At 63.4% G+C, this 227129-nt stretch carries 202 protein-coding genes and 1 riboswitch (1 of these 203 running past the window's edge); of the genes, 118 read left to right on the top strand and 84 right to left on the bottom strand.

Going from position 1 to position 227129, the window contains the following annotated elements; all coding sequences use genetic code 11:
* Positions 1-529, top strand: partial view of a DUF4384 domain-containing protein gene (locus ACFFWD_RS43250; protein ID WP_376975548.1) — the 3' portion only. The gene continues 110 nt to the left of window position 1, outside the view; the window shows 529 of its 639 coding nt (coding positions 111-639); its start codon lies beyond the left edge, outside the window; it ends in the stop codon at positions 527-529.
* 31 nt (positions 530-560) lie between these two features.
* On the opposite strand, the gene ACFFWD_RS43245 is transcribed toward ACFFWD_RS43250, so the two are convergent.
* Both ACFFWD_RS43245 and ACFFWD_RS43240 read right to left on the bottom strand, forming a co-directional pair.
* Entirely contained in the window at positions 561-1550 is a 990-nt protein-coding gene (locus tag ACFFWD_RS43245; protein ID WP_376975547.1) for an alpha/beta hydrolase family protein, read from the bottom strand.
* 138 nt (positions 1551-1688) lie between these two features.
* Positions 1689-3524 (bottom strand): caspase family protein, encoded by a 1836-nt coding sequence (locus ACFFWD_RS43240; protein WP_376975546.1) that lies wholly within the window; start codon positions 3522-3524, stop codon positions 1689-1691.
* Positions 3525-4012: 488 nt separating this feature from the next.
* Between ACFFWD_RS43240 and ACFFWD_RS43235 the strand changes: the two genes are divergently transcribed.
* A complete protein-coding gene (locus ACFFWD_RS43235) occupies positions 4013-4855 on the top strand; it encodes a hypothetical protein (RefSeq protein WP_376975545.1) in 843 nt (280 codons plus the stop codon).
* A gap of 202 nt (positions 4856-5057) precedes the next feature.
* A protein-coding gene (locus tag ACFFWD_RS43230; protein ID WP_376975543.1) for an IS630 family transposase occupies positions 5058-6127 on the top strand; the annotation gives its coding sequence in 2 pieces (ribosomal slippage) (positions 5058-5594 and positions 5597-6127; 1068 coding nt in all).
* A 110-nt stretch (positions 6128-6237) separates the two neighbouring features.
* Here ACFFWD_RS43230 and ACFFWD_RS43225 read toward each other — a convergent pair.
* The 7 genes from ACFFWD_RS43225 to ACFFWD_RS43195 are packed head-to-tail and all read right to left on the bottom strand — an operon-like array spanning position 6238 to position 14032.
* Positions 6238-6765, bottom strand: a complete 528-nt coding sequence (locus ACFFWD_RS43225) for a MarR family winged helix-turn-helix transcriptional regulator (RefSeq protein ID WP_376975542.1) — start codon at positions 6763-6765, stop codon at positions 6238-6240.
* An 18-nt stretch (positions 6766-6783) separates the two neighbouring features.
* Complete coding sequence (locus tag ACFFWD_RS43220) at positions 6784-7518, bottom strand: SDR family NAD(P)-dependent oxidoreductase (protein ID WP_376975541.1); 735 nt, start codon at positions 7516-7518, stop codon at positions 6784-6786.
* 6 nt (positions 7519-7524) lie between these two features.
* Positions 7525-8037 (bottom strand): aromatic-ring-hydroxylating dioxygenase subunit beta, encoded by a 513-nt coding sequence (locus ACFFWD_RS43215; RefSeq protein WP_376975540.1) that lies wholly within the window; start codon positions 8035-8037, stop codon positions 7525-7527.
* A 1-nt stretch (position 8038) separates the two neighbouring features.
* Positions 8039-9352, bottom strand: coding sequence for an aromatic ring-hydroxylating dioxygenase subunit alpha (locus tag ACFFWD_RS43210; protein WP_376975539.1), 1314 nt, complete (start codon positions 9350-9352; stop codon positions 8039-8041).
* Between the two features lie 11 nt (positions 9353-9363).
* Positions 9364-10326 (bottom strand): PDR/VanB family oxidoreductase, encoded by a 963-nt coding sequence (locus ACFFWD_RS43205; RefSeq protein WP_376975537.1) that lies wholly within the window; start codon positions 10324-10326, stop codon positions 9364-9366.
* A gap of 2 nt (positions 10327-10328) precedes the next feature.
* A complete protein-coding gene (locus tag ACFFWD_RS43200; protein WP_376975536.1) occupies positions 10329-11873 on the bottom strand; it encodes an indolepyruvate oxidoreductase subunit beta family protein in 1545 nt (514 codons plus the stop codon).
* Complete coding sequence (locus tag ACFFWD_RS43195) at positions 11870-14032, bottom strand: thiamine pyrophosphate-dependent enzyme (RefSeq protein WP_376975535.1); 2163 nt, start codon at positions 14030-14032, stop codon at positions 11870-11872. The genes ACFFWD_RS43200 and ACFFWD_RS43195 overlap by 4 nt, the downstream gene beginning before the upstream one ends.
* Positions 14033-14302: 270 nt before the next feature.
* Here ACFFWD_RS43195 and ACFFWD_RS43190 point away from each other — a divergent pair, with 270 nt between their 5' ends.
* The 3 genes from ACFFWD_RS43190 to ACFFWD_RS43180 all read left to right on the top strand — a co-directional run bounded on the left by ACFFWD_RS43190 (position 14303) and on the right by ACFFWD_RS43180 (position 17620).
* A complete protein-coding gene (locus ACFFWD_RS43190; protein ID WP_376975534.1) occupies positions 14303-15478 on the top strand; it encodes an acyl-CoA dehydrogenase family protein in 1176 nt (391 codons plus the stop codon).
* Positions 15479-15554: 76 nt separating this feature from the next.
* On the top strand, positions 15555-16646 hold the full coding sequence (locus ACFFWD_RS43185; RefSeq protein ID WP_376975533.1) for an NAD/NADP octopine/nopaline dehydrogenase family protein: 1092 nt from the start codon (positions 15555-15557) through the stop codon (positions 16644-16646).
* Entirely contained in the window at positions 16643-17620 is a 978-nt protein-coding gene (locus ACFFWD_RS43180; protein WP_376975532.1) for a 3-hydroxybutyryl-CoA dehydrogenase, read from the top strand. Before ACFFWD_RS43185 ends, ACFFWD_RS43180 begins: the two co-directional genes overlap by 4 nt.
* 12 nt (positions 17621-17632) lie before the next feature.
* Here ACFFWD_RS43180 and ACFFWD_RS43175 read toward each other — a convergent pair whose 3' ends face one another.
* The 4 genes from ACFFWD_RS43175 to ACFFWD_RS43160 are packed head-to-tail and all read right to left on the bottom strand — an operon-like array spanning position 17633 to position 22339.
* Positions 17633-18337 (bottom strand): ABC transporter ATP-binding protein, encoded by a 705-nt coding sequence (locus ACFFWD_RS43175; RefSeq protein WP_376975971.1) that lies wholly within the window; start codon positions 18335-18337, stop codon positions 17633-17635.
* A gap of 5 nt (positions 18338-18342) precedes the next feature.
* A complete protein-coding gene (locus tag ACFFWD_RS43170; RefSeq protein ID WP_376975531.1) occupies positions 18343-20112 on the bottom strand; it encodes a branched-chain amino acid ABC transporter ATP-binding protein/permease in 1770 nt (589 codons plus the stop codon).
* On the bottom strand, positions 20109-21152 hold the full coding sequence (locus ACFFWD_RS43165) for a branched-chain amino acid ABC transporter permease (protein ID WP_376975529.1): 1044 nt from the start codon (positions 21150-21152) through the stop codon (positions 20109-20111). The genes ACFFWD_RS43170 and ACFFWD_RS43165 overlap by 4 nt, the downstream gene beginning before the upstream one ends.
* A 38-nt stretch (positions 21153-21190) precedes the next feature.
* Complete coding sequence (locus ACFFWD_RS43160) at positions 21191-22339, bottom strand: ABC transporter substrate-binding protein (RefSeq protein WP_376975528.1); 1149 nt, start codon at positions 22337-22339, stop codon at positions 21191-21193.
* Here ACFFWD_RS43160 and ACFFWD_RS43155 point away from each other — a divergent pair.
* From ACFFWD_RS43155 to ACFFWD_RS43120, 8 genes are all read left to right on the top strand, one after another.
* Positions 22308-22481, top strand: a complete 174-nt coding sequence (locus tag ACFFWD_RS43155; RefSeq protein WP_376975997.1) for a hypothetical protein — start codon at positions 22308-22310, stop codon at positions 22479-22481. The two genes, ACFFWD_RS43160 and ACFFWD_RS43155, sit on opposite strands and share 32 nt — an antisense overlap.
* A 1-nt stretch (position 22482) precedes the next feature.
* Complete coding sequence (locus ACFFWD_RS43150) at positions 22483-23307, top strand: alpha/beta fold hydrolase (RefSeq protein ID WP_376975527.1); 825 nt, start codon at positions 22483-22485, stop codon at positions 23305-23307.
* Positions 23308-23799: 492 nt separating this feature from the next.
* Positions 23800-24600 (top strand): aspartate/glutamate racemase family protein, encoded by an 801-nt coding sequence (locus ACFFWD_RS43145; RefSeq protein ID WP_376975526.1) that lies wholly within the window; start codon positions 23800-23802, stop codon positions 24598-24600.
* An 8-nt stretch (positions 24601-24608) separates the two neighbouring features.
* On the top strand, positions 24609-24761 hold the full coding sequence (locus ACFFWD_RS43140) for an OsmC family protein (protein ID WP_376975525.1): 153 nt from the start codon (positions 24609-24611) through the stop codon (positions 24759-24761).
* Positions 24762-24790: 29 nt separating this feature from the next.
* Positions 24791-25969 (top strand): thiolase family protein, encoded by a 1179-nt coding sequence (locus tag ACFFWD_RS43135; RefSeq protein WP_376975524.1) that lies wholly within the window; start codon positions 24791-24793, stop codon positions 25967-25969.
* A complete protein-coding gene (locus tag ACFFWD_RS43130) occupies positions 25966-27207 on the top strand; it encodes an SDR family NAD(P)-dependent oxidoreductase (protein WP_376975523.1) in 1242 nt (413 codons plus the stop codon). The genes ACFFWD_RS43135 and ACFFWD_RS43130 overlap by 4 nt, the downstream gene beginning before the upstream one ends.
* Before the next feature lie 32 nt (positions 27208-27239).
* Positions 27240-28028 (top strand): cyclase family protein, encoded by a 789-nt coding sequence (locus tag ACFFWD_RS43125; RefSeq protein ID WP_376975522.1) that lies wholly within the window; start codon positions 27240-27242, stop codon positions 28026-28028.
* A gap of 37 nt (positions 28029-28065) precedes the next feature.
* On the top strand, positions 28066-29217 hold the full coding sequence (locus tag ACFFWD_RS43120) for an ABC transporter substrate-binding protein (protein WP_376975521.1): 1152 nt from the start codon (positions 28066-28068) through the stop codon (positions 29215-29217).
* 18 nt (positions 29218-29235) lie between these two features.
* On the opposite strand, the gene ACFFWD_RS43115 is transcribed toward ACFFWD_RS43120, so the two are convergent.
* Positions 29236-30876, bottom strand: coding sequence for an AMP-binding protein (locus ACFFWD_RS43115; RefSeq protein WP_376975520.1), 1641 nt, complete (start codon positions 30874-30876; stop codon positions 29236-29238).
* A 335-nt stretch (positions 30877-31211) separates the two neighbouring features.
* Between ACFFWD_RS43115 and ACFFWD_RS43110 the strand changes: the two genes are divergently transcribed.
* Positions 31212-31442: a hypothetical protein gene (locus ACFFWD_RS43110; protein ID WP_376975519.1), complete on the top strand. Its 231-nt coding sequence runs from the start codon at positions 31212-31214 to the stop codon at positions 31440-31442.
* A 327-nt stretch (positions 31443-31769) separates the two neighbouring features.
* Here the strand turns inward: ACFFWD_RS43110 and ACFFWD_RS43105 are convergent, their stop codons facing one another.
* Positions 31770-34190: a type IA DNA topoisomerase gene (locus ACFFWD_RS43105; protein WP_376975517.1), complete on the bottom strand. Its 2421-nt coding sequence runs from the start codon at positions 34188-34190 to the stop codon at positions 31770-31772.
* Positions 34191-34456: 266 nt separating this feature from the next.
* Here ACFFWD_RS43105 and ACFFWD_RS43100 point away from each other — a divergent pair, with 266 nt between their 5' ends.
* From ACFFWD_RS43100 to ACFFWD_RS43090, 3 genes are all read left to right on the top strand, one after another.
* The gene (locus tag ACFFWD_RS43100) at positions 34457-35359 is read left to right on the top strand and encodes a LysR family transcriptional regulator (RefSeq protein ID WP_376975516.1); all 903 of its coding nucleotides are present in this window, start codon (positions 34457-34459) and stop codon (positions 35357-35359) included.
* A 129-nt stretch (positions 35360-35488) separates the two neighbouring features.
* Positions 35489-36190, top strand: coding sequence for a pirin family protein (locus ACFFWD_RS43095; protein ID WP_376975515.1), 702 nt, complete (start codon positions 35489-35491; stop codon positions 36188-36190).
* Between the two features lie 27 nt (positions 36191-36217).
* Entirely contained in the window at positions 36218-36643 is a 426-nt protein-coding gene (locus ACFFWD_RS43090; RefSeq protein ID WP_376975514.1) for a DoxX family protein, read from the top strand.
* A gap of 362 nt (positions 36644-37005) precedes the next feature.
* On the opposite strand, the gene ACFFWD_RS43085 is transcribed toward ACFFWD_RS43090, so the two are convergent.
* Positions 37006-37968: an AraC family transcriptional regulator gene (locus tag ACFFWD_RS43085; protein ID WP_376975513.1), complete on the bottom strand. Its 963-nt coding sequence runs from the start codon at positions 37966-37968 to the stop codon at positions 37006-37008.
* Positions 37969-38506: 538 nt separating this feature from the next.
* Here ACFFWD_RS43085 and ACFFWD_RS43080 point away from each other — a divergent pair.
* The 6 genes from ACFFWD_RS43080 to ACFFWD_RS43055 all read left to right on the top strand — a co-directional run bounded on the left by ACFFWD_RS43080 (position 38507) and on the right by ACFFWD_RS43055 (position 45083).
* Positions 38507-40159, top strand: a complete 1653-nt coding sequence (locus ACFFWD_RS43080) for a fatty acid--CoA ligase (protein ID WP_376975512.1) — start codon at positions 38507-38509, stop codon at positions 40157-40159.
* 39 nt (positions 40160-40198) lie between these two features.
* Positions 40199-40669, top strand: a complete 471-nt coding sequence (locus ACFFWD_RS43075; protein ID WP_376975511.1) for a MaoC family dehydratase — start codon at positions 40199-40201, stop codon at positions 40667-40669.
* Between the two features lie 5 nt (positions 40670-40674).
* Positions 40675-42378, top strand: a complete 1704-nt coding sequence (locus ACFFWD_RS43070) for an alpha/beta fold hydrolase (protein ID WP_376975510.1) — start codon at positions 40675-40677, stop codon at positions 42376-42378.
* On the top strand, positions 42371-43312 hold the full coding sequence (gene phaZ, locus ACFFWD_RS43065; RefSeq protein ID WP_376975509.1) for a poly(3-hydroxyalkanoate) depolymerase: 942 nt from the start codon (positions 42371-42373) through the stop codon (positions 43310-43312). The genes ACFFWD_RS43070 and phaZ overlap by 8 nt, the downstream gene beginning before the upstream one ends.
* Positions 43313-43492: 180 nt before the next feature.
* On the top strand, positions 43493-43765 hold the full coding sequence (gene phaP, locus ACFFWD_RS43060; protein ID WP_376975507.1) for a TIGR01841 family phasin: 273 nt from the start codon (positions 43493-43495) through the stop codon (positions 43763-43765).
* Positions 43766-43865: 100 nt separating this feature from the next.
* A complete protein-coding gene (locus ACFFWD_RS43055) occupies positions 43866-45083 on the top strand; it encodes an acyl-CoA dehydrogenase family protein (protein ID WP_376975506.1) in 1218 nt (405 codons plus the stop codon).
* Positions 45084-45334: 251 nt separating this feature from the next.
* Here ACFFWD_RS43055 and ACFFWD_RS43050 read toward each other — a convergent pair whose 3' ends face one another.
* From ACFFWD_RS43050 to ACFFWD_RS43020, 7 genes are all read right to left on the bottom strand, one after another.
* Complete coding sequence (locus ACFFWD_RS43050; RefSeq protein WP_376975505.1) at positions 45335-46384, bottom strand: ABC transporter ATP-binding protein; 1050 nt, start codon at positions 46382-46384, stop codon at positions 45335-45337.
* On the bottom strand, positions 46381-47379 hold the full coding sequence (locus tag ACFFWD_RS43045; protein ID WP_376975504.1) for an ABC transporter ATP-binding protein: 999 nt from the start codon (positions 47377-47379) through the stop codon (positions 46381-46383). Before ACFFWD_RS43045 ends, ACFFWD_RS43050 begins: the two co-directional genes overlap by 4 nt.
* A complete protein-coding gene (locus tag ACFFWD_RS43040; protein ID WP_376975503.1) occupies positions 47379-48287 on the bottom strand; it encodes an ABC transporter permease in 909 nt (302 codons plus the stop codon). The genes ACFFWD_RS43045 and ACFFWD_RS43040 overlap by 1 nt, the downstream gene beginning before the upstream one ends.
* Positions 48284-49264 (bottom strand): ABC transporter permease, encoded by a 981-nt coding sequence (locus tag ACFFWD_RS43035; protein ID WP_376975502.1) that lies wholly within the window; start codon positions 49262-49264, stop codon positions 48284-48286. The genes ACFFWD_RS43040 and ACFFWD_RS43035 overlap by 4 nt, the downstream gene beginning before the upstream one ends.
* 27 nt (positions 49265-49291) lie before the next feature.
* The gene (locus ACFFWD_RS43030; RefSeq protein ID WP_376975501.1) at positions 49292-50884 is read right to left on the bottom strand and encodes an ABC transporter substrate-binding protein; all 1593 of its coding nucleotides are present in this window, start codon (positions 50882-50884) and stop codon (positions 49292-49294) included.
* Positions 50885-50970: 86 nt separating this feature from the next.
* On the bottom strand, positions 50971-51924 hold the full coding sequence (locus ACFFWD_RS43025) for a CobW family GTP-binding protein (protein ID WP_376975499.1): 954 nt from the start codon (positions 51922-51924) through the stop codon (positions 50971-50973).
* Positions 51921-53516, bottom strand: coding sequence for an amidohydrolase (locus ACFFWD_RS43020; RefSeq protein WP_376975969.1), 1596 nt, complete (start codon positions 53514-53516; stop codon positions 51921-51923). The genes ACFFWD_RS43025 and ACFFWD_RS43020 overlap by 4 nt, the downstream gene beginning before the upstream one ends.
* Before the next feature lie 240 nt (positions 53517-53756).
* On the opposite strand from ACFFWD_RS43020, the gene pdxR reads away from it, so the two are divergent.
* The 6 genes from pdxR (at position 53757) to ACFFWD_RS42990 (ending at position 61785) form a co-directional block, all read left to right on the top strand.
* On the top strand, positions 53757-55295 hold the full coding sequence (pdxR, locus tag ACFFWD_RS43015; protein ID WP_376975498.1) for a MocR-like pyridoxine biosynthesis transcription factor PdxR: 1539 nt from the start codon (positions 53757-53759) through the stop codon (positions 55293-55295).
* A gap of 365 nt (positions 55296-55660) precedes the next feature.
* Positions 55661-56080, top strand: a complete 420-nt coding sequence (locus ACFFWD_RS43010) for a nuclear transport factor 2 family protein (RefSeq protein ID WP_376975497.1) — start codon at positions 55661-55663, stop codon at positions 56078-56080.
* On the top strand, positions 56077-57471 hold the full coding sequence (locus ACFFWD_RS43005; protein WP_376975496.1) for an NAD(P)/FAD-dependent oxidoreductase: 1395 nt from the start codon (positions 56077-56079) through the stop codon (positions 57469-57471). Before ACFFWD_RS43010 ends, ACFFWD_RS43005 begins: the two co-directional genes overlap by 4 nt.
* Positions 57472-57532: 61 nt before the next feature.
* Positions 57533-59308 carry a sulfoacetaldehyde acetyltransferase gene (gene xsc, locus ACFFWD_RS43000; protein WP_376975495.1) on the top strand — a complete coding sequence of 592 codons (1776 nt, stop codon included), beginning with the start codon at positions 57533-57535 and terminating at the stop codon, positions 59306-59308.
* A gap of 12 nt (positions 59309-59320) precedes the next feature.
* Positions 59321-60343 (top strand): phosphate acetyltransferase, encoded by a 1023-nt coding sequence (gene pta / locus ACFFWD_RS42995; RefSeq protein WP_376975494.1) that lies wholly within the window; start codon positions 59321-59323, stop codon positions 60341-60343.
* 302 nt (positions 60344-60645) lie between these two features.
* Entirely contained in the window at positions 60646-61785 is a 1140-nt protein-coding gene (locus tag ACFFWD_RS42990) for an acyl-CoA dehydrogenase family protein (protein WP_376975493.1), read from the top strand.
* A 46-nt stretch (positions 61786-61831) separates the two neighbouring features.
* Here ACFFWD_RS42990 and ACFFWD_RS42985 read toward each other — a convergent pair whose 3' ends face one another.
* Positions 61832-64648, bottom strand: a complete 2817-nt coding sequence (locus ACFFWD_RS42985) for a winged helix-turn-helix domain-containing protein (RefSeq protein WP_376975492.1) — start codon at positions 64646-64648, stop codon at positions 61832-61834.
* Positions 64649-64825: 177 nt separating this feature from the next.
* On the opposite strand from ACFFWD_RS42985, the gene ACFFWD_RS42980 reads away from it, so the two are divergent.
* The 11 genes from ACFFWD_RS42980 (at position 64826) to ACFFWD_RS42930 (ending at position 78022) form a co-directional block, all read left to right on the top strand.
* Positions 64826-66001, top strand: a complete 1176-nt coding sequence (locus ACFFWD_RS42980; protein ID WP_376975491.1) for a CaiB/BaiF CoA transferase family protein — start codon at positions 64826-64828, stop codon at positions 65999-66001.
* A 26-nt stretch (positions 66002-66027) separates the two neighbouring features.
* Positions 66028-66819: an SDR family NAD(P)-dependent oxidoreductase gene (locus ACFFWD_RS42975; protein WP_376975490.1), complete on the top strand. Its 792-nt coding sequence runs from the start codon at positions 66028-66030 to the stop codon at positions 66817-66819.
* Between the two features lie 16 nt (positions 66820-66835).
* A complete protein-coding gene (locus tag ACFFWD_RS42970; protein WP_376975489.1) occupies positions 66836-67597 on the top strand; it encodes a crotonase/enoyl-CoA hydratase family protein in 762 nt (253 codons plus the stop codon).
* Between the two features lie 42 nt (positions 67598-67639).
* Positions 67640-68872: an ABC transporter substrate-binding protein gene (locus tag ACFFWD_RS42965; RefSeq protein ID WP_376975488.1), complete on the top strand. Its 1233-nt coding sequence runs from the start codon at positions 67640-67642 to the stop codon at positions 68870-68872.
* 81 nt (positions 68873-68953) lie between these two features.
* On the top strand, positions 68954-70480 hold the full coding sequence (locus ACFFWD_RS42960) for an AMP-binding protein (protein ID WP_376975967.1): 1527 nt from the start codon (positions 68954-68956) through the stop codon (positions 70478-70480).
* A 57-nt stretch (positions 70481-70537) separates the two neighbouring features.
* Positions 70538-71770 (top strand): acetyl-CoA C-acetyltransferase, encoded by a 1233-nt coding sequence (locus ACFFWD_RS42955; protein ID WP_376975487.1) that lies wholly within the window; start codon positions 70538-70540, stop codon positions 71768-71770.
* A gap of 585 nt (positions 71771-72355) precedes the next feature.
* Positions 72356-73696 carry an extracellular solute-binding protein gene (locus tag ACFFWD_RS42950; RefSeq protein ID WP_376975485.1) on the top strand — a complete coding sequence of 447 codons (1341 nt, stop codon included), beginning with the start codon at positions 72356-72358 and terminating at the stop codon, positions 73694-73696.
* Positions 73697-73806: 110 nt separating this feature from the next.
* Complete coding sequence (locus ACFFWD_RS42945) at positions 73807-74835, top strand: ABC transporter ATP-binding protein (protein WP_376975483.1); 1029 nt, start codon at positions 73807-73809, stop codon at positions 74833-74835.
* Positions 74832-75776 (top strand): carbohydrate ABC transporter permease, encoded by a 945-nt coding sequence (locus ACFFWD_RS42940; RefSeq protein ID WP_376975482.1) that lies wholly within the window; start codon positions 74832-74834, stop codon positions 75774-75776. Before ACFFWD_RS42945 ends, ACFFWD_RS42940 begins: the two co-directional genes overlap by 4 nt.
* A gap of 1 nt (position 75777) precedes the next feature.
* Positions 75778-76632, top strand: coding sequence for a carbohydrate ABC transporter permease (locus ACFFWD_RS42935; RefSeq protein ID WP_376975481.1), 855 nt, complete (start codon positions 75778-75780; stop codon positions 76630-76632).
* A gap of 466 nt (positions 76633-77098) precedes the next feature.
* A complete protein-coding gene (locus tag ACFFWD_RS42930; RefSeq protein WP_376975480.1) occupies positions 77099-78022 on the top strand; it encodes a glycosyltransferase family 2 protein in 924 nt (307 codons plus the stop codon).
* Positions 78023-78124: 102 nt separating this feature from the next.
* Here ACFFWD_RS42930 and ACFFWD_RS42925 read toward each other — a convergent pair whose 3' ends face one another.
* From ACFFWD_RS42925 to dctP (ACFFWD_RS42905), 5 genes are all read right to left on the bottom strand, one after another.
* Entirely contained in the window at positions 78125-79645 is a 1521-nt protein-coding gene (locus ACFFWD_RS42925) for a hypothetical protein (RefSeq protein WP_376975479.1), read from the bottom strand.
* A gap of 1155 nt (positions 79646-80800) precedes the next feature.
* Positions 80801-82330 carry a class I adenylate-forming enzyme family protein gene (locus ACFFWD_RS42920; protein ID WP_376975478.1) on the bottom strand — a complete coding sequence of 510 codons (1530 nt, stop codon included), beginning with the start codon at positions 82328-82330 and terminating at the stop codon, positions 80801-80803.
* Positions 82331-82362: 32 nt separating this feature from the next.
* On the bottom strand, positions 82363-83646 hold the full coding sequence (locus ACFFWD_RS42915; RefSeq protein WP_376975477.1) for a TRAP transporter large permease: 1284 nt from the start codon (positions 83644-83646) through the stop codon (positions 82363-82365).
* Positions 83647-83753: 107 nt separating this feature from the next.
* The gene (locus ACFFWD_RS42910; protein WP_376975476.1) at positions 83754-84257 is read right to left on the bottom strand and encodes a TRAP transporter small permease; all 504 of its coding nucleotides are present in this window, start codon (positions 84255-84257) and stop codon (positions 83754-83756) included.
* Positions 84258-84266: 9 nt separating this feature from the next.
* A complete protein-coding gene (dctP, locus tag ACFFWD_RS42905; RefSeq protein ID WP_376975475.1) occupies positions 84267-85289 on the bottom strand; it encodes a TRAP transporter substrate-binding protein DctP in 1023 nt (340 codons plus the stop codon).
* Between the two features lie 402 nt (positions 85290-85691).
* Between dctP (ACFFWD_RS42905) and ACFFWD_RS42900 the strand changes: the two genes are divergently transcribed.
* The 16 genes from ACFFWD_RS42900 (at position 85692) to ACFFWD_RS42825 (ending at position 102185) form a co-directional block, all read left to right on the top strand.
* A complete protein-coding gene (locus ACFFWD_RS42900; RefSeq protein WP_376975474.1) occupies positions 85692-86852 on the top strand; it encodes an ABC transporter substrate-binding protein in 1161 nt (386 codons plus the stop codon).
* A 10-nt stretch (positions 86853-86862) separates the two neighbouring features.
* Positions 86863-87729 carry a branched-chain amino acid ABC transporter permease gene (locus tag ACFFWD_RS42895; RefSeq protein ID WP_376975473.1) on the top strand — a complete coding sequence of 289 codons (867 nt, stop codon included), beginning with the start codon at positions 86863-86865 and terminating at the stop codon, positions 87727-87729.
* A gap of 4 nt (positions 87730-87733) precedes the next feature.
* Positions 87734-88771 carry a branched-chain amino acid ABC transporter permease gene (locus ACFFWD_RS42890; RefSeq protein ID WP_376975471.1) on the top strand — a complete coding sequence of 346 codons (1038 nt, stop codon included), beginning with the start codon at positions 87734-87736 and terminating at the stop codon, positions 88769-88771.
* Positions 88768-89526, top strand: a complete 759-nt coding sequence (locus ACFFWD_RS42885; RefSeq protein WP_376975470.1) for an ABC transporter ATP-binding protein — start codon at positions 88768-88770, stop codon at positions 89524-89526. The genes ACFFWD_RS42890 and ACFFWD_RS42885 overlap by 4 nt, the downstream gene beginning before the upstream one ends.
* Positions 89526-90218 (top strand): ABC transporter ATP-binding protein, encoded by a 693-nt coding sequence (locus ACFFWD_RS42880; protein WP_376975469.1) that lies wholly within the window; start codon positions 89526-89528, stop codon positions 90216-90218. Before ACFFWD_RS42885 ends, ACFFWD_RS42880 begins: the two co-directional genes overlap by 1 nt.
* A complete protein-coding gene (locus ACFFWD_RS42875; RefSeq protein ID WP_376975468.1) occupies positions 90218-91612 on the top strand; it encodes an MmgE/PrpD family protein in 1395 nt (464 codons plus the stop codon). Before ACFFWD_RS42880 ends, ACFFWD_RS42875 begins: the two co-directional genes overlap by 1 nt.
* The gene (locus tag ACFFWD_RS42870; protein ID WP_376975467.1) at positions 91609-92418 is read left to right on the top strand and encodes an SDR family NAD(P)-dependent oxidoreductase; all 810 of its coding nucleotides are present in this window, start codon (positions 91609-91611) and stop codon (positions 92416-92418) included. The genes ACFFWD_RS42875 and ACFFWD_RS42870 overlap by 4 nt, the downstream gene beginning before the upstream one ends.
* Before the next feature lie 78 nt (positions 92419-92496).
* Positions 92497-93660: a CaiB/BaiF CoA transferase family protein gene (locus tag ACFFWD_RS42865; protein ID WP_376975466.1), complete on the top strand. Its 1164-nt coding sequence runs from the start codon at positions 92497-92499 to the stop codon at positions 93658-93660.
* A complete protein-coding gene (locus tag ACFFWD_RS42860; RefSeq protein ID WP_376975465.1) occupies positions 93650-94444 on the top strand; it encodes an enoyl-CoA hydratase/isomerase family protein in 795 nt (264 codons plus the stop codon). The genes ACFFWD_RS42865 and ACFFWD_RS42860 overlap by 11 nt, the downstream gene beginning before the upstream one ends.
* 13 nt (positions 94445-94457) lie before the next feature.
* Positions 94458-95393, top strand: coding sequence for a hydroxymethylglutaryl-CoA lyase (locus tag ACFFWD_RS42855; RefSeq protein ID WP_376975464.1), 936 nt, complete (start codon positions 94458-94460; stop codon positions 95391-95393).
* Between the two features lie 11 nt (positions 95394-95404).
* Complete coding sequence (locus ACFFWD_RS42850) at positions 95405-96607, top strand: acyl-CoA dehydrogenase family protein (RefSeq protein ID WP_376975463.1); 1203 nt, start codon at positions 95405-95407, stop codon at positions 96605-96607.
* A 10-nt stretch (positions 96608-96617) separates the two neighbouring features.
* Complete coding sequence (locus ACFFWD_RS42845; RefSeq protein ID WP_376975462.1) at positions 96618-97991, top strand: MmgE/PrpD family protein; 1374 nt, start codon at positions 96618-96620, stop codon at positions 97989-97991.
* Positions 97992-97999: 8 nt separating this feature from the next.
* Positions 98000-98812 (top strand): aspartate/glutamate racemase family protein, encoded by an 813-nt coding sequence (locus ACFFWD_RS42840; protein ID WP_376975461.1) that lies wholly within the window; start codon positions 98000-98002, stop codon positions 98810-98812.
* Positions 98809-99696 (top strand): MBL fold metallo-hydrolase, encoded by an 888-nt coding sequence (locus ACFFWD_RS42835; RefSeq protein ID WP_376975460.1) that lies wholly within the window; start codon positions 98809-98811, stop codon positions 99694-99696. The genes ACFFWD_RS42840 and ACFFWD_RS42835 overlap by 4 nt, the downstream gene beginning before the upstream one ends.
* Before the next feature lie 219 nt (positions 99697-99915).
* On the top strand, positions 99916-100923 hold the full coding sequence (locus ACFFWD_RS42830) for a LacI family DNA-binding transcriptional regulator (RefSeq protein WP_233475241.1): 1008 nt from the start codon (positions 99916-99918) through the stop codon (positions 100921-100923).
* 65 nt (positions 100924-100988) lie between these two features.
* Positions 100989-102185, top strand: coding sequence for an NADH:flavin oxidoreductase/NADH oxidase (locus ACFFWD_RS42825; protein ID WP_376975459.1), 1197 nt, complete (start codon positions 100989-100991; stop codon positions 102183-102185).
* A gap of 132 nt (positions 102186-102317) precedes the next feature.
* On the opposite strand, the gene ACFFWD_RS42820 is transcribed toward ACFFWD_RS42825, so the two are convergent.
* From ACFFWD_RS42820 to dctP (ACFFWD_RS42800), 5 genes are read right to left on the bottom strand one after another with little or no spacing between them, the layout of a single operon-like run.
* On the bottom strand, positions 102318-103850 hold the full coding sequence (locus ACFFWD_RS42820) for a malonate--CoA ligase (protein ID WP_376975458.1): 1533 nt from the start codon (positions 103848-103850) through the stop codon (positions 102318-102320).
* Complete coding sequence (locus ACFFWD_RS42815; RefSeq protein WP_376975457.1) at positions 103847-105256, bottom strand: malonyl-CoA decarboxylase; 1410 nt, start codon at positions 105254-105256, stop codon at positions 103847-103849. The genes ACFFWD_RS42820 and ACFFWD_RS42815 overlap by 4 nt, the downstream gene beginning before the upstream one ends.
* 17 nt (positions 105257-105273) lie before the next feature.
* Positions 105274-106629: a TRAP transporter large permease gene (locus ACFFWD_RS42810; RefSeq protein ID WP_376975456.1), complete on the bottom strand. Its 1356-nt coding sequence runs from the start codon at positions 106627-106629 to the stop codon at positions 105274-105276.
* Entirely contained in the window at positions 106626-107183 is a 558-nt protein-coding gene (locus ACFFWD_RS42805) for a TRAP transporter small permease (RefSeq protein ID WP_376975454.1), read from the bottom strand. Before ACFFWD_RS42805 ends, ACFFWD_RS42810 begins: the two co-directional genes overlap by 4 nt.
* The gene (gene dctP, locus ACFFWD_RS42800; RefSeq protein ID WP_376975453.1) at positions 107180-108199 is read right to left on the bottom strand and encodes a TRAP transporter substrate-binding protein DctP; all 1020 of its coding nucleotides are present in this window, start codon (positions 108197-108199) and stop codon (positions 107180-107182) included. Before dctP (ACFFWD_RS42800) ends, ACFFWD_RS42805 begins: the two co-directional genes overlap by 4 nt.
* A gap of 122 nt (positions 108200-108321) precedes the next feature.
* Here dctP (ACFFWD_RS42800) and ACFFWD_RS42795 point away from each other — a divergent pair, with 122 nt between their 5' ends.
* Entirely contained in the window at positions 108322-109041 is a 720-nt protein-coding gene (locus ACFFWD_RS42795) for a GntR family transcriptional regulator (RefSeq protein WP_376975452.1), read from the top strand.
* 113 nt (positions 109042-109154) lie between these two features.
* Here ACFFWD_RS42795 and ACFFWD_RS42790 read toward each other — a convergent pair whose 3' ends face one another.
* From ACFFWD_RS42790 to ACFFWD_RS42755, 8 genes are read right to left on the bottom strand one after another with little or no spacing between them, the layout of a single operon-like run.
* Positions 109155-110015 carry a VOC family protein gene (locus ACFFWD_RS42790; RefSeq protein WP_376975450.1) on the bottom strand — a complete coding sequence of 287 codons (861 nt, stop codon included), beginning with the start codon at positions 110013-110015 and terminating at the stop codon, positions 109155-109157.
* Positions 110012-110905 carry a VOC family protein gene (locus ACFFWD_RS42785; protein WP_376975448.1) on the bottom strand — a complete coding sequence of 298 codons (894 nt, stop codon included), beginning with the start codon at positions 110903-110905 and terminating at the stop codon, positions 110012-110014. The genes ACFFWD_RS42790 and ACFFWD_RS42785 overlap by 4 nt, the downstream gene beginning before the upstream one ends.
* An 11-nt stretch (positions 110906-110916) precedes the next feature.
* Positions 110917-111600, bottom strand: a complete 684-nt coding sequence (locus ACFFWD_RS42780) for a TetR/AcrR family transcriptional regulator (protein WP_376975447.1) — start codon at positions 111598-111600, stop codon at positions 110917-110919.
* Position 111601: 1 nt separating this feature from the next.
* Complete coding sequence (locus ACFFWD_RS42775; protein WP_376975446.1) at positions 111602-111916, bottom strand: non-heme iron oxygenase ferredoxin subunit; 315 nt, start codon at positions 111914-111916, stop codon at positions 111602-111604.
* Positions 111917-111927: 11 nt separating this feature from the next.
* Positions 111928-112689 (bottom strand): SDR family oxidoreductase, encoded by a 762-nt coding sequence (locus tag ACFFWD_RS42770; protein ID WP_376975444.1) that lies wholly within the window; start codon positions 112687-112689, stop codon positions 111928-111930.
* 9 nt (positions 112690-112698) lie between these two features.
* Entirely contained in the window at positions 112699-113184 is a 486-nt protein-coding gene (locus ACFFWD_RS42765; RefSeq protein ID WP_376975443.1) for an aromatic-ring-hydroxylating dioxygenase subunit beta, read from the bottom strand.
* 15 nt (positions 113185-113199) lie between these two features.
* Positions 113200-114471, bottom strand: a complete 1272-nt coding sequence (locus tag ACFFWD_RS42760; RefSeq protein WP_376975442.1) for an aromatic ring-hydroxylating oxygenase subunit alpha — start codon at positions 114469-114471, stop codon at positions 113200-113202.
* A gap of 25 nt (positions 114472-114496) precedes the next feature.
* Positions 114497-115714 (bottom strand): NAD(P)/FAD-dependent oxidoreductase, encoded by a 1218-nt coding sequence (locus ACFFWD_RS42755; protein ID WP_376975441.1) that lies wholly within the window; start codon positions 115712-115714, stop codon positions 114497-114499.
* 167 nt (positions 115715-115881) lie between these two features.
* Here ACFFWD_RS42755 and ACFFWD_RS42750 point away from each other — a divergent pair, with 167 nt between their 5' ends.
* From ACFFWD_RS42750 to ACFFWD_RS42735, 4 genes are all read left to right on the top strand, one after another.
* Complete coding sequence (locus ACFFWD_RS42750; protein WP_376975440.1) at positions 115882-116883, top strand: amidohydrolase family protein; 1002 nt, start codon at positions 115882-115884, stop codon at positions 116881-116883.
* 99 nt (positions 116884-116982) lie between these two features.
* Positions 116983-117375 (top strand): hypothetical protein, encoded by a 393-nt coding sequence (locus ACFFWD_RS42745; protein ID WP_376975439.1) that lies wholly within the window; start codon positions 116983-116985, stop codon positions 117373-117375.
* Between the two features lie 132 nt (positions 117376-117507).
* Complete coding sequence (locus ACFFWD_RS42740) at positions 117508-118476, top strand: Bug family tripartite tricarboxylate transporter substrate binding protein (protein ID WP_376975438.1); 969 nt, start codon at positions 117508-117510, stop codon at positions 118474-118476.
* A gap of 74 nt (positions 118477-118550) precedes the next feature.
* A complete protein-coding gene (locus ACFFWD_RS42735) occupies positions 118551-119453 on the top strand; it encodes an SDR family oxidoreductase (RefSeq protein WP_376975437.1) in 903 nt (300 codons plus the stop codon).
* A 50-nt stretch (positions 119454-119503) separates the two neighbouring features.
* Here ACFFWD_RS42735 and ACFFWD_RS42730 read toward each other — a convergent pair whose 3' ends face one another.
* Entirely contained in the window at positions 119504-120031 is a 528-nt protein-coding gene (locus tag ACFFWD_RS42730) for a MarR family winged helix-turn-helix transcriptional regulator (protein ID WP_376975436.1), read from the bottom strand.
* 230 nt (positions 120032-120261) lie between these two features.
* Here ACFFWD_RS42730 and ACFFWD_RS42725 point away from each other — a divergent pair, with 230 nt between their 5' ends.
* The 3 genes from ACFFWD_RS42725 to ACFFWD_RS42715 all read left to right on the top strand — a co-directional run bounded on the left by ACFFWD_RS42725 (position 120262) and on the right by ACFFWD_RS42715 (position 123747).
* Positions 120262-121143 (top strand): SDR family oxidoreductase, encoded by an 882-nt coding sequence (locus tag ACFFWD_RS42725; RefSeq protein WP_376975435.1) that lies wholly within the window; start codon positions 120262-120264, stop codon positions 121141-121143.
* Between the two features lie 45 nt (positions 121144-121188).
* Entirely contained in the window at positions 121189-121989 is an 801-nt protein-coding gene (locus ACFFWD_RS42720; RefSeq protein WP_376975434.1) for an enoyl-CoA hydratase/isomerase family protein, read from the top strand.
* Positions 121990-122121: 132 nt separating this feature from the next.
* Positions 122122-123747: an AMP-binding protein gene (locus tag ACFFWD_RS42715; protein ID WP_376975433.1), complete on the top strand. Its 1626-nt coding sequence runs from the start codon at positions 122122-122124 to the stop codon at positions 123745-123747.
* Here ACFFWD_RS42715 and ACFFWD_RS42710 read toward each other — a convergent pair whose 3' ends face one another.
* On the bottom strand, positions 123748-124551 hold the full coding sequence (locus ACFFWD_RS42710; RefSeq protein WP_376975432.1) for an enoyl-CoA hydratase/isomerase family protein: 804 nt from the start codon (positions 124549-124551) through the stop codon (positions 123748-123750).
* Positions 124552-124688: 137 nt separating this feature from the next.
* On the opposite strand from ACFFWD_RS42710, the gene ACFFWD_RS42705 reads away from it, so the two are divergent.
* Positions 124689-125564, top strand: coding sequence for an SDR family oxidoreductase (locus tag ACFFWD_RS42705; protein WP_376975431.1), 876 nt, complete (start codon positions 124689-124691; stop codon positions 125562-125564).
* 13 nt (positions 125565-125577) lie between these two features.
* Here ACFFWD_RS42705 and ACFFWD_RS42700 read toward each other — a convergent pair whose 3' ends face one another.
* Positions 125578-126591: an NADP-dependent oxidoreductase gene (locus tag ACFFWD_RS42700; protein WP_376975429.1), complete on the bottom strand. Its 1014-nt coding sequence runs from the start codon at positions 126589-126591 to the stop codon at positions 125578-125580.
* Between the two features lie 125 nt (positions 126592-126716).
* Between ACFFWD_RS42700 and ACFFWD_RS42695 the strand changes: the two genes are divergently transcribed.
* Genes ACFFWD_RS42695 through ACFFWD_RS42685 form a run of 3 tightly spaced genes read left to right on the top strand, consistent with a single transcriptional unit; the run spans position 126717 to position 129224 of the window.
* Positions 126717-127169: a MaoC family dehydratase gene (locus tag ACFFWD_RS42695; protein WP_376975428.1), complete on the top strand. Its 453-nt coding sequence runs from the start codon at positions 126717-126719 to the stop codon at positions 127167-127169.
* Positions 127166-128047 carry an HpcH/HpaI aldolase/citrate lyase family protein gene (locus tag ACFFWD_RS42690; RefSeq protein WP_376975427.1) on the top strand — a complete coding sequence of 294 codons (882 nt, stop codon included), beginning with the start codon at positions 127166-127168 and terminating at the stop codon, positions 128045-128047. The genes ACFFWD_RS42695 and ACFFWD_RS42690 overlap by 4 nt, the downstream gene beginning before the upstream one ends.
* Positions 128040-129224 carry an acyl-CoA dehydrogenase family protein gene (locus tag ACFFWD_RS42685; RefSeq protein WP_376975425.1) on the top strand — a complete coding sequence of 395 codons (1185 nt, stop codon included), beginning with the start codon at positions 128040-128042 and terminating at the stop codon, positions 129222-129224. The genes ACFFWD_RS42690 and ACFFWD_RS42685 overlap by 8 nt, the downstream gene beginning before the upstream one ends.
* A 13-nt stretch (positions 129225-129237) precedes the next feature.
* Here the strand turns inward: ACFFWD_RS42685 and ACFFWD_RS42680 are convergent, their stop codons facing one another.
* The 5 genes from ACFFWD_RS42680 to ACFFWD_RS42660 all read right to left on the bottom strand — a co-directional run bounded on the left by ACFFWD_RS42680 (position 129238) and on the right by ACFFWD_RS42660 (position 134209).
* Complete coding sequence (locus tag ACFFWD_RS42680; protein ID WP_376975424.1) at positions 129238-130383, bottom strand: acyl-CoA dehydrogenase family protein; 1146 nt, start codon at positions 130381-130383, stop codon at positions 129238-129240.
* Between the two features lie 24 nt (positions 130384-130407).
* On the bottom strand, positions 130408-131340 hold the full coding sequence (kce, locus tag ACFFWD_RS42675; RefSeq protein ID WP_376975423.1) for a 3,5-dioxohexanoate:acetyl-CoA acetone transferase: 933 nt from the start codon (positions 131338-131340) through the stop codon (positions 130408-130410).
* 41 nt (positions 131341-131381) lie between these two features.
* Positions 131382-132176, bottom strand: a complete 795-nt coding sequence (locus ACFFWD_RS42670; protein WP_376975422.1) for an enoyl-CoA hydratase-related protein — start codon at positions 132174-132176, stop codon at positions 131382-131384.
* 18 nt (positions 132177-132194) lie between these two features.
* On the bottom strand, positions 132195-132953 hold the full coding sequence (locus ACFFWD_RS42665; RefSeq protein WP_376975421.1) for an SDR family oxidoreductase: 759 nt from the start codon (positions 132951-132953) through the stop codon (positions 132195-132197).
* A 74-nt stretch (positions 132954-133027) separates the two neighbouring features.
* Positions 133028-134209 carry an acyl-CoA dehydrogenase family protein gene (locus ACFFWD_RS42660; protein ID WP_376975420.1) on the bottom strand — a complete coding sequence of 394 codons (1182 nt, stop codon included), beginning with the start codon at positions 134207-134209 and terminating at the stop codon, positions 133028-133030.
* Positions 134210-134345: 136 nt separating this feature from the next.
* Here ACFFWD_RS42660 and ACFFWD_RS42655 point away from each other — a divergent pair, with 136 nt between their 5' ends.
* Together ACFFWD_RS42655 and ACFFWD_RS42650 are read left to right on the top strand one after the other, a co-directional pair.
* On the top strand, positions 134346-135644 hold the full coding sequence (locus ACFFWD_RS42655) for an enoyl-CoA hydratase-related protein (protein WP_376975419.1): 1299 nt from the start codon (positions 134346-134348) through the stop codon (positions 135642-135644).
* A gap of 25 nt (positions 135645-135669) precedes the next feature.
* Complete coding sequence (locus ACFFWD_RS42650; RefSeq protein ID WP_376975418.1) at positions 135670-136860, top strand: CaiB/BaiF CoA transferase family protein; 1191 nt, start codon at positions 135670-135672, stop codon at positions 136858-136860.
* A 63-nt stretch (positions 136861-136923) separates the two neighbouring features.
* Here the strand turns inward: ACFFWD_RS42650 and ACFFWD_RS42645 are convergent, their stop codons facing one another.
* On the bottom strand, positions 136924-138120 hold the full coding sequence (locus ACFFWD_RS42645) for an ABC transporter substrate-binding protein (RefSeq protein ID WP_376975417.1): 1197 nt from the start codon (positions 138118-138120) through the stop codon (positions 136924-136926).
* A 310-nt stretch (positions 138121-138430) separates the two neighbouring features.
* On the opposite strand from ACFFWD_RS42645, the gene ACFFWD_RS42640 reads away from it, so the two are divergent.
* The 5 genes from ACFFWD_RS42640 (at position 138431) to ACFFWD_RS42620 (ending at position 147086) form a co-directional block, all read left to right on the top strand.
* Positions 138431-139603 carry an aminoglycoside phosphotransferase family protein gene (locus ACFFWD_RS42640; RefSeq protein WP_376975416.1) on the top strand — a complete coding sequence of 391 codons (1173 nt, stop codon included), beginning with the start codon at positions 138431-138433 and terminating at the stop codon, positions 139601-139603.
* Positions 139604-140397: 794 nt separating this feature from the next.
* A complete protein-coding gene (locus tag ACFFWD_RS42635; protein WP_376975415.1) occupies positions 140398-141516 on the top strand; it encodes an efflux RND transporter periplasmic adaptor subunit in 1119 nt (372 codons plus the stop codon).
* Positions 141517-141526: 10 nt separating this feature from the next.
* Entirely contained in the window at positions 141527-144619 is a 3093-nt protein-coding gene (locus ACFFWD_RS42630; RefSeq protein ID WP_376975414.1) for an efflux RND transporter permease subunit, read from the top strand.
* Positions 144620-145107: 488 nt separating this feature from the next.
* Positions 145108-145665, top strand: a complete 558-nt coding sequence (locus tag ACFFWD_RS42625; RefSeq protein WP_376975413.1) for a thioredoxin family protein — start codon at positions 145108-145110, stop codon at positions 145663-145665.
* A 167-nt stretch (positions 145666-145832) separates the two neighbouring features.
* Positions 145833-147086, top strand: coding sequence for a radical SAM protein (locus ACFFWD_RS42620; RefSeq protein ID WP_376975412.1), 1254 nt, complete (start codon positions 145833-145835; stop codon positions 147084-147086).
* Between the two features lie 317 nt (positions 147087-147403).
* On the opposite strand, the gene ACFFWD_RS42615 is transcribed toward ACFFWD_RS42620, so the two are convergent.
* Positions 147404-147871 carry a GYD domain-containing protein gene (locus ACFFWD_RS42615; protein ID WP_376975410.1) on the bottom strand — a complete coding sequence of 156 codons (468 nt, stop codon included), beginning with the start codon at positions 147869-147871 and terminating at the stop codon, positions 147404-147406.
* A gap of 144 nt (positions 147872-148015) precedes the next feature.
* Here ACFFWD_RS42615 and ACFFWD_RS42610 point away from each other — a divergent pair, with 144 nt between their 5' ends.
* Positions 148016-149578, top strand: coding sequence for a winged helix-turn-helix domain-containing tetratricopeptide repeat protein (locus tag ACFFWD_RS42610; protein ID WP_376975966.1), 1563 nt, complete (start codon positions 148016-148018; stop codon positions 149576-149578).
* Positions 149579-150239: 661 nt separating this feature from the next.
* Positions 150240-150410, top strand: a complete 171-nt coding sequence (locus tag ACFFWD_RS42605) for a hypothetical protein (RefSeq protein ID WP_376975409.1) — start codon at positions 150240-150242, stop codon at positions 150408-150410.
* A 159-nt stretch (positions 150411-150569) separates the two neighbouring features.
* Here ACFFWD_RS42605 and ACFFWD_RS42600 read toward each other — a convergent pair whose 3' ends face one another.
* A complete protein-coding gene (locus ACFFWD_RS42600) occupies positions 150570-151667 on the bottom strand; it encodes a site-specific integrase (RefSeq protein ID WP_376975408.1) in 1098 nt (365 codons plus the stop codon).
* Positions 151668-151816: 149 nt separating this feature from the next.
* Here ACFFWD_RS42600 and dusA point away from each other — a divergent pair, with 149 nt between their 5' ends.
* Positions 151817-152812: a tRNA dihydrouridine(20/20a) synthase DusA gene (gene dusA, locus ACFFWD_RS42595; RefSeq protein ID WP_376975407.1), complete on the top strand. Its 996-nt coding sequence runs from the start codon at positions 151817-151819 to the stop codon at positions 152810-152812.
* 94 nt (positions 152813-152906) lie between these two features.
* On the opposite strand, the gene ACFFWD_RS42590 is transcribed toward dusA, so the two are convergent.
* From ACFFWD_RS42590 to ACFFWD_RS42565, 6 genes are all read right to left on the bottom strand, one after another.
* A complete protein-coding gene (locus ACFFWD_RS42590) occupies positions 152907-154355 on the bottom strand; it encodes a PepSY-associated transmembrane domain-containing protein (RefSeq protein ID WP_376975406.1) in 1449 nt (482 codons plus the stop codon).
* A 2-nt stretch (positions 154356-154357) separates the two neighbouring features.
* Positions 154358-156616 (bottom strand): TonB-dependent receptor, encoded by a 2259-nt coding sequence (locus ACFFWD_RS42585; protein ID WP_376975404.1) that lies wholly within the window; start codon positions 156614-156616, stop codon positions 154358-154360.
* A 107-nt stretch (positions 156617-156723) separates the two neighbouring features.
* Positions 156724-156913, bottom strand: a riboswitch (cobalamin riboswitch).
* Between the two features lie 142 nt (positions 156914-157055).
* Positions 157056-157595 carry a TIGR02281 family clan AA aspartic protease gene (locus ACFFWD_RS42580; protein ID WP_376975403.1) on the bottom strand — a complete coding sequence of 180 codons (540 nt, stop codon included), beginning with the start codon at positions 157593-157595 and terminating at the stop codon, positions 157056-157058.
* A gap of 28 nt (positions 157596-157623) precedes the next feature.
* Complete coding sequence (locus ACFFWD_RS42575) at positions 157624-157827, bottom strand: DUF1289 domain-containing protein (RefSeq protein WP_376975402.1); 204 nt, start codon at positions 157825-157827, stop codon at positions 157624-157626.
* A gap of 120 nt (positions 157828-157947) precedes the next feature.
* Positions 157948-159555 carry a sensor histidine kinase gene (locus tag ACFFWD_RS42570; RefSeq protein WP_376975401.1) on the bottom strand — a complete coding sequence of 536 codons (1608 nt, stop codon included), beginning with the start codon at positions 159553-159555 and terminating at the stop codon, positions 157948-157950.
* Positions 159556-159776: 221 nt separating this feature from the next.
* Positions 159777-160646, bottom strand: a complete 870-nt coding sequence (locus ACFFWD_RS42565; RefSeq protein WP_376975399.1) for an NAD(P)-dependent oxidoreductase — start codon at positions 160644-160646, stop codon at positions 159777-159779.
* A gap of 200 nt (positions 160647-160846) precedes the next feature.
* Here ACFFWD_RS42565 and ACFFWD_RS42560 point away from each other — a divergent pair, with 200 nt between their 5' ends.
* The 5 genes from ACFFWD_RS42560 (at position 160847) to ACFFWD_RS42540 (ending at position 165114) form a co-directional block, all read left to right on the top strand.
* A complete protein-coding gene (locus tag ACFFWD_RS42560; RefSeq protein ID WP_376975398.1) occupies positions 160847-161284 on the top strand; it encodes a VOC family protein in 438 nt (145 codons plus the stop codon).
* 125 nt (positions 161285-161409) lie between these two features.
* A complete protein-coding gene (locus ACFFWD_RS42555) occupies positions 161410-162543 on the top strand; it encodes an Mrp/NBP35 family ATP-binding protein (protein WP_376975397.1) in 1134 nt (377 codons plus the stop codon).
* Between the two features lie 134 nt (positions 162544-162677).
* Complete coding sequence (locus ACFFWD_RS42550; RefSeq protein WP_376975396.1) at positions 162678-162959, top strand: hypothetical protein; 282 nt, start codon at positions 162678-162680, stop codon at positions 162957-162959.
* Positions 162865-163245, top strand: a complete 381-nt coding sequence (locus ACFFWD_RS42545) for a P-loop NTPase (RefSeq protein WP_376975395.1) — start codon at positions 162865-162867, stop codon at positions 163243-163245. Before ACFFWD_RS42550 ends, ACFFWD_RS42545 begins: the two co-directional genes overlap by 95 nt.
* A 93-nt stretch (positions 163246-163338) precedes the next feature.
* Positions 163339-165114, top strand: a complete 1776-nt coding sequence (locus ACFFWD_RS42540) for an alkaline phosphatase family protein (protein ID WP_376975394.1) — start codon at positions 163339-163341, stop codon at positions 165112-165114.
* Positions 165115-165211: 97 nt separating this feature from the next.
* Here ACFFWD_RS42540 and ACFFWD_RS42535 read toward each other — a convergent pair whose 3' ends face one another.
* Positions 165212-165874 carry a hypothetical protein gene (locus tag ACFFWD_RS42535; RefSeq protein WP_376975393.1) on the bottom strand — a complete coding sequence of 221 codons (663 nt, stop codon included), beginning with the start codon at positions 165872-165874 and terminating at the stop codon, positions 165212-165214.
* 286 nt (positions 165875-166160) lie between these two features.
* Between ACFFWD_RS42535 and ACFFWD_RS42530 the strand changes: the two genes are divergently transcribed.
* From ACFFWD_RS42530 to ACFFWD_RS42520, 3 genes are all read left to right on the top strand, one after another.
* The gene (locus ACFFWD_RS42530) at positions 166161-167249 is read left to right on the top strand and encodes a TRAP transporter substrate-binding protein (RefSeq protein WP_376975392.1); all 1089 of its coding nucleotides are present in this window, start codon (positions 166161-166163) and stop codon (positions 167247-167249) included.
* 242 nt (positions 167250-167491) lie between these two features.
* Complete coding sequence (locus ACFFWD_RS42525; protein ID WP_376975390.1) at positions 167492-168583, top strand: TRAP transporter substrate-binding protein; 1092 nt, start codon at positions 167492-167494, stop codon at positions 168581-168583.
* Positions 168584-168823: 240 nt separating this feature from the next.
* A complete protein-coding gene (locus tag ACFFWD_RS42520) occupies positions 168824-169096 on the top strand; it encodes a hypothetical protein (protein ID WP_376975389.1) in 273 nt (90 codons plus the stop codon).
* Positions 169097-169147: 51 nt separating this feature from the next.
* On the opposite strand, the gene ACFFWD_RS42515 is transcribed toward ACFFWD_RS42520, so the two are convergent.
* From ACFFWD_RS42515 to ACFFWD_RS42495, 5 genes are all read right to left on the bottom strand, one after another.
* Entirely contained in the window at positions 169148-169450 is a 303-nt protein-coding gene (locus ACFFWD_RS42515) for a hypothetical protein (RefSeq protein WP_376975388.1), read from the bottom strand.
* 70 nt (positions 169451-169520) lie between these two features.
* Positions 169521-169853: a hypothetical protein gene (locus tag ACFFWD_RS42510; protein ID WP_376975387.1), complete on the bottom strand. Its 333-nt coding sequence runs from the start codon at positions 169851-169853 to the stop codon at positions 169521-169523.
* A 321-nt stretch (positions 169854-170174) separates the two neighbouring features.
* The gene (locus tag ACFFWD_RS42505; RefSeq protein WP_376975386.1) at positions 170175-171770 is read right to left on the bottom strand and encodes an efflux transporter outer membrane subunit; all 1596 of its coding nucleotides are present in this window, start codon (positions 171768-171770) and stop codon (positions 170175-170177) included.
* Between the two features lie 11 nt (positions 171771-171781).
* On the bottom strand, positions 171782-175033 hold the full coding sequence (locus tag ACFFWD_RS42500) for an efflux RND transporter permease subunit (RefSeq protein WP_376975385.1): 3252 nt from the start codon (positions 175031-175033) through the stop codon (positions 171782-171784).
* 56 nt (positions 175034-175089) lie between these two features.
* Positions 175090-176277 carry an efflux RND transporter periplasmic adaptor subunit gene (locus tag ACFFWD_RS42495; protein WP_376975384.1) on the bottom strand — a complete coding sequence of 396 codons (1188 nt, stop codon included), beginning with the start codon at positions 176275-176277 and terminating at the stop codon, positions 175090-175092.
* A gap of 261 nt (positions 176278-176538) precedes the next feature.
* Here ACFFWD_RS42495 and ACFFWD_RS42490 point away from each other — a divergent pair, with 261 nt between their 5' ends.
* Positions 176539-177213 carry a response regulator gene (locus ACFFWD_RS42490; protein WP_376975383.1) on the top strand — a complete coding sequence of 225 codons (675 nt, stop codon included), beginning with the start codon at positions 176539-176541 and terminating at the stop codon, positions 177211-177213.
* Between the two features lies 1 nt (position 177214).
* Positions 177215-178534 (top strand): sensor histidine kinase, encoded by a 1320-nt coding sequence (locus tag ACFFWD_RS42485; RefSeq protein ID WP_376975382.1) that lies wholly within the window; start codon positions 177215-177217, stop codon positions 178532-178534.
* Positions 178535-178568: 34 nt separating this feature from the next.
* On the opposite strand, the gene ACFFWD_RS42480 is transcribed toward ACFFWD_RS42485, so the two are convergent.
* The 3 genes from ACFFWD_RS42480 to kynU all read right to left on the bottom strand — a co-directional run bounded on the left by ACFFWD_RS42480 (position 178569) and on the right by kynU (position 182087).
* A complete protein-coding gene (locus ACFFWD_RS42480) occupies positions 178569-179846 on the bottom strand; it encodes a M20/M25/M40 family metallo-hydrolase (protein WP_376975381.1) in 1278 nt (425 codons plus the stop codon).
* 211 nt (positions 179847-180057) lie between these two features.
* Positions 180058-180897: a tryptophan 2,3-dioxygenase gene (kynA, locus tag ACFFWD_RS42475; RefSeq protein WP_376975380.1), complete on the bottom strand. Its 840-nt coding sequence runs from the start codon at positions 180895-180897 to the stop codon at positions 180058-180060.
* Entirely contained in the window at positions 180894-182087 is a 1194-nt protein-coding gene (gene kynU / locus ACFFWD_RS42470) for a kynureninase (RefSeq protein WP_376975379.1), read from the bottom strand. Before kynU ends, kynA begins: the two co-directional genes overlap by 4 nt.
* Before the next feature lie 177 nt (positions 182088-182264).
* Between kynU and ACFFWD_RS42465 the strand changes: the two genes are divergently transcribed.
* Positions 182265-183098 (top strand): hormone-sensitive lipase, encoded by an 834-nt coding sequence (locus ACFFWD_RS42465; protein WP_376975378.1) that lies wholly within the window; start codon positions 182265-182267, stop codon positions 183096-183098.
* Between the two features lie 113 nt (positions 183099-183211).
* On the opposite strand, the gene ACFFWD_RS42460 is transcribed toward ACFFWD_RS42465, so the two are convergent.
* The 5 genes from ACFFWD_RS42460 to ACFFWD_RS42440 form a co-directional block, all read right to left on the bottom strand.
* Positions 183212-184813 carry a TRAP transporter large permease gene (locus ACFFWD_RS42460; protein WP_376975377.1) on the bottom strand — a complete coding sequence of 534 codons (1602 nt, stop codon included), beginning with the start codon at positions 184811-184813 and terminating at the stop codon, positions 183212-183214.
* The gene (locus ACFFWD_RS42455) at positions 184810-185349 is read right to left on the bottom strand and encodes a TRAP transporter small permease subunit (RefSeq protein WP_376975376.1); all 540 of its coding nucleotides are present in this window, start codon (positions 185347-185349) and stop codon (positions 184810-184812) included. Before ACFFWD_RS42455 ends, ACFFWD_RS42460 begins: the two co-directional genes overlap by 4 nt.
* A 319-nt stretch (positions 185350-185668) precedes the next feature.
* Positions 185669-186703: a GTP 3',8-cyclase MoaA gene (moaA, locus tag ACFFWD_RS42450; RefSeq protein ID WP_376975375.1), complete on the bottom strand. Its 1035-nt coding sequence runs from the start codon at positions 186701-186703 to the stop codon at positions 185669-185671.
* A gap of 256 nt (positions 186704-186959) precedes the next feature.
* Positions 186960-187448: a hypothetical protein gene (locus tag ACFFWD_RS42445; RefSeq protein WP_376975374.1), complete on the bottom strand. Its 489-nt coding sequence runs from the start codon at positions 187446-187448 to the stop codon at positions 186960-186962.
* A gap of 164 nt (positions 187449-187612) precedes the next feature.
* Positions 187613-188293 (bottom strand): HAD hydrolase-like protein, encoded by a 681-nt coding sequence (locus ACFFWD_RS42440; RefSeq protein ID WP_376975373.1) that lies wholly within the window; start codon positions 188291-188293, stop codon positions 187613-187615.
* A 203-nt stretch (positions 188294-188496) separates the two neighbouring features.
* Between ACFFWD_RS42440 and rpiA the strand changes: the two genes are divergently transcribed.
* Genes rpiA through gor form a run of 3 tightly spaced genes read left to right on the top strand, consistent with a single transcriptional unit; the run spans position 188497 to position 191195 of the window.
* Positions 188497-189195, top strand: coding sequence for a ribose-5-phosphate isomerase RpiA (gene rpiA / locus ACFFWD_RS42435; RefSeq protein ID WP_376975372.1), 699 nt, complete (start codon positions 188497-188499; stop codon positions 189193-189195).
* A gap of 23 nt (positions 189196-189218) precedes the next feature.
* Positions 189219-189752 carry a DUF2059 domain-containing protein gene (locus ACFFWD_RS42430; RefSeq protein ID WP_376975371.1) on the top strand — a complete coding sequence of 178 codons (534 nt, stop codon included), beginning with the start codon at positions 189219-189221 and terminating at the stop codon, positions 189750-189752.
* A 57-nt stretch (positions 189753-189809) separates the two neighbouring features.
* On the top strand, positions 189810-191195 hold the full coding sequence (gene gor / locus ACFFWD_RS42425) for a glutathione-disulfide reductase (protein ID WP_376975370.1): 1386 nt from the start codon (positions 189810-189812) through the stop codon (positions 191193-191195).
* A gap of 112 nt (positions 191196-191307) precedes the next feature.
* On the opposite strand, the gene ACFFWD_RS42420 is transcribed toward gor, so the two are convergent.
* Complete coding sequence (locus tag ACFFWD_RS42420; protein WP_376975369.1) at positions 191308-191478, bottom strand: hypothetical protein; 171 nt, start codon at positions 191476-191478, stop codon at positions 191308-191310.
* 353 nt (positions 191479-191831) lie between these two features.
* On the opposite strand from ACFFWD_RS42420, the gene ACFFWD_RS42415 reads away from it, so the two are divergent.
* From ACFFWD_RS42415 to ACFFWD_RS42405, 3 genes are all read left to right on the top strand, one after another.
* A complete protein-coding gene (locus ACFFWD_RS42415) occupies positions 191832-192005 on the top strand; it encodes a hypothetical protein (RefSeq protein WP_376975368.1) in 174 nt (57 codons plus the stop codon).
* A gap of 68 nt (positions 192006-192073) precedes the next feature.
* Positions 192074-192283, top strand: a complete 210-nt coding sequence (locus ACFFWD_RS42410; RefSeq protein WP_376975367.1) for a DUF2934 domain-containing protein — start codon at positions 192074-192076, stop codon at positions 192281-192283.
* Between the two features lie 142 nt (positions 192284-192425).
* Entirely contained in the window at positions 192426-192767 is a 342-nt protein-coding gene (locus ACFFWD_RS42405; protein WP_376975965.1) for a cupin domain-containing protein, read from the top strand.
* Positions 192768-194522: 1755 nt separating this feature from the next.
* Here ACFFWD_RS42405 and ACFFWD_RS42400 read toward each other — a convergent pair.
* Positions 194523-195449, bottom strand: coding sequence for an alpha/beta hydrolase family protein (locus tag ACFFWD_RS42400; RefSeq protein ID WP_376975366.1), 927 nt, complete (start codon positions 195447-195449; stop codon positions 194523-194525).
* 153 nt (positions 195450-195602) lie between these two features.
* Between ACFFWD_RS42400 and ACFFWD_RS42395 the strand changes: the two genes are divergently transcribed.
* From ACFFWD_RS42395 to ACFFWD_RS42385, 3 genes are read left to right on the top strand one after another with little or no spacing between them, the layout of a single operon-like run.
* Positions 195603-196991 (top strand): class II 3-deoxy-7-phosphoheptulonate synthase, encoded by a 1389-nt coding sequence (locus ACFFWD_RS42395; RefSeq protein ID WP_376975365.1) that lies wholly within the window; start codon positions 195603-195605, stop codon positions 196989-196991.
* A 1-nt stretch (position 196992) separates the two neighbouring features.
* Complete coding sequence (locus ACFFWD_RS42390; protein ID WP_376975363.1) at positions 196993-197346, top strand: diacylglycerol kinase; 354 nt, start codon at positions 196993-196995, stop codon at positions 197344-197346.
* 45 nt (positions 197347-197391) lie between these two features.
* Positions 197392-199143, top strand: a complete 1752-nt coding sequence (locus ACFFWD_RS42385) for an NAD+ synthase (RefSeq protein ID WP_376975362.1) — start codon at positions 197392-197394, stop codon at positions 199141-199143.
* A 105-nt stretch (positions 199144-199248) separates the two neighbouring features.
* Here the strand turns inward: ACFFWD_RS42385 and ACFFWD_RS42380 are convergent, their stop codons facing one another.
* Both ACFFWD_RS42380 and ACFFWD_RS42375 read right to left on the bottom strand, forming a co-directional pair.
* On the bottom strand, positions 199249-200406 hold the full coding sequence (locus ACFFWD_RS42380) for a DUF2865 domain-containing protein (protein ID WP_376975361.1): 1158 nt from the start codon (positions 200404-200406) through the stop codon (positions 199249-199251).
* 150 nt (positions 200407-200556) lie between these two features.
* Complete coding sequence (locus ACFFWD_RS42375; protein WP_376975360.1) at positions 200557-200865, bottom strand: hypothetical protein; 309 nt, start codon at positions 200863-200865, stop codon at positions 200557-200559.
* Positions 200866-201159: 294 nt separating this feature from the next.
* Between ACFFWD_RS42375 and cysS the strand changes: the two genes are divergently transcribed.
* From cysS to ACFFWD_RS42355, 4 genes are all read left to right on the top strand, one after another.
* The gene (cysS, locus tag ACFFWD_RS42370; protein WP_376975359.1) at positions 201160-202560 is read left to right on the top strand and encodes a cysteine--tRNA ligase; all 1401 of its coding nucleotides are present in this window, start codon (positions 201160-201162) and stop codon (positions 202558-202560) included.
* Positions 202557-203063, top strand: a complete 507-nt coding sequence (locus ACFFWD_RS42365; RefSeq protein ID WP_376975358.1) for a GNAT family N-acetyltransferase — start codon at positions 202557-202559, stop codon at positions 203061-203063. Before cysS ends, ACFFWD_RS42365 begins: the two co-directional genes overlap by 4 nt.
* Positions 203060-204658: a citramalate synthase gene (gene cimA, locus ACFFWD_RS42360; protein WP_376975356.1), complete on the top strand. Its 1599-nt coding sequence runs from the start codon at positions 203060-203062 to the stop codon at positions 204656-204658. Before ACFFWD_RS42365 ends, cimA begins: the two co-directional genes overlap by 4 nt.
* A gap of 150 nt (positions 204659-204808) precedes the next feature.
* Positions 204809-205186 carry a VOC family protein gene (locus ACFFWD_RS42355; protein WP_376975355.1) on the top strand — a complete coding sequence of 126 codons (378 nt, stop codon included), beginning with the start codon at positions 204809-204811 and terminating at the stop codon, positions 205184-205186.
* Positions 205187-205370: 184 nt separating this feature from the next.
* Here ACFFWD_RS42355 and ACFFWD_RS42350 read toward each other — a convergent pair whose 3' ends face one another.
* Positions 205371-205976 carry an LOG family protein gene (locus tag ACFFWD_RS42350; protein WP_376975354.1) on the bottom strand — a complete coding sequence of 202 codons (606 nt, stop codon included), beginning with the start codon at positions 205974-205976 and terminating at the stop codon, positions 205371-205373.
* 213 nt (positions 205977-206189) lie between these two features.
* Here ACFFWD_RS42350 and ACFFWD_RS42345 point away from each other — a divergent pair, with 213 nt between their 5' ends.
* The 6 genes from ACFFWD_RS42345 (at position 206190) to ACFFWD_RS42320 (ending at position 212206) form a co-directional block, all read left to right on the top strand.
* A complete protein-coding gene (locus ACFFWD_RS42345; RefSeq protein ID WP_376975353.1) occupies positions 206190-208178 on the top strand; it encodes an ABCB family ABC transporter ATP-binding protein/permease in 1989 nt (662 codons plus the stop codon).
* Between the two features lie 27 nt (positions 208179-208205).
* Positions 208206-208934: a phosphatidylserine decarboxylase gene (locus ACFFWD_RS42340; protein ID WP_376975351.1), complete on the top strand. Its 729-nt coding sequence runs from the start codon at positions 208206-208208 to the stop codon at positions 208932-208934.
* 78 nt (positions 208935-209012) lie between these two features.
* Complete coding sequence (gene pssA / locus ACFFWD_RS42335; RefSeq protein ID WP_376975350.1) at positions 209013-209888, top strand: CDP-diacylglycerol--serine O-phosphatidyltransferase; 876 nt, start codon at positions 209013-209015, stop codon at positions 209886-209888.
* A gap of 246 nt (positions 209889-210134) precedes the next feature.
* Positions 210135-210854, top strand: a complete 720-nt coding sequence (locus ACFFWD_RS42330; protein ID WP_376975349.1) for an RraA family protein — start codon at positions 210135-210137, stop codon at positions 210852-210854.
* A 26-nt stretch (positions 210855-210880) separates the two neighbouring features.
* A complete protein-coding gene (locus ACFFWD_RS42325) occupies positions 210881-211705 on the top strand; it encodes an SDR family NAD(P)-dependent oxidoreductase (protein ID WP_376975348.1) in 825 nt (274 codons plus the stop codon).
* A 99-nt stretch (positions 211706-211804) separates the two neighbouring features.
* Entirely contained in the window at positions 211805-212206 is a 402-nt protein-coding gene (locus tag ACFFWD_RS42320; protein WP_376975347.1) for an ester cyclase, read from the top strand.
* A gap of 89 nt (positions 212207-212295) precedes the next feature.
* Here the strand turns inward: ACFFWD_RS42320 and ACFFWD_RS42315 are convergent, their stop codons facing one another.
* The gene (locus ACFFWD_RS42315) at positions 212296-213852 is read right to left on the bottom strand and encodes an acyl-CoA synthetase (RefSeq protein ID WP_376975346.1); all 1557 of its coding nucleotides are present in this window, start codon (positions 213850-213852) and stop codon (positions 212296-212298) included.
* On the bottom strand, positions 213782-214543 hold the full coding sequence (locus ACFFWD_RS42310; protein WP_376975344.1) for a TetR/AcrR family transcriptional regulator: 762 nt from the start codon (positions 214541-214543) through the stop codon (positions 213782-213784). The genes ACFFWD_RS42315 and ACFFWD_RS42310 overlap by 71 nt, the downstream gene beginning before the upstream one ends.
* Positions 214544-214641: 98 nt before the next feature.
* Here ACFFWD_RS42310 and ACFFWD_RS42305 point away from each other — a divergent pair, with 98 nt between their 5' ends.
* From ACFFWD_RS42305 to ACFFWD_RS42280, 6 genes are all read left to right on the top strand, one after another.
* Complete coding sequence (locus ACFFWD_RS42305; RefSeq protein ID WP_376975343.1) at positions 214642-215826, top strand: lipid-transfer protein; 1185 nt, start codon at positions 214642-214644, stop codon at positions 215824-215826.
* 9 nt (positions 215827-215835) lie between these two features.
* The gene (locus tag ACFFWD_RS42300; protein WP_376975342.1) at positions 215836-216291 is read left to right on the top strand and encodes a MaoC family dehydratase N-terminal domain-containing protein; all 456 of its coding nucleotides are present in this window, start codon (positions 215836-215838) and stop codon (positions 216289-216291) included.
* Entirely contained in the window at positions 216288-216695 is a 408-nt protein-coding gene (locus ACFFWD_RS42295; protein ID WP_376975341.1) for a MaoC family dehydratase, read from the top strand. The genes ACFFWD_RS42300 and ACFFWD_RS42295 overlap by 4 nt, the downstream gene beginning before the upstream one ends.
* A 212-nt stretch (positions 216696-216907) precedes the next feature.
* Positions 216908-217735, top strand: a complete 828-nt coding sequence (locus ACFFWD_RS42290; RefSeq protein ID WP_376975340.1) for an SDR family NAD(P)-dependent oxidoreductase — start codon at positions 216908-216910, stop codon at positions 217733-217735.
* A 70-nt stretch (positions 217736-217805) separates the two neighbouring features.
* Complete coding sequence (locus ACFFWD_RS42285) at positions 217806-218951, top strand: acyl-CoA dehydrogenase family protein (RefSeq protein WP_376975339.1); 1146 nt, start codon at positions 217806-217808, stop codon at positions 218949-218951.
* Positions 218952-219041: 90 nt separating this feature from the next.
* Positions 219042-219380, top strand: a complete 339-nt coding sequence (locus ACFFWD_RS42280) for a carboxymuconolactone decarboxylase family protein (RefSeq protein ID WP_376975338.1) — start codon at positions 219042-219044, stop codon at positions 219378-219380.
* 69 nt (positions 219381-219449) lie between these two features.
* Here ACFFWD_RS42280 and ACFFWD_RS42275 read toward each other — a convergent pair whose 3' ends face one another.
* On the bottom strand, positions 219450-220940 hold the full coding sequence (locus ACFFWD_RS42275) for a methyl-accepting chemotaxis protein (RefSeq protein WP_376975337.1): 1491 nt from the start codon (positions 220938-220940) through the stop codon (positions 219450-219452).
* Between the two features lie 510 nt (positions 220941-221450).
* Positions 221451-221645, bottom strand: a complete 195-nt coding sequence (locus ACFFWD_RS42270) for a hypothetical protein (RefSeq protein ID WP_376975336.1) — start codon at positions 221643-221645, stop codon at positions 221451-221453.
* Positions 221646-221797: 152 nt separating this feature from the next.
* Between ACFFWD_RS42270 and ACFFWD_RS42265 the strand changes: the two genes are divergently transcribed.
* Complete coding sequence (locus ACFFWD_RS42265) at positions 221798-223462, top strand: thiamine pyrophosphate-binding protein (protein WP_376975335.1); 1665 nt, start codon at positions 221798-221800, stop codon at positions 223460-223462.
* Positions 223463-223769: 307 nt separating this feature from the next.
* On the opposite strand, the gene ACFFWD_RS42260 is transcribed toward ACFFWD_RS42265, so the two are convergent.
* A complete protein-coding gene (locus ACFFWD_RS42260; RefSeq protein ID WP_376975334.1) occupies positions 223770-224549 on the bottom strand; it encodes a DUF899 domain-containing protein in 780 nt (259 codons plus the stop codon).
* Positions 224550-224909: 360 nt separating this feature from the next.
* Here ACFFWD_RS42260 and ACFFWD_RS42255 point away from each other — a divergent pair, with 360 nt between their 5' ends.
* Both ACFFWD_RS42255 and ACFFWD_RS42250 read left to right on the top strand, forming a co-directional pair.
* Positions 224910-225437, top strand: coding sequence for a RidA family protein (locus ACFFWD_RS42255; protein WP_376975333.1), 528 nt, complete (start codon positions 224910-224912; stop codon positions 225435-225437).
* Positions 225438-225631: 194 nt separating this feature from the next.
* Positions 225632-226411 carry a DUF899 family protein gene (locus tag ACFFWD_RS42250; protein WP_376975332.1) on the top strand — a complete coding sequence of 260 codons (780 nt, stop codon included), beginning with the start codon at positions 225632-225634 and terminating at the stop codon, positions 226409-226411.
* 121 nt (positions 226412-226532) lie between these two features.
* On the opposite strand, the gene ACFFWD_RS42245 is transcribed toward ACFFWD_RS42250, so the two are convergent.
* Positions 226533-226766, bottom strand: coding sequence for a hypothetical protein (locus tag ACFFWD_RS42245; protein WP_376975331.1), 234 nt, complete (start codon positions 226764-226766; stop codon positions 226533-226535).
* Positions 226767-227129: the final 363 nt, after the last annotated feature.

Below are 227129 nucleotides of genomic sequence, written 5' to 3'. Positions count from 1 at the left end.
CGGGATCGCGTCATGGCTTTGGCGCGTGCAGACCGCGCCCGGGCAGACCAATCCCGCAAGCGTGTCCTTGCAGATGCTGCCTGGCCAAACCGTCAATGTCGGCAGCAAGGTGTCGTTCGGTGTGACCGCCAGGAAGGCAGGATATCTTGTGCTGGTGGATGTCGATGCGGAAGGGCGAATGTCCCAGATCTTTCCGACTCCCGAACTGTTGGCGCAGTCGGGCGAACGCGACATCAACTTCGTCAAGCCCGGCGTGGAATTCTTCGTTCCGACGCCGGCGGCGAAGCAACGTGGCTTTGAGTATGTGATCGCGCCGCCGACCGGATCCGCAACCGTCGTGGCGATCCTGAGCGAGCGGCGCGTTCAATTGCTTGATCTGCCCGACGCGCCACGCAAGCTCCAAGGTGAGGCAGACGCGCTGAGTTATCTGTCATCCTGGACCAGCGAACTGCGCGTGCCGGATACCGGCAGCGGAAAACTGCTGCCGAACAATTGGTCGTTCGACATCAAGCCCTATTCCATCAAGTGAGCCGAAGCGTCCCGTCGGCTCAACCGACGCGTTACAGCTTGCTCAGCCGACTGAAGAAGCCGCCCCGGGCGATCATGTAATGAATGTCCTTCGGGAAGGGAAACGCCTCGCGGACGTTGGAAATCGCCTGTCGAAGGAATTCCCCGTGCTGGAGCGTCGGCTTGTGCCTCAACGGGACGTCGTCGGCAACCTGCGGAAGCATGAAGCGATCCACGTAAGCCGGGTCAAGATCGTTGACCCTGACCATCTGGCCAAACGCTGGAAACATGTCGTAGTGACCCAAGCTCACGGTGAGATTCTTGAGAGCAGGGCGCTGTGCCTGAGCTCTATTGCCGTCGGTCGTCGCCAGCCCGCGCCCGATCAGGTCCAGCTTCACGGATTGCGGGAGCGTCGACGGGCCATAGATGATCTCGAGCGCGCAGCCGTTTTGTCCCGACAGCCACTGGTACCAGAACGTAGCGTCGTCGGGCTGCGCTCTCGCGCCGTAGAGGCAGTCAAATCCCCAACATGCCTTCAGGTTCGACTGATATTTCCCCAGACTTCCGACCAGATTGCGCATGGCGTTTCCACCGCCGGAATGGCATGCGATGATGAGCTTGCCGACTTGGAGCTGAGGAGGAGAACCCGAGACCGGAGCCAGGAAGTTTGCAAGTCCTCCCAGGATTTCCTCCAGATAGCGTTCGCCCCATTTCGGCGTCGCCAGGTCCTTGACGATGTAGTTTCCGGCAAAGCTGTCGCCGTCGGCATATTCGTAGCCCAGGAATGGCGCGACCAGCACCACATCCCTGCCGGAATCCCGCACTTGTTCGCGCAACCGCGCGGGATCGTTGCGGAACAGGAATTCGTGATCCTTGACATAGAATCCATGCAGCCAGATCACGACATCGAACTTGGTGGCTGACGTTACGTGTTTCGGTGGCAGATAGATCGCCGTCGCCTTCATGCAATGTGCGGTCCGCTTCGTGAAGAGGGTCACGCCTGGAAAGGTACCGATATCCTTCTGCTCCAGCTTGCACGGCACGCAGGTCGCTCCGCTTCGGTCAAGTCAGGCATGAGACTCGAGCCGGCCGATGGTGTGCTCGGCTGCCCGCCACGCGTTCATGATGCCAATCTCCTGGGCTGCAATGGCTCCGGATGACGCCGGTTGCTTCACGCCGTGCTAGTTGCAGACCTCGACATTGCCGGTGCCACCGCCGGGACCGCCGCCGCCGCGGTATTCGAGATGGCAGCCGCGCGTGACCGGACGGCAGAGATAGGCATTACAATAGATTTGACCGCTGCTCCCGCCGGATCTGGCTGTCGCCTGTGGCCGCGGAACGTCCGCTGTCGGCGCCGGCCTCTCGCGGACCGGACGATCCGCGCGTGCCGGGCGGTCATCCGTATTGCGCTTAGCGACCGGCTTCTTCTCGCGCCGCTTCTCGCATTCATTGTCGTCGTTGAGGAACGAGCCCTCGGCGCAGGTGATCCTGCTGCAATGGTCACCATCAAGCCTGTAGCCGTGCTCGCAGATCAGCGGGCAGACTCGCGACGGCCTGAGTTTGATTGCGTCAAGCGCGTCGAGACTTGCAAGCTTGGCGTCCAATTTGGTTCCCGCGTGCCGGTTGAAGAGCGCCAGCGAGCGCTGCGAAGCCGCATTCCATTCGCCATCGACGGCACCGTTGAAACAGCCAACGCGACTCAATTCGCCCTGGACCGACTTGATGAGATCTGTCGGCGACGGCCCTCCGTTGCTCAAGGCGGCGATCTTCACGCCTTTCTCATCCTGGACGGGTGCACCGGCTGCAGGATTCTCGCCGGCGGGCTTACTCCCGGCGGGCATGCCGGCTGCCGAGATTTCGGATGCATTCCGCTTCCGCTCGGCGTCAGCCGCTTGCTCCTGCGCCGCCAGCTTGGTCCTTTCGGCAGCGATACGGGCTTCCTCCGCAACCTTCACCTCGGCCGCCGCCTTCTCCTGGGCGGCGCTCTGCGCGCCCTCAGACGCAAGCCGAGCGCGCTGTTGTTCGGCCTGCCGCGCTTTCTCGGTCGCCGCAACACGTGCTTCTTCCGCGTCGATTTGGGCTAGCTGAAGCTTGGCCAGGTTTGCGTAATATCCGTCCGGATACTGGGCCAGGAACGCGTTCAACGCGGCCTTGTTGCCGAGCTGCAACGCTAACTCGTAGTCGCGACGAGTCTCTGACTGTGGGCTAGTTGCGGGTGTCGATTCCGCCGCCTTGGGAGCAGGCACCAGCGCAACGTCTTCGCCGCCAAGCGAGCCGTACACGTAAGGCTCCTGTCGATTGCCGGTGGCCTGCAACACATCGTCGCGAACGAATCCGAAGGCCCTGCGCAAGTCGAGTCCCGGCTTTGCGATGTACTTGACCAAGGCTGCCGCGTACGGACTGTTCTTGCTGTTGCCGTCGAGCGCCGTCAGTCCGGCTTTCGCAGCAAATGCGATCAGCGTATTGGACACGGTGGGCTCGACCCGGGCGAGGCCACGGCTGATTGTCCTCGAGGCGACCGTTCGTTTCATCGTGTCCGCAAAAGGATTGTTGCGGCACGCATCGACGATCACAACCCGTAACTGCCTCGCGGGCTCGATCGCGAGCAAGATACGATCGAGCGAAAATGCCTCGTCGTAGATATCCGTATCGCGTTCAAGCCTGGCGTCCGTCGGGATCAAATAGTTGGTACCATCGATCTCAATCCCGTGACCGGCATAATAAACCAGCGCGATATCTGCGTCGCGGGATTGATCAGCGAAATCTCTCAGCGCCCGCCGCATGTCGCTGGACGCAAGGTTAAGCCGTGAGTCAACCACGTCGAAGCCTGCCCCCTTCAAGGTGGCGGCGATAGCTGCCGCGTCATTGGCCGGGTTTGGAAGCAGCGGCGCGTTTTGATAGCTGGAATTTCCAACCACGAGCGCCACACGCTTCGTTGCCCAGGCCGGTTGGGAAGCCAGAAGCAGCGAAGCAGCAAGAAGAAGACCATAAAATCTGATGTGTCTGTACAAGCTCATGGCGCGACGTCCGGCAGCGGCTCGAAATAGGTAAGCATCGAGGAAGGTAGCCGCGCAAAACTATCAATTCGCACCTATGGGCGGCCGCTCATCTTCGTACAGTAGCTATCTCAAGCCTAATCCATTCCTGATGTTGTCGTTCAATGAAATGAAGATGTTCAAGGGAGCACAAAGATTTGTAGAGGCTGACGTCATGCTCGGCTCGGATCAAGCTGATCGAGCCATTCGCGGTGGATGGTCGGCCGCTGCTTGAAGTGTAAGCATTTGAAATATTTGTATTTTTGTGTGCAGCCTCAGCCGGCCGAGCCGATAAGCGCACCGCAACGTCGTTCGAATGACGCGTCCCACCGATGTTGATCGGCACGACCAACGGGCCATGAACCTCATCGAGTTTCGGTCGCACAAACAGCCGAGTTCCCGCGATCTTGCGCCAGCCGGTTGGTGAGGGCCAGACGGGTCAACAAGCCAGACAAATCTGGAGATCAAACATGGCCGTGCAGCAGTTGCGAAATGAGAGGCGTCCCCTGAAGCCGCTACAGCCCTGGACCCAACCACCTGACACTTTCAGATACAAAGTACAGACCGGCGATACTTGGCTGACATTAGCCGCGAGAAACAATCATCAATTCGGCGAGCACACGCTCATCTGGCTCAATTTCCGCCTCAGCCCGCTGGACCGCTTTTACACCGACCAGGTCAATTGGTATTTGCGTGAATATGTCGGTTGCCGTCACAGCCATGACGGCGGACGAAACTGGGCGTTCACAGACGACGCAGATCCCGGATACATCTTTCTTCCGAACCTCACCTACAACATGGACGCGATCGCGATCACCGGCCGAGTGGGCGTGGGCGGAGTAAGCGCGCCTGTATACAGCGACAAGAACGCCTACGATACGATCTCCAAGGCGCTGGATATCTACAGCGTGGCGGACATGGGCATCAGCATGTCGCAGATTCCGCTTGCTGCTCTGATCGAAGGCGGAATGATCGCGACCGGCGCGATCGCGGCGATTACCGGTCCGTTCGTTGCGCTCGGCGCACCTTACAATGACGCCCTGAAGTCCAAGACGAGACAGCACTTTTTCGGCGGCTTTTTTTTGTTCGACATTCGTCATGACTGCCGACGGCTGGTCTGCCAAGACCGTGAACGACTTCTATCCGCCGTTAGCTTCCCCGCCTCTCGACATTTTCTTTCCCGAGAAGCGCGAGACGTTCCGTCAACTCTACAATTTCGGACTCAAGGCCGGGCGGCTGCAGGGCTCGCGGCTGAATACGGTGGACCAGAAAAACCTCTTCATCCTGCTTCGCTCTCGCCTTACCGACGCTGAGGCGCGGGACTGGAATGGTGAGGTGAAGGAATGGCCATGGAAAAAGAAGAAAGACTACTACAATCGTCTCAGCAGTATCCTCAAGAAAACGATGCTGGACAACGATTTGCAGATTAATACCAATCCGCTGAGGTGCTGACTCACGGCGGTATTCCCAAATCAGAGGATCGATGATTCAACATGGCAACTGGAGGGAGTTGCCATGGGCCAGCCGATAGCGGTTCGAACGGATTTTGCAGCGGTTGAGGTGCGCCGGCTGGCGCGGCGGGCGAAGGACAGCGATCAGGTCCGGCGCCTTCTGGCGATCGCTGCGGTGCTCGATGGCGCATCGCGGGCGGAGGCCGCCAAGGTCGGCGGGATGGACCGGCAGACGCTTCGCGACTGGGTGATCAGATTCAACGAGCAAGGGCCTGATGGTCTGATCAATATTCCCGCGCCAGGTGCGCCGGCGAAGCTCAACACGGAGCACCGGGCGTTTCTGGCGCGGATCGTGGACGAAGGGCCGACCCCGCCCATCCACGGCGTGGTGCGCTGGCGGGCCTGTGACCTGATCATGCGACTGTATGAGGAGTTCGGCATCTCGGTGTCAGACGATACGGTCTATCGAGCCCTCAAGGACCTCGGCTTCTCACACGTCAGCGCCCGGCCGAGAGCGTACAAGCAGGATCCCGAGGCGATCGAGGCATTTAAAAAAACTTCCACGCTCGCGTGGAGGAAATCCGCAGCAGCCTCGCGCGGGACACGCCGGTAGAGGTGTGGTTCCAGGATGAGATGCGGGTGGGGCAGAAGAACAAGCTCACCTATCGCTGGGCTAGAAAGGGATCGCGGCCGCGGGCCGCTCACGACCAACGCACGCAATCGACCTACCTGTTCGGTGCCGTGTGCCCGGAGCTCGGAACCGGCGCGGGACTGGTTCTGCCCTTCTGCAACAGCGAGGCCATGCAGCTTCATCTCAACGAGATCGCCAGCAAGGTCAGCCCTGGCGCCCACGCCATCGTCATCCTCGATCAGGCCGGGTGGCACGGAGCGAAGGAACTGAAGATCCCGCACAACATCTCGCTGATGCCGTTGCCGCCGCGTTCGCCCGAGCTGAATAGCCAGGAGAATATCTGGCAGTTCATGCGCCAGAATTGGCTGTCAAACCGCGTCTTCAAATCCTATGACAACATCGTCGATCACTGCTGTTACGCCTGGAATACTCTCATCGATCAGCCGTGGAAGATCATGTCAATCGCGCTCCGCGATTGGGCCTACATCGGTCGATCAATTTGAGGATTAGTATAAGCTGAGGTGATCTGATGCCGACGACGCGCTGGTGCCGCCTGCCTATCGCGATGCGAAGCCGCCGATGCACGGGCAGGAATCCGCTTGTGGCGTCCGCGTCAGGTGTGCTTGTCCAAGCGGCGCTTCAGCAGGGTCAGGTGTTGCAGCAGGTCCGACTGCGCGACGGGCGACAGTTCCCCGATCAGGGCGATCACCCATTCCTCGTGCCGCCGCGCCATCCGGCCGAATTCCCTTGCGCCTTCCTGTGACAGACGCAAGCGGAAGGTGCGGCGATCTTCGGAATCGACCTCGCGATGGATTAGGCCGTCGGCTTCCAGCTTCTGCACCAGCGCGGTGATTGCGCCGTTTGAGACCATCAGGAGCTGCGAAACCTCGGACATAGTCGCGCCTGCAGGTTTGCGCGCGAGCTGCGCCAAAAGGTCGAAGCGGGCCAGCGTCGTGTTGAACTCCTTGCGCAGCCGGGCGTTCAGGGCCTTTTCGATCCGGGTCGTACAGGAGAGCAGCCGCAGCCAGATGCGCAGCTCGAGATGTGCGCCATCGGACTCGTGCGCCGGCTCGACCGGTCGCAGCGGTGGCGGGCGCGCGCTCTTCGGGGATCTGACCTTCCGTTTGGTTGTGGCATCCATTGCTGCGTCTCACCGTAACTAGATGGAAATCGACCCGATGCTGGCGCCACCGCAGACATAAAGCGTCTGCCCGGTAATGAAGTCTGCATCCGGTGAACTGAAGAAACTGACCGCGCGCGCAACGTCGGTGGATTTGCCGAGGCGGCCACGGGGAATCGACCGCGCCAGCGCTTTCGCGCGTTCGGATTCCGGTGACATCACGCTCTCGAACATTTCGGTGTCTGCGATCGGGCCCGGTGCGACGACGTTGACCGTGATGCCGAACGGGGCGAGCTCGAGCGCCCAGGTCCGCGCCATGCCGATGATGCCGGCCTTGGTGGCCGAATAGACCGTGCGGGTGGCGGCCCCGAGTGCGGCGCGGGACGACAGCAGCACGATGCGGCCGAAGCGCGCCTGTTTCATGCCAGGCAGCGCCGCCTGCGCCAGCGCAATTCCGGCGCCGAAATGGAGCTGCGCCAAGGCGGCGACGTCTTCGTCCTCGACTTCCTCCAGCAGCTTGGCGCGGATCGCACCCGCATTGTGCACGACATGGGTGATCGCAACCTTCGCGGCGATGTCCGCGGTCACCTGGCGTGTCGCCGCCGCATCGAGCAGATCGACCTCGCGCGAGGAGAGCTTCGGATGGCTCCAGTCGGGCTTTCGACGTGACAGCGAGATCACGTCATAGCCCTCGGCGAGGAGGCCGCGCGCGATCGCCGCGCCGATGCCGGTATTGCCGCCGCTTACGATTGCCGTGTAGTTGGCCACGCTCATCGTTCCCTACATGAAGAGCTGGATGTTGCCGAAGGCCGCATCGCAATTGATCAGATCGACGCGCTTGAGCTTGATCTTCAGCCTGCCGTTCTCGACGGTCAGATGATGCGTGGCCCAGGCCGCATAGAGCGTCTGCTCGTCCTGGCGGGTTTCGACATAGTGCATCGGGGTCCAGGTGACGTAGCTGTTCGCAGCGGCGTCACGGCAATCCACCTGCGGCGTCTGCAGCACGTGATGGCAGCGGCTCTTCGGCTTCTGGCTGAAAGTCCGCGCGCCCTTGAGCCGTTCGACCCGGATCGAGAGCAGCAGCTTGTCCTCGTACATCAGCGAGCAGGTCAGCCTCGGATCGGTCTGATTCCATTCCAGCGGCATCCAGTAGAAGGCGTCATCGGCGTACAGATCGAGCCATTCGTCGAAACGCTGCTGATCGATCAATCGCGCCTCGCGGACCACGAAGTCGATCAATTCCTGATCGGTGGGAACGGCACTCGCGAGAGGGGCCTCGGCAACCATGCTCATGTCACATCCCCATCGTCATGAACTTGGTCCACGCCCGGAACTGGTGGCGCATCGGCCATTCGCTGGTCCCGTTGATCGCCACGTTGGTCTGTCCGGTTTCGTCGGGGCTGTAGAGGCGCTGGAGATTGACCCACTCGTTGCCGTTCGAATGCAGGCCTTCCTGCGCGCGTTCATACATTTCGAGGTCGTCATGGCCGACGATGGAGGTCGGCGCATTGATGAGACGGTTGTACATCAGCGTGCGCTCCAGCAGCATGTCGGGCGCGTCGACGAGCTGGAACGTCCAGGACTCGACCAGCGTCTTGTTGGCTGCGACCGGCTTGAACTGCCGCAACAGCTGGATCGGCCCCTTGATCATGATGTTGGGGAAATAGACCGTGTTGTGTCGGTTCTCGCCCAGGATCGCCTTGGCGCGGTCCTCGCCATAGGTCGCCGTCATCTTCTCGAAATAGCCGGGCACCGCCGAATAGTCGGAATGGATCGAGTGGTGAACGCCGGTGTGGCCGTGGCCATTATCCCAGATCCGGATGCCCATGTTCTCGAAGAACTCATACGGGCTCATGAAGGGGGCGATGATCTCCACCGCCATCGGCTTCTTGGTGCCGGGTGGCGCCTTCTTCCAGACCTCGACCACGGTTCCGGCGGAGGACTCGTGCGCCACCATCGGGTGGCAGGTGTCGGTCTGGTTCTCGACCAGCATCTTCCAATTGCAATTATGCACGTAGCGCAGCACGCCGCCGGCAACCTTGAGCTGGCCGACCGGCGAGCGGTCGATCATATTGTCGAAGCTCGACAGGCTTTCGCCGAAGAACTCCTCGAAATCGAGGCCCCCGTCGTTGATCTTGGCGAACACGAAGCCGCGGTAGTTGCGGACATGGCGCACCGGTGTCATGCCGCGCGCGGCCTCACTCTGTTCGAAGCCGGTGTTCTCGTAACCCTTCTTCAGGGGAATCGCGAGCAGCGAGCCGTCGGTCTTGAAGCTCCAGGCGTGGTAGGGGCAGCGGAAGAATTTTCCAGTGTTGCCGCAGGTCTCGGAGGTGATGCGCGTTCCCTTGTGGGGGCAGCGGTTGTGCAGCACGCGCACAGTGTTGTCGGTGTGCCGGACCAGCAGAACCGGCTGCGTGCCGATCGTGGTGCCGAAATAGTCGCCGGGATTGGGCACCTGGCTGTCGTGGCCGACATAGACCCAGCTGTTCGGGAACATGTGCTCCATCTCGAGCTGGAACACCTCCTCGCTGACATAGACGTCGCGGTGAACCTCCTGATCGCGGACCAGGGCACGGATCGCCGCCGAGTTCCCGGCATATCGGGGCATGCGTTCCTCCATCACAAGTCGAGAACGAGTCGCTTGGTCTTCGCGCGCGAAATGCAGATTTGCATCACTTTGTTCGAGGCCTTCTCGCTGTCGCTCAAGATGTAGTCGCGATGATCGGGGATGCCCTCGATCACCGCGGTCTGGCAGATCCCGCAATCGCCGCGCTTGCAGTCATGTAGTGGGTCTTCGCCGGCCTCGATCAACACGTCGAGGATGGTCTTGCCGGCGGGAATTTCGTAGACGCGACCGCTGCTCGTGAGTTCAACCTCGAAACCGGTGTCGCCGGATTTTTCTTCGGGCGCGGTGAAGATTTCGAAATGCAGCCGACCCTGCGGCCAGTTGAGCCGCTTCGCCAGCGCGATCGCCGCTTCGATCATTGGCAGGGGGCCGCAAAGGTAAAGCGGCACGTGCCGAGCGAGCCGTGTCATCAGGCCTTCGAGATCGAAGAACCGACCGGATTCGTCGTCGGCGTGGATAGTCGCGTTTGCGCTTGTGAGCCGCTCGATCTCGCCGAGAAAGGCGAGTTCGGCACGGCTGCGGCCGGCATAGTGGAACGAGAACGGTCGTTTCGCGGTGCTCAGTTCACAGGCCATCGTGAGCAGCGGCGTCACGCCGATGCCGCCCGCGACCAGCACTACTTCATCTGCGCCGGCGCCGAGCGGGAAATTGTTCGCCGGAGGCGAGATCGTCAGGCGATCGCCGGCCTTGAGACCGTGCATATAGAGGGAGCCGCCGTGGCTCTTGCTCTCCTGCAGCACGGCGATGCGATAGGTGGTCGGATGCTCCGCCGCGCGGGGCGAACCGGTCTCGATCAGCGAATAGGAGCGCCGGCCGACGTCAGGCAGATGGACATCGATATGGGCGCCGGCGGCCCAGCCCGGCATCGGCGCGCCATTGGCGCGCGCAAGCACGAACTCGCGGATGCGCGGCGTGAGCGCTTCGGTCTTCGATACCACGACTTCGAATTGATCCATCCTCAGGCGTCCTCGAACAGCGTCTCGACGGTGCGCAGCGCGCCGTCGAGCTCGGCGCCATCGATGTCCTTCAGCGCGACCTTGGTCAACCGCTGCACCCATTCGGCCGCGTCGGGCCGGCCGGCCAGGCGCTCGGACGCAAGCATGACCTTGCCGAACTTCGATTCACCGCGTGAGTGCGTGTCCGAATAGCCGCCGACGAGACGGCGCGCCTCGCATACGGCGGTCGCGAGCGCGACATCGCGTGCTGCGAATTTCCGGATGCGTTGCGTCCAATCGTCGAGGTGGCGCGTCTCCCGGGCATGCCGCAGCGTGCCACGGCGGAAGCGGCGCAGCCCTGCGACACAATACAACAGCAGGAAGGACGACGGCGCGGTCGTGCGGAGCTTGCGTCCACGATCGACAAGCCGGGCGAGCCGTTCGCTGCGTTCGAGCTTTTCGCCAAGCCACGGCGGCAAGAGTCCCGCCATCTCCTCGATCCGCGGGTGGAAAAATTCGGTGATGGCGAGGATTTGGTCATCGCCGGCCCGTACCTCCCGGCGCACCCGGTCGAACCGCCCCGCGCGCGTCTTGAGGTCGGCCACGCGGATGACGTCGTCATAAGCCATCGCGACCGCGAGATATTTGGCATAGGCCTGCAGCAGGCCGGTCGCATCGCGCGGCAACGCTTCCAACCGATCAAGATACTCGCGCCCATAGGCGACGTCCTGGAAGTCGACCACGCGCTGCAGGCCGGCGGCGACGATTCCGTGCAGCCCAGCCGGCAATTGCCGGGCTCGCGCGACCAGTGCGTCGTAGCCAGCGTGTCCGGTCAGCTCGAGTTTTGGAAAGCGCTTGGCAAGCGGCGGTTTCGCCGTGGGCTTGATCTTTGGGTCCTGCTTGAGCGCAGCCGCAGCGCGCTCGCGGCCCGCGGAGAAGGCGCGCAGGCTGGCATCGACACCGACGCCGGAGGCCCGGATCGTGGCCTCAAAGTCCTCAATGGCGAAGGGCAGGGCACCGGAGCCCGCAAGCGCACCGAACAGCACCGAAGAGACCACGCTGCCTGCGGCATCGGCAATCTCGGCCATGTCGAACGCGATGAAGCGATTGGCCGCGACATTCGCCGCCTCGTAGACCTGCGCCGCGTCAGCCGTGCCGTCACCGGGCGCGGTCTTTTCGATCACGGCCAAGGAACGGTGCGACGAGCCGATCAAAAGCGTGCGGTCGGGCGAGACCAGTCCGCGCAGGATGGCGCGGCCGGCCTCCATCAATTCGGCGCCGATGACGATGTCGACCCTTCCCGGCGCCGGCATCAGCGACAGCACGGGGTGACGGTCGGGCTTGCTCGCGTCGGGCGCGATTATTTCGATGTAGTAGACCGTGGCGCCGGTGCGCTGGGCGACGCCGGGCACCGACGTCGATTGCGCGAACCAGCCGCGCCGTTCGGCCAGCGCCACGATCCAGTCGACCAGCACGCCGCCGCCCTGACCGCCCATCGCGAGCACCGCGACGCTGATGGGGCGTGCCCGACTGAGGGCAATGGAGGTGGGCGCGACCGGGACGTTCATGCCGCCTCCTGCTCGAACATCACCCGCCGTCCCGCGCGCCAGCGCTGCAACGCGCCGATCATCCGCCGCCAGATACGGTCGAGCCGCGCTTCGAACGCGGTCGGGTTGGAAACGACGTCGGCGCGATAGAAGGAGGGGCATAGGACGGCCGCATCCGCAACCTCGCCGCAATGGCCGCAGCCGACGCAACTGTTGTCGACGGCGGCGACCGGACTGTCCTTCAACGGGTCGCTGGTCGGTTTCACCGACAGCGACGGGCAGCCGGACAGGCGGATACAGGCGTGGTCACCGGAACAGACGTCTTCATCGACACCAAAGCGCTCGCGCACGATGCGCTCGCCGCGTTTGGCGGCTGCGGCCACCAGCGGCTTCACGCGGCGCTGCTTGTTCAGCATGCACTCCGACGAGGCGACGATGATCTTCGGTCCCTTCTCCTCCGTCGTGAGGGCCTCGCGCAGGGTGTCGCGCATCCGCGTGACGTCATAGGTGCGGTCGATCTGGCGTACCCATTTGGCGCCGACGCCCTTCACCGCCTCGACGATCGGATGCTTGGTCGAACGCGATCGGTTGTCTGCGCGCGAGGAGGGGATGTCCTGGCCGCCGGTCGCGGCGGAATAATAATTGTCGACCACGACGATCACGCCGTCATGCTGGTTGAAGACGGCGTTGCCAACGCCGCTGGTCAACCCGTTATGCCAGAAGCCGCCGTCGCCCATCATTGAAATCGGGCGTTTCCCCGCAGGAACATTGAAGGCTGACGCCGACGCCGGGCCGAGCCCATAGCCCATGGTGGTGGCGCCGATATTGAACGGCGGCAGGATCGAAAACAGGTGGCAGCCGATATCGGCGGCCACATGGTGCGGCCCGAGTTCCTTTTCCACCAGCTTCATTGCGGAAAAGATCGGCCGCTCCGGACAGCCTGTGCAGAAGCCCGGCGGCCGCGGCGGCACCACGTCGGCCAGCGCGCGGATCTTGTCGTCCACCTCGACACGGTCGATGTTCGGTGCGCGCGCGGAATCCGGCAGCGCGTCCGAGCGCCAGCGACGGATGAAAGCGCCGATCGCCGCGCCCATCACCTGCGCGGTGTATTCGCCCGCCATCGGGAACAGGTCCTTGCCGTGCAGCTTGGCCGGTATATCAGCATTGCGCAGGATCTTGTGCAGCGCCTGTTCGATGAATTCGGGCTGGCCCTCTTCGACCATCAGCACGGCCTTCTTGCCGCGGCAGAAGTCGATTACCTCTCGGTCGACGATCGGGTAGGTCACGTTCATCACATAGAGCGGCACCCGTGTCTCGCCCCAGACGTCGGCAAGTCCGGCCTCGCGCAGCGCCGTGATAACGCCGTTGTACATGCCGCCCTGCATGATGATGCCGATATCGTCGATATCGCCGTCAAAGATCTCGTTCATGCGGCGCGCGTGGATGAATTCGATCGCCGCGGGCCAGCGCTGCTCGATCTTTTCTTTCTCGTGCAGGAACGAGGCCGGCGGCAACACGATCCGATTGGTGTCGCGCGACGGCTGGTCGAGCGCGCGGGAGAGCGGAAAGGCGGGGCGAACGTTGTCACGGGTGGCGAAGCGTCCATGCACATGGCAGGCGCGAATCCGCACCTCCAGCATCACGGGCGTATTCGACGCCTCGGACAGATCGAAGGAGTCCCGCACGGCCTTGACGATCGAGGCCACGTTGGGCCGCGGATCAACCAGCCAGAGCTGCGACTTCATCGCAAACGCGTGCGAACGCTCCTGCATGATGGAGGAACCTTCGCCGTAATCCTCGCCGATGATGATCAGCGCGCCGCCGGTCACGCCGCCCGAAGTGAGGTTGGCGAGCGCGTCGGACGCGACATTGATGCCGACCGGCGCCTTGAAGGTCACCGCACCGCGGACCGGATACATCACCGAGGCAGCCAGCGTCGCCGCGGCGGTTGCCTCGCTGGCGCTGGATTCGAAATGCACACCGAGATCGGAAAGGATATCCTGCGCGTCCGACAGCACGTCCATCAGATGCGAGATCGGCGCGCCCTGATAGCCGGCGACATAGCTGACGCCGCATTCGAGCAAGGCCTTGGTGATGGCAAGGATGCCTTCGCCGCGGAATTCCTGGCCGGCGCCGAGCTTGAGGTCTTCCACCTCGCGCGCGAAAGAGCGTTCTGCCATGCTCGTCTCCTCGGCCCGGAACTCGGGATGACCGAATATAATTTTAGACGTCAAACAAAAATGATGTCAATCGGACTCGAGGGATTTGGCTCGGCGAAACTCCTCACGTTCAATTCTGTGCTTTTTTCAGCTTGTTTCGTAGGCTCGTCGTGCAGCGGGCCGGCTCCGAGCCCGCACCCGCTCGCTTGACAGGATATTTTAGACATGAAACGTTATTGAGGCGCGTTGCGTGTGGCGGCGTGCGCAAAACCGGCGTTGCGGGAGACTGACATGACCCCGATTTCGCAGTTGCGCGGGCCGTCGCGCGAACATCTCGCGTGGCCGTTCTTCGATTCCCGTCACAGCGAATACGTGGCCGCGCTCGACGCGTTTGCCGCCGGTCTCGGCGACACGCATGGCGAGGACGTCGACGAAACCTGCCGCTCGCTGGTTCGCAGGCTCGGTGCCGCGGGATTGCTGGAGGCATCGGTCGCCGGCGACCGACCCGATGCGGTGATCGATTCCAGATTGATCTGTCTCGCCCGTGAGACGCTGGCCTGGCACAGCGGGCTTGCCGATTTCGCCTTTGCGATGCAAGGACTTGGCACGGGCGCGGTGGCGATCTCCGGATCGCCCGAATTGCGCGCGCTGGTGCTGCCCAAGGCGCGACGCGGCGAATGGATCGCCGCCTTTGCCTTGTCGGAGAAGGAAGCCGGCTCCGATGTTGCCGCCATGGGCTGCAGCGCACGGCGCGAAGGCAATCACTTCATCCTGGATGGCGAGAAGACCTGGATTTCCAACGGCGGCATCGCCGACGTCTATACGTTGTTCGCGCGAACCGGCGAGGCGCCTGGCGCGCGGGGCATTTCCGCCTTCGTGGTGCTTCCCGACGATCCGGGCTTTTCGATTGCCGATCGCATCGATGTAATGGCGCCGCACCCGCTGGCGAGGCTGCGTTTCGAGGGCTGCCGGATTCCGGCGGCGCGGCTATTGGGCTCGCCGGGCGAAGGTTTCAAGATCGCGATGCGCACGCTCGATATCTTCCGTGCGTCGGTCGCAGCCGCTGCGCTGGGTTTCGCCCGCCGTGCGCTCGATGAGGCGACGGCGCATGCTCTGACGCGGCGGATGTTCGGTGGCGTGCTGGGGGACCAGCAATTGACGCAGGCCGCGCTCGGCGACATGGCCGCGGGTGTCGACGCCAGCGCGCTCCTGACTTACCGCGCGGCGTGGCGGCGCGACGTGCAGAACGCGTCCACGACGCGCGAAGCGGCGATGGCGAAGATGGTCGCCACCGAAACGGCGCAGGCGGTGATCGACCGCGCCGTGCAGATGTTCGGCGGCCGCGGTGTACGCTCGGGCGAAATCGTCGAGCAGCTTTATCGCGAGATACGCGCGCTGCGCATCTATGAAGGCGCGACCGAAGTCCAGAAACTCATCATCGGACGCGACGTCCTGAAGGGAGCCTGAGCGCACGGCGATCGAGTCGCGTCTTGCTACAGGGCGCTGGACAGATCGAATCTTGCCAACGGAGTTGGGGGACATCTTGAAGATCGCAGTGCTGGGTGGAGGAAACGGCTCGTTCGCGGCCGCCGGCGACCTTGCTTTGGCCGGCCACGAAATCCGGCTGTGGCGGCGAAATCCTGGAGACGTCGAGACGCACCGTGCCCAGGGCGGCACGATAACAGTCATCGATCGCTCGGGCCGCCGCGATGTCAGGCTCGCGACAATCACGTCATCGATCGCGGAAGCCATTGAAGCGGCGGACCTCATCCTCTGCCCGGCGCCGGCATTCGCCCAGGCCGCGATTGCCGCTCTGGCCGCACCACATTTGCGCGACGGCCAGGTCGTATTTCTGCCGCCCGGCACATTCGGCTCCTACATCTTCGCTCGCGCTGCGCTGGACGCGGGCAATCGCGCGGAGATCGCAACCGCTGAGACCGGGACTCTGCCGTGGCTTGCGCGCAAACAGGGCACCTATGCGGTCCGCATCTCGGGCCGGGGAGCGCGGTTGCCAACCGGCGTATTTCCCTCGCGCCTCGCCCGGCATGCGTTGAGCGTGATCCAATGCGCGTTTCCGAACGCTATCGAGCCATGCGGCGATGCGCTTTCGGGAGCGCTGATGAACGCCGGCCCGATCATCCATCCGCCGCTGATCACCATGAACGCTGGCCCGATCGAACATTTCGAGAAGTGGGACATCCACAAGGAGGGAACACAGCCGGCGATCCGCCGCGTCACCGACGCGCTCGATGCCGAACGTATCGCCATCCGCGAGGCGCTTGGCTATGGAAGGCCGCATTTTCCTCTTGCCGACCACTATTCGCGCGACGGCGAACCCTGGATGTATGCGCGCGACGCGCATGAGCAGCTCACGGATTCCGGAGACTGGTCCGAACGCCTCGTTCTTGTCGAGCACCGCTACATGCTGGAAGATTTGCGTCTCGGCCTGTCGTTCCTTGCATCGGTGGCCGGCCTTGTGGATGTGCAGACGCCGCTTGTGAACGCGTTTCTGGCGATAGGCTCCGCCATCACAGGAGAGAATCTTGCGGTGACCGGCCGGACCTTGTCTTCGCTCGGCCTCGGACATCTCGACCGGGCAGCGTTGCAAGGCCTTCTGGCCGAAGGCTTCAGATGAAGCCGGTCATCGGGTGTCTCGGCGCCGGCCGAATGGGCCGTGGCATTGCGGTCGTGTTCGCGTTCGCCGGCCATCAGGTCGTTGTCGTTGATTTCAAGGAACGGGAGGCGTCGGCATTTGACGCGCTGGCGGCCGGGGCCAGGGCGGAAATCCGATCGACGCTTGATATCCTCGCGCGCATCGATCTCCTTCCGCCGGAGCTTGTGCCTGTGATTGCCGACCGGATCACGATTGTGCCTCGGCAAGGGGCGGCTGCGGCGCTTCCGCGCTGCGACGTCATCTTCGAAGGGATGCCGGAGATCCTCGACTTGAAGCAGGCGGCGCTGGCTGAGGCCTCGCGGCTCGCAGGCGAGGGCCCGATCATCGCCTCGACCACGTCGACGATACTGGTCGACGACCTCGCGGGATCGATCGCACGTCCCGGCCGCTTCCTCAATGCGCACTGGCTCAATCCGGCCTATCTGGTGCCGTTGATCGAATTGTCGCCCGGAAGACTTACGGCACCTGAGACAACGACGCGGATGAAGGCGCTGCTCGAAGGCATCGGCAAGGTACCGGTCGTCTGCGCGGCGCGGCCGGGCTTCATCGTTCCGCGAATCCAGACGCTGGCGATGAACGAGGCTGCCCGCATGGTGGAGGAGGGGGTTGCGTCGGTGGAGGACATCGACAAGGCTGTCATCTATGGCTTCGGATTCCGCTTCGCGGTGCTGGGCCTGCTCGAGTTCATCGACTGGGGCGGCGGCGATATCCTGCATCATGCCAGCCGCTATCTGGTCGAGGCGCTGGGCGACAACCGTTACGCCGCACCGCCGATCATCGCGTCGAACATGCGCGAGGGGCGTATCGGCATGAAGACCGGGCAGGGATTCATGGACTATGAGGGCGTCGACCAGGCCGCCTATCGTGAACGGCGGCTCGCGGCCTTTGCTTCGGCGCTGCGGGCCATGGGCCTTGCGCGCAAGCCCGTCGCTTGATGGGCGCCTGCGTCAGTGGCCGCCGAGATACGCTGCGATCAGCTTCGGGTCGTGGATCAGGGTGTCCGCCGGACCCGACTGGATGATCTCGCCGGTTTCCAGCACATAACCGTAATCCGCGGTCTCCAGCGCGGCGCGGGCGTTCTGCTCGACGATAAGGACCGACACGCCGAGACTCCGCAGCGATGCAATGGTGCGGAAGATCTCGCGGACGATGAGCGGCGCCAGACCGAGGCTGGGTTCATCGAGCACGAGGAGTTTCGGCTTCGCCATCAGCGCGCGGCCGAGCGCCAGCATCTGCCGCTCGCCACCCGACAGCGTGCCGGCGGCCTGCTTGCTGCGCTCCTTCAGCCGCGGAAAGCGGTCGAACACGTCGTCGAAAGATTTCCGTGTCGCGGAGCGGTCGCGCAGGCTGTAGGTCCCGAGCAACAGGTTGTCGACGACTGACATGTCGGCGAACAGCTCGCGCTTCTCGGGCACAAGGCAGAGGCCGCGCTCGACGCGGCCCTCGACATCGACCTTCGAAAGATCGGCCCCTTGGAAGATCATTCGTCCCGTGGATCGCAATAGGCCGATAGCCGCCATGAGCAGGGTGGTCTTGCCGGCGCCGTTTGGGCCGATCACGGTCACTATCTGTCCCTGCTCGACGGAAAGCGAGACGTTCCGCACAGCCTCCACCTTGCCGTAGGCGACCGACACATTCTCGATCGAGAACATCTGTGTCACGCGACTCCTCCGAGATAAGCCTCCTGAACCCGGGCGTCGCTGCGGATCGCCGCCGGTCCGCCTTCGCAGAGCTTGGAGCCGAAATCCAGCACGACAATGCGGTCGACGAGCGACATGACGAACTCCATGTCGTGCTCGACCAGAAGGATCGTCAGATGGTCCGCGCGCAAGGACCGCAGCAGTTCGGCGAGCTGCTGCTTCTCCTGGCGACGCAAGCCGGCCGCAGGCTCGTCGAGCACGAGCAGCGTCGGGTCGGCGGCGAGGGCGCGGGCGATTTCGAGCACGCGCTGATTGCCGAGCGGCAGGTTGCCGGCGAGCTCAAACGGCTTCTCGCCGAGCCCGACCCGTTCGAGCTGCTGCAGGGCCTCGTAGCGCGCGCTCGCCTCTTCCGCCTGGTTCAGGCGCAACGCGCCGGCGAGCAGGCCGGTCCTGGTGCGCGAATAGGTGCCGAGCAACACATTGTCGAGCAGCGTCATGCGCGGCCGCAGCTTGACATGCTGGAAGGTGCGGGAGATCCCGGACCGGGCGATGCGGAATTGCTGGTCATGGGTGATCGACCGGCCCGCGAACTTGATGTCGCCGCTATTGGCGCGTAGCGCGCCGGTGAGCAGGTTGAACATCGTGGTCTTGCCGGCGCCATTCGGCCCGATCAGGCCCAGGATCTCGCCGGACCGCACCTCAAAACTGACATTGTTGACGGCGACCAGGCCGCCAAATCGCCGTTGTGCGCCGCTGACCTTGAGAAGGAGGGTGCCAGGTGCCGGTTGGTCGCGGCGCGGCAACCGAGCCGCCTGTTGCGGACGGGACAATTTCAGTTCCGGCAGAATGCCGGCGACGAACGGGACAATGCCTTGCCGCGCCCGTTGCAGAAACAAGATGAAGAGCGCCGAGAAGGCGACGATCTCGAGTTGACCCGAGGCGCCTTTCGCAATCAGCGGGAGGTAGTCCTGCACGGCGTTCTTCAGCAGCGTGACGATTGCCGCGCCGACCACGCCGCCCAGAATGCTACCGGCGCCGCCGACCATCGCCATCATCAGATATTCGATGCCCATGCTGGCATCGAACGGGCCGGGACTGACGAAGCGGCCGAGATGGGCATAGAGCCAACCGGACAGCGCGCCGAGAAACGCGGCGATGACGAACGTCACGAGCTTGATCTGGAACGCGCTGATTCCGAGGCTTTCGACCAGCGTATTGCCGCCGCGGAGCGCGCGCATCGCCCGGCCGATGCGCGAATCCAGGAGGTTGTAGCAAACGAGCAGGACCGCTGCGACGATGGCCCAGATCAGGAAATAGATCTGCCGGCTCTCGACCAAGGCGATCGACCCGATCGAGATCGGCGGAATGCCCGAAATGCCGTTGTGCTCGCCAAGCCCTTGAATGTTACCGAACAGGAACGCGATTGCCAGTCCCCAGGCGACCGTGCTTAGCGACAGGAAGTGTCCCTGCAGGCGCAGCGTCACGAAGCCCAGGATCGCCGCGATGCCGCAGGTCAGGACGACCGCCAGCACCAGTCCGAGCCATGGCGAATAGCCGTTCAGCGCAGTGACCCATGCCGTGGAATAGGCGGCGACGCCGACGAAAGCCGCCTGGCCGAACGACACGATGCCGCCGACCCCGGTCAACAAGGCGAGCCCGATGGCCGCAAGCGAATAGATGCCGATGTAGTTCAGCAATGTAATGCTGAACGGATTGAGCACGAAGGGCGCCAGGATGAGGCAGGCGATTACCGCGGCAACGATGAGACGGATTTGCGGCAGGGTCATTCCTCGACTTCCTCTTCGGAATGCTGCGAGGCGAGCGAACGCCAGAGCAGGACGGGGATCAGCAGCGAGAAGACGATGACGTCCTTCAGGGTGCTGCTCTGGAATGAGGCGAAACTTTCGAGAATGCCGACGCCGAACGCACCGAGTGCGGCCCCCGGATAACTGGTCATGCCGCCGACGATGGCGCCGACGAAGGCCTTTAGGCCGAGCAGGAAGCCGGAGTCGTAGAAGATTGTGTTGACCGGCGCGATCAGAATGCCGGATACGCCCGCCATCAGCGATCCCAGCAGATAGGCAATGGTCCCGGCGCGCGCCGGCCGAATTCCCATCAGGCGTGCGCCGGTCCTGTTGAAAGCCGTCGCGCGCAGCGCCTTGCCGATCAGCGTGAAGTCGAAGAACAGAAACAGCAAGCCGCTGAACACCAGCGCTGCCGCCAGGATCAGCACCGTTTGTCCGGAAACGTGTACGCCGGCAATCTCGATCGCAAGCGAGGTCAGCGGCTCGGTCCTGACGCCCTCAGGCCCGAAGAACAGCAGGCCCAGTCCGACCAAGGCGAAATGAAGCGCGACCGAGACGGTCAAGAGCAGCAGAACCGAGGCGTCCGCGATCGGACGAAATACGATCCGGTCCAGCAGCGGCGAGATCGGCATGATCAGAAGCAGCGCCAGCACAATCCTGACCGGCATCGGTGGATTGAAGCGCATCGCGAGCCAGACGATCCCGACCACGATCAGGGGAAGCAAGAGATAGCCGAGGACGGCTTTCGGCACCGAGCGAAGCTCGGCGGCGCGCGCAAGCGAGACCACCTCCATCACGCATGCCATGCATGCCAGCGCGACAACCAGTCCGACCGTTCCGGGAAGCTGCCTGGCGTCCAGCGCCGCCAGCGTCAGGGCTGTAAAGGCCGCGATGTCGCCGAATGGAATGAAGATCACCCGCGTGACGGTGAAGATCAGCACGGTTCCGATCGCCACCAAGGCGTAGACCGCCCCGGTCGCTATTCCGTCGATCGCAAGGATCGCTGCGATGTCTGCCGTCATGCCGTCGGTTGTCCTTCCGTGTTACCCTTCGACGTCGCTCAGGGCTCGTAGGTCCAGGCACCGTTGATCAGGCGGACGATCACCAGCGCGCGCTCGTCCACGCCGTAGTAGGCTCCGGGCTTGAAATTGTAGACCGCGTGCACGCCCGAGAGCTCCTTGGTGTTGAGGATTTCGTCGCGCAGGGCCTTGCGAAACTCGACGGTGCCGGGTTTCGCGGTCTTCAAGGCGCGCGCCGCGGCTGACCCGAAGATCATCCAGCCGTCGAAGGAATAGGCCGAGAACCCGTCCGTGGTCGGGATATTGTTGGCCTTCTGGTAGGCGGCGCGGAATTCGAGCGCGAGCTTCTTGGCGAAATGGCTGTCGGGAAGCTGTTCGGCCACGATGACCGGGCCGGCGGAGACCTGAATTCCGTCTGCGGATTTGCCGCCGACACGGACGAAATCCGGATTGACCAGCGCCACCGTGCCGTAGGTCTTGCCCTTGAAGCCGCGTTCGCCGAGCGCAAGCAGCGGCAGCGCGCCCTGCGTGCCCGACCCGCCAATCAGCACGGCGTCCGGACGCACCGCAAGCACCTTGAGGATCTGGCCCGTGACCGACGTGTCGACGCGGGCATAGCGTTCGTTGGTCAGCACCTTGATGCCGTCCTCAGCTTCGGCGGCCTTGGCGCCATTGTAGACGAGGTCGCCCCAAGCGTCCGAGAAGCCGATATAGCCGATGTTCTTCATGGCGTCGCGCCTCATGCGATCGGCGACGACCTTGACCAGCAGCGAGGCGGGTTGCGGAACGGAAATGGCCCATTGATCGGCCGGATTCGGTTGTCCGTTGAGCGGGGAGACGGCGATCATCGGCACCTTCAACTCAGTCGCAACCGCCATCATCGCGATGGTCGATGGGGTGGTTGCGGTGCCGATCAGGACATCGACCTTCTCCTCCTCAATGAGCTTGCGTGCATTACGAGTGGCAGAGGACGGATCTGAGCCATCGTCGAGCTGAATCAGCTTGATCTTTTCGCCGTTGATCTCGTTCTTGTACTCCAGTGCGGCCTGGATGCCGCGCCCGTAAGGGATGCCGATCGAGGAGCCGGGTCCACTGAGCGACGTCACGAATCCGACCGTGATGTCGGCCTGCGCGGTCGAGGCCGCGAGGAGGCCGCCGATGAGTGCTGTCAAACTCAATATCTTGCGCATCGCATTCCCCTTGGTTGAAAACAGGCGCTACCTGAGCGAGATGTCTACATGGGTCGAGGTCGGACCGACACGATCGATTGATGTTGCAATTGCAGTTGAAACACGGCGGGGGCAGGTTCCCGCTGCCGGACAGGAGCTATGAAATGACTGCCAGCAGAGCCGGTTCCAACGTCGAGCGCCGCTTCGTTCCGACGCGCTTCGGCCGCATCCACGTGGCCACAGTGGGAACAGGCGTCCCCGTATTGCTGCTGCATCAGACGCCGCGCTCGTGGGATGAGTATCGCGACGTGCTGCCGCTGCTCGGCCGTGAATTCCGCGCGATTGCGATGGATACGCTCGGCTTCGGGGATTCCGACCGTCCGACCGGCGAACCTTCGATCGAATTGTGGGCACAGGCGGCGCTTACGCTGCTCGACGCGCTGGACGAGCCGCGCGCTGCGATCGTCGGTCATCACACCGGTGCTGTTATCGCGATGGAAGTGGCCGCTTCGGCGCCGGCGCGGGTGGGCGCGCTGGTGCTCTCGGCCTGTCCTTTTGTCGATGCGGCGCGGCGCGCCAAGCACGCGGGCAAGCGGGTCATTGACGATGTCGAGACGCGTACCGACGGCACCCATCTCACCGAGCTCTGGGCCCGTCGGAAGCCGTTCTATCCGGCCGATGATACCGATCTGTTGCAGCGCTTCATGATCGATGCCCTGCGGTCCGGCGCGATGGCGGCGGAAGGCCATCGGGTGGTGAATCGCTATCGGATGGAAGACCGGCTGGGACACATCCAGTGTCCCACGCTGGTCATTGCTCCGACAGGCGATCCGCACGTTCATCCGGTGGCTCCAAGGGTCGCTGGAGCTATCGGCGGCAGTATCCTGCGCGAGCTCTCAGGAGGCATGGTGCCGCTTCCCGATCAGATGCCGGAGGTTTTCGCCGGCCTCGTTCGCGACTTCGTGGCCACCCACGTCGCCAAGCCATAGAGCCCAAGAAGCGGCTGCCGCGGCGAATGCGAATTCGCCGGGAGCACCTGTTGTTCCGAGCTCGATGATCTCAGTCACGATGAAGGAACCTTATCAACGCCACTTTCAACGCGACGTGCGCCCGCGCAGCGTCGGTCCCCGTCAATTGTTTAAAGCCTAAAGTATCTCTCGGCCGAACGTCAATACGCCTTGTTTCGTGCAGCGCGGAAAAGTTTGTAGAGATACGCGCCGCCGAGAAAGCTGAATTCGCTTATGCCAAAGCGGGAGGCGCGATCTGCCTGTCGCTTCGGCACGCCGTCGCCGTCGTGCGCAGAGGTGCGTCGGCGTGCCGTTCAATTGACGCGAAAATTATTTTGTGGTTGAAATATTTCGGTCGATGGACGGTGCCGTCGCTGCGGCACATGTTCACAACGACAGGCTTGCGTTTCGTCAATCCTCGCAGACTTCGAGGGCGACGATCGGCGCGGTCCGCCTGCGAACGGGATATCCGCTGTGCGCATCTTCTGGCAGAGCTTCGTCGACCAGGCCACAAGCGCGCCGTACATGGCGCGGCTTGCCACCTATCTGAACGAGATCGCCGCGCCCGGCACCAGCGTCCATGTCGAGGGCATCACGCCCGCCGATCGCGACTTCGGGCGCTTGAGCGAATTCCGTTGCGCGATCCAGGCGGTCGACAATGGGCTCGCGGCGCAGGAGCGCGGCTTCGACGCCTACGTCATGGGTCACTTCCAGGATCCGGGATTGTACGAACTGCGCTCGGCGCTGACTATTCCTGTGGTCGGAGCCGGCGAGGCCACGCTGCTGGCGGCCTCGCAGCTCGGGCGGCGGCTTGGCCTTGTCACGCTCGATGCCGCATTCGAGGTTTGGCATTACGAGCAGGCCGATCGTTACGGGCTTTCCGGCCGCGTGGTCCATGTCACCGGCATGGGCTGCAGGCCGGAGGATTTCAGCGCTGCCTTCGCCGGCGATGCGGCGGCAAGAGCGCGCATGCTGAGCGACTTTGCGGCCTGCGCGCAACCACTTCTCGATCGCGGTGCCGACGTTGTCATCCCCGCCGGCGTGTTGCCCGGTCTCCTCATTGCGAGCGAGCATGGCTTCAAGATCGGTCATGCCCCCGTGGTCAACTGCGCCGCGGTCGCGCTGAAGAGCGCCGAGATGTGGGTGCAGCTGCGACGCCTCAACGGCACCGAGCCAAGTCGCGGGCCGAGCTTCGCCCTTGCGAACGACCGCGCTCGCCAGGATTTTCGCACGGTCGTGACGCGGACGCAGACCGCCGCACCCGAAAGGCGCTGAGGACGAGCATGCTGCAGCCTGAAAGGATTCTCTATGAGGCCGAGGTCACGGCAACCGGTGGGCGCGACGGCAAGGCCGCGAGCGACGACGGTCTTCTGTCGGTGTCGCTGTCGCTGGCGAAAGGACTCCGCGGTCCGGGCGGGCCGGGGACCGTGCTCTGAGCGCCTTGACGATAGGAACCGGCAGTCCGATGCAGCGCTCCATCCGAACACCTTATGACCGGGTCGTGATGGCGGTTCCGGTGACGATTCCCTACGTGCGCTACTCGATCGAGAGCGCGCAATGGTGGATCGGCCGCGCGCTGAAATCGCTGGTCGAGGGTGCCGGGATCACGCCGCGCGACATCGACGGCTTCTGCGTGTCGAGCTTTACGGCGGGACTCGATAGCGGGGTCGGTCTCACCCAGCATTTCGGCCTTTGCGTGCGCTGGGTCGACACCATTCCGCTGGGCGGCGCGAGCGCGATTGCCGCGCTCCGCCGTGCCGCGCGGGCAGTGCAGGCGGGCGATGCTCGCATCGTGGCCTGCGTGGCCGGCGACACCAACCACGTCGATTCCTTCCGCTACACGCTCGAGAATTTTTCGCGTTTCAACCAGGATGCCGTCTATCCCTACGGCGCCGGCGGCGCCAATGCGAGTTTTGCGCTGATCGCACGCAACTACATGCGGACGTTCGGCGCGCGGCGCGAGGATTTCGGCAAGATCGCCGTCGCACAGCGTAGCAATGCACTTCGCAATCCCCACGCGTTGATGAAAACGCCGCTGACCATCGAACAGTATATGTCAGCGCGGCCGATCGCCGACCCGATCCATCTGTTCGATTGCGTGATGCCGTGTGCCGGCGCCGAGGCATTCCTCGTGATGGGGGAGGATGTCGCCGCGTCGCTGAATTTGCCGGCCGCCAGAATCCTTGCCACGATCGAACGCCACAACGCGTTCGGCAACGACCCTGTCCAGGTGCGTGGTGGTTGGGCGATGGACGTCGATGAGCTCTACGCGATGGCCGGCATCAAGCCTGACGATCTCGACTTCGTCGAAACTTATGACGATTACCCAGTGATCTCGATGATGCAGTTCGAGGACCTCGGCTTCTGCCATAAGGGCGAAGGAGCGGATTTCGTGCGGCAGCATGACCTAACGATCGACGGCTCCTTCCCGCACAATACCTCCGGCGGTCAATTGTCGGTCGGGCAGGCCGGCGCCGGCGGCGCTTACCTCGGGGTCGTCGAGGCGCTGCGCCAGGTGCTCGGGCTCGCCGGCCCGACGCAGGTCAAGGATGCGCGGATCGGCTTAGCGTCGGGCTTCGGAATGATCAACTATGATCGCGGCCTCGCCTCGGGCGCGGCGATCCTCGCGGGACCAGGCTCATGATCGAACCGATCGTCAAACCGCGCCGGAAGAATCCGCTTGCACGAACGCGGCTGCCGACGTCACCACCGCGCGGACGCAGCCGCGCGTCGCACGGCTTTACCCGCGCCGCGGCCGAGGGCCGCTTCATGCTGCAGCGCTGCGGTGCCTGCGAGACCTTCTGTTATCCGGCGCGCGATGCGTGCCCCGCCTGCCTTTCCGCCGATCTCATCTTTGCGGATGCGCCGCGGCGCGGCACGCTGCTGTGCGAAACCACGCTGCACGTCCCGGCTGACGTGCATTTCCGTGAGCGCGCACCGTGGCGCGTCGGCCTGGTCGCGATGGACTGCGGGCTGAGGCTGGTGACGCACCTGCATGCCGATTGCGAAGAGGGCCGGCCGGTTGTGATGTCGTTTCAACTGGACAAGGCCGGGCAGGCCGTGGCTTTCGCGCACCCCGAACGTGAGACCCCCAATATGACGGACGACAGGCAGTGGCGTGAGATGACAGCCGATCCGAAGTTCCGGCGCGTTCTTGTGACGAACGGGCGGAGCGTCGTCGGCCAGGAAGCGGTGGCCGCGCTGAAGGCGGCCGGCGCGTCGATCGTGTTCGTCGGCGTTGCCGAACCCTGGAAGCCGTTTCGCGGCGAGGACGCGTTGCGCGCGATGGAAGGCGTCGAGATCGTGCCGCTCGACGTCGGCGACGAGAAGGCGGTCGCCGATCTTGCGGCCGACATCGGCGGCAAGGTCGATATCCTCATCAATACCGCTGAGCATGTCCGCTCCGGCGGGCTGCTCGATCGCCAGGGTACCAGCGTCGTGCGCGACGAGATCGACCAGACCTATCTCGGCTTCGTGCATCTGGCACAGGCGTTCGGGCCGGCGATGCGGATGCGGGGCTCTGATGGCGTCAACAGCGCCGCCGCCTGGGTCAATATCCTGTCGGTCTATGCGCTGGCGAACTGGCCGGTATTCGGCGCCTATTCGGCGTCGCAGGCTGCCTCGCTCTCGCTATCGCACTGCCTGCGCGCGGAGCTTCGGCCCGGCGGCGTCAAGGTCGTGAACGTATTCACGGGTCCGCTCGACATCGACTGGTTCCAGACAGTGCCGCCGCCAAAGGTCGCGCCCCGTGCGGTCGCGTCCGCGATCGTGTCGGCGCTCAAGCGCGGACTTGAAGACGTGTTCGTCGGCGATGTCGCCGAGGAGATTCGCCAGCGCCTCGCGGCGAATCCCAAGGCCGTCGAGCGTGAGCTCGGGGCATAACCGAGCTTGTCAGAAGAAACGGGAGAAGCGCGATGGACAGCAACAGTCTCGTGCAATTTGCCGGCGCGGTCGCATCGGGCGCGGTGCGCGTCGTCGACCTGACCTTCACGCTCAGCCCGGATTTCCCTGTCATCGTGCTGCCGCCCGAGTTCGGCCAGGCGGCGCCGGTGCGCATCCAACGGATTTCGCATTACGATGCGGCCGGTCCGGCCTGGTACTGGAACAACCTGACCTTCGGCGAGCACACAGGCACGCATTTCGACGCGCCGATCCACTGGTTCACTGGCAAGGATCTGCCGAACAATTCGGTCGACACGCTTCCGGTCCGCGACATGATCGCGCCGGCCTGCGTGATCGATTGTTCGGCAGAGGCCGCGCAGGATCCTGATTTCCTGCTAACGATCCCGGTCGTAGAAGCCTGGGAAGGCCGCTATGGACGAATCCCGCCACGCCATTGGGTCTTGTTGCGCACCGACTGGTCGAAGAAGGGCTGGCGCGACTATGCCAACCTGAAGGACGACGGGGCGCATACGCCTGGGCCGGATGCCGCTGTCATGCGCTGGCTCGTCGAGGAGCGCGGCATCATCGGCTTCGGCACCGAGACGATCGGGACGGATGCCGGCCAAGGCGGTCATCTCGACCCGCCATATCCGGCGCACCATTTCCTTCATGGTGGCGGTCGTTACGGTCTGCAATGCCTGTGCAAACTCGATGAGCTGCCGCCGACTGGCGCGGTGATCGTTGCGGCGCCGCTGAAGATCCAGAACGGTTCCGGCAGTCCGCTGCGCGTCCTTGCGCTGGTGCCTGCAGGGCAGGGGTGAGTACTTTTCGTTCGTTCACATCGAGGGCATCAAAGAAATGAAGAAGACTCTGTCGATCGGCGCCGCTCTTCTGCTCGGCGTCATGGCGCCGGCACGTGCTGAAATCCTCGTCGGCTTCGTGACCGGCCTGAGTGGACCCGTGTCCTCGATCGGCGTGCCGAACGCAAAGGGACTTGCGGCGGGCCAGGCGTATATCGGCGAGATAGATGGCGAGAAAGTTCGCGTCATCCAGCTCGACGACGGCTCGGATCCGGCGGCGTCGACACGCAATGCTCGCAAGCTTGTCGAACAGGAAAAGGTCGACTTCCTGATTGGGACGTCGGGCGCACCGCAGACGCTGGCGATGGCCACGGCGGCCATCGAGATGAAGGTTCCGATGGTGGCGATCTCACCGATCGCGCCGGTGCCGGCCGGCGAGGGCGGGCCATGGGTGGTGCAAACGCCGCAGCCGACGCCGCTTCTCGTTCAGGGCATCGTCGATCACATGAAGAGCCGCGGCTTGAAGACCGTTGCATTCATCGGCTTCTCCGACGCTTTTGGCGACCTAATGTACAATTCGCTCTCACAAAGCGCGGATGCGGCCGGCATCAAGGTCATTGCGAACGAACGCTATGCGCGTTCGGACAACTCAGTCACGGCGCAGGTGCTGCGCGCGGTTTCCGCGCATCCCGATGCGATCATGCTGGGCGGCACCGGAACGCCCGGCGCGCTGCCCGTGATCGCGCTGTCGGAGCGGGGCTACAAGGGTCCGCTGTACGGCAATCACGGCATGATCAGCGCCGATTTCCTGCGGCTTGCCGGGAAATCCGCGGAAGGCATCATTTGCCCGACCGGACCGGTGACCGCAGCCGAACAGCTTCCCGAGAGCAACCCGATCCGCAAGGTGGCGCTTGGGTTCCGCGCGGCTTATGGGAAGGCCAATGGCGAGGCGCCGGCCGATGCGTTTTCGCCCTATGCTTTCGATGGTTGGCTGGTGCTCATGGATGCCGCCAAACGCGCAAAGGCGACAGGCGCCGCGCCGGGTACGCCGGCATTCCGCACCGCGCTACGCGAGGCGCTGTTCACGACCAAGGACGTGGTCGGCGCGCACGGCATCTACACCTACACGCCGGCTGACCGCCACGGCGTCGACGGCCGCGCGCGGATCTTGGTTCAGATCGAAAAGGGCAAGTACAAGCTGCTACCGTAGCGACAGCAGCTCCACAGCTCAGGCTTGGCGCAGCTTCGCCTTGAGCGCGCGCATGTCGATCGCGCGGTTGGCGGCGACGGCTTCGGCCGCAAGCGTCTTGATCTCGCCCCGCGCCAGCTTGCGTGTCGACGACAGCGGCAGCTCGTGGACGATTGCCACGTAGCCGGGCACCTTGTGATAGGCGAGGCGCTCGGCGCAGGTCTTGACGATCGAGGCCGCGAGCGCAGCGGCGTCGTCGACTTCTGCATTCGGCACGATAAAGGCGAAAACCTCTTCGCCCCGGATGTCATCGGGAACGGGTGTTACCGCGCAGCCGCCGATACGTGTATCCATGTAGAGCGCGCTTTCGACCTCCAGCACACCGATGTTCTCACCGCTGCGCCGCACGATGGTCTTCTTGCGGTCGAAGAAATACATCAGCCCGTCCGCGTCGGCGAAGACCAGGTCTCCGGTGTGGAACCAGCCACCCTGCCAGGCCGCTTCGGTGGCGTCCTCGTCCTTCAGGTAGCCACTGAAGAATCCGGCCCTGATATCCTCGCCCTTGGCGCGAACCAGTAATTCGCCCGGCTGCCCGGTCGAGACATCGGCGCCCTGATCGTCAACGAGTCGGTATTCCATGCCTTTGGATGGTCTGCCGACGCAGCGTGCGCCAAACCCGGCCGGCTCGCGCGCGGTGGTCGTGGCCGCGGCACCCCCGGTCTCGGTCATCGCCCAGGCCTCTACGATCGGGATGCGGTAACGGTTTTCGAAGGTGGCGCGGTGGCGAACATCGACCCCGGGCGCAAAGGCGAAGTGCACGCAATGCTGCCTTTCAACCTCGGTCACCGGCAGTTGCAGCAGGATGGCCGGGATCACACCGAGGCAGTGCACGACGGTTGCGCCGCTGTCGGCCACGCACTGCCACCAGCGGTTGGCATGAAAGCGGTCGAGCGGCACCACGGCGCCACCGAGTACCATCATCCCGACGGCGCTGCAGCCGAGCGCATTCATATGGAACATCGGCAGCGGCGTCAGATTGATCTCGCGGCCCGGCCGCAACTCGGCCACGCCCCCCTGAGCGAGATACCAGTCGGCAACCTGCAGAAAATAGCGGTTCGAGAGCGTGCACCCTTTTGGCTTGCCGGTGCTGCCCGAGGTGAACAGGAGCGCACATTCGCCGCTGAACTCGGGATCCTGGGCGACAACCTCCGTCTGGCACGACGGAATGCGGCTGTCGGTGTCGATCAGGCGGGCGCGCCCGAGCACCGCATCTTTGGTCACGTGGATGCGATCTGGTGTCGCCACAAGCAGGTCGGCCTGCGACAGCTCAAGCTGGAAGGACAACTCATCGGGGCGGACATCCGGGTTGATCGGGACGATCGAAACCCCGAGCGCATTGAGCGCGAGCCAATGCAGGAAGAAGACCGGACGATTTTCGAGCAGCAGGGCGACCCGCGTGCCGCGTCCATAGCCCGCGGCGGCGTATTCTGCGCGGAGACGATCGACTTCTGTCCTGAACGCCCCGTATGCGATCTTGAATCCGTCCGGTGCGTAGGGCAGTCCCGCGCTCGCTGGCGCAAGCAGGAATGGCGCGCCCGGCTGCCTTGCGGCTGTTGCCGCGAAGGCATCCGATGGCGATCGATAGGGAATGTCGCGGCTCATTGCGGGCATAGCTCCCATTGATGGCTCCAGCCCGCCGCATTGGGCGGCGGCCGGAACCCGTGCGCAGCCCTTGCTGTGGCGGCGGCTTTCGTGAATACTTTAAGCCTAAACTATCTCGCTGGCCAAGTGCGATCTCAGCGGATCGACGGGGCGAAGCGGTGGAGGTGCGCGTGCAGTCACATCCTGCGTAATTCCATGCCGAAACTGCTGGCAATTGAGTCTGCCTTCATGCCGGCCATCGAGACTTTGGGACGAGGCCGTGCGGGCTCGCCTTCAACGGTGCGGAGATCGTCTACCGCCCATCGGAGGAGATGCCGATGACGGGGAGCAGTTATCCGGGAGGAGGTTCCTGGATGATCCAGAACCGCGCACATGCAGAGTTCAACTCCGTCTTCATGCTATGTCCCAACATCGGTCCGGTGTATTTGAGTCCCAGTTCGCGGCACCCGATCGAGATCGCCGGCGGCAATATTCACATTGTGGATTATCGGGGCAACATCGTGTCGTATTCCGCATCGGCAGGTAGGCCGCGATGGCGGTGGTGCGACGCGCGGCACAGCTTTGGCACGCCGCGAACGGTATGAAATTTGAACCAGCAGACAAGCCGTTGAACTTTCGAATGGAAAATTCCGACGATATTGCATCTGGCGGCAGAGCGATAATGGACATTGAACCAGAGTCGCACAGTCGGCTTGGTCGTCCATGGATTATCGCTTCGGTCTGGTTTGCGCCGGTCGAGCAGTGTTGCGCGTCCGACAGCTATGTTGCCGGTGCGCTTCTCTTCGAGGAAGGCGTCAGAATTCTGCCACTCATGCCGCCCGCAAAGTGGCCCGTGCCATGTGATAGCTGAGCGCCCATGGTAATGGAGACGGCTCCCTTTGTCTTGGATCACCAACAAAAGCAACCGAGCGTTACAGCCAGCCCCGCTCGCCAAATGCAGAGAGATCAATTCCAGGCGGGGCATACCATCCCGTCGAGCCATAACGGGCGCCCAGCTTAAGGGCGACCTCTTTGTTGCCGTACGGAATTCGTAGCGGCGTCCCTGTTACGAAGTTTGGTTGAGCGGGCGTCGGCGGAACAGCGACTGCATCGGCCTTTTGTTTCCGAGACCTCTTCCTCGGCGACGTCGATTGATGTGCAATCGATTCCGCCGGCCTGAGGGCGCTCTTGCGGCGTTTCGTTCGTTTGAGCGAATCAATCCACGCGGCCATTGCCGCCGAGTTGGACTTGGCCTCGTCGGGAACGACGACGCCGTGTTTGAGCGCGATCTTGTTGGCGTACAACGACTGCGCCGGACTAACCGATTTTGGTTCGAGCTTTCCAGTTGCTTCACCATCGATTTTCTTGGGCGCGTGCTGCCTGAGAAACGCGCCGCAGATTGACATCGACGTCTTGTAGCCGGGCGGTGGTTTGATGCCGTTTCGCCGGGCGAGGCCGTCGGCAAAGCGCTTCATCGCACGCGTGGGGGGATATGCTGCAGCGCCGTTGCCGACTGCGGCACCTAGCAAGGGAGGCCCTCCAATGGCGCCGCCTTCTATGAGCTTGCCGATGATGCGCTGGGCGACTTCACACACGGCGTCGATTGCGCCGACCATCTCCTGCTTGCCGACTACGACATCGTCGAGAAGGCATTCAAGCTGTGCCGTCACGCCCGGATCAACCAGCGCCGGGTCTGCCTGTTTGAGAATGCCGAACAGCGACAAGCCGGCCTCGGTCGGCACGATGTGCTTTCCCTGAGCAATCAGAAAACCCTGTTTCGTCAGCCCGCCGATGATTTCGGCTCGGGTTGCCGGCGTGCCAATACCCTTGGCTTCCTTCAGGCGGTCTCGCAGAACCCCATCCTCAACAAAGCGCCAGGCATTTTGCATCGCCTCGATCAGAGTGCCTTCGTTATAGCGCGGGGGCGGTCGGGTCTCCTTGTCCTCAATTTTGGGATCCTGCAGTTGCGCGGTCTCGCCGTTTTGCAACAGCGGCAGCAACTGCGCCTCGTCGCCCTTTTCGTCGGCGGGTTGCCATTCTGGAAATGCGGCGCGCCAGCCGAGATCGATGGGCTGACGACCGGCGGCGCGGAATTCGAAGCCACGCACATCGAGCGTTGCGGTCGTCTGCCGGTAGCGGAAGTCAGGCATCAGCGTTGACAGGTAGGCCCGTGCGATAACGTCGAACAGCTTCTTCTCGTCGGACGAAAGACGGGGCCAGACCTCGCGCAGTTTGTCGATCGTGTTGACGTTAGGAATGACGGCATGATGGCTCGCGCCCTCCAGCCCCTTGTCGTAGAAGGTGCCGCTCGCGCCCCTACGGATGACCGGCGGCTCGGGCGCCGGGATCGCACTTAACGATTGGTCCACCCGCAGTCCGGCCAACATCCGTGGTACGTCTGAGATCAGGCTCTGCGGCAGGTAGCGCACCTCGGCGCGAGGGTAGGTGATGATCTTCTTACCCTGGCCATCATAGAGTTGCTGCGCCACCTCGAGCGTCTTGCTGGCCGGCCAGCCGAAGCGGGAACTGCACAGTTTTTGCAGCGACGGCAAATCATGTAGTTTGGGTGGTCCTTGACGCTTATCTTCGACGCGCACGGCGAGTGCGCCCTTGAAGCCTTCGGCTGCTTTGACGACATCCTCGGCAAGCTCGCGTCGAACGATCCGGTCCTGCGGCGCGTACCGCATCTGGAATTGGCCTCCCGCCACCTTCGCTGTGGCGATAACTTCAAAATAGGGTAGCGGCACGAAGTTCCGGATTTCCAACTCGCGTTCGCATACGATTGCCAACGTCGGCGTCTTTACGCGTCCAACCCCAATCACTCTCCGCGTACCTCGACCCAGGATGACGGTTGCAGTCCGGGTGAGCGACAAGTTGTAGATCTGGTCGGCCTGCCGACGCGCGACGGCGGCGGCGTAAAGGCGTCTGTATTCGGTATTTGGCCTTGCCCGACTGAATGCCTCCCGGATGGTTTGCGAGTCCTGCGCAGTGAACAGTACCCGCATGACTTCGCCGCGATACTTGTAATGCTCGAGAATCTCCTGGCCGATCAGCTGACCTTCGCGATCGCAATCGGTGGCGAGCCAAACCCGCTCGGCGGCACGAAGGGCCTCGCGAATGGCCTTGAGCTTCGCGGCTTTGTTGCCGCCCTCTGCTGGGCGAGTGTCGTAAAGGCCTTCCGGCCGCAGAAGTATCGGCGACCAGCGCTTCCAGGCCGGCACAACATCCTCAGGTTCGAGGAGGTCGAGCAGATGGCCCTCGGCCGGAAGGATATCTCCGTAGCGTAAGCCAACGGCGGCCCGGACGTCTTTTGCCTGACTCGTCTTCTCCGTGATGACGATTTGATTGGGCATAGCGGATTCGGTGGGAGGGGTAGAATCGACGCGCGAGCGTTCGAACATATAGTGAACATAGCGAGCCCGCAAGCTATCGACTAGGATGCCGGGGTCTTTCTGGTTGCGTGCTGTTGTCGGGGAGGGGCGAGTCGCTCGCCCGCAAGCACGTGGCCGCACAGCAAGAGCAGAGGCCATAAGAAGGGGACGCGAGCCGCCGAAGATTGTCTTCGCCGGCCGCTGATCGGGGCCTTGACTGCCCGTGGCCACGGGAGGATCGGCAGGTAATGATGCGCGACTTCAACGACCTCCAGTTCTTTACTGCCGTCGTGCTCCATCGCGGGTTCTCTGCGGCTGCCCGTGTGCTCGGAGTGCCCAAATCACGAATCAGTCGCCGCGTCGCCTTGCTCGAGGAGCGGCTAGGCGTGCGGTTACTCGATCGAACGACCCGGGGGCTTGGTTTGACCCAGGTCGGCCAACAAGTCTTCGAGCATGCACATGCCGCGGTGATCGAGGCCGAGGCCGCCGAGGAGGCTGCGCTTCGCATGCAGGCCGAGCCTCGCGGGCTCGTTCGACTGAGCTGTCCGCTCGGCCTTCAGAGTGCAATTGCGGCCCCCATGTCAGACTTCCTGGCCGCCAATCCGCTGCTGCGGCTCCAATGCATCGTGACCAATCGGCGGGTCGATCTCGTTCATGAGGGGATCGACGTGGCAATCCGGGTTCGCGAACGCCTTGACACCGATGCCGACTTGCAAATGAAACGGATCGGCATGAGCAGGCGGATCCTTGTCGCGAGCCCGATGCTCATGGCGAAGGAAGGTCAACTTGCCACGCCAGCGGACCTCAGCAGGTTTTCCATCCTCCATCAGGAGCAACAAGGTGGCGAGGTCTGGCAACTCACGGCGGACAACGGCGACACCTGTCCCGTGCCGGTCGAGCCGCGCGTTGCGACGGGCAGTTTCGAAATTCTGATTGCGGCCGCATGCCAGGGGGCTGGAATTGCGCTGTTGCCGGCTGCGAACTGCCAGGATGCGCTCGCGTCGGGCGCGCTGGTGCGCGTGCTGCCGGAATGGAGCGGTATCGACGGCATTCTGCATCTCGTCTTTGTCTCGCGGCGGGGCATGTTGCCGGGTGTTCGGGCCGTGATCGATTTCGCTGCCGCGGCCTTGAAATCGGCGGTCGTCCCATAGGGCGGCCGCTCGACCATCGTTCACCAAATAGAACACTCAGTTGCCAAATCGCTGACTAATCCTTTGATCGTTTCATCGCCATAACCAATCCCGAGCGGATCAATCGCATCCGCAAATTGAGGGATGGTCATGTTGCAACTTCGATCCAAGGAAACGCTCGATCACGGCGATCGCGGTTGGCTGAAGGCGCGCCACCACTTCATCGTTTCGGCCGACGGCAATCCAGCGAATACCCGCCTCGGTTCTCTCGTGGTCTGGAATGACGACGAGATCGCGCCCGGCACCGGCTTCGGCCGTCACTCTCACGCTGACATGGAAATCGTCACCTACGTCCGGCAGGGCACGGTTACGCATGAAGACAGCGCCGGCAACGTCGGTCGGACCGTTGCGGGTGACGTCCAGGTCATGAGCGCAGGCACCGGAATCAGTCATTCCGAGCACAATCGTGAGGATGATCCCCTCAGGCTCTTTCAGATCTGGCTGCTTCCGCGCCAGCGTGGCGGGACGCCGCGCTGGGACAGCCGCAAATTTCCCAAATCGGATCGCGCTGGACGCCTCATCGAGCTCGCCAGCGGAGACCCGAGGAATGCCGAGACCCTTCTGATCCGGGCTGACGCGCGGGTCATGGGCGCGACGCTCCTTGCCGGAACCACTCTGACCCACGCGTCATCTTCGCGCTTTCGGCACGCCTATCTCGCCCCGGCCCAGGGCGTGATCCTCGTCAACGGGCAGCGGGTTCGGGTCGGTGACGGTATCGCCGCCATCGACGAATCCGAACTCAGCATCACCGCGGGGGAGGATGCCGAATTCATCCTCGTCGATGCCGCCTGACTTCACACCAGCATAGGAACAAACACCATGGACACTACCCGTTATCTTCCTTTCGCCGGCCGCCTGTTGATCGGCCTCCCGTTCGCCATGAGCGGTCTTGGCAAACTCGCCGCTTACGGCAACACGACCGCAATGATTGCAGTTGTCGGCCTTCCAGTCCCGCCGCTGGCCTATGCCGTGGCCGTCGCGCTTGAACTCGGCGGTGGACTCATGCTGATCGCCGGCTACCAGGCTCGCCTGATCGCAACTGCGCTGGCAGTGTTTTCGGTGGCAGCGGCGGTGTCGTTCCATAGCAACTTCGCCGACCAAAATCAGATGATCCACTTCCTCAAGAACGTCATGATGGCGGGTGGCTTGCTTCAGATCTCCGCCTTCGGTGCCGGCGCGCTCAGCCTCGACAACCGGCTCTCCAAGGGCCGCGGAACCAGTGCGAGCGCTGCGCTGGCCCACTGATCCGCCTCGGCTACGCTTTTGTGCTTAGTTTCTCTGCTGGCCGGACGCGTTGCGCGATCAACCGTCTGGCCAGCCCGGCGTCTGGCTCAGCGAGCGCATCGAAAGGGACCACGTCCCGGTGCTCAGGAGATCTCTTCGGTAGTTCACGTGGCGCGACGCCCCCGACGCCCGAACGCTCACCCAACCGGCAGCCCGACCTCTTTCAGTATTCCTCTGTATGCGGAGCAGAGGATCGAGCGATTGCGGCTCTTGAACGAGCACGTCGACCGCCACGCTTGCGTCGCGCCGCTTCGGGTCGGCTGGTTTGAGTCGAGGCCAATGGCCAGCGCCGCCAACCGGTGCGCCGGGCGACTCAGCCACACTCACTCGCTCCGAATCTGGCTCGGCGCCTTGTTGGTCCAACGATGGAAGGCACGTCTGAAATTTGCGGCGTCGCTGAAGCCGAGTGCCAGCGCGATATCGTCGTTGGCGAGACTCGTGCTCCGAAGATATTTCAGGGCGATCTGGGTTCGCAGTTCGTCTCGCAGACCGCGAAAGGAGAAGCCCTGTTGACGGAGCTGACGCCGCAGCGAGCGATCGTTCACGCCAAGAAGCTTCGCCGTGGCCGCGAAGGTGGGTGGGTTCGCGATGTCGCGGAGCAGGATGGAACGGATCTTTCCGGCAACCCCAATTCGCAGTCTCAGGTCGCCAAGCAGATCGTCGCACATGGCGACGATGGTCGGATAGGTCGTCTTGTTGCCGAGACGGGCAACTTGATCCAGCCACTGCGACCGAAAAACGATCCGGTTGACCGGCCGATCGAAGCGCACCGGGCACCTGATGTGATCAAGGGGAAGATCGAAATCCGTTGCCTGCGGGTAACTCAACTCGATCTCGGAGGGCGCGAACGTCGGACCCATGATATCGCGCATCAGTGAGATGTGGATGCCGATCTGCATCTCGGTGACAAATCGATAGAGGGACGAATCGCTGATCGCGTGCAGATTGGGTTCGATGATCCAGCTCGCATTCCCCTCATTCTCTTCCCTGAAGTCGATCGCGGCCAGCGGCGCCGCGAGCGCGTGATAGTGCATCGCAAATTCCATTGCCTTCCGGAAGTCGGGACAGCAGAGGATCGCATAGCCGTACATGCCGTAGGTCGATATGTGGATCGACGCGCCGATGCGATACGGCAAATGTCGATCGGTCGACAGCCGCATTGCGTTCCGACAGGCGGTCATCAGTTGCATCAGCGAGATGCGCGCCTGAGGTGAGTGAACGTCATGCGGCGAGATGTTCACGTCGCGCAGCACCACGTCGGCCGAGCAGCCTTGACTCGCCAGCATGTCGAAGACCGCAGCTAACTTGGTGGGCTCATAGAGCCTGTCGCCAACGCCGACGAACGGGGTGTCCGGTCGGCCGCGGGAACGTGGAGGCCCCTTGAAATGTACGGGTTGCAAATCGAACGGCCTTTCTCTCGGCAGCGAAAAGGGGGGCACCGCAGCATTTTGGTCCGAGTCAGCTTCCACCAAGGGCCTGCATCACCCGGTACCAGAACATAGCCGGTTCCTCGGACAACCCAAGCACATCCGCCCGGCCCCTCTGTTGCAGGGCAGCAAAGATGTTTCGGAACAAGAAGCTGGCTGCGGAAAAAAACAGCAAGTTCGGCAAAAACCAATGCCCTCGACGGGAGCGGCTTGTCCGGTTCAGACCCGGGCGATGTCCGTTTCGGACCTTCACAAATCTCGGGCGTCACGCGACCCTTGGGATTAATGTCGCGAGATAGCACCCGTCGTGAGGCAGGACGGCAGACCAGGCGATCCGCTCGCTCAGAATGTGGACGCCGCTACGGCCGGAGGGAATGACAAGTCGAGGGAGGCCGCCATGGTAGGAAGGCTGATTCAGACCGCCAAATCCGCCTATCAGTATCCGCTCATCTTCAAGCAATTGTGGCACACGCCGCGTGTGCAAGCGCCGGATCAGGAGATCGTTTACCGCGATCTGAAGCGCTTCACCTATCGTCAGACCAGGGAGCGGATCGGCCGGCTCGCCTCGGCCCTGAGCAAGGCAGGCGTCGTTCCCGGCGACACTGTAGGCGTTTTGGAGTGGGATAGTCACCGGTTTCTCGAGGCTTTCTTCGCGATCCCGATGATGGGTGCGGTACTGCAGACGGTGAACGTCCGCCTGTCGCCCGAACAGATCGCCTATACGATCGATCACGCCGGAGCATCTACCCTTCTGGTCAACGATGAGTTCGTCGGGCTGCTGGAGGGCATGAAGGGACAATTGCCGCGGGTCAAGCGGATGATCGTGATGTCGGACCGGCCAGCACCGCAGACCGGCAGCCTGTCCTTCATCGGCGAATACGAGAGTCTGCTTGGTGCGGCCTCACCCGATTATGACTTTCCTGATTTCGACGAGAACACCCAGGCGACCACCTTCTACACGACCGGCACGACCGGGCTGCCCAAGGGCGTCTACTACAGCCATCGGCAACTCGTGCTCCACTCGATCGCCGGGCTGGCACTGTTCGGCATGGCAGGAATGCAGGGCCGCTTCTCGCGTGACGACGTCTACATGCCGATCACGCCAATGTTCCACGTCCATGCCTGGGGTTTCCCTTGGTCGGCGACCCTTGCCGGCGTCAAGCAGGTTTATCCCGGACGCTACGAGCCGGGCTTGCTGGTCAAGCTGATCAAGAATGAGGGCGTCACCTTCACCCACGGCGTTCCGACCATCCTGCAGATGCTCCTCAATGCCGCCGCGGCGGCGAACGTCGATTTGAACGGTCTGAAGATGGTGATCGGCGGATCGGCTTTGCCGAAGGCGCTGGCCAAACAGGCGCTCGCCGCGGGCATCGATATCTTCGCGGGCTACGGCATGTCGGAGACCGGCCCGCTGGCTGCCGTTTGCCATGTTCGATCCAAGGACCTCAGCGGCGATCCCGATGGTGAGGTCGATTTCCGCACCAGCGCTGGTATGGCGGGGCCGTTGGTGGACCTTCGCATCGTCGATCCCGACATGAACGATGTGCCGCATGACGGCAAGTCGCCGGGTGAAATCGTGCTGCGTGCGCCCTGGCTCACCCAGGGATACTTCAACAATCCCGAGACCTCGGAGCAGCTTTGGGCGGGAGGCTACCTGCACACCAGCGATATCGCGGTGGTCAGCCCCGGCGGCTGCGTCCACATCACCGACCGCATTAAGGACGTGATCAAGACCGGCGGCGAATGGGTCTCCTCGTTGCAAATCGAGGACCTGATCTCACAATGCGTCGGCGTGGCGGAGGCTGCCGTCATCGGCGTTAAGGATGAGAAATGGGGCGAGCGACCATTGGCGCTCGTGGTCAAGAAGACGTCCGACGCCAACAGCGTCAGCGACACGGCCATCAAGGACCATCTCAAAGTGTTCGCCGACAAGGGTGTCATCTCGAAATACGGAATCCCGGAGAAGATCATCTTCATCGACGGCATTCCCAAGACCAGTGTCGGCAAGATCAACAAGAAGGAACTGCGCGAGCAATACGGCAACATGTAGCTGTCCGGACGTCACCGCTAAAAGACCAGGGAGGAATACATGGGCAACCTCACCCTTGCCGGATTGAACGAAAGGGTTGGACAGGAACTCGGTATGTCCGATTGGGTCACGATCGACCAGCGGCGCATCGACACCTTCGCGTCGTGCACCGGCGACCGCCAATGGATCCATGTCGACGTTGAGAGGGCGAAACGTGAGAGTCCGTTCCGTGGTCCGATCGCGCATGGCTATCTGACGCTCGCGATGGTGGCGGCGCTCGCGATGGAGGTCGGCGTCATCCCGACCGATGCCGCCGCCGGGCTGAACTACGGGATCGAGAAGGTCCGCTTTCTCGCGCCGGTGCCGGCCGGTGCGCGCGTGAGGCTGCGTGTCGTTCTCGCCGGGATCGAGCCGAGGGAAGGCGGGCAGGTGATCATGAAAACGCAGAACACGCTGGAAGTGGAGGGATCCGAGAAACCCGCGTTGATCGCCGAAACGCTGGCGCTGTTGATTCCTGCCAAGGGAGCATGATTGCTATGAGCACGGAAGATCGCAGTTCGGCTTCGCCGGCGTCGGAAATGTCCGAGGCCGCCTCCAGAAACACGCTGGCGCTCAATCCACTGGTCGGCATCCGGGGCCAGGACCTGGTCGACAGCGCCAACATCCTGTTCAAGGCGGTCATCAACGAGCCCAAGGTCGCAACCGAGCAGTGGCTCTCCTTCGTCGGCGAGCTTGGCTCGATCGTTGCCGGGAAGTCCGAACGTGCGCCGAAAGCGGGTGACAGACGGTTTTCGGACCCGACATGGAAGGAGAGCTCGCTGCATAGCAGCCTGCTCAAGGCCTACCTGGCGTGGGGCGAGGCGGTCAACGGCCTGGTCGACAAAACCAGCCTCAGCGATATCGACAAGCAGCGCGCGCACCTGATCACGGAAATCCTGGTCGACGCCGTCGCGCCGACCAACACGATGCTCACCAACCCGGCGGCGGTCCGCAAGTTCATCGACACGGGCGGGCAAAGCCTGTGGGCCGGCTTGAAGAACTATTTCGACGACCTCACGCGCAATCGCGGCATGCCGTCAATGGTGGACATGAGCGCCTTCAAGGTCGGCGAGAACCTGGCGGTCACCCCCGGCGCGGTCGTGCTCCGCAACGAGCTGCTCGAACTAATCCAGTACACGCCGATGGCGGCGACCGTCCGGAAGCGGCCGCTGCTGGTGACACCGCCGCAGATCAACAAGTACTACGCGCTCGACCTCTCGCCGGACAAGAGCATGGTCCGCTTCCTTCTCGAGAACGGAATCCAGACCTTTGCCATCAGCTGGCGTAACCCGACGGCCGCCAATCGCGACTGGGGACTGGATACCTACGTCGCGGCGCTCGACGAGGCGGTCGACGCGGTGCGCGAGATCACCGGCAGCGACGACATCTCCATGATGGGGTCCTGCTCCGGCGGCATCACGTCGACAGCCTATTTCGCAACCCTTGGCAACGCGGTCGAGAAGAAGATCAAGAACCTGGTGCTGGCGGTCTGCTTGCTCGATCCCAATTCGGCCGAGGAGAGCACCTTTGGCTGCCTGATGACGCCCGAAACCATGCGGGCGGCGAAGGAGGCCTCACGGGTGCGCGGCATCGTGGACGGCCACGATCTCGCGCGGATGTTCGCCTGGATGCGACCGAACGATCTGATCTGGAATTACTGGGTGAACAACTACCTGCTTGGCAACCAGCCGCCGGCGTTCGACATCCTCTACTGGAACGCCGACACCACCCGCCTCCCGGCGGCGCTGCACGGCGACTATCTCGACCTCTATTTCAGCAATCCGTTCGTGAACGCCGGCAAGCTCACGTTGAACGACAAGACGATCGACATGAGCAAGGTCAAGGCGGATAGCTATGTCGTTGCCGGGGTCACCGACCACATCACGCCGTGGAAGGGTGTCTACAAGACCGCGCAGATCTTGGGCGAGGGCACCACCTTTGTGCTTTCGAACAGCGGGCACCTGCAAAGCCTGCTCAATCCGCCGACCAATCCGAAGGCGTCCTTCATGATCGGGCCGATCAGCGCCGCTGCGCCGGACGCGTTCCTCGCCTCGGCCGAGAAGCGGAAGGGAAGCTGGTGGCTCGACTGGCGTGACTGGCTGCATGCGCGCTCGGGCGAGGAGGTGACTGCGCCCGCGTCGCTTGGCAGCACGCGCCATCCGACACTTGGGGCAGCGCCGGGGACCTACGTCTTTGACTGACAATCTCACCAGCGACGAACCGGCTGTGGCCGCGAAGTCGGGCGCGATCGAAGCCCGCCAGATCACGATCGACGATCAGTTGCTTCAGGTCGCGATCAGGCATGGTAGCGGCAGCGGGCCGCCGCTGTTGCTGTTCAACGGGATTGGCGCCAACTGGGAGTTGGCGAAGCCGTTCCTCGAAGCGCTCACGCACACGACCGCCATCATCTTTGATGTGCCTGGCGTCGGCGGCTCGCCGCGGCCGCTATTGCCATATCGGCCGTCGATGGTGGCGCGGCTTGCGGCCGGCCTCGTCGCGCAGCTGGGATATACGGAGGTCGATATCGCCGGCGTGTCCTGGGGCGGCGGCATGGCACAGCAGTTCGCGCATCAATATCCCAAACTGTGCCGGCGGTTGGTGCTGGCTGCAACGGCGCCCGGTGCCACCATGGTGCCGGCAAGCCCCGCGGTGCTGTGGAAGATGGCAACGCCACGCCGCTACACCGACAAGGATTATATGACCAGGGTCGCGGCGGACATCTATGGCGGGGCGTTTCGCTACGACCCGTCATTGATCGGCCAGCATGCGGCTGCGATGCATGGTGCTCGCAATCTGGGCTACCTGTACCAGCTTCTTGCAATGGCTGGCTGGACCAGCCTGCCGTGGCTGTGGTCGCTGCCGCAGCCGACGCTCGTGCTGATGGGCAGCGACGACCCGCTGGTCCCGCCGATCAATGGTCACATCCTGGCACGCCTGATCCCGAACGCCGAGCTACGGATGATCGACGACGGGCACCTGTTCATGGTGACGCGCCCGGCGGAAACGGCGGGCTTGATTGAGGCATTCCTGGCCGACGAGAGCAAGCAGATCGAGCCGTCATCCCTGCGTCCGCGGGCGAACAATCGCATCAGAGAAATTGTCCCGTCGCCCGATGGCGGGCACCACCAGCCCTAAGCACGGCAACAGCGGAGGATGTCATGACGGATACGCCCTCATACTTCGACATGCTGAGGAAGTTCGGCAGCGATCTCGGCTTGCCGAAGCTGAACGTGGACGAGTTGCTCCAGGCCCAGAAGAGGAATATCGACGCCCTCGGTCAGAGTGCGAAGGTAGCCCGCGCAAGTCGCGCAGTCCGTGGCGCAGAAGCAACGCGAGGTGCTTGAAGCGGGATTGCGCGAAGCGGCGACGCTTGCGCGTGAATACAAGCCGCTCGGCAAGGTTCAAGAGAACATCGCGTTGCAGACCGAATTCGCGCAGAAAGTGTTCGAGATCGCCGTCCAGGGCGCCCAGGACAGCGCGTCGACCGCAAGGCAATCGACCACGGAGGCGGTGAAGATCATCCAGGATCGTGTGAAGGAGAGCTTTGAGGAGTTCCGCGCCAGCGTCCGTCCGAACAAGCAGGTCTGACGTCACCAAGAAACGACAAGCATCGACGGGAGACGGTCGTCCCGCTGGAGCAGCGACGAGATATCAGGCGAAACTTCGCCACGCATGAGGGAGGGTACCCATGGCGAACCCGCAGACGACACGGGCTGCAAAGCCGGACTATGCTCCGCCTCCGATCAACGGCGACTTCTACGGGATTGCGAACGTCCTGAGCGACAGCGAACGTGCGCTGCTCCGGCGCGTCCGCGACTTCACCGAAGGCGTGGTCGCGCCCGTGATCGAGGAGTATTGGGGCCGTGACGAATTTCCGTTCGCAATCATCCCGAAGATGGCCGAGGTCGGCATCGGCGGCGTTGGTTACGAGGGCTATGGCGCGGCGGGCGGAAGCTGGATGCTGAACGGCTTCGTCGCGATGGAGCTTGCGCGGGTCGATTCCTCGGTCGCGACGTTCTGGGGCGTGCACACCGGACTGTCGGCGGGGTCGATCTATCTGTGTGGCGACGAGGCGCAGAAGCAGCGCTGGCTACCGGCCATGATGCGCTTCGAGAAGATCGGCTCGTTCGGCCTGACCGAGCCCCTGGTCGGCTCGGCCACGTCGGGCGGGATGATGACGACGTGCCGGCGAGAGGGCGACGTCTGGATACTCAATGGCCAGAAGAAGTGGATCGGCAACGCCACCTTCGCCGACATCAACGTGATCTGGGCGCGCGAGGAAGGTTCGAACCAGGTCAAGGGTTTTGTGGTGGGAAAGGACAACCCCGGTTTCTCAGTCGAGAAAATCAAAACCAAGATGGCGCTGCGCGTGGTGCAGAACGGGCTGATCACGTTGAAGGACTGCCGGGTGCCCGAGACCGATCGCCTGCAGAACGCCAACTCGTTCAAGGACACCGCCAAGGTCCTGAGGATGACCCGCACCGGCGTGGCATGGTTTGCCGTTGGCTGCCAGATGGGCGCCTACGAACACGCCTTGCGTTACGCCACCGAGCGGAAACAGTTCGGCAAGCCGATCGGTGGCTTCCAGCTGGTACAAGATCTGCTGGTGAGGATGCTCGGCAACGTCACCTCGACGCAGGCAATGATGCTGCGCCTCGCACAGTTGCAGGACGAAGGTGTGATGCTGGACGAGCACGCCTCGCTCGCGAAGGCCTTCTGCACCGTCAAATGTCGCGAGACGGTCGGCTATGCCCGCGAGCTGCTCGGAGGCAACGGCATCCTCCTTGAAAACCATATCGGGCGGTTCGTGGCCGATGCTGAGGCGATTTACTCCTATGAGGGGACCCGAGAGATGAACACCTTGATCGTCGGCAAATCGATCACGGGGCTGAGTGCATTCGTCTGAGAACGTGGAAGGGCCGCCGATCAACGCGGCAAGCGGCCCAACGAGCTACTCAAGGCGTGAACGGATGGTTGGATTGTGAGCCGGTAGGTGACCAGCCGGCTGCCGTCCAATAGCTCCGGCACGGTATCGCAGACCGGGCAGCGATACTCGCCCTTGGTGCTGGGCTCAGAAGAGAGCTCCAGACGTCTGAAACCGGCCCTGCAATACGGGCAAGTCGGCGATGGGCATGTCGTGCACAAGGCGCTGGCGGTTCACGGCGCCGCGAAATTCGGCGCCTCGATCTGCCCCACGAGATGACAGGAAACGCTGTGATCGGGGCCGACCGAGTCGAGCTGCGGCAATGCCTGCCGGCAATGCTCGACCGCGAACGGACAGCGCCGGACGAAGCGGCAGCCGGGCGGCGGGTCGACTGGGCTCGGCGGATCGCCCCCGACCAGATAGCGCTGTTTCAGCGCATCGCGGAGCGGGCCGGGCGGCGCGGCGGCGGCGATCAGCGACCAGGTGTAGGGATGACGGGGCTCTGTAAACAGGGTCGACGCCGGGGCCTGCTCCACGATCTTGCCGAGGTACATGACCGCGATCTCGTCGCAGAACTGCTGGATCACGCCGAGATCGTGCGAGATGAAGATGTAGGTCAGGCCGCGCTCGCGCTGCAGCTTCTTCAGGAGGTTGAGAATCTGTGCCTGGATCGCGACGTCGAGGGCGGAGACCGCCTCGTCACACACGATCAGGTCGGGCTCGGGCGCGAGGGCGCGTGCGATGCACAGCCGCTGCCGTTGGCCGCCGGAAAATTGGTGCGGAAAGAGGTCCGCGGCTTGCGGCGGCAGGCCCACCTCGTTGAGAAGATTGCGCACCCGGTCGTCGCGCTCGCTCCGGGTACCGATCTGCAAGAGATCGAGCGGCTCCCGCACCTGATCACCAGCTCGGCGCCGCGGATCGAGCGCAGAGTATGGATCCTGGAACACGATTTGCAAATGACGTCGCACCTGTCGCAGCGGATCACCGGCGAGTTGCATAATGTTCTCGCCGCGAAATGCGATTTCTCCCGATGTCGCCGAAACCAGCCGCATCACCGCCTGCGCCGCGGTGGATTTTCCCGAGCCGCTCTCGCCGACGATGCCGAAGGTTGTGCCGCGACGAACCCGGAAGCTGACGCCGTCAACCGCGTGCACATAGGATGGTGGTCCGAATGCGCGCTTGCTCGCGGCCGGGAAGTGAACGACGAGATTGCTTACGTCGAGCAGCACGGAATCGCCTTCGTGCGCGATTTCGGGCACCCTGGCCATCGCCATCATGTTCATGCCGCAATCTCCGCCTGGCGCCAGCACGACACCGCGTGGCCCGGCTGAGCTTCGCCGAGCGGTGGTTGAGGGCGTGCGCGGCATACATCGCTGGCGTTGATACAGCGCGCGAGGAAGGCGCAGTCCGTCCCACGAGCACCGAGCGGCGGAACCATGCCGGGAATTTCGCCAAGATCGACCCAGTTGCCGGACTTCGCTTGGCCGAGCGACAGATGCGGCACGCAGGCGAGCAGGCCGCGAGTATAGGGATGACGCGGCTGTGTGACGACGCGCTCCGCCGGGCCGGTCTCGATGCAGCGTCCGGCATAGAGTACGGAAACGTCGTCGGCGAGCTCAGCTACCGCGCCGAGGTCATGGGTGATGAGCACGATCGCCGTCTCGGTTTCCTGCTGCAAATGTGCCAGCAAATCGAAGATCTGTGCCTGCACCGTCACGTCGAGCGCGGTGGTCGGTTCGTCGGCGATCAGGAGTTTCGGCTTGCAGGCGAGCGCCATCGCGATCATTACGCGTTGGCGCATGCCGCCCGAGAGCTGGTGTGGATAGGCATGCACGCGCTGATCCGCGGCAGGGATCTGCACCGCCTTCAGGAATGCAATCGCCTGATCCGCGGCGTCGGAACGGCTGAGGTCGCGGTGAACGCGCAGCACTTCCGCTATCTGGTTGCCGACCGTATAGAGCGGGTTGAGCGCGGTCATCGGCTCCTGGAAGATCATCGACATCGCGTTGCCGCGCAGCGTACGCAGACGCTTGACCGAGGCGGTGAGAAGGTCCTCGCCCGCCAGCAGGATGCGGCCCCCGGTGATTACGAATCCTGGTGGCAACAGTCCCATGATCGCCAACGCGGTCATGCTCTTACCGCAACCGGACTCACCGACTAGCGCCATGGTCCGGCCTTGGTGAACCTTGAGTGACAGATTCTCCAGCACAGAAACGGAGGCGCCTGCGCTGTCTTTGATCGCCACGCCGAGGTTGTCTATGTCCAACACCGGGGTCATCACGTCCTCCGCCGCAGCCGCGGGTTGACTGCATCGTTGACGCCGTCGCCGACAAGGCTGATTGCCAGCACGGCAAGGAAGATCGCAGCGCCGGGGAACGTCACCGCCCACCAGGCGTCGAGCACGTAGTTGCGATTCTGCCCGAGCATGAGCCCCCAGCTCATGGTGTTGGGATCTCCGAGGCCAAGAAAGCTGAGACCGCCTTCGAACAGGATCGCGACACCGATGGCAAGCGTCGCGGAGACAATGATCGGCGGCAGCGCGTTGGGCAGGATGACGCGAAGGATGAGATGAGTGTCGCCGGCTCCCGCCGCACGCGACGCCTTGATGAAATCGAGGTTACGAAGCCGCATGAACTCAGCGCGCGTCAATCGTGCTGCGGTGGTCCAGCTCACCGTACCGATCGCGACCGTGATGATCGTCAGTTTCTGTCCGAATAGCGTTACCAGAACCATGGCAAACAGCAGCGGCGGCAGGATCTGGAAAAATTCGGTGACCTTGACCAGCGCGGAGTCGATTACGCCACCGAAATAGCCACTCAGCGCGCCGATGCTGACTCCAATGACGATAGTGATCGACGCCGCGACCGCGCCGACTGTCAATGTGGCGCGACCGCCATAGATCAATCCGGCAAGTACATCGCGGCCGAGATAATCTGTCCCGAGCCAGGCGTCCGGCGACGGAGGCGTGAACGGCGCGCCGGCGATATCCAGGGCATCGACTGGATAGAGGAGGGGGCCGAAGATGGTGCAGAGCACGAGGACGATCAGGAGCACGGCACCGATGACGCCGGACGCGCTTCTGCAGTACTGTTGCAGCGCTACCTGGGAAGGAGAGGCGGCGCGGCGCGCTGGCAGGATGGCGGGCGCAGGAGCGAGCACGACAGAGCGGCTTTCGATCGCTGTCATTTTGCCCCCGTACGGATGCGCGGATCGATCAGGCGATAGACCATGTCGGTGATGATGTTGGAGACCATCACCATCAATGCGGAGAAGAACAGCACCGCCATCAGTGTCGGGTAGTCGCGCCGCAGGATGGAGTCGAACACCAAACGACCCATGCCCGGCCAGCTGAACACCGTCTCGACGACGACGGCGCCGGCAAACAGGTTGCCGAATTGCAGGCCGATGATGGTGACGATGGGAATCAGGGCGTTTCGCAGCGCGTGCTTGAGTACCACGACCGATTCGGAGAGACCCTTGGCGCGGGCGGTGCGGATGTAGTCCGCTGACAGCACGTCGATCATGTTCACGCGCGCGAGACGGCTATATTGCGCCATGAAGACGAGAGCGAGCGTTACCGACGGCAGCACAAGGTGGGTCAGCACGTCCAGCAGATAGCCAAAACCGGTTTTCGGATTGACGACGTCGGTCATCCCGGAAATCGGGAGGACGGGCCAGATGGACCCGAACAGGAGCAACAGCATCAACCCGGTCCAAAAAATAGGGGCGGAGTAGCCGGCGAGAGAAAGCAACGTGACGGCGTGGCTAACGAAGCCGTTGGGCCGCCGTGCACTGATGATGCCAAGCGTCGTCCCGATCAGGACTGCCAGGGTGAGGGCCGCGAATGCAAGCAGGAGCGTTGCTGGTAGCCGCTGCTGGATCAGGCTGAGCACCGGCTCGTTGAAATAGTAGGAGTAGCCGAAATCGGCGGTCGCGATCTTGCCGAGATAAGTGACAAGTTGCTCGAATAGGCTGTGGTCTAGGCCATATTTCGCCCGGAGTGCGGCGATCACCTCCGCCGAAGCCCCGCCCATCTCGCCCGCGATCACCTGCACAGGGTCACCCGGTGCGAGGTGGATCAGGCAGAAGTTCAAGACCAGCACGGCCAAGAGCAACGCGACCGCATTGCCTAGTCGTTGAAAGAGGTGCGCGATGAGCATCATGGTACGGACCTGCCTTGGCCAGGTGAATCACGTCTTCGGCGGCGCTTCCCAAGACAATTCGTCGAGCGGCGACATCACGCCCCAAATCGTGGTCGGTAGATGCCCGAGCCCCTTGCTGAAGGCGGAGTGATACGGCACCGCGTTGATGAAATAGATCGGAGCGTCCGATACGACGATCTTCTGGAAGTCAGAATAAAGTGCTTTCCGCTTCTCCGGCGAGGTTTCCTTCGCCGCCGCAGCCAGGATCTCGTCGACTCTGGGATTGCTGTATTGTTGGGTGTTTGACCAGATGATGCCCTTGCGGATGTTCGAGGTGAGGTAGGTGCGGTCGACGCCGATCACCGGGTCGGCCCAATTGAAGACGGAGTCCATGGTCAGGTCGAAGTCGTAGTTGGAAATACGCTGCGCCCAAGTCGGAAAATCCGGAGCGGAGCGGACTTCGAGGTTAATGCCGGCACGCTTGAGCTGGGAGCGCAGGTATTCGGCGATATTGCGCTGCTGCTCGTCCCCGCCTGGGAGGTAGTCAATCGTCAGGGACAAGCGCGAACCGTCCGCGCGTTTCGGATAGCCTGCCGCGTCGAGCAGCGCTACGGCCTTGGCGAGATCGAATTTGTAGGTTTCGACATTCTTTTCTTCAAGCAGGGAGCCTGGCGCGATCGGTCCGGTCGAGGGCGCCGCCTTGCTGCCCATGAGCTTGTTGACGATGAAGTCGCGGTTGGCGGCGTAGGCGATGGCCTGACGCACCCTGATATCGTCGAGCGGCTTCTTCCTGGTGTTGAAGGCGAGCCAGTTCAGCGCGCCGATACCCTCATAGCCCTTGTTGGTGACGACGAGGTTCTGAGCCTTCTGCAGCCGCTCGATATCGCGAACGCCAGTGACGAAAGGAAGAATGTTGGTCTCACCGCGTTCCGTCGACACCAGCGCGGCATTCGGGTCCGATACGATGCGCAGCACGATCCTGTCGAGCTTCGGCCGGCCCGGAATGAAGAACTTGTCGAATTTCTCAAGCGTGACGTATTCGCCCTGCTTGTACTTGGTCAGCCTGAACGGGCCGGAACCGATCGGCTTGAGGTTGGCGGGATGCGCCTTCAGATCCTGGCCGTCGCCATAGATGTGCTTGGGCAGGATGGGCATCAGCGCCGGTGACATGGCGAGAAGCAGCGCCGGGTGCGGATGCGACAGGCGGATCACCGCGGTGTACGGATCAGGCGTCTCTACCTTGTCGACTGCCGCCAACATGCTCTGGAAGGGATGGTTGGCCTTGATCGCCATGATGGAGAACGCGACATCTTCGGAGGTGACAGGGTGGCCGTCGTGAAACACCGCGTTCTTGACCAGATGCATCGTGACGGATGAGCCGTCTGGCGACGTCTCCCAGGACCTGGCGAGATATGGCTGCGGATTCCAGTTGTCGTCGTAGCGCAGCGGACTGGCGAAGATCTGGGCACCTGGCACTGCGGTTGCGATGCCGGATTGCACCGCGCCGTTGAAGTGCCGTGGGACCTGCGTGGTCGTGATGACCACGGTTCCGCCCGGCGACTGGGCGAACGACCACTGAGGCGCCGCGCATGTCGCAAGAATGCCGATGGTCCCAAGAAGAATGGATCGATTCAACCGCATGAAACGGCCTCTCTGCTGAGAATGGTGACTGGGTGTGATCCGGCGTTTCTTTGCCGCCGTTGTCGAAGCGAGATCCGCACCCATCCTCACAATCGGGTCGTCGTGAGTGCGCGATCAAGAATAACGTCCAGCTCGGCTGCCGGCGGCAGCCCCCGCGTGCCGACGCCGACAAGAACGATGTCCGATGGCTCGGCAAGGCGACCGACCATCGGAGACAGCGACCATGACTTGCCGACCATCTGGAACAGCGCGGGCGCCTGCTCGCCCTCGAGCCGGCATGAGCCTTTCAGGCGAAGAAGCTGCGGCGGCAACAATGCGAGCGCGTCCACAAGGCGGGTGCGATCGAACGCGCCGTCGCGGCGATAGGCCCAGCGCCGGAATTCAGAATCATGATTCGACGCCTCGCGCTCGACCGCGTCAGCGCGGAAACCATGATTGTTTGGCGGCATCGATATGGACCTGAGCAGCGGCAACGCGTCGCGTGAGGTCACGAGCACGGGAATGCCGGGCCGGATCGAGGTGACGGCGCCGCGTGCAGCCTCGAGACCGTTGGCGTCGACGAGATCGCTCTTGTTGAGCAGAACCAGATCGGCACGGACGAATTGATTGCGCACGGTGTCACCGACGCGGGCATCGGTCGACAGTTCCGCGATCCGTGAAGCGTCCGCGACCACGATGACCCGATCCAATCGCAGCGTCCGTTCCACCAGTGCGATCTCGGCGATGCGCCATGGATCGCCGACCCCGCTTGCTTCGATCACGATGTGATCGAAGGCGGTTGCGTTATCAAGAAGGCGTCCCAGTGTGTCGAGAAAGCCGCCGCCGGCGCTGCAGCAGATGCAGCCGTTGGTCAGCGTCATGGTGGTACCGTCGTGATGGGCGATCAGTGCCGCGTCGATATTGATCTCGCCGAAGTCGTTGACCAGCACCGCCGTGCGCGCGGTACCTGTCGCGAGCAGATGATTGAGGAACGTCGTCTTGCCGGCGCCGAGGAAGCCGCCGATCACGGTGACTGGTATGGTTGCGGCGGCGTCCGTCATGCTCGCGGCGCCTGGTGAACGCGGCCGCCGACTACCGTGCCCCAGACCGGCACGTCCTTCAGACGCTCGGGGTTAACCGTGAGCGGATTGTCGTCGAGTATTGCGAAGTCGGCGAGCTTTCCGGTCTCAATGCTGCCGACAAGATGATCGAGCTTCAGGGTGTAGGCGGCTCCGATCGTCACCGCGGCGAGCGCCTGTTCGACGCTGAGCGCTTCGGTCCCGCGGCCGAGCTCGCGTCCGCCGGACGAGGTGCGGTTGACTGCGCACCATGCCGTGAACAAGGGCGCAAGTGGTGTGACCGGGGCATCCGAGTGGATCGCATAGGGTACACCGATGCGGTGTGCGGTCCCGGTTGCGTCCAGTCGGCTGGCGCGCTCGGGTCCCAAGGTCAGCTCGTAATGGGAATCGCCCCAGTAGTAGAGGTGGTTGGCAAACAGGTTGACGCAAACGCCGAGGGCTTTCATCCGCCGAAACAGTGCGGCGTCGGCCATCTGGCAGTGCTGCAGGGTGTGGCGATGATCCGGCCGCGGCGTCGCCGTCTGAGCCGCCTCGACCGCATCGAGCGCCAGCGCGGTCGCCTCGTCGCCATTGGTATGGATGTGAAGCTGGATGCCGGCGCGGTGGTAGGCGTCGACCAGCCGCGGCAACTCCTCGGGGGCGATATACCATAGGCCGTTGGGCGCGCCGTTGTGATAGCCGGGCCAGCGCAGCCGGGCGGTGAAGCCCTGGATCGAGCCGTCGACGACAAGCTTGACCACGCCGTAGTGCAGTTTGTCGTTATTGCCCTGGCGCAGTGCCGCGATCTTGGCGATACCCTGGTCCGGGGCATGTGAGCCCGATGACAGGGCCGGGACTAAGCGGAGGCCAAAATCGTCTCGCGAAGTGGCCGCGCGGTAAAGCTCGACGGTTTGCTCGCTCAAGTCGTTGTGCAGGTCGGTGATCGTGGTGACGCCCTGGACGCAGGCTGATGCCGCGTAACGGTTGACATCGGCGGGCGTGATGTTGCCGGACAATGGATTGCCGAACACCCTGAATACCTTGAGGCGCGCGGCGATGCCCTGCAATTCACCGCTTGCAAGCCCGTCGCGGCCGGCGACTACGCCGGAAATGTCGGTTGCGCGTAACAGCTCGGTGCGCTCCAGCACCAGCGTATTGACGTTGATGATATGGAAGCTCGCATGGATGACCATGATCGGGCGCGTGGTCGACACCTGATCGAGCTGCTGCCGGGTGAGCATGCGTCCGCCGATATGAAGCGGATCGAACCCCCACGCGAACAGCGTCGCGTTCGGATCGGTCATCCGCGCCTCGGCCTCCCTCAGCCGGGCGATAATCGCATCGATATCGCGGACACCAGGCACCAGGCGGCCCTCCGGCGATCGGCGGTTGCCGGAGCCGACATAAGGCTGCGACCACACGACGCCTTCCATGATGTGACTGTGGCCTTCGACAAAGCCGGGCAGCAGCACCTTGTCGTGGAACCGGTCGTCGCGCGTGCCACTGATGGAGCCCAGCTCCTCCGCACTGCCGACCGCCACGATACGGCCTTCGCGCACGGCGACATGGGTCGCTGCCGGCCGGGACGGGTTCATCGTCACGATGTGACGGGCCGAGAAGACGACGGTGTCCTTGCTGTCCTGGCTCACGCTCACCTCTCCCAGATTTCGTTGCTGGCGAGCCTGCAGCGCCGGGCAGGATTGGACCAGCGCCAGATGCCAGTACGAATGGGGCCAGCGATGCGAGGCTCCCGGTCCTGGCACGGTTTTTCCTTGACAGCGCCCGGCAACGCGACGTCCGATGAGGCGCCTCGGTAGCGTAGGGCCATTGGACTGATGGGAAAAATTGCCGACTTGAGACAATCGGACGTGGCCGGCCGAGTGACACCACCGGGTGGCACCGATGCGCTATTCTGGGGATCGTTGTTCCACGGCCTCGATCGCGACGGGTCGTTTTTGCAGCTGCAAGTCCGTCAGATGATCGTTTCCGCCATCGAGGATGGGCGATTGCCCCTTGGCGCCCGCATGCCCTCAAGCCGTGATCTCGCCGCGGTGCTCAAAGTCTCTCGCAATACCATTGTCATCGCGTATGAGCAGCTGGTCGACCAGAACTTCCTGGTCGCGCGCGAACGTAGCGGCTATTTCGTCGCCGGCCTGCCCAGGCACATCGGCGCGACCACCCACGAGCCGAGCCCCGCGGTCCGCGACGACGATCGCTGGGCCAGTCGGTTTGCGCTGAGGCCGACTGCGTACCGCAACATCGTCAAGCCGCTCGACTGGCAGGCTTACCCCTATCCGTTCATCTTCGGGCAGTTCGATCCCAGCCTGTTTCCAACCAACGACTGGCGGGAGAGCGCGCGGGCCGCGCTCAGCGTGCCGGAAATCAACAATTGGGCGCGCGACATGATCGACGGCGACGATCCGGCGTTGATCGAGCAGCTCCAGCTTCAGGTGCTGCCGCGGCGCGGCATCCGGGCACGCTCCGATGAGATCATGATAACCATCGGCGCCCAGCACGCGCTCTATCTGATCGCCAAACTGTTCATCGGCCCGACCACGCGAATCGGGGTGGAGGAGCCTGGTTATCCCGATGCCCGCAACATCTTCGGCTTGCTGACACCGAATGTGGTGCCGCTGCGCATCGACGGCGAGGGGCTCATGCCTGACGCCGACTTCGAAAGTTGCGCGTTGGCCTACGTCACCGCCAGTCATCAATGTCCGACGGCTGTCGTGATGCCGCTGGCGCGGCGGCATGCACTGCTGCAGGCGGCGCGGTCGTGCGGCGTCATTCTTATCGAGGACGATTACGACGGGGAGCTGATCCCGGAAGAGGGTGAGCTGCCTCCGCTCATGAGCCTGGATCGCGGCAGCAACGTGCTCTACGTCGGCTCGCTGTCCAAGGCGCTCGCGCCGGGTTTGCGGCTTGGTTATGTCGTGGCACCAGCTCCGGTGATCCGCGAACTCCGCGCGCTGCGGCGACTGATGCTGCGGCATCCACCACTCAACAACCAGCGCGTCGCGGCGTTGTTCATTGGGCTCGGCCACTACCGCTCGCATCTCGCTCGGGTTGGAGATGTGCTGCTCGAACGCGCCCGTATCCTCGACGGATTGCTGCCGCGGTATCTGCGGCATTGTACCTGGTCGCGTGGCGCGGGCAGTACCCACTACTGGTTGTCGTGTCGCCCCGGTACTGACACGGTGAAGCTCGCGGAACTCGCCCGTGCGGAAGGCGTGGTGATCGAGCCGGGCGATGTGTTCTCGATGAATGAAAGCGCCAGCCGCCACTGCTTCAGGCTCGGCTTCTCGTCGATCCGAACCGAGCGAATCGAGGCCGGCATCGAGCGGCTCGGAAAAGTCATCGCGCGAGTGGCGTGATATCCCTCATATGAGTTCGCGCTGCCGAGCGCGATCACGCTCAGGCTTGCGACCGAGATCCGGCGGTGCACGGCATTGCCGCCGCGATCGGGCGCGAGTCTGCCAAGCCGGTTGCCGATCAGCATCGCCGGCAATGCGATGACGGAGAAGATCGCCACATACCAATCGAGTAGCCCGAGCGGAAGTGAGGGTCCAGTTGGTTGGTGCCCGATCCAGCGAGAACAGGGTGGTGATGCTGGCCACAGACATGACGGCGTCTGGTTCTAAGGCGCTGTCTGTGGCCCGTGCCATGGTCGTGACGTAGCTGGGGCCGGCAGCGACATGTTGCGCCGCCCACCACTGCGCAAGACCAACTGAGGCCCTTCATGTCCGACCTCCATACATTCCGGCAGACACGCCTGCAGCAATTGTTCACCGCCTTCAATCGTCATGATAGCGGCGCCGTAATGGCGTGCATGACAGATGACGTCATCTTCGACGCCGCAGCCGGGCCGGAGATATGCGGCCGCCGGATAAGCGGTGCGATCGAGGTTCGCGCCGTATTCGAGCGGACGTTTGCGGACATGCCCGATGCAAGCTGGCAGTGCACCCGCCATGCGGTGTTCGGCAATCGCGCCCTGTCGGAATGGATTTTCCGCGCGACGACCAAGGACGGGACGCGCGTCGAAGCCCAGGGCTGCGATCTCTTCCTGTTCTCCGGCGACAAAATCTGCGCCAAGAGCGCTTTCCGGAAGGACAGGCCGCTCCAGCCCGCTGCTCAGCCGATGGACACAGCCCGCTCATGAATGTTCGATCGACTTTTCCGCCGGTGGCCGCTTACGATCCTCATTACGATCCGCTGGTGTCGGAGGGGCCCGGGCAGAACCGTGCCTACGCGCCGACTTACTGGTTGGCGACGGCAGGCGAACCGCCGCCCGCCGATGGGCCGATTACCGGCGATGTCGCCGCCGACGTCGCGATCGTCGGCTCTGGCTACACGGGATTGTCCTGCGCGATCTTTCTGGCGCGCGAATTCGGCATCAAGGCGTTGGTGCTCGAGGCCAATCAGGTCGCTTGGGGGTGCAGCACCCGAAACGGTGGCCAGGCGCAGAATGCGGCCGGTCGTCTCAGCCGTTCGGAATGGATCGCGCGCTTCGGCCGCGATGTGGCGCTGCGGCTGCACGCCGAGGTGCACGACGGATTCGAGACCTTTGAAGAGTTGATCCGCAGTGGCGCCATCGATTGCGAACCGCAGCGGGGTGGCCATCTCTACATCGCGCACCGGATGCGGAGTCTCGAAAAGATCGCTGCCGAGTCGAAGGTGCTGAACGAGGTGTTCGGCTACGCCAGTCGCGTCGTCTCTCGGGAAGAGCTGCGGCGCGACTTCGTCGACGAGGCGGAGGCGATCGGAGCGGTGCACGAGCCGCTCGGCACCGGCGTACACCCGGCGAAGCTTGCGTTCGGCTATCAGCGCATGGCGCGCGCACTTGGCGCGCGTATTCACACCGCGAGCCCGGTCGAACAGATCGAGAGGCGCGACGGTATTTTTCATCTGCGTACGCCGGGCGGCACAGTGCGGGCTCGAGCGGTTGGCGTCGCCACCGGCGCGTATACGGCGTCGGGCCTGACGCCGCACTTGCGTGGGCGCTGCATGCCGATCTTGTCGAACTCGATCGTCACCCGCCCGCTGACAGCGGCCGAGCTTGACGCCACCGGATTTCGTACCACGCAAGTGATCACCGACACGCGGACGTTGCGCTTCTATTATCGAAAGCTTCCTGACGACCGGGTGCAGATCGGCAGCCGCAGTGCCATCACTGGCGCCGACGCCACCCACGGGCGACATCTGCAGCTTCTTATCGACGGCCTTCACCGCAAGTTTCCGCCGCTGAAGGGCATCGAGATCGACTATTCGTGGTGGGGGTGGGTCGATGTCAGCCATGACATGATGCCGCGTATCTTCCGGCCCGAGCCGAATACCGATCTCGTCTACGCGCTTGGCTACGGCGGCAACGGCGTGTCGTACTCGGCGCAGGCCGGCCGCCGCATGGCGCAGATGATAGCGCGGCGCAGCTTCAAGGGTGAAGACTTGCCGATCTTCACGTCGCCGCTGCCAGGCCATCCGTTCGCACCGTTCCGACGTCTCGGCCAGCGCATGCTCTATCGCTGGTATCACCTGCGCGACGAGGCGGCCTGAACGGATCGGCCGGAGTGTGTGCGCTCGACTATAGAACAGATCAATTCAGGGAGGATCCGCGATGAAAATGACCACTGAAGAAGCGTTCGTCAAAGTGCTGCAGATGCAGGGGATCGAGCATGCCTTCGGTATTATCGGCTCGGCGATGATGCCGGTGTCCGATCTCTTTCCCAGGGCAGGCATTACCTTCTGGGACTGCGCCCATGAAACCAACGCCGGGCTGATGTGCGACGGTTACAGCCGTGCTACCGGCAAGATGGCGATGGCCATCGCCCAGAACGGGCCGGGCGTGACCGGCTTTATCACCGCGGTCAAGACCGCTTACTGGAATCATACCCCGATGCTGGTCGTCACCCCGCAAGCGGCCAACAAGACCATCGGCCAGGGCGGCTTCCAGGAAGTCGACCAGATGGCGATGTTCGAGGAGATGGTCTGTTATCAGGAGGAGGTGCGCGACCCGACCCGAATTCCGGAAGTGCTCAACCGCGTGATCGAGAAGGCCTGGCGCGGTTGCGCGCCGGCGCAGATCAATGTGCCTCGCGATTACTGGACTCACGTCATCGACGTCGAATTGCCTAGCATCGTACGGCTCGAGCGGCCATCGGGCGGATCCAAGGCGATCGCTGAGGCTGCCAGGCTGCTGTCGGGAGCGTCTTTTCCCGTCATCCTCAACGGCGGCGGCGTCGTCATCGGCGGGGCCATTCCGGAATCGACGGCGCTGGCCGAGCGCCTCGATGCCCCCGTGTGCTGCGGCTACCAGCACAACGACGCCTTCCCCGGCAACCATCGGTTGGCAGTAGGACCGCTGGGCTACAATGGCTCCAAAGCCGCGATGGAGTTGATCGCCAAGGCCGACGTGGTGTTGGCGCTCGGCACGCGGCTCAATCCTTTCTCCACCCTGCCAGGCTACGGCATCGACTACTGGCCAAGAAACGCCAGCATCATTCAGGTCGATATCAATCCAGATCGCATCGGCCTCACCAAGAAGGTGAGCGTAGGCATCTGTGGTGACGCCAAGCAGGTTGCCCGCCAAATCCTTGAACTGCTGGCGCCAGCGGCGGGGGATGAGGGGCGCACCGAGCGTGCCGCGCTCGTCCATCAAACCCGTTCGGCTTGGCTCCAGCAGCTGTCATCAATGGATCACGAGGACGACGATCCGGGTACCGAGTGGAATGCGGGCGTGCGCCGGCGTGAGCCCGACCGCATGTCGCCGCGCCAGGCCTGGCGCGCGATCCAGGCGGCGCTGCCAAAGGATGCCATTATCTCCACCGACATCGGCAACAATTGCGCCATCGGCAACGCTTATCCGACCTTCGAGCAGGGCCGAAAGTACCTTGCGCCGGGCATGTTCGGTCCATGCGGCTACGGCTTTCCGTCGATCGTCGGCGCCAAGATCGGATGCCCGGATGTTCCCGTCGTGGGCTTTGCCGGGGACGGCGCCTTCGGCATATCGATGAACGAGATGGGCTCGATCGGTCGCGACGGCTGGCCGCCGATCACCATGGTGATCTTCCGCAACTATCAGTGGGGCGCGGAGAAGCGTAACACCACGCTCTGGTACGACAATAACTTCGTCGGTACCGAACTGAATCCGCACCTCAGCTACGCCAAGGTCGCCGAAGGTTGCGGACTGAAGGGAGTGACCGTAAGCACCCAGGCCGAGCTGACCGCGGCGCTGCGCAGCGCCGTCGAGCAGCAGTCGAAGGGCATCACCACGTTCGTCGAGGTGATCCTGAACCAGGAGCTCGGTGAACCGTTCCGTCGCGACGCCATGAAAAAGCCCGTCGTTGTTGCGGGCATCAGCCGCGCCGATATGCGTCCGCAGCAGTGCCTCTAGGCCGGAAGACGTATGAAGCCCCTCGACCGCATCATCGAGGCCGCCCGGCAAGCGCCCCGGCGGATCGTTCTGCCGGAAGGCGAGGACGCTCGGATCGTCGAGGCGGCGGTGCGCGCCAAGCGTGACGGCATGGCTGAGATCATCCTGATCGGCAATCGTGAGGTGGTTGACGAGAGACTCAGGGCGGTCGGCGCGAGCGCGGATTGCTTCCGCATCGAGGACCCGGTCACGTCGGCCTTGAGCGAGCGGCTCACGGCCGCGTTTCACGACATGCGCAGGAGCAAGGGCGTCGACGCTGCAGCCGCGCGGGAGGTGCTTCGTTCGCCGCTCATGTTCGCGGCAATGATGGTTCGCGAGGGAGAGGCTGACGGCACTGTGGGAGGTGCGGTCGCAACCACTGCCGACACGGTGCGCGCTGCATTGCAGACGATTGGCCCGGCTCGGGGCGTAAGGTTCGTCTCCAGCTTCTTCCTGATGCTGTTGTGCGCGCCGCATCACCCGAAGAAAGGAGCCTTCCTCTTCTCCGACTGCGGCCTTGTCATCGACCCGGATGCTGCTGGACTTGCCGATATCGCGCGCATGTCGGCGCGGTCTTACGAGGCGCTCGCTGGAGCGCCTGCCAAGGTTGCGATGCTGTCGTTCTCCACGAGCGGCAGCGCAGCCCATGAGCGCGTTGCCAAAGTGGTCGAGGCGACGCAGCTTGTCCGAAAGGCCAATCCGGAGCTTGTCATTGATGGAGAGCTCCAGTTCGACAGCGCGTTTGTGGAGGCGGTCTGCGCTGCGAAAGCGCCCAACTCGGAGGTGCATGGCAGCGCCAATGTCTTTGTGTTTCCAAATCTCGATGCCGCCAACATTGGCTACAAGATAGCTGAGCGCATCGGCGGTGCCACCGCGGTCGGGCCCATTCTGCAAGGGCTCGCCAAACCGGCGAATGATCTGTCCCGTGGCTGCACCGCCGATGACGTCTACCATATGATCGCCGTGACGGTCGTTCAGGCCCACCAGATCGGGCTCTCCGCAGGCTTTGCTGGATGAGATTCCGAACCATGCGTTGAACCACAGCGAGGCCGCTCGAGGGCGGTCTTGCAACGGTCATGGTGGACGCAGGTCGACGCCCTCGAGAGCGCCTCCGCAATCGCGATCGGTCAAGCGGCCGCCGAGATAGCGTGAAGCCGTTGGCATGCGCCTGTGCTCAAAGTGGCGTTGATAGCCTGGTGGCATGAGCCGACAGGGCAGGTCCTCCGCCTACCCAACGCGGGTGGTCTTGTTCGGCGGCGACACGGCTAACCTCCCGACCGTACCCCTACACGGTTATCCATCCTGGAAGGCGTTTCCCCATGCAGATCGCTCGTACAGTCTTTCGTGAGGACCATGAAATGTTCCGCGCCACCGTTCGTCGCTTCGTCGAGCGGGAATGTGTGCCGCGGCAAGACGAATGGGACGAGGCAGGGCGCGTCGACCGCGAGGTCTGGCTTAAGGCCGGCCAGGAGGGGCTTCTGGGCGTGATCTTGCCGGAAGAGTATGGCGGCGGGGGTGGTGACTTTGGTCACGCCGTGGTCATGGCAGAGGAGATCGCGAGAGCGAATGTGAGCGGCCCCGGCTTTCAAGTGCACTCTGACATCATTGCGCCGTACATCGCACGGGTGGGAAACGAGGAGCAGAAGAAGAAATGGCTGCCGCGCGCCTGTTCGGGTGATTTGATCCTTGCGATCGCGATGACCGAGCCGGGTACCGGCAGCGATCTCAAGTCGATCCGCACGACCGCGATCAAAGAGGGTGACGAGTACGTCGTCAATGGAAGCAAGACCTTTATCAGCAACGGGCTGAACGCTGACATTGTCATCGTGGTCTGCAAGACCGACGCGAACGCGGGCGCGAGGGGCATGAGCCTCATCGTGGTCGAAGCGGATCGTGCAGGTTTCCGGCGCGGACGGAAACTGAAGAAGGTCGGGCAATATGCCCAGGACACGGCCGAACTGTTCTTTGACAACGTGCGGGTCCCCGCCAGCAACCTGCTCGGCGAGGAAGGAATGGGGTTCAAATACCTGATGGGGGAATTGCCACAAGAGCGCTTTTCCATCGCGGTTTCGGCGGCGGCGCGCCTCGAGGCGGCGCTTGATCATACCCTCGCTTATGTCAAGGAGCGGAAGGCCTTCGGCCAGAAGGTCTGGGATTTCCAGAATACAAAATTCAAGCTGGCCGATATCAAGGCGCAGGCCGTTGCGGTCCGCCTGATGGTCGACCATTACCTGTCCGAGCACATGAAGCGGGGGCTGACGCTTCAGGAGTCGGCGATCGCCAAGTTGTTTGCGACCGAGACCCTGGGGAAGGCGCTCGACGAGATGGTGCAGTTGCACGGTGGTTATGGCTACATGCTGGAATATCCGATCGCTCGCTCGTTCGTTGATATGCGCGTCAGCCGCATCTACGGCGGAACCAGCGAGGTCATGCGTGATCTGATTTCGCGCCAGCTTTGAGGGTTGTCCAGGTCGAGCGGCGCAACAGGACACGCCGACTTTCGCCTTATGGCGGCCGTCCTGTGGAGACGTCCGGGCTCCATCCGATGTCGCGCATGCGCGCGACCGCATCGTCGCGGCCGGCAACTCCGAGCTTGCCGTAGATGTTCTTGAGGTGCCATTTCACCGTATCGGGCGAAAGGCCTAGCGCACGAGCGATCTTCTTGTTGGGAAATGCCTGCGCAAGCAGGCGGATGACATCGAGTTCGCGCTCGCTCAGGCTTTCGAGAAGCTCTGAATTGCTCTCGGCCGCGTCGCGGCGCGATGAAGGGGTGGCGCGCTGTGTCAGCAAATCCGCATCGCGGAGACGCTCGACATAGAACGACAGCAGGACATCAACGCCAGATGCCTCGCCGCACGAGCAGACGAGATCGGGCGCGGACGCATCTGCGTCAAGCAGGCTTCGCACGAGGCCGAGCCGATGGCCGAGGCGCAGTGCGGCCAGCGTCATCCTGCCGGCCTGCTCGCCCATGCCGCGGCGTTTCGCGATAACCGCGCCTTGGAGCTGGAGGGCGGCCACAATCTGCTGATGGCCTCGTGCCTCGCAAATCTCGATGAGCGGAACTAGTCGCGCCGCGGCATCGTCGTAGCGGCCAACCGCGAGGTCGCCTCTCACATGCGCCCGTTCGACGATGATGAAGATCTCGTCGCCCAGATTGCTGCCGGACTTTGGATGCCGGTGCCCGATCTCATCCAGCGTTGTCAGCTTGCGCGCCGCCGCCTCAAATTCAGCTTGCTCGAGATGACGTCGAACCTGCTCGCCAACGCTGTACGCAAGAAGTCGATCGAGCTTGAGATTCAACGCGTAGTCCTCGAGCCGGTCCAGATAGGAGAAGGCCTCTTGGCGCCGTCCGGCAAGCCAGTGCGAAGCGGACAGCACCGTCAGGACGCGCAACACCGAGTCCGGAATCGAGACGCGTTCGAGCACATCGACGCGATCCTCGAGCATTTGCAGGGCCCCGGCGGGATCGTTGAGCTCATAGAGCGCCTCTCCGAGCAGCGCTGCAGCCAGGCAAGCGGGGTCGATGCAGGAGGCGCCGCGCTGCTCAGATTCATAGAGGGCGTCGCGATAGATTCGCTCCGCCTCAATGATTTGTCCCTCAAGGGCATAGCTGAGCCCGACCAGGCAGCGACCCTGGAGCCGGCCGCCAGGGGAGCCGAGCAGGGGGGCGCCACCGGCGCTTATCGAAGAAGCGCCAAGCTGCACCTGCCGCGCCAGCTCATAATTTGCGCGATGCATGTAGAGCCATGACAAGATGTTGTCTCGTCCGCCGATGGAGGCAGGGTCGATGCCTGGCGGTGGATGCAGCAGTTGCGGCAGAACAAGCATGGCCGCGTCCGTATCATCGCGTGCAACCGCCAGCGTTGCCTTCACAAGGGCAAGAGCAAATCGTGCGGAGACGTCGCTGGCCGGCAGATCGGCGTCTAGGCGCGCAAGGCTCTCGGCGCAGGCGTCCAGTTCACGTGCCAGCAACTGCGATCGGGCCATCCAGAGGCGCAGGTTGGTGCGCGACTGGACCTCCTGCTCCGGAAGGCGGCGAACCAAGCTGTTGAGATTCCGAAACTCGCCTCGCGCAAGCAGATCCTGCCCGTATTGATCCAGCAAGTCGGCCGCCGCTGACGCCTCATCGGCAGAGACGGCGTGTCGAACGGCTTCATCGACGTAGCCACGATCGCGGAACCAACTCCATGCTTCCTTGTGGCATTGCCGCTGTTGCACTTCCGCCCGCTGGCGAAAGCGAGCGCGCATGGCTTCGCCGAGGAGCGGATGGAAGCGGTACCAGGTGTCGCGGTCCGATGTTTCAACCGGGATGATGAAGCCGTTCTGAGTCACAAGGCTCGCTAGCAGCGCTTCGATCCTGGCACTGCTTTCCTCCTTGCCGAGCAGCGCAGCGCAGAGGGAGGCGCAAAAGCGGTTGCAAATCGATGCCGCCTCGAGCAGCGCGCACTCGCTTTTCGACAGTTTTGACAGGATCTCGTGCTCGAAATAGTCCGCGAATGATTGCTCATCCTGGATCTGGCCTCGGGTTGCGAGCCTGATTTCCCGTGGGTCGCGCTTCCTGGACCAACCGATCGAGAGCAATTGGAGGCCGGCGACCCAACCGTCGGTAAGCTCGTGGATGCGTCGGGTGGTGCGACGGTCGATCTCGCCGAGCCTGCTCTGGAGAAAGGCATCGGTCTCGGCTTGGGAAAAGCGCAGGTCCTGAAAATCCAGCTCGAAGACGCCTTGTTGGTCGCGCAGCCGGGAAAGCGAGACCGGAGCGGCGCCACGACAAACAAGGACGACGTGAAGGTTGCGGGGCGCCTGATCGAGCAGCCATTGCAAGGCCCAGCGGCTCGCCGCGTCCGTCAGCAAATGGAGGTCGTCGAGAACAAGCACGATCTCTCGTGGCCGTTCCGCGATACTCCGCACGAGCGCAATGAGCGTCCTCTCGATGGCCTCGCGGTCGATGCCGCGCCCCGCCAACTGCGACGCGGCCCGACTGATGGTGGGATCGACCTGGCCAAAGCTCGCAAGAAGATAGTCCAGCCAGCGGGAAGCGTCGTTGTCGTCGGGGGCGAGCGTCAGCCAGACCACGTCAAAACCGAGCGCGAGCAACTCGCGGCGCCAAGCCGCGACGATGGATGTCTTGCCGGAGCCCGCGGGGCTGTGCACCAGCACGCACCGATGCCGCCGTGCTTTCACCAGCCGGGCGATGAGATTGTCCCGCGGAAGCAGGCGGCCGGCCTCGCGCGGCGGGAAGAGCTTGGTGCTGACGATGGATTGCAGGGCCTCGGGTGATGGACCTGGTCCATCCGGCGGACGGGACGCCATCTCAGTCATTCCTCCGTTCTCCGCCGGGAGCCCACGCCCGCTTCCAGCCGGTCAGCTCGACGGTGGCGGGAACACATTATGCGGCCCGGCAGCACACAGACCACCCGGAGCGGGTGGGGCGGTACAGGCTCGTCCAAGTGTAGCTTTCGCGCAAGCTGGCATTCACACAAGTCGATCGGAGCAAATTTGAGCGTTTTGTCCGGAACTCGCGTCCTCGAATTCGAGGCGATCGGCCCAGCCCCCTTCGGCGCGATGCTGCTCGCCGATATGGGGGCCGATGTTCTGAGGGTCGATCGCCCGTCGCCGCCGGAGGATCTCGGACCGCGCCGCAGCGGCAAATCCGTCGATATCATTGGCCGCGGGCGCCGGTCGATCACGCTCGACCTGAAATCGCCCTCGGCGGCGTCCGCGGCGCTCGAATTGATCGAGAAGGCCGACGTGCTGATCGAGGGATTTCGCCCCGGGACGATGGAGCGGCTCGGACTTGGACCCGATGAAGCGCTCGCGCGCAATCCGCGGCTGGTCTACGCGCGCATGACAGGCTGGGGGCAGACCGGCCCCCTGGCCGCGGATGCCGGTCATGATCTCAATTACATTGCGCTGTCGGGCGTTCTTTCGGCGATTGGCCCGGCCGGCGGCCGGCCGCTGCCGCCGCTAAACCTGGTCGGGGACTACGGTGGTGGGGGCATGCTGCTCGCGCTCGGGGTTGTCGCTGCGCTGCTCAACGTGCACCGTGGCGGGACGGGGCAGGTCGTCGACGCCGCCATGATCGAGGGTGCCGCGCAACTCGGGTCCATCATGTGGGGCCTGGTGGCGGCGGGCAATTGGCAGGAATTGCGCGGCAGCAACATCCTCGATGGCGGCGCACCTTGGTACGACAGCTATCGCACACTTGACGGTCACTACATGGCCGTCGGTGCGGTCGAGCAGCGTTTCTATGCGGAACTTCTCCAGCGGCTCGGGCTCGTCGCGGCCGATCTGCCGAAGCAATACGATCGCAACGGCTGGCCCACGCTGCGCAACGCCTTTGCAAAAGCCTTTCTCGGCAAGACACGGGATGAATGGTGCGCGATCTTCAGGTATAGCGACGCCTGCGTGACGCCGGTGCTCGCCTTCTCGGAAGCGCCGCATCATCCGCACAATATCGCCCGCGGCAACTTTATCGAAGTCGACGGGGTCGTTCAGCCGGCGCCGGCGCCGCGGTTCCTCGGCACACCATCGGGAGCGCCAAAACCGGCGCCGCGGCGTGGCGAGTGTGGCGCTGCCGGGCTGCGTCAATGGGGCTTTGACCCTTCGGATGTTTCCAGGCTGCTTGAGCTCGGCGTCGGATTTGCAGACGGAGCCGGGCCGCTGCCTGCGTGATCAATCCAATGGAGAAGCAATAGACGATGAGCGGGATCCTCGATCTGAATGGCAAAGTTGCGTTGATAACCGGCGCGGGACAAGGCGTCGGCCGCCAAATCGCGCTGCACTATGCGGCCCACGGGGCCGACGGCGTCATCGTCAACGACTTCTTCGAGGAGCGCGCGCACGCCGTCGTTGAGGAAATCAAGGCGCTCGGCGGCATGGCCGCACCCGCACCTGGCGACGTCACAGATCTCGGTGCGGTTAAAGGAATGGTGCGCAAGGCCGAGGAAGCTTTCGGCCGCGTCGACATCCTGGTCAACAACGCGGGCAATGCCGGGGCGGTGCCGGACCCCGAAGCGCGAAAGCCGTTCTGGGAGACCGGACCCGGCGTCTGGAACAGCTTCATTGGCGTCAACTTCTACGGCGTGATCAACTGCGCAAGTGCGTGCATTCCGTCAATGATCGAGCGCCGCGGTGGACGGATCATCACAATCATATCGGACGCCGGCCGGACCGGCGAGGCCGGCCTTGAAGTCTATTCCGGCGCAAAGGCGGGTGCGGCGGGCTTCACGCGCGCCATCGCGCGATCGCTCGGCCGCTATCAGATCACGGCGAACTGCATAGCCATCGCAGCGACCATGACGCCTGCGATCGAGGCGCGGCTCAAGGCCGATCCGGACCGGCTCAAGAAGATGATGGAGAAATACGTCATACGGCGGCCAGGTCAGCCGCAGGATGTCGCAAATATGGCGCTCTATCTGGCCTCCGGTGCCAGCGACTGGATCACCGGCCAGACCTATCCGGTCAATGGCGGCTTCTCCTTCTCAATGTGATCTTGAACGGTGACAAATGAGTGAACGTATTCTGACCGAGCGTCGCGGCCACATCCTGGTCATCACGATCAATCGTCCGGAGGCAAAGAACGCTTTCGACCTTGCGTCCGCACAGGCGATGCACCGGGCGATGGACCTGCTCGACGCCGAGGATGATCTTTTCATCGGCGTCATCACCGGCGCCGGCGGCACGTTCTCCGCGGGCGCCGACCTGAAGGCGGTGGCGCGCAATGAGCGTGCCGTAACGGAGCGCGGCGGGTTCGGCATGTTCAAGCGTCCATCGCGCAAACCCTTGATTGCGGCGGTGGAGGGGTTTGCCGTCGGCGGCGGGCTCGAGCTTTGCCTGTCATGCGACCTCGTCGTCGCGGCGAATAACGCGAAGATGGGACTTCCCGAGGTGAGGCACAATGTTGCAGCGGTGGGCGGCGGGTTGTTTCGCCTGCCGCGGCGCATTCCCTATCACGTTGCCATGGAGCTGGCGCTGACCGGCGGCTTCTACGGTGTCGAGTTCTTCCAGCATCACGGGTTGGTGAACCGCATCAGCGATCCGGGGCGCGCGCTTGCCGACGCTATCGCCTTCGCCGAGGAACTGCTGGTGAACGGACCCACCGCGCTCGCCGCTTCCAAGGAGATTATCTTCCAGTCTGCCAACTGGACTGACGAGGAGGCCTGGAGCCGACAGGCACCCATCGCGGCGATTGCATTTGAGGCCGAGGATCGCGCCGAAGGTCTTCGCGCCTTCGCCGAAAAGCGAAAGCCGGTTTGGCGCGGGCGCTGAGATATCGGGCGGCAAGCTCACAATATGCACCGGAGGAACGAAATGGGCGGTAAGGACCTGATGATCACGGCCATAACGCTCGCGGCGGGCGTCGCGCTCGCGAGCACTCCGGCAATCGCGCAGAAGAAGCACGATCCTGGGGTCAGCGACACCGAGATCAGGATAGGCAACATCACGCCCTACAGCGGGCCCGCATCGGCGTATGGTGTCATCGGCAAGGCGAGCGAGGCCTACTTCCGGATGATCAACGAGGAAGGCGGCATCAACGGCCGCAAGATCACGTTCATCACTTACGATGATGCTTACAGTCCGCCGAAGACGGTTGAGCAAGCCAGAAAGCTTGTCGAGAACGATGAGGTGCTGCTGATCTTTCAGCCGCTCGGAACGTCAGGAAATACGGCGATTCAGAAATACCTTAACACGAAGAAGGTCCCGCAGCTCTTTGTCGCCTCAGGCGCGACCAAGTGGGGCGATCCAAAGAACTTTCCGTGGACGATGGGATTCCAGCCGAACTATCAGAGCGAGGGCAGGATCTTCGCCAAATACATCCTCGAGCATAATCCCAAGGCGAGGATCGGCGTTCTCTACCAGAACGACGACTTCGGCAAGGACGTGCTGAAGGGCCTGAAAGACGGTCTCGGCGATAAGACGTCGCTGATTGTTGCGGAAGCAAATTACGAAATCTCGGATCCGACCGCCGACTCGCAGATCGTGAAGCTCAAGACGGCGAATGCAGACGTGTTCGTCGATCTCACGTCGCCGAGATTTGCGGCCCAGGCGATCCGGAAAGTGGCCGAGCTCGGCTGGAAGCCCATGCATTTCCTGAGCAGTGTTTCCGGCTCGATCGGGTCGGTGTTGCAGCCGGCCGGGCTGGAGAACGCGAAGGGCATCCTGAGCACGGCCTACACCAAGGACCCCTCCGATCCGCTGTGGACGAACGATCAGGGCATGATCCGGTGGAATGCCTTCATGGACAAATACATGCCGGGCGCAAACAAGGCGGACCAGGGACACATCTCGTCCTACATGGCAACGCAGACCCTGGTCGAAGTCCTGCGGCGTTGCGGCGACGATTTGTCCCGCGAGAACGTGATGCGGCAGGCGGCAGGTCTCCGGGATTTCGAGGTCGATGTCCTGCTGCCGGGCATCAAGGTCAACACCAGTCCAAATGATTTCTTTCCGGTCGAACAGATGCAGATGCGACGTTTCGATGGACGTGTGTGGGAGTTGTTTGGCCCGGTCATGAACGGTGAGGTCGGCAGTCCGGCCGGTTAATCGAACGAGATGGCGCCAACAGCTGCGGTAGGGAGGTGAGAAGTGAACAAACAAATCGGGTTCGCGCCGACGACGATCACGATGATTCTGCGCGCGCTGTCGCGGTATCCTGACCGTCAGGCATTCGTCTGGAATGGCGGCAGCCTCAGCTATTCGGCGGTTCGCGACCTGATCGCCGGATTGCAGTCGGGAATGGTTTCGGCCAGCCTCAAGAAGGGTGACATCGTGGCGCTCTTGAGCGCCAACAGCGCCGAGACTTGGTGCGCTGGCGTTGCGGCACAGGCACTTGGCCTTCTGATTACCTGGCTGCATCCGCTCGGCTCGCTGGCCGATCATCTCGCGGTGATCGAGGACATCGGAGCGACGGCGCTCATCGTCGATCCGAAAACTCATGGCCAACGCGGAGCAGAAATCGCAGCCGGCGCCGCCGCGCAGCTCAAGGTGACGTTCACCATGGGACGGGCCGAATTTGGCCCCGACCTGCTGGCAATCGCGCTTGCAGCCGGCGCCGTACCGTTGGTCGATCTCACCCATATCAACGAGCGTGCGATTGTGAATTATACCGGCGGCACGACCGGAAAATCAAAGGGAGCGATCCGCCGTCACCACGCTCTGGCGGCGTCGGCGCACGCCGTCGCGGCCGAGTTCGGGCTTCCCGACACGCCTCGCTATCTTGCCGCGGCGCCGATCACGCATGTCTCCGGGAGCTTCGTCCTGCCGTCGCTGTCGCGCGGCGGCACCGTGCATCTGCTGAAGGGGTTCGATCCCGACGAATTCTTGGCCACGATCGTGCGCGAGCGGATCAACGTGACCATGATGGTCCCGACCATGATCTACGTCATGCTCGATAACCCGAGGCTCGGAGTGACAGATCTATCTTCGCTTGAGCTCCTGCTTTACGGCGCATCGCCGATGTCGCCGACCCGCTTGGTGGAAGGGCTCGAGCGCATCGGACCGATCTTCGGGCAGCTCTATGGCCAAACCGAATGCTATCCAATCAGCCTGCTCGGCAAGGCGGATCACGACGTCCGGCGCCCTGAGCTGTTTGCATCATGCGGTTTTCCGCTAGCCTCCTGTGCGGTTTCCCTGCTTGACGAGAGCAACCAACCCGTGGCGCAGGGCGAGGCCGGTGAGATCTGCGTCCGGGCGGCCCAGGCCATGGAGGGCTATTGGAAGCGCCCCGAGCAGACCGCCGAAACATTCGCCGGCGGCTGGCTGCACACCGGCGACATCGCGAGGGCCGACGAGCGTGGTTACCTCTACATCGTCGATCGAAAGAAGGACATGATCGTCTCCGGCGGCTTCAATATCTTCCCGCGCGAGGTGGAGGACGTGCTGTCGTCCCATCCCGACGTGGCGATGGCGTCCGTTATCGGCGTGCCTCATCCCAAATGGGGCGAAGCCGTTACGGCCCTGGTCGTCGCGAAGCCCGGGAAACAGCCAAGCGCCGAATTGCTGATCGATCTCGTCAAGCAGCGCAAGGGCGGCACCCATGCGCCCAAGCAGATCGAGTTCGTCGACAGCCTTCCGCTGACCGCAGTGGGCAAGGTGGACAAGAAGCAGCTGCGCTTGAGGTACTGGGCCGGGCAAGACCGGCAAGTCGGGTAGCGAGGATGCCCGCGCCGAGCCGTTACGATTCCAATCGCCAACACTAGAGAGAACGACATGGTTGAGGCACTGATCATAGATGCGTGCAGGACGCCGCGGGGCATCGGTAAGGCCGGCAAGGGGGCTCTCTCCGGAGTTCACCCGCAGCAGCTCGGTGCCACGGTCTTGCGGGCGCTCGCCGATCGCACCGGCATCAAGACCGCCGATGTCGACGATATCATCTGGGGCACCAGCTCGCAGCGCGGCCAGCAGAGCGGCGACCTCGGGCGGATGTCTGCGCTTGACGCAGGATATGACGTCCGTGCGAGCGGCGTCACGCTCGACCGGTTCTGTGGTTCCGGCGTCACCAGTGTGAACATGGCCGCGCACGCGATCATGTCGGGCTCGGAGGATCTCGTCATCGCTGGTGGCACCGAGATGATGTCGATGGAAGGTCGCCGTTGCGCGGGGCCGATGGTGATGGACGCAGGAAACCTGCGCCTACGTGCGCGGCATCCGCAATCGCATCAGGGGGTCTGCGCCGACGCAGTGGCAACCCTTGAAGGCATCACGCGGCAGGAGCTCGACGAGCTCGGGCTGGAAAGCCAGAGGCGCGCTGCCGCCGCGATCAAGGGCGGCAATTTCAACAGGAGTCTGGTGCCGGTCTACCGCGAGGATGGCACGCTTGCTCTCGATCGTGAGGAATATCCGCGGCCGCAGACGACGCTTGAAGGCCTGGCCATGTTGAAACCTGCCTTCGCCGCGATGGCGGACTATCCGCTCGACGAGAGCGGCACGACCTATCGGAAGCTGATCCGGGACAGATATCCCGACCTCGACATCAACTTCGTGCATCATGCCGGTAATTCGTCGGGCGTGGCCGACGGTGCGGCAGCAATCCTGCTGACGTCGCCGGACTATGCAAGGAAGCACGGCCTGAAGCCGCGGGCCCGCGTGGTGGCGACGGCGAACATGGGTGACTCGCCGACGCTGATGATGAATGCGCCCGTTCCTGCCACGCGCAAGGTGCTCGCGAGGGCAGGGCTGGCGCTTGACGACATCGACCTATTTGAGGTCAACGAGGCTTTCGCGGTCGTCGTGGAAAAATACGTTCGCGACCTGAAGATCGACCGCAGCAAGATCAACGTCAACGGAGGCTCGATTGCCCTTGGGCATCCGATCGGAGCGACAGGTACGATTCTGGTCGGGACCGTTCTCGATGAACTGGAGCGACGCGATCTCAGGCGTGGGCTAGTGACCATGTGCGCCGCTGGAGGCATGGCACCAGCCATCATCATCGAACGTGTCTGATTAAGAGAATCCGCTTCTTCAATTCGACGTCCGGCCGGTCGGGCCGGCAAATCTCTTCTTGAGATGCCGTGAACGGCTGCTGCGTGCGTTGCAATGGTTCTGATGAACGAGATATCGATTGCGAGGGGCGCTGGTCCGGCACCTCCTTCGCTCGCTTTCTGCCATATTCGATCAGCCGCTCACGGTTGAGCCGGGGCAGCTTTTACGGATCCCAGATCCTCCTTCAGTGCCTCCAGGATGGCCGCCTCGGATCGGCGGGGAGGGCGGCCGACCTCACGCATGTCTTCGACATGGAGATCGATGATGTCGCCGAAGGTTTTGGCCTTTCCGGGTGATGCAGCGGCGAGTTTGACTCGGCGGTTTGGAATGACGCACCCGCTCGAACCGCTCCAGCTCTTAACATATTGAAATATCTGTCTTTTTTTAGATATGCCCGAGCTAGGTTGCCGCGTTCGGGAGCCGTTGCCGCGTTGTCAACACTGTCCATTCGTGGGATAATTGTCTCAGCTACTGTCAGCGGGAGTTCGTCTCTGCAGTTGACCGGCACACAACCTCCCGCTGAACGATCAAGCATGGGAGGTAAACATGTCATCCCATACATCTCGTCGCTACGGCCTGTCGCGCCGCGACGTCATCAAGACTGCTGTGGGTGCAGCCGCAGCCGCCGGACCTTTTTTCCACGTTGCGCCGGCCCGGGCTGCCAAGACCCTGAAGATCCTGCAATGGAGCCACTTCGTCCCCGGTTATGACAAGTGGTTCAACAACACCTACTCCAAGGAATGGGGCGTCAAGAACGGCACCGAGGTGGTGATCGACAACATCAACCTTGCCCTCATTTCCTCGCGCGCGACGGCGGAGGTGTCGGCGCAGAAGGGCCACGATCTCGTGATGTTCCTCTCGCCGCCGTCGGTCTTCGAAGACCAGGTAGTTGACATGACGGAGGTCTATGCCGAGTGCGAGAAGAAGCACGGCAGGCCGATCGATCTCGCCGTCAAGAGCACCTACAACCCCAGGACCAAGAGATACTTCGCATTCTCCGACAGCTTCGTGCCGGATCCCGTCAATTACCGCTCGGACCTATGGGGCGACATCGGCATGAAGCCCGACACCTGGGACAACGCCCGTATCGGTGGCAAGAAGATCAAGGACAAGACCGGTATTCCGGTCGGCATCGGTCTTTCCGCCGAGATCGACACGGCGATGGCGATGCGGGCGATCATGTACTCGTTCGGTGCGCACGAGCAGGACGCCGAGGGCAACCTCGCCATCAATTCCAAGGAAACCCTCGAAGCGCTCAAATTCGTCAAGGCGCTGTTCCAGGAAACGGAGACGCCGGAAGTGTTTGCTTGGGATGCGTCATCGAATAACCGGGCGATGCTCGCTGGCAGGTCGTCGCTCGTGCTCAATGCAATTTCAATCACACGTGAAGGCGAAAATTCCAAGCTTCCGATCCACGAGAAGATCGCCCTTGCCAAGCCGCCGAAAGGTCCGATCCGCCAGATTGGTCTCGAGCACCTGATGAGCTGCTATCTGATCTGGAAGTTTTCCGAGAACATCGATGGCGCCAAGAAATTCCTGGTCGATTACATCGACAGCTTCAAAAGCGCTTTCATGGCGAGCGAATTCTATAACTTCCCCTGCTTCTCGGATACGGTGCCCGATCTCGCACAAATCATCTCCAAGGATTCCAAGGCAGTGCCGCCGGACAAGTACACGGTCCTCTCCGATGTGCTCGATTGGGCGACCAACGTGGGCTATCCCGGCTACTCCAGTGCCGCGATCGACGAAACTTTCAATACGTGGGTGATCAATACGATGTTCGCCGAAGCGGCCGCAGGCGCCGAGACCCCGGAGGACGCTCTCAAGCGCGCGGAAGTCAAGATGAAGGCGATCTGGGCGAAATGGAAGGATCGGAAGATGATCTGACCGCCTCGCATTTGATTGCCGTTGGGCACTGCTGAGCCCAACGGATCATGCCTGGCACCGAAGCCGTTCCAGTGAACGGCTTCGCAGGGCGAGGCAATCGGGATTGGCGCATGGCTAGTGTGGAAACACGACGCGTCACCAAGCTTTTCGACGAGGTCCGCGCCGTCGACGGCATTGACCTCGTCGCCAGGGAAGGAGAATTCCTGGTTCTGCTCGGCCCATCGGGGTGCGGCAAGACGACGTTGATGCGCCTGATCGCCGGCCTCGAGCAGCCGACCTCAGGCGATATCCTGATTGACGGAATCATCGTAACCGGGCTGCCGCCCCGCGCACGAAACGTGGCCATGGTGTTTCAAAGCTACGCCCTCTATCCGCACCTCACGGTCGAAAGGAATATCTCTTTTCCGCTGCGCGCAGTCGGCATGCCAAGAGAGGCGATCCGCAAGAAGGTTGCCTGGGCAGCGCAGTTGTTCGGTATTCAAACGTTCCTTGATCGAAAGCCACGTCAATTGTCAGGCGGTGAGCGTCAGCGCGTCGCCCTTGCGCGCGCGGTGGTGCGTGAGCCGGTCGTTTTTCTTCTCGACGAGCCTCTGTCGAATCTCGACGCCAAGTTGCGCAATTCCGCGCGTGACGAACTGAAGCAATTTCAGCGCAGCCTTGGCACCACCACCATTTATGTCACCCATGATCAGGCCGAGGCCATGGGCCTGGGGGACCGCATCGCTGTTCTCAATCGAGGTCGTGTCCACCAGATCGGCACTCCGCACGAAATTTATGGCGCGCCGGCGGACATCTTCGCCGCCACGTTCATCGGATCACCGCCGATGAACCTGATCGAGGAGGGCAAGACTTTGCTCGGATTCCGGCCGGAAGCGTTCCTGCCGAAGGAGGTTGAGCCGGACGACGACAATGTCGCCTTTCAGTTCCGCATCACCCGCATCGAGTATCTCGGGGCCGACCGACTGGTCTACGGCGTGATCGACGGCCGCCCAGCCGAGGCGCACGTGATCTCCAAAATTCCGACGAACGTTCGCACCCATATCAACGCCGGCGAGGTCTACGATTTCGTTGTGCGGCGCCAGGATATCGCCCGCTTCGACCAGGAGAGCGGGCGGCGCATCGATGGAGGTGCGGCGTGACGTCAATCACTGCAGCAACGACTCGCAGGACTCCCGCGCAAGAACGCTTCCTGTCACGCCTTGCCGATAGCGATCGCTGGCTGTGGCGCGCTATGCTGGCGCCAGCGATCCTCTACATAATTCTGCTGGTCGGCTTTCCGTTCCTGCTCTCGATCTATTACAGCCTTTCCAGCGCGACGGTCGCCGGCCAGGAGGCGCATTTTGTCGGGCTGGAAAATTTCCGGCGGATCATCGATAGCCGCCCTTTCTGGCTTTCGCTGCAGAATACGATCATCATCACGATCGTCTCCCAGTTTCTCGTCATGGTGCTCGCCAACATTCTGGCGACAGCGCTTGCCATTGATTTCCGTGGCAAATGGCTGGTTCGTCTGTTGATTCTGCTGCCGTGGGTAGCGCCGATCTCGCTTGGCAGCATCGGTTGGCTATGGATCTTCGATTCGATCTACAGCATCATCAACTGGACGGCGCGCGCAGCCGGCTTGCTCGGACCGAACGAATGGCCAATCTGGCTCGGCGAACCAACCTTGGCAAAAGCGTCGATCATCGCCGTCAACGTCTGGCGCATACTTCCGCTGGCGACCGTGATCATCCTGGCCGGCCTGTCGTCGATCCCGCAAGACATCCACGACGCCGCAGAAGTGGATGGGGCCGGGTTCTGGCGCCATCATTTCCAGATCACAACGCCATTGATTCTGCCGATTACGCTGGTGGCGTTGTTGTTCGGCATCATCTTCACCTTCACCGACCTGATCGTCGTGTTCGTGCTAACGCGTGGCGGTCCTTACGACACCACGCAAGTCATCGCCAGTTGGGCCTATTTCACCGGCATTCAGGGAGGTGATCTTGCGGGAGGCGCGGCCATCTCGCTGTTCCTGTTCCCTGTTCTCGCGGGCGTCGCCATCCTGTTCCTGTGGTTCGCCCGGCGCACCGAGGTGACGTGAGATGACCCCTCGATCAGCCAGCGGACGTCGTATCGCCAAGCAGACCGGTCACGCCGCCATTCTGACTTTCTTTGTGACCTTCCTTGCATTCCCGTTCTACTGGATGCTGATCACCACGTTCAAAACCACCCAGGATCTGCACAACACCGAAAACAACCCTTATTTGTTCAACGACCCGCCGACGCTGCGACATCTTTCGGTGCTGTTCGAGGACACCCAATACCTGCAATGGCTATTGAATACCGGCTTCGTCGGAGTGGCCGTCGTGATCATCACGCTCGTGCTCGCAGTCCCGGCAGGCTACGCGCTCGCGCGCATGGCCAGCGCATGGGCGCAAACTCTGGGCGTCACGATATTCCTTACTTATCTAGTACCGCCGACGATCCTGTTCATCCCGTTCTCGCGCATCATCGCGATACTGGGATTGCAGGATTCGGTGTGGTCGCTCATCCTCGTCTATCCGAGCTTCACCGTGCCGTTCTGCACCTGGCTTCTGATGGGCTTCTTCAAGGCGATCCCGCGCGATCTCGAGGACGCAGCCATGATCGACGGGCTGAGCCGCTTCGGCGCATTCATCAAGGTGGTGATGCCGATATCGGCTGCCGGAATATTGACGGCGGTGATCTTTGCCTTCACGCTGGTGACGCAGGAATTCGTCTATGGGGTCACGTTTATCACCGCGTCGTCGAGCTATACGGTGAGCGTCGGCGTGCCGACCTTTCTCGTGCGAGGCGATGTCTATTTCTGGGGTTCGATGATGGCGGCCTGCCTGATTGCAAGCGTCCCAATCGCTATTATCTATAATTTCTTCGTCGCTCGCTTTGTGACGGGCTTTACCACGGGCGCGATCAAGTGATCGAGGAAAAACGAATGTATCCAAGCTCACTCACGCTAGGCGTGGGGAGGGCGGCGCGGTACTTTGCGTCTGAACTTGGGTGGGATCGTCTTGGGTCGATAAGACTTGGGTCGATAAGAAGGGCACAGCCGGGACGACGTGCCCCCCTCATGCACCGGTCCTCGCCGACCTATCTCTCATACCAACCGACGAGGATAGCTTCCGCGATGGCGTACTTGCGTGCCTCTCGCTCAACGTCACGGCAGCACGCATTGGCCTTAGCCGGAAGGTCGCCAGCCAAGCGTACTCCCTTAGTCGGGCAGACCGCGTCCCCGCTAGCTAGACGCTTCAGAAGCTCTCGCATACGCCGAATGGCAAGCAGGCGACGAAGCAGCGTTCAACCCGGGTTCTGCGGTGAAGCCTGCATTGGCAGGCGGCTTCGGTTTACTGCCGGTTGAGCGCATACTGCAGGCCTTATGGTCAGGCCATGAAGCAACACAGCGTGGCGGTAATCCTTCCTTGTCGTAATGAAGAGGCGGCCGTCGGCGCCACGGTAAGCGCATTTCGTGCAGCTTTGCCTGACGCTGTCATTTATGTCTTCGATAACAATTCGACGGATAGCACTGTGAATGTAGCTCGCGCTGCTGGCGCGATAGTTCGAACGGAACTGACGCCAGGAAAGGGCAACGTCGTCCGCCGGATGTTTGCCGACATTGATGCTGATGTCTATGTGATGGCCGACGGCGACGCTACCTATGACGCGTCGGTTGCCCCGACGATGATACGGAAGTTGATCGAATGCCAGCTGGACATGGTGGTTGGGGTGCGAAGTTCGATCGCTAATGCCGCGTACAGGTCAGGCCATCGCCTCGGCAATGCGATCCTCACTGGAATGTTGTCGCTTATCTTCGGTCACTCGTTCAGCGATGTCCTGTCGGGTTATCGCGTATTCTCGCGCCGGTTCGTAAAAAGCTTCCCAGCTCTCTCGGAAGGGTTTGAGGTAGAGACGGAGATCAGCATCCATGCTTTGGAGTTGCACATGCCGGTGGCCGAGGTCGTGACTGCTTACAAAGTACGGCCGGAAGGTTCGACGTCCAAGCTCTCCACGTTCCGCGACGGCTGGCGGATCCTATTAACCATCGTGACGCTGTTTCGAATTGAAGAGCCGATGCTGTTTTTCGGTATCATTGGCGCGTTGCTCGGATTGGTTTCGATCGTGATCGCGGTGCCTCTTGCCGTCACATATGCTCAGACCGGCTTAGTGCCGCGTTTGCCCACCGCGATCCTGTCGACAGGACTCATGATACTCGCCTTCCTTAGCTTATTCAGCGGAATGATTCTCGACACCGTCGTGCGTGGCCGCCGCGAGTTGCGGCGGCTTGCTTATTTGGCCCTGCGCCCCCCGGAATAAGAGATGTCTTCCAATTTTTCTCGAGCGGTGTCCCGTAAGGACGTTCTTCTATGCGAGTGCAAGCTCGCATTTTCTGCGCACGATAGCTCGCGAGTGCTGCGATTAGCTCCTCCGCAGGAACGCGATCGTCTCGATCAGTTCGACGGCGAAAAGGGACAGCATAAGGCCCACCATCGGCACTGCCGGAACCAGATATCGCGAGACGTCGAGGGTGTGGGCGCCGGCGGCGGTCACGATCGAGGCCACCCACATCACGATCACAATGCCTGCGCGCGTCAAGAACCGGGAGCGCCGACGCCACACAGCAGTCACTGTCCAAAATATGACAGCGATAACGAAGGCGATGGACAATGCCTCGAAGAGATGGGCGGAGACCCCTGGGAGATCGGACAATAGGCCGATCCGAACTGATCCGCCTTGCAGGTCGATCGGCTGAGCTGCGCGGCCGTGCCGCATCATGATGTCGGACACGAGCGGCACGTCATCGGTCGACACCGGTATGGCGGGGTCGAGTCCGTAGGGCGGCCATGCAACCGAGACCCCATAGGCCATCTGATGGACGAACTTGCCCGCGTAGGCCAGCGGCCGGTCGCGCACGGCGGCCAGGAAAATGCGCCGATAGGCTGCGGCCGCGCCCACAGCATTCCCGCCATCGTCGGCGACGTCTCGATCCAGTGCAGCGTCGAAGAGACACGCGTCACCAAAGAACCCGAGCACGGGCCAGCGATCCGGCTTCGCGGCGAAGTCGGCGGCAAGCCGATCCATCGTGGCGTCAGCGCGGTCGCCGGCCGCCGACGCGATCTCGCGTCGCGCTGCGTCGCTTGCAAGTACGATGTTCAGGTGATTGCAGAACAGTGTCTTGGGGACGAACACGGCCGAGGCTTGGTCCGAGTCGGAAGCCCCGAACCGGGAACCGGCAGCGAGGAGCGCCACCGCCGCCGCGACGGATAAGGCAATCACGCCGAGGCGCGCGAACGTGTCTGGCCGGGCGAGGCGGATGCCAACCAGGATGGCGACGATCGGGACAAGGACTCCCTGCGATCTGAAGCACGCCGCGAGCGCCGCGCACAGGACGGAGGCCGCGACCGCGTAGCACCGCGCCGTCTTGCCGACGCAGGTGGCAACGACCAATCCAGCCATGGCCAGATTGAGGAAGACCGCAAAGAGAAGATCTGCGGTGAGGACGTTCCTGAACAGCAGCAGGCCCGGATATGTCGCCACGAAGATGATCGGCACGAGCCCGCCGGCGTTGCATGTCGCCGCCTGGGCGGTTGCTGCAAGCGCCAGCATCAGGACGGCCCACGCCGCCTGCTGCAGCCACACCACGGTCCCGAGGTCGCCTCCGAACGCAAACGTCACCGCCAGGAACGCCGGGTAGCCCGGATCGCGCCCACCCGCCACGGTCGGCCTTCCGGCCTCGAGCGTGCGAAGCGCGGATTCCACGAAGGAGGGTGTGTCGCCCCAGATAACCGGGACCGCCGGCCCAAACGATACGGCGATCGCCGCCAGTAGCGCGGCCCACGCAAGCACGGCCCACGGGAACCCGACGCCGCCCAGAGAGGCGACTCCGCCTGCCGTACGCGCTGGAGCATCGCGGTCGGACCGCACGATCGCCGTCCACACGGGGGTTCGAATGCCGTCCCATCTTCATGCTAGACCAAAACGCTTTGCGGGACCATCGGAGAGCACAGTGTGCTCCCGTCAGCGGACGAGGCGCATTTTGACTTCGTATGACCCTATCCGGCCTATTTCTGCAAAGCGGACGTTGATGCAGGGGTTGCTCTTGGTTCGTTAGGGGCCCGATTGCTGACATCGGGTGCGGGCGTTATCGGTGGGCCAAGTATCCGCTCATCGTTGATGAGCACCGGGCCGTCGAGCGAGGCAAGCCATCGACCCATACACCACGATGACCTACAATCATTGCTGTTTCGCGATCGCCCCAGCGACCGCATCGTGGTCGCGCGCATGCAGGGGTCCATTGATGAACCAGCATGCCAGCAAAATGAGCGTCCGCCGTCCGTCGGCGCAGATGTGGGCGGCATCGAGTCCTGCTCAACCGCAATACTTATCCAATTTGATCGCTTTTACGTCGCCAGATATTCGGTGATGAGATTGCCGCGCGAGCAAAGGAGCGGCGCCGGCTGGTAAAATGCCTGCCGACAGCATGGTCACTGCCCGTTCCGCAACCAAGATTTCGGCATGTGCCGGCGGGTCTCAGCCGCACCGGCTGCTCTTTGAGTTGCTCGAGCTGCCTCTGTTTGGCTTGGGCTAGCTCAAATTGGCCCATGATGGATTGGAGCGAGAGTTCAATTCTTTCAGGCAGTTAGAAGGCCGCGTGTGCACGACGTGTGCACCGGGAAATCAAGAAAAATCTATCGACGGCAAGTCTGAACGGTCGGTTCGAGGCGCGACGCAGACGCGGGGCTCGACGCGATCGAACTGACGAAAGCAGAGAAGCTGATTTAGCTTGTCGGCATTCCGAACCGACCTTGGTAGGGGGCTGCTATTCAAGGCAAGGACGAGAACGCTGATGTCGGGGGTTCGAGTCGCTCCTCCGCTACCATTCCTGCGATTTTGTACGCCAGTCTACGATTTCGTACGGTAGCTCTCGATGCGTTGGTCGCGAAGTGCGCTATTCCATTCCCGGAAGTCAACGCGAACCTGACGGACTAACCGGTCAACCGACCACGCCGAGAACGCGCAACGAAGTGGATGAAACGACCGATAGCCGTGCTGCGCAGAATATTTGTGACTGAGTTGTTTGTCTCTCGCGCTGAACTAGGAGCGCTTTTCGAGCCGCGGCCGCGGCCCTTCGGTGATGCGGAACCGGGACAGCACGTCGGTGCGAATGGCGCCGCGGAGGATCTTGCCGATTCCGTTGCGCGGTAATTCGTCGAGGGCAATCAGCAGGCGCGGGCGCTTGTAGTCGGTCATGGTCGGCACCACGCGATTGATGCGCTCCTCCCAGCCTGGTGCGGGATTTTCGATCGCCGCCAGAATGACCTCGCCCCAATAATCTGATGGAATGCCGACGACCGCGACCTCCGATGGCTGCAGCGCTGGCGCGAGCAACCGCTCGACCTCTTCCGGCGCCACCTTATAGCCACCGGACTTGATGACGTCGGCGCTACGGCCGGTGAGGTGCAGCCGGCCTCGGACATCGATGTAGCCGAGATCGCCGGTTTCATGGAATTCATTCGGCGCGAGCGCGCTGAAACCCTCGGTGGTACGATACCCGGTCATCAGGTGTTGTGCACGGATCAGAACCTCGCCGTCGCCGCCCGCCGCGGCCAGCCGGCCGTCCTCGCCACGGATGACGATCTCAACACCAGGAGCGGGCCAGCCGACGCAGGCGTCCTCGCCTCCGGATGCATACCAGGACTCAGTTTCCTCGGCTTCAAGCACCGTGATCGGATTGAACACCTCGCTCTTGCCATATGTGACCCGCACCACGGGGCCGAACATCTCCCTGACGCGCGCATAGAGCGCGGGCTTCAGCACCGCCGTGCCGCAGAAGATCGTGCGCAGCGACGAGAAGTGGCGCGTGCCCGCAGCAGCCACGATCTTTGCCAGCACAGTTGGCGGCGCAAACATGGCATCGCATGCGCCGCGTGCGAGGATATCAAGCACGCGGGGCGGGTCGACGCCGTCGAGCAGTGTCACGGCTGCACCCGACGACAGATAGGCATGCGTCATCAACGAGGAGCCGTGAGAGAATGGCGTCATCAGCAGGACATTGCTGCCGGAATCCGGGCGGAACGGCAGGTTCGCCCGAAGCAATATGTTGGCCGTCCAGCGGCCGATCTGGCTGTGAACCGCACCTTTCGGGCGTCCGGTGGTACCAGAGGTGAAGACGATACGCGCCGGCGCGTCGCCGTCGACCTGCGGAAAGGCGGCCGGATCCAACGCGGTCTGTTCGACGCTTTCGACCTCGATGATATTCGGACGGCCGGCAGCCTTTTCGGTCGCGAAGGCCGCGCCGGTGATCAATAGGCGAACGTTGGCGACCGCGAGGCAGTAAGCGCGTTCGTCGCTGCCCAGCGCAGGGTTGATCGGGACTTCGACAGCGCCCGTCAGCATGACGCCGAAAGTGGCCGCAACGGCGTTGGCGCTGTTGCGGAACAATGTAGCCACGGCATCACCCGGGCCGATCCCGGCCTGCATCAGGGCATCCGCAATGCCGGCGGCTTTGGCGAACAACTCCGCATAGGACGTTGTGCCGGCTGCGTCGACGACGGCCGGCCTGTCGCCGTAGCGGAGCGCGAGCGCTGAGAATTCGCCGGCCCAATGGATCGATTTCGATGACATGCTCGAGATCTCCGTCGTGACGATCGGCGACGCTAACCCGCGCCATAGACCAGATTGGGCAGCCAAAGCGAAAGCTGCGGGACATAGGTGATGATCGCAAGGCACAGCAGCAGCAGGCCGAGGAACGGCAGAACGCCGCGCACCACGTCGGTCACCGGCGCCGTCGAAATCGTGGCCAGCACGTAGAGGTTCAGTCCGACCGGGGGATGAACCAGCGCGATCTCCATGTTGTGGGTGAAGACGATCGCGAAATGAACGGGATCGATTCCGAGCGGTTTCAGCGCAGGCGCAAGGATCGGCATCACCACCAGCAGCGTGGCGGCGACCTCGAGAAAGCATCCGAGCACGAGCAGCAGCACGTTGATCGCGAGCAGGAATTGCCAGGGATGAAGCTGGTTGTCGAGCGTGAACTTCACCAGCGATGCGGGGATGCCCGAATCCGTCATCCAGTGGCCGAACGCCAGAGCGGTCGCAACGATGATCATGATCGCTGCGGCGCTCTTGATCGCCTCGGCGATCACCTCCAAGGTCTGGCTGACCTGAAAGCCGCGGTAGAAGAACAGGCTGACGAGAAGCGCCACCGTGGCCGAAACCGCGGCGGCTTCGGTGACCGTCATCAGGCCGCCGTAGATTCCGACCATCACGATGAAAGGCACGCAAAGGGCGGGCAGGGCATTGAGGCTCATCCGCACCAGTTCGGCGCGTGGCACGGCTGGCTCGCGCGGCAGCTCGTATTTGTGCGAGTAGTAGAACACCCAGCCGAAGAACATCGCTGCCTGCAGCAGCCCGGGGATGATGCCGGCCAGGAACAGGCGCGGCACCGATTGCTCCGCGATTAGTCCGTAGAGGATCAGCGACAGGCTGGGTGGAATAACGATGCCGATGGTGCCTGAGGCGCCGACCACGCCAAGCGCAAAATGACGGGGATAGCCGCGTTCGATCATCGCCGGCACCAGAATGGTGCCCATGGCGAGCGCGGTCGCGACCGACGAGCCACAGATCGCGGCAAACAAGGTACAGGACACCACCGTCACCAGGCCGAGCGCGCCCCGCAACCGGCCGAACCAGGCAATGGCGACGTCGACCAGCGCCTTGGCGACGCCGCCGCGCCGCATGAAGGCGGCGGCCATCACGAACAGCGGCAAGGCCATCAGCGTGCTGGAGTTCATTTCATCGGCGATCTTCTGCGCGATCGCCACCAGAGGCTGGTCGCTGAAGCTGAACAGGACTGCCGCGCAGAGACCCAGCACCAGAAAGATCGGCATCCCCGCGCAGAGCAGCCCGAAGAACATCAGCAGGAAAAGCATCGTCCACATCGCGTCGGTCTCGTATTTGCTGGACCTGAAGGGTCCCGGTGCAGGACCACGACGGTCAATTTGACGATGGCAGTTCGGTCATTAAGACGGCTGACGTCGCCGATCGCTCAGTGATCGTGAACGGCGATGACCATGGTGGCGGGATCGAAGCGGAAGACGAGCGAATAAAGCTTGATGGCATAGCGCAACAGCATCAGCACGGCGCCGGTCAGGATGGCCGAGTAGTAGATCCACATCGGGAATTCGAGGCCCGTGATGCTGCGCTCGTCGAGGCTGCGGGCGACGTCGGCAACCTGGAAGCCGCAATAGGCAAGGCCGCCACAAAACAAGATCGCGACACAGCAGTTGAATGCCTCGACCCATCTTTGCCCCTGCGGCGGCAACAGCCGCAGGACGACGTCGGGCCTGACATGACCATCGGTCCGGACCAGCTGGCTCGACGCCAGGAACACCGCCCAGACGGTCAGATAGACCACCACCTCCTCGCCATAGATGAAAACGAGGTTCTTGTTCACGTAACGGCCGATAACCTGAACGGTCCCGACTGTCAGCGCGGCGGCGCCGAGAACTCCGATCAACAGGAGTTCAAGCTTATTCCAAATCCTCATCATGGAGCGCAGTCAATGGCTGGCGGTCGTTACGTCCGCCTGCACCTGCTGCAGCAGGGCGGGCGATATCCGCAACTCCTTCGCGATGCCGTCCTGCAGGGGCAGCATCCTGGAGCGGACCCCGGCCAGTGCGCTCTCGGACGGTGACACGAAGACGATGCCGTTCTTTTCCAGAGTGTGGCGTGCCTCGGTCTGCGCTTCTTCCATGCTCTTGCGGTAGGCCTGGATGTTCTCCTGCCAGAGATCGATGACCAGCTTCTGGAGATCCGGCGGCAGCTTCTTGTAGAAGCTCTCGCTGATCATCGGCACGTAGAATCCGACGAATTCGCGATCCGCAAATCCATATTTCACACCGGATTCCCAGAGCTTTGCACTGGCAAGGCTTTCATCGGTCGAGCTCAGCCCGTCGAACGTGCCTTGCGAGAGCGCCAGCGGAACGTCCGGCCAGGCTGTCACGTTCGGTGTTGCATTGAAGAACTTGGCCCGCGCCGATTGTCCGGCACCGCCGGAGTTGCGGATCTTCATGCCGGCCTGATCGGCAAAGTCGCGGATCGGCTTGTTCGTGCTGTAGGTGTTTTGATATCCGAGCTGCAGCCAGGGACCGAGCAACCTGACATCGAGTTTGCTCTCGAATTGCTTGTTGATGATCTCGCCGATCTTGCCGTCGGCAGCAGCATAGACGACCGGATATGGCTGCCCGAAAAATGCCGGCAGCTGGAAGACGTCGGCATCGGGTACGAAGGCGGTCAACACCCAGGTGCCGGGGATCGCCATCTCGACCGCGCCCTGACGCAGCGCCTTCACCACGTCGCGGTCGCGAAACAACTGGCCGCTGTGGAAGAGTTCGGTTGTGATCCGGCCGCCGGATTTTTCCTGCAGCTTCTTCAGGTAGTCGGCGGCAGACAATGTCCGTCCGTGTGTCGCCGACGTGTCCACCGAAGCCCGCAGTTTGAACTGAGGTTCGGCTGCTAGCGCCCCCTGGCTGCACTGAATCGCAAGCACGGCAAGCACAGCCGTCACGGCGCCTCGCATCATCGAGTTTCTCCCTTGGCCGTCGTCTTCTGTCCGCGACGGGCCACGGAAGCTAACGGGCAGGCCGGGTTGATTCAAGTGGAACGTTTCATCAAGCTGGTGCGCAAGTAGATGGGCGTCGTCTCGACCTCTGGCGGGTTATTCGATCTAACGTGTAAATATCTATTATTGTTGATATTTATTGCTTATCGGAAATAGTGGCTCATCTTGAGCATAGCTGATCTGCCCAATTTTCAATGAAACGTTTCATTGACAAGGCGGCCTTCGCGCGCCTAGCGTCCCGGCGCCGAGCGATACGCGCGGCCCCGGAGCGAACGCTTCGGGTTTCCACGCAACAAGTGGACGGCGCATGAGCCGCAACAAATTACGGGGGGAGTGATGAGCACTACGCGGAGAGATCTGCTGTTGTCTGGCATCGCCGTCGGCGCTGCGCTTGCCAGTTCGAATGTTTCGGTGATGGCGGCGGGACAGGAATTGACGCTCGGCGTCGTCGGCGTCCTGTCGGGTCCCGCCGCGCAATGGGGGCTCGCGCTGCGCGGTGCGGTCGAGCTCGTCGCCGCAGAGGCCAACCGGGACGGTCTGATCAAGGTCGATGGGGCGCCGTGCAAGGTCAACGTTGTCGCCATCGACAGCAAGTATACGGCTGAAGGCGCCGCCGCTGCGGCCAATACGCTGGCAGGGCAGGGGGTTAAATTCATCATCGGCCCGATCGGCTCGCCTGAGCTCACCGGCGTAAAGCCGATCGCCAAGCGCAATTCGATGCTGGTGATGGGCAACGGTTACGCCAAGGATGCGCTATCGCCGCAGTTGCCGCTGGTCTTTCACATGGGACCGGGGCCTTCGGGCTGGGCTGAACCGATCATCAAGATCGCCAAGCAGAAGTTCGGCATGAAGAGCGTGGTGCTGGTCGCGCCGAACGACCAAGGCGGCACGGATATCGCGAGCGTCGACGCCGACGCATACAAGAGAACCGGCATCACTGCTTCCGAGGAATACTATCAGCGTGGCACCACGAATTTCGCGCCGATTGTTACCCGGATCATGAATGCGAAGCCCGACGCCGTCGATCTCGCTTCGTCGCCCCCTGGCGACGCCGGCATCATCGTGAAGCAATTGCGTCAGGCTGGCTTTGAGGGACCAATCGGACGTCTGGGCGGTCCGGGATACAGCGAAATTTCCCGCGTCGCCGGTGGCGATGAGGTGCTGAAGGACTTCTATTGGTACGAACCGGTTCTCATTGACGAGAGAGTGCAATTGATCGCCGACGAGTACAAGAAACTGCTCGCTGCCGAGCGGCCGGAAAACAATCTGTTCTTTCAGTGGGTCTCCGCCGCCCGCATGGTAACCAAGGCCATCGCCAAGGCCGGTACCATCTCGGACACGGCCAAGGTTGCTGAAGCCCTGCGATCTTTGCCAGTCGAGGATCCCAATATCGGTCCCGGTCACTGGATCGGGCAGGATTTCTTCGGCATCAACCAGGAACTGTCGTTCCCGTTTGGCGTCGGACTCGTGGAAAAAGGCAAGCTGCAACCGACCATCAGGGTTGAAGCGACTGGCGGCAAGTAGCGGGTACTCCGTGCAAGGTTTTGTCGCCACCAGCCTCATCGGCATCAGCCTGGGTGCGCAGTACGCGCTGCTCGCCCTCGGCTTCACCCTGATCTTCGGCATTCTCGGAGTCGTCAATTTCGCGCATGGCGGCTTCTACGTTCTCGGAGGATATCTCGCCTATTCCGCGGTGACCTATCTCGGCATGCCTTACGTGCTGGCGGTGATCTGCGCGGTGCTAGGTACCACGGTGCTCGGATTCCTGTTCGAGCGCTTCGTTCTGGATCACGTGATCGACGATCATCTGGCGACGCTGATGCTGACGCTCGGCCTCTATTTGATGATGTCGAGCGGCATATTGGTGGTGTTCGGGCCGCAATCTCCGGCCTTCGCCTTTCCATTGACCGGTGTGATTCATGGCCATGGATTCTTTGTGCCGATTGAGAATCTCGTGGTGCTGGGCGTCTGCATCATCGGGATCGTGTCGATCTACGGCCTGATCTATTACACCGATTTCGGCCGCGCGCTGCGTGCGCTGGCCGATGACCGCGCGGTTGCGACGGCGCAGGGACTGCGTCCCGCGATTCTGTTCCCGGCCGCCTTCGCCCTGGCGACGGGGCTCGCCGGCCTCACCGGCGCGCTGGTAACACCGATCCTGTCGCTCGCGCCGCATATCGGTGATCCCGTGCTGGCGACGTCCTTCCTGATCGTCATCCTCGGCGGTCTCGGCAGCGTCGGTGGTGCGACGGTCGCGGCCTTCATCGTCGGCATGGCGGAGGCGTTCTCAGCGGTCTATCTCGGCGGCTCGAAGGGCGCGCTCGCGCTGTTCGTGCTCGTCCTGGTCATGCTGGTGGTCAAGCCATCCGGCCTGTTCGGTCACCGGGTTCGGGGAGCTTGAGCACATGACAGCCCACTCCCTCTCCAAGCGCGGCGACCTGGCCGAGGCGGCAAGCGTCGTGGTCATCGCGGCCGCTTTCGCAGTCCCCTGGCTCAGCCAGAACCCGATGGTCTATTCGCTGGCCAACCAGATGCTGATCGCGATTACGGCTGCCTTCAGCGTCTACATCATGCTGAGCATGAATCTGATGACCTTCGCCGTGCCGACCTTCATGGCGATCGGCGGTTACACCGTCGCGATTCTTGGGCTTCGTCACGGCGTGACCGACGTGCTGCTGCTGGGGCTTGCCAGCTTCGTGGTGCCGGCGCTGTTTGCGCTGCCGCTCGGTGCATTGGTGCTCCGCCTGACCGGCGTCTATTTCGTGCTGGTCACGTTTGTCCTCACCGAGATCACGCAACTGTTGTTGTTCGAAACGCCGGGATTGACCGGTGGGTCCAATGGATTGGTCGGCATGGCGGCCGTGACGCTGTTCGGGCTGGAACTCGCCGACAACCGCGCGGTGCTTCAGGTCACGATCGGCCTGGCGCTCGCCGGCGCCATCGTCACGGCTGCGGTGACCCGCACGCTTCGCCAGCACTTCGCGGCGATCGAAGAGAACGAACTGCTTGCCCAAAGTCTCGGCCTCGTCGTTTGGCACTACAAGGCGTTCGGCTTCGCCATCGCGGCGGGTGTATCCGGGCTCGCTGGTTTCGCCCTCGTCAACATGCTGCTCACCGCCCATCCGACCTCATTCAGCGCGCTATCATCGGTCAACTACATTGCCTATGCAATCATCGGCGGGAAGAGCAGCATGCTTGGCCCGGTTGTCGGTGGCGCCCTGCTGATCTGGGCGGGAGACGTCTTCGCATTGCGCGGGGAGTATTCCCAGTTCCTGTTCGGCTTCCTGATCGTGGTGGTGGTGCTGGTCGCGCGCGAGGGCATCGTCGGGACGATCCATCGCCTCGGTGTCCGCGTGTTTTCCCCGCCGCCGCCGTCGCGGTCTTCCACCGTCGCCTCGTCGCCGACGCTGAGCGTGCCCAATGCGATGGAGCCGCTGCAATGACGGCTGAACGCACCGGACGTACCGACGGCGGCGCGCTGCTCGAAGTCGCTGGCATCTCCAAGCGATTCGGCGGGCTGCATGTCTTCGACAACGTCAGCTTCGCCATCCCGCCAGGCGACATCCTTGGCGTCATCGGGCCAAACGGCGCCGGCAAGACCACGCTCATCAACGTCATTTGCGGCATGCTGCCGCCGACCACCGGCCGGGTGCGGCTCGACGGCAAGGACATGACGGGCAAGCCGCTCCATGCCGTCAGTCGCATGGGAATTATCCGCAGCTTCCAACAAACCAACACCTTCCGTACGGCATCGGTGCGCGAGAACATTTCTCGGGCCCTTCGCTTCAGCGGCAGCGGGCCCGGATGGGAGAGTGTCGCGCCGCTGATCGACGAGTTCGAGCTTGAAGCGCAGCTCGATGAGCAGAGCGACAAGCTGCCGTACGGGCTCCAGAAGATGCTGGGCCTCATTCTGGCCTGCGCCGCTCGGCCGAAAGTCCTACTGCTCGACGAGCCGGCGGCCGGTCTCGAGCGGCGGGAGCGCCTACGGGTCGATGCTTTCGTGCGCCACGTAAGGACAGAGCTCGGTTGCGGGGTCCTGATCGTCGAGCATGACATGGATCTCGTGCGCCGCCTCTGTCCAAGAATACTGGTGCTCGATTCTGGTCATGTCCTGGCCGAGGGCGCTCCGGCCGAAGTCCTGGCACGGAAGGATGTCATCGACGCCTATCTCGGGACAGTGGACGAGGAGGCGGCATAATGCTGGCGGTGGAAGATCTGGAAGTCCGCTATGGCGGCATCACGGCGATCCGCGGTGTCTCGATCGACGTCGCCGAGGGTGAGACGGTCCTGCTGATCGGCGCCAATGGTGCCGGCAAGTCGAGCCTGATCAACGCCGTCATCGGTCTGGTCAAGGCCTCGCATGGCAGCGTGCGCTTCGCGGGCCATGATCTCAGCGCCGTATCCTGCGATGGCCGCGCGCGGGCCGGAATGGGTTATTCGCCCGAAGGCCGCCGCGTATTCGCGACCATGTCGGTCGCTGACAATGTCCTGAGCGGCGCCTGCTGGCACGGCGGGGCGGCCCAGCGCGAAGCTTGGGCCTGGCTCTGCGGCATCTTTCCGATCCTGAGGGAGCGCGCCAGCCAGCCGGCCGGACAATTGTCGGGGGGACAACAGCAGATCGTCGCCCTGGCGCGCGCCATGAGCTCGTTTCCCAAGCTGCTGCTGCTAGATGAGCCCTTTCTCGGGCTTGCGCCGGTGTGGATCGCGCAGATCAGCGAGGCGATCCGCCATATGCAACAGCGCGGCACGACCATTCTCATGACCGAGCAGATGGCGCGTCCGGCGCTCAAGCTTGCCACACGCGGCTACGTGATGCGCGGTGGCGAGGTCAGGCGGAGCGGCACTGTTGCCGAAATTCGCGACGTTGCGCTTGCCGAGGAGTACTTGTGATGTCCGCTGCGTTGAACGCCACCGCGCTGCTCGGTACCTTCGCCGCAACGACATCGGCGAGTGAACTGTCCCCGGACGTTGCCGCGAAGGCGGCCATTTGCCTGCTCGACTCGCTGGGGCTCGCGCTGGCGGCGCGACACGAGCCGACGGCCGCGGCCGCGCGCTCGATGGCTGCGGAGGCGCTGCCTGGACCGCGCACCGCGCGCATCTGGGCGAGCGGCAAACATGCCGCGCTGTCCGAGGCGGTTCTCGCCAACGGCATTGCCGTTCACGCCCATTTTCAGGACGACACCGACCACGATTCATGGACGCATCCGGGATCCCTGATTGCGCCGGTCGCGGTGTCGCTTGGCGAAACGCTGGATGCGCCGCTGCGCACCGTATTGACCGCTCTCACGGTCGGCTATTCCGCGCTCAAATGGCTTGGTGCGGGTGAAGTTGTTGCCCGCGGCCTGATCGGCAGGGGCGTGCGGACCAGCCCGACCTTCGGCACGATCGGTGCCGCGGCGGCGGCCGCAGCCGCACTTGGGCTCGATCCACCGAGGTCCACCAGCGCGGTTGCAATCGCGGCCTGCGCGACCGGCGGTACGCTGGAGCCGGTGCGCTGCGGCTCCGACGAATGGCGCGTACAGAACGGGCGCGCCGCCCAGGGTGGGCTGGTGGCCGCGGAGCTTGCGGCGCGCGGCGTCCAGGGGGCGCCCGATGCACTAGAAGGACCGAAGGGGTTGTTGCGCTCGCTTGCCGGCCTCGATCGCACGCCAGAACAATGGCAGCGAGGCCCCGATGTCACGACGATGATCGGCATCATGGCAAAGCCGTTCGCAACCCTGGGCGACAACATGTCCGCGGTGCTGGCGGCGCATGTGCTCCACCGCGACGGCATCGATCTGTCGCAGGTGAAGCGGATCACCGTGACGATCTGGGAGCCCTATACGCAATATCCGGGAACGTCCTTCAAAGGACCGTTCACGCGGACGGTGCAGACCCAGGCCAGCACCGCCTTCGCGGTCGCCGCCATGCTGCGCTACGGCCGCCTTGACTACGACATGGGCGTCGAGCACCGCCAGGACCGGGAGATCATGGCACTCGTCGGAAAGACGATTGTCGAGCCGGACACGATCGGTACGCATCTCGACGCGACCGTCGAGCTGGAGATGGAAAATGGTACGCGTCATCGCCGGACCGCGCGAGAGGCGCCGAAGGTTCTGGTGTTCCAGGACGAAGCCCGCGCCACCGAGGTTTTTGAGAGCCGTCTGGCCGGCACCGGACTTCCGGCCGGCGAAGGCACCAGCCTTGCGGCCGAGGTCTTCGCCTCGGCGCGCAGCGGCGGATCGATGCCTGTGCGCAGGCTGCTCGATCGCCTGACCCGATCTCAAGGGGATACGACCAAATGAAACTTGGACTTGAAGGCAAGACTGCGATCGTTACCGGCGGCAGCAAGGGCATCGGTCTCGAGACCGTGCGCCTGCTGGCGGAGGAAGGTGTCAAGGTGCTGGTCTGCGCGCGCCGCGAAGACGCGCTGGCCGAATGTCGCGCTGACGTCGGGCGGACTACCGGCGTCAAGGTCGAAACGCTTTCGCTGGACGTGACCGATTTGAAACAGATCGAGCGGCTGCCGGCGGCCGCCCGCGACCGCCTCGGCCGCATCGACATCCTGGTCAACAATGCCGGTACCGGCACCTACAAGCCGTTCCTCGAAGTCACCGACGAGGAGCTGCAATACGGCATGGCGATCAATTTCTTCGCTCAGTTCCGTATCTGTCAGCGCATCATCCCGATCATGATCGAGCAGAACGGCGGCAGCATCGTCAACGTGTCGGGCGAAACCGGGATCATGGTGACAATGCCGCCGTTCCTGTCGTCATGCACCGGTCCGGCCAAGTCGGCCGAGATCCGCTTCTCCAAAATTCTCGCCAATGAATTCGGGCCGCACAACATTCGCGTCAACTGCGTCGTTCCCGGTTTCGTCAATACTCCGGAACGTTTTGCAAAATGGGAGCGCGAGCTCGCCAAGCGCAATCTGAGCGAGGACGAGGCGGAAGCCGAACGCAAGCGCTGGTCGGAAAACAATTCGATGCGCAATACGCGCTGGGGCAGGCCGCAGGAGCTCGCCAATCTGATCGTCTTTGCGCTGTCTGATCGTGCGAGCTTCGTCAATGGCGCGGTGCTGGTAGCCGACAATGCGCAGGACAAGTCGTGAAGGCGGCGTCGCTCGATATGATGAATCGATTGATGACAACAGGAACGGCGGCGGCCCTTCGGCAGCCGGGAGGATTTGATGGACGTTGACAAGCCGCTCGCTGGTATCACCGTGGTTGAACTCGGACACAGCGTGGCCGCCCCCTATGCCGGGCTCATTCTGGCCGATCTCGGTGCGCGCGTAATCAAGGTCGAGAATCCCAAGAGTGGCGATTATGCACGGGGCTGGGGGCCGCCGTTCTGGAACGGAACGGCAAGTGTGTTCCATAGCCTGAATCGCGGCAAGGAGGGCATCACCGTCGATTTCGGCGCAGCGGGGGATTGCGAGAGGCTGAAGTCGCTGATCCTGAACGAGGCCGATGCCGTCATCCAGAATCTGCGGCCCGGCATTCTGGACAAGTTTGGTCTCACTGCGGATGCGCTCAGCGCCGCGAAGCCATCGCTGATCTGGTGCGACATCGGCGCGTTCGGCGCCAAGGGACCGCTCGCCAGCAAGCCCGGCTACGATCCGCTTGCCCAGGCCAGCACCGGCATCATGAGCGTCACTGGCGAGGGCGGCCGGCCGCCGGTGCGTGTCGGCGTCTCGCTGGTCGACATGGGCTCCGGCATGTGGGCGGTGATCGGCATGCTCGCCGCACTTGTCGCGCGCAACAGGGGTGGTCACGGGACCAACGTTGCGACCTCGCTCTACGAGACCGGGCTCGCCTGGATGACGGTGCCGCTCGCCGGCTACGCAGCATCGGGCGAGGTGCGCAAGCCGTATGGCTCGGGCACCGCGGAAATTGCGCCCTATCAGGCATTTGAGGCATCTGACGGCTGGCTGATGATTGCCGCCGGAAATGACAATCTGTTCCGCAAGCTGTGCGCGGCGTTGGGTCTTGAGGCACTTGCGAACGACCCTGATTTCGCGAGCAACGCGGCACGGGTCGTCAACCGCGAACGCCTGATCCCGCAGATCGCAGCCGCGGTGCGCAAGTATACGGCCGACGCGCTTGGCGGCATTCTCGACGGAGCCGGGGTTCCCAATGCACCGCTGCTGACCACCGATCAGGTTGCACGGCATCCGCAAACCCGCGCCCTCGACATGATGGTGCGATGTACAGACGACGATATCGATCTTGTTGGCGTGCCGCTCGCGTTCGACGGCGCACGTCCACGCGCACGCACCGCTGCGCCGGCGCTCGGCCAGCACAACGCCATCCTTCGAACACCCGCAAGCAGGGGGACCACCAATGCGAACTGAATTCCAGACCATCAAGGTCGAACGGCGTGACGGCGATATCCTGCTGGTGACGTTGCACCGGCCGGAAGCGTCCAATGCCATGAACACCCAGATGGGCCTCGATTTGGTGGAACTGTTCGAGGGCTTCTCGACCGACATCGAGGGCCTGCGCGCGGTGATCCTGACCGGACATGGCGACAAGGCGTTTTGCGCGGGCGGCGATCTGAAGCAGCGCAACGGCATGACGGATGAGGCCTGGCAGGCACAGCATCTGGTCTTCGAGCGCATGCTGCGCGCCCTGCTGGGCTGTCCGATTCCCGTGATCGGCGCGATCAATGGCGCGGCCTATGGCGGCGGCTGCGAGATCGCGGCTGCGCTCGACTTCGTCTACGCCTCGACCAATGCGCGCTTCGCGCTGACCGAAGTGACGCTCGGCATCATGCCAGGCGGCGGCGGCACGCAAAATCTGCCGCGCGCCGTCGGCGAGCGCCGCGCCAAGGAATTGATCCTGTCCGGCAAGCCGTTCTCGGCTGCCGAGGCCGAGCAGTGGGGACTGGTCAATCGGGTGCTGCCGCCAGGGGAATTGCTGGAGGCGACCTTCGCCATCGCCCATCGCATCGCCGCCAACGGCCCGATCTCGGTGCGCCAAGCCAAGCAGGCGATCCATCGCGGCTTGCAGATGTCGCTCGCCGATGGCCTCGCCTTCGAGATCGAGGCTTACAACCGCCTGGTCCCGACGGCGGACCGGCGTGAAGGCGTGCTGGCATTCAACGAGCGCCGCAAACCCAACTTTCAAGGCAAGTAGGAGGAGGCGCGAAATGCGTGAGAAAGCTCGTGTTCGCGAGGTAGGACCCCGGGACGGCATTCAGATGGTCAAGACCATCTTGCCGAGCGCGCGCAAGTTGGCCTGGTGCCGTGGCACGGTGGAGGCCGGAATCCGCGAGGTCGAGGTGACTTCATTCGTGCCGGCCAAGGTGATCCCGCAATTTGCCGATGCGGACGAGGTGGCCCGGGGCGCGCTCGCGATGCCTGGCTTGCGGCCGTCGGTCCTGGTTCCGAATCTGAAGGGGGCCGAGCGTGCCTTCGCGCTCGGTGTGCCAATCGTCAACTACGTGCTGTCGGCAAGCGAGGAGCACAATCAAGCCAATGTTCGCCGCAGCACCGAGGAGTCGCTGCAGGACTTCGCACGCATCGCCGCGGCGCGCGATGAGCGCCCCGGCGCGCGGATCGAGCTCGGTGCGGGAATAGCGACCGCGTTCGGCTGCACCATCTCGGGCGCAGTATCGGAAGCGCGGGTGGTCGACATCGCCGTGCGGCTCGCCGGGATGGGCGCCGACGAGATTATTGTTGCCGATACGGTCGGCTATGGTGACCCCGGGCAGGTTCGCCGCCTGATGGGCGCGGTGATCGCAGCCGTTCGTCCGCTGCCGGTCGCCTGCCATTTCCATGACACGCGCGGTCTCGGCCTTGCCAACGTGACGGCGGCACTGGAGGCGGGTGTACGCGCGTTCGACGCCTCGCTTGCCGGGCTCGGCGGCTGTCCGTTCGCACCCGGCGCTACCGGCAACATCGACACCGAGGATACCGTCTTCCTGCTCGAGCAACTCGGTTTCGATACCGGCGCCGATGTCGAGCGGCTGGTTGCCTTGCGACGGGAGGTCGAGAGCTGGCTGCCCGGCGAGCGGTTCTCCGGCGCGATCGCCCGTGCCGGCCTGCCCAAAACGTTCCGCGTGTCGGCCAGCGCCGCCGCCTGAAAGGAGTTGACATGAACTATCACGACGCCGCCCAAACCGCCGACATTGAGGTCACCGTCGCGTTGGGCGAGGATTTCTCCGACCTGCGCAACACGGTGCGGCAGATCTGCAAGGGCTTTCCGGGTGAATACTGGCGCAAGCTCGACGACCAAAGCGCCTATCCGACCGAATTCGTCGCGGCGTTGACGGAAGCGGGATTCCTCGGCGCGCTCATTCCGGAGGAGTATGGCGGTTCGGGTCTGCCGCTGCGTGCGGCCGCGGTGATCCTCGAAGAGATCAATGCGAACGGCTGCAGCGCCAGCCCCGCGCATGCCCAGATGTACATCATGGGTACGTTGCTCCGTCACGGCAACGAAACCCAGAAGCGGACCTACCTGCCGGAGATCGCGGCGGGTCGGCTGCGGCTGCAGGCCTTTGGCGTGACCGAGCCCAATACCGGCTCCGATACCACCCAGCTCAAGACCCGCGCCGAGCGTCAGGGGGACGTCTATATCGTCAACGGACAAAAGGTCTGGACGTCGCGGGCGCTGCACTCCGATCTGATGCTGCTGCTGGCGCGCACCAGTCCGGTCGATCAGGTGAAGCGCCGTACCGACGGGCTTTCGGTGTTCCTCGTCGACTTGCGCGAGGCCAAGGGCAATGGCGTCGAAATCCGCCCGATCAAGGCGATGGTCAATCACAACACGACCGAAGTGTTCATCGAGAACCTGAAAGTGCCGGCCGCCAATCTCATCGGTGAGGAGGGCAAGGGCTTTCGCTACATCCTCGACGGCATGAACGCCGAGCGGATCCTGGTCGCCTCTGAATGTGTGGGGGACGGGCGCTGGCTTCTCGGCAAGGGTGTCGCCTATGCCAATGAGCGGCGTGTCTTCGGCCGCTCGATCGGCCAGAATCAGGGCATCCAGTTTCCGCTGGCACGCGCCTATGCCGAACTCGAAGCCGCCGACATGATGTGTCGCCGCGCAGCGGCGCTATTCCAGGCTGGGCAGCCCTGCGGAGCAGACGCCAACATTGCCAAGCTGCTGGCGTCGGAGGCCACCTGGAAGGCCGCCGACACGACATTCCAGACCCATGGCGGCTTCGCCTTTGCGCAGGAATACGACGTCGAGCGCAAATGGCGTGAGGTCCGCCTTTACCAGACCGCCCCGATCTCGACCAACATGGTGCTGGCCTATGTGGCGCAGCACGTGCTCGGTCTTCCGCGTTCCTACTGAGGAGAGACCCATGCTGGATATCACGCGTCAGACGGCGAATTTCGTCGCAGGCCTCAAGCTGTCCGATCTGTCCGGCCGCTGCCGCGAAGCGGCGCGGACCGGCATCATCGATTGCGTCGGCGTCATGATCGCCGGCGCCGCCGAGCAGCCAGTGCGGATCGTGTCGGCGATGGTGGCCGCGTCCACCCAGAACGACGGCGCACCCGAGGTTCCGTCGGGTCGCAATCTCGCGGCGCCGGATGCCGCGCTCGTCAACGGTGTCGCGGCGCATGTGCTCGACTATGACGACGTGGCGCTTGCCGGACACCCGAGCACCGTGCTGGTGCCTGCCATCCTGGCCGAAGGCTGGTCGCTCGACTCCAGCGGCGCCGACGCGCTCGCCGCCTATGCCGCAGGGTACGAGGTATGGGCGCAGGTCATCGCGCTGGAGCCTGGTCACCTCCATGAGCGCGGCTTTCATCCGACAGCCGTGATGGGCGCGCTTGCGACCGCGGCCGCCTGTGCGCGGCTGCGCAAGCTCGACTCCACGAAGACCGCGCACGCCATCGCGATCGCCGCCTCGCTCGCATCGGGACTGGTCGCCAATTTCGGCACCATGACCAAATCGCTGCATGCTGGCCGCACCGCCCAATCCGGCGTACTCGCCGCGCGTCTGGCCGATCAGGGCTTTACCGCATCGCTCGACGTGCTCGAGCATCAAACCGGCTTCCTGCGTGCCCATTCGCCCTCAGGCACGCCGGAGATCGAAAACGGCACGATCGATATCGGCCGCAACTGGCGGCTTGCCGATCTCGGCATCAATGTGAAGCGCTATCCGACCTGCTATGCCACCCATCGCTCGATCGACGCGATGATTGGCCTCGTGAACACGCACAAGCTCAGACCCGATGACGTGAAGGAGATCCGGGTCCATACCGGCGTCACCCAAAGGCTGATGCTGCGCAACACCAATCCGCAGACCGGTCTCGAGGCCAAGTTCAGCATGGAATTCGCGATGACCGCCGCGCTGATCGCCGGTCGTGTCGGGCTGTCCGAGCTCACGGACGAGTTCGTCTCGCGGCCCGAAGTCGGCGCTACCTTCGCCAAGGTCCGCTGCACGACAACCGATGAAATCATGCCGGGCGACCAGCCGTTCGCGCCGGCCGACCGCGTCAGCGTCGTGTTGGTTTCGGGCGAGGTGCTCGAGCACGCGCCGGTGGTTCATGCCAAGGGCAGCTGGCAGCGTCCGCTTTCGCGCGACGAGTTGCAGGATAAGTTCCTGGACTGCGCGACGCGGGTATTCAAGCGTGGTCAGGCCGCAGCGCTGTTCGAGCAGCTCTGGAATATCGAGAACCTCGGGTCGATCCGTTCGCTGCGCCTGACCAACGACCGGGCCGACGCATGAGCGCAGCAATGCCTGGGAAGGGATCGACGCCGCGCATCTGGCACCAGTCGGTCAACGAGCTCGATCATCTTGATGTCTACAAGCGAGCACTCGAGGCTCATGCCGCGGAAATCCTCGGCGATGACGCCGAGGTCGTCGTCCACGGCCTTCCGTCCGGATCGTATGGCGGCGCGTCGGCGACGGCGGTGCTGGGCAATGCGTTTGCCTATCACCGCATTCTCAGTCGGGTGATCGACAATGCGATCACGGCCGAGCGACAGGGCTATGATGCTTTCGTCATCGGTTCGTTCAGCGAACCGTTCTTGCGCGAGATCCGTTCTGCGGTCGATATCCCCGTTGCCTCGCTGACCGAGAGCGGCCTCCTGGTCGGCTGCTCACTCGGCAGCTATGTGGCATTGATCTCCAATGCGCCGGCGGTGCAGTGGATGACCAAGGTGGCGGTCGACAAGCACAAGCTCGCCGCCCGTGTGCTGGAGGTCGCAGCGATGGATCCGCCGCTCGACGAGCCGCAGCTGGCGCGTGCTTACGCCGACCCGGCTCCGGTCATCGCAAATTTCACGGCCACGGCCGAGCGCCTGGTGGCGCGAGGCGCTGATGTCGTCATTCCGGCGGAAGGCGTGCTGGCGGAACTCCTGGTTCGTCATGGCGTCCACCGCATCGCTGGCGCTCCCGTGATGGACGTGTTTGCCGTCACCTGGGCCTACGCGCTGATGCAGATCAGGCTCTGGTCGAAGGCACAACTTGGCGTGGGCCGGAGCTGGCACCACAGGCGCGACGATGCAGCGATCGTTGCAAGATTTTGGCAGGAGGACGCGCAATGAGCACTTCACCCTCAACGCAAGTCGCAGGCGTCTATCACCGCAGGCTTGGCGACGCGCTCGTCACCGGCCTCAGCGACGGTTACGTCGACATGGGATACACGATCTTTCGCAATATCCCCGAGGAGGAAACCAAGGCCATCCTGGCGCGTGATCACCGCACCTCGCCGCCACGCATCTCGGTCAACGCCTTTGCCGTGCGCATGGACAATCGGACCTACCTGATCGACTGCGGATCAGCGGATCTGATGGGGCCGACCTGCGGCCGCCTGCCGGCAAATCTCGCTGCCGCCGGCATCGATCCGGCCTCGGTCGACGCGGTGCTGCTGACCCATGTCCACCCCGACCATTCCAACGGGCTGACCGATGCCGCGACCGGAACGCGCCTGTTTCCCAACGCGGAAGTCATCGTCCATGAGAACGAGATCAATCACTGGTTCAACGACGAGGCGATGGCCAAGGCGGCCGAGCGGCCCCGGCGCCGCTATTTCGAGGCCGGCCGCACCCAGCTGAAGCCCTATATGGCTGCCGATCGCGTCAAGACCTTCCGGAAGGGCGATGTGCTGCCGGGCGTCACGGCCATCCCGATTCACGGTCATACCCCCGGCCACGCCGCCTATGTCGTATCGCGCGGAGGCGAATCAATGGTGGTTTGGGGTGACACGGTCCATGTGCCGGAGATCCAGGTTGCGCGTCCGGAAGTGACGATGGAATTCGACACCGACCCCGCGGCCGCCGCGGCCGCTCGTCAGATGATGTTCGACATGGTGGTCACTGACGACATGCTGGTCGGCGGCATGCATCTGCATTTCCCGGGGTTCGGACATATGCGGCGCGAGGCAGGCCGATACAGCCTGGTGGCGGAGCAGTGGGCGTTCGAAGTATGAGCCGCAATATCGTCGAAGCCGACGCCATCTGATCGCTCCGGAACAAGGACGGGAGGCCAAGCCGTTTGGATCACGGTGGAGAAATGCATAAAACATTTGCCTTCGGCCGGCGGATAGCACCTGCGGCCGAATTGGCTTCCGCGTATTGTGCGGGGGATTGAGGTCACAGCCGCGGTGATGGTGATGGCAGAACAGCAAACGGCAGGTCGCGGAAGCAAATTGACGATCCGCGACGTGGCGACCGCAGCGGGCGTTTCGACCGGCACGGTGTCGCGGGTGCTCAATGCCAATGCCACCGTTCATCCCGACATCCGCCGGAAGGTCCAGCGCGCAATCGATGATCTGGGCTACACGCCGAACGCGGTGGCGCAAAGCATGCGCATCCGGTCGACCCACACGATCGGCTGCATCTTGCGTGAGATCAACATTCCGCAACTCGCGGGCTTCGTCAAAGCCGCGCACGACGTGCTGGACGAGGTCGGCTTCTCGCTGCTCATCTCCAACTCGGAAGGCCGCAAGGAGCGTGAGCGGGAGCTGCTCAGCCGGCTGTCGCGGCGGCAGGCCGACGGCGTGATGATGGGGCCATACACGCCGATCGCCGGTGAGTTCGAGGCCTTCCTGCGCGATCTCGATATTCCGATCGTGCTGATCGATCGTGATCAGCCGGATTGGACTGATGCCGTCATGGCCGATCACGCCGAAGGGATGCGCGTCGCGGTCAGTCATTTGCTGGATCTCGGTCACCGGCGCGTGGCGCTGATCACCGGCGACGCCGGGCTCTATCCGGCGCGCGAACGCGTTCGCGGATATCAGGAGGCTTTTGCCGCGCGAAATCTCGAGCCTGATCCTTCGCTCGTTCACGCCGGGAGCTTCCTGCCCGGCGCGGGATTTCGTATCACCTCGGCATTGCTCGGCCAGCGCAACCCTCCGACCGCGATCATTTCCGGCGGCATCGACATGCTGTCGGGCGTGCTGCGCGCGGTGCGCGGGCGAGGCCTGCGGATACCGGAGGACGTGTCGCTGATTGCGTCAGGCCATTCCGAGCTCGCCGAGCTCGTCTCGCCAGCGGTCGCCATCATCGGCTGGGATCAGGCGGAGGTCGGTCGGATCGCGGCCGGTATGCTGCTCGATCGCATCCGAAACGACGGTCCGCACGAGCCGCGGCGCGTGCTCGTGCCCAACGAGTTCATCCCGCGCGCGTCGCTGGGCCCCCCAAGACGCACCTGAAGACGCACCTGAAGACCTGCCGTCCATGGCACGACCGGGCGGCCATAGCATGCAAGGAGAGTTCCATGAGTGGTGAAATGATCAACGGCAAAGAAGGCGAGCGGCCGATGCTGTTCCAGCCGCTCACGATTCGGGGCCTTACGCTGAAGAACCGCCTCGTCGTGCCGCCGATGGTCCATTATAGTTGCGAACCAGGAAATACCTGCGGAGCGTTTCATCTCGTACACCTTGGTCGCTACGCGCTGGGCGGCTTCGGGCTCGTCTTCGTCGAAGTGACGGCGGTGGAGGAAGTCGGACTCACCAACGAAAACGACCTCGGCATCTGGAATGACGAGCAGGCCGAGAGCTTCAAGCCGCTGATTGCCTTCATGAAGCGCCAGGGGACGGCGATCGGCATTCAGATCGGGCATGGCGGCCGCAAGTCGTCGGCACAGTCGGCCATGCAGGGCATGGGGCCGCTGACCGAGGAGAATCTGAAAGCCGGCGCCAGGATCTGGCAGCCGGTGGGCCCGACCGCCGAGCCGGTCGCCAAGGGCTGGCTGACGCCGCGGCAATTGACCACTGCCGAGTGCAAGGCAATGGTCGGCACCTGGGCAGCCGCTGCAAGGCGGGCGGTTGCCGCCGGGTTCGACACCATCGAAATCCACACCGCGCACGGCTATCTGCTTGCCTCGTTCCTGTCGCCCGTCTCCAACACGCGCAATGACGAGTATGGTGGCGACCGTGCCGGCCGCATGCGTCTGCCGCTCGAGATCGTCGAGGCGGTGCGCCGCGAAATGCCGGCCGAGATGCCGCTGTTCGTGCGCGTCTCGTCCGTCGACGGCACCGTCGAAGGCTGGAACATGGATGATACGGTCGCCTTTGCGCACGAGTTGAAGGCGCGCGGCGTCGACGTCGTCGACTGTTCCTCTGGCGGAATCTCCGGCGCGGCCACGGCGGCCCAGGTGCCGCGGAGCCTCGGCTTCCAGGTTCCTTTCGCCGAGCGCGTGCGCAAGGAGGCGGACATCACCACCATGGCCGTCGGCATCATTCTCGAGGCGCAGCAGGCCGAGGCCATCGTTCAAAAAGGCCAGGCCGATCTCATTGCCGTCGGGCGGCAGTCGCAGTTCAACCCTAACATAGCCCACCACTGGGCGCACGATCTCGGCATCAACAGCCGTTTCGAAGATTGGTCGCCCGAGTTCGGCTGGTGGCTCGAGAAGCGGATCAAGACACTCCAGGGCTTTGCCACGCCGACGGGCGTCGTTACGCGCCACTCCTGAGTGGCGTCACACATAGCTACGCAGCCGGTGAACGGAGCGCCGTCCGCGGCATCGCCGCTATCTTTGAGGATCCGCAATACCGCGCGACGGGCAACATGCGGACGATCGCGTCGCGGGTCCCAGCAGCGCGCTTCAGGTTCGCTGCTGAACTTGCGCCGAGTAGATATCGGCGAAGCGGTGGCGCAACAGGTTCTTCTGCACCTTCCCCATCGTGTTGCGTGGAAGTGACTCGACGAAGACGATACGCTTCGGCTGCTTGAATTTTGCCAGCCGTCCCGATAGCGCCGCGAGAATGGCGCGTTCATCCACCGTTGCGCCGGGTGACCGCACGACGGCAGCCGTAACGCCCTCGCCGAAGTCGGCATGCGGCACGCCGACGACGGCGCTTTCGGAGACTCCAGGGATTGCGTCGATTTCCGTCTCGATCTCCTTCGGATAGACGTTGAAGCCGCCGGTGATAATGAGATCCTTGCCGCGGCCGACGATCTGCAGATAGCCGTTCGCATCGAGCTTGCCGAGATCGCCGGTGATGAAGAAGCCGTCGGCGCGGAATTCGGCGGCGGTCTTGTCCGGCATGTTCCAGTAGCCCGCGAACACGTTCGGTCCCTTCACTTCGATCATGCCGACCTCGTCCGTGGGCAGCGCGGCACCGCTCTCTGGGTCGGTGATACGAACCTTGACGGCAGGCAGGGGACGACCCACCGCGCCCGGGATGCGCGGACCATCATAGGGATTGGAGGCGATCATGCCGGTCTCGGTCATGCCGTAGCGCTCGAGGATCTCATGTCCCGTCCGCTCTTTCCAGCCGCGATGGGTTTCGGCCAGGAGCGGCGCCGAGCCGGCAACGAACAGTCTCATGCTGGCGGTGGTGTGCTCGCTCAAATTCGTGCTCTGGAGCAGGCGTACGTAGAAGGTCGGCACGCCCATCAGCACGGTCGCCCGCGCCATTGCGGCCAGGATGCGTTCGGCGTCGAACTTCTGCATGAACAGAATGCGGGAACGCGCGGCGAACGTCACGTTGCCGGCCACGAACAGCCCGTGGATGTGATAGATCGGCAGGGCATGGATCAGGACGTCCCGGTGCGAGTAGCGCCATTGCTCGACGAGCGTCAGGGCGTTCGAGACCAGATTGCCGTGCGTCAGCATGGCACCTTTCGAACGGCCGGTCGTGCCTGACGTGTAGAGAATGGCTGCGAGATCGTCCTTGCCACGCGGCACGGTGTCGAATCCTGTGGGAAAGCTCGCCGCGGCGTCGACGAGCGAGCCCTTGCCTTGCTCGTCGAGCGTCTCGACGCGTCCGCCGGCTTTTGCGGTGATGGCGCGCAGGTCAGCTTCCTCCCTCGGATCGCACACGATCAATGTCGGCTGGGCATCGCGGATGAAATACTCGGTTTCAGCCGGCGTATAGGCGGTGTTGAGCGGCAGACAGACTGCACCGGAGCGGAGTGTTGCCAAATACAGCGCGATCGCCTCGACGGACTTCTCGACCTTCGCGGCGACGCGGTGGTTCGGACCGATGCCGCTGCTGGCAAGGAAGTTCGCAAACCTGCCGCTGAGCGCTGCGAGTTCGGCGTAGCTCAATGTCGCGCCGTCGTCCTTCTCGATGCAGATGGACTGGTCGGAAGCGGCAGAAGCAAGCAGGCGGTCGTACAGGTTCCAGGTCATGACGAGCTCTTCCGTTGGGAGTTGGTTTGCGGGCTGGGAACAAGCTCGCGCGACGACAATCTTGCGCGGAGCGCCTTCTTCACCTTGTCGGACGCCACCACGGTGCCGTGCTCCGCAAACGCTTCGTGGTTCGTCTCGATGTGGTCGAGTGCATAAAGATAGTTGACCATCAGGCCGTAGGATTGCTTGATGCCCTTGGGCGAAGCATCGCCGAGAAAATTCAGCCGCTCCAGTCGCGCGCCGTTGCCGAGATGGAAGCGGGCGACCGGATCGACCGGCTTGCCTGTCGGGAGCTTCGCCTTGAGGAAGTAATAGGCGGCAAGAGCGGTGATAGCCTCCTTCGCCTGCGCAATATCGCCGCCATCATCGAGCGCAGCCATTGCGCGCCGCGTGTCCTCATCGATCGCGCCCGAGGCCTCGGCCTTGAATTCGCTTCGAACCCAGCCGGCAAAGCCGGGAACAGGCGACAGGGTGACGAAGGTCTTCAGGTTCGGGAGCTCGCGGGCGAGGTCTTGCACCACCTGCTTGATCAGGAAATTGCCGAACGAGACGCCGCCAAGTCCCTTTTGCGTGTTCGAGATCGAGTAGAACACAGCGGTCGTGGCGTCACGTGCGGCAATCGCCTGGCGCGATTTGTCGAGCAGGGGACCAATCGCGCCGGGAATCTCCTTTGTGAGTGCGACCTCGACGAAGATCAACGGCTCGTCGACGAGCTGGGGATGAAAGAACGCGTAGCAGCGACGGTCCGGCGGCTCGAGCCGGTTGCGCAGATCGTCCCAGTCCTGGATGGCGTGGACGGCTTCATACTTGATGATCTTCTCCAGGATGTTCGCCGAGGTGGTCCAGTCGATCGGCCGCAGCACCAGGAAACCCCGGTTGAACCAGGACGAGAACAGATGGACGAAATCGTCGTCGATCGGCTGGAGCTCGGGATGCTCGCGCAACAGCGAGAGCAGCACCTCCCGCATGCGCACCAGCGAGGCCGTCCCGCCCGGCGACAGATTGAGGCGCCGGATCAGCTCCTGCCGGCGCGGCTCCGCGGCGGCATGGAGCGCCTCGAGCTTGGCGCCAGCGCCGCCTTCCTTGCGCTGGTAGGCCGCGATCGCAAGCTCGATCGCGCGACGGTCCGGCCCGAACCGGTCGGCGAGGGAAGCGAGAAATTTGAGCCGCTGCGGCTCGGCCGCCGCCTCGAACGCGGCGAGCAGCGATTGCGCGATCGCAACACCGGAGGCCTCGCCGCGACGCGACAGGAGCGCCTCGCCCAAAAGCTCGAGATCGCGATCCTCGCCCAGATCGCGTTCCAGCTTGATGCCGAGAACCGCGCGGCCACGTTGTGTCAACGTGTCGATCAGCCCTTGCAGAAACTCGGGCGCCGCGATGCGTCCGGATCGGATGTCGTTCAGCATGGTTCGTGCCTCCTCGGTTATCGCGATGGCGGACCCATCACGAGGTTGGGCAGAAAGGTGGAGATCGACGGCACCAGGCAGAGCAGGACAACCGCGAACGCCATCAGCAGGACGAAGGGCAGCGTTCCCCAGATCACGTCCCGCAACGGGATGTCGGGCGCGATGTTCCTGATGACGAAGATGTTGAGGCCGACCGGCGGATGGATGAGGCCCATCTCCATCACGATCGTCATCACCACGCCGAACCAGATCAGGTCGAAGCCTGCGTCCTTGAGCGGCGGCAGGATGATCGGTGCGGTCATCAGGATGATCGAGACCGGCGGCAGGAAGAAGCCGAGCACGACCACCAGCACCAGGATCGCGCCCAGCAGCACCCATCGCGAGAGCTGCATCGCGACGATCGCCTGCGCCGCCGCCTGGCTGATGTGGAGATAGCTCATCACGTAGGAGTAGAGCAGCGACATGCCGATGATCAGCATCAGCATGGTCGATTCCTTCAGCGTCGATTCCAGGATCGGGCCGAGATCCTTGCGCCGCCACACGCCATAGATCGAGGCGATCAGAACAAGCGCAAGGATGCCGCCGAGGCCTGCGGTTTCCGACGGCGTGGCATAGCCGCCATAGAGCGCAATCATCACGCCGCTGAGCAGCACGACGAAGGGCAGGACGCGCGGCAGCGCGCCGAACCGCATCGCCATGGTGAAGCGCTCATTCGAAAGGATCGGATGCTGCGCAGGGTCCGCGGCATAGGCTCGTTGCGCCGCGGCATATTCGGCCCTGAACCTCAGCACCGCGTAGGTCGCAAACAGCACGACCAGGAGAAGACCCGGGCCGATCCCAGCAAGGAAGAGGCGCCCGAGAGACTGCTCCGCCGCGACCGCATACAGGATCATGGTGATCGAGGGGGGAAGCAGGATGCCCAGCGTGCCGCCGGCTGCGATGACACCTGCGGCAAAGCCGCCGGAATATCCCCGCTTGCGCATTTCGGGAATGCCTGCCGAACCGATCGCCGAGCAGGTCGCCGGAGACGATCCGGCCATCGCCGCGAACAGTGCGCAGGCAAAGACGTTGGCGATGCCGAGTCCACCTGGGATGCGACCCATCCAGACGTGCAGCGCGCTGTAGAGGTCCTGTCCCGCCTTCGACTTGCCGATCGCCGCGCCCTTAAGAATGAAGAGCGGGATGGCAAGCAGCGTGATCGAGGCCACCTCTTCGTAGACGTTCTGCGTCACCGTATCGAGCGATGCGGCGGGCATGAAGAAGTACATGAAGATGACGGCGACGGCGCCGAGCGCAAGCGCGATCGGCATGCCCGAGGCCATCACGGCAAGCGTGGCTCCGCCATACATCAGTCCAACGGCAAACGTGCTCATTTGCTTCTCCATCCATCGATCGCCGAGGCGAGCTGAAGCGCGATTTGCAGCGTCAGCAGCGTCATGCCGAGCGCCATCATGCTGTAGGGAATCCACAGCGGCGGGGCCCAGGTCGATCCGGACACCTGTCCGTCGACCCATGCCTCATGCAACAGCGTCCACGATTTCCAGGCGAAGAAGCAGCAGAACAGAAAGCTTGCAGCGTCCACCACGAGCGCGCGCAGCGCATTGCCGCGCTTTGACAGATAGCCGGTGAGGGCCTCGATACCGATGTGGCCGCGTCCCGCCTGCACGAAAGCGGTGGACAGGAACGTTGAGCCGACCAGCAGGAAGACCGCAGCCTCGTCCTGCCAATAGGTTGCGGCGTTGAAGAAGTAGCGTGCGGCCACGCTGTAGCTCAGGATCGCGCTCGCGACGATGAGCGCGATCGAGCAGACCACAACGATCATCCTGTTGAGCAGGCTCATAGCGCGGTTGATCAGCCCGACCGGAGAGCCGGGTCGCGCTGCCGTCACGACGACGGAATGGCCGAGATCGACGCCGTGCGCGCTCATGAGCCGGCCTCCATGGCAAGCTTGATCAGGCGGGCGCAGTTCTCGTTCTTGTTGGCGTAATCCTTCCAGGCCGTGTCGCGCGCAAGCTCCCGCCAGGCCTGAACCGTCTTGTCGTCGAGATCGTGGACCGTCGCGCCGGCGGCCTGGTAGACCTTGGCCACGCGGACATCGTCCTCAACGGCCGCCGCGCGGCCGAACGCTTCGAGCTCGGCGCCGACCGAGACGATGATGTCGCGCTCTTCGCTCGAAAGCCGGTCGAACACCGCCTTCGACATCACGAGCGGCTCGAGCATGAACCAGTAGCTCTTGGCCCGCCCGGTCGTCAGATGCTTGGCGAGCTCCTCCAGGCGGAACGAGGTCAGGCTGGTGGACGAGGTGAGGGCTGCGTCGCACGCGCCGGTCTGCATCGCCGCATAGAGTTCATTGGAGGGGAGCGACAGCACCGAGGCGCCGGCAGCCTGGAGCACGAGATCCATCTCGCGCGAGCCACCGCGGACTTTCATGCCCTTGGCATCGCCGACCGCGACCAGCGGACGCACGCGGCTGGCGACGCCGCCGGCCTGCCAGATCCAGGTGACGATGACGATGCCTTTGGCGGCGAGGAACTTGCTGAACTCCTGGCCGATCGGCTTGTTCTTCCAGCCGAGCCCTTCCTCGTAGCCGGTGACGAGGCCCGGCATCAGGCCGATGTTCAGTTCGGGAAGATCGCCGCCGGCGTAGGAGATCGGAATGAGGCTCATGTCGAGCGCGCCTTTGCGCATCGCCGAGAACTGCGCGTTGGTCTTCATCAGCGATGAGCCGGGATAGATCTCGGCGGTCATCGCTCCTTTGCTGCGCTCCTGGATCAGGGCGGCAAAACGCCGGCAGAGCCGGTCGCGGAAATCGCCCTCGGTCGCAGTGCCACCCGGAAACTGGTGCGAAATCTTCAGCGCTGTGGCCGCGCGGGCCGACCCGAACCGGAGCAGCGCCGGTGCCGCGATCCCGAGCGCCAGGGTTTGGCGTCTTGAAATCTTCATTCCATACCTCCCGTGCCAGATTGCATTTTTTAATTCTAATCTTGCATACAATTTATATATGAACTGCATGCTGTATGTTTTGTCAAGTGTGTGGTATGGAATCGTCTGACCGGATGTATACAATGAGCCAGGCCTTCAGACTGAAGCAGTCGATCGAAGACGCTGTAATTGCGGGGGAATTTCTGCCGGGGGATCGCCTGGACGAGGCGTCGCTGGCGGGCCGATTCGGGGTGTCTCGAACCCCGATTCGGGAGGCGCTCCTTCAGCTCGGCGCCGAGGGGTTCATCGACGTGCGGCCGCGCCGCGGCGCGATTGTCAGCGTGCCGTCTCCGACCAGGCTGTTCGAAATGTTCGAGACCATGGCCGAGATTGAAAGCGCCTGCGGACGACTGGCGGCGCGCAGGCTCACGCCGGAGAACGACGCGGCCATGGAAGCTGCGCACAAAGCCTGCGAGGTGGCGGCGCGGGAAGGCGATAGCGAGCAATACTACGCGGACAACCGCAATTTTCACGAAGCGATCTACCGCGCGAGCCGCAACAGCTTCCTGGCCGATCAGGCCTTCGCTCTGCACAAGCGCTTGAGCGCCTATCGACGCATCCAGCTTCGCGCGCGCAACCGTTTGCTGCAGTCGCTACAGGAGCACGCCGGGATTTTGGAGGCGATCCGCGCTGGCGACGAGCAACTCGCCGCGAGCCGCCTTCACGACCACGTCCTGGTGCAGGGCGAGCGGTTCTCGGACATGGTGCTTGGCCTTGCTGGGGATCGACGATCCGCTTCGGCTGGAAGCAGAAGTGGGACGGCGAAACAGGGGGCGTTGCTTCAAGCCGAAGATAGAAGGTAGCGCAGGCGTGGCGGGTGTGGGGAAAGGCGGTAGCTCTCCCCCGCTACCAATTCCGCGATTTTGTACGCCAAACTACGATTTCCCGCGATTCCGTCCTGCGCTCGCTTGACCGCTTACTTGCTTGGCAGGGCCATTCCGGCCGACTTCGCGCCCCACATGCAGAAGCTTGTCGGCTCAAATCCGAATTGTCGCGGCCGGTGCGTTGCTTCGTCCTCGACCTCGTCGACGCCGACCGAGTATTCGAAGATCATCCCGTCCGGTCCCTTGAAGTAGAGGAAACGCGCACCCGAGGTGGGATGCCGTCCTGGACCGAACACGATCGGGACGCGCTTCTCGCTGAGAAAATAGAACGAGCGCAGCACGTCGTCATTGCTTTCGACCTGGTGATTGATGTGCTGAATGCCCGCCTGCGGCGCGCGCACCAGAGCGATGGTGTGATGAATGGCATTGACGCGCATCAACGGGATATCGCCGATGCGGTCGCTGACGCGGGCGTTGCAGACCCGGGTCCAGAACCGCTCGTCGCGCGAAGGATCAATTGAGTTCAGGCCGATATGGCTGAAGCCGGTGATGCCGGCGTCGCGGCTGGCGAAATAGCGTCGTCCGCTGCGCTCGGGGCGCACGACGAGCTCGATGTGATTGCCGGTCGGGTCGCGAAAGCCCATGAAGGCTTTCACCTTGCGCTGTTCGGCCTCCTCCGCGGTACCGGAATGGACGACGTGGCCGAGTGCTTCCAGCGTTGCGGCTGCGTCCTGCAACCCCGCTTCATCCTCGACCTCGAATCCGACGGTCTGCTCGCGAGGATCTCCTTCCGAATAACACAGCGTATGCGCGCGCTCGTCGGACCGCAGATACAGGGCGTTCTTTCCGCGCTCGGCAACTTGCAGGCCAAGGCAAGCGGTGGCAAAGCTTTCAGCCTGCTCGAGATCGGGTGAACCGAGGCGGACATAGCTGACGTCCCTTAGCTGGATCATGCTTGTCTCCCGTTCGGCTGGTGCTGCGCGCTCAGCTCGGGAACGCCCTTGCTTTCGCTGCCCCAATTGCAAAGTGACGTGGCGGTGCGAGGAAATTGCCGGGCCGGACGCGGCTCGCCGCCGACCTCGGCCATGCCGTTGACGTAAGACAGCATCAGCCCGTCAGGGCCCTCGACATGCAGGAAGATCTGGCGCGAGGCGGACTGGCGGCCCGGGCCTTGAACGATCTTCACCTGGTTGTCCTGCATGAAATAGCTGTTCTGCATGATCTGATCGAGCGCCTCGACCTCGAAGGCGGCGTAGAGCAGGCCGTTCCGCCGCGAAGGATAGAGCGCGATGCGATGGTGCAATTTGTCGATCCGCAAGTAAGCGATGTCGCCGACCCGGTCGGTCACCTCGGCGCCGAGCAGACGCCAGAAGGCGAGATCGCGGACGTGATCGGTGCTGCGCAGGCCGACGCCCTGGAACTCGACGATTCCGGCGTCGCGCGGCGGAAAGTAACGCCGGCCGCTGCGGGCAGGACGCGTCACCAGATCGATGCGGTTGCCGGACACGTCGTCCGCAAGCAGGGCTGTCTGCACATATCTGCGCCGGCATTCGGCGGGGGTCGCCGGTCTCGCGGCAAAGCCGTGCCCGCGCAAGCGCTCGCTGATCTCCTGGAGTGCCGCGTCATCCCAGACCTCGATGCCGACGCTGGCGCCATCGTCCTGGTCGCGGCTGAGGCTCACGGTGCGGAAGCGATCATCGGAGCGGAAGGCAAGCTCGCCATCCTGATCCGCGACCCGCTGCAGGCCGAAGATGTCGGACACAAAGCGCGCGCAGGCCTGCGGCTCGCCGACCGCGTGACGGACATAGCAGACCGAGGCGATCAGTGGCGTGGTTCGGCTCATCGCGTCCCTGCTCACCTTGGCCGCCCCCGCTTTTGCTCGGCTTCGAGGAAGCTCCTGATCATCTGGCGCCACAGCGCGAACAGATGCTCGAACCATTTCGGATCGTTGTCCCACAGCGTGCGCAGTGCCATGCCGCGAACGACGCCGAGCGTGAGCGCCACGATATCGGCGGCAACCGCGGCCGGAACGCCACCCGCGACCAGCGCCTCGGCCCAGGCCGCCTCGACCGGACGGCGCGCCTTGCGCGAGATGTCGAGGATCTGCTTGCGCACGGCCTGGTCGGTGGAGGTCGAAAGCACGATGTCGATCGCGACCATGAAGTGTTCGCTGAAGAAGAACTCCTTGGCGTCCTCGATCACCGCCTCGATCAGGTCGCGCGGACGGTTCACGGCCGCCGCACGGCGGCGGCTGAGGATCTGAGCCTGTTCGAACACATATTCGAGCGTGGCGACGACCAGCGAGTCCTTGGTCGGGAAATGATGGAGTTGCGCGCCGCGCGAGACGCCCGCCTCGGCCGCGACTTCGGCTGTGCGAAATCTGGCGTAGCCGCGACGCCGGATCAGGTTGGCCGCCGCCTTCAGGATGCGCAGCCGGGTCTCCGCCGTTCGCTCGGCCTGGGTGCGACGACGCGGCGGCGCCAGCGCTCGGCGCGCGGATTTGACAGGAGTTGTTGCACGATCGGAACGGATGGGCATGTCAGACCTCGATCTGAACCTTCCCGTCAACGACGGTGACGGGATATGTCTTCAAGGGAATCTCGCAAGGCATGCCGGTGGGGTCACCGGTGGTGACGTCGAAGGTTCCGAAGTGGAAGGTGCATTCCACGATCTTGCCGTTGATGAGCCCTTCCTCCGACAGCGACGCCTCGCCATGGGTGCACATGTCGGCGGTGGCGTAGATCGTGCCGGCCACCCGATAGAGCGCGACGTTGGTACCGTCGGGCAGGGGAGCCTGCTTGATCTCTCCTTCGACGACGTCATCGGCGGTACAGAGAACGACTGTTTCGGCCATGTCGATATACCCTAGAGCATGGTGCTGCCGCCGTTGACGCTGATGACCTGGCCGGTCACGAACGATGCTTCGGCGGAGGCGAGATAGGACACCATCGAGGCGACTTCCTCCATTTCGGCCGGACGGCCCATGGGGATGACGCTGACGAATTTGGCGGCGAGCGCGGGTTGGCTTTTCGTGATGGCGACCATCTGCGGCGTGTTCACCGCGCACGGCGCGACCGTGTTGACGGTGATGCCGTCACGAGCGAACTCCCGCGCCATGCCGGTGGTAAGGCCATGCACACCGCCCTTGGCGGCATTGTAGGCGGCGTGATCCCACAAACCGTTACGCACGGAATCGGCGCCGAGATTGATGATGCGGCCGTAGCCTTGCTTGCGCATCGTGGGGATCGCGTACCAGGAGCACCAAAGCACGGTCCATAGATTGCGGTCGATGGTCGTCTTCAGCGTCTCTGGCGTGTGTTCCGCGAACGGCTTGATGATGCCGCCGCCGGCGTTGTTGACCAGGATGTCGAGGCGGCCGAACCGTTCGGAGGCGAGTGCGATGGTCTTCCCGGCGATCGCCTGATCGGCCAGATCGCCGGCCTGGCTGGCAACCTCCGTATCGAACTGGCCGACGAGATGGGCTGAAGCCTGCTTCAGTCCGGCTTCATCGAGGTCGGCGAGGACCAGCTTGGCGCCGTCTTTCGCCAGCCGCTCCGCGATCGCCAGACCAATGCCCTTTGCGGCACCGGTCACCATGGCCACGTTGTTCCTGAGCTTCTTGTCCATCGCGGCCCCTCAAAGGATGATGCTGACACGCCCTTGCGTGCGCAGGCCTTCGCTGTCGAGCAGGCAACGCTTCTCCTTGATGCGAAGGCGGCCGTTCTCGGCCACCAGTCGATAGCGGTTGCTGCCGAAATAGGTGTCGGTCACGCCGTCCTTGGTGCGATAGGTGATGAAGGCCGCCCCGACCTCCATCTCGTTGTCGCTGCGGCTTCTGATGCGGACATTGCTGACGAGATGCCGGGTTCGAGAATGCGGAAACTCGGCATGCGCGGTGCGCTTCATCAGGCGCTTGACGCGCTCGCTGAGCCGGAACCGGTCGTCGGCGACATAGAACAGGTTCTTGTCGGGCGAGGAATCGGCGGGAACGTCGGTCGACGGCACGTAGTAGATCGCGTCCTCGGTGAAAAGTTCGAGCCATTCCGGCAGCCGCCATTCGTCAAGCAGCTCGGCCTCGGCGAACAGGAAATCCTCGACGTCGGTCCGGGAGATGTTCTGCATCTGCGCCTCCTGCCTCTACGCCGTCGCCGCGAAGACGTGCCTGTTCCAGTTCGACCAGAACGCGCGCATCTGCAGCTCGTCGTCATAGGACGGCGTTTCCTTGCCCATGCCCTTGGAGATGTCGTTCCACTGCGCTTCCGCGGAATTGCGGAAGCCGCGCTGGCATTGTTCGAGCGCCTCGACGTCGTCGGGGGTGGCAAAGCCGCCGGGACCCAGGAATTCCAGGAAATTGAACAGGCGGTACTTGCGCGCCCAATCGGTCTCTTCCCTTGGCGCCAGCGCCCACGCGCTCACGGTCATGAAGTCGGGTGCCTGCGGATAATAGGTGCGGATCGTCACCGCCATGATGTCGTTGACGACCAGATTGGGGAATACGAACAGGTTGCGATTGTAGAGCGCAATTCGTTTCGCACGCTCCTCGCCGTAACGGCTGACGAGTCCATGGTAAAGCCGGTCTATCTCGCGCTTGCCGTCTTCGCCCCACATCGGGATCCACTGCGCCACCGGACGTCCCCACGGCGCCTTGTATTCCAGCACTGCATGCCCATTGCCGAGATCACGCGCGGCGCCATCGAGCGGCACCGGTGCCAGCCCGCCATTGGTCGCTTTCAGATAGTCGAAGTAGGTCGCGTGCGTGGTGAGCGCGTGATAGCCGTCGATCGAGTTCTCGGTGAGCAGCTTCCAGTTGGCGCGCATGGAGTATTCCTGCGTGCCGCCGACGATGGTCATGCCCATCTCGGCCTGGTCGCCGATGATATCGAGATATTCCTTCACCGGCCCGAGATAGCTGTCCAGCGTCTCGGCATTCTTGTCGAAGCAGACAAAGCAGAAGTCGCGATAGGTCTCGAACCGCGGCACCTGCTGCATATTGGATGTGCTGCGCTCCTTGAAATCCGGCGCATAGGAGGCTTCGCCGGGCTGGCTGCGCAACGCGCCGTCGAGACCGAACACCCAGCCGTGATAGAAGCACTGGAAGGATTTTGCATTGCCGTGCTTTTCACGGCAGACTTGCGCGCCGCGATGCGGACAGGTGTTGAACATGGCGCGCAAGGTGCCCTTGGCGTCGCGCGCGAACAGGATGCTGCGGCCGCCGACCTGACGTGTCACGAAGTCGCCGGGCTTGGGAAGCTCGGAGCTGTGACCCAGATAGAGCCAGCATTTGTCGAAGATGCGCGCGCGTTCGGCTTCGAGGATGTCGGGATCGACAAAGGCCCGGCGTGAAACCTTGAAGATCTGCCTGGCCTCGTCGACCATGAGCGCGGTGTTCATTCGTTCGAACGCGTTCATTGTAGTTCCTCCCTCGGTGATCTCGTCATTGCGGTCTCAATGCGGCGCGGAGGTCGTAAGTTGGCGACTCGAGATCGGCCCGCTGCGGCCTTGCGTTGGCGGCGATGATCCGCCGCAGCATGGCCATGTCCTTGGCGGCGTTCACCGAGAGCGCACCGACGATTTCGGAGCCGCGCATCGCGATCACAGAGAATTTCGCGCTGGTGGGATCGCCGCGCGCGATGTGGTCGGCATCGCGCATGTCGCCGGCGACTTGGATGTTCAGGTCGTACTGGTCGGTCCAGAACCATGGTGGGTCGTTGTATTCCCTGGTCTCGCCGATCATGTTGGCGGCCACCGCGATCGCCTGGTTCTGCGCATTCGCCCAGGTCTCGACGCGGATCGCGCGGCCGTGACAGCGGCTCCATTGCAGGGCGGCATCGCCGGCACAGAAGATGCCTGAAACGGCAGTGCGGCCGCAGGCATCCACCGCAATGCCTCCCGCGATGGGCAGACCGAGCCGTTCGGCAAGGTCGTCCGACGGAATGACGCCGATGCCGACGAGCACGAGGTCGGCCGCGATCTCGGTGCCGTTGCTGAGCCGAACGGAATTCGACGTAGAGCCGCTCACCGTCGCGCCAAAGACGAATTCGACGCCCTGACTGCGATGCGCGGCCGCAACGAGATCGCTGACCAGTGTCGGGAACGCGCGGGCGAGCAGCCGCGCTTCGCTTTCGATCACCGTGACGCGGCAGCCGTTTTTGGCGGCTGCACAGGCGGCTTCCAGGCCGACGACGCCGCCTCCGACGATGACGATGCGCGAACGTGCCTCGATGTGGCGACGAAACCGGAGCGCATCCTCGACATTGCGCAGATACTGCACCTCTAGCGGCGCGTCTTCGAGTGCCGCAAGCCGCCGCGGCCGCGTGCCGGTCGCGAGCAGCAGGTGGTCGTAGGGGAAGCAACGGCCGTCCGCGGTCGAGACGATGCGACGCTCGGCGTCGCAATCGACTGCGGGGGCGCCGGTCTCGAGCCGGACGCCCAGCGTTTCGTTCCAGTCCCGGGCCTGCTTGATGTAGGCGACCGGCGCATCCGCAGACAGCAACATCCCCTTGGAAAGCTGCGGCCGCTCATAGGGAGGGTGGAGCTCTTCGCCGATCATGGTGATGGAGCCCCTATAGCCGCGGCCTCGCAGCGCCTCCGCGGCGCGGCCGCCGGCCTGGCCGGCTCCCACGATCACGATGTTGTCGACCGGCTGCGCCACGCTCGCTTCGCTCCCTGATGCGATGGCTGATCGCTTATGTTTGTATAGTGCACTAGCATACCAATTCGGCGTTGCATAGAAAATAAAAACAGTCCAACCTGCTTGTAAATGAAACAGCAGCGCGGTTCCGGCCGCGCGTGCGGCGCAAAATGCATCGAGGAAACGTCTTGGTCGAAGCGATCGATACCCATACCCATTTCGTGCCGCGGCACATTCGGGCGGAACCGGCCCGCAACCCGCTCTGGCCGTCCGTCGAGCTCAGGGACGAAGCCGCGGCCGTCATGGTCGGCGGCAAGGTCTTTCGGATGATCGATGCCCGCAGCTGGGATGCGGCACGCCGGCTCGATGACATGGCGCGCGACGACGTCAACGTGCAGGTGGTGTCGCCGATGCCGGAATTGCTGTCGCATTGGTTTCCACCTGATGACGCGGATGCGCTTTGCCGCCATGTCAATACGGGGATCGCGGCGCTATGTGCCGAGCACTCCCGCCATTTCATCGGCATCGGGATGGTTCCGATGCAGGATGTTTCGCTTGCGGTGCGGCGAGTGGAGGAGATCAGATCACTCGGCTTGCGCGGCATCGAGATCGGCACGCATATCAATGGCATGCCTCTCGGCGACGCGCGCTTGCACGACATCTATGCGGCCGTGGAGCAGGCCGGATTGATACTGATGATCCATCCGCTGCACCCGCTCGGGCTTGACCGGATGGGTGGCCGGCCGGAGCTTGCAGCCGTGGCCGCGTTTCCGCTGGAGACCGCCTTCGCCGCGGTGTCGCTGATGACGCATGACGTACTCGAGCGCTTTCCAAAACTGCGGATCATGCTCAGCCATGGCGGCGGCGCGCTGTCCTGGATCCTGCCGCGCCTGCAGCACGCTTGCGCGCTTGGGCCGCCGCTGCAGGGCCTTTTTGCGAGAGAGCCGGCGGAGATCGCCAGATCCTACTATTACGACACGATTCTCTATGATCCGCCGGCGCTGCGGCATCTCGCCGCCAAGGTCGGGATCGATCGGCTGGTGGTCGGATCGGACTATCCGTTCACGATCAAGCAGGACCGGCCTGCGCAATTTGCCGAACAGGCCTTGGCCGTGACGCGCGAAACATTTTCCGCCAATGCAAGGCGGCTGCTTGGGCTTTACGCGGAGCCCTCAACGCCGCGACGCTAGAGGGAGGCCGTGTTGGCAATCTGCTATTCGTATCGCCGGTTCTGTTCGCTCGGGCCGCTGCCGCCGCGCACGCCGGCGCGGCCGGATCCGCAGGTGCCGATGGACTACATGCTCGGCCCGTGCTCGCATGGCAAGATCGGCGCATTCTATTTCTACGCGGACGGTTCGCGGGATGATCCGGCATTCGGCTTCTTTGACATCGAGGTGTCGGTTCAGCGGATAGGAGAGGACCGGCTGCGGCTCGAACTCTACTGCATCGCCGACGGCTATCAGAGTGCGCGCGGGATCGGTGCAAGGCATCCGCTGAAGATCGTGGTGCTGGCCGGGGAAACGGTTTTGGGGACGGCGAACTGGCACTTTCCCGATGTGATCTGCGGGCATGCCGACCCCATGCATTTTGCGGCGGATATGGCCGTCGGCGACGGACGCTTTGCCGAGATCGATCGTGTCGAGTTGCGCGGAACGCGCGGTGAATCGGAACCATGCGGATAGGGCAGAACCGAGCAGCGCGCTTGCAAGTGGATGTTCGCGCAGATAGTAAATTAGAGTACGAACAAGAACAAACCGGGACTTTGCGCCGGACGGTAGCTTGCGAGTCGCCGGCGCCGGCCTGAGGGAGAAGTCATGCGCTTTCGCATTGCGGTCGCGTTGTCGCTCTTCATTGCACTCATGGCGCCGGCGGCAAGCGCGTCGGCGGAATCCTACCCGTCGCGGCGCATCAACCTCATTGTCCCGTTCCCCGCGGGCAGCGCGACTGACGCCGTGACGCGGCGCCTCGCCGAGCGCATCCGCGCCGGGACAGGCGCGACGGTTCTGGTCGACAACAGGCCCGGCGCGGACGGCAATCTTGCCGCGCTCTCCGTTCTGAAGGCCGACGCCGACGGCTACACGGTCTTCGTCACCACCAATTCGACCCAGGCAGCCAATGTCAGCCTGTTCCAATCCATGCCCTACGACCCCAAGGCGGATTTCGTGCCTGTGGCAGGGATCATGACCATTCCGATGATGCTGACCGTGCGGCCGGATTTTCCGGCCAAGGGCGTCGCGGACTTCGTTGCGCTGGCGAAAACGCGGCAGAAGCCGCTGTCCTTCGGAAGCGGCAACACCTCGAGCAGGGGCGCAGCCGAGCTGTTTCGCCACAGGGCCGGGATCGAGATGCAGCACGTCCCCTATCGCGGCATGCCGCAGGCGCTGACCGACGTGCTGGGCGGCGAGATCGATTGCGTCTTCGCCGATCCCGCGAGCGCGCAAGGGCTGATCCAGGATGGCCGGTTGCGCGTGCTCGCGGTGACCAGCAGCGAGCGGCTCGCGAGCATGCCGGACATTCCGACGCTCGCGCAGGCCGGATTGCCGGGCGCCGAACTGACCGCCTGGGTCGGGGTGTTCGTCCGTGCGGGCACGTCCCCCGAGATCGTCGCGAAGCTCAGCCAGGCGGTGCTCGCCTTTGTCAACGACGAGGACACGGCGGCCTATCTGCAGTCCGTCGGCGCCAAGCCGTTTCCGGCCGGTCCCGGCGAGCTGAAGAGCTTCGAGGAAGCCGACACGCGACGCTGGGCCGAAATCGTCGAGTTCGCGAAGATCGAGAGGAAGTGACGCGCGCGGCATTCGCGGTTGCAATCGCCTCCTGAAATTAGTACATCAGCGTACTAAATAGCGGGAGACGACGGATGGGAACGCTGTGCGCCGGGCGAGTCGCGATTGTGACGGGAGGCGGCCGCGGGCTTGGGCGCGAATACGCGCTGATGCTGGCGGAGCAGGGCGCGAAAGTGGTCGTCAACGATCTCGGCAGCACGGCCGCGGGTGAAGGGGTCGATCTCTCGCCCGCGCAGCAGGTCGTCGACGACATCAGGCGCGCCGGAGGCGAAGCGATCGTGAATGGCAACGACGTCAGCGATTGGGCCGGGGCCAAGGCGCTGATCGACGACGCCGTCAATACGTTCGGCCGGCTCGACGTCCTGATCAACAATGCCGGCATCCTGCGCGACCGCATGATGGTCAACATGATCGAGGCGGAGTGGGACGCCGTAATCAAGGTGCATCTGAAGGGCACCTTCGCACCGTCGCACCATGCCGCGCAATATTGGCGCCAGCAGGCCAAGACCCGTGGCGCGCCCGTCAGCGCCCGCCTGATCAACACCTCATCCGCATCCGGCTTGTTCGGCAATGTCGGCCAGAGCAATTATGGAGCCGCCAAGGCCGGCATCGCCGCCTTCACCATCATCACCGCGATGGAGCTTCGGCAGTACGGCATCACGGTGAATGCGATCGCGCCCCGGGCGCAGACCCGGATGACCGAGGGATTGCGGGAGCGCACCGAAGAAGAGATCAAGCGGCGCAATCCGCGCTGGGTTGCGCCGATCGTGGTCTGGCTTGCCAGCGAACAATCGGCGGACGTCACCGGCCGCGTGTTCGAGGCCGGCGACGGCATTCTGAGGGTTGCCGAAGGTTGGCACGCCGGCCCTGGCATCGACCCGGTCGAGGACCCGAACGAACTCGGCCCTCAGGTGATGGAGCTGATGCGGAAAGCGCGCCCCAACGCCGATATCTGGGGACGCGACATCGTCTCATGAGCTTTTCGGGATCTCTCCCGAAAATCCGCGCCTTTCGGCAGGGGACGGTCTCAGGCGGCCACCCGCCGCTTTTTCCGGGTCTTGGAACGCTGCGTCTCCTCCTCCGCCTCGTCCTCTCCGCTGTCGGCGACCGTGCCATCGGACATCGCAAGGAGGTTGTGCTTCATGGCGAGGAGCGCGTCCGAAGCTGCCTCCAGCTGCTTGCGGTCGATCCCGTTGACGATCTTGGCATTGAACTTGTCGGTTTCCTTCCGGAGCTTCTCCAGGAAGCCGCGCGCCTGCTTGGTGACATAGACACGCTTGACCCGCCGGTCGACCGGATCGGCCTGGCGTAACACGAAACCGGAGGACTCCAGCCGATCGATCAGGGCGCCGACGGCGACCTTGCCGACGTCGAGCTCGTTGGCGAGCTGGGTCTGAGGCAGGCCGTCCTTGCGCGAGATGAACGCCAGCACCCACCATTGCGAGCGGGTGATGCCGAGCGGCGCCAGCGCGCGGTCGAACATCATCCTCCGGAGCCGCGACACGTCGTGGATGAGGTAGCCAAGCCTAAGATCCCAATCGGGCTGATCGACCATTGATATTTCCCTTCAGGCGAGTCGGGCCAGAGGTTCACTAATACCATACACCAGCGTATTTTAAAGGGTGGCGCACGAAATCTGCACAGATTCACGCTGTACCATAGTCGGCCGAACGACCGATTTACAAAATAAGTACGCTAGTGTATTAATTAGGTCGAGCCGCTGGTCCGGTCCGGCCGAGGACGCGGCTCGCCACACAGACATCGGCCACAGGGAGGGAAGTCGCCATGTTCGACGCCGCCGTGCTCAAGGGAAAGCGCATCCTGGTGACCGGCGGAGGCACCGGGCTCGGCAAGGAGATGGCGGTCGGGTTCGCCGCTCATGGCGCATACGTCTACATCTGCGGGCGGCGTCAGGAGGTGCTTGATCTGGCCGTGCGGGAAATCCGTACCAGATCGAGCGGGAAGGCGTCCGCGCTGCTCGCCAATGTCCGCGATCCCGACAGCATCGAAGCGATGATGACGAGCATCTGGGAGGACGGTCCGCTCACCGGCCTCGTCAACAACGCCGCGGCCAATTTTCTGGCTCCGACCGAAAGCCTGTCGCCTCGTGGCTACGAGGCGGTGCGCGCGACGGTGATGGACGGCTCGTTCTATGCCTCGCTTGCCTGCGGCAAGCGGTGGATCGCGGCCGGTTTGCCCGGCGTGATCATCTCCAATCTCGTCACCTGGGTGTGGACCGGCTCGGCCTATGTGGTGCCGGCGGCGATGGCGAAGGCGGCCGTGCACGCGATGACCATGTCGCTTGCGGTCGAGTGGGGGCCGAAGGGCATCCGCGTCAATGCCATCGCGCCCGGGCCGTTCCCGACCGAGGGGGCCTGGGACAAGCTCAATCCGCTGGCGGAGACCGGCGTCGGCGCGACGCAGGCGGACGAGGTGCCGCTGCGTCGCTTCGGCAAGATGGACGAGCTGCGCAATCTCCTGATCTTCCTGATGTCGGACGGCTGCAGCTACATCACCGGCGACACGATCAGCATCGACGGCGGTCATCATTTGGCGGCGCCCAGCACCTTCGCGGGGCTCTCAAAACTGTCGCCGGCCGACTGGCAGCGCGCACGCGACGCCATTCAGGCCTCGGTGCAGAAGGAAAAGCAGGCGCGGTCGATCTGAGCCTTGGTAGAAGGCGCGCTTGCAGTCACGAAGGGAGAGACGCCGATGGGACTGGCCATATCGACAAAGAGCTTCGACTTCGCCATGGACGATGGCCTTGCCCATATCGTCCTGAATCAGCCCGAGCGCGGAAATCCGATCGACGGGGAGTTTTGCCGGGAGTTCTGCCTGGCAATCGCGGAACTGAGCGAACGCACGGACGTGCGGGCGGTGCTGCTCTCCGCGCGCGGTCGGCTGTTCAGCGTCGGCGGCGACCTGATGTCGCTGGTGAATCAGGAAGACGCGCTGCCGCGAACGATCAAGACGTGGACAGCCGACCTTCATGCCGCGATCGCCAGAATGGTCCGGATGCGCCCGCCGGTCGTTGCCGCCGTCCACGGCAATGTCGCGGGTGGAAGCGTGTCGCTGATGGCGGCGGCCGACCTCGTGGTCATGGCGGAATCGGCGCGGATCTCGGCGGCGTTTTCCAGGATCGGCTTCAGCCCGGACAGCGGGTCGACCACCACGGTCACGCGCCGGATCGGCGTTGCGCGCGCCAGGCGCTTCTTCCTGCTCGGCGAGACGCTCGACGCGAAGACGGCGCTGTCGCTCGGACTGGTCGACTTCGTGGTCGCCGACGACGCGGTGCAGGGCGAGGCGGAGCGCATGGCGCGCGAACTCGCCGCGGGGCCGACCGAGGCCTACGGCGCAATCAAGCGCCTGTTTTCGGAGACGCTGGAGCGATCGCTGGAAAGCCAGCTCGAGGAGGAGGCGCGGACGCTGGCCGCGATCTCGCGGACCAACGACGCGCGCGAGGGCGTCAAGGCCTTCGTCGAGAAGCGCAAGCCGGTCTTCGCCGGCAAGTGACCGTGCCGCCGCGCCGGCGGCTGGACGCGACAATCTTGCCCATTTGCAGAATATCGTAATATGAAATAAGGTACACTAGTGCACTATAATCCGGGCATCGAAACCGGAAGGGAGCCATCAGAGGAGGGACACATGACCATAGCCGCCGCCAAGCGCGATGCGTCTCACGCCGGGTTTCGCCAGGCCGGATATTGGCTGGACAAGACCGTCGATCAGCTTCTGTCCGAAGCGGCCGCGAAAGCGCCCGACAAGGTCGCGATCGTCGCCGACCGGGCGGATCGAGACCAGGCACGTCGATTGAGCTACGCCGAATTGGAAGGGCTCGCCGATCGCGCCGCGAGCTCGCTGCTGCGGCTCGGGGTCGGGCGCGGCGATGTCGTCACCGTGCAACTGCCGAACTGGTGGGAATTCGTGGTCACCGCGTTTGCCTGCAGCAAGATCGGCGCGGTGATGAATCCCGTGATGCCGATCCTGCGGGAACGCGAGCTGCTCTACATCCTGAACTTCTGTGAGGCGAAGGTCTTCATCGTGCCAAAGGCCTATCGCGGTTTCGAGTACGCGGCGATGGCGCAGGGCATGCGAAGCGAGCTGCCACACTTGAAACAGGTGATCGTCGTCGACGGCGAGGGCGAGACGAGTTTTGAGCGGATGCTGCTGTCGTCCGAAGCCGGCGAGCTTCCTGCCGGCTTGCGCCCGGATGATATGGCGGTGCTGATGTTCACGTCGGGCACCACAGGCGAGCCCAAGGGCGTCATGCATACGTCGAACTCGCTGATTGCCTGCTGCAAGGCGCTGTCGGGACGGTTCGGGCTGGATTCCAGCGACGTGCTGCTGGTGGCCTCTCCGGTGGGGCACATGACGGGCTATGCCGCAATCGTGCTGCTCTCGGTCTATCTCGGCGGCACCATGATCCTGCAGGATGTCTGGGAGGCCAAGCGCGGCGTCGGCCTGATGGCGCGCGAGGGCGTCACCTACACGGCGGCGTCCACGCCGTTCCTCAGCGACATCTGTGAGGCCGTAAAAGCGGGCGCGCCGCAGCCTCGGAGCCTCCGGTCCTTCCTGTGCGGCGGCGCCCCGATCCCATCCGTCCTGATCGAGCGGGCAGCCGACGAACTCGGCCTCAAGGTCTGCTCGCTCTGGGGCATGACCGAGGTTTTGTCCGGCACGCTCACCGAGCCCGTGCGCGCGGCGGAGAAGTCGGCGAGCACGGACGGCCGTTCGCTCGAGGGCATGGAAGTCAGGATCGTCGATACTGACGGACGGCCGGCGCCGACGGGAGAGCCCGGACGATTGCTGGTTCGTGGCGCCCAGATGTTTAAAGGCTATTACAAACGGCCCGAGCTCTCGACCTTCGACAGCGATGGCTGGTTCGATTCCGGCGATCTCGCCTATATGGACAAGGACGGCTACATCCGCATTTCCGGCCGCGTGAAGGACATCCTGATCAGGGGCGGGGAGAACGTGCCGGTCGTCGAGATCGAGAATCTGCTCTACAAGCATCCCGCGGTCGCCGCCGTGGCCGTGGTCGGCTTTCCGGATGCCCGGCTCGGCGAGCGCGGCTGTGCGTTCATCGTGCCGCGCGCGGGAAGCGCGATCGATCTCGCGGCAGTGCAGGCCTATCTCGGCGAGGCCAGGATGGCGAAGCAGTTTTGGCCGGAACGGGTGGAGCTTGTGGCCGAGCTTCCGCGCACGGCCAGCGGAAAAATCCAGAAGTTCAAGTTGCGGGAGATCGCCGCCGCGTTTGCCGACGCAAAGTAGTCACTGATCGGAATAGATCGGGTCCCGTCGCTCGCGAAACGCGGCGACGGCTTCCGCGTGATCATGCGTCTCCAGCAGGATGACCTGTTGCCGGTCCTCCATCATCAGCGCCGCATCGAGGCTCGGCGCGTCGATCAGCACGTTCAGCGCCTGCTTCGTCAGCCGCAATCCCATGGGCGAGACGCGCAGCATCTCCGCGGCAAACTCCAGTCCCTTCGCGAGCAGTTGGTCCGCAGGCACGATGTCGCTGACGAGGCCGATCGCCTTCGCCCGCTCGGCCTTGAGGAAGCGCCCGGTGAGCAGACACTCGGAGGCCACGGACAATCCGACGAGGCGGGGCAGAAGGTAACCTGAGCCCATATCGCAGCCGCCGACGCCGATCCGGATATAGGCGGCATTCATCCGGGCATCAGGGGCCGCAAAGCGCACGTCGCAGGCGAGCAGGAAGGAAAAGCCCGCGCCGCAGGCCGCGCCGTGGACCAGCCCGATGATCGGTTGCGGACATGACCGCATCAGGCGGATGACGCCGGAGTAGTTCTGCTGCATCCTGAGCTGGCGCTGCGGCCGGCCCTTGCCGGGGGCGGCAAAGGCGTCCGATCCAAGCTCGGCGCCCGCGGAAAACTCGGGCCCATTGCCGCGCAGGATCACGACGCGCGCCGCCGGCCGGTCATGGAGTCCGGAGAAATAGGCCGTCAGTTCCGCGATCATCTCGGGCGAGACGGCGTTCAACTGCTCCGGCCGGTTCAAGGTCACGATCTCGATCGTGCCACTTGTCTCTATCGTGATGGTGTTCGGCTGCGTCACGGTGCGCTCCCATCGTTGATTGTCGTTGATCGTAAATAGTAATATAGTGTACGATCATTGGGCGCAATGCTCGTCGTGGCCCATAGCCGCAAGACGGCAGGCCGCAACAGCCAGAAGACCTTCAGGGAGCCAGGGAGATGCCGTACCAATCCGTGTTCAGGCCGGAGCTGTTCAAGGGGCAGACCGTCATCGTGACCGGCGGCGGCAGCGGCATCGGGCGCTGCACCGCGCACGAGCTCGCTGCGCTCGGCGCCAACGTGGTGATCCTCGGCAGGACGGTGGAGAAACTCGCCGACGTGCAGCACGAGATCGAAGAGGATGGCGGGCAGGCCATGAGCCATGCCTGCGACATCCGCGACGAGACCATGGTGGCCGCTGCGATCGACGCGGTGCTGCTGAAATATGGACGCATCGATGGCCTGGTCAACAATGCCGGCGGCCAGTTCCGCGCCCCGTTGAAGGCGATCTCGACCAAGGGGTTCGAGGCGGTCGTGCGCAACAATCTGACCGGCGGCTTCATCTTCATGCGCGAGGTCTATAACCGCTGGATGGAGGCGAACGGTGGGGCGATCGTGAACATCATCGCCGACATCTGGCACGGCTGGCCGGAGTTCGGCCATTCGGCGGCCGCGCGCGGCGGCATGCTGACCCTGACCGAGACGGCAGCCTGCGAATGGTCATCGTCGGGCGTACGCGTGAATGCCGTCGCGCCCGGCGGCATCGTCTCGAGCGGCTTCGATACCTACACGCCGGACATGCAGAAGAAGCTGCACGAGTTCACCGAACGTGTGCCGCTGCAGCGCTTTGGCACGGAGGCGGAAATATCGGCCGCCATCACCTATCTGCTGTCGCCGGCGGCCGCCTATATCACCGGCTCGTGTCTGCGCGTCGATGGCGGAACGCCGAATGCCCGCACCACCTGGAAGCTCGAGCCGCACAGCAAGAGCGTGCCGTTCGAGGGCTTCCATCGCGCGAAACTGCCCGAGGTGATGAGGCGCAAGGCGAGCGCGTAAGCCCGGCGGCCGCTCAATCCACCGCGATCATCAGCTTGCCGTGGTTCTCGCCGCGGTAAAGCCGGGCAATGGCGCCGGGCGCGTGGTCCAGGCCCGGCAGGATCTCCTCGTCGTGGACAATCCTGCCGGCAATCGCGAACTCAGCCAGCCGTGCTGCCGCGGTTTCGAATTCGGCGACGTGGTCGAAGATGATGAAGCCTGACCATCGCAGGCGCCGCGTCAGGATTTCCCGTTCCGGGCGCGGGCCGGTGGGGACAGGTGTCCACGACGCATTCGCGGCCGTGCCGCACTGGATCACGCGGCCGCGCAGCCGCATGGTTCGAATGGCGGCATCGGCGATCGGGCCGCCGGTGTTGTCGAAGAAGATATCGTTTCCTTCAGGACACGCGGCGCGGATCGCTGCGCCGAGGTCGGCCGCCTCGCGGTAATTGATCATGCCCTGATAGCCGTAGCGGGATTTGGCCAGCGCGACCTTGTCGGCGGAGCTGGTCAGCCCTACGGCACGACAACCTGCGATCTGCGCGAGCTGGCCGACAAAGCTTCCGACGCTGCCCGCCGCGGTCGAGACAAGGACATGTTCGCCGGGCTTGGGATCGCCCAGGCCATGAAGGGCGAGGTACGCGGTGATACCGTTCATGCCGAGCACGCTGAGATTGGCGCTCAGCGGCAGGCTCGAAGCGGTAACGCGGCGCAGCACCGATTCCGGCGTTGTGACGCAATAACGCTGCCAGCCGAACCATCCGTAGACATACTCGCCGCTGCGAAATCCTGCTGCATTGCTTTCGAGGATCTCGCCGACCGCGAGTGCGCGCATCGGCGCATTGAGCGGTACCGGTGCGCTGTAGTTCCCCTCGTCATTGGCCCATCCGCGTTGCGCCGGATCGACGGAGAGATAGCGATTTGCAATCAGGATCTCGCCCCTGCCGTGCGCGGCGACCGGTTCCGTCACCAGCGCGAAATGCTCGGGCTGCGGTACCCCACGCGGCCGCGCCACGAGCCGCACCTGCCGGTTCTCACGAAGGGCCATGAGCGCTCCTCATAATTAGTACGCTTGTGTACGATATGACTATACGGTAGAAAACAGGCGGGAGACAAGGACGTTCCGGCGGCTTCGGCCGCCGCTTCAAACCCTGCAAAGCAAGAGGCAAACACATGGCGGGGCTCTACTTCGAGCAATTTTCGGTCGGGCAGACCTTTGCCCATGAGATCCGGCGCACCGTGACCGACATGGACAACATCCTGTTCTCGTCGCTGACCTACAATCCGGCGGCGGTCCATATCGATCACGAATATGCCAAGGGCACGGAGTTCGGAAAGCCCTTGATGAATTCGATCTTCACGCTCGGCCTGATCATCGGTCTGTCGGTCCAGGACACGACACTTGGAACGACCGTCGGCAATCTGGGCATGGAGGACACGCGGTTCCCGCGTCCGGTGTTCGCCGGCGACACGCTGCGTGCCGAGACCAAGGTCGTCGCCGTGCGCGAGAGCAAATCGAGACCGACACAGGGCATCGTGACCTTCGAACATCGCGGCTTCAATCAGCGCGACGAAGAGGTGGTCTATTGCCGCAGGAACGGGTTGATGATGCGGAGGCCGGCATGAAGCTTCGTTCGCTCCTTTTTGTTCCTGCCGACAGCGAGCGCAAGTTCGCCAAGGCCGACGGCATCGGCGCTGACGCGCTGATCCTCGATCTCGAGGACTCCGTGGCGCCTGGCCGAAAAGCGTTTGCCCGCGGCGCCGTGAAGGACCTGCTGGGCGGCGGTCCGAGGGACTGGTCGTTCCTGGTGCGGATCAATCCGTTCGGCACCGGGCTGACGCTGGAAGACCTGGCGGCGGTGGTGCGTCCGGGTCTTGACGGCATCCTGATCCCCAAGGTCAACGGCATCGAGGACGTTGATCTCATCTCGCACTATGTCGATGTGCTGGAAGTTGCCACCGGCGTCGCGCCCGGTCACGTCAAGCTGCTGGTCGTGGCGACCGAGACGCCGTCCGCGATGATCGGCTTCAACGGCTATATCAGCAGGAACCAGCGCCTCGTAGGGATGACCTGGGGCGCGGAAGACCTGAGCGCTGCACTGGGAGCGCTCACCAACAAGGAGGCCGACGGAAGCTGGACGTTTCCGTACCAGGTGGCGCGGGCGCAGTGCCTGTTTGCCGCCGGCGCGGCCGACGTGGCTGCGCTCGAGACGCTCTATGCGGACTTCAGGGATCAGGACGGTCTTGCCGAAAGTTGCAGGATCGCACGCCGGGACGGCTTCGTCGGCCGGATCGCGATCCACCCCGATCAGGTAGCAACCATCAACACCTGCTTCACACCGTCGGATGCCGATCTTGCGCATGCGCGGCGCGTCGTTGCGGCGTTCGCGGCTGCGCCCGATGTCGGCACCGTCGGGATCGACGGCAAGATGTACGACATTCCGCATCTGGTCGCGGCACGGCGAACCTTGGCATCGGTCGGGGAGGGTCATGCGAATGGATAGATCATTCTCCAATCAGCTCGACGTCCCCGAGGATCATGCCGCGATCCGCGAGGGCGTGCGCGCCGTCGTGACGCGGTTCGACGACGAATACTGGCTGGCGCGCGACGAGGACGGCGAGTTTCCGCGCGAATTCCATCGCGCCATGGCGGATGCCGGCTGGCTCGGCATCACCATGCCGGAGGAATATGGCGGCTCAGGCCTCGGCGTCACCGAAGCCGCGATCATGATGCACGAGGTGGCAAGCCATGGCGGCGGCATGACCTCGGCGTCGGCGGTTCATATCAACCTGTTCGGGCCGCACTCGATCGTGGTGAAGGGCACGGACGACCAGAAGCGGCGCTGGGTGCCGCGGCTGGTCTCGGGCGAGGACCAATGCTGCTTCGGCTTCACCGAGCCGGATGCCGGGCTGAACACCACGCGCATCAAGACCTTTGCCGAGAAGGTGCCGGGCGGCTATCTCGTCCAGGGCCAGAAGGTCTGGACCTCGACCGCGCAGATCGCCAACAAGATCATGCTGCTGACGCGGACCACGAAGTTCGAGGATTGCAAGCGGCCGACCGACGGCATCACCATCTTCTACACCGACCTTGATCGCTCGAAGATCGAGGTGCGCCGCATCCCGAAGATGGGACGCAAGGCGGTGGATTCCAACGCCATCTTCATCGATGGCCTGTTCATTCCGGAAGCCGACCGGATCGGCGAGGAGGGGAAGGGCTTTTCCTACATCCTGCACAGCCTCAATCCCGAACGCATCCTGATCGCGGTCGAAGCCATTGGCATCGGGCAGGATGCGCTGCGCCGGGCGACGCGCTACGCCCGGGAGCGCGTGGTGTTCGACCGTCCGATCGGCCAGAACCAGGCGATCCAGCATCCGCTTGCCGAGAAGTGGATGTATCTGGAAGCGGCCTGGCTGATGGCGATGCGCGCCGCCTGGCTCTACGACAGCGGCAAGCCCTGCGGCGCCGAAGCCAACAGCGCCAAATTGCTCGGCGCGCGCGCCGGCCACGATGCCGCCTGGCAGGCCATCATGACCCATGGCGGCTTTGGCTATGCCAAGGAATATCACGTCGAGCGGTTGTTCCGCGAAGTCTCGATCACCCGGCTTGCGCCGATCACCGAACAGCTGATCCTGAGCTTCATCGCCGAAAAGGTGCTCGATCTGCCGAAGAGCTACTGAGCGACGGCTGCTGTCAAAGGTTGCGCGAGATCAACTCGCGCATGATCTCCGACGTGCCGCCATAGATGCGCAGCACCCGCGCATCGGCAAACAGTCGGCAGATCTCGTATTCGCGCATAAAACCGTAGCCGCCAAAGAATTGCAGGCATTGGTCGACCAGACGGCCATGCATCTCCGTGATCCAGAGCTTTGCCGTTGAGGCGGCATAGGTCGTCAGCTCGCCGCGGACGTGCTGGGCCAGGCACTGGTCGGCATAGGCCCATCCGACCATGAGGTCGGATTTCAGGTCGGCCAGCTTGAAGCGCGTGTTCTGGAACGTTCCGATTGCTTGACCGAAGGCCTTGCGCTCCAGGACGTAGGCCTTGGTGATGTCGAACGCCTTTTGCGCGGAGGCAATCGAGTGGAGCGCGATCGTCAACCGCTCCTGCGGCAGCTCGCTCATCAGCGCCGCCATCGCGCCGCCTTCCGCGCCCAAGAGGTTCGTCACGGGCACGCGGACCTCGTCGAAGAACAGCTCCGACGTGTCGGAGGAGAGGTGGCCGAGCTTGTCGAGGTTGCGGCCATGCCGGAAGCCTGGGCGGTCGGTTTCGACCAGGATCAGGCTCATTCCGCGCGAGCCGCCGTCCGGATTGGTCCTGACGACCACGATGACGAGATTGCACATCTGGCCGTTCGAGATGAAGGTCTTCTGGCCGGAGATGACGTACTCATCTCCCTCGCGGAGGGCGCGGGTGCGGATGCCCTGCAGATCGCTGCCGGTCCCGGGCTCCGTCATGGCAATCGCGCAAACGGTTTCGCCCGCGACCATGCGCGGCAACCATTTTGTCTTCTGCTCCTCGGTGCCGTAGCTCAGGAGATAGCCGCAGCAGACGTCGTTGTGGACCGAGAAGTCGGTCGCGGGACCAGCGAAGCCCGAATAAGCGAGCTCCTCGATGACAACGGCGTTGTGGCGAAAGTCGCCGCCGATGCCGCCATACTGCTCCGGCACCTGCGGGCAGAGCAGGCCGGCCTCGCCGGCCGCCGGCCACAGCGCACGGTCGATGATCCCGGCCTTCTCCCAGTCCTGGAAGTGCGGCGCGATTTTTGATGCAGCGAAGCGGCGGACGCTGTCGCGCAGCAGGACGTGCTCTTCGTCGAAGACCGGGCGATTTTGCAGCATGGCCGAACCGTGACGTTGGAGAAACTAGAAAGCGACCTTGTCGCCACCCTTGAGCTGGAGAATGTCGCGCGCCTCGTCGGGGCTCGCGATCTCGAGCCCGAGGCCTTCGATGATCTTGCGAACCTGCGTCACCTGCGCCGCATTGGTCTCGGCGAGGCGGCCGGCACCGATCCACAGGCTGTCTTCGAGCCCCACGCGCACATGGCCGCCCATCGACGCCGCCATCGCGGCGACCTGCATCTGGGCACGGCCGGCGCCGAGCACCGACCAGCGGTAGTTGCTGCCGAACAGCCGGTCCGCCGTGCGCTTCATGTGCATGACGTCGTCGGGATGCGAGCCGATGCCGCCGAGCAGACCGAAGCAGGTCTGGATGAACAGCGGCGCCTTTACCAATCCCTCGGTCCAGAAATAGTGCAGGTTATAGAGATGGCTGGTGTCGTAGCATTCGAACTCGTAGCGCGCGCCCGAGCCGTTCAGCGTCTCCAGTGCGTATCTGATATCCTTGAACGAGTTGCGGAAGACGAGATCGTGGGAGCCTTCCAGCATCTGCGGCTCCCAGTCATGCTTGAACGACGTGTAGCGCTTGAGCATCGGGAACAGGCCGAAATTCATCGATCCCATGTTCAGGCTTGCGACCTCCGGCTTCCAGGTCGCCGCCGGGCGGACGCGCTCCTCCACCGTCATGTAGGGCGAGCCGCCGGTCGTCAGATTCACGACGACGTTGGAGCCCTGCTTGATCACCCGCAGGAAGGGCTCGAAGGCTTCCGGCGACTGATCCGGTCGTCCATCGACCGGATTCCTCGCATGCAGATGCACGATCGCGGCACCCGCGGCGGCAGCGCCGAGCGCGGACTCCGCGATCTCGGCCGCGGTCACCGGCAGATGCGGTGACATCGAGGGCGTGTGGATCGATCCCGTGACCGCGCAGGAGATGATCACCTTGTGCGACGCCGCCATGGCCTGGTCTCTTCAGCTTGTGAGCCGCGACGGCGCAGCCGTCATCGCGCGAACTTGTGGAAGTCCGGGTCGCGCTTCTCGTTGAACGCCGCGACACCTTCCTTCGATTCCGCCGTGTCGTAGAACAGCTTCACCGCGTGCAGGGCGAAGTTGCTGATGCCGCGGATGTTGTCGGAGTCGGCGTTGAAGGATCGTTTGGCGAGCGCAAGCGCAGTCGGCGAACGCTGCGCGAGCTTGTCGGTCCAGTCATTCACTGCGGCATCGAGCTCGGCGGCGGGAACGACCTTGTTGACGAGGCCCATCTCGTGGGCCTGCTCGGCGGAATAGCGCTCGTTGAGGAACCAGATCTCGCGCGCTTTCTTGTCGCCGACATGGCGCGCCAGGAAGGCCGTGCCCCAGCCGGCGTCGACCGAGCCGACCTTCGGACCGACTTGCCCGAATTGCGCGGTGTCGGCCGCGATCGTCAGATCGCACAGCGTGGCGAGCACATTGCCGCCGCCGATGGCAAAGCCGTTGACCCGGGCGATCACCGGTTTGGGCACGTCGCGGATCAGGCCCTGCAATTCGTCGATCGGCAGGCCGACCACGCCGCGGCCATCATACTGGCCCTCATGCGCGGACTGGTCGCCGCCAGTGCAGAACGCCTTTTCGCCGGCGCCGGTCAGCACGATGCTGGCAACCTGCCGGTCATTGGCGGCGAGCTGGAAGGCCTGGATCAGTTCGTCCAGCGTGCGCGCCCGGAACGCATTGTAGACCTTCGGCCGGTTGATGATGATCCACGCGGCGCGGTCGCGGACTTCATAGAGCACATCGGTGAATTGCTTGGGATCGGTCATGGCGTTTCCTCGCGCGCGTTAGATCATGTTCATTCCGCCGGAGACGGAAATGGTTTGGCCGGTGATGAAATTGCCGTCGTCGGAGGCGAGCATCGCGACGATCCCGCCGTAGTCGTCCGGCTCGCCCATTCGCTTGAGCGGAATGCCCCTGACCATGGCGTCTTTCCACTTCACCGCGTGCTCGCCTTCGCCAAGCACCGCCGCCATCATCGGCGTGTTGGTCGGGCCGGGGCAGACCGCGTTGAGCAGCACGTTCTTGCGCGCCAGTTCGCGCGCCAGCGATTTGGTGAAGGAGATCAGGCCGCCCTTGCAGGCGGAATAGACGGCCTCGTCGCTGGTGCCGACCCGCGCGGCGTCGGAAGCGATATTGACGATGCGGCCGCCGCCGCGCTCGGCCATCAGAGGCGCGATCGCCTTGTGGGTGTTGAGCGGCCCATAGAGGTTGATGCGGATGATCTTGTCCCAAAGCTCCTTGTCGGTCTTCAGGAACGGCATCGGCCGGTCCCAGCCGGCATTGTTGACCAGAAGCCAGATCGGGCCGAGTTCGGCTTCGACCTTGGCGACGGCCGCCTCGACGGAGGCGGCGTCCCCGACGTCGACTGCGTAGGTCTTGATCACGGCCTGCGGCGCGAGCTTTGCGGTCTCTTCACCACCTTGCGGGTTGATGTCGAAGATCGCGATCTTGCAGCCTTCTTCGGCCAGCCGCAGCGTCAATCCTCGTCCAATGCCCTGTCCGCCGCCTGTTACCACGGCAACTTTTCCCGATAGGCCCTTCAACGCTGATCTCCCTTGTCGTTTGGTCGTTCTGTAGCTTGGCGGCGCCCCTCGATGTCTCGAAGGGCAGGGGAGGCCTAGGAGGCCGACCCATTCTTCTGAATGTCGAACCCGTGCTGCGAATACATCTGCCGGGCGATGATCGTCTTCATGATCTCGATCGAGCCGCCGGCGATCTTGACGATCCGGGCATCCGCATAGGCTCGCGCGATCGGATATTCCCACATGTAACCCCAGCCGCCGAACAATTGCAGGCACTCGTCGACCGTTTCGCAGTGAAGCTCTGACGTGAACATCTTGGCCATCGCTGCGTCGACGGGATCGAGCTTGCCATCCATGAAGAGCGAGATGCATTTGTCGGTGAAGACGCGCGCAACGGCCGCCTTGGTCTTCAGCTCCGCCAGCTTGAACTGGGTGTTCTGGAAGTCGGCTAGCTTCTGGCCGAACGCGCTGCGCTCGGAGGTATATTGCAGCGTCCAGTCGATGACCGTCTCGGTGACCGTCGCCGAGCGGATGGCCTGCGCCAGTCGTTCCTGCGAGAGCTTGGTCATCATCTGGGCAAAGCCTTTGCCCTCCTTGCCGAGCAGATTGCCGGCGGGAATCCGGACATTGTCGAAGAACAGCTCCGAGGTGTCCTGCGCCTTCATGCCGAGCTTTTCCAGGTTCCGGCCGCGCTTGAAGCCGGACCGGTTGCTCTCGACAATGAACAGGGTGACGCCTCTGGCGCCAGCATGGCTGTCGGTCTTGGTCGCGAGCACGACGAAGTCACAGAGCTGGCCGTTGGAAATGAACACCTTCTGGCCGTTGATGACAAAATCGTCGCCGTCGCGGGTTGCGCGCGTCCGGATCGCCTTCAGATCACTTCCGGCGTGCGGCTCGGTCATGCCGAGCGAGCCGATCGCTTCGCCCGAGACCATCCTGGGCAGCCATTTGCGCTTCTGCGCCTCGGTGCCGAAGGACAGGATATAGGTCGCGACCAGGTCGGTATGGATCAGAAAGCCCGGTCCGCTGGCGCCGGAGCGCCAGAGCTCTTCGAACACGACGACATCAAAGAGATAATCAAGCCCCATGCCGCCATATTCCTCTGGAACGGTGCAGCACAGCAGGCCGGCGGCGCCGGCCTTCAGCCACAGGTCCCGCGGAACGATGCCGTCCTCTTCCCATTTGGCATGGAAGGGCACGATCTCACGGTCGACGAAGCGGCGGACCGTTTCCCGGAAAATTTCATGTTCCTCGCGGAAGATCGTGCGCTCGATCATTGTCAAACGGCGTCCTGTCTGATTTAGTTAGCTAGTGTACAGTATTTGGATTTGGTGTACAACCCGAAACGGCGTCTAGGCAAGCGTAATCGTACACCAATGAACGGTAACGGTAATGGGAACGGGAGAGGGAACGATGCCGGTCGGACCGGAACTGAAGCAGTTTCGCTGCGAATTGTCGCCGAATGGCGTCCTGCATCTCGTTTTCGACATGCCGGGCCGTTCGATGAACGTGTTCTCGAACGCGGCGATCGAAGAGCTTGGCCTGTTCGCGGACTGGCTCAAGCAAAGCGACGCGGCCGGTGTCGTGATCCGCTCCGGCAAGCCGTCGGCGTTCTGCGCGGGCGCGGACCTGGCTGAACTCGAGACGGCCTACGACATGATCATGGCGGCGCCATCCGCGGAGCGTGACCGTCTCGCCTTCGATCATTTCTTTCGGCTGAGCCATGGCTTGCGGAGGCTCGAGACCGCCGGCAAGCCGGTTGCGGTCGCGATCTCCGGCCTCGCTTTGGGAGGCGGCTGCGAATTCGCGCTCGCCGCGCATCACAGAATCATTGCGGATCATCCGCAAGCCACGTTCGGTCTGCCGGAGTCACTCGTCGGATTGCTGCCGGGCGGTGGCGGAACACAGCGGCTACCGCGCCTGATCGGGATCGAGGCGGCGCTGCCGGTGTTGCTCGACGGCGCGCGGATCGGCGGGCAGGCCGCCATTGCGGCCGGACTCGCACATGAGCTGGTGGTGCCGGGCGAAGAGGTTGCTGCCGCCGAGCGCTGGGTGCTGTCGCGACCGCAGGCGATCCAGTCCTGGGATCGGCCGGACTGGCGTGCCGAAGACGCGCCGCGCGCACCTGCCATGATCGGCGAGAGCCGGGCAAAGGTCCTGGCCGAGACGCTTGGACACTATCCGGCGCCACTCGCCATTCTCGACTGTGTCGAACAGGGGTTTCCGCAAGCCTTCGATACCGCGATCCGAACCGAGATGCAGATCTTTGCAAGGCTGATCCAGCGGCGTGAGCCGCGCAACATGATCAGGACACTGTTTCTCGGCCGGCTCGATCATGATCGGCTGAAGAAGAATGGACTGAGTCCGAAGGTCACGCAGGCGGTCGCCGCCGTCTTGAACGTGTTGGATGCGCAGTCGGAGCGCGGCCAGGAACTCTCCGATGCGTTTGCACGCGCCGGGTTCCGCGTCGAGCCGCGGTGGAAGGTGGGCTTCGATGGCCGGATTGCCGGGGCGACCTATTGGCTCGATGATGAGCCTAAATCCTGGGGCAAGGAGCTGCTGCGGGCCCGGCTGACCGAGGCTGGAGCGGTGGCCGCGCGCTGGCGCGCGGAGCTCGATGAGGCCGAACGGCGAGCCGCCGACTATCTCCTGGTCACCCAAGGCGGCTTCCCCGGCTATCTCGGCGGGCTGATTGCCGCAGGGCTCGGCTAGTCTGCGCAGCAGAAGGACACAGATCATGTCACGACCGCTCGATGGTATCAGGGTTCTTGATCTCTCGAAGGTGCTCGCAGGTCCGCTGTGCGCGCAATATCTCGGCGATCTCGGCGCCGAGGTCATCAAGGTTGAGGCGCTGGGGCAGGGCGATGAGACGCGGGGATGGCCGCCGTTTCCCGCGCCCGGCCTCGGCACGGTGTTTCTCAGCGCCAATCGCAACAAGCGAAGCATTGCGATCAACATGAAGTCCGACAAGGGACGGCAGCTTGTGCATGAGCTTGCGAAATCGTCCGACGTCGCCATCGAGAGCTTCGGCACGGGCGTTGCCGAGCGGCTGGGAATCGATGCGGCGAGCCTTCGCGCGCTCAACGACCGGCTGGTCCATTGCAGCATCTCCGGCTTCGGCCGCTCCGGGCCGCTGAGGAATTCGCCCGGCTACGACGTGATCCTGCAAGCCTTCAGCGGCATCATGTCGATGACCGGCGACGAGGGCGGCGGCTATATCCGCAGCCCGATCTCCCCGATCGATCAGATGACCGGCGTGCATGCCTTCAGCGGCATCCTGGCCTGCCTGTTCGCGCGCGAGAAATCCGGCAAGGGCGCGGCGATCCAGGTGTCGCTGTTCGACACTGCGCTTGGCCTCTTGGGCTACAATCTGCAGACCTTCTGGGAACGCGGAACGCAGCCCGTCAAATGCGGCTCCAGCCATGAATCGCTCTGCCCCTACCAGGCGTTCGAGGCCGCTGACGGGCCGATCATGATCGGGGTGGCCAACGACAATCTCTGGCGCAAGTTCTGCGCGGTCACAGGTCTAAGCGCGATCGTGGACGATCCAAAATTCTGCACCAATGCGGACCGGGTCAGGTATCGCGCCGAAACGCTGCGCCATGTACGGAGCGTGATTGCGAGCAACACGGTCGCGCATTGGAACGCCGCGCTCAACGAGGTCGGCATCCCCTGTTCGCCGATCAACACGCTGGCGCAGTTGCTGGAGCATCCGCATACGAACGCCAACAAGCTCATCATGCAGTACGACCACGCGGCGGCCGGCCGGCTCAATGCGGTCGGCTACCCCGTGACCTTCGTCGATCAGGAGCGAAGCCCGGGCCTGCCGCCGCCGATGCTGGGGCAGCATACCGACGAGGTCTTGAGGGAGATCGGTCTCTCCGCGGCGACCATCGAGGGGCTGCGCCGCGACGATGTGGTGAATTGAACGAGGGGCCGATCGATCGCGCGGGCGAGGCGGATCGCGCCTCGCCCAGTTGATGCGACCTGACTATTCTTCCAGCAGTTTCCACGAGGTCTTCTCGAAGATCGCCATGCGCAGCGACCGGTAGGGCGCATAATTGTCCTTCGAGTTGGTCAGCTCGATTCCCGGCAGCAGCATGCCGACCCGCTCCTTGTTGAAGCTCGTTGCCTGGGCCAGCAGGTTCTCGCGCGTCAGATTGTCGCCGCAGCGCTGAATGCCCTTGGCGATCGCCTGCGCATTGATGTAGCCGGACAGCGCGATGAAATCGTTCGGGCTGTCGTTCGGCGCCCATTTCTTCATGAAGGCGACGTAAGCCTTCACCTCGGCGTCCTCGGCCCAGGCCGGATCGCTGGCCTGCTTGGTGAACTGGGTGGTGTAGGCGCCCTGCACGTTGTCGAGCCCGGCCGGTGTCAACACGCCCTGGATGGAGTTGACCGGACTGGCCAGGAACTGAGCCGGCTTCCAGTTCAGTTCGTTCGCCTTCTTGATCGCCTGCGCGGCGAACTTCGGCGTCGCAAAATAGATCAGCGTGTCGGCGCCGGATGCCTTGAGCTTGAGGACTTCGGAATCGACGGTCGGGTAGCTGAGCTCGTAGGGTGCTTCCGCCACGATCTTCGCCGCGCCGTCGGCGCCGAGGCCGGTCTTGAGGCCGGTGAGGTAATCCTTGCCGTAGTCGTCGTTCTGATAGAGCACCGCGATCTTGGCGTTCGGCATGTTCTTGAGGATGAACTTGCCGAACGTGGCGCCCTCCATCTCGAACGGCGGATAGAACGGGACGGTCCAGGGAAAATTCTGCGGGTCGTTGAAGCGGCGGCCGCCGGCCGAGATGAAGACCTGCGGAACCTTGTTCTGGTTGAGATATTTTTGAACGGCGACGTTGGGGACGGTGCCGACCGTTCCGACCTCGGCGAGCACGCCGTCATCGTCGACCAGCTTGCGGGTCTGTTCGATGGCTTTTGGTGGGCTGAATGCATTGTCGAGCGAGATCAGGTTCACCTTCCTGCCGTTGATGCCACCGCTCTCGTTCAGCATCTGGAAATAGCCGGTCATGACGCGGCCATAGCTGGAGAAGGCCGACGCCGGCCCACTATAGGGAACGGTCTGGCCGATCTTGATTTCGGTATCGGTGACGCCCGGTCCGTATTGCTTTTCGCCCGCGGCGGCACCGCCGGCACATGCACCCAACAACAGGGCCGAGACAGCGACCAGTGTCGAGATCTTCATAGTTCCCCTCCCGATGTCGATTCTTTCCGTTCTTTCCGTGCGTCGTCACCTTTCGGGCGCTTCGGCCGATGGTGAGCAATCAGTACACAGATGTACGATATACTATAAAACTGTGATTTGGGAGTGCGAATTTCGCCGCAGCGGTGTTGCGGCGCAATGAATGATGGTTGCTGATGCGACGGGCCGAGCGGAAACGGCTTGAACAGGGATCAGTCTGTGCTAGAAGTCGTAATAAAGCGTACTAATTGACGTCAGGCCGCCGGCGCGCCTCGCGCGGGGTCCTCCGATCGTCAAGCCAGCGGGAGGGAACATGGGTGCCTCAAGCGCGACGGCTCTGGCCGCGTTGAAGATCGGGGGACGCGTCGCCTTTGAGCGGCTGGTGCGGCCGAAGGCGCGGCGGCGTGACGATGTGCCGTGCTCGCCCGGCGCGATCACCGCGGAGTGGCTGACCGCGGTGCTCTGCGACAAGGTGCCGGGCGCCGTGGTCACCGGGGTCGAGGTGAAGCCCTTCAGCGCCGGAACGCATGAACGGCATCGCCTGGTCGTCACCTACAACGAGCAGGGCAGGCGGGCCGGCTTGCCGGGCTCGATGTTTACCAAGTCGCTGCCGAGCGTCGTCACCAGGATGATCGGCGGGTTCAACGGCACCGCGCGCGCCGAAGGGCGCTTCTACATGCAGCTCCGGCCGCAGCTCGAAATCGAGGCGCCGGTGGGCTATCACGCCGCGTTCGATCCGCGAAGTTTTGCCTCGATCCTGCTGCTCGAGGATCTCGTGGCGGCGAAGTCGGCGACGTTCTGCAACCACAAGACATATGTCACGCGCAGCATGGCCGAAGACATGATCGATCTTCTCGCCGCGCTGCACGCCCGCTTCCACGGCGATACGGCGTTTGCGGCTCAATACCGCTGGGTCGCGTCCTACCCGCGCTGGTTCAGCATCGGCGCGCAGAAGATGGACCTCGAGCACTATACGAGGAAGGCGTTCGACGCTGCATCGCACGTCATTCCGCAGAGCGTGCTGGCGCGGCGCGGCGACGTGTGGCCGGCTGCGATGCGCGCGCTCGCCGTGCACGACAACGAGCCGCAGGGGCTGCTCCATTCCGACGTGCATATCGGCAACTGGTATCGGACCGGCGCGGGCAAAATGGGCCTGTGCGACTGGCAATGCTTGGCGCGCGGTCATTGGTCGCGGGATGTCGCCTATGCCGTGGCGGCGGCGCTGACGCCGAAGGATCGCCGGGCGTGGGAGAGGGATTTGCTGACCCGATATCTGGAGCGCTTTGCGGCGTTGACCGGACACCGGCCGGATTTTGACGAGAGCTTTGACAACTACCGGCAGCAGATCGTGCACGCGCTCCTGATGTGGACGATCACGCTCTGTCACTCGCCGCTGCTGCCGAATATGCAGCCGGAAGACACTACCCTGACGATGATTGAGAGAATTTCTACTGCGATGGCCGATCTGGATACGCTCAATAGCTGACCTTGTGTAAAATGGGAAAGCCGCGCGAAAGGCTTGTGAGTGGCGCAAAGCGGGCATTCGAACTCCACTAGTCGGTGCTGGTTACTAGGCGACCTCGCCAGGAGTGCCTCTGGCGCATGTCAAATCTCTCTTGATTGACGTGGATCTTCTTGGCTGTAGTTAGCTCAAATTGGCCGATGATTGATTGGGCGGGCTGATCTTAGATCGCGTTGCGCGACGTTAGAGGGAGTGAGCTCAGTTTGGACAGAATAGGGATTGGATACGCATCCTTCCGGCCTGCGGCGCGTCCTGTCGGTCCGCCAGACCCGGGCATCGAGACAGAGCTGTCGGGCGCACCTTGTCGTTCCGGCGCTGTCATCAGCCACCAAACGAACGGCCGCGATCGCACGTTCAATGTGAATTCTTGAGCGCGGCGAGTTCGCCCTTCCGACCGATGAAAGGGCACGGGGATCGCTCTCGCGCCGCTCACCATTCGGTCGATGCACGGGCGGCCTTGTAGCTTGGCTCGCCCCGGGGGTGTTCTTGGGGCCCAACCAGCCTAGGGTCGCCACGGCTCCGGGCCAATCTGGACCCCGGATCGCGGCGATTTGTTAGGGAGTTCCCGCCGTGAAGCACAGCGTCGGGAACCGTTGCATTCAATAGTCGTTTCGAGATCAGCCCTGGAACTGCATCTCGGAAAATCGGTAGAGCCATCCAAAAGGGACGGAGTTCGCCGCGGGCGCCACAGCTAATGGTCAACGGCAATGAAAAACGCCGTTCCATCCAAGAGTCGGAACTACCAGGTGCTTCAACGGATGGCCATCATGCTGGCCGCTGTCGGCCTGGCTTTTGCGGCGGTGTTCGGGTTTGAAGCTTTCAGGGCCAGGACGGTCCAGAAGTCGATTGCCGGATTGCGCAACCCGCCGCAGGCGGTTTCCGCGATAACGGCCGGTACGCAGCAGTGGAGAGATCGCCTGGAGGCCGTAGGCAGTACCCGGGCGGGGAAGGGCGTCGACCTCAGTCCGCAGGTGTCTGGTATCGTCAAAGCTATCCACTTCCAGTCCGGCGAAAACGTCGAGCAGGGAACCTTGCTCGTCGAGCTGGAAGATGCCGATGATGTCGCGCATTTGCATGCTCTGGAGGCGATGGCGGAGCTGGCGCAGCTCAATTACGATCGTGACGCCCGGTTGCTCAAGAGCCAGTCGGTGAGTCAGCAGAAGGCCGATGCGGGCTTGGCAACTCTCAAGAACGACCAGGCGCAGGTCGCGCAACAACAGGCGCTAGTCGGCTACAAATCGATCCGAACGCCTTTCTCCGGCCGGCTAGGCATCCGGCAGGTCGACGTTGGCCAGTATATCGCGCCGGGCACGCCAATCGTGACTCTGCAGCAGCTTGATCCTATTTTCGTGGATTTCTACCTGCCGCAGCAGGACCTGGCGAAGATCAAGGTCGGCCAACCCGTTATTGCGAAGGTCGACACCTATCCTGACCTGACATTCACCGGAGAGATCATGGCGATCAACCCCCTCGTCAATGTGGCGACCCGAAATGTCCAGGTCCGGGCGACATTCAACAATTCCGACGAGAAGCTGCTACCGGGCATGTTTGCGACCGTTGATGTCGATGTGGGGACGCAGAAGGATTATGTGACGCTGCCGAAGACGGCGATCTACTACAACGCGTATGGAGACATTGCCTATCTCGTCGAAAATGCCGGCGGCGACAAGAGCGGGCAGGAGCAAAAGGTTGCGCGCCAAGTCTTCGTGAAAACCGGCCAGACGCGCGGCGACCAGGTCGCGGTGCTGGATGGGATCAAGCCTGGCGATGTCGTGGTGACGGCCGGGCAGAACAAGCTGCACAACGGATCGCCGGTCCGGATCAACAACGAAGTCACGACGCCCTTCAGCGCGAACCCTCAGGTCTCGGAACAATGAGAGGCCTGCCATGAATTTCACCGACCTTTTCATTCGCCGGCCGGTTCTCGCTACCGTCATCAATCTGATGATCCTAGCGCTCGGCCTGCGCGCGATAACCTCACTGCCGGTGCTGCAATATCCGCGCACGCAGAACACGGTCATCACCGTCACCACCACCTATTACGGCGCCGCTCCCGATGTGATTGCCGGATTCATCACAACGCCGCTCGAGAACGCGATCGCCCAGGCGAACGGCATCGACTATATGATCTCGAATAGCGCAAGCGGCGTCAGCACGATCACCGTCAATCTCCGCCTCAACTATGATGCCGACAAGGCACTGACGGAAATCAACACCAAGGTCAGTTCGGTGCTCAACCGGCTTCCCTCCGGGTCGCAGCAACCAGTGCTGAAGGTGCAGATCGGTCAGACGATCGACGCCATGTATATCGGCTTCGACAGCGACGTGCTGGGACGCAATCAAATTACCGACTATCTCACCCGCGCCGTTCAGCCGAAGCTGCAGGCAGTACCGGGTGTTCAGACCGCGGAAATTCTCGGCGGACAGAATTTTGCATTGCGGGCGTGGCTCAACCCGAAAAAGCTGGCTGCTTATGGCCTGAGCGCCACGGATGTAGCGGCTGCGTTGGCGCAGAACAATTACATCGCGGGGCTCGGCACCACCAAGGGACAGATGGTGGAGATCAATCTGACCGCATCGACCGGCCTGCACTCGGAAAGCGAATTTGCCAACTTGATCGTCAAGCAGGCCGGTGGCGCGATTGTGCGGTTGAAGGATGTCGCGGACGTCTCGCTTGGCGCCGACGACTACGACACACAGGTCGCATTCGACGGCAAGCCGGCGGTCTATGTCGGCGTCCAGGTGGCGCCGACTGCCAATCTGCTCGACGTGATCGCGGGCACGCACCGTATCTTCCCGGGCATTAAGGAACAGCTGCCCAACGGACTGCACGGCCAGATCGTTTACGATTCCACCAAATTCGTGCACGCGGCGATCTATGACGTCGTGTGGACGCTCGCCGAGGCGCTTCTGATCGTCAATTTGATTGTGTTCCTGTTCCTGGGGTCGGGGCGTTCCGTCGTGATCCCGATGGTCGCGATCCCGCTGTCGCTGGTGGGCGCCTTCACGATGATGCTGGCGGTCGGCTTCTCGATCAATCTCTTGACGCTGCTGGCACTGGTGCTTGCGATCGGGCTCGTGGTCGACGATGCCATCATCGTCGTCGAGAATGTCAACCGTCATCTTGAGGCCGGCAAAGTGCCGGTGGTTGCGGCGATCGAGGCGACGCGAGAACTTGGTCGTCCGATCATCGCCATGACGGTCGTCCTGGTTGCGGTCTATGTCCCGATCGCGTACCAGGGCGGTCTGACCGGCGCACTGTTCACGGAATTTGCGTTCACCCTGGTCGGCACGGTGACAATATCGGCCATTGTCGCGCTGACGCTGTCGCCGATGATGAGCTCGCGCCTGCTCAAGCCGCATGGTGCAACGCGCGGTTGGCAGGCACGGTTCACCGCCCTGATTGATCGCCGTTTTGAGGCGCTACGTCGCCTCTATCTGAGCCGGCTGCACGGCAGCCTCAGCTATTTACCCGTGACGTACGTCTTCGCACTGCTCGTGCTGTCCAGCATCTATTTCCTTTATACAGGCGCCAAGAGCGAGCTGGCTCCCCAGGAAGACCAGGGGGTCGTGATAACGACATCCACACTGGCTCCCGACGCCACGTTGCAGCAGAAACTGCTGTATGCGCGGCAGGTCTTCCAGGTCATGAAGAACTATCCGGAGACCGATCACGTCTTCCAGATCAACTCGCCTGCGCGCGTGGTCGCGGGCATGGTGCTGACGCCGTGGGACGAGCGCACAAGGACGAGCAACCAGCTGCAGCCGATCGTTCAGCAGCAACTCGACCAGGTTGCCGGTGCGCGGATCGCCGCCTTTCAACTGGCTCCGCTGCCGGGCAGCCAGGGGCTGCCCATACAGTTCGTGATCAAGACGACCGATTCTTTCGACAAGCTCAACGATGCCGCCCAACAATTCTTAAGAGCAGCGATCGACAGCGGAATGTTCATCTTCCTCGACACGGATCTGAAGATCGACAATCCCGAAGCCGTCGTCGAGATCAATCGCGACAAGGCTGCGCAACTCGGGCTCAAGATGAGCGATGTCGGCAATGCGATGGGGGCGATGCTGGGTGGCGGGTACGTGAACTATTTCAGCCTCGACCAGCGTTCTTACAAGGTGATCCCGCAAGTCCTGCGGCGATTTCGTCTGAACACCGAACAACTGCTCAACTATTACGTGAGCAACGTGTCGGGCATTCCGGTGCCGCTGTCGACGATCGCGCACATCACGACCAGAACGGTCCCGGAGACGCTCAATCATTTCCAGCAGCTTAACAGTGCCACGATTCAGGGAGTTGCGGCGCCCGGCGTGGCGCAGTCCGATGCACTGGACTTCCTCAGTGACCTTGCTGCCAAGACGTTACCGCGAGGCTATGCCGTCGACTACAGCGGCTTGTCGCGGCAATACATCCAGGAATCCACCGGGTTTGTCGCCACGTTCGGATTTGCGCTGGTGATCATTTTCCTGTCGCTTGCGGCGTTGTTCGAAAGCTTCCGCGATCCGTTCATCATATTGGTATCGGTGCCCATGTCGATCGCCGGCGCGTTGATCTTCGTGAGCCTCGGCGTCGGCGGCGCATCGTTGAACATTTACACGGATGTCGGCCTCGTAACGTTGATGGGCCTGATCAGCAAGCACGGCATTCTGATCGTCGAATTCGCAAACGAGCTGCAGCGTGGCGGCGTCCCCAAGCGCGAAGCTATCGAGCAGGCAGCCGGAATCAGGTTGCGGCCGATCCTGATGACGACCGCGGCGATGGTCTTTGGCGTGGTTCCGCTGATCCTTGCAAGCGGCGCCGGAGCGGTTTCGCGTTTCAATATGGGACTTGTCATCGCAAGCGGACTTTCCATCGGCACGCTGTTCACCCTTTTTGTGGTGCCGGCCATTTATCTCCTGATCGCGGCCGATCATTCCCGCCAGGTAGCGCAGAACGCGTCACAGCTTGCGCTGTCAGGTGATGAGGCAAAGACAGTCTGATGACCTGTTAGTTCTGCTTGCCATCGTACTCTGGTGGGTCTTGCAACTCATCACAAAACCCAAATCTCCAAAAGAAGATCACGGTCCGCATGTCGCCGGCTGACGGTTCACCAAGCGACCGGGGCGAGCGACGCGCGTTTGAGAGATCGTAGCTGTGCCGCAACGCCTTGCTCTCCATTCCAAGTCAGATAGCGGCCTAGCCCTGCTCGCTCCCTGATACATATTCCATCAATGATCTCAGCCGTAGTGAAAGCTCGCGCGCCAGCTATGGGAGGGGGCAGGCAAGCGATTTAAGGTCAGAGGAGCTGACCAATGCGCCGCCAACCCGAATGACCCCAACCGGTCCTTCGGCGAAACGTGTTATTCGGCGTGCAATTTTCACCACGGTGGCAGAGCAGAAGGGAGTTTCCCGGACTCCAATCCGAGAGGCGCCCCCTGTGCCCCGGCAGGCCGTCGTCAGCGTATATTTGGGGACAAGGAGGTGCGAGATGGTGACAACAACAGCTACTCAAGTCGTTCTTGATACGCCGGCGGCGGAGTTCCGGCTTCCGGCCACCGACGGCAAGACTTACACACTGGACGACGTTGCGGGCGAAAAAGGCACGGTCGTCGTCTTCATCTGCAACCATTGCCCCTATGTCAAAGCAGTGATCGACCGCATGGTTTCGGACGCCCGCGTGCTGATGTCGGAGAGCGTAGGCTTTGCGGCGATTTGCTCAAACGATGCGGCGAGCTATCCCGAAGACTCATTTGAGAATATGAAGCGTTTCGCGAAGGCTCATGATTTCCCGTTTCCATATCTCCACGACGAGTCCCAGACAGTCGCACGGGCGTATGGGGCGGTCTGTACACCGGACTTCTTCGGTTACAATGCCGACCGCAAGCTCAAGTATCGCGGCCGGCTCGACGAAGGCCGCACAACTCCGCCTCGCGCGGGGGCGTCCCGAGAGCTAGTCGAGGCCATGCGTGCAATTGCGACCACCGGTGTGGCGCCGGCGGACCAAAAGGCGTCCATTGGCTGCTCGATCAAATGGAGGGACGAATAAAGCCGGGCCCCCGATGAGCGCGATCGTTACGCCCGGAATCAGGCCTTCTACGCCCGCAGCGGCGAGATCGTCATCGTTAGACACGACCGTGCGACCCGCTTGTCCCCGAATAAAACGATGCATAATTCCAAGGTAGGGATGTACGCTGGCGCGACCGGAGCCCGCGCATGAGCGACTTGGCTCAGCTGAGAGTGTGGGACGATCTAGCGATCCGCGACGCGCTGTCGTGGTACCTTGACGTGGCGGAAAACCGACGCCCGGCCAAGTTCCGTATTGCCGCCACGGTTGCTGTTCAGCTCGATCCTGCCGCAAGCAGCGAAGATGCCCTGTGGGCCGAACTCGACCACCTGACGCCGATCTTTCTCTCACGCCGGCAGGCGATCCGGGCGGGCGCGCCATTGCCAGCGGCGGTGGATGGCCCGAGCCTGCTGGAGCTGTGCCGCGAGCTCGCCTACCGCATGCTCACCCATTGCAATTTCTGTCCGTGGGATTGCCGCATCGATCGCGTGGCGGGCGCCAAGTTTGGCGCCTGCAAGCTCGCAGCCGGCTCACGGGTCAGCTCGCATTTCCATCACACCGGCGAGGAGCTGTTTTATCGCGGTACGGAAGGCTCTGGCACGATCTTCTTCACCTCGTGCAACATGCGCTGCGCTTTCTGCCAGAACGGCGACATCAGCACCGACAAGGAAAACGGGGAGGAGACGGATCCGCGCACGCTGGCGGCGATGGCGTGGACGTTGCGCCGCGAGGGTTGCCACAATATCAATTGGGTCGGCGGCGAGGTCGTCATTCATTTGCATGCCATCGTCCACGCCATGGCGCTGTTGGGCCGCGACTTCGCGCCGACGCGAGCGGAGCTGGCCCGCGCGCGCAAGACCAAGGCTGACCGTTTCTTCTGGTTCGACGAGGTGCCTGGTGCCGCTATCTATGACGGGAAGTTCAATGCACCGATGCTATGGAACAGCAACTTCTTCATGACGCTGGAAAGCATGAAGATCCTGCGCATCCTCACCGACGTCTGGCTCCCTGATTTCAAGTTCGGCCCCGGCCGTTGCGCGATGACGCTGGCGAAGACGCCTTGGTACTGGGAGACTGTGACGCGCAACATTGCACTGCTCGACGAGTGGGGAGAGGATTTTTCCATCCGCCATTTGGTGATGCCCAATCACGTCGAGTGTTGTACCTATCCGGTGCTCGAATGGGTTGCCTCGCGCGTGCCGGCAGCGCCGTTAAACGTAATGGCGCAGTTCCATCCCGACAATTTCTGTGACCCCGCGAGTACGAAGTACCGGGACAGATATGCGGAAATCGCCCGCCGACCGACGCACGCGGAGTTGGAGGGGTCGTGGCGCCGCGCTCGCGAATTAGGCCTCAAATTCGAGACTGCTTCGTTCGAGCGCCGCAATGCTTATGGTATGTGATCAGAGGCCGCTGCGGGTTTTGGCGAGCTCAATTTGTACCCGAATTGGCGCGCCACGGCCGATGAAGATGGGCACTTATTGCTTCGCTGTGGCGCTATGACGTTGTGGCCGGCGCAGCGATCCGGCCGGATAACCAGCGACGGACTGCGATCTTGCGCTACGCCTCATGGGCGGCTTCCCGATTTCGTGGGTGGGTCCGGTTACCCTTCGATTGCGGCCATTTCGATCAATCCCGGGAACGGCGCGATGGGCCAACAACAGAATTCGTGCATCGCAACAATCGCAAGCCAACTCAATGCCCCGGACGGAATTCACAGCTACTTTGACGGCGCCTCTAGAGGTGCTAGTTCCTGCCGGGCTTTCCCATAGGCTGCGCTGCTTCGAAGCTCGCCCGCCTTCTTCATCGCCTCCATCGCCTCGGCTATCGTCAGCAATGGCGTCGTCTTCAGAACCTTGAAGCCGTTTCCGGCCGCTCCCGCGATTTGAAGAGCCTGGGCGCTAACGTTGTCAGGGAGGTCAATAACAACAAAAGCATCATACTCACCAAACGAGAACCAGAAGCTCTCAATTTTACCTCCGAGCCGCTCGACGACCGGGCGTAGAAGCTCAAGTCGATTCTGTGGCTTTTGGGCCATCGCAGACCAGGCCTGATCTGCATACTTGGCTTCGACTAGGTATTGGCTCATGGCTCCCGTTCCTCCTTCGGCGACAGCTACAGCGCGAGGCAATGTGGCGATCGAGGTCGAGAGCAAGGCGCAAAAGACCAATGACTGTCTCTTGGTCATATGTCGCTCCTTTTGCGATGGATCGCGACCGTTGCGGGTTTTCGCATGTCGGCAGCTGCTGCAACATGGTCCCGCTGCGCCCGGAGGTCGTTAATCCGTCCCAAAAAGGTTGCAAAATTTTCCCAAATGGTGGCCACTTGGCCAATGGCGACGATCCATAAATTTGGCCCGTTCCGTCTCGACGCTGACGCCGAAATACTCTTTTTCGGTGCCGAACCAACTGCGCTGGGCAAACGCGCGGTTGCGCTGCTTCGGTTGCTTCTGGTGCGGGCGGGACAACCTGTTTCCAAAGATGCGCTGATCGAGACCGCGTGGCCGGGGCTTGCGATCGAGGATGGCAATCTGACGGTTCAGATCGCGGCGTTGCGCCGGGTTTTTGAGGAAGCAGCTGGGGGCGCGAGTTGGATAGAGACGTTGCCGCGCCGTGGCTACCGCTACGTCGGGCCGGTGGTTACACCTGGTGATCCGCGTGCCGAAGCAAACCCGCAGGCGTCACCGGTGCTTGCCTTGCCCGACAAGCCGTCCATCGCGGTGCTCCCGTTTTCAAATTTGAGCGGCGATCCCGAGCAGGAATATTTCGCCGACGGCATGGTCGACGACATCATTACCGGCCTCACGCGCTTCAGGTCGCTGTTCGTGATCGCACGCAATTCTTCATTTACCTACAAAGGACGCCTTATCGACATCAGACAGGTTGGCCGCGAACTTGGTGTTCGCTACGTTTTGGAAGGCAGCATGCGCAGATCAGGCGATCGCATTCGCATCAACGGGCAGCTGATCGACGCAGTCTCGGGAGTCCACCTCTGGGCCGATCGTTTCGAAGGTGCTTTCGCAGATATCTTCGACCTCCAGGATCAAGTTAGCATGAGCGTTGTCGGCGCGGTGTCGCCGAAACTGGAAGAAGCAGAGATTCAGCGGGCAAAACGCAAACCGACCGAGAACCTCGATGCTTATGATTGCTACTTACGGGCAATCGACGATCTGGAGCGGATATCAAAAAAGGCGAACGAAAATGCATTGCGCTTCCTTTACAAGGCCATCGATCTCGATCCTAGGTTTGCGGCCGCGTATGGGGCAGCGGCGCGCTGCTACGCGTCGCGGAAGTCCAATAACTGGATGCTCGATCTTGCAAAGGAAACGTTGGAAACAGAGCGCCTAGCATATCTGGCGACCGACCTAGGGAAGGACGATGCTCTTGTGTTGAGCAGAGCTGGATTTGCGATAGGCCACGTCCTGCTAAAACCGCAGGAGGGCGCGGCATTGCTCGAGAGGGCCCTTACGCTTAATCCGCATCTGGCAACAGCTTGGCGGTACAGCGGCTTGCTGAGGGTTTATCTTGGAGAATCGGAAGTTGCAATCAGACACTTGGTTCGGGCGATGCGCTTGAGTCCGCTGGATCCCGGACTTCACTCAATGCAAGCGGCGATGGCTCTCGCGCATTTTATAGGAGGAGATTACGAGGCAGCGTTGGTCTGGGCCGATAGAGCCCGTCGAGAAAATGCGAACTTCTTGCCTGCGCACCGAAATGTTGCTGCAAGTGCTGCCCTTGCCGGGCGACAAGACGAGGCGCGTAAAGCTGTGGCTCGGGTGCTTGAGATCGATCCGATGAGCCGAATTTCAAATCTTGCAGATCACGTGCCGCTGGCGCGGACCAAGGATCTTGAGAATTACGCAGAGGGATTGCGAAGGGCGGGGCTGCCCGATTGAGAGCGTCGCGACTTAGAACGTGCACTCACAAATCGAGCTTGATTGGTTCGGCTCGATCGATGTCCGCGAATACCGAACTCGAAGGCGGAGATAAATCAATGGCGGGCAGGTTGCCCGCCGGATGGGAGTTCGAGAGGAAGCCGCCGATGTCTCAGATGGGTCATTCGCGTCAATATTGCCAAGTCCACCTTCTCGTCCGCTATTGACACTACCCGACATTACCGACCGAGAGCTGGGGCGCAGATCTCGCCCGTAAGCGTCCGGTTTGTGCACTTCTTTCAGCTCTTGACAGGATTTCCGGCTTTCCACGCCCACGGCAGCAGTTCGTCCAGGCGGCTGATCGGATGTCCATCGACCATGCGGGTGTTCGCGTGCGCCGGGAAGACCGATCCTCCATCGTCGTCTCATCCTCTCGCAGACCTCGGCAGGCAGACCAACTAGGTCATCGCCTGGCGGCTGTTCCTTCGTCCCGGCCAGCGCGTGCAGACGCGCCGCGCACAGGGGCCGTCAAGGCTGGCCGTCGCGCTGGCCTTGCCCCTCGCTTCCGTGCTGCCAGGCCGCCCTTGACGGCGCCGAGCACGGCGCGAGGATCACGCAGGACGGGATGCCATCGCATCGGTCTTGACGCACGTGAAGGCACGCCCCTTGTGGAGAGCTACCCATGCAAACGGTCACGACAGTCGGTCTGGATATCGCAATGTCGGTCTTTCAAGTGCACGGCATTGATGCCGCCGCCAGTCAAGCGGTGATCCGCCGTCAGTTAGAGCGTCAACGAAAAAGTTCTGCTATGGTCTGCGCCTTGCCGGCGTGCCGGGGAACTAAGGGGTGCTGATGCTTCTGCTTCTTGCCCAACGGCGAAGTCGCTCGAACGGTGGCCGATGACCGCTACTGTCGGTGAAGCGGGCTCGCCGATCAAGATCCTCGACAGCTTGCCCCTATAGTGGCCAGCAGCAACTGGAAATTTGACGTATTTGACGTAATTGTACGCGGCCTAGCTCGCAATCAGTGTTGCTAAGAATTGATCAACGGAGGGCTGTTCAGCCTTCTGCATTTTGTGCAGGTCTTCAGGCTTGAGGTTCGTATACCGCCGCAGCATGCGCCAATCCTTGTGGCCCGTCACCATAGCAACCTGCTGTATCGAGAAACCAGCTTCAAAGAGCCTGCTTGTGCCTTCATGGCGCAAATCATGAAAGCACAAATCGTCGACATCTATGGCATTGCACGACCGACGGAATGCAGCTCCAACCGACTTTGAGTGATGGGGGAACACGCGCCCGATGCCGCGCGTGACGATACGTTGCTCGAGAACGATCTGCCATGCGTCGTAGCCCGTCGAATTGAGGAGAGGGACGATCTGATGATTTCCGTCCTTTCTTCGGGGATCTTTGCGGTCGCGGACAGTAACAGTTCGCTTGTTCATATCGACGTCAGACCATTCAATCCGGCAAATCTCGGCCTGACGCATTGCAGTTGCTACCGCGAAGCGAACAATTCTCCCTAGCGGTATGTACTGTTGGGGATTAGACTCAGCGTATTCGGTTAATCGATTTAGTTCGTCCTGGGTCGGACGACGATCGCGCTCGTTCGATTTTCCCACGAGGTCGAGGTGTCTAAGCGCAGCTCGGGCCAACTGAACGCTCTCGACAGAGACCTCGATGCCGTGGACTGCCGCAGCGTGAGTGAGGATTGTCCGAATGAACGAGAAATCAATCGCGAGTGTTGCCGGCCCAGCCCCTTGCGCGGCTCGCTTCCGTCCGTACTCGATCAGTCTCTCGCGGGTTATGTCTTTGAGGTTCACACGCCCGAGTGAAGTCTTGAGCGCCTTAAGCACCATAAACTTCGATCTTCGAACTGGCTTACCGACCTGAGCAAGATCGTCAAGATGCAATGCAATCAAATCGGAAAAGATGCGCGGTTGCTCGTAAGGCCGCGAGCGTCGGATTGGAGCACCTCGATCGATTGAGCGCTCCACGTCAATCGCCCACTCTTCGGCGTCGCGCCGTCGGATGAAGGTGTTCGCGACGTACTCGTTTTTTCTCCTGACCTGAACGCGCCAGCTTCCCGACTTCAGCTTCGTAAAGGTCGGCATTTGCGTGTGCACTCCGTTTCGATTTCGTGTGCGCTACGTGTGCACCGAGAGATCAAATGCGGTACAAACGTGTGCAATTTTGGCTAGTTTGGAGTGCACACGTGTGCACTTGTTCCCGTTCTAGTCCGTTGAAAGGATAGGATAACTCTTTGGAATATCAAGACTATCGCTTTTCCGTGGCGCCCATGATGGATTGGACTGACCGCCATTGCCGGGTCTTCCATCGTCTGATGTCGCGCCGGGCGCGGCTTTATACGGAGATGCTGACGACCGGCGCCGTGATCCACGGCGATCGGGCGCGGCTGCTTGGGTTTGACGCGAGCGAGCATCCGGTGGCACTGCAGCTCGGCGGCTCAGATCCGCGCGATCTCGCGACCGCGGCCAGGATCGGGGAGGATTTCGGCTATGACGAGATCAACCTCAATGTCGGCTGCCCCTCCGATCGCGTCAAGGATGGCCGCTTCGGCGCCTGCCTGATGGCGGAGCCTGCGCTGGTCGCCGAAGGCGTCGCCGCGATGAAGCGCGCGGTCAGGATTCCCGTCACGGTGAAATGCCGGATCGGCATCGACGACCAGGATCCGGAAGTCGCACTCGATACGCTGGCGCGCGGCGTGATCGCGGCGGGCGCGGATGCGCTCGTCGTGCACGCGCGCAAGGCCTGGCTCAACGGACTGTCGCCGAAGGAAAATCGCGACATCCCGCCACTCGACTATGATCGTGTCTATCGGCTGAAAGCGGCGTTGCCTGACGTGCCCCTCATTATCAATGGCGGCATCCCGAGCGTTGCCGCGGCGAAGCAGCACCTGTTGCATGTCGACGGCGTGATGCTGGGGCGGGCGGCCTATCAGGAGCCGTGGCGGCTGCTCGCGGTCGATTCCGAACTGTTCGGCGAGACGCCGCCGCAGGCGACGATGAAGGACGTGTTGACCGCGATGATGCCCTATATCGAGGCGCAGCTTGCGCAGGGCACGCGGCTGCACGCCATGACGCGGCATTTCGTCGGCGCGTTCCACGGTGTTCCCGGCGCACGCGCGTTCCGCAGGCATTTGGCCGAGAACGGCGTCCGCCCAGGCGCAGGAGTGAATGTCCTGCGCGATGCGATCGCGCTGGTGGACGACCTGGCGCTAACGTCGATGGCGGCTTGAGGTGAACTCGGGATAGCCTTGACCCCACGTCGGCGAATCCCGACGAATTCATCGAACTGGTGCACAGCTTGACGAAGAAGAGGCGCATATCAGGCTAACGGCTCAATCGCCGCCAGCCGATTACGATGCCACTAGCCGACACGATCATCCCCAACAGTGACGACAACCATACGATTGCGTCCCACGCCGGGCGATGGTTTAGCAACAGCGGAAAGTCCAAGCTGTGCAGCGCATTAAACAGCCAGCGATAGGTTCTCCCGCTGTCGTCGATGCGGCCGAGTACGTCGCCGGTCAGCGGATCGATATGAAACCAGGTCTGTCCGGTATCGTCAAAACCCACGCGCAGCACCGGGACCTGACGTTCGTGATGATGGGAATACCAGTAGGCGTCGGGTTGTTCGAGGCGCCGGCGCAGGATCATCGTCGCATTTGGCAATAGTCGGCTTGCGGCAGCGAAAATCTGTTCGACGGACACCGTGGTTGGCAAGCCGGTGGGAGGATCGGCGATGTTCTCATGGCCGTCCCGACCGACAAGCACCATGAGCGGCCGGCCACCAAGCCAGGTGAAGCGTGCCTCGACCGCTGCCGATTGCGGCTTTGAGGAAAATTCCGCGACGATCTGCGGCGCGTCGTGGCCGCCATAGCGAGCCATCATGTCACGCGGCATTCCGCGGCCGGAAAAATAGTCGCCGGGGTTGAGCGAGAGCCAGCCACTGAATATCCAGGTGACGACCGAAATGCCCCCAACCAAACCGGCGACGTGGTGCCAGGCCATCCAGCCACGATAGGGTGTCACCGCTCCGCTGGCGTAGCGCCGCCTTAACCGCAGCCGCAGGATGCCGATCCAGAATCCGGTCACCGCCACGATTATGCAGATGCCGGAGATCCAAAAGACCACCTGCCGCCACATGGTGCCGTCCTTGCGCAGCACGGTGGGGTAGATCCAGTGCGGGATCGACCCGAGCCAATTCCAAATCCGCTCGGTGCGCGTGGTGTCCAATGCGATCTCGCCGGTGCGGGCAGAAACATATAGCTCTGTTCCAGCATCATCGCCGAGCGCGATCCGGAACAGTGGCCGCAACGGATCGAACCGCGCCGTGACACTCCACTGGTCTCGATCGATCGTGTTGATCATTCGTGGCCGTGCGGCGTTGCGATGAAAGCCGGTCACGGCGAGCGCCTCGCCGGGCGTGATGCGATCGATGATCCGGCCGTCGACGGCCGATACGGTCTTGCGCGTACCATCCCAGCCAAGCAGCCGATACACCGGTGTGTCGTTCAGCATGTTAAGGCGGAGCTCACGCGGGTATTCGGTGAACCCGGCTATCGCCATGGCACGGTCGGGCGTCGCCCGCACCTTGTCCCAGGCAAGGGGCGGCAGCGCCGACCAGCGCTCGTGGTCGGTCAGCTGCGGAAATGCCACGTACATCATCACCACGCCGGACATGAACCACATCGTGAACAACAGGCAGGTGGCGATGCCGATCCAGCGATGGGTGATATACAGCCACCGGCGTGCCCGCCGGATCAGCGCGCGCCGCATGCTCAGAACTTCACATTGATCGACAATTCCGCCGTGCGCGGCATTCCGAGCAGCCATTGGCCGGTGTCGCCCGAGGTCGCATAGACCTTGTCGAACAGGTTGTAGAGTCGCAGTGCCACGGTGGTGCGTGGATCGGGTTTCCAGCGTAGGCCGCCATTGACGATGGCGTAGGACGGAATGCTTAAGGTGTTGGCATTGTCGGCGAAGGTCTTGCCGACCATCTGAACGCCGCCATACACCGACCAATTCGGCGCAAATTCCCAGGTCGCCCACACGTTCGAGACCTGTTGCGGCACGTTGATCGGAACGTTGCCAGCGAAGCTGACCGGCACGCCATCGACCGATTGTGTGAAGTTATCGTACTTGGCCCGCAGCAGCGCGATGTTGGCATCGACCCGCCAGCCGTGATCCAGCACGAGACCGACCGAAGCCTCGACGCCGCGCGACGATTGCTGGCCGACCTGCATCACGACCTCGGGATGGATCGGATCGCGCGCGAGCAGGTCATTCTTGACGATCTGATAGCCGGCAATCGTCCATTCGCCGCGTCCGTTCCAGAAGCTCTGCTTGACGCCCACCTCGATCTGCTTGCCGGTGGCGAGCTTGAAATCCTTCTGTGCGGCGGACGTAGTGATGAGGGTGCCGACCGGATCGACTGCCGTCGAGTACTGGCCGTAGACCGCGAGATCCTTGATCGGGTTGTAGACAGTCCCCACCCGCCAACTCAGGCCGGATAGCGACGTCTCGAAGCTCCTGGTCGCATCCCTGAAATCGGTGCGTTCGATACTCGGCTGGTCGAGCCGCACACCGCCGACGATCGCGAGCTGATCCGAGAGCTTCAAGCGGTCTTCGGCGAACACCGCGTACTGGTTGGTGATCGCATTGAAACTGGGCGCGGTGCGATCCGGGCTCGAGAACAAACCCGGATTGAACGAAAAAGGATCGACCGACGACGATCCGCCATAAGGCGAGTTGTTGGTGTGGGTGAAGTCGATCCGGTTGACGTCGAAGCCAGCCACGAATTCGTTGGAAAAGCCGAACACGTGACCGCGCAGGGTCGCATCCATCCGGTTGCCGATCTGGGCCTGGTCATGAAAGATCTCGATGTAATCGCTTCGATCGATCATTCGTGTCGCCGGATTCCAGGCGTAGGTCTCCACATCGCGCCAGTGCCGATGGCTGGTCAGATAGTACATCGTGTTGCGGACCGAGATGCCGTCCGTGACATCCCACTCGGTCTTGAATTGGGTCCAGTTGTCCTGATAGCGGATGTGGCTATCGAGCACGTTGTAGTTTTTGAAGCGCAGTGCCTCGTCGATTGTGTTGTTGATCAGCGGCGTGCCGAAATAGCGCGATGGGCTGCGGTCGCCGTAGTCGTTGGACAGCGTAAAAGCGACACTGTCGGTGGCCTGCATCCTGACGGCTGCCGAGATTGCCAGATTCGAGGTCTTGTCGCGGTCGACCCAGCCGTCCGACATGTTGCCGATGGCGTTGACGCGGTAGGAGACGTCGGGATTGATCGGCCCGCCGCTGTCAACCGCGAGCCGCCGGGTCAGGTTGGTGTCGAGCGACATTTCGGCCTGATTATACGGGGCCGAGAGTGGCTTCTTCGAAGCCACATTGATAACGCCGCCAATCGCGCCAGCACCGTACAGTACCGAGGCCGGTCCGCGCATCACCTCGATGCGGCCCGCCGACCAAGTGTCGAAAGGAAACGTGATGGTTCCGGCGGCCGGATAGAGCAGGGTGCCGTCGTAGAGCGTCATCACCGAGTTGATCCCGGTGAAGCCGCGGGTGTTGAACGACAGGCCACCATTGCCTGGCGCGGGGCTTGCGGTGAAGCCGGTCGCATTCTGGGTGACGGCGTCGAGAACATTATGCTGGCCGCGCTCCGCGATGGTCTCCGAGGTGATGATGCCGACACTCGCAGGCGTCTCAAGCGGCGTTAAGTTGAGGCGACTTCCGGTCGAGTCCCGCTTGGTCAGGTTGAGGGCGGGAGCGGAATCGGTATTGGTTTGGGTCGAGACCGTGCGGTGCCCCTGGGCCGACTTTGGCCGAGACTGCGCCGCCGAACCTGATCGTCCGACATCGGGTTGCTTCGGCCTTGCCAGATTGGCCGGAGAAACTTCGATTGGGTCGAGCGGGATGGCCGGCTGTGCCTGCTGGGCCCAAGCGTCGGTTGCCAGCAATACGGGAGACAGAGTGAGAGAGCAGACGAGGCTGGCGCGTTGCTTCAGCGCAGCAAGTGAGCAGGAGATCATAAAGAAGGCTCGCGGCTAACGTGGCACGTCACCGCAAGCGCAGTCGCCCCGTCACCGCTTGGGTAACGGCTTGGCTACCATCAGGACACCCCGCCCAATGTGCTCGCGTGTGACCACGACAGACGGCAGGTCTCCTGGCTCACGGGTCTTTGCCGTTCGTCGCCTTCCCGAGCAGCGCTCAGTGGCAAATGACGAAAAGCTCGCCGTTTACAGTTGCGGGGACAGCCGCGGCATAGGGTTGCCCCGCACCGCATTCCCTTTTGATCCCCGAAGGGAACCGTCGGAATCACGATAGGTGACTGCGGTCCGACCGTCAATGACGGGACATGTTCGTTCACGTTCCCGGCGCACGGGCGTTCCGCCCTCATCTCACGGAGTGAAGTCCAACGCCGGCGCCAATGTCCTGCGCGATGCGATCGCGCTCGTCGACGACCGGGCGCTAACGTCGATGGCTGCTTGAGGTGAGCTCGGGATAGCCGTTCAACGTCAGCTTGTCGGCGCGCACGCCCCAGCTCTCGAGACGGTCGAGAAAACTCATGCCGAGCAGGTTGGCCCTCATCTGCCCGCGCGGTACCACCAGCGCCGGCACCGACTTCTCGACCAGCTTGCCGACTGCGAGGCGGTCGAGCGTCAGCCGCGCCGCTTTGGTGTGACCGCCGGCGGTCTCGAGATCGACATTGTATTCGAGCATCTCGATCGGCAGCCCGATCGCCTTGGCTGTTTCCCAGGTCAGCACCACCGAGGTCGCGCCGGTGTCGATCACCATCGGCGCGCTGACGCCGTTGATCTTGGCCCGGAACGCGAATTCGCCGCCTTGGCCGCGCGTGATCTGCACCGCGGGGGCAGGGGGCGTGCTGCCGCTGCCAAGCATATGCGAGATGTGGTCCCTGGCGCGGACGATCTGTTCGGGGTCGCCATAGGCGATGACGGCGCCGGCGGTTGCCAACAGCATCAGGAGGACGAGGACGATCCGGGTCATCGTGCATCCCCCCGCATCGCAGGCGCGATCAGGCGCGTTTGGGGCGCGGCTCCATGCGCTCGAGCCCGGCCTCGGCCATCCGTTCCGGCAACAGCACCATCGTCGCGAGCCGTTCGGCACTGTCCATCTTGTGCCAGCGCGCGATCTCCGGAAGCGTGCGCCCGCATCCGAAGCAGAGCTTCGTTCGGGGGTCCATCATGCAGACTGCGATACACGGCGTGTCCTGGCTCATGTTTCGAGTGTTGAACGGTTTCGGCCGCGAGTGCAAGTCCGGCCAGAAGCGCAATATTGCCGTTGCGCTTCAGCTTTTCGTTTTGAGTATGAATCTGCTCATACTCTTCCGGCTCATGCTCTACAGACCGGTTCCGGCACTCATGATCGATCGATGACGCACGCGCTTGCGGTCGTCGGTTGAGGCGACCTCAACCGTCTCCGGCTGCAGCGGCGGCGATTCTTCCGACATCGGTGCCAGCGCGCTCATCACGCGCTCCGGCGGGAAGGTGACGATCACCTCGGTGCCGATGCGCAGCTTCGATTTCAGCGTGAAGGTACCGCCATGCATGTCGATCAGGCTTTTCGCGATCGGTAGCCCAAGGCCTGCGCCCTGTTCGGCCGACTTGATTGAGTTCGAGCCCTGGCCGAACGAGGCCAGCACGATCGGGATCTCGTCCTCGGCGATGCCCGAGCCGGTGTCCTTGACGCTCAGATACTGGCCGCCGGACGCGGTCCAGCCGACCTTGAGCCAGATCTCGCCGCCCTGCGGGGTGAACTTGATCGAGTTGGAGAGCAGGTTGAGCACGACCTGGCGGATGGCGCGCTCGTCGCCCCAGATCCGCGGCATGCCCTGCTCGAACACCTCGTGGATGGTGATGCCGCGGCTGGTCGCACGCAGCTTCAACAGATGGTGGCAGTCGGCGACGACATGCACCAGCGCGACGGCCTCCTCGTTGAGCTCGTAGCGGCCGGCCTCGATGCGCGACAGGTCGAGGATTTCGTTGATCAGGTTGAGCAGATGCACGCCGGAGTTATGGATATCGGCGGAATATTCCTTGTAGACCGCCACGGTGTGCGCGCCGAAGATCTCGCTCTTCATCACCTCGGAAAAGCCGAGGATCGCGTTCAGCGGTGTGCGCAGCTCGTGGCTCATCTGGGCGAGGAAGCGCGACTTGGCGACGTTGGCGGATTCGGCGCGATGCCGCGCCTCGTCGGAGATCGCCTTGGCCTGCTCCAGCTCGCCGATCAGCGCGTCCTTTTCGGCGCGCGCCTCCAATGTCGCCAGCGTGGTCGAGTGCAGGCGGTGGGCGAGCAGGGCGAAATAGCCTTCTGCGGCAAGCGCGAGCAGCGCCAGCACATAATTATCGAAGCCGCCGCTCAGCACCAGGTCGAGCGCGATCGCGACCGTCACCGGCACGGTCGCCGCAAGCGCTGCGATCGGCAGACTCGCCGCCAGCATGCTGGAGACCGCGATCACCAGCAGCATCAGGAACATCATCAGCGTGTTGGAGGCGAGGTCGCGTCCGGCCGGGTGGATCAGGATCGCGGTCCAGCACAGGCCGTAGGCGAGGTCGAGCAGCACAAAGCGCGTCCGCCATTTGCGGGTCACCGCGAGCGTGGGCGGCTCGGCGAGGAAGCGGGAACAGCTGCGGATGATGGCGGCGTGGACGCAGAGCATGCCGCAGGTCCATGCGGCGGCGACGATCGGCTGCATCCACAGCAGCCCGAACAGGATGCCGGTCGCCACCACCAGCAGCATCACGACATAGGACGCCGAGATCCGGGTCTGGGCATATTGGCGGAGCAATTCGGCGTCGAAGGCGGGGCGGGTTCCACTCGTTGACGTTAACCGATCGCGCGCCTCGCGCACCCGCTGGGCCGCGGCACGCCGGCTGTTCACCGGCGCTGCGGCTTGAGGTCCTGCCGGAAGCTGCACAACTTCAGGCTTTTCTGCGGGATTACTCATAAACAACACAAAATCCTGCCCGCGAACCGCGCGAGCTTTTGCATTGTCTATCTGTGCAGCCAAATCATTAAGCGATGACTTAAAGAGCTAAAAAATCACCTTAACGACTGGTTAAATTAACCTTTGGGCATTTACCCAATGGACCTCGCACGACCCAGGTTCGTGGGAGGTGGGAGGGGCGCGGCAGAGCCGCGCCGTGCCGTTCGTTCCAAACCTGGATGCTAGCGCTGCAGGCGGGCGAGCAGGCTCGACGTATCCCAGCGCTTGCCGCCCATCTTCTCGACCTCGGAATAGAACTGGTCGACCAAGGCCGTCACCGGCAGGGTGGCGCCGTTCCGCCGCGCTTCCGACAGGCAGATCGAGAGATCCTTGCGCATCCATTCGACCGCGAAGCCGAAATCGTACTTGCCCTCGTTCATGGTCTTGTAGCGGTTCTCCATCTGCCAGGACTGCGCCGCGCCCTTGGAGATGGTGTCGATCACCGCGGCGACGTCGAGGCCGGATTTCTTGGCGAAGTGGATGCCCTCGGAGAGGCCCTGCACGAGGCCGGCGATGCAGATCTGGTTGACCATTTTTGTCAGTTGGCCGGCGCCGGCCGGGCCGAGCAGTTTGCACATCCTTGCATAGGCGGCGATGACCGGCTCGGCGCCGGCGTAAGCCGCCGCGCTGCCGCCGCACATCACGGTCAGCGCGCCGTTCTCGGCGCCGGCCTGGCCGCCGGACACCGGGGCATCGACGAAGTTGAAGCCGGCCTTGGTGGCCGCGGCATCGAGCTCGCGGGCGACCTCGGCGGAAGCTGTGGTGTGGTCGACGAAGGTCGCGCCCTTCTTCATCCCGGCGAAGGCGCCGTCGGCACCGATCGTGACCGCGCGCAGGTCGTTGTCGTTGCCGACGCAGCACATCACGAAATCCTGACCTTCGGCGGCGGCCTTCGGTGTCGCTGCGGTCTTTCCGCCGAACTTGTCAGCCCATTCCTTCGCCTTTGCCGCGGTCCGGTTGTAGACGGTGACCTCGTGGCCGCCATTCTTCACGAGGTGTCCCGCCATCGGGAAACCCATCACGCCGAGACCGAGAAAAGCGACTTTAGCCATGTGTGCTACCTTGTTTTTGCCTTGGTGATTGCCCTGACGGCCGCGCCGGTGGGCCTGCGCGGGCTGGGCATGTCTTCCATGGAGGGAGCCGCACCATACCCCCTGCGCAGCGGAGGGCAACGGCTTCGTTGGGTGCGAGCTTCCGGTTTTGTGCTAGGCTGGGGGTACCAAAGAACCTGACAAAAAAGGGAGTGTCTCGCATGGGCGTGAGCGTGGGTGTGCTCGATCATTTCAACATCCGGACCCGGAATCTCGCCGATACGGTCCGCTTCTATGAGGACATTCTCGGGCTCGAGAAGGGCGCGCGGCCGAATTTCGCCTTCCCGGGCGCCTGGATGTACAGCGAGGGCAAGGCCGTGGTGCATCTGGTCGATATTTCCAAGACCGACGAGCCGCAAAAGCCGGATTCTGGCGTCGTTCATCACGTCGCTTTCGCAAGCCAGGGCTTTGCCGGCATGAAGAAGCGGCTGGAATCCAAGGGCATGGAATTCGACTCCCGCCAGGTTCCGGGCGGCGATCTCTGGCAGATCTTTGTCAACGACCCCAACGGGGTCATGATCGAGTTGAACTATGAGGCCGCCAAGGAAGAGGCTGGCGCGGCCCCGGCCGAGCGGCGCGACGACGTCGGAGCGAGGTAGCCTTTTGCGCCGCAACGCTCTATGGGTCGCATCCTGGGCCTGATCCGGAAAGGTGGTTTTCCGGCGCGACAAACGCGATGCGTTTGCGCGGAGATCTAGCCCCGCTTGAATCAGGAGATGCGCGGGTGAGCGTGACGCAGCAACAGGTCCTCGATAGCCTTGCCAGGGTGATGTCGCCGCGCGGCGTCGCCCTGACCAACGCCAATGTGCTGTCGGCGATCACGGTGACCGACGGCAAGGTGTTCTTCTCGATCAATGTCGATGCCGCCGAGGCGCGTGCCTGGGAGAGCGTGCGCGTGCACGCCGAAAACGCCGTCCGTGCCATTCCCGGCGTCAGCGTCGCGATGATTGCGCTCACCGCCGAGCGCAAGCCGGGGAGCGCACCGCCCCCGCCGCCGCGTCCCGCCAGCGGCGTCCCGCCCGCCGCAGCGCATCGCCATCCGCAGCCGCCCGGCGCCGCTTCGCCGATGGCGCGGCAGGCCGAGATTCCCGGCATCTCCGCCGTCATCGCGGTGGCCTCGGGCAAGGGCGGCGTCGGCAAGTCGACCACCGCGCTCAACCTCGCGCTCGGCTTGCGCGATCTCGGGCTTCGCGTCGGGCTGCTCGATGCCGATATCTACGGACCGTCGGTGCCGCGGCTGACCGGCATCCGCGAGAAGCCGCAGCTCAACGACGACAAGAAGATGATCCCGCTCCAGCGCTTCGGCCTGTCGATCATGTCGATCGGCTTCCTGGTCGAGGAAGACACCGCGATGATCTGGCGCGGGCCGATGGTGATGTCGGCGATCACCCAGATGCTGCGCGACGTCGCCTGGGGCACGCTCGACGTGCTCGTCGTCGACATGCCGCCCGGCACCGGCGACGCCCAGCTCACGCTGGCGCAGAATGTCCCGCTGAAGGGGGCCGTCATCATCTCGACGCCGCAGGACCTGTCGCTGATCGACGCGCGGCGGGGCCTGGCGATGTTCAAGAAGGTCAATGTGCCCGTGCTCGGCATTGTCGAGAATATGAGCTACTTCCAGTGCCCGCATTGCGGCACGCGGTCGGACATTTTCGGCCATGGCGGCGCCCGCCATGAGGCCGAGCGGCTGGGAGTGCCGTTCCTCGGTGAAATCCCGCTCGATATCGCCATCCGCACCACCTCCGATTCCGGCAATCCGGTGGTCGAGAGCGAGCCGGACGGCCCGCACGCGGCGATTTACCGCGCGATCGGGGCCAAGGTCCGCGAGCAGCTTCAAGGCGTGATTGCCGCGGCCTAGGGCTGCTCTGCCGGCCTCGGCGGCCGTTCTTCACAGAACTGTCGCTCTGAATGGTTGCTGGACCGCTTTCGGTCTGTATGTTTGTGAAGAGATAGCCGAATCGTACCAGCCTGTCCGTCAGCTTGAGGGAGTCTATGGCCAAGCAGAAACGCGGGAAAGGCCGTGAGGCGACGATCAACGTGGCTTCGTCACGCGAAGCAAAAGGAGCGGGCCGCAAGCATCTCACGCGGGAAGAGCGCGAAGCGGCAGCCCACGTGGCGTTCAACCTTGCGAAGAAATCCGACTCGCTCGGGGAGGCTGCGGCGGCGGTCGCGAAGATGTTTGGCGTTAGCTTCACGACAGCACAGAGCTGGATCCGACGCGGACGACACTTGGCCAATCAACCCAGGAAATCGAGGGCTACGACGAGGCGCTGATTGGCGCGGAAACGTCTCGATAGAGAGAGCATCGGGACAGTACGCCTCCTCACCGCCGGAGGCTCGCGCACTCGGACTCTTCGGCCATGGCGGCGCTCGCCATGAGGCCGAGCGGTTGGGGGTGCCGTCCCCCGGCGAAATCCCGCTGGATATTGCCATCCGCACCTCCTCGGATTCCGGTCAGCCGATGGTCGAAGGCGAGCCGGATGGCCTGCACGCGGCGATTTACCGCGCGATCGGGGGCAAGGTCCGCGAGCAACTCCAGGGCGTGATTGCCGCGGCCTGACGCGGCGCATTCCCAGGTGATTTCAGCGAAAGCCTGCCCGGACGCTGGACAGCCGGCGACTTCCGGTTCGCGAAGCAGCGCGTCTCCGGCACCATGAATACTTGCGGCGGACAGCGGTCCGCCGCCTCGTCACCTCTCGCGACCCAAGATCGAAGTCCTCTCTCGAGATCGGTCTTCGGGCATTCAGTCATCAGCGTGAAATCTGGCGCTGCGACACTCCGTCGCCCTAGACAAAAGAATCGGAGGAGGTTCACAGCGATGACTTTTGCAAAGATAGCCGTGGGAAAGACAGCTTTGGGGCTGCTGGCCGGCGTAGCCTTGGGTACGGCGGCTCAGGCCGCCGACATTGATCGTGTCCTGCTCGTCAGCGTGGACGGTTTGCATGCGCTCGACGTTGCGCGCTATGTCGAAGGACACCCGAACTCCGCCCTGGCCGAGTTGTCCCGTCACGGCATCACCTACAGCAACGCCCGGACACCGGCCAATTCCGATTCGTTTCCCGGCCTGCTCGCGCTGGTGACGGGTGGATCGCCGATCTCCCACGGCCTGTTCTATGACGTCAGCTATGACCGCACCCTGTTTGACCCCGGCAACACGACCTGCCAGGGCAAGGCCGGCAACATGATGGTGTTCGACGAGAGCATCGACAAATACAACAGTAACAACGTCTCCCAGAATGTCATCGATCCGAAGGCGCTGCCGCGCGGACGCAACGCGCTCGGCCAGTGCGTCCCGGTCTATCCCCACAACGCCATCCGCACCAATACGATCTTCGAAGTCGTCAAGAGCAAGGGTGGCCGCACGGCGTGGGCGGACAAGCACCCGGCCTACGATCTCGTCAACGGTCCGTCGGGCAGGGGCGTGGATGATCTCTACACGCCGGAAATCACCAACGTGAACGGTTTCGACGCCACCGTCGGCGTCGATTGCACGGTTGCGAACGACCAGTTGAAGGTCGCGGCCATATTGAAGGAGATCGGCGGCTTCACGCACGATGGCCAGCCTGCCGGCGGCGCGCCGAAGCTGTTTGGAATGAACTTCCAGGCGGTGAGCGTCGGGCAGAAGCTGTCCAAGGATAACAGGGACGGCAGTTGCGGGCAGAGCACTCACTCGGGCCAGCCCGGCGGCTACGTCGACGGCGCCGGGACGCCAAGCGCGGTGCTCGCCTTTGGCTTGCAGAAGACCGACGAAGCCCTGGGCAGCATGATCCAGGCGCTCAAGAACCGCGGCCTGTACGAGTCGACACTGTTCATTGTCAGTGCCAAGCACGGCCAGTCGCCGATCAACCCGGCCAAGGTCAACAAGCCGGGCCATTTCGCCGACCTCGTTGCCGCGCTGCCGGATGCCGCAACCAATCCGGGGGCACAGGCCATCGCGAGCGCCAATGCCTGCTCAACGGGTCCGTGTGGATTTGTCCAGGATGACGACGTCGCGCTGATCTGGCTGCAGGATCAAACCAAGACCCAGGCGGCTATTGATTATCTGAACGCCAACGCCAAGGCCTTGTTCATTGATGAGGTGATCGGCGGGGACGACCTGAAGCTCAAGTTCAATGATCCGGCGCTTGATAGTCGCACTCCCGATATCATCGTGCAGCCGGCCTACGGCACCGTCTATACGACGTCGGGCAAGAAGAACGCCGAGCACGGCGGATTCAGTTTCGGCGACACCAACGTCGCGCTGCTTGTTTCCAATCCGCGCTTTCCGGCAGTCACGCTCAAAACGCCGGTCGCGACCTCGCAGGTTGCACCGACGATCCTGCAAGCGCTCCACATCGAACCCGAAGCGCTCAATTCCGTGCGGGTCGAGCGCACGCCGGTGCTGCCGGGCCTGTGGGACAATCGTCAGGAAGGGCGTTGGGACCGCTGAGCGCCGCGATCGTTGAGCTACGACCGAGGGGCCCGTGCTCCTCGGTTTCGCGTTTCTCGAGCTTTGATTCTGATTCAATCGGAATCGAAGCTCTAATCTAGTGGCCGGATCTCTCGCGCCGCACAGGCGTCACTGCCGACAATAGCCGGCTGGCGTTCGAAGGCGGCGGCGGGACGTTGCCGGCCGGCGGCCCGGCTCCAGGCAGCGGCAGGGCGAGCGTGACGGTCTCTTGATCCTTCTCCAGGGTTGCTTCTCGGCCGTGAACCGATGCCAGCCTCCAGCCCTGATAGTAGTCACCCGTCTTCAGCCGAACGTCGGTCTTGGTCGATGGGTTCAGGAAAATCCCGAAGCTCGTGCCGCTGGTTGCAATGGTACCGACCAAGGCGAGCTGCGGACGTTCGGGCTCGGGTGGTTTTGGCGCAGGGGCGACGGCCTTCGCGACCGGAGCCGCCGCGACAGCAGGGACCGGCGGTCGCCGCGACGACGAGAAGATTGGCCGGTCGCGTGTGCTGGACAATGCCGTGAGCGGGACTGCCCATATTGGGTTGCCGCGCAGCTCGCGCTCCTGGATCGGCGCGGCGGTCGCGGGAGCTCTGATGGCGTCCTCGGGTGCGACAGATTGCTCCCGGATGGCAGGCGCGGCTGATGACTCGATCGAGAATGTATCCTCGGACAGCGCATCGGCGACAGGAAAGGTCTGCGCCGGGACATCGTGCGGCGGTAACGCCAGAAACACGATACCCACCGCCAGCCTCAGCATCATTTGCCTCCCCGCCGTCCGTTATTGAACCGGACCATGACAACTGTACGAAATCGCGGGAGACGCTTGTTTTCGCGCGCAGGACGGACGTCAATTGTGCCCGGTCAGGCCGAATCCCGAGGCATCAGACTTTCGTTTAATGGGCGCAGTCATGCCATTGTCGCGTTTCCGGCCGGCAACTTCCGTGATAAAGGGCCGGCCAGAGCGCCCCGGTGGCCTGTGAGTTCGTCCCGCCGAGGAGATGCTTGCCGCCACTGGGAAACGCCCCGCAAGGAGAAGCCTTAAAATGAAGCGTCGTGATTTTTTGAAAGTTTCAGCGGCGGGTGCTGCCGCGACAGCCGTTGCTGCGCCGGCGATTGCGCAGTCGTCTCCCGAGGTCAAGTGGCGCCTGACGTCGAGCTTCCCGAAGTCGCTTGACACCATCTATGGCGGCGCCGAGCAGGTCGCGAAATACGTCGCCGAAATGACCGACAACAAGTTCCAGATCCAGGTGTTCGCGGCCGGTGAAATCGTGCCCGGCCTGCAGGCGCTGGACGCGACCTCCAACGGCACCGTCGAAATGTCGCACACGGTCGCCTACTACTATGTCGGCAAGGACCCGACCTTTGCGATCTACGCCTCGGTCCCGTTCGGTCTCAACGCCCGCCAGCAGAACTCCTGGTGGTACCAGGGCGGCGGTGAGGCACTCGGCAACGAGTTCTTCAAGAAGTTCGGCGTGATCGGCTTCCCGACCGGCAACACCGGCACCCAGATGGGCGGCTGGTTCCGCAAGGAGATCAAGACGGTCGCCGATCTCTCCGGCCTCAAATTCCGCATCGGCGGCATTGCCGGTCAGGTCCTGCAGAAGGTCGGCGTGGTGCCGCAGCAGCTCGCCGGCGGCGACATCTATCCGGCGCTGGAAAAGGGCACCATCGACGCCGCCGAGTGGGTCGGCCCCTATGACGATGAGAAGCTCGGCTTCCAGAAGGTCGCCAAGTACTACTACTATCCGGGCTTCTGGGAAGGCGGCCCGATGGTGCACTCCTTCGTCAACCTGGAGAAGTGGAACGCGCTGCCGAAGAGCTATCAGGCGATCCTGACCAATGCCTGCGCCAACGCCAACAGCTGGATGAATGCGCGCTACGACATGCAGAACCCGTCGGCGCTGAAGCGGCTGGTTGCCGGCGGCACCCAGCTCCGTCCGTTCACCAACGAAGTGCTCGAGGCCTGCCTCAAGGCCACCAACGAGCTGTGGGCCGAGATCTCGGCCAAGAACGCCGACTTCAAGAAGTCGATCGACGCCATGCAGGCCTACCGCTCCGACCAGTATCTGTGGTGGCAGGTCGCCGAATACACCTTCGACAGCTTCATGATCCGCTCGCGCACCCGCGGCTGATCGGCCACCATAGCGTTTTCGAGCGAGGTGGATCCCGGTTCGCGTGAAGAAAGCGCCTCAAAATAGGAATCCAAGGCTTCGGTTCTGAACCGAAGCCTTCGACTTAAGTAGCCCGGTCTCCGAGAGGAGGCCGGGCTTTTTGTGTCTGGTGTTCGGGAACCGGTTGTTTCATGCTCGACCCGAAGCTCGAACGAGAAGGCGCCAAGCCTCGCAGGGGCAACACAATCAATTGGGAGGATTCAATGAAACGACGAGATTTTATCAAGGTCACCGGGATCGGCGCGGCAGGCGCCGCCGCGACCTTGGCCGCGCCGGCAATCGCGCAGTCGATGCCGGAGATCAAGTGGCGGATGACGGCAAGCTGGCCGAAGTCGCTCGACACGCTCTACGGCGGTGCCGAGTTGATGGCGAAGGCGGTTGCCGAGGCCACCGACAACAAATTCCAGATTCAGGTCTTCTCCGCGGGCGAAATCGTGCCGGGCCTGCAGGTGCTCGACGCCGTGCAGAGCGCCACCGTGGAAATGGGCCACACCGCGTCCTACTACTACTTCGGCAAGGATCCGACCTTCACCTTCGGCTCGGCGGTCCCGTTCGGTCCCAACCAGCGCATCAACCAGGCTTGGTATCTGCTCGGCGGCGGCAGGGAACTGCTCAACGAGTTCTACAAGAGCTACAACGTCACCTCGCTGCTTGCCGGCAACACCGGTTGCCAGATGGGCGGCTGGTTCCGCAAGGAGATCAACACGGTCGACGATCTCAAGGGACTTAAATTCCGCATCGGCGGCTTTGCCGGGCGCGTGCTGCAGAAGCTGGGCTGTGTCCCGCAGCAGCTCGCCGGCGGCGACATCTATCCTGCGCTGGAAAAAGGCACGATTGACGGTGCGGAGTGGGTCGGTCCGTACGATGACGAGAAGCTCGGCTTCTACAAGGTCGCGCCGCACTACTACTTCCCAGGCTGGTGGGAAGGCGGCCCGATACTGCTTGCAATCGTCAATCTCGACAAATGGCATGCGCTGCCGAAATACTATCAGAGCGTGCTCGAGCAGGCCGGGCATCTCTCCAACAGCTGGATGATGGCGAGGTACGATCAGGCCAACCCGATGGCGCTGAAGAAGCTGCTCGCCAGTGGCACCAAGCTGCGTCCGTTCCCGGCGCCGGTGATGGAAGCCTCCTTCAAAGCGGCGAAGGAGCTGCATGCCGAGGTTTCCGCAACCAATGCCAACTTCAAGAAGGTCTATGACTCGCTGACGTCGTTCTCTAACAACGGCTATCAATGGTTCCAGGTTGCCGAGGTCGGCTACGACAATTTCATGGCGCGCCACTCCCAGGCGTGAGCCTGATCCGGAAAGTGGGGATCGGCCTTCGGAGCGGACGGCCCAGCCAAACGAACGGGACGACGGCTCGAGAGAGGGCGTCCCGTTCCGGCCCGCTGACATGGCCGTCCGGCCAAGCGAGGTCCTGGAGCGAAAGCTCCGGGGCTTTGTCCAAGGTCTTGCCGGGTAGCCGAGGTCGGATGACTGCCTTTTTGTCTGATTCGTGCTAGGATTCCCCTACGGCGCGAATGACGGCATGACATGAGGATTTTGGGTCTCATCCTGCGGACGCTGTTTTTGATCGTGGTGGTCGTGGTAACGGCTCGCGTGGCTTACCCGCAAAACGAGACGTTGTGGTCGGTCTATGATACGCCCGACGAACTGCTTCGCGTCGTATTGGGCGCTGCGGTCTGCATCTTCGTAGCCGTCCAGATATTTCGCTATTCCAGAGACCCCGTGGACATGCGCAGGTGGGTCGTCATTGGGATCGCCGCCGTTCCGCTTGCGCTGTTGTGCGCCGTGGTGATCTGGTAAGCGCGTTCGCTGACCGTTTCGGGCCCCACCATTTGAACCTAAGCAAAGGGGTTAGTAAACGAGCTCGTTGGGCGGGCTGCACTTCAGCCGGTATGTCTCGCCTCGTCTTGGAGACGACTGCTGCCACGGGACGTTGTGGAGCACTGTTTTTACAAATTGCGGCCCGCTCGACGGGGTGACCTCCAAGGTCACTTTTACAAGCCAGTATCCTATCGGCGCGTAAGGCAGCTCTTCGGAATGCAGAACTCTGGCGATGCAATCATTCAGCTTGGCGGGGGATGCTTGGGCGCTCGATAGGCCGCCCAGGCATGCCGCGGCCACTAGCGGCACAACACCGAAGACGGTGCGTTTCATGGCGTCTTTCCTTGACAAAGGGCTGACCCGACACGGTATCGAGTGGCTACCATTGCATTTGCCCCGTCGATCAAAACGGGAATGGGAATGAGCGCACGGGAAGGCGGCTTTCGAAGCTCAATCCGGTGGCCGGTCCGGTGCGGTAATGGCCGTTAAAATGCCCTCCACCCGGACAATAATTCGGGTCCTGACGCTCGCGATCGTCGGTTTTCCAGCGATGGTTTCGCTGCCGATAGAGTGTGTGCCAGCAACGGCAGTTCTGGTCACAAACGAGCCGAACCCGATCGACGCTTGAGAGTTGTTGCGACGACAGCCCTGTGACGTGAACAGGTGCCGCGCAGACTTCCGATGCCATCAAGGCCGCGGCCGCAGCGATGAGAAACAGGAGCGTTGTGTGTTTCATATTTGTCTCATCGTCACGCTTGCGAGGCTACCGATCCTTCGAGTGAATCACGGCGGCCAACTCAATTGAGGAACGATGCCCCTATTTCTTTGGCAATTGCTTTGGCGGCGATGATGGGAGCGTTGATACGCTACCCTGCGTTGTCCGAACCACCGGGTTTTTCTGCACGGTGGGCCCGCCAATAACGCTTTGCTTCTTCGGACCGCCGACTGCGCTTTGTGCGGCCGCGGATCCCGCCCAGATAGTACAGAGAATAGCCGCCAAGGTGAGTATGTTTTTCATTCGCGGGCTCCTCCAGTCAGTAACTATGTATGGCGCTTGTTAGCGGGCAGGTGGCCCGGCTTCGCTGACCACCTGCGGGGAGGTGGCAGGCACGTCGTCCAAGGCACATTTGCGCCAATCGTCGGATGCGCAGTTTGTCGGCCAACCGCCACCAAGCGCCATGAACAGGGCGGCGGTGTCCGAGAGGCGTGTCGCCTGGGCCTGAACGCGGACGACTGCAGCCGTCAGATATACCTGCTGGGCATTGAGCACGACCACCTGATTGACCTGCCCGAGAGCAAGCTGCTTCTGAATGATGTCGAGACTGGCCTTCGCGGCGAGTTCGGCCTTGACCGCTGCTTGCAAGGCACGCGCGTCGGCCTGCAGACTTCGCAAGGCGTCGGCGACGTTCTGCATTGCCGTGATGACGGCCTGGCGATAGAGCGCGTCCGCCTGGTCCACCGCGGCCTCCGCGGCCTTCTGCTTGTGGTAAAGCGTCAGGCCATCGAAGAGCGGCTGGGTCATGCTCGCCGCGATGACATAGAAGCTGGTCCCTGGCGTGAACAACTCGGCCAGGCTGAAGCCGGCGGCTCCGGCATTTCCGGTAATCGTGACGTTGGGCAGCCGCGCCGCGATCGACACGCCGAGCAGGGCGTTGGTCGAGTGCAGCAGCGCCTCCGCGGCCCTGACGTCTGGACGCTGGCGTATCACCTTGCTCGGCAGGCTCACCGGCAGATTTGCGGGTAGCGTCAGGCGGTCGAGCGTAAACTTCTGCAGGATTTCGTCCGCAGAGAATTGCCCGGCAAGCGAAGTCAGGAGGTCGCGCTGGACGGCGAGCTGCTTTTCGAGCGGCGGCAGGAGTTGTTCGGACTGGGCCAGCGCGGCCTCCTGCGCCAGCACGTCGACCTGGGCGGCGCTGCCTGCGTTGAACTGGTTCTTCACGATGTCCAGGATGCCGCGTTCAATCTTCACAACGCGCTGGATCGCAGCAATCTGGCCGCGAAGTGATGCTTCCTGGATCGCCGCACTGACGACGTTGGCAGTCAGCGTGAGGTAGGCCGCTTCCAGCTGGAACAGTTGCTGCTCGGATATCGCGTCGAGGCTCTCGACGGCGCGAATATTCTGGCCCCAAATGTCCGGCACGAAACTGACGTTCAATTGCGCGGTATGAAGGGAAAATACCGACGGGGACTGGCCACCCGGGCCCGAACCCGATGCGCCGGAAATTTGCTGCTGGGAGGGCGTGTAATTTGCGCCGATCTGCGGGAAGAAAAGCCCCCGCTGGGCCAGCGCGTTGTATTGCGCGATTCTGATCGATGCCTCGGCCGATTGCAGGGTGGGGTTGTGCTCGACTGACATCTTGATCAACTCGTCGAGCGGCCTTGACCGAAATGCCGTCCACCACCGCCGAGACACGTCCTCTCCGCTGACGAAATGCTGCTTTGGCACGCGCGGGCCCCCGGCGCTTGTGCTCGGGGAAGATAGCTTCTCTGGTGTGTAGCGATCGACATCCGGAGCGGCCGGCGGCGCGAAATTCGGGCCGACGGCGCAGCTTGCCAGCAACAGCCCGGCGGTGCCGACGCCAAGCGTCGGGCGCAGGGCGCGCCTTCTGCACAGCGCGAGTGGAACAACAATCCTTGCGACGGTCTCGGACATCAGCCGCACCCCTAATGCGCCGTTTCGGGCGGCACTTCGGCCGCGCTGTCTTCGCTCGGCGCTTCCCTTTCCTGCGACAGGAATATCTTGCGCAAGGCGGGCGCCACCACGAGCAGCAGCAACGGTCCGATGAACATGCCGCCGACCACCACCGTCGCAAGCGGCCGCTGCACCTGGCTGCCGATACCATGCGAGAGCGCAGCCGGGAACAGGCCGACGCCGGCGGAGAGCGCGGTCATCAGCATCGGGCGCATGCGCTGCTCGGCACCGTTGAACACGGCCTCCGCGATGCTCAGGCCTGAGGCCCGCAGCTCGCGGAAGTAGGTGATGTTGAGGATGCCGTCCATCACAGCGACACCGAACAGCGAGATGAAGCCGATCGCTGCCGAGATCGAGAAATCGAGCCCGGCCAGGAACAGCGCGATCAACCCGCCGCCGACCGCGAAAGGGATGCCGGCCAGCGCCAGCAGACTGTCGCGCACCGAGTTGAATAGGCTGTAGAGCAGCACGAAGATCAGCAGCAGTGTCACCGGCACCACGATCATCAGGCGGGCCTTGGCGGCCTCGAGATTGTCGAACTCGCCGGACCAGATCATCCGATAACCGGTGGGGAGCTGCACGGCCGCTGCGACGCGTGCCTGTGCCTCCGCCACCGTGCTGCCCAGATCGCGGCCGCGCACGCTGAACTTGATCGGGATATAACGCTGGCTGCGCTCGCGATAGATGAACGACGCGCCGGTATCGAGCGAGATGTCAGCGAGCTCACTGAGTGGGATATAGGCGTTGGTGCCCGATGGCGTCGAGTAGGCGACCTTGATCTCGCGGACTGCGTCGATGCTCTTGCGGAATTTCGGGTCGAGCCGCACTGAGACGCCGAACTGCCGATCAGCCTCCAGCACCGTCGTAGCGTTGGTGCCGCCGAGCGCCGCCTGCACGACGGTGGTCACGTCGCCGGTATTGAGACCGTAGCGCGCGGTCTTCTCGCGGTTGACCCTGATGTTAAGGTTGGGCTGCCCGACGAGATGGAAGATGCCGAGATCGGCGACGCCGCGAATCTTGGCCATTTCCTGCGCGACCTTGCCTGCGAGTTGTTCGAGCACGTCGAGGTTCGGGCCGATGATCTTGACCGAGTTCGCGCCCTTCACCCCCGACAGCGCCTCTTCGACGTTGTCCTGGATGTATTGCGAGAAGTTGAAGGTGACGCCCGGCATCTCCTCATCGAACTCCTTCTGCAACTCCTCGGTGAGCTTCTCCTTGGTCAGGCCGGGAGGCCATTGGTCGAACGGCTTGATCGGAGCGAACAGCTCGACATTGGAGAACGCCGAGGCGTCGCTGCCATTGTCGGGACGGCCGTGCTGCGAGACCACCGTGATGATCTCGGGGTGACGCAGCAGGATCTCGCGCATCTTGCGCGTCGGCTCGGTGCCGGCATCGAGCGAGATGGTCGGCGGCATCGAGGCGCGGATCCAGAAATTGCCTTCCTCGAGCGCGGGCAGGAACTCGCTGCCGAGCCGGCTCGCCGCCAGCGTGCTGAGGCCGAGGAAGATGACGCCGGCCAGTACCGCGACCTTCACATTCGCAAGCGACCAGCGCAGCACCGGCGTGTAGCTCCTGCGCAGCCAGCGCACGATGACGGTCTCGGTTTCCTCGATGTGCTTCGGCAGCAGTAGCGACGCCAGCACCGGCGTCACCGTGAACGTCGCGAGCAGCGCGCCGGCCAGCGCATAGCCATAGGTGCGGGCCATCGGGCCGAAGATCTGGCCCTCGACGCCCTGCATGGTGAACAGCGGCACGAAGGCGGTGACGGTGATCGCCGCGGTGAAGAACACCGCCTTGTCGACCTGCAGCGCGCTGACGAAGATCATGCGCAGGCGTTCGGTCCACCCAGGTGCTGAGGCCTGCCCCGGTGTCGGGGCGGTCGGATCGGGACCCCAATAGCCTGCCGCGAGGTGCTGCAGCACGCGCAGGCGGTTCTCGGGACTGGACTGGAAGTTGCGGAAGATGTTTTCCATCATGATGACGGCGGAATCGACGATGATGCCGAAATCGACCGCGCCGAGCGACAGCAGGTTGGCGTCCTCGCCCTGCAGCACCAGGATGATGATGGCGAAGAACAGCGCGAACGGGATGTTGGCGCTGACGATCAGCGCGCTGCGCAGGTCGCCGAGGAACACCCACTGGATCACGAACACCAGGAGGCAGCCGAACACCAGATTGTGCAGCACCGTGTGCGTGGTGACGCTGACCAGCGAGCTGCGATCGTAATAGGGAACGATCTTGACGCCCGGGGGCAGGGTGCCGTCGCTGTTGATCTTTGCTACCTCTTCCTTGACCTTCGGAATGATGTCGTTGGTGTGCTGGGTGCGCCCCATCACGACGATCGCGGCGGCGACATCGTCGTCCTTGTCCTTGCCCGCGATGCCGAGCCGCGGCACATAGCCGACAGAGACTTTCGCGACGTTCTTGATCTGGATCGGCAGGCCGTTCGACTGGGCGAGGACGATGTTCTCGATGTCCTGGACCTTGTAGCCCTTGGTGATGTCGTCATCGCCGCCGGAATTGATCAGGCCGATGCCGCGGATGTTGACGGACTGCTGGCCGATCGAGATCTCGCGGCCTCCGACATTGACGTTGGAGTTGCCGAGCGCGCTGACCAGCTGCGGCACCGTGATGTTGTAGGCCTCGAGCTTTTGCAGGTCGGCGTCGACGTTGAACTGCTTGGTGGTGCCGCCCCAGGCATTGATCTGCACCACGCCCGGGATCGTCATCAGGCGGCGGGTGACCACGTAGTCCTGCAGTGTCCTGAGATTGGTCAGGCCGAAATTCGGCGGCCCGACGAGCCGGTAGCGGTAGATCTCGCCGACCAGGCTCGACTGCTGGATGGTCGGGACCAGGTTGTTCGGAAGCTGAATGTTCTGCGTGATGCTGTTGGCGGCCTGGGTGAGCGCGAAATAGTAGTCGACGCCGTACCGGAACGTGACCCGCACGAACGACAGGCCGTAGAACGACGTCGAGCGGATGTTGACCACGCCAGGCGTCGGGTAGAGCCCGACCTCCATCGGCACCGTGTAGTATTTCTCCATCTCCTCGGCGGAGAGCCCGGGAGCCTGCGCCGTAATCTCCAGGATCACCGGCGCCGGGTTCGGATAGGCCTCGATGTTCAGGCGAGTGAACGCGGCGAGGCCGGCGGCGCAGAACACCACGAGGCCCAGCACGATGATGGCACTGCGGGTCAGGCCGAACTGAAGGATGCTTTTGACCAAGGTGCTGTACTTGCTCTGGAGCGGCGGCGGGACGTCGCCGGGATCGCGCGCGGCGGCTAGCCCGTGGCCGCGTTGGCGAACTTGTTGCTGAGGAAGATCGCGCCTGTTGACGCGACCTTTTCGCCTGCGGCGAGGCCGTCAAGGATCTGGCGCCAGCCGTCCTGCTCCATCCCGACCTTCACCGACCGCCGGTCGAAGCGACGGCCGTCGCTGGTGACCCACACCGTCATCGTTCCGTCGCCCTCGCGCACGATGGCTTCCGAAGGCACGCCGACCGACAGCTTCGGGGGTTCGGTTTCGATGGTGAAGCTCGCCAGCATCCCGGCGCGCAGCTTGCGCTGGGGATCGTCGATGACGGAGCGCACGAGCTGGCGGTGCGAGTTCGGATCGATGTTGAGACCGAGCGTTGTCACGCGTCCGCGAAACACCTCGGCGGGATAGGCCGGCACGCGGACTTCCACCGGCTGACCGATCCGGTAGGCAGGTGCGTCGGTCTCGATCACGTTGGCGACCATCCACATGGTCGAGAGGTCGGCCAGCGAATAGGGCGCCGGCGCGTTGCCCGGCTGCACGTAGAGACCGGTCGCGGCGTTGCGCGCGATGATCCGCCCCGAGATCGGGCTCGGGACGACCAAGATGGAATCCACCTTGCGGTCGGCGACGATCCGGTCGATCTCCTCGTCGCTCTTGCCGAAGATGCGCACCGCGTTGCGCGCCGCCTTGTAATTGCCCTCCGCGGTCTGCTGGTCCGAGGTGGCCTGGTCGACGTCCTTCTGCGCACCGCCGCCGGTCTTCAGGAGTTGCCTGACCCGCGCCAGCGTTCTCGTCTGCAATTCGAGCACGCCGGCCGCAGCCAGCAGGGACGATTCCGCCTGAACCAGGTCCGGGCTGTCGATCGTGAACAGCGTGTCGCCGGCCTTCACCTCGTCGCCGACGTTGAAGAATGTGTCGACGATCCGGCCCGGATTGGTCGTAAAGGCCTGCACCAGCATGTTCTGGTTGAAATCGATCGAGCCGACCGCGTTCTTCAGCGTCCTGAAGGAGCGCTGTTCGGCGGCCATGATCTTCAGCGTCGTGGCCTGCTTGTCGTTGAGTTCGACATATTGCTGCTCGACATTGACGTCCCGTGCCGCCGCGGGCTGGGACGCCCTGGCGCTGTCGAGGCCATCGGCGCGCGTCAACAGCCACGCGCCGGCCAGAAGCCCGATCAATACGGGTGTCGCCGCATAGCCTGCGTACTTCATGTGAAATGACATCGCCCGCCCGATTCGTCGCCGCATGGAGAGTTTGTGCAGGAAGCGAGGTCGCGCGGTGAGCCGTGACGTCGATCCCCGGAAGGAACGCCCCCTGTTATCAGGCCGGGCTGACGCCAGCCTTACAAGGGGTCACATAACGGCGCGGCCAGCGAACGAATTTTGATTGCAGCGGGAGCGCATTTATCTATTTTCACAGGTGCTTGCGGCAATCGCAGGGGGCGGGCCGCGAGTGATGCCAGGTGGAATGAGATGCGCCTTCTGATCGTCGAGGACAATGCCGAACTGTCGCGCCTGATCGCCACCGGGCTGATGGCGGCGGGATATGAGGCCGATATCGTCGGCGGCGTCGCCGAGGCGCGCGACGCGCTGCGCAGCGTCAATTATGCCGCGATGATCCTCGATCTCGGTCTGCCCGACGGTGACGGCATGTCGGTGCTGTCGGAGCTGCGCCGCAAGATGGACCCGCTGCCGGTTCTGGTGTTGACCGCGCGCAGCGGCCTGCAGGATCGGGTCAACGGCCTGCGCAGCGGCGCGGACGACTACCTCGCGAAGCCGTTCGCGCTGGAAGAGCTGGTGGCGCGGCTGGAGGCGATCCTGCGCCGGCCCGGGCAGCTGCTCGGCTCCTCGCTCAATCTTGCCAATCTCGTCTACGATACCGAAAGCCGCCAGGTCTTCATCGACGGCGAGCCCCGGATCTTCTCGGCGCGCGAGACCTCGGTGCTCGAGATATTGCTGCGGCGGCAGGGACGGGTGGTGCCGAAGAAGAACGTCGAGGACCACATCTTCGGGCTGTCGGGCGAGGTCGCCTCCAACGCCGTCGAGGTCTACGTCTCGCGGCTGCGCAAGCTGCTCGCCGAGCATCATGCCAAGGTCATGATCCACACCATCCGCGGCGTCGGCTATCTGATGGCCGAGGAGAAATAACGTGTTCCGTTTCACGTCGCTGACGTCGCGGATCGTGTTCCTGCACATCGTCGCCGTCGCGGTCGCCGCGATCTTCCTGCCGCTCCTGCTGCTGTGGCTCCTGAACTCGGAGATCGACCAGCTGCATCGCGAGGCGATGCGCGACCAGGCCGACGTGCTCGCCGAGAAGCTTGTCGTCGGCGCCGACGGCAAGGCGGTGCTCAACTTGCCGGACAGCCTGAAGGATCTCTATTCCGAGGCCTACGGCCGCTATCGCTACGACATCTACGACGCCGACGGCCGCCTGCTGTTCTCATCGCATCGCGCCGAGCCGCCCAAGCAGACCTTGTCCGGCACGATCGCCGGCGCGGGCGTCACCCGGGACGTCGGCGGCGAGACGCTCCGCATCCACGTGGCCGAAGACCTGTCGCATCGCGACGTCATCATCGACGACATCGTCGCCAACTTCTTCCGGCGGGTTGCCTGGATTACGATCCCAATCCTCTTGATCCTGCTCGCCACCGACATCGTGATCTTCCGCCGCGCCGTGAGCCCGCTGCTGCGCGCCTCGGAGGAGGCGCGGAATATCGGGCCGTCGCGCACGGACATCCGCCTGCCGACGGAAGGGATACCGAGCGAGATCCTGCCGCTGGTGACGGCCGTCAACCAGGCCTTCGACCGGCTCGAGGACGGCTTTCGGGTGCAGCGGCAGTTCACCGCCGACGCGGCGCATCAGCTTCGGACGCCGCTAGCGATCCTAAGGACGCGGATCGAGACATTGAAGGCAGGCGAGGGCACCGACGAACTCCATGCCGATATCGAGAGCATGGGCCGCATCGTCAGCCAACTGCTCGAGATCGCCGAGCTCGACACGCTGGTGCTCGATCCCGCCGAGACCGCCGACCTGCGCGCGGTGTGCGCTGAGGTGGTCGGCTCGATCGCGCCCTACGCGCTGGCGCGGCGCAAGGACATCGCGCTGCGCGGCACCGACGATCCGGTGCCGGTCCGGGGTAACGCCGAGATGCTGCAGCGGGCGATCTTCAATCTGGCGGAGAACGCCATCAAATACACCGCGGAGCAGACCTCCGTGGACGTCGAGGTCCGCGACGACGGTTCGGTGCGGGTGCGCGATTGCGGGCCCGGCATTCCGCCCGGCGAGCAGGGCCTGATCTTCCAGCGCTTCTGGCGTGGCGATCGCCGGCGCGCCGACGGGGCGGGGCTCGGGCTCTCGATCGTGCGCGGGGTGGCGGACGACCACGCCGCAACCGTTGCGGTGGAGAACCTGCCTGACGGCGGAGCCCAGTTCACCCTGAGCTTCCGCCTCGCGACCGCGGCCTCCTGATCTGCCGCGCCCGCCGTGCGGCGAGCCTGCCGGCTTATTTCACCTTGCCGTTGGACAGGTCCATGATCATGTGCGTGGTCAGGTACAGGCGCGGCACGATGCTGTTGATCTGCACGTATTCGGCATCGTTGGAGTGCGCGCCGAAGCCCGACAGGCCCATGCCTTCCACCACGGCGCCCTTCGTCTTGAGCGCGGCGAACGCGGCGTCGGTGCCGCCGCCCGTGGCCCTCTCGGCCACGTTCAGCGACATGCCCAGCTCCTGATAAATCGTCTTGCCGTGGTCGGCCACGCGGCGCGAAGCGTCGTTGGCTTCGAGCGGCGGGCGGCGCAGCTCGAATTTCACGTCCACCTTGGAATCGGGGAGCAGGTGGGTCTTGATCTTGTCTTGCAACGCCTTCTCGAGCTCGTCGAAATCCGACACCTTGAGCGCTCGCGCATCGGCCTGGGCCATGGCTTCGGCGGGGATCACGTTGCGATTGGTGCCGGACTTGGAAACCGTCCAGTTCAGCTTCAGGCCCTGCTCGGCCTTGGACAGATCCTTCATCTGCAGCACCTGGTGCGACAGCTCATAGAGTGCGTTCACGCCGCCTTCAGGCCTCGCGCCCGCATGCGACGACTTGCCCTGCACCGTGAGGTAGGCCGAGCCGATGCCGCTGGTGGCGAGGCGGAGCGTGCTGCCGCCTTCAAACGAGAACACGGCATCCTGCTCCGCGGCGACGCGGGTAATGGTGCTGCGCCAGCCGGGCGAACTGATCTCCTCGTCGCCATTGATGAGCACTGTGAGCGTGCCGTAGTCCTTGACGTTCAGCTTCTGCAGCAGGGCCACCGTATGGATGATGGTGGCGACGCCCTGCTTGTCGTCGGCAATGCCAAGCCCGTAAGCCTTGTCGCCATCGATGCGGAACGGTTGGTCCTTCAGCATGCCCTTGAGGTACACCGTGTCCATGTGCGCGATCAGCATGATCTTCACGCTGCCGGTGCCCTTGAAGACGGCCTGCACGGCCGGGCCGATCTTCTCGGGAGTGTCGTCCAGGCGATAGATGTCGGTGGCTTGCAGGATCTCCACCGCGCCGCCGAGCTGCTTGAGCTGGCCGGCGATCCGCTCGGCGATCTGGTTTAGCCCTTCGATGTCCTTGCTGCCGGATTCGATCTGCACGAGGTCGCGCAGCGTGTCGAGCAGCGGCCGCTCCTCCTGCTGCGCCAGCGCGCGGATGTCGGCCGCCGGCGCTGCATGCGCTACGGCGGCGAATGCCAGCCAGAGCGAGGCGATCAACGGGCGAACGAAGGATGGAGCAGGGCGCGGTTGGGGCATGGGGCAACGGTCCAGGGGTTGGAGGATGATCCAGTCTTCCGTCTGCTTGTCATGCCCCGCCTTCGCAGGGCATGACGGGGAGGGTGACGGCCGCTACTGCTTCGGCTGGCCGAAATCGAGCGGCGGCAGTTCGGGAAAGCGATCACGGTCGCGACCATGATCGCCGGGTGGAGATTCGGAAAGGGGCTTCGCGAGACAATCACCGGGGATCCTACAGCTCTGTTCTCACCTTCCAGAGCTCCGGGAACAACACGACGTCGAGCATCCTGCGCAAATAGGAGACGCCGGAGGTGCCGCCGGTACCCTGCTTCAGGCCGATGATCCGCTCGACCGTGGTGACGTGGTTGAAGCGCCAGCGGCGGAAATAATCCTCGAAGTCGACCAGCTTCTCCGCCAGTTCGTAGAACATCCAGTAGGTTCCGGGAGATGCGTAGATCGTCTTCCAGGCGGCCAGAACCTTGTCATTTTCGCTCCGCGTCGCGCGCCAATCGGTGCGATGCGCATCCTCGCCTATATCGAAGCCATTGCGTCCGAGCAGAAGCAAGGCCTCGTCGTAGAGGCTGGGTGCGGCAAGAATCTCCTCCAGCCTCGCGACGATGTCGCCGCGATGATCGTGCGGACGCAGCATCGCCGGGTTGCGGTTGCCGGCGAGGAATTCGATCGCCCGGTACTGGTACGACTGAAAGCCGGAGGACTGTCCGAGCCGGTCGCGAAACTTGGTGTATTCGCTCGGCGTCATCGTCCGCAACACGTCCCAGGCATTGTTGAGTTGTTCGAAGATCCGCGCCATGCGCGATAGCATCTTGAAGGCGGACTGAAGCTGATCCTGGCGAATGGCACTGATCGCCGAGCGGATTTCGTGAATCGCAAGCTTCATCCAGAGTTCGGACGTTTGGTGCTGGATGATGAACAGCAGCTCGTCATGCGCGTCCGAGAGCGGCTTCTGGGCTCCCAGGACAAGTTCCAGATTCAGATAGTCGCTGTAAGACATGCGTCCTGCAAACGACATCTGGGCTCCCTCTTGGGAGGGGTCGTAGGGTTTGTCGGTCATGTCACGAGGGCCTTCTTGCGATATTCGGCGTTGTCCCACCGTCGGTTGGCGATGACATCAGCGATCACGTCGACCGCGGCGCGAACCTCCGCTTCCCCGATGTAGAGCGGCGTGAAGCCGAAGCGCATCGCGTCCGGCGCCCGGAAATCGCCGATCACGCCGCGCGCGATCAGTGCCTGCATGATCGCGTAGCCATTGTCGTGACGGAACGAGACCTGGCTGCCGCGTTTGCTTCCGTCGCGCGGCGAGGCCAGCTTCAGCTCCTGACAGCGCGCCTCCACTTCGCGGATGAACAGTTCGGCGAGCGCGATCGACGCCTGACGCACCTCGTTCATGCTGACGCCGTCCCAGACATCGAGCGCGGCGTCGAGCGCCGCCATTGCGATCACCGGCGGCGTTCCGACCCGCATCCGCTCGATCCCCGAGCCGGGCCGGTAGTCGAGATCGAACGCAAACGGCGACTGATGTCCCATCCACCCCGACAGCGCCGGCCGTGCGTTCTCGGCATGCTCAGGCGCCACATAGATGAAGGCCGGCGCGCCGGGGCCGGCATTGAGATATTTGTAGGTGCAGCCAACCGCGAAATCCGCTTTCGCACCCAGCACATCGACCGGCATCGCGCCCGCGGAATGTGCCAGATCCCAGATCGTGATGGCGCCGGCGCCGTGCGCCTTCTGCGTCAGGGCGGCCATGTCGTGAAGGCGGCCGGTGCGGTAGTCGACCTCGGTCAGCATCGTCGCAGCGATCGTGTCGTCGATGGCGGCTTCGACGTCCTCAGGCGCGACGACCTTGAGCTGATATCCCCGGTCGAGCGTCCTGAGCAGACCTTCGGCCATGTAGAGATCGGACGGAAAGTTTCCGTTGTCGGTCAACACCACGCGCCGGGATGGGTTGAGCTCGAGCGCGGAGGCCAGCGCCTGGTAGACCTTGATCGAGAGCGTGTCGCCGACGACCACCGTGCCCTCTGGCGCTCCGATCAGCCGGCCGATGCGGTCGCCGATCCGGCGCGGCTGGACCATCCAGCCGGCGCTGTTCCAGCCACGGATCAGCTGCTTTCCCCATTCTTCCGATATCATGCGGTGGACGCGTTCCGAGACCGCAACGGGCAACGGGCCCAGCGAATTGCCGTCCAGATAGATCACGCCATCCGGCAGGCTGAACTGCGATTGCGTTCGTTTGAAATCGGTCATCCGTTTCCCTCACGCGCAACAGCAAATACTGCCATGCGAGCCATTTACTTCAAGCCTGAAATTTATAGGCATGAAATACATTCCCGCTGTGTCTCGGGCGTCCATGCTATTAGATTCCGTCAACCCGCGTCGCATTTATCGGCGCTGACCTCTCAGGTCCCGAATGGACAACGGCCCATGATTTTCCATCAGGTTTCCGACTGGAATGATGCCTATGCTAACGCCGCCAACATACCCGGCGGCGAACGCTGGCCGGGGGCGTGGGTGCAGCCGGCCCAGGCCTATCGTGATGAGCTTCAGGGCAGCGCCCGCGCCATGCTCGACATCAGCTATGGCGAGAACGCACGGAACCGGTTTGACCTGTTCCTCCCGCAAGGTTCGCCCCAGGGCCTGGTCGTGTTTGTCCATGGTGGCTTCTGGCGCGCGCTCGACAAGAGCTACTGGTCGAACCTGGCGCGCGGGTCCGTCGACAGCGGCTATGCGGTGGCGATGCCGTCCTACACGCTGTGCCCTGCTGTTCGCATCGCGGACATCACGCGTGAGGTCGGCGCCGCGGTCGAGCGGGCCGCCTCGATGGTCGAGGGGCCGCTATTTCTGACGGGCCACTCCGCGGGCGGCCATCTGGTCACGCGCATGATCTCGGCGACGTCGCCGCTGTCGGATCAGGTGCGGGCGCGGATCCAACACACGCTCTCGATTTCCGGCCTCCATGACCTGCGGCCGCTGATGAAGACCGCCATGAACGCCGATCTCAGGATTGATGAGGCGGAAGCATGGGCCGAAAGCCCGGCATTGCTGCAGCCATTGCCCGAGGCACGGGTGACCTGCTGGGTCGGCGGTGCGGAACGTCCGGAATTCATCCGTCAGAATGCCCTGCTGGCCAACATCTGGACCGGCCTCGGGGCGCGGACCTGCACCATCGAGGAACCCGGCCGGCATCATTTCGACGTCATTGACGGTCTTGCCGATCACCGTCATCCGATGGTCCGGGCGCTGTTGTCTGCCACCTAGCCATCGGCGGTCGCTCCGAGCGCGTCAAGGCCGACCCGGCTCGCTACTGCCAGAACAGCGAAAACCCCGGCGCGAAAGCCCCGGGGGTTTTTCCTTCTGAAGAAGCGAAGGCGCTACTGCTTCGGCTGGCCGAAATCGAGCGGCGGCAGCTCGATCTGCGGCACCTCGATCTTGACCTTGTTGAGGTCGACATCGAGCGGCTTGTCGAGCAGGCCGGTGACCGTGATCGGGAACATGATCACGAGGATCACCATGATCGCTTGCAGCCCGATCCAGGGCATCGCGCCCCAATAGATGTCCGAGCTCTTCACTTCCTTCGGCGCCACGCCGCGCAGATAGAACAGCGCAAAGCCGAACGGCGGATGCAGGAACGAGGTCTGCATGTTGACGCAGAGCATGACGCCGAACCAGATCAGCGCGGCGTCGGGGCCGACCACGGGGGCCAGGATCTTCTGCGCGATCGGCGCGATCATCGGCAGGATGATGAAGGCGATCTCGAAGAAGTCGAGGAAGAACGCCAGGAAGAAGATGAAGATGTTGATGAAGATCAGGAAGCCCCAGACGCCGCCCGGCAGCGAGGTCAGGAGGTGCTCCAGCCACACGCCGCCGGAGACGCCGAGGAACACCACCGAGAAGCAGGTCGAGCCGATCAGGATGAAGGTGACCATGCAGGTGATGCGCATGGTGGTCTCGTAGCCCTGCTTGATCAGGTCGCGCAGGTCCGGGATCCGCACCGCCTCGATGCAGATCCAGACGATCGCGAGATAGGTGATCGCATAGGCGAGTTTGAAGACGAGGTTCTCGCTGAAGAGCATCGCGACGACGGTGCCGATACCGGCGGCGATGACGCCTGCGATCAGGATCTTGTGGCCGGTCGAGCTGAAATCCTTGTGATGGATGGCGGCCAGCACCATCGCGCCGACCGCGCCCATGGCGCCGGCTTCGGTCGGGGTGGCGAGGCCCATCATCATGGTGCCGAGCACGACGAAGATCAGCACGGCGGAGGGGATGATGCCGAGCAGGCATTTCTTCCACAGCGCCCAGCCGGTCAGCGTGCGCGCTTCCTTCGGCACCGCCGGCACGTGGCTCGGCTTGAATATGCCGAGCAGGAAGGTGTAGCCGGCGAACAAGAGGATCTGGAACACCGACGGGCCCCAGGCGCCGAGATACATGTCGCCGACCGACTTGCCGAGCTGGTCGGCGAGCACGATCAGGACCAGCGACGGCGGCACCAGCTGGGTGATGGTGCCGGAGGCGGCGAGCACGCCGGTGATGTAGCGGATGTTGTAGCCGTAGCGGATCATCACCGGCATCGAGATCAGCGCCATGGCGATGACCTGCGCCGCCACCGTGCCGGTGATCGCGCCGAGGATGAAGCCGACGATGATGACGGAATAGCCGAGGCCGCCGCGGATCGGGCCGAACAATTGCCCCATCGAATCGAGCATGTCCTCGGCCAGCCCGCATCGCTCCAGGATCGCGCCCATGAAGGTGAAGAACGGGATCGCGAGCAACAGCTCGTTGGAGAGCACGCTGCCGAAGATGCGGCCCGGGATCGCCTGCAGGAAGTTCAGGTCGAAGAAGCCGAGATGGATCGCGAGGAAGCCGAACGACAGGCCGACCGCGGCGAGCGTAAACGCCACCGGATAGCCGATCAGCATGGCCAGAACCAGGCCGCCGAACATCAGAGGCGGCATCATCTCCAGCGTAATCATTGGGTCGGCCTCTCGTACTTCGCGTCGATCGTCACGTAGCCCTGCAGCGCGGCGATCCGCTTGATCACCTCTGAGACGCCTTGCAACGCGAGCATCACGAAGCCGGACGGGATAACGAACTTGATCGGCCAGCGCAGCAGGCCGCCGGCATTGCCGCTCATCTCGCCGACCGCATAGGCCTGGTAGAAGAACGGCCAGGACAGGTAGGCGAGCAGCAGGCAGGCCGGGATCAGGAAGAACAGGGTGCCGATCAGGTCGAGCCAGAGCTGGCCGCGCTCGGACAGCATCAGATAGAGGATCTCGACGCGGACATGCTCGTTGCGCTTGAAGGTGTAGGAGGCGCCGAACATCACCAGGATGGCGAACATGTACCACTGCGCCTCGAGCCAGCCGTTCGACGAGTAGCTGAACGCGTAGCGGATCATCGCGTTGCCGGCGCTGACCAGGCAGGAGATCAGCACGAGCAGGTTACAGACGTAGCCGATCTTCTCGTTGAGTTGGTCGATGGCCTGACTGAGAGCCAACAATGGACGCATCACGATCTCCGCGGCCGCGCCATCTGCGCGCCGAATATCTTTCCAAGCATCGCTAGGCCGCCGCGCCAATACGCACGGAGCCACGCCTCACTTTCAGGAGCAGTTGCAACGGTCGTCCTCCCCCGAAAATCGCTTCTGCCGTTCTTGGCTGCGCCTGTTCCCGGGACGCAACGGCCTATCCGGCCGGCTGGCGTGAAAGCAGCCGCACCATTTCAGCGCTCTTTGGCGCCGTCAATCGGAAAATGGGCAAATTGACGCGGCGGCAAACACTTGCCCACGCTTGATAAAATTCGACGGCGGCCGGGAATAAATCGGGCTCTCAGCCGCCGGTCACGCTCATGTGGCGGCTGACGCTCGGCCGGTTGTGGCGGCGGTCGATGATGAAGTCGTGCCCCTTCGGCTTCAGTCCAATGGCGCGGTCGATCGCGGCCGCGAGCTGGTCGTTGTCCGGCGAGGCCCGCAACGGTTTGCGCAGGTCGGAGGCGTCCTCGTGGCCGAGGCAGGTGTGCAGCGTGCCGGTGCAGGTGATCCGCACCCGGTTGCAGGATTCGCAGAAATTGTGGGTCATCGGCGTGATGAAGCCGAGCTTGCCGCCGGTCTCGCTGACGCGGGCGTAGCGGGCCGGGCCGCCGGTGTTGTCGTCGAGGTCGGTCAGCGTGTAGTGCTTCTCGAGCCGCGCGCGCAGAAGCGACAGCGGGATGTACTGGTCGATCCGGCCTTCGCCGATGTCACCCATCGGCATCACCTCGATCAGGGTCAGGCCCATCCCCTTGCCATGCGCCCATTCCATCAGCGCGGGGATCTCGTCCTCGTTCAGGTTCTTCAGCGCAACCGCATTGATCTTGACCGCAAGCCCTGCGGCGCGCGCGGCCTCGATGCCCGACAGCACCTTGTCGATGTCGCCCCAGCGGGTGATGGCGCGGAATTTCGCCGCATCCAGCGTATCGAGCGAGACGTTGACGCGGCGCACGCCGCAATCGGCGAGCTCTTGCGCGAAACGCGCGAGCTGCGAGCCGTTCGTCGTCAGCGTCAGCTCATCGAGCGCGCTGCTCGCAAGATGGCGCGACAGCGAGCGCACCAGGCCCATCACGTTGCGTCGGACCAGCGGTTCGCCGCCGGTGAGGCGAATCTTGCGCACGCCCTTGGCGACGAAGGCCGTGCAGAGGCGGTCGAGCTCTTCCAGCGTCAAGAGATCGGCCTTCGGCAGGAAGGTCATGTCCTCAGACATGCAGTAGAAGCAGCGCAGGTCGCAGCGGTCGGTGACCGAAACGCGCAAATAGCGGATCGTCCGCCCGAACGGGTCGGTCATCGGACGGAGCAGGGATTGCGACAGCGCTTGCGTGGATCCGCTCATTCAACTCGTGCCTTGCGCTGCGGTCCCCGCAGCGCGTTCCGTGCATTCATGCCTTGTTCGGCGGAGCCGCGACATCGGGACGACAAATCCCTTTAGCACAATCTAGGCACCTTGGCGCGCGGCCACAATGCGTCCGTAAGGATGATCCGCAACATGCCAAAACGCGATCGCGCGATAGGCAAGCGGCATGATGGGCGACGCGCGAAAAGCGAAGAGCCCGGCGCCGGGCCGGGCTCTTGTGCAGTGCAATCTCAGATCAGCGCGATGGCGCGGCGGCCGGCGGCGGTGCCGCGGCAGGTGGCGGAGCCGCGTTCGGGTCGGGGAAGGCCGCGCCGGCGGCAGGCGCCGCGGCGGGCTTCGGCTTCTTCTTCTTCGGCCGCATTGGCTTGGCCCGCGGCGGTGGGCCGGCCGGCTTGAGCTCCGCAACCACCGGACTCGGGTCGAGCACGGTCGTGGCGGGCGAGGTGAAGTCGCCAGGTGTGCGGGTGACCGTCACGGGCACCGTCGCCGGCTGGAACTTCGGCATGTTGAAGGTAACTGAGAAGCCGGTCTCAGGCGCAGGCACCGACACCGAGCAGGGCGTCTTGCAGCCCGGCCCGAGCGAGGTCACGGCATCGGCGCCCGGCGGGACGGATTCCAGCTGTACCTGTATTGGCTGCGGCGTTGGCTTGAAGGAGTCCCACGACAAGGAGGAGCAGCCGCCCAGACTCAGTCCGGCGACCGCAATCGCGATGATACGTTGCATGATCCACACTCTACTGCGGCTATCAGCCACAATCCCCGTGGGCGACCATAAGAGCGTCAGAACAGGGGCGCAACAGCGCACGCCCTGTTCGTTAAAGGATGGTTAATGGCAAAAACGCATGGCAAGATTTGTTCAAGCAATATCAATTGCTTGCGTCTTTAACCTCAGGCCCTTCCGAGGCTCGCGACGGCGTCGGGCAGATCGCGCATATGGCTGATCAGCCGGTCCGGCTTGAGTTCCGCCATCGGCACGTCGGTATAGCCGAAATCGACCCCGATCACGGGAACCTGGGCGCGTCGGGCCACGCCGACATCAGGGCCGGCGTCGCCGACCATGATCGCGCCGGGAAGCTTGCCGCCGGCGCGGGCGACCGTCTCGCGCAGGAACGCCGGATCGGGTTTCGCGACGCCAAAGGTGTCCGGCCCGCAGATCGCGGCGAAGCGCGGGCTCAAGCCCAGCCGGTCGAGCAGGAGCTTCGAGAGCCATTCCAGCTTGTTGGTGCAGACCGCAAACCGGTGGCCCTGCGCCTCGAGCACATCCAGCGCAGCTTCCAGCCCCTCGAACGGGCGCGAACCGTCGGCGATATGGTCCGCGTAATAATCGACGAAATCCCGGGTCAGGCGGTCGAGATCGGCAACACTGACCGCGCGTCCTTCCACCTCCAGCCCGCGCTCGATCAGCTTGCGCGCGCCGGCGCCGATCATGCTGCGCGCTGACGCCAGCGGCACCGGCGGCAGGCCTTCGCGGTCCAGCACGAAGTTCAGCGCGTTGATCAGATCGGGCGCGGTGTCGACCAGCGTGCCGTCCAGATCGAACACGACGATGCGGGGAGAGGAGGAGACCATCGCCCCTTTCGCTATCGGCTGCGACGCTGCGATGCAAGAGAAGATGCGGATCCGGCCGCGGTGGACGCCGTCTCGACCGAAAATCGGCCTTGGACGGGCCGCTTATGGCGCTGTTCCTGCGGGCAAAACGACGCTAGATATGCGCCCGCCGGGCGGGCCGATGGCTTGCCCGGGATGAGCGCAAACGAGAGGGCTGGTCGGCCGTGGACATGGATGCACTGAAACGCCAGGCGGCGGCGCGCGCGCTCGAAGAGGTGCGCGACGGCATGAAGCTCGGGCTCGGCACCGGCTCGACCGCCAAGCATTTCGTCGAGCTGCTCGGCGACAAGGTCCGATCAGGCATGAAGGTCGTGGGCGTGCCGACCTCGGCGGCGACCCGGGCGGATGCGATCCGTTGCGGCGTGCCGCTGACCACGCTCGATGAGATCGACCATCTCGACCTCACCATCGACGGCGCCGACGAGATCGACCCCGCGCTCAATCTGATCAAGGGCGGCGGCGGCGCGCTGCTGCGCGAGAAGATCGTCGCAGCCGCCAGCGATCGCATGATCGTGATCGCCGACGAGAGCAAATGGGTCGATGTGCTCGGCCGCTTTCCGCTGCCGGTGGAGGTGATCCCGTTCGGGCTCGCAGCGACGCAGGCCGCGATGGCGCGGGCCTTCAAGGCGGCCGGCGTGGCCGGACAGATGGTGGTCCGGAAGGGCAAGGACGGTCACGTTTTCGTCACCGATGGCGGCCACTGGATCGTCGATGCCCATCTTGGCCGGATCGGCGATCCGCCGCGCCTGGCCGGCTTGCTCAGCGTGATTCCGGGCGTGGTTGAACATGGCCTGTTCATCGGGCTTGGCAGTAGCGCTGTGCTCGCCGGCGCACAAGGAATTCGGGTTGTTGAACGGCGATGACGCCGCAATCGAGGAGACTGGGAATGAAGCGTTTTTCGGGACTTTTGTCGGCTGCGACCCTTGCGGCCGGACTGGCGCTGGCTATAGCGCCGGCCGCCGCGCAGCAGCAGCAACCGGCAGCGCCCGCGGCCAAGCAGTCGTCTCCCGCAGCGGTCGCCGCCGCCAAGGAGATCCTCGGCATGAAGAACGTGCAGGCGATGTACGCCAACGCCGTCACCGGCATCGTCGAGAAGACCAAGACCGGTCTCTTGCAGCAATACCTCAACTATCAGAAGGACCTCGACGAGGTCGCGGTGATCGTCGCCAAGAATCTCGCCGGCCGCGAGAAGGAGATCGGCGAGGGCATGGCGCAGGTCTATGCCGGCGAGTTCACTGAGCAGGAGCTGAAGGACCTCGTGGTGTTCTACAAGTCGCCGCTCGGCCAGAAGCTTTTGGTCTCCGAGCCCAAGGCGATCGCGATGTCGCTGCAATATATGCAGCAATGGGCGGCGCAGTTCGGCGAGATCGTCAACACCCAGTTCCGGGCCGAGATGAAGAAGCGCGGCAAGGAGCTCTGATCGCGCCTTGTCACCTCGCCCTGCTTGCGGGGCGAGGGAGAAGAGATAGGGACTACCATGGCTGAGTTTGACGTCGACCTGTTTGTCATCGGTGGCGGTTCGGGCGGGGTTCGTGCCGCCCGCATCGCCGCCGGCTATGGCGCCAGGGTCATGGTCGCCGAAGAGTACCGGATGGGCGGCACCTGCGTGATCCGCGGCTGCGTGCCGAAGAAGCTGTTCGTGATCGGCAGCCACGTCCACGACGAAATCGAGGACGCCGCCGGCTTCGGCTGGACCATCCCGCAGGTCTCCTTCGACTGGGCGACGCTGGTCGCCAACAAGGACAAGGAGATCGGCCGGCTCGAGGGCATCTACACCACCAATGTCGAGAAATCCGGCGCGAAGGTCGTCAAGACCCGCGCGGTGCTGGAGGACGCGCACACGTTAAGGCTCGCGACCGGCGAGACGGTCACCGCGAAGTACGTCCTGGTCGCGACCGGCGGCGCGCCCAATCATGGGCCCGCCATTCCCGGCATCGAGCACGTGATCTCCTCCAACGAGGCGTTTCACCTCAAGGAACTGCCGAAGCGCATCGTGATCCAGGGCGGCGGCTACATCGCGCTGGAATTCGCCTGCATCTTCGCCGGCTACGGCTCCGACGTAACGGTGATCTACCGCGGCGACAACATCCTGCGCGGTTTCGACGAGGACGTGCGGATACATGCGCGCGCCGAGATGGAAAAGCGCGGCATCACCATCATCACCGGCTGCACGGTTGCGAAGATCGACAGGCACGGCAAGGACTTCACCACGCATTTGTCGAATGGATCGAGCATCGCCTCCGACCAGGTGATGTTCGCGATCGGCCGGCATCCCAACGTCGCCAATCTCGGGCTCGAGGCCGCGGGCGTCGCCATCAATCCCGCCAATGGCGGCATCCAGGTCGACGGCTGGTCGAAGACGTCGGTGCCGAACATCTACGCGATCGGCGACGTCACCCATCGCGTCAACCTGACCCCGGTCGCGATCCGGGAGGGCCACGCCTTCGCCGACACCGTGTTCGGCAAGCGCCCCGTCGAGGTCGACCACGCGACGATCCCGACCGCGGTATTCTCGCAGCCGGAGATCGGCACGGTCGGCCTCACGGAAGCAGAGGCGCGCGCGCGGTTTTCCCACGTCGACATCTACAAGGCCGACTTCCGCCCGATCAAGGCGACGATGTCCGGCCGCGATACCCGCGTGCTGATGAAGCTCGTCGTCGACGGGTTGAGCGACCGCGTGCTCGGCTGCCACATCGTCGGCGATGCCGCCGCCGAGATCATCCAGGCGGTCGCGATCGCCGTGAAGCTGAAGGCGACCAAGGCCGACTTCGACGCGACGGTTGCACTGCACCCGACGGCGGCCGAAGAGCTCGTGACCATGCGTACGCCGACAGTGCGCCACGTGCGCCAGGCGGCGGAGTAGGGGGGCGCTGCTGGCTAGAGCATGATCCGGAAAACTGCGAAGCGGTTTTCCGAAAAGATCACGCTCAAACAAGGAGCTAAAGCGCGATGATTCATCCAAATCTCATCGCGCTTTAGTCGTCCCAGACCCGCTCGCCGCACTCGCACTCGAACATGTGGATGAGCTCGCCGCTGGCGGTGTCCACGATCGTTCGCACCAGTTCGAGATGTTGATTGCAGAACCGGCATCGCCGCTCAGACGCGCTGTGGAATTCGGCGACTTTCGCGGCCTCGAACAGTTCCATTGGCGCACCCTCCGTCCCGTGAGGATTCTCGCAGGTTAGCCAATCGAGCGGGACGCACCCATCACCCATTCGGGTTAGCAACATACCTCCGATGAGCTGTGCGTATCCCGGCCAATCTGACCTAGGGTGGCTGAGCTTGGCTGCGTAATGCGTTCACGCCGGGCCCGAGAGGCCCCAGCTCCATGTCAGCCCCCGGCGCTGGGGCCTTTCTGGTGGGTTCCCCTCTGGTTCCCTGCCTGAGGGAGTTGCGTGCAGGCCGGCCCGAACTCACCCCATGCATTTTCCGCCTTCTGGGTTAAGATCAGTCGTTCCGTTTTGCCGTGCCGAGGTCTGCGATGTTGGACGAGCAATTCATGAAACAGCGCGCGAAGATGGTGCGTGATCTGGCGTCGCGCGCCGATCCCTTCATCAAGCGCCGCCTTCTCGACCTTGCCGCGCGCTACGAATCCCCTGAACGCCGCGCCACGCCGGTGACGCCGGCCAATCTTCAGATCACGAGTCCAAGCAAGCAGGCGACGGAGCAATAGAGCCGCGGGAACCTTACGTCGACCCGGCGGTTGACCGGCTGTCGGGCAGGAAACGAAGGAGCCAGAAAATGGCTGGGAAAATGCATGGTCTGACCGAGGAGGCGATCCGCACCCGAGCCTACGAACTCTGGAAGAACGCCGGCGAACCCCGGGGCAAGCTGGATCGTCTTTGGTATCAGGCCGAAAAGGAGCTGCTGCTGGAGCGGGCCCACAACGGGGAGGCATCCTCCGCCAGGACAGCGCGGCCCACGAAAACCACGCTCCACGCACGGCACTAGGCCAAATCCGGTACGCCGGAACATCGTGCCGGGCGCGCCTCGGGCCGCGTGGGAGCCTTGCGACAAGCGACGAGAGCTGTGCTAACGCGCCTGCGAGCCACGACCTCGGAGGCCCCATGAACGACCTGACGACAGCGACCCGATCGATCTTTCGCAGAAACTCTCCACCTTCTCCGATCACTGGTCACCGCGCACGGTGGCGCAATTCAACGCCTGCGACGTCATGGTCGTGAAGGTGATAGGCGAGTTCGTTTGGCACAAGCATGATGATACGGACGACTTCTTTCTCGTCCTGAAAGGCGTGCTCGATATCCAGCTTCGCGACCGCACCGTCACGCTGGGGCCGGGCCAGATGTACGTCGTCCCGAAAGGCGTCGAGCATCGTCCCACCGCACGGGAGGAGGTGCATCTGTTGCTGATCGAGCCGACCGGCACCCCGAACGCCGGCAACGCCGAAACCGCGGCGCCGCGCAAGGTGGTGTGATGCCTAGGGCCGTTTGTTTGCCGCGCCGATCGACTTAAAAAAAAGCGGCTCCAGCATTGGATTGGGACGGACAGTGCCGGAGCCGTCAAGTAAGCGCTGATTTTCGATCCGCCGAGTTGTAGTGAGGTACGCAGCAGGTAGGTTGCCGGTTTCAGGGGCTGGGTGCTGTCCTAGTTAGGACACTCGTAGCGGCGAAGTGGGACAAGCAAGGGTCCACCCGCTCATAGCAATTCAATAGCGACCGTGAGCAAGGCAATGGCGACTATTACCACCGAGAACACGGCGAGCCTGTAGTAAGTTCTGTCGTCATTCTTCAACATTGTCGCCCCCACCGGCTGTTGGGAGAGCAAAAGCCCCCTCCGGTGGGCACACCGGATGGGGCTTTCGACACAAGGGCATGTGCCGTGCTGAAAAACAGCACGCCGTAACTCTAGTGAGACCAGCTTACGCCAACCTGACGAATGTAACAATTTGTTTCTGGATGTGTCTACATGGATAAGAAAGGGTGGCCGCTCGCGTAAACTTTGCTGGGTCATAGATTCGGACGAGGAACGAAGTCAGAGCACAGCACCGGGAGGCGGCTTTGTTCGATGGCCATCGCTCAACGAGGTTGGCGCACGTAGCAGCCATTTCCTTGCTAATGCAGCTCGGGATTTTAAGGAACGTCGTTGACAGCCGGAGAGCTAGGGAAGGAATGCTGACCTTAATCGTTTGAAACCATATGGCCGACGCTTCGTAAATTAGAGCGCCGGCCATCGCTTCTGTTGAGGCAGGGCAATTGGAAGTGGTCGGCAGGGGCCGTCCGGTTTTCCAAGTTACGGGCGGGCCCACCTCCGAGTTTCGGGCACTAGAACATTCACCGGGTCGCCTCAGTAGTCCTACTGAGAACATCGGCTAAACCATGGTATTCCTTCGGTTAAACCGAATTAGGACGCTCCCAAAATCACACTGGGCTTAAATACGGACACCACCCAGAGAAGTTATTTGAGGGGTGGGGTGTCCGGGCCCGTCCGATTCCGGGACACCCCGTTTTCGGCTCACTTGGTGTCGACGACTTGTCGATTTCCGATTTTCGGAAATCTTGTTGACGCGCGCCCCAACTCACCGTTACAAACCTCCCGTCTCACCCGAATGAGGGGCGGCTCGCGATCGTCACGAACGTGGTGTGGGATGCGGTGGACGCGGAATGCGCAACTGACGAGTGCGCGTGAGGCGGACGGCGAAGTCGTGTGGTCCTGACGCCCCAGTGGCTGGTGTCTCCTCGCAAGACGCGAAACGTCCTGCGAAGACGGTGACAAAAAAGCCAGGTCTCGCCGGGGAGAGCACGAAGCCGCGCAGGGAAGGCCGGGATGTTTCCGGTTTCACCTGTGGTCCTACCTCCCGTGCTTTTTTTGCACGGGACCCGCGGGTGCAATCGGCGCCCGGTCGTCCCTGCGCCCTCTGCTTGAGAGAGGGCGGAACGACAAGCAAACCTCGGACAAATGATGTCGCGAGAACGCGAACTCACATCTGCGAGTTGTTTGAAGTTGAAGCGCGACACACAATCGCTGTCGTCCTGGCGAACCAGGCGGTGTAAAAACTCAAGAACGCGGAGACTCGATAGAACAGAATGCTATGCGCCCTACCTGCAAGCTCTTCGCCGGCTACTTGGTTCTTTCTCCTGGCGCGCGATAGAATCAGATTCTACGTCGAAACGAGCGCGCTGAGTTTTTTTACGGCCTGGAACGCCAGGACGACGGAGGTGAGGGCTCGTGCTCAACTCTCCGCCTCGATCCACTCCGCAGCACCGCGCCACAGCGTGTCGCGGTGCTCGCTGCGGAAGAAGCCGAGATGGCCGATCTTCTCGACGCCGGCGTCCGCAGGACGGATCGAGATGATCTCGGGCGTGATCGACGTGAACGCCGAGCACAGCAATTCGACCGCGGGCCGCGTCGCCCAGGGATCGTCGGTCATGCTGAGCGCACGCAGCGCACCCTTGAACTTCGGAAAATTTTCGCGCGCGGTGAGCGTCGCATCGTCGAGCAGATAGCGCGGCGACATCACCCAGCGCGTCCATTGCTCGAGCACGCCCTTCGGCAGGTCCATGCCGAGGCCGGCCCAGCCCGGCATGTAGCCGAGCACGCGGGTCAGCGGCAGGCCGACGCCGTTCAGCTGCGCATAGACGCGGTAGCGTTCGGGCGAGGCCATCAGCTTCCAATAGCCGGCTTGGGCTGCGATCAGGAGCGCACGTGGGATATCAGCGTTGTTGCCAAGGAGCCCAAGCGCCTGGCCGCCGAAGGAGTGGCCGACATAGGCGAAGGGCAGGTCGCGGTAGCGCTCGCGCATCCAGCTGACCGTCGCGGTGATGTCGAGCGCCGCCCAGTCGGCCATATCAGCCTTGAACCCGACCAGCGATTTCGGCTGGTTGTAGCCGGTCATCGATTGCTGCCTGGAATCGCCGGTGCCGCGGTAGTCGTAGGTCAGGACCGCGCAGCCGCGGCGGGCGAGATAGCCGGCGAAGCCGCGATAGAGCTTGCGGGGCACGGCGGTCGCCGAATTGATCAGCACGGCGCGGCGCTTGGCGCCGCGGGGCAGGAACAGCGTGGCGCCAAGCGGGTAACCGTCGGCCGCAGGCACGACGATGTCGTCGCTAAAAACGTCGTCCAGCGCAGCCTCGGCCACGGCATTTCCCCCGGCATTCATGCTATGGTCCAGCAAATGCGAATTCGGTTGCGCCTGCAAGAGCTTGACGGAATTGCGGGAATCCCGTCTAGCGGGGTGGAAAGAGGCTGTGTATAACGCCGCCTTTCCTCAGGCCGTCGATTAAGTTGCGGTTTTTGCTCAGGAGTTGACGTCATGTCCGAGCGGTGGACACCCGATAGCTGGCGCACCAAGAAGGTCGTGCAGGTGCCCGATTATCCCGATGCCAAGGCATTGGCCGATGTCGAGGCCCAGCTTGCGACCTTTCCGCCGCTGGTGTTCGCCGGCGAGGCGCGCAACCTGAAGCGCGCGCTCGGCCGGGTCGCCGCTGGCGAGGCCTTCCTGCTGCAGGGCGGCGACTGCGCCGAGAGCTTTGCCGAGCACGGCGCCAACAACATCCGCGACTTCTTCCGCGTGCTGCTGCAGATGGCCGTCGTCCTCACCTATGCCGGCGCGCTGCCGGTGGTGAAGGTCGGCCGCATCGCCGGGCAGTTCGCCAAGCCGCGCTCGTCGGCAACGGAGAAGCAGGACAGCGTCGAGCTGCCGAGCTATCGCGGCGACATCGTCAACGACATCGCCTTCACCGCGGAAGCGCGCACGCCGGATCCGCAGCGCCAGCTGATGGCCTACCGGCAGTCCGCCGCGACGCTGAACCTGCTCCGCGCCTTCGCCACCGGCGGCTTCGCCAATCTCGGCAGCGTGCATCAGTGGATGCTCGGCTTCCTGAAGGATTCGCCGCAGTCCCGCCGCTACAAGGAGCTCGCCGACCGCATCTCGGATGCGCTCAACTTCATGCGCGCCTGCGGCCTCGACCTCGAGAGCCATCCCGAGCTGCGCGCCACCGATTTCTACACCAGCCATGAGGCGCTGCTGCTCGGCTACGAGCAGGCGATGACGCGGGTCGATTCCACGACCGGCGACTGGTACGCGACATCCGGCCATTTCATCTGGATCGGCGACCGCACCCGGCAGCTCGATCACGGCCATGTCGAGTATTTCCGCGGCATCAAGAACCCGATCGGCCTGAAATGCGGCCCGTCGCTGAAGCCGGACGAGCTGTTGAAGCTGATCGACATCCTCAATCCCGACAACGAGCCGGGACGCCTGACGCTGATCAACCGCTTCGGCGCTGACAAGGTCGGCGACCATCTGCCGGGCCTGATCCGCGCCGTGCAGCGGGAAGGGCGGATCGTGGTCTGGTCGTGCGACCCGATGCACGGCAACACCATCACCTCGACGACGGGCTACAAGACCCGTCCGTTCGACCGGGTGCTGGCGGAGGTGAAGTCGTTCTTCCAGATCCACGCCGCCGAAGGCACCCATGCCGGCGGCGTGCATCTGGAGATGACTGGGCAGGACGTCACCGAGTGCATCGGTGGCGCGCGCGCCATCACCGACGAGGATCTCAACGACCGCTACCACACGGTCTGCGACCCGCGGCTCAACGCCGAACAGTCGATCGACATGGCCTTCCTGATCGCCGAGCTCCTGAAGCAGGAGCGCGCGAGCAAGGTCAAACCGATGCCGGCCGTCGCGGGGCTGTGACTTGCTGAGGTTCTGGCGGGCCACCATCAACTCGCGCAACGGGCTGGCCTTCGCCATTCGCTCGGAGCAGGCGATTCGCGAAGAGGTTGCGGCGCTGGCGCTCTCGCTGCCGCTGGCCTGGTTGATCGGGGCGACCATGATGCGTCGCGTCGAGCTGGTCGCCTCCGTCGTGCTGGTCCTGGTGATCGAGCTGCTCAACACCGCGATTGAGAAGCTCGCCGATCGCCTGACCACCGATCACGACCCGGCGATCGGCCGGGTCAAGGACATGGGCTCGGCCGCGGTCGGCGTCGCGCTGGCCATGGCCGGGCTGTTCTGGCTGTTCGCCCTCGCCGAACGCATGGGCGCGTTCTGATTCCCCACCATTGAAGTTTGCTCTTGTGCGGGACAACATAAGGCTATGAGCGAACAACAGATCAAGATCACGCTGGCGCAACTTAATCCGACGGTCGGTGACGTCACCGGCAACGCCGCGAAAGCGCGTGCGGCGCGCGAGCGGGCGAAGGCCGACGGCGCCGACCTCGTGGTGCTCTCGGAACTGTTCATCGCCGGCTATCCGCCGGAAGACCTGGTGCTGAAGCCGGCGTTCCAGTCGGCCTGCCGCGTCGCGATCGAGGAACTGGCGCGCGAGACCGCCGACGGCGGCCCGGCGGTGCTGATCGGCACGCCCTGGGTCGAGGACGGCAAGCTCTATAACGCCTGCGCGCTGCTCGACGAGGGCCGCATCGCCGCGCTCCGCTTCAAGGCGAACCTGCCGAACTACGGCGTGTTCGACGAGAAGCGGCTGTTCGCCCGCGGGCCGGCGTCAGGGCCGGTGACGGTCGGCGGCGTGCGGATCGGTGTGCCGATCTGCGAGGACATCTGGCTCGAAGAGTCCGAGGAATACGAGAACGTCGTCGAGTGCCTCGCCGAGACCGGCGCCGAAATCCTGGTGGTGCCGAACGGCTCGCCCTATGCGCGAGACAAGAACGACCTCAGGCTGTCGATCGCGGTGGCCCGCGTCACCGAGAGCGGGCTGCCGCTGGTCTATCTCAACGAGGTCGGTGGCCAGGACGAGCTGATCTTCGACGGCGCCTCGTTTGCGCTCAATGCCGACCTCTCGGTCGCGGCGCAGCTTCCGGCGTTCGAGGAGAACATCACGACGCTTGTGTGGCGCAACACGCCGGACGGCTGGCGCTGCGACGGTCCGGTGACGCCGGTGCTCGAAGGCGACAAGGCCGACTATGCCGCCTGCGTGCTGGGCCTGCGCGACTATGTCCGCAAGAACGGCTTTCCGGGCGTACTGCTCGGCGTCTCCGGCGGCATCGACTCGGCGCTGTGCGCTGCGATCGCGGTCGATGCGCTCGGCGCCGACAAGGTGCGCGGCGTGATGCTGCCGTTCCGCTTCACCGCGCAGGTTTCGCTCGATGATGCCGCAAAGCTCGCAGGCGCGCTCGGCATCCGCTACGAAGTGTTGCCGATTGCGGATGCCGTGAACGGGTTCGAGACGATCCTGTCGTCCGTGTTCGCCGGGCTGCCGCGCGACATTACGGAAGAGAATTTGCAGGCGCGCGCCCGCGGCACGCTGCTGATGGCGATCTCGAACAAGACCGGCGCCATGGTGGTGACCACAGGCAACAAGTCGGAAATGTCGGTCGGCTACGCCACGCTCTATGGCGACATGAACGGTGGCTTCAATCCGATCAAGGACATCTACAAGACCGAGGTGTTCCGCCTCTCGTCCTTGCGCAACGCCTGGAAGCCGGAGGGCGCGCTGGGGCCGTCGGGCGAGGTGATCCCGGTCAACATCATCACGCGTCCGCCGACCGCGGAGTTGCGCGAGAACCAGACCGACCAGGATTCGCTGCCGCCCTACGACATGCTGGATGCGATCCTCGAGCGCCTGGTCGAGCGCGAAGAGCCGCTGGCCGAGATCATCGCCGCCGGTTTCGACAAGGATGTGGTGACGCGGGTCGATCGCCTGCTCAACATCGCCGAATACAAGCGCCGTCAGGCCGCGCCGGGCGTCAAGGTCACGCAGAAGAATTTCGGCCGCGACCGCCGCTACCCCATCACCAACCGCTTCCGCGACCCCGGCAAAGCCTTGCCCGAGCCCGACGAGAAGCTGGTCGCGCGCGCAAACCGCGCCTCCGCGGAGGCGTTCGACGGCTAACGCATGATCCGGAAAAGTGTGAAGCGGTTTTCCGAAAAGATCATGCCCAGACAAGAGGCTAAAGCGCGAGGACGATACAATCTAATCTCATCGCGCTTTAGCGCCCTACTGTTTCGGCGGAATGAAGGTCGGTCCGACCGTACGGATGCCGCTGGACGGCGCGCCCGCGGGGACCGCGTCCGCTGCGGCCGGCTGCTGTGCAGGCGCTGCTGCGGCCGGCGCGCCCTTCTTGGCGGGCGCCGATTTCGTCGCCTTCTCCTGCGCGCGTTGCTGCATCTTCTTCGCGCTCTCTTCGGTGACGATGATGTCGCCCTGCTGTTCGACGGCGGCCTTGTCGTCGACCGACTTCAACGCGTCCGACCAGGTCTGGCCGGCCGCCTTGCAGGCGCAGGAGGGATTGAACTCGGTGCGATATTTGAACGCGTTCGGCAGCGAAGAGTAGGGCTGGCCGTTGATCGACACCGCCTGGTTGATGTCCTCGCCGGGGTTGCGATAGGCGAACAGGGTGGCTTCGGCCGCCGGGCAGAGCGCCTTGCAGGTCCGTTCGTCGTCAGGAAACCGCGCCTGCACAGTCGCGAACGAGACCGGGAAATAGGCGCCGTCGCAGGTGCGGACGCAGACGGTGCGGTAGGTGCCGGACTGCCCGCCATAATCGGCGCCGGGCGGCGGCAGCGGATTGGCCTGGTTGCCGCCGAACAGATTGTCGATGAAGTTGCCCGGGCCGCGCGCGGCCGCCGCATATTGCGGGCCGCAATTGTTCTGGGCGAGCGCCATCAAGACCGAGCGGCGCTGGTTCTCGCGGTCGGCGCCGCCGAGGCCGCCGGAGCGCAGCCGCTCCAGGTTCGCGGTCATCTGGTCGAGATTGCCGCGCATCTGCTGGATCTGGTTGTTGACCGGGCCGCACTGCGCCGAGTTGTTGTTGAACAGCGAGAAGAAGCCGGAGCTGTCGCAGCCCATGCGCTTGGCCTGCAGCGTGACGCGATCGAGCTCGGCCTGCTGCTTGTTGGCGGCGTCCTGGTAGCGGCGGATCTGGTCGTCCCTGGCCGGGTCGCCGGTGCCGCCGCCGCGGTCGATCGTCGCCAATTGTCCCTCGAGGCGCGCGCACATCGGGTTGGCCTGCGCGCCCTGTTGCGGCGGGGGCGGCGTCGGCGGGCCCGGGTTCACCTGCGCCAGCGCATTAGCGGCGGGCAGGCCGATGCCGGCGAGCACGGTGCAGGTCAACAGCCATCGGGACGGGAAGCGACGATCGGGGGTCTTGGGCATATCCGGCCATTAAAACGACGCCGCGCGGCGGGAACGCCTAATCGCGCGGCCAAGGCGGCCTGCAATAGCCTTTTCTCGGGGCAGCGTCACGTCGTTTCCGGGGCACCGATGTGGCAAAAAGCCCGGCTCGACCAGCCGTTTGGCAGGGGATCAGCGCTGGCAGGTAATGGCGACATATTCGCCGCAGGCGTTTCCCCCGCATTTCTCATTTGCGGCATGCGGAACCGCACCCGTGATCTCGTCGGGATCGACGCGGCGGAAATTGGTGGCCTGCGCGAAATCCCGCGACTGGCAGTAGGCGCGGGCGGCGTGCGCACCGCATTTGTCGCCGCGCGCAAGGCACTGGTCAATGCCGTAGCCGTCGGCCTGGTTGGCGATGATGAAGACGCGGCTGTCGGCAAACGCGGACGAGGCTGTGAGGAGCAGGGCAGAGGCAATCAATGCTGAAAAGGACCGCATGGGGGCACCGGTGAAAATGCGAGGAATCCGCAGCTCACGGATAAGCCCAACTCCTTAATAATGATTAACCATGCGGGGCTTGGCGCGATTTTGCCGGGCGATACGGCTGCCGAAAGCGCCGCAAACAGCCTCTTGACGCCATTGAGGGGCCATGAGACATGGTGGAACCATGAACAGCCTCCTCGCTATCTGCATTTGCCGCGAGATTATTAGCTAGCGATTCGCTGGCTGAGGCCGTCTTTTCTCAATCACCCTGAGATCATTGGACCGCCCGGCCGCAAGGGATGGGTATCCATGGATTTGCGCCTTTACGATACGTTGACCCGGGAGAAGCGGCCGTTCGTGCCGCTCGATGACAGCAACGTCCGCATGTATGCCTGCGGACCGACGGTCTATGACTTCGCCCATATCGGCAATGGTCGTGCGGCTGTTGTCTTCGACGTCCTGTTTCGCGTGCTACGCCATCGCTATGGCGCCGATCACGTGAAGTACGTCCGCAACATCACCGACGTTGACGACAAGATCAACGTCCGCGCCGCGCGCGACTATCCCGGCATGCCGCTGAACGAGGCGATCCGCAAGGTCACCGAGCAGACCTACCAGCAATACCAGGACGACGTCACCGCGCTCGGCTGCTTGGCACCGACCGTGCAGCCGCGCGCGACCGAGCACATCCCGGAGATGCGCGCGATCATCGAGAAGCTGATCGCCGGCGGCTTTGCCTATGTCGCCGAGGATCACGTGCTGTTCTCGCCGCAGGCGATGAACGCGGCCAACTCCGTGTTGCCGCGCTACGGCGCGCTGTCCAAGCGTTCGCTCGACGAGATGATCGCCGGCGCCCGCGTCGACGTCGCACCCTACAAGCGCGACAACACCGACTTCGTGCTGTGGAAGCCGTCGAAGCCGGGCGAGCCGTCATGGCCGTCGCCCGACGGCATCGCGCTGGAGGGGCGGCCCGGCTGGCACATCGAATGCTCGGCGATGGCCTGGAAGCATCTCGGCGAAAAGTTCGACATCCATGGCGGCGGCATCGACCTGGTGTTCCCGCACCATGAGAACGAGCTCGCGCAAACCTGCTGCGCATTCCATTCCGACCGCATGGCCAACGTCTGGATGCACAACGGCTTCCTGCAGATCGAGAGCGAGAAGATGTCGAAGTCGCTTGGCAACTTCTTCACCATCCGCGATCTGCTGGCCGATTGGCCGGGCGAGGTGCTGCGTCTCAGCATGCTGCGGACGCATTATCACTCGCCGCTCGATTGGACGCTGAAGAGCGCGGAAGAAGCCGCAAAGACGCTCGACGACTGGTATGCGGTCGCGGCCGACGCCGAGTCCGGTCCGCCGTCACCGGCGATGGTCGAGGCGCTCTACGACGACCTCAACACCGCGCAGGCGATGGCCGTGCTGCACGGCTTGCGCAACGCTGCCTTGAGCAGTGACGCGAGCCGCAAGGAGTTCGCCGGCTCGCTGCGTCTGCTCGGTTTCCTCTCCGAGAGCGCGGCTTCGTGGAAGAGCCGCAAGGAGCAGGCGAGCGGCATCGATGCCAAGGCGGTCGATACGCTGATCGCCGAGCGCACCGCGGCGCGCGCCCGCAAGGACTTCAAGGAGTCCGACCGGATCCGCGATCAGCTCGCCGCGATGGGCGTGGTGATCAAGGACTCCAAGGAAGGCACCACCTGGGAGGTCGCGCGATGAGCCGTTCCGCCCCCGCATTGCGTCCATTCCTGCCGGCAGATACGCCGCTGCTGGCGGCGATCTTCGCCGCCTCGATCATGGAACTGACCGGCGACGATTACAGCGAGGCGCAGCAGGAAGCCTGGGCGATGGCCGCCGAGGACGAGGACGCCTTCGGCAAGAAGCTCGCCGGCCAGCTCACGCTGATCGCCTCGCTACAAAATGCGCCCGTCGGTTTCGCCTCGTTGAAGGGACCAGATCACATCGACATGCTTTATGTGCATCCGAGCGCAGCGGGGCAGGGCGTGGGCAGCGCACTGTGCGATGCCTTGGAGAAGATCGCAGGCGCCCGCGGCGCCAAGACCCTGACGGTTGATGCGAGCGACAACGCGCTCGATTTCTTCCGCAAGCGCGGCTACGTCGCGCGTCAGCGCAACTCCGTGACCATCAACGACGAGTGGCTCGCCAACACCACGATGCAGAAGACGCTCGATAGTGCCCCGCAGCGGGGAGGCCACGCATGAGCCGAGAACGCCTCTATCTCTTCGACACCACGCTGCGCGACGGCGCGCAGACCAACGGCGTCGACTTCACGCTGCACGACAAGCAGGTGATCGCAAAGCTGCTCGACGAACTCGGAATCGACTATGTCGAGGGCGGCTATCCCGGCGCCAATCCGACCGACACCGAGTTCTTCAGCGAGAAGCCCACCTTCGGCCACGCCCGCTTCACCGCCTTCGGCATGACGCGGCGTCCGGGCCGCTCGGCATCCAACGATCCAGGCCTTGCGGGCATCCTCGAGGCCAAGGCGGATGCGATCTGCTTCGTGGCAAAATCCTCGGCCTACCAGGTTCGCGTCGCGCTCGAGACCACCAATGAGGAGAACCTTGCCTCGATCCGCGACAGCGTCGCCGCCGCGAAGGCGCTCGGCCGCGAAGTGATGGTCGACTGCGAGCACTTCTTCGACGGCTACAAGGAAAACCGCGACTACGCGCTCGCCTGCGCAAGGGCGGCCTACGAGTCCGGCGCGCGCTGGGTCGTGCTCTGCGACACCAACGGCGGCACCATGCCGCACGAGGTCGAGACCATCGTCGGCGACGTTATCAAGCATGTGCCGGGTGCGAATGTCGGCATCCACGCCCATAACGACACCGAGCAGGCGGTCGCGAATTCGCTGGCCGCGGTCCGCGCCGGCGCGCGCCAAATTCAGGGCACGCTCAATGGCCTCGGCGAGCGCTGCGGCAACGCCAATCTGTGTTCGTTGATCCCGACCTTGCGGCTGAAGAGCGAGTTTGCCGATGCCTTCGAGATCGGCGTCACCGCGGAGAAGATGGCGACCTTGACCAAGGTGTCGCGTACGCTCGACGACATGCTGAACCGCGCGCCCAATCGCCACGCGCCTTATGTCGGCGAGAGCGCCTTCGTCACCAAGACCGGCATCCATGCGTCTGCGGTGCTGAAGGATCCGCAGACCTATGAGCATGTGGCGCCTGACGCCGTCGGCAATCACCGCAAGGTACTGGTGTCGGATCAGGCCGGTCGCTCCAACGTGATGGCCGAGCTTGATCGCGCCGGTATCCCTTACGAGAAGAGCGATCCGCGGCTGACGCGCCTCGTCGAGGAACTGAAGGAGCGGGAGGCGGCGGGCTTTGCCTATGAATCCGCCAACGCGTCGTTCGATCTTTTGGCGCGGCGCACGCTCGGAAAGGTGCCGGAATATTTCAAGGTCGAACAGTTCGACGTCAATGTCGAGCAGCGCTACAACGCCAATGGCCAGCGCGTCACGGTCGCGCTTGCGGTGGTGAAGGTCGACGTCGACGGCGAGCGGTTGATCTCGGCCGCCGAAGGCAACGGCCCGGTGAACGCGCTTGATGTCGCGTTGCGCAAGGACCTCGGCAAGTACCAGAAATATATCGAGGGCCTGAAGCTGATCGATTACCGTGTGCGTATCCTCAATGGCGGCACGGGTGCGGTGACGCGCGTGCTGATCGAGAGCGAGGACGAGAACGGCGACAACTGGATCACGGTCGGCGTGTCGCCGAATATCATCGATGCCTCGTTCCAGGCGCTGATGGATTCGGTGATCTACAAGCTGGTGAAGTCAGGCGCGCCGGCGTGAGGTTGGTGGTGAGGGGGGCGTCATTGCGAGGAGCTCGCGACAAAATTGCAAGGCAATTTTGCGCTGAAGCGACGAAGCAATCCATCTATCCGCTTGCGGCCCGATGGATTGCTTCGCTTCGCTCGCAATGACGGAAAGAGGAGGGGCTAAATGATCGATCACGTTTCCGTCGGCGTCAGCAATCTCGACCGCGCCGCACGGTTCTATGAGCCGACGCTGGCCGCGCTCGGCCTCACGCGTCTCGTCACGCGGCCGGCGACCATCGGCTTCGGCAAGGCCTACCCTGAATTCTGGATCAACCTGCGCGCTGCGATGCGGCCGGTCCCGCATGAGAGCGGCACGCATATCTGCCTGCGCGCGAAAACCACGGGCGAGGTTGATGCTTTTCATGCCGCGGCGCTCGCTGCCGGCGGGCTTTCCGACGGCCCGCCGGGCCTGCGCCCGCACGACCGCGTGCGCTACTATGCGGCCTTCATCCTTGACCCCGACGGCAATCGGATCGAGGCGGTGACGTTTCCGAGCGAGTGAGAAATTGATTCCGACGATCGGCGCTCCTCTCGACCCGTCGTCCTGAGGTGCTCGCGCAGCGAGCCTCGAAGGGCGAACGGCCACAGCCGGGCCGTCGTGCTTCGAGACGGCCGCTCCGCGGCCTCCTCAGCATGACGGGGAGAGGGCTGTGCGTGCAGAAGAGAGTAGCCGTAGAGACTCTGGCCTACAGCCGCCGCGCCACTTCGGGGGCGAGCTCCTTCGCCTTCTGCGGCACGCGCGCGGCCGCGGTGCGTAGCTTCGGCAGGATGTCCTCCACGCGGTCGGCCATCAGGACGTTGACGTCGAGCGTCGAGCGGATGAATCCGGTCGTGCGCATGTGGCTCAACAGCGAGAGCAGCGGTTCCCAGAAATTGTCGATGTTGGCGAGCAGCACCGGCTTGGAGTGGCGGCCGAGCTGCTGCCAGGTCAGTTGCTCGACCAACTCCTCCAGCGTGCCGACGCCGCCGGGCAGCGCGACGAAGGCGTCCGAGCGCTCGAACATCAGCCGCTTGCGCTCGTGCATGTCGGGCGTGACGATCATCTCCTGAACGCGCGTCAACGCGTTTTCGCGCGCGCGCAGGAATTCGGGAATGATGCCGGTGACGGCGCCGCCGTGATCGAGCGTCGATTTCGCGACCGCGCCCATCAGCCCGATCGAGCCGCCGCCATAGACCAGGCGGACATTGTTCTCGGCGAAGGTCTTGCCGAGCGCAACGGCTGCTTCCATGAAGTGGGGATTGTTGCCGGGGCCGGAGCCGCAATAGACACAGACGGTTTTGATTTGATTCATACGATCCATGTGGCACTGCAACGTAAAAAGGGTCAAGAGTCCGATATGGGTATGGTTGGTCAAAAAATCCCGTAAATTCCCGCGAATCGCGAAAGAATTACCTCATAAGACTGTACGTCAGGTTGAAACGCTCTATATGACGTCCAGAATGCCAAACCATGGAAAAGATGTGGCGGCGAGCCGGTGCGCCGTCCCCGATCGGGCGGCCCGCTGATGTCGCCCCCGCACCCGCATGTGCCCGCCGTCGAGGCGCCTTCGGCCGCGACTCGCGCGGCCGAAAAGGGCACCCTGATCGGCACGCTGGTTCATCTCTGGCCCTATATCTGGCCCGGCGATCGCGCGGATCTGAAGATGCGCGTGGTGTGGTCGGTGGTGCTCCTGCTGTTCGCGAAGCTTGCGACGCTGTCGGTGCCGTTCACCTTCAAATGGGCAATCGACGCACTGAACGGCGCGGGCTCGGCGCCGGTGCAGCCCTCCAACTGGATGATGTGGCTGATCGCGTCGCCGCTGCTGATGACGATCGGCTACGGCGCGGTGCGCATCGTCATGGCGGTGCTGACGCAATGGCGCGACGGCATCTTTGCCCGCGTCGCCATGCATGCCGTGCGGCGGCTTGCCTACAAGACCTTCGTGCACATGCACGAGCTGTCGCTGCGCTTCCATCTCGAACGCAAGACCGGTGGCCTGACCCGCGTCCTGGAGCGCGGCCGCTCCGGCATCGAGACCATCGTGCGGATGGTGATCCTGCAGCTCATTCCGACCGTCGTCGAGGTCGTGCTGCTGGCGGCCGTGCTGTTCTGGCAGTTCGACTGGCGCTACGTGCTGGCGGTGCTGCTCACCGTCGTCGTGTTCATGTACTTCACCTATGTAGCGACCGAGTGGCGGATCGAGATCCGCCGCAAGATGAACGATTCCGACACCGAGGCGACCACCAAGGCGATCGACTCGTTGCTCAACTACGAGACCGTCAAGTATTTCGGCGCCGAGGAGCGCGAGGCCGGGCGCTACGACCGCTCGATGCAGCGCTACGAGCAGGCGAGCGTGAAGACCTACACCTCGCTTGCGGTGCTCAACACCGGACAGGCGATCATCTTCACCGCTGGCCTGACCGCGACGATGCTGATGTGCGCGCTCGGCATCCGCAACGGCACCCACACCGTCGGCGATTTCGTCCTGATCAACGCCATGATGATCCAGCTCTACCAGCCGCTGAATTTCATGGGCATGGTCTATCGCGAGATCAAGCAGGCAATCATCGACATCGAGAAGATGTTCGAGGTGCTGTCGCGCAATCCGGAAGTGAAGGACATTCCGGGCGCCAAGCCGCTGGCGGTGTCGGCAGGCAGCCTCCGCTTCGAGGACGTGCGCTTCGCGTACGACCTCGACCGGCCGATTCTGAAAGGTCTCAGCTTCGATGTGCCGGCCGGCAAGACGGTCGCGATCGTCGGCCCGTCCGGCGCCGGCAAGTCGACGATCTCGCGGCTCTTGTTTCGTCTCTATGACGTCTCCGGCGGCCGCATCCTGATCGACGGCCAGGACATCAAGGCGGTGACGCAAGGCTCGCTCCGCGCGGCGATCGGCATGGTCCCGCAGGACACCGTGCTGTTCAACGACACCATCCGCTACAACATCCGCTATGGCCGCTGGGACGCCAGCGATGCCGAGGTGGAGGAGGCCGCGCGGCTGGCGCAGATCGACAATTTCATCCGGATGTCGCCGAAAGGTTACGAGACCCAGGTCGGCGAGCGCGGGCTGAAACTGTCCGGGGGCGAGAAGCAGCGGGTCGCGATCGCGCGCACGGTCTTGAAGGCGCCGCCGATTCTGGTGCTGGACGAGGCGACGTCGGCTCTCGACAGCCACACCGAGCACGAGATCCAGGAAGCGCTGGAGCGGGTGTCGCGCAACCGCACCTCGCTCGTGATCGCGCACCGGCTCTCCACCATTGTCGGCGCCGACGAGATCATCGTGCTGGACCAGGGCCGGATCGCCGAGCGCGGCACGCATGCGCAGCTGCTCGCCGCCGGCGGGCTTTATGCCAGCATGTGGAACAGGCAGCGCGAGGCCGAGGCGGCCCGCGAAAGGCTGGCCCAGATCGACGACGGCGGCGAGGCGCCGAACCGCCTGCCGCCGCCGGTCGCCGAACCGGGCCAGGAATCCGCTGTCGCACCGGTCGAGAAGCCCTTGCCGACCGCCGCGGAATAGTCGAAGTAGGGCGCCGATCTCCCGCCAATGGGGCGGGGAACCCGTAAGCGAGATTCGATGTCGATCGCCAATTCCATCCGCGCGCAGATCCCGCCGATCCACCCCGAGGGGTATCCCTTCATCGGCGGCTTCGCGCTCGCGAGCCTGATCCTGTTCTGGATCTGGACTCCGCTGGGCTGGATCGGCACGGTGCTCACGATCTGGTGCGCGCTGTTCTTCCGCGATCCCGTCCGCGTGACGCCGGTCCGCGACGGCATCGTGGTGTCGCCGGCGGATGGCCGGGTGTCGATGGTGGTGCAGGCGCTGCCGCCGGCCGAGCTCGGCCTTGGCGACAAGCCGCTGCCGCGGGTGTCGATCTTCATGAGCGTGTTCAATTGCCATGTGAACCGCAGCCCGGTCACCGGCCGCATCGACCGCATCGCCTATCGTCCGGGCGCTTTCATCAATGCCGAGCTCGACAAGGCGAGCGAGGACAATGAGCGCAACTCGCTGGTCATCTCGACGGCGAACGGCCGCATCGGTGTGATCCAGATTGCCGGGCTCGTGGCGCGGCGTATCGTCTCATTCGTCAAGGAAGGCCAGTCGATCGGCGCCGGCGAGCGCTTCGGCCTGATCCGGTTCGGCTCCCGGCTCGACGTCTATTTGCCCGAAGGCACCAGGGCGCTGGTCTCGGAAGGGCAGACCGCGATCGCCGGCGAGACGATTCTGGCCGATTTCAACAGCGCCGACCCCGGCCGCACGTTCCGCGCCGATTAACTCTGTTTTGTCAGGCAAATCAGCCGGTTCCCGCCGCGATGGCGGAGCCGGCCCGCGCTTGCTATATTGACCGGCATGATGCCGTCAGACCTCAACTCGCCCGAGTACCGCCGCCGCCGGTTTCGCCCGATCCCGGTGCGCATGCTGGTACCCAACGTCATCACGCTGCTGGCGATCTGCGCCGGCCTGACCGCGATCCGGCTCTCGACTGAGGGGCGGATGGAGCTCGCGGTCGCCGCCATCGTGTTCGCGGCCGTGCTCGACGGCATCGACGGCCGCGTCGCGCGCATGATCAAGGGCCAGTCGAAATTCGGCGCCGAGCTCGACAGCCTCGCCGACTTCGTCAATTTCGGCGTCGCGCCCGGCCTGATCCTGTATTTCTGGCAGCTCCACGAATTGAACAATGGCGGCTGGATCGCCGCGATGGTGTTTGCGATCTCGGGCGGGCTGCGCCTCGCGCGCTTCAACGCCTCGATCGACGATTCGAACAAGCCGGCCTTTGCGTCGAACTTTTTCACCGGCGTGCCGGCGCCGGCCGGAGCGATCACCGTGCTGCTGCCGGTCTATCTCGCCTTCCTCGGCGTGCCGATGCCCCCGGCGACGCTGACCGCGATCTACACGCTGTTGATCGCATTCCTGATGGTGTCGCGGCTGCCGGTGTTCTCCGGCAAGACGGTGCGGATGCGGGTGCCGCCGGAGATGGTGCTGCCGGTGTTCGTCTCGGTGGTGTTCTTCGTCGCGCTGCTGATCGGCTATCCCTGGCACATCCTGTCGGCCGGCTCGTTGCTCTATCTGTTGAGCCTGCCCTGGGGCTGGAAATCCTATCGCGACCAGGAGCGCACTCTTGCGGCAGGGGCGCCAACCGCAGTGACGCCGGTGCAGGCGCCACAGCCGACCTATGCACCGCAGGTCGCGAGCAGCGATCAGGACGATCGTCCGACGCATCTGCACTGACGCGCTTTCTCCACGTCATTGCGAGCGAAGCGAAGCAATCCGTTGTCTCCGACCGCGTGGAGAGATGGATTGCTTCGTCGCTTCAGCGCAAAATTGCTTTGCAATTTTGTCGCGAGCTCCTCGCAATGACGGGTGAGGGGCATTCCGGATATCAGCCATGACCGTTCCCTCGGTTGGGTTCGCGCGCGATCTCGGCTATACGCGACAGGCCGGCCAGCCAAAGCCAATAATCAGGAGAGAAACGCCGTGACGACATCCGCTTCCGCCCCGCTTCCTGCGTCCGTCCTCGAAGCGTTGGCGCGCTACGACACGCCGACGATCTGCAACGCGATGGAGGTCGTGGCGCCGGAGCGGCGGCTGATCGGCTACACGGTTAAGCCGCTGGTCTGTCCGTTTCCCGCGCTGCCGCCGATCGTCGGCTATGCCCGCACGGTGGCGATCCGCTCGGTGCTGAAATCCGGCCTCTCGGCCGAGGAGCAGTCCAAGCGCCGCATCGAATATTACGAATATGTCGGCACCGGCTTCGGCCCGCGCATCTCCGTGATCCAGGACATCGACGGCCCCGACGTCGGCTACGGCGCGTTCTGGGGCGAGGTGCAGAGCAATGTGCACAAGGCGCTCGGCTGCCTCGGCGTCATCACCGACGGCTCGATCCGCGACATTCCGCAATGGGCACCGGGCTTCCAGGCGCTGGCCGGCTCGATCGGCCCGTCGCATGCCTGGGTGCATGCGGAAAGCTTCGGCGGCGAGGTTCGGGTCGCCGGCATGACGGTGCGCTCCGACGATTTGATCCACGCCGATTGCCACGGTGCGATCGTGATCCCATATGATGTGGCGGCAAAGCTTCCGGAAGCTGCCGAGCTCTGCGGCCGCCGCGAGACGCCGATCCTGGAGATCGCGCGATCGAAGGATTTCTCGCTCGAGAAGCTGAAGGAAGCGCTGAAGCGTTCGGCGGAAATTCACTAGCGCGTGGAGCAAACGGAGCCGGTGCGATGGATATGACAGGCAAGACCGTCTTCATCACCGGCTCGACCGACGGCGTCGGCCGCTACGTGGCCGCGAAGCTGGCCGCCGCCGGGGCCTGCGTCCTGATCCACGGCCGCGACTCGACGCGGGCGAAAGCGCTGTGCGACGAGATCAAGCGGACAAGCGGCCATGAGCCGATGTTCTATCAGGCCGATCTCTCTTCGCTCGACGAGGTCCGCGAGCTCGCGGAAGCCGTGCTTGCCGACAATGAGCGCCTCGATGTCTTCGTCAGCAATGCCGGCATCGGCTCGCAGAACGAAGGGCCGGAGCGGCAGACCAGCAAGGACGGCCACGAGCTGCGCTTTGCGGTGAACTATCTCGCCGGCTTCCTGCTCGCGCACCTCCTGCTGCCGCGGCTGAAGGCGAGCGCGCCGGCGCGCATCGTCAACGTCGCCTCGCTCGGCCAGCACCCGATCGATTTCGACGACGTCATGATCACCAGGAACTACAGCGGCAGCCGCGCCTATGCGCAGAGCAAGCTGTCGCAGATCATGTTCACCATCGACCTCGCCGAGGAGCTGAGGGGATCGGGCGTCATCGTCCATTCGCTGCATCCGGCGACCTACATGAACACGACAATGGTGCGCGCCGGCGGCATTACGCCGATGTCGACCGTGGAGCAAGGCGGCGACGCCATCCTGCGCCTGGTGCGCGACGACGATGTCGCCGACCGGAGCGGGTTGTTCTTCAACGGCATGAATGAGGCGCGCGCCAACCCGCAGGCCTATGATGCGGAAGCGCGCCGGCGCTTGCGCGCGCTGAGCCGCAAGCTGACGGGATTGCCGGGGTGAATCGGTAGGGTGGGGTAGCGGTACCCACCGCCTTGGCGCGACACAGATGATGGGTTACGCCTTCGGCTAACCCACCCTACGATTCCGGACATAGCTGCGATGAGCCAGACCAGCCTGTTCGACATCTATCGCGATTACATCGCCTGCCTGAACCGGCAGGACTGGGCGACGCTCGGGCTGTTCGTCGACGATGAGGTGCACTACAACGGCCGGCGGATCGGCCTGTCGGGTTACCGGGCGATGCTGGAGCGGGACTTCGAGGAGATTCCGGACCTGCACTTCAACGTTGGGCTGGTGCTGTCCGACGAGCCCTATGTCGCGAGCCGCCTGCTGTTCGACTGCGCGCCGAAGGGGAAATTCCTTGGCCTCGACGTCAACGGGCGGAAGGTCTCCTTCACCGAGAACGTGTTCTACGAATTCGAGGATGGCAAGATCGTGCAGGTGTGGTCGGTGATCGACAAGGCCGCGATCGAGGCGCAGCTTGCGCAGACCGGTCCGTAGGGTGGGTTAGCGGAGCGTAACCCACCAATTTTCGCGCAACAAAGAGGGTGGGTTACGCCTTCGGCCAACCCACCCTACGACGCCGCGCCTCAGCTCACGCGGCGGTCGCGGTTCTCCCAATACGGCCTGCGCAGCTCGCGCTTCAAGATCTTGCCGGCGCCGGAGAGCGGCAGCGCTGTTGCGGTGATGTCGACGCTGCGCGGACATTTGTAGCCGGCGATCAGCGTCTTGCAGAACTCGATCAGCTCCTCCGGCGCGGCAGTGGCGCCGCTTTTCAACACGACGACGGCATGGACCTGCTCGCCCCAGCGCTCGCTCGGGATGCCGATCACGGCGCATTGCGCCACCGCCGGGTGCTGCGCCAGTGCGTTCTCGACCTCGGCCGAGTACACGTTCTCGCCGCCGGAGATGATCATGTCCTTGACGCGGTCGACGACATAGACGAAGCCGTCCGCATCCATGTAGCCGCCATCGCCGGTGTGCATCCAGCCGTCGATGATGGCGCGCGCCGTTTCTTCCGGTCGCTCCCAATAGCCCATCATCACGACGTCGCCGCGCACTGCGATCTCGCCGACGGTGCCTGTCGGCACCACCTTGTCGTTCGCATCCACGATCTTCACCTCACAGCCGAGCGTGGCGCGGCCGGCGGCGCGGTGGCGGCCTTTGGCCCGGCCGTCGCCGATATGTTCCTTCCAGTGCAGGATCGTCGCGATCGGCGACAGCTCGGTCATGCCGTAGGCCTGGGTGAATTCGACATTCGGCAGCGCCTTCATCGCGCGCATCAGCACGGCGTCGCTGATCGGGGAGGCGCCGTAGGCGATCCGCCGCAGCGACGACAGGTCGTAGGAGGGGAGCGCGGGGTGATCGACGAACATCTGGATCATGGTCGGCACCAGCAGCACGTCGGTGATCCGCTCCTTCTGCACCGCAGCCGCGACACCGTCGGGTGTAAAACCCTGGATCACGACGTTGGAGCCGCCGGAGAGCAGGATCGAGTACATCGCGGCACCGTTGGCGAGGTGGAACATCGGTGCCGCATGCAGATAGACCGCGCTGCCCGGCCACAGGCCTTCGCCGAGCGCGTTCAGCGCGTTGGCCATAAGGTTGCCGTGGCTCAGCATCACTCCCTTGGAGCGGCCGGTGGTGCCGCCGGTGTAGAAGATGCCCGCGAGGTCGTCGGGCTTGCGCATCGCGTCCGGAATCGGGTCGCTCTGTGCGACCAGCGCCTCGTAATCAGCCATGCCGGCCGGCGTCTCGCCGTCATCGGCATAGACCAGCTTCAGTCCGGGAATCGCCGTGGCGAGCGCGGTGCCAACCGGCGCAAACGCCTTGTCGACGAACAGGATGCCGGCACGGCAATCGCGCAGCGCATCCTCGTTTTCAAGCTGAGACCAGCGGATGTTGAGCGGCACGATCACCGTGCCGGCCCAGCCGGCGGCGAGATAGAGCTCGAGATAGCGGTCGGAATTGAGCGACAGGATCGCGACGCGGTCTCCATCCTCTGCGCCGAGGCCGCGAATGGCCGAGGCGAGGCGGGTGACGCGCTCGCCGACCTCGCGCCAGTTGCGCCGCCGCTCACCGCAGACGATGGCGAGCCCGTTTGGATTGACCTGCAGCGCGCGGCGCAGTCCGTGTGTGATGTTCAACTTTGTCCTCCCTGGGTGTCTTTCTCTGGCCGGGCGGTTGATCCGCCTTCTTGCGCGTTGGTGTCGTGGCGATCCCCTCCGTCAGGCGGATCGCAAATTCTTCGGCCACCGCTCGTCCCGTCATCGCCCCGCCGGGCTGGAACCAGTGGCCGATCCAGTTCAAGGAGCCTGCGATCGCGAACGCCGACAGTTTCGGGTCGCACGGCTTGATCGAGCCGTCCTCGACGCCTTCGCCGATATAGTCGCGGAAGGCGCGGTCGATCCTCCGCTTCGCGGTCTGGACGATCCTGCGATTGTCCTCGCTGAGATCGCGGATGTCGAAGCGGACGAGGCTCTTGCCGTAATCCGTGGTCATCAGCTCGGCGTATCTGATGATCAGCTTGCGCAGCTTGGAAAGCCCCGTGCCGTTGCCGGCAGAGGTCTCGGCAATGCAATCGTCGACGAGCTCGTTGCCGATCGCCCAGCATTCGAACAGGATCTCGTCCTTGCCGCGGAAGTAATTGTAGAGGGCCGGCTTGGTGATGTTCAGCCGCTTGGCGACCTCGTTCAGTGTGGCGCGGTGATAGCCCTGTTCCAGGAACAGCGCGACAGCGGTGCGCAGCACCGCCTCGCGCTTCTCGTCGCGCGCGCGCCGCCGGGTTTCGAAGGGCAGCCAGGGCGATGGGGTGGAAGAGGGGCGCTGTCCGTCCATCTGATTGGTAACCCGCTCGTATTGACTCGCGATCGAACTGGTCCGTATATTACCCGTGGGTAAGAAATAGTCCAGCGGGTAATTTTCGGGAGGATAAGATGGCTTCACGCGCCTATGTTGCCGGGGTCGGCATGATCCCGTTCGTCAAGCCCGGCGCCAACGCGCCGTATCACGTGATGGGGGCGGAGGCGGCCAAGCTCGCGCTCACCGACGCCGGCGTCGACTACGGTAAGGTGCAGCAGGCCTATGTCGGCTATGTCTATGGCGACTCCACCTGCGGCCAGCGCGCGCTCTATCCGGTCGGCATGACCGGCATCCCGATCGTCAACGTCAACAACAACTGCTCGACCGGCTCGACCGCGCTGTTCCTGGCGCGGCAGGCGATTGAATCGGGTGCGGCCGATTGCGTGATGGCGCTCGGCTTCGAACAGATGAAGCCCGGTGCGCTCGGCGCGGTCTTCACCGATCGCCCCAGCGCCTTCGACGATTTCGATGCCGCCGCCGACAAGCTTGTCGACGCGCCCGGCGTGCCGCTGGCGCTGCGCTATTTCGGTGGCGCGGGCCTGAGCCACATGAAGAAATACGGCACGCCGCTCTCGGCCTTTGCCAAGGTCCGGGCGAAAGCGAGCCGCCATGCCAAGAACAATCCGCTGGCGCTGTTCCGCAAGGAGGTCACCGCCGATGACGTGATGAACGACCAGGTGATCTGGCCCGGCGTGATGACGCGGCTGATGGCCTGCCCGCCGACCTGCGGCGGCGCCGCGGCGATCCTGGTTTCGGAAAAATTCGCCGATCAGCACGGCCTCAACAAGAGCGTCCGCATCGCCGCGCAAGCCATGACGACGGACACGCCGTCGACCTTCGGCGCCAACGACATGATGCAGGTGGTCGGCTACGACATGGCGCGCGATGCCGCGAAGAAGGTCTATGAGGCCGCCGGTATCGGTCCAGAGGATCTCGACGTCGTCGAGCTGCACGACTGCTTCGCCCACAACGAGCTGATCACCTATGAAGGGCTCGGCCTGTGCGGCGAGGGCGAGGCGGCCCGCTTCATCGACGACGGCGACAACACCTATGGTGGCAGGATCGTGACCAACCCGTCCGGCGGCCTGCTGTCGAAGGGCCATCCGCTCGGCGCGACCGGCCTCGCGCAATGCTACGAGCTGACGCGGCAATTGCGTGGCACGGCGGCGGCCACCCAGGTCGAGGGCGCGCGTATCGGGCTGCAGCACAATCTCGGCCTCGGCGGCGCCTGCGTCGTGACGCTCTACGAACGCACCTGAGGCAGGGCCATGGTCGATCAATCCGCAGTCGGGCGTCAATTCACGCCCGTGACCGCGCGCGTCGAGCCGGGGCGTCTGCGCTTCTTCCTCGATACGCTCGACGAGCGCAATCCGCTCTACCGGGAACCGGACGCCGCACGCGGCGCCGGTTACACGGCGACACCGGTACCGCCAACCTATCTGTTCTGCCTCGAGATGATGGACGCACCCGATCCGTTCGAGTTCTTGAACGCGCTCGATATCGATCTCGCCCGTGTGCTGCATGGCGAGCAGCGCTTCGACTACCACGCGCCCGTTGTCGTCGGCGACACGCTGACCTTCAAGTCTCGCGTCGAAAGCGTCACGGACAAGAAGGGTGGCGCGATGACGCTGATCGTTGTTGTCACGGAGGTCACGAACCAGGACGGCGTCCACGTCGCCGATACCTCGCGCACGATCGTGGTGCGCAACGAGAGGCCGTCATGAGCACAAATTCTCCGTCGATCGGCGACATCATCGTCCACAAGGAGTTTCCGCCGATCACGCGCCACCGGCTCGCGCTCTATTGCGGTGCGTCCGGCGATCACAACCCGATCCATGTCGACATCGATTTCGCGAAGCAGGCCGGATTTCCCGACGTGTTCTCGCACGGCATGCTGGTGATGGCCTATCTCGGCCAGGCACTGACGGACGCGGTCGCGCCGTCGCGCATCCGCTCGTTCTCGACGCGATTTGCTGCGATCACGCAGCTTGGTGCCAAGCTGACCTGCGAGGGCACGGTGATCGAGCTGATGGAGCAGGATGGCGAGAAGCGCGCGAAGCTTGCGCTTGCCACCAAGGATCAGAACGGCGAGATCAAGCTCGCCGGCGAAGCTGTGATCGCGCTGTAGCGTGGTGAAGCCGCGCCACGAAGGGACTGGTGCTTCCTCTCCCGCTCGCGGGGGAGGGCTGGGGTGGGGGTCTCAACGCGAGTCATATCGTGGAGAGAGCCCCCACCCACATCGCATCTCCGATGCGATGTGACCTCCCCCGCAAGCGGGAGAGGTGAAGGGCTCCGTTGGCTCGGCCGATTCAACAACGTCATATTTTCCAGGGAGGAACCATGTCAAAACTGCAAGGAAAAGTCGCGCTCGTCTCCGGCTCGGGCCGCGGCATCGGGCGCGCGATTGCGCTGAAGCTTGCGAGCGAAGGTGCGAAGGTCGTGGTCAACGACCTCGATGCCGAACCGGGCGATGCGGTCGCCGCCGAGATCAAGGCGGCCGGCGGCGACGCCGTCGCCGTCAACGGCAGCGTGACGGAGGCGGGCTTTGCCGATCGCTTCGTCGGCGCCGCGATCGAGGGCTTCGGCGGCCTCGACATCATCGTCAACAACGCCGGCTATACCTGGGACTCGACGATCCAGAAGATGACCGACGAGCAGTTCCAGGCGATGCTCGACGTCCATCTCGTCGCGCCGTTCCGCATCATGCGCGCGGCGTCGGAGCCGATCCGGGTGATGGCGAAGAACGACGCCGAGGCCGGCCGCGAGGTATTCCGCAAGGTCGTCAACATCTCCTCGATCGCCGGCCTCTACGGCAATGCCGGGCAGGCGAGCTATTCCTCGGCGAAGGCGTCGCTGATCGGGTTGACGCGCACGATGTGCAAGGAGTGGGGACGCTACAAGGTCAACGTCAATTGCGTTGCCTTCGGCCTGATCAACACCCGCCTGACCCAACCGATCGAGGCGCAGCAGAAGACGATCGACGTCGCGGGTCGCGACATCAAGGTCGGCGTGCAGCCGCAGATGCTGGAAGCCATGGGCCGCATGATCCCGCTCGGCCGCGGCGGCACGCCGGAGGAGGCGGCGGATGCGGTCTATCTGTTCTGCAGCCCGGAATCGAACTACATCAGCGGTCAGGTGATCGTCGCCGGCGGCGGTCTTTTGATCTAGCGCGTTTTCGAGCGAAGTGGATTTCGCGTAAAGAAAGCGCGTCAAAGCAAGAATCTGCAGCGAGGGCAGGATGCAATACCGATCGTCATGGATGACCGAGGAACTGGATACCTTCCGTGACCAGTTTCGCAAATTCCTCGCCAAGGATTTGGCGCCGCACGCCGAGAAATGGCGTGCGCAGAAGCTGGTCGACCGCTCGGCGTGGCGCGCGCTCGGCGAGATGGGCGCGCTGTTGCCGAGCGTGCCGGAGGCCTATGGCGGCCTGGGTGCGACCTTCGCCTATGACGCCGCCGTGCTCGAGGACATCGAGGGCACCGTGCCGGAGGTGACGACCGGCGTCTCCGTGCACAGCGCGATCGTCGCCCACTACATCCTCAACTACGGCTCGGAGGAGCAGAAGAAGCGCTGGCTGCCGAAGATGGCATCGGGCGAGATGGTCGGCGCCATCGCGATGACCGAGCCCGGCACCGGCTCCGACCTGCAAAGCGTTAAGACCACGGCGAAGAAGCAGGGCAATTCCTACGTCATCAATGGCCAGAAGACCTTCATCACCAATGGCCAGGCCGCCGACCTCGTCGTTGTGGTGGCGCGCACCGGCGGCGCGGGCTCGAAGGGCATCTCGCTGATCGTGGTGGAGACCGCAGGCGCCGAGGGCTACCGGCGCGGGCGCAACCTTGACAAGATCGGCCTGCATGCTTCCGACACCTCGGAGCTGTTCTTCGACAACGTCACGGTGCCGCCGGAAAACCTGCTCGGAGCCGAGGAGGGCAACGGCTTCGTGCAGCTGATGCAGCAACTGCCGCAGGAGCGCCTTGCGCTCGCGGTCGGCGCGGTCGCCTCGATGGAGCGGGCGGTGAAGATCACCGCCGACTACGCCAAGGAGCGCACCGCGTTCGGCAAGCCGCTGCTCGAATTCCAGAACACCGCCTTCAAGCTCGCCGAGCGCAAGACCGAGGCGATGATCGCGCGCGTCTTCGTCGACTGGTGCGTCGAGCGGCTGGTTGCCGGCGATCTCGACACCGTCACCGCCTCAATGGCGAAATGGTGGTGCTCGCAGAAGCAGGTCGAGACCGCGGATGAATGCCTGCAGATGCATGGCGGCTACGGCTACATGCAGGAATATCCGATCTCGCGGATGTTCATCGACTCGCGGATCCAGAAGATCTACGGCGGTACCAACGAGATCATGAAGCTTTTGATCGCGCGGTCGCTCTGAGCGGCTCTTCGAAAAAAATCTCCCGTCGCCCGAATCCGTTTCCGTTCCGCCGGCCTCTTGGAGGGCGGAACGGACATTCGGGAGACGGATATGACGGACTACCAGTCACGCAACGACATCCAGGCCGTGCCCGCGCTGATCGCGCTGGCGCCCGCGGAAGGGCAGGCCTTTGTCGCCTTCAACCATGCCGCCAAGCGGACCGACGGTGCGATCCCGCGCAAATACCGCGAGCTGATCGCGCTCGGCGTCGCGCTGACGACGCAATGCGCCTACTGCATCGACGTTCACACCCGCCACGCCCGCGCCCATGGCCTCACGAAGGAGGAACTGGCGGAGGCGGCCTTTATCGCGGCCGCGGTGCGGGCAGGGGGGACGCTGGCCCATTCGCTGATGGCGCTGCGCCTGTTTGAGGAGGCTCCGCCGCCATGAGATCGCGACGCACGGGCAGGCGGGTCACCGCAGTGGCCGGCCTGCCCGAATGCAGCGCACGATGGCTTGCTACATCGCGCGGACGCTCTTGAGGAACTTGTCGACCTGAACCTCCAGCTCCGACGCGTTGCTCGCCAGTTCGCCCGAGGCGGTCAGCACGTTGTCGGCGGCCTTGGTCGTGTCGTCGATGGCCTTGGTCGTCCCGTTGATATTGGCGGTGACCTCCTTGGTGGCGGCCGCCTGTTCCTCGACCGCGCTCGCGATCACGGTTGAGATCTCGCTGATCTGGATGATGGTCTGCGAGATAGCCTTCAGCGCGGCGGCGGTGTTGCCGGTCGCGGCCTGCATGTCGGTGATCTGTGCGGAAATGTCCTCGGTGGCCTTCGCGGTCTGGTTGGCCAGTGCCTTTACCTCGGAGGCGACGACCGCAAAGCCGCGTCCGGCTTCGCCGGCGCGGGCCGACTCGATCGTGGCGTTGAGGGCAAGCAGGTTGGTTTGACCGGCGATCTGGCTGATCAGCGCGACGACGTCGCCGATCTTCTGCGCCATCGTCACCAGTCCGGCGACGAGCTTGTCGGATTTCTCGGCTTCCTCGACCGCCGTCCTGGCGACGCGGCTGGCCTCGGACACCTGGCGGCTGATCTCGTTGACCGAGGACGACAGCTCCTCGGATGCTGACGCCGCGCTTGCCGAGCGCTGGTTGACGAATTCGGCGGTCGTCGACAGCGACCTTGCGGTTCCCTGCATCTGCGACGATGCCGCGGCCAGCGTGCCGACCAGACCCTTGACGTCCTTCTCGAAGTCGTCGGCGAGCTTCACGTTACCAGTGACCACCGCCCAGCTCAGCATGGCGCCCGTATAGTTGCCGAGCTTGTCGGTGAGCGCGGAGACGCGGAGGTCGAGCGTTTCCGGCCCGAGCTTGATCTTGGCCGCGTGCGGCAGGTTCTTCGGATCGCCCACGATCCGGCGCTGGTGCTGCGGGTTCTTGTGGAAGATGTCGAAGGAGTTGCCGAGGATCTTGTTCGGCGGCACCGGGAGGAGGTGCTTCACCGTATCGAGGGTCTTCAGGCTGGTCTGGTTGACGTAGGTGATGTTGAAGTCGGTGTCGCACATCATGATGTTGATCGGCATGTTGTCGAGCATCTGCAACAGCCGTTCGGTCTGGGTCTCCAGCCTGGCTTTCTCGGTTGCGAGTTCCCAGGTGAGCATCGGGCCGGTGTAGCGGCCGCGTGAATTCGTCATCGCCGTCACGGTGAGATCGAGCGTCTCGCCGCCGATCGTGATCCGCGCCTTGTGCGGCAGGTTCTTCGGATCGGACAACAGCCGGCGCTGATGCTGCGGGTTCTTGTGAAAGATGTCGATCGACTGTCCGATCAGCGCATCGACCTTCACGGGCAGCACGTGCTCGATCTTCTTCAGGTTCTGCCGGGTGGATTCGTTGATGTAGGTGATCCGGAAATTGTTCAACTCGCAAAGCATGACGCTGATCGGCATGTCGTCGAGCAGCCGGTACGAACTGTCTGACGTGACCGCGCTTGCGACGCTTTTAATGCCCAACATGAAAATTGCCCTCCAGGAAATAGGATGAAGTCGCTGCGTGAAATTTGCGCGATGCGCCCGAGTTGGCCGCACGACACCGTCCGCCCTGGTGCGCAGGGTCGGTGTCGAGATGCGACATGCAGTTTCTGGTTGAGCGGAACCGTAGGTGATTCGAGTTCCGTCTAGAAGCGCGCGCCATGTTTGCGCATTCGCACGCGCAGTTGCCGACATGCGATGCGCGCGATCCAAAATCAGCGAAATCGACGCGATAGGCCGCTAAATGCAACGAAATCTGCGCAATCGATGCTTCAGTCAAGGGTATAAACTTTGGCCGCACCGTATTCATACGGGTCGCGCGTGTGCCACCAAATGTTTGTTATCGTGCACATAACCGGTGGTTGCACACGGTGATGTCGCGACAGTGCACCTCTCCATCGCGCGCAAGCGTTCAACTCGTCATCGCGAGTCGCTGAAGTCGCAGCTGAACGCTGCGCGAGCTGACGCTGATCGCGTTTGCTGCGTCGACCACGGCTATCGCGCGGTCGTTCGTGAGGCAACGCGCTTCGACGGGTTGACGGCGCGGGACATGTCCGACGCCATCGGCACGATCGTCATGACGTCTGCGGCAAGGTCGCAGATCGCACCGCGCGCATCGCGATCGGCCTGCGGATCGGCGGCCGGACCTCGCGCCGGCGATCTGGTCTGCGAAAATCGACGGCGAAGCAAGCCCGTCCGTCCTCTGCCGCATGGCACGACGTCGCGGCGGCCCCGGGAAGCCGCTTCGGCCTTGCGCGGCAATTCCGTCTATCCTACGCAAACCCGGACCAAAATCGGCGCCGCGCCCAAAGCCGTATCGCCAATGCCTGCAGGGAGCTGTCATGACGAAAAGTAACGCCCGCACCGGGGGCCAGATCCTGATCGACCAGCTCGTCGCGCAAGGCGTCGAGCGCGCCACTTGCGTGCCGGGCGAGAGCTATCTTGCGGCGTTGGACGCGCTGCATGACAGCCCGGTCGACGTCGTGATCTGCCGCGCCGAGGGGGGCGCTGCGATGATGGCGGAGGCCTATGGCAAGCTGACCGGACGTCCAGGCATCTGCTTCGTCACCCGCGGCCCCGGCTCGACCAATGCCGCTCACGGCGTCCACATCGCGATGCAGGATTCGACGCCGATGATCCTGTTCGTCGGCCAGGTCGATACCGGCATGCGCGAGCGCGAGGCGTTCCAGGAGCTCGACTACAAGGCGGTGTTCGGCACCATGGCGAAATGGGCGGTCGAGATCGACCGTCCCGATCGCATCCCGGAGCTGGTCGCGCGCGCCTTCCGCGTCGCGCTGCAGGGCCGTCCCGGACCGGTGGTGATCTCGCTGCCGGAGAACATGCTGACCGAAACCGCCGCGGTCGCGGATGCGCCGCGCGTCGAGCCGGCGGCAAGCTGGCCTTCGCCATCCGATCTCGACCGCCTCGGCGCGATGCTCGCAGCCGCCAAGGCGCCGCTCGTGATCCTCGGCGGCTCCGCCTGGACCGCTGATGCGGCCAACGGCATCGCGCGCTTTGCGGAGCGTTTCGATCTGCCGGTTGCCACCTCGTTCCGCCGCGCCTCGCTGTTCGACGCCGACCATTCGCACTACGCCGGCGATCTCGGCATCGGCCCGAGCCCGAGCCTGAAGGCGCGCGTCACCGACGCCGACGTCATTCTCCTGATCGGCGGCCGCATGTCGGAAATGCCGTCATCGTCCTACACGCTGCTCGACATTCCCGTGCCGAGCCAGAAGCTCATTCACGTCCATCCGGGCTCGGAAGAGCTCGGCCGCGTCTACCAGCCCGCGCTTGCGATCCAGGCGACGCCCACAGCCTTCGCTGCGGCGATCGAGATGATGAAGTCCGCGGGCGCGCCCGCCTGGACGGGCGAAGCGGCGAAGGCGCATGCGGATTATCTCGCCTGGACCGAAAAGCCGCGCGAGCTGCCCGGCCATTTCCAGTACGGCCAGGTCGTCACCTGGCTGCGCGACCGCCTGCCGAAGGACGCGATCGTCTGCAACGGCGCTGGCAATTATGCCGGCTGGATCCATCGCCACCATCGCTTCCACACTTTCGCCGCCCAGCTTGCGCCGACCTCGGGCTCGATGGGCTATGGCGTGCCGGCCGCGGTGATGGCGAAGCGACATTATCCCGACCGCGTCGTCGTCGCGTTTGCCGGCGACGGCTGCTTCCTGATGAACGGGCAGGAGTTCGCCACAGCCGTCCAGTATGACGCATCGCTCATCGTGGTCGTGATCGACAATGGGCAATACGGCACCATCCGCATGCATCAGGAGCGCGACTATCCCGGCCGCGTCGTCGGCACGCAGCTGAAGAACCCGGACTTCGCGATGTACGCCAAGGCGTTCGGCGGCTATGGCGAGCGGGTCGAGCGCACGGAAGAATTCGCGCCGGCCTTCGAGCGCGCGCTGGCCTCCGGCAAGCCCGCGATCCTGCACTGCATCGTCGATCCGCGCGCGATGTCGGTCGGCAAGGACTTCGTGCCCGAGGAGAGCAAGCGCTGATGGCCGAACCCGCAGGGGCGCCACGTTGCGATCATCGGCGCCGGCGCGGTCGGCGTGATCAGCACCATCGAGGCGCTGCGCGAAGGCCATCGCCTCACGCTGATCGCTTTCTGTAGAGCGTGATGAGATTAGGTCGAATTGTCGACCGCGAAGACGCTGCGCTCCCTCTCCCGCTTGCGGGTAGGGCGATCGCATATGGCACCAACGGTCTCTTGCGCTGACGTTCCGGCATCGTCATGGCCGGGACAAGCCCAGGCATGACGAGTATGTGAGCGCCGGCAGGAGCGCGCGGCGCGCTTCTACATTGCTACGCGCGCTTCTGGTTCTCCGACTCGCGCCGGAACGCCGCCTCGCCGGCATCGGAGACTTCGACCCATGTCTGATTGGGCGTTGCCTCGGCGTCGTAATTGTCATGCCAGTTCCACCATTTGTAGGGCGGGGTCTGCGGGTAGCCTGTGGGCGAATCCTCCCAAGCCTCCTGACGGCCGAGCGGGGTGATGTCGAGGTAGCTCCAGACGGTGCCCATCGCCTCGTCGCCGCGGCTGTTGACCAGATAGGTGCGGAAGATCCGCTCGCCGTCGCGGAAGAACACGTTGTGGCCGTGCCACTCGTCCACGCCAAAATCCTTATCGAAGCTGTCGGTGACGGTGTACCACGGCATCTCCCAGCCCATCCGCGCCTTCAGCCGCGCGATGTCGGCCTGCGGCGCCCGCGAGGCGTAGGCGAGGGTCGTGTTGCGCTGGTTCAGATGGGCGAGGTGGGAGACCTGATCGGCACCGAGCGAACAGCCGCGGCAGGCGTGATCGGGCCAGCCGAACACGCCGGGCTCGAAGAACGCGCGATAGACGATGAGCTGCCGGCGGCCCTCGAACAGGTCGAGCAGGCTGACCTTGCCCGTCGGTCCCTCGAACACATACGGCTTCTCGACCGCCATCCACGGCATCCGCCGACGTTGGGCGGCGAGCGCATCGCGCGCCCGCATCAGCTCCTTTTCCTTCACCAGCATCTCCAGCCGCGCTGCGTCCCAGGCCTCCCGCGACACGATCGCGGGCGAATTGATCCCGAGAGGTCCCTTGTCATTTGCCATCTGTCTCTCCTGTTGCTTGGTGCGACGTGCCGTCGACCCGTTGCCGCGCCAGCCCGATGCTGACGGACAACGCCGAGGTCGCATCGGCGTTGCTTCGCTCGCGGGCAACGCTAGTCGAGCCGGCGGCGCGCGGTGAGTGACAAGTGTGTCGGGATTTCGATCGCCACCTTGATACGGGGTTTCGGGCGGGGGCGTCAGTCACGGCTGTTTCTGCAGATCGCCGGTCGGTTGAACCTTCAATTTGGCACCGCGACATACGTCGAGGGCAGCTTCTGCCCGAATTGGAAGTCACGACGTTTTTCGATCGAAGTTGCACAATCGGAGGACAGCATGAAGTCCAGCTACAAGATCGCAGTCGCAATGTTCGCAGCCGCGCTTGGATTGGTGATGTCGATCGCTCTTTCGGCCGGCGCTCTCGCGCAGAGTACGCCTTCCGCTGAGGCGCGGCTCAAGGAATTGAACATCACGCTGCCGCCGGTACCGCCTCCGGTTGCCAATTACGTCGATGCGGTGCGGGTCGGAAACCTGCTGTTCCTGGCGGGAAACACGCCGGCTCGTGACTGGAAGTACAAGGGCAAGGTGGGCAAGGATCTCACGCTGGAAGAAGGCTATGACACGGCGCGGCAGGTTGGGCTGATCATGTTGGCCAAGGTGCGTGTCGCGCTTGGCAGTCTGGATCGCGTGAAGCGCGTGGTCAAAGTCCTTGGCATGGTCAACTCGGCCGAAGGTTTTGGCGATCAGCCGAAGGTTGTCAACGGATTCTCCGATCTGATCGTGCAGGTGTTCGGCGAGGCAGCCGGCAAACACGCGCGATCTGCCGTCGGGATGGCAGGCCTTCCATTGAACAACGCCGTCGAGGTCGAGATGATCGTTGAAGTGACGGAGTGATCGGCCAATCGCGCGACGCTTCATGGCGCATCTTTCCGTTGCAGGAACAATGGGGGACATCACCAACCACATGCGCTGTACCCACGCGCACAAAGGCGCCCGCTGAACGCAATGTGAAGCGCCCGCGCGGGGCAAAGGTATATTCTGCGGCCGACCTGAGCTGTCACGACAAGAATGACGGGGAGGCGGTGCCCATGAAAGTCAACTTTCCGAACGAGTCGTCGGACTATCGCGCCGCGCGCGATGCCTTGCTTAAGCGCGAGATCCAGTTGCGCCGGGAGATGGAGGCGGTCGCAGCCGAGCTCAGGGCGCTTCCTCCCGGCGGTGAGATGCCGGAGGATTATCTCTTCGATTGCGTCGCCGAGGATGGCGGCCTCGCAACGATTTCGCTGTCCGGGCTCTTTCGCGACAGCGACACGCTGATGCTCTATCATTTCATGTTCCCGCGGCATGCGCAGGATACGCGGCCGGGCCCTTCGCAAGGCCGCACCGCCGCGCTCGCGCTGGCGGATGGCCCCTGTCCGTCATGCACGGCGCTGATCGAAAGCTGGGACAGCATGATGCCGCATTTCGAGGGGCTCGGCGGCAATCTGGCAGTCGTCGCCAGGGCTCCGATCGAACAGGTCGCGGCATTCGCGCGCGAGCGGGGCTGGAAGCACATCCGCCTGCTGTCGGGCGGCACCAATCACTTCCGCCGGGACTATGGCGGGGACGGTGCGGACGGGCAGTCCATCTCGATGCTCACCGTGTTCAAGCGCTGGCCCGACGGCAAGATCCGCCTGCATTGGGCAAGCGAAATGATTCATGCGCCGCGCGATCCGGGACAGGACCCGCGGCATCTTGGAACGGTCGAGCCGTTCTGGACCCTGTTCGACCTGACCCCGGCGGGGAGGCCCTCCGCCGACGAGCAGATCGAATATCCCTGCCACTGCGACGATCGCGGCCGTGAGGGTGGACTACCGCCCGCGACGTGATCGGGCTTGCCGCCGGGGCCCAAAGCATGATCCGGAAAAGTGTGAAGCGGTTTTCCGAAAAGATCATGCTCAAACAAGAAGCTAAGGCGCGATGACGATTCAACCTATTCTCATCGCGCATCTAGGCGTCGCCGCCCCAATCAATGATGGCGGCCGGCGCGATCACGCGCCTTGGCATATGCGGATTGATCGTGCCGGCGCTGATGTCGTCGGTCCGATCGAGCATGGTGCCCGCGAAGACCTTCGCCTGATGCTCGCTTGCGAAGGTTTTTGTTTGGCGCGCGTAGCGCGAATGACCGGCATTGGCATCTCGGACGGCGAACGAGACGTACCAGATGGCCTTCTCAGTAGACATTTTCGGCGCCCCTGCCGGCGATGGGTCGCCTGCGCGATGCTAGACAATGGACAGCGACCAAATATTCCCCACCAAATATTCCCGGGCGGTATTGAATGTCTCGCCGAGAACTCGATGTGCAGTTTGTGCCAAGATGAAGATGCCTTGCGTCGGAAAAAATGCGCCTGAGGTACGCGGCGTGAACCGCCGTCACGTGCAACGACAATTCATGAGCGCGGTCGTGGTTCCAGTGTGGAGATTCTTTGTCCGGAGCCGGCGAGCTATGCAGAAATTGCCCGTCGGGCAAGTCAGCAAAAACCTGTCAAGTCTCTCCGGAAAAAACATTTCGGTTTTGCGGAATCGCAAATCAGTGTAATGATCCGG

It is taken from the genome of Bradyrhizobium erythrophlei, from assembly GCF_042430365.1.
In the GTDB taxonomy this organism is placed as follows: Bacteria; Pseudomonadota; Alphaproteobacteria; order Rhizobiales; family Xanthobacteraceae; genus Bradyrhizobium; species Bradyrhizobium erythrophlei.
Note: the sequence above shows the minus strand (reverse complement) of the source record. Positions and strands in the feature narration are given on the sequence as shown.

What these genes read in the sequence shown, in the direction of transcription:
- ACFFWD_RS43200 (WP_376975536.1), bottom strand. Translation starts at nt 11,873, where the DNA reads ATGAACGTCCCGGTCGCGCCCACCTCCATTGCCCTCAGTCGGGCACGC.
- ACFFWD_RS43205 (WP_376975537.1), bottom strand. Translation starts at nt 10,326, where the DNA reads ATGGATCAATTCGAAGTCGTGGTATCGAAGACCGAAGCGCTCACGCCG.
- ACFFWD_RS43055 (WP_376975506.1), top strand. Translation starts at nt 43,866, where the DNA reads ATGGCGAACCCGCAGACGACACGGGCTGCAAAGCCGGACTATGCTCCG.
- cysS (WP_376975359.1), top strand. Translation starts at nt 201,160, where the DNA reads ATGGATTTGCGCCTTTACGATACGTTGACCCGGGAGAAGCGGCCGTTC.
- ACFFWD_RS42585 (WP_376975404.1), bottom strand. Translation starts at nt 156,616, where the DNA reads ATGATCTCCTGCTCACTTGCTGCGCTGAAGCAACGCGCCAGCCTCGTC.
- ACFFWD_RS43045 (WP_376975504.1), bottom strand. Translation starts at nt 47,379, where the DNA reads ATGACCCCGGTGTTGGACATAGACAACCTCGGCGTGGCGATCAAAGAC.
- ACFFWD_RS42690 (WP_376975427.1), top strand. Translation starts at nt 127,166, where the DNA reads ATGAAGCTTCGTTCGCTCCTTTTTGTTCCTGCCGACAGCGAGCGCAAG.
- ACFFWD_RS42560 (WP_376975398.1), top strand. Translation starts at nt 160,847, where the DNA reads ATGGGCGTGAGCGTGGGTGTGCTCGATCATTTCAACATCCGGACCCGG.
- ACFFWD_RS43095 (WP_376975515.1), top strand. Translation starts at nt 35,489, where the DNA reads ATGTTGCAACTTCGATCCAAGGAAACGCTCGATCACGGCGATCGCGGT.
- ACFFWD_RS42880 (WP_376975469.1), top strand. Translation starts at nt 89,526, where the DNA reads ATGCTGGCGGTGGAAGATCTGGAAGTCCGCTATGGCGGCATCACGGCG.
- ACFFWD_RS42845 (WP_376975462.1), top strand. Translation starts at nt 96,618, where the DNA reads ATGCTGGATATCACGCGTCAGACGGCGAATTTCGTCGCAGGCCTCAAG.
- ACFFWD_RS43100 (WP_376975516.1), top strand. Translation starts at nt 34,457, where the DNA reads ATGATGCGCGACTTCAACGACCTCCAGTTCTTTACTGCCGTCGTGCTC.
- ACFFWD_RS42720 (WP_376975434.1), top strand. Translation starts at nt 121,189, where the DNA reads ATGGGACTGGCCATATCGACAAAGAGCTTCGACTTCGCCATGGACGAT.
- ACFFWD_RS42280 (WP_376975338.1), top strand. Translation starts at nt 219,042, where the DNA reads ATGACGGACTACCAGTCACGCAACGACATCCAGGCCGTGCCCGCGCTG.
- ACFFWD_RS42725 (WP_376975435.1), top strand. Translation starts at nt 120,262, where the DNA reads ATGTTCGACGCCGCCGTGCTCAAGGGAAAGCGCATCCTGGTGACCGGC.
- gor (WP_376975370.1), top strand. Translation starts at nt 189,810, where the DNA reads ATGGCTGAGTTTGACGTCGACCTGTTTGTCATCGGTGGCGGTTCGGGC.
- ACFFWD_RS43010 (WP_376975497.1), top strand. Translation starts at nt 55,661, where the DNA reads ATGTCCGACCTCCATACATTCCGGCAGACACGCCTGCAGCAATTGTTC.
- ACFFWD_RS42790 (WP_376975450.1), bottom strand. Translation starts at nt 110,015, where the DNA reads ATGATCCAGCTAAGGGACGTCAGCTATGTCCGCCTCGGTTCACCCGAT.
- ACFFWD_RS42890 (WP_376975471.1), top strand. Translation starts at nt 87,734, where the DNA reads ATGACAGCCCACTCCCTCTCCAAGCGCGGCGACCTGGCCGAGGCGGCA.
- pta (WP_376975494.1), top strand. Translation starts at nt 59,321, where the DNA reads ATGAAGCCCCTCGACCGCATCATCGAGGCCGCCCGGCAAGCGCCCCGG.
- ACFFWD_RS42785 (WP_376975448.1), bottom strand. Translation starts at nt 110,905, where the DNA reads ATGAGCCGAACCACGCCACTGATCGCCTCGGTCTGCTATGTCCGTCAC.
- dctP (WP_376975453.1), bottom strand. Translation starts at nt 108,199, where the DNA reads ATGAAGATTTCAAGACGCCAAACCCTGGCGCTCGGGATCGCGGCACCG.
- ACFFWD_RS42635 (WP_376975415.1), top strand. Translation starts at nt 140,398, where the DNA reads ATGGCCATCATGCTGGCCGCTGTCGGCCTGGCTTTTGCGGCGGTGTTC.
- ACFFWD_RS43120 (WP_376975521.1), top strand. Translation starts at nt 28,066, where the DNA reads ATGAAGAAGACTCTGTCGATCGGCGCCGCTCTTCTGCTCGGCGTCATG.
- ACFFWD_RS42715 (WP_376975433.1), top strand. Translation starts at nt 122,122, where the DNA reads ATGACCATAGCCGCCGCCAAGCGCGATGCGTCTCACGCCGGGTTTCGC.
- ACFFWD_RS43085 (WP_376975513.1), bottom strand. Translation starts at nt 37,968, where the DNA reads ATGCTGGCGAGTCAAGGCTGCTCGGCCGACGTGGTGCTGCGCGACGTG.
- ACFFWD_RS43110 (WP_376975519.1), top strand. Translation starts at nt 31,212, where the DNA reads ATGATCCAGAACCGCGCACATGCAGAGTTCAACTCCGTCTTCATGCTA.
- ACFFWD_RS42355 (WP_376975355.1), top strand. Translation starts at nt 204,809, where the DNA reads ATGATCGATCACGTTTCCGTCGGCGTCAGCAATCTCGACCGCGCCGCA.
- ACFFWD_RS42990 (WP_376975493.1), top strand. Translation starts at nt 60,646, where the DNA reads ATGCAGATCGCTCGTACAGTCTTTCGTGAGGACCATGAAATGTTCCGC.
- ACFFWD_RS42795 (WP_376975452.1), top strand. Translation starts at nt 108,322, where the DNA reads ATGAGCCAGGCCTTCAGACTGAAGCAGTCGATCGAAGACGCTGTAATT.
- ACFFWD_RS42345 (WP_376975353.1), top strand. Translation starts at nt 206,190, where the DNA reads ATGTCGCCCCCGCACCCGCATGTGCCCGCCGTCGAGGCGCCTTCGGCC.
- xsc (WP_376975495.1), top strand. Translation starts at nt 57,533, where the DNA reads ATGAAAATGACCACTGAAGAAGCGTTCGTCAAAGTGCTGCAGATGCAG.
- ACFFWD_RS42885 (WP_376975470.1), top strand. Translation starts at nt 88,768, where the DNA reads ATGACGGCTGAACGCACCGGACGTACCGACGGCGGCGCGCTGCTCGAA.
- ACFFWD_RS42550 (WP_376975396.1), top strand. Translation starts at nt 162,678, where the DNA reads ATGGCCAAGCAGAAACGCGGGAAAGGCCGTGAGGCGACGATCAACGTG.
- ACFFWD_RS43235 (WP_376975545.1), top strand. Translation starts at nt 4,013, where the DNA reads ATGGCCGTGCAGCAGTTGCGAAATGAGAGGCGTCCCCTGAAGCCGCTA.
- ACFFWD_RS42630 (WP_376975414.1), top strand. Translation starts at nt 141,527, where the DNA reads ATGAATTTCACCGACCTTTTCATTCGCCGGCCGGTTCTCGCTACCGTC.
- kynA (WP_376975380.1), bottom strand. Translation starts at nt 180,897, where the DNA reads ATGACCGACAAACCCTACGACCCCTCCCAAGAGGGAGCCCAGATGTCG.
- ACFFWD_RS42960 (WP_376975967.1), top strand. Translation starts at nt 68,954, where the DNA reads ATGATTCTGCGCGCGCTGTCGCGGTATCCTGACCGTCAGGCATTCGTC.
- ACFFWD_RS42970 (WP_376975489.1), top strand. Translation starts at nt 66,836, where the DNA reads ATGAGTGAACGTATTCTGACCGAGCGTCGCGGCCACATCCTGGTCATC.
- ACFFWD_RS43035 (WP_376975502.1), bottom strand. Translation starts at nt 49,264, where the DNA reads ATGATGCTCATCGCGCACCTCTTTCAACGACTAGGCAATGCGGTCGCG.
- ACFFWD_RS42985 (WP_376975492.1), bottom strand. Translation starts at nt 64,648, where the DNA reads ATGACTGAGATGGCGTCCCGTCCGCCGGATGGACCAGGTCCATCACCC.
- ACFFWD_RS42640 (WP_376975416.1), top strand. Translation starts at nt 138,431, where the DNA reads ATGGGTGCCTCAAGCGCGACGGCTCTGGCCGCGTTGAAGATCGGGGGA.
- ACFFWD_RS42810 (WP_376975456.1), bottom strand. Translation starts at nt 106,629, where the DNA reads ATGAGCACGTTTGCCGTTGGACTGATGTATGGCGGAGCCACGCTTGCC.
- ACFFWD_RS43225 (WP_376975542.1), bottom strand. Translation starts at nt 6,765, where the DNA reads ATGGATGCCACAACCAAACGGAAGGTCAGATCCCCGAAGAGCGCGCGC.
- ACFFWD_RS42305 (WP_376975343.1), top strand. Translation starts at nt 214,642, where the DNA reads ATGGCTTCACGCGCCTATGTTGCCGGGGTCGGCATGATCCCGTTCGTC.
- ACFFWD_RS42780 (WP_376975447.1), bottom strand. Translation starts at nt 111,600, where the DNA reads ATGCCCATCCGTTCCGATCGTGCAACAACTCCTGTCAAATCCGCGCGC.
- ACFFWD_RS42320 (WP_376975347.1), top strand. Translation starts at nt 211,805, where the DNA reads ATGAGCCAGACCAGCCTGTTCGACATCTATCGCGATTACATCGCCTGC.
- ACFFWD_RS42670 (WP_376975422.1), bottom strand. Translation starts at nt 132,176, where the DNA reads ATGACCGATCCCAAGCAATTCACCGATGTGCTCTATGAAGTCCGCGAC.
- ACFFWD_RS42680 (WP_376975424.1), bottom strand. Translation starts at nt 130,383, where the DNA reads ATGCTGCAAAATCGCCCGGTCTTCGACGAAGAGCACGTCCTGCTGCGC.
- ACFFWD_RS42530 (WP_376975392.1), top strand. Translation starts at nt 166,161, where the DNA reads ATGAAGCGTCGTGATTTTTTGAAAGTTTCAGCGGCGGGTGCTGCCGCG.
- ACFFWD_RS43075 (WP_376975511.1), top strand. Translation starts at nt 40,199, where the DNA reads ATGGGCAACCTCACCCTTGCCGGATTGAACGAAAGGGTTGGACAGGAA.
- ACFFWD_RS42865 (WP_376975466.1), top strand. Translation starts at nt 92,497, where the DNA reads ATGGACGTTGACAAGCCGCTCGCTGGTATCACCGTGGTTGAACTCGGA.
- ACFFWD_RS42805 (WP_376975454.1), bottom strand. Translation starts at nt 107,183, where the DNA reads ATGAGCGCGCACGGCGTCGATCTCGGCCATTCCGTCGTCGTGACGGCA.
- ACFFWD_RS42825 (WP_376975459.1), top strand. Translation starts at nt 100,989, where the DNA reads ATGAGTGGTGAAATGATCAACGGCAAAGAAGGCGAGCGGCCGATGCTG.
- ACFFWD_RS43210 (WP_376975539.1), bottom strand. Translation starts at nt 9,352, where the DNA reads ATGCCCCGATATGCCGGGAACTCGGCGGCGATCCGTGCCCTGGTCCGC.
- ACFFWD_RS42480 (WP_376975381.1), bottom strand. Translation starts at nt 179,846, where the DNA reads ATGCCCCAACCGCGCCCTGCTCCATCCTTCGTTCGCCCGTTGATCGCC.
- ACFFWD_RS42415 (WP_376975368.1), top strand. Translation starts at nt 191,832, where the DNA reads ATGAAACAGCGCGCGAAGATGGTGCGTGATCTGGCGTCGCGCGCCGAT.
- ACFFWD_RS42245 (WP_376975331.1), bottom strand. Translation starts at nt 226,766, where the DNA reads ATGTCTACTGAGAAGGCCATCTGGTACGTCTCGTTCGCCGTCCGAGAT.
- ACFFWD_RS42955 (WP_376975487.1), top strand. Translation starts at nt 70,538, where the DNA reads ATGGTTGAGGCACTGATCATAGATGCGTGCAGGACGCCGCGGGGCATC.
- ACFFWD_RS42565 (WP_376975399.1), bottom strand. Translation starts at nt 160,646, where the DNA reads ATGGCTAAAGTCGCTTTTCTCGGTCTCGGCGTGATGGGTTTCCCGATG.
- ACFFWD_RS42400 (WP_376975366.1), bottom strand. Translation starts at nt 195,449, where the DNA reads ATGAATGCCGGGGGAAATGCCGTGGCCGAGGCTGCGCTGGACGACGTT.
- ACFFWD_RS42250 (WP_376975332.1), top strand. Translation starts at nt 225,632, where the DNA reads ATGAAAGTCAACTTTCCGAACGAGTCGTCGGACTATCGCGCCGCGCGC.
- ACFFWD_RS42375 (WP_376975360.1), bottom strand. Translation starts at nt 200,865, where the DNA reads ATGCGGTCCTTTTCAGCATTGATTGCCTCTGCCCTGCTCCTCACAGCC.
- ACFFWD_RS42290 (WP_376975340.1), top strand. Translation starts at nt 216,908, where the DNA reads ATGTCAAAACTGCAAGGAAAAGTCGCGCTCGTCTCCGGCTCGGGCCGC.
- ACFFWD_RS42620 (WP_376975412.1), top strand. Translation starts at nt 145,833, where the DNA reads ATGAGCGACTTGGCTCAGCTGAGAGTGTGGGACGATCTAGCGATCCGC.
- ACFFWD_RS43005 (WP_376975496.1), top strand. Translation starts at nt 56,077, where the DNA reads ATGAATGTTCGATCGACTTTTCCGCCGGTGGCCGCTTACGATCCTCAT.
- ACFFWD_RS42465 (WP_376975378.1), top strand. Translation starts at nt 182,265, where the DNA reads ATGATTTTCCATCAGGTTTCCGACTGGAATGATGCCTATGCTAACGCC.
- ACFFWD_RS43080 (WP_376975512.1), top strand. Translation starts at nt 38,507, where the DNA reads ATGGTAGGAAGGCTGATTCAGACCGCCAAATCCGCCTATCAGTATCCG.
- ACFFWD_RS42445 (WP_376975374.1), bottom strand. Translation starts at nt 187,448, where the DNA reads ATGCAACGTATCATCGCGATTGCGGTCGCCGGACTGAGTCTGGGCGGC.
- pssA (WP_376975350.1), top strand. Translation starts at nt 209,013, where the DNA reads ATGCCGTCAGACCTCAACTCGCCCGAGTACCGCCGCCGCCGGTTTCGC.
- ACFFWD_RS43030 (WP_376975501.1), bottom strand. Translation starts at nt 50,884, where the DNA reads ATGCGGTTGAATCGATCCATTCTTCTTGGGACCATCGGCATTCTTGCG.
- ACFFWD_RS42570 (WP_376975401.1), bottom strand. Translation starts at nt 159,555, where the DNA reads ATGAGTAATCCCGCAGAAAAGCCTGAAGTTGTGCAGCTTCCGGCAGGA.
- ACFFWD_RS43180 (WP_376975532.1), top strand. Translation starts at nt 16,643, where the DNA reads ATGAAGCCGGTCATCGGGTGTCTCGGCGCCGGCCGAATGGGCCGTGGC.
- ACFFWD_RS42410 (WP_376975367.1), top strand. Translation starts at nt 192,074, where the DNA reads ATGGCTGGGAAAATGCATGGTCTGACCGAGGAGGCGATCCGCACCCGA.
- ACFFWD_RS42325 (WP_376975348.1), top strand. Translation starts at nt 210,881, where the DNA reads ATGGATATGACAGGCAAGACCGTCTTCATCACCGGCTCGACCGACGGC.
- ACFFWD_RS43175 (WP_376975971.1), bottom strand. Translation starts at nt 18,337, where the DNA reads ATGTTCTCGATCGAGAATGTGTCGGTCGCCTACGGCAAGGTGGAGGCT.
- ACFFWD_RS42655 (WP_376975419.1), top strand. Translation starts at nt 134,346, where the DNA reads ATGCCGGTCGGACCGGAACTGAAGCAGTTTCGCTGCGAATTGTCGCCG.
- ACFFWD_RS43240 (WP_376975546.1), bottom strand. Translation starts at nt 3,524, where the DNA reads ATGAGCTTGTACAGACACATCAGATTTTATGGTCTTCTTCTTGCTGCT.
- ACFFWD_RS42695 (WP_376975428.1), top strand. Translation starts at nt 126,717, where the DNA reads ATGGCGGGGCTCTACTTCGAGCAATTTTCGGTCGGGCAGACCTTTGCC.
- ACFFWD_RS43165 (WP_376975529.1), bottom strand. Translation starts at nt 21,152, where the DNA reads ATGACGGCAGACATCGCAGCGATCCTTGCGATCGACGGAATAGCGACC.
- ACFFWD_RS42600 (WP_376975408.1), bottom strand. Translation starts at nt 151,667, where the DNA reads ATGCCGACCTTTACGAAGCTGAAGTCGGGAAGCTGGCGCGTTCAGGTC.
- ACFFWD_RS42455 (WP_376975376.1), bottom strand. Translation starts at nt 185,349, where the DNA reads ATGCGTCCATTGTTGGCTCTCAGTCAGGCCATCGACCAACTCAACGAG.
- kynU (WP_376975379.1), bottom strand. Translation starts at nt 182,087, where the DNA reads ATGACCGATTTCAAACGAACGCAATCGCAGTTCAGCCTGCCGGATGGC.
- ACFFWD_RS42760 (WP_376975442.1), bottom strand. Translation starts at nt 114,471, where the DNA reads ATGAACGCGTTCGAACGAATGAACACCGCGCTCATGGTCGACGAGGCC.
- ACFFWD_RS42385 (WP_376975362.1), top strand. Translation starts at nt 197,392, where the DNA reads ATGAGCGAACAACAGATCAAGATCACGCTGGCGCAACTTAATCCGACG.
- ACFFWD_RS43195 (WP_376975535.1), bottom strand. Translation starts at nt 14,032, where the DNA reads ATGGCAGAACGCTCTTTCGCGCGCGAGGTGGAAGACCTCAAGCTCGGC.
- ACFFWD_RS42740 (WP_376975438.1), top strand. Translation starts at nt 117,508, where the DNA reads ATGCGCTTTCGCATTGCGGTCGCGTTGTCGCTCTTCATTGCACTCATG.
- ACFFWD_RS42300 (WP_376975342.1), top strand. Translation starts at nt 215,836, where the DNA reads ATGGTCGATCAATCCGCAGTCGGGCGTCAATTCACGCCCGTGACCGCG.
- ACFFWD_RS42575 (WP_376975402.1), bottom strand. Translation starts at nt 157,827, where the DNA reads ATGAGCCAGGACACGCCGTGTATCGCAGTCTGCATGATGGACCCCCGA.
- ACFFWD_RS42515 (WP_376975388.1), bottom strand. Translation starts at nt 169,450, where the DNA reads ATGAAACGCACCGTCTTCGGTGTTGTGCCGCTAGTGGCCGCGGCATGC.
- kce (WP_376975423.1), bottom strand. Translation starts at nt 131,340, where the DNA reads ATGGCGGCGTCGCACAAGGTGATCATCTCCTGCGCGGTCACGGGATCG.
- ACFFWD_RS43025 (WP_376975499.1), bottom strand. Translation starts at nt 51,924, where the DNA reads ATGACGGACGCCGCCGCAACCATACCAGTCACCGTGATCGGCGGCTTC.
- ACFFWD_RS42535 (WP_376975393.1), bottom strand. Translation starts at nt 165,874, where the DNA reads ATGCTGAGGCTGGCGGTGGGTATCGTGTTTCTGGCGTTACCGCCGCAC.
- ACFFWD_RS42815 (WP_376975457.1), bottom strand. Translation starts at nt 105,256, where the DNA reads ATGCTGAACGACATCCGATCCGGACGCATCGCGGCGCCCGAGTTTCTG.
- ACFFWD_RS42490 (WP_376975383.1), top strand. Translation starts at nt 176,539, where the DNA reads ATGCGCCTTCTGATCGTCGAGGACAATGCCGAACTGTCGCGCCTGATC.
- ACFFWD_RS42850 (WP_376975463.1), top strand. Translation starts at nt 95,405, where the DNA reads ATGAACTATCACGACGCCGCCCAAACCGCCGACATTGAGGTCACCGTC.
- ACFFWD_RS42975 (WP_376975490.1), top strand. Translation starts at nt 66,028, where the DNA reads ATGAGCGGGATCCTCGATCTGAATGGCAAAGTTGCGTTGATAACCGGC.
- ACFFWD_RS42495 (WP_376975384.1), bottom strand. Translation starts at nt 176,277, where the DNA reads ATGAAGTACGCAGGCTATGCGGCGACACCCGTATTGATCGGGCTTCTG.
- ACFFWD_RS43050 (WP_376975505.1), bottom strand. Translation starts at nt 46,384, where the DNA reads ATGAACATGATGGCGATGGCCAGGGTGCCCGAAATCGCGCACGAAGGC.
- ACFFWD_RS42685 (WP_376975425.1), top strand. Translation starts at nt 128,040, where the DNA reads ATGGATAGATCATTCTCCAATCAGCTCGACGTCCCCGAGGATCATGCC.
- ACFFWD_RS42935 (WP_376975481.1), top strand. Translation starts at nt 75,778, where the DNA reads ATGACCCCTCGATCAGCCAGCGGACGTCGTATCGCCAAGCAGACCGGT.
- ACFFWD_RS42460 (WP_376975377.1), bottom strand. Translation starts at nt 184,813, where the DNA reads ATGATTACGCTGGAGATGATGCCGCCTCTGATGTTCGGCGGCCTGGTT.
- ACFFWD_RS42945 (WP_376975483.1), top strand. Translation starts at nt 73,807, where the DNA reads ATGGCTAGTGTGGAAACACGACGCGTCACCAAGCTTTTCGACGAGGTC.
- ACFFWD_RS42615 (WP_376975410.1), bottom strand. Translation starts at nt 147,871, where the DNA reads ATGACCAAGAGACAGTCATTGGTCTTTTGCGCCTTGCTCTCGACCTCG.
- ACFFWD_RS42920 (WP_376975478.1), bottom strand. Translation starts at nt 82,330, where the DNA reads ATGTCATCGAAATCGATCCATTGGGCCGGCGAATTCTCAGCGCTCGCG.
- ACFFWD_RS43215 (WP_376975540.1), bottom strand. Translation starts at nt 8,037, where the DNA reads ATGAGCATGGTTGCCGAGGCCCCTCTCGCGAGTGCCGTTCCCACCGAT.
- ACFFWD_RS43155 (WP_376975997.1), top strand. Translation starts at nt 22,308, where the DNA reads ATGAGTGCTGTCAAACTCAATATCTTGCGCATCGCATTCCCCTTGGTT.
- ACFFWD_RS42965 (WP_376975488.1), top strand. Translation starts at nt 67,640, where the DNA reads ATGGGCGGTAAGGACCTGATGATCACGGCCATAACGCTCGCGGCGGGC.
- ACFFWD_RS42910 (WP_376975476.1), bottom strand. Translation starts at nt 84,257, where the DNA reads ATGATGAGGATTTGGAATAAGCTTGAACTCCTGTTGATCGGAGTTCTC.
- dctP (WP_376975475.1), bottom strand. Translation starts at nt 85,289, where the DNA reads ATGATGCGAGGCGCCGTGACGGCTGTGCTTGCCGTGCTTGCGATTCAG.
- ACFFWD_RS43115 (WP_376975520.1), bottom strand. Translation starts at nt 30,876, where the DNA reads ATGGGAGCTATGCCCGCAATGAGCCGCGACATTCCCTATCGATCGCCA.
- ACFFWD_RS42580 (WP_376975403.1), bottom strand. Translation starts at nt 157,595, where the DNA reads ATGACCCGGATCGTCCTCGTCCTCCTGATGCTGTTGGCAACCGCCGGC.
- ACFFWD_RS42860 (WP_376975465.1), top strand. Translation starts at nt 93,650, where the DNA reads ATGCGAACTGAATTCCAGACCATCAAGGTCGAACGGCGTGACGGCGAT.
- ACFFWD_RS43105 (WP_376975517.1), bottom strand. Translation starts at nt 34,190, where the DNA reads ATGCCCAATCAAATCGTCATCACGGAGAAGACGAGTCAGGCAAAAGAC.
- ACFFWD_RS42540 (WP_376975394.1), top strand. Translation starts at nt 163,339, where the DNA reads ATGAATACTTGCGGCGGACAGCGGTCCGCCGCCTCGTCACCTCTCGCG.
- ACFFWD_RS42295 (WP_376975341.1), top strand. Translation starts at nt 216,288, where the DNA reads ATGAGCACAAATTCTCCGTCGATCGGCGACATCATCGTCCACAAGGAG.
- ACFFWD_RS42765 (WP_376975443.1), bottom strand. Translation starts at nt 113,184, where the DNA reads ATGCAGAACATCTCCCGGACCGACGTCGAGGATTTCCTGTTCGCCGAG.
- ACFFWD_RS42505 (WP_376975386.1), bottom strand. Translation starts at nt 171,770, where the DNA reads ATGTCCGAGACCGTCGCAAGGATTGTTGTTCCACTCGCGCTGTGCAGA.
- ACFFWD_RS42735 (WP_376975437.1), top strand. Translation starts at nt 118,551, where the DNA reads ATGGGAACGCTGTGCGCCGGGCGAGTCGCGATTGTGACGGGAGGCGGC.
- ACFFWD_RS43160 (WP_376975528.1), bottom strand. Translation starts at nt 22,339, where the DNA reads ATGCGCAAGATATTGAGTTTGACAGCACTCATCGGCGGCCTCCTCGCG.
- ACFFWD_RS42340 (WP_376975351.1), top strand. Translation starts at nt 208,206, where the DNA reads ATGGGGCGGGGAACCCGTAAGCGAGATTCGATGTCGATCGCCAATTCC.
- ACFFWD_RS42770 (WP_376975444.1), bottom strand. Translation starts at nt 112,689, where the DNA reads ATGGACAAGAAGCTCAGGAACAACGTGGCCATGGTGACCGGTGCCGCA.
- ACFFWD_RS43040 (WP_376975503.1), bottom strand. Translation starts at nt 48,287, where the DNA reads ATGACAGCGATCGAAAGCCGCTCTGTCGTGCTCGCTCCTGCGCCCGCC.
- ACFFWD_RS43020 (WP_376975969.1), bottom strand. Translation starts at nt 53,516, where the DNA reads ATGAACCCGTCCCGGCCGGCAGCGACCCATGTCGCCGTGCGCGAAGGC.
- ACFFWD_RS42420 (WP_376975369.1), bottom strand. Translation starts at nt 191,478, where the DNA reads ATGGAACTGTTCGAGGCCGCGAAAGTCGCCGAATTCCACAGCGCGTCT.
- cimA (WP_376975356.1), top strand. Translation starts at nt 203,060, where the DNA reads ATGAGCCGAGAACGCCTCTATCTCTTCGACACCACGCTGCGCGACGGC.
- ACFFWD_RS42590 (WP_376975406.1), bottom strand. Translation starts at nt 154,355, where the DNA reads ATGCGGCGCGCGCTGATCCGGCGGGCACGCCGGTGGCTGTATATCACC.
- ACFFWD_RS42265 (WP_376975335.1), top strand. Translation starts at nt 221,798, where the DNA reads ATGACGAAAAGTAACGCCCGCACCGGGGGCCAGATCCTGATCGACCAG.
- ACFFWD_RS42840 (WP_376975461.1), top strand. Translation starts at nt 98,000, where the DNA reads ATGCCTGGGAAGGGATCGACGCCGCGCATCTGGCACCAGTCGGTCAAC.
- ACFFWD_RS42395 (WP_376975365.1), top strand. Translation starts at nt 195,603, where the DNA reads ATGTCCGAGCGGTGGACACCCGATAGCTGGCGCACCAAGAAGGTCGTG.
- ACFFWD_RS42520 (WP_376975389.1), top strand. Translation starts at nt 168,824, where the DNA reads ATGAGGATTTTGGGTCTCATCCTGCGGACGCTGTTTTTGATCGTGGTG.
- ACFFWD_RS43220 (WP_376975541.1), bottom strand. Translation starts at nt 7,518, where the DNA reads ATGAGCGTGGCCAACTACACGGCAATCGTAAGCGGCGGCAATACCGGC.
- ACFFWD_RS42705 (WP_376975431.1), top strand. Translation starts at nt 124,689, where the DNA reads ATGCCGTACCAATCCGTGTTCAGGCCGGAGCTGTTCAAGGGGCAGACC.
- ACFFWD_RS42310 (WP_376975344.1), bottom strand. Translation starts at nt 214,543, where the DNA reads ATGGACGGACAGCGCCCCTCTTCCACCCCATCGCCCTGGCTGCCCTTC.
- ACFFWD_RS42605 (WP_376975409.1), top strand. Translation starts at nt 150,240, where the DNA reads ATGCAAACGGTCACGACAGTCGGTCTGGATATCGCAATGTCGGTCTTT.
- ACFFWD_RS42430 (WP_376975371.1), top strand. Translation starts at nt 189,219, where the DNA reads ATGAAGCGTTTTTCGGGACTTTTGTCGGCTGCGACCCTTGCGGCCGGA.
- ACFFWD_RS43090 (WP_376975514.1), top strand. Translation starts at nt 36,218, where the DNA reads ATGGACACTACCCGTTATCTTCCTTTCGCCGGCCGCCTGTTGATCGGC.
- ACFFWD_RS42625 (WP_376975413.1), top strand. Translation starts at nt 145,108, where the DNA reads ATGGTGACAACAACAGCTACTCAAGTCGTTCTTGATACGCCGGCGGCG.
- ACFFWD_RS42255 (WP_376975333.1), top strand. Translation starts at nt 224,910, where the DNA reads ATGTTCGCAGCCGCGCTTGGATTGGTGATGTCGATCGCTCTTTCGGCC.
- ACFFWD_RS42855 (WP_376975464.1), top strand. Translation starts at nt 94,458, where the DNA reads ATGCGTGAGAAAGCTCGTGTTCGCGAGGTAGGACCCCGGGACGGCATT.
- ACFFWD_RS42350 (WP_376975354.1), bottom strand. Translation starts at nt 205,976, where the DNA reads ATGAATCAAATCAAAACCGTCTGTGTCTATTGCGGCTCCGGCCCCGGC.
- ACFFWD_RS42650 (WP_376975418.1), top strand. Translation starts at nt 135,670, where the DNA reads ATGTCACGACCGCTCGATGGTATCAGGGTTCTTGATCTCTCGAAGGTG.
- ACFFWD_RS43150 (WP_376975527.1), top strand. Translation starts at nt 22,483, where the DNA reads ATGACTGCCAGCAGAGCCGGTTCCAACGTCGAGCGCCGCTTCGTTCCG.
- ACFFWD_RS42440 (WP_376975373.1), bottom strand. Translation starts at nt 188,293, where the DNA reads ATGGTCTCCTCCTCTCCCCGCATCGTCGTGTTCGATCTGGACGGCACG.
- ACFFWD_RS42745 (WP_376975439.1), top strand. Translation starts at nt 116,983, where the DNA reads ATGGACTACATGCTCGGCCCGTGCTCGCATGGCAAGATCGGCGCATTC.
- ACFFWD_RS43140 (WP_376975525.1), top strand. Translation starts at nt 24,609, where the DNA reads ATGCTGCAGCCTGAAAGGATTCTCTATGAGGCCGAGGTCACGGCAACC.
- ACFFWD_RS42915 (WP_376975477.1), bottom strand. Translation starts at nt 83,646, where the DNA reads ATGTGGACGATGCTTTTCCTGCTGATGTTCTTCGGGCTGCTCTGCGCG.
- ACFFWD_RS42660 (WP_376975420.1), bottom strand. Translation starts at nt 134,209, where the DNA reads ATGATCGAGCGCACGATCTTCCGCGAGGAACATGAAATTTTCCGGGAA.
- ACFFWD_RS42820 (WP_376975458.1), bottom strand. Translation starts at nt 103,850, where the DNA reads ATGACCTGGAACCTGTACGACCGCCTGCTTGCTTCTGCCGCTTCCGAC.
- ACFFWD_RS42950 (WP_376975485.1), top strand. Translation starts at nt 72,356, where the DNA reads ATGTCATCCCATACATCTCGTCGCTACGGCCTGTCGCGCCGCGACGTC.
- ACFFWD_RS42870 (WP_376975467.1), top strand. Translation starts at nt 91,609, where the DNA reads ATGAAACTTGGACTTGAAGGCAAGACTGCGATCGTTACCGGCGGCAGC.
- ACFFWD_RS43170 (WP_376975531.1), bottom strand. Translation starts at nt 20,112, where the DNA reads ATGACCCTGCCGCAAATCCGTCTCATCGTTGCCGCGGTAATCGCCTGC.
- ACFFWD_RS43070 (WP_376975510.1), top strand. Translation starts at nt 40,675, where the DNA reads ATGAGCACGGAAGATCGCAGTTCGGCTTCGCCGGCGTCGGAAATGTCC.
- ACFFWD_RS42645 (WP_376975417.1), bottom strand. Translation starts at nt 138,120, where the DNA reads ATGAAGATCTCGACACTGGTCGCTGTCTCGGCCCTGTTGTTGGGTGCA.
- ACFFWD_RS42730 (WP_376975436.1), bottom strand. Translation starts at nt 120,031, where the DNA reads ATGGTCGATCAGCCCGATTGGGATCTTAGGCTTGGCTACCTCATCCAC.
- ACFFWD_RS43135 (WP_376975524.1), top strand. Translation starts at nt 24,791, where the DNA reads ATGCAGCGCTCCATCCGAACACCTTATGACCGGGTCGTGATGGCGGTT.
- ACFFWD_RS42510 (WP_376975387.1), bottom strand. Translation starts at nt 169,853, where the DNA reads ATGAAACACACAACGCTCCTGTTTCTCATCGCTGCGGCCGCGGCCTTG.
- pdxR (WP_376975498.1), top strand. Translation starts at nt 53,757, where the DNA reads ATGGGAAAAATTGCCGACTTGAGACAATCGGACGTGGCCGGCCGAGTG.
- ACFFWD_RS42610 (WP_376975966.1), top strand. Translation starts at nt 148,016, where the DNA reads ATGGCGACGATCCATAAATTTGGCCCGTTCCGTCTCGACGCTGACGCC.
- ACFFWD_RS42380 (WP_376975361.1), bottom strand. Translation starts at nt 200,406, where the DNA reads ATGCCCAAGACCCCCGATCGTCGCTTCCCGTCCCGATGGCTGTTGACC.
- ACFFWD_RS42875 (WP_376975468.1), top strand. Translation starts at nt 90,218, where the DNA reads ATGTCCGCTGCGTTGAACGCCACCGCGCTGCTCGGTACCTTCGCCGCA.
- ACFFWD_RS43130 (WP_376975523.1), top strand. Translation starts at nt 25,966, where the DNA reads ATGATCGAACCGATCGTCAAACCGCGCCGGAAGAATCCGCTTGCACGA.
- ACFFWD_RS42835 (WP_376975460.1), top strand. Translation starts at nt 98,809, where the DNA reads ATGAGCACTTCACCCTCAACGCAAGTCGCAGGCGTCTATCACCGCAGG.
- ACFFWD_RS42275 (WP_376975337.1), bottom strand. Translation starts at nt 220,940, where the DNA reads ATGTTGGGCATTAAAAGCGTCGCAAGCGCGGTCACGTCAGACAGTTCG.
- ACFFWD_RS43190 (WP_376975534.1), top strand. Translation starts at nt 14,303, where the DNA reads ATGACCCCGATTTCGCAGTTGCGCGGGCCGTCGCGCGAACATCTCGCG.
- ACFFWD_RS42260 (WP_376975334.1), bottom strand. Translation starts at nt 224,549, where the DNA reads ATGGCAAATGACAAGGGACCTCTCGGGATCAATTCGCCCGCGATCGTG.
- ACFFWD_RS42930 (WP_376975480.1), top strand. Translation starts at nt 77,099, where the DNA reads ATGAAGCAACACAGCGTGGCGGTAATCCTTCCTTGTCGTAATGAAGAG.
- ACFFWD_RS42525 (WP_376975390.1), top strand. Translation starts at nt 167,492, where the DNA reads ATGAAACGACGAGATTTTATCAAGGTCACCGGGATCGGCGCGGCAGGC.
- ACFFWD_RS43125 (WP_376975522.1), top strand. Translation starts at nt 27,240, where the DNA reads ATGGACAGCAACAGTCTCGTGCAATTTGCCGGCGCGGTCGCATCGGGC.
- ACFFWD_RS42775 (WP_376975446.1), bottom strand. Translation starts at nt 111,916, where the DNA reads ATGGCCGAAACAGTCGTTCTCTGTACCGCCGATGACGTCGTCGAAGGA.
- moaA (WP_376975375.1), bottom strand. Translation starts at nt 186,703, where the DNA reads ATGAGCGGATCCACGCAAGCGCTGTCGCAATCCCTGCTCCGTCCGATG.
- ACFFWD_RS42365 (WP_376975358.1), top strand. Translation starts at nt 202,557, where the DNA reads ATGAGCCGTTCCGCCCCCGCATTGCGTCCATTCCTGCCGGCAGATACG.
- ACFFWD_RS42700 (WP_376975429.1), bottom strand. Translation starts at nt 126,591, where the DNA reads ATGGCCCTTCGTGAGAACCGGCAGGTGCGGCTCGTGGCGCGGCCGCGT.
- ACFFWD_RS42285 (WP_376975339.1), top strand. Translation starts at nt 217,806, where the DNA reads ATGCAATACCGATCGTCATGGATGACCGAGGAACTGGATACCTTCCGT.